Source organism: Acinetobacter calcoaceticus, assembly GCF_016508255.1.
Classification (GTDB): domain Bacteria; phylum Pseudomonadota; class Gammaproteobacteria; order Pseudomonadales; family Moraxellaceae; genus Acinetobacter; species Acinetobacter calcoaceticus_E.
In genome coordinates this window covers 57672-288357 of record NZ_JADVKT010000003.1, presented here as the reverse complement: position 1 = coordinate 288357, position 230686 = coordinate 57672, and the positions used below count along the sequence as shown (strand labels likewise).

General features: G+C 40.1%; 209 protein-coding genes, 5 tRNA genes, 1 pseudogene and 1 riboswitch. Of the genes and pseudogenes, 98 read left to right on the top strand and 117 right to left on the bottom strand.

Annotation, left to right across the window (positions count from 1 at the left end; genetic code table 11):
- Positions 1 to 305 precede the first annotated feature (305 nt).
- The 3 genes from ilvC to I5515_RS08995 are packed head-to-tail and all read right to left on the bottom strand — an operon-like array spanning position 306 to position 3569.
- Positions 306 to 1322: a ketol-acid reductoisomerase gene (ilvC, locus tag I5515_RS09005; RefSeq protein WP_199965949.1), complete on the bottom strand. Its 1017-nt coding sequence runs from the start codon at positions 1320 to 1322 to the stop codon at positions 306 to 308.
- Between the two features lie 31 nt (positions 1323 to 1353).
- Positions 1354 to 1845 (bottom strand): acetolactate synthase small subunit, encoded by a 492-nt coding sequence (gene ilvN, locus I5515_RS09000; RefSeq protein WP_001215920.1) that lies wholly within the window; start codon positions 1843 to 1845, stop codon positions 1354 to 1356.
- Positions 1845 to 3569, bottom strand: coding sequence for an acetolactate synthase 3 large subunit (locus tag I5515_RS08995; RefSeq protein ID WP_199965947.1), 1725 nt, complete (start codon positions 3567 to 3569; stop codon positions 1845 to 1847). Before I5515_RS08995 ends, ilvN begins: the two co-directional genes overlap by 1 nt.
- 505 nt (positions 3570 to 4074) lie before the next feature.
- On the opposite strand from I5515_RS08995, the gene I5515_RS08990 reads away from it, so the two are divergent.
- The 7 genes from I5515_RS08990 (at position 4075) to I5515_RS08960 (ending at position 13632) form a co-directional block, all read left to right on the top strand.
- A complete protein-coding gene (locus tag I5515_RS08990; protein ID WP_199965945.1) occupies positions 4075 to 4413 on the top strand; it encodes a DUF4124 domain-containing protein in 339 nt (112 codons plus the stop codon).
- 187 nt (positions 4414 to 4600) lie between these two features.
- Positions 4601 to 7225, top strand: coding sequence for a leucine--tRNA ligase (leuS, locus tag I5515_RS08985; protein ID WP_199965943.1), 2625 nt, complete (start codon positions 4601 to 4603; stop codon positions 7223 to 7225).
- Between the two features lie 27 nt (positions 7226 to 7252).
- Positions 7253 to 7762, top strand: a complete 510-nt coding sequence (lptE, locus tag I5515_RS08980; RefSeq protein WP_199965942.1) for an LPS assembly lipoprotein LptE — start codon at positions 7253 to 7255, stop codon at positions 7760 to 7762.
- Positions 7763 to 7780: 18 nt separating this feature from the next.
- Positions 7781 to 8770, top strand: coding sequence for a DNA polymerase III subunit delta (gene holA / locus I5515_RS08975; protein WP_199965941.1), 990 nt, complete (start codon positions 7781 to 7783; stop codon positions 8768 to 8770).
- A gap of 107 nt (positions 8771 to 8877) precedes the next feature.
- On the top strand, positions 8878 to 10218 hold the full coding sequence (locus I5515_RS08970) for a MacA family efflux pump subunit (RefSeq protein ID WP_199965939.1): 1341 nt from the start codon (positions 8878 to 8880) through the stop codon (positions 10216 to 10218).
- 2 nt (positions 10219 to 10220) lie between these two features.
- Positions 10221 to 12215 carry a MacB family efflux pump subunit gene (locus I5515_RS08965; protein WP_199965937.1) on the top strand — a complete coding sequence of 665 codons (1995 nt, stop codon included), beginning with the start codon at positions 10221 to 10223 and terminating at the stop codon, positions 12213 to 12215.
- Positions 12216 to 12237: 22 nt separating this feature from the next.
- A complete protein-coding gene (locus tag I5515_RS08960; RefSeq protein WP_199966081.1) occupies positions 12238 to 13632 on the top strand; it encodes an efflux transporter outer membrane subunit in 1395 nt (464 codons plus the stop codon).
- A gap of 68 nt (positions 13633 to 13700) precedes the next feature.
- On the opposite strand, the gene I5515_RS08955 is transcribed toward I5515_RS08960, so the two are convergent.
- From I5515_RS08955 to orn, 3 genes are all read right to left on the bottom strand, one after another.
- A complete protein-coding gene (locus tag I5515_RS08955; RefSeq protein WP_003654938.1) occupies positions 13701 to 14504 on the bottom strand; it encodes an enoyl-ACP reductase in 804 nt (267 codons plus the stop codon).
- Positions 14505 to 14641: 137 nt separating this feature from the next.
- On the bottom strand, positions 14642 to 15373 hold the full coding sequence (locus I5515_RS08950; RefSeq protein ID WP_199965935.1) for a Bax inhibitor-1/YccA family membrane protein: 732 nt from the start codon (positions 15371 to 15373) through the stop codon (positions 14642 to 14644).
- Between the two features lie 153 nt (positions 15374 to 15526).
- On the bottom strand, positions 15527 to 16093 hold the full coding sequence (gene orn / locus I5515_RS08945; RefSeq protein ID WP_003654932.1) for an oligoribonuclease: 567 nt from the start codon (positions 16091 to 16093) through the stop codon (positions 15527 to 15529).
- A 125-nt stretch (positions 16094 to 16218) separates the two neighbouring features.
- Here orn and rsgA point away from each other — a divergent pair, with 125 nt between their 5' ends.
- The 4 genes from rsgA (at position 16219) to secB (ending at position 18544) form a co-directional block, all read left to right on the top strand.
- The gene (gene rsgA, locus I5515_RS08940) at positions 16219 to 17280 is read left to right on the top strand and encodes a small ribosomal subunit biogenesis GTPase RsgA (protein WP_199965933.1); all 1062 of its coding nucleotides are present in this window, start codon (positions 16219 to 16221) and stop codon (positions 17278 to 17280) included.
- Positions 17281 to 17378: 98 nt separating this feature from the next.
- Positions 17379 to 17795: a rhodanese-like domain-containing protein gene (locus I5515_RS08935; RefSeq protein ID WP_111855456.1), complete on the top strand. Its 417-nt coding sequence runs from the start codon at positions 17379 to 17381 to the stop codon at positions 17793 to 17795.
- An 11-nt stretch (positions 17796 to 17806) separates the two neighbouring features.
- Positions 17807 to 18064, top strand: coding sequence for a glutaredoxin 3 (grxC, locus tag I5515_RS08930; protein ID WP_002114715.1), 258 nt, complete (start codon positions 17807 to 17809; stop codon positions 18062 to 18064).
- 27 nt (positions 18065 to 18091) lie between these two features.
- Positions 18092 to 18544 carry a protein-export chaperone SecB gene (gene secB / locus I5515_RS08925; RefSeq protein WP_016139275.1) on the top strand — a complete coding sequence of 151 codons (453 nt, stop codon included), beginning with the start codon at positions 18092 to 18094 and terminating at the stop codon, positions 18542 to 18544.
- Between the two features lie 69 nt (positions 18545 to 18613).
- Here secB and I5515_RS08920 read toward each other — a convergent pair whose 3' ends face one another.
- From I5515_RS08920 to I5515_RS08760, 33 genes are all read right to left on the bottom strand, one after another.
- The gene (locus I5515_RS08920; RefSeq protein ID WP_199965931.1) at positions 18614 to 19270 is read right to left on the bottom strand and encodes a 4'-phosphopantetheinyl transferase family protein; all 657 of its coding nucleotides are present in this window, start codon (positions 19268 to 19270) and stop codon (positions 18614 to 18616) included.
- Between the two features lie 24 nt (positions 19271 to 19294).
- Positions 19295 to 19729, bottom strand: a complete 435-nt coding sequence (locus I5515_RS08915) for an excinuclease (RefSeq protein WP_199965929.1) — start codon at positions 19727 to 19729, stop codon at positions 19295 to 19297.
- A gap of 11 nt (positions 19730 to 19740) precedes the next feature.
- A complete protein-coding gene (locus tag I5515_RS08910; protein ID WP_199965927.1) occupies positions 19741 to 20967 on the bottom strand; it encodes a beta-ketoacyl-ACP synthase in 1227 nt (408 codons plus the stop codon).
- On the bottom strand, positions 20967 to 21692 hold the full coding sequence (locus tag I5515_RS08905; RefSeq protein WP_199965924.1) for a 3-ketoacyl-ACP reductase FabG2: 726 nt from the start codon (positions 21690 to 21692) through the stop codon (positions 20967 to 20969). The genes I5515_RS08910 and I5515_RS08905 overlap by 1 nt, the downstream gene beginning before the upstream one ends.
- 24 nt (positions 21693 to 21716) lie before the next feature.
- Entirely contained in the window at positions 21717 to 22142 is a 426-nt protein-coding gene (locus tag I5515_RS08900; protein WP_199966079.1) for a 3-hydroxylacyl-ACP dehydratase, read from the bottom strand.
- Positions 22142 to 23344 carry a beta-ketoacyl-[acyl-carrier-protein] synthase family protein gene (locus tag I5515_RS08895; protein ID WP_199965922.1) on the bottom strand — a complete coding sequence of 401 codons (1203 nt, stop codon included), beginning with the start codon at positions 23342 to 23344 and terminating at the stop codon, positions 22142 to 22144. Before I5515_RS08895 ends, I5515_RS08900 begins: the two co-directional genes overlap by 1 nt.
- Complete coding sequence (locus I5515_RS08890; RefSeq protein ID WP_199965920.1) at positions 23341 to 23886, bottom strand: DUF3261 domain-containing protein; 546 nt, start codon at positions 23884 to 23886, stop codon at positions 23341 to 23343. The genes I5515_RS08895 and I5515_RS08890 overlap by 4 nt, the downstream gene beginning before the upstream one ends.
- A 2-nt stretch (positions 23887 to 23888) precedes the next feature.
- On the bottom strand, positions 23889 to 25184 hold the full coding sequence (locus I5515_RS08885; protein WP_199965917.1) for an NAD(P)/FAD-dependent oxidoreductase: 1296 nt from the start codon (positions 25182 to 25184) through the stop codon (positions 23889 to 23891).
- 29 nt (positions 25185 to 25213) lie between these two features.
- Positions 25214 to 27529: an MMPL family transporter gene (locus I5515_RS08880; protein WP_227562670.1), complete on the bottom strand. Its 2316-nt coding sequence runs from the start codon at positions 27527 to 27529 to the stop codon at positions 25214 to 25216.
- Positions 27504 to 28133, bottom strand: a complete 630-nt coding sequence (locus tag I5515_RS08875; RefSeq protein ID WP_199965914.1) for a LolA family protein — start codon at positions 28131 to 28133, stop codon at positions 27504 to 27506. The genes I5515_RS08880 and I5515_RS08875 overlap by 26 nt, the downstream gene beginning before the upstream one ends.
- Positions 28130 to 28561, bottom strand: coding sequence for an acyl-CoA thioesterase (locus I5515_RS08870; RefSeq protein ID WP_199965912.1), 432 nt, complete (start codon positions 28559 to 28561; stop codon positions 28130 to 28132). The genes I5515_RS08875 and I5515_RS08870 overlap by 4 nt, the downstream gene beginning before the upstream one ends.
- Positions 28562 to 28570: 9 nt before the next feature.
- A complete protein-coding gene (locus I5515_RS08865; RefSeq protein WP_199965910.1) occupies positions 28571 to 30106 on the bottom strand; it encodes an HAL/PAL/TAL family ammonia-lyase in 1536 nt (511 codons plus the stop codon).
- A gap of 1 nt (position 30107) precedes the next feature.
- Complete coding sequence (locus tag I5515_RS08860; protein WP_199965908.1) at positions 30108 to 31034, bottom strand: acyltransferase; 927 nt, start codon at positions 31032 to 31034, stop codon at positions 30108 to 30110.
- Positions 31035 to 31036: 2 nt separating this feature from the next.
- A complete protein-coding gene (locus tag I5515_RS08855; protein ID WP_199965906.1) occupies positions 31037 to 31780 on the bottom strand; it encodes a glycosyltransferase family 2 protein in 744 nt (247 codons plus the stop codon).
- 2 nt (positions 31781 to 31782) lie between these two features.
- Positions 31783 to 33441, bottom strand: a complete 1659-nt coding sequence (locus I5515_RS08850; protein ID WP_199965904.1) for an AMP-binding protein — start codon at positions 33439 to 33441, stop codon at positions 31783 to 31785.
- A 9-nt stretch (positions 33442 to 33450) separates the two neighbouring features.
- A complete protein-coding gene (locus tag I5515_RS08845) occupies positions 33451 to 34005 on the bottom strand; it encodes a septation protein IspZ (RefSeq protein ID WP_199965902.1) in 555 nt (184 codons plus the stop codon).
- Positions 34002 to 34256, bottom strand: a complete 255-nt coding sequence (locus I5515_RS08840; RefSeq protein WP_199965900.1) for an acyl carrier protein — start codon at positions 34254 to 34256, stop codon at positions 34002 to 34004. The genes I5515_RS08845 and I5515_RS08840 overlap by 4 nt, the downstream gene beginning before the upstream one ends.
- 5 nt (positions 34257 to 34261) lie before the next feature.
- Positions 34262 to 34522: a phosphopantetheine-binding protein gene (locus I5515_RS08835; RefSeq protein ID WP_199965897.1), complete on the bottom strand. Its 261-nt coding sequence runs from the start codon at positions 34520 to 34522 to the stop codon at positions 34262 to 34264.
- 1 nt (position 34523) lies between these two features.
- Positions 34524 to 35327, bottom strand: coding sequence for a lysophospholipid acyltransferase family protein (locus I5515_RS08830; protein ID WP_199965895.1), 804 nt, complete (start codon positions 35325 to 35327; stop codon positions 34524 to 34526).
- Positions 35312 to 35926 carry a beta-ketoacyl synthase chain length factor gene (locus tag I5515_RS08825; RefSeq protein WP_199965893.1) on the bottom strand — a complete coding sequence of 205 codons (615 nt, stop codon included), beginning with the start codon at positions 35924 to 35926 and terminating at the stop codon, positions 35312 to 35314. Before I5515_RS08825 ends, I5515_RS08830 begins: the two co-directional genes overlap by 16 nt.
- A gap of 196 nt (positions 35927 to 36122) precedes the next feature.
- On the bottom strand, positions 36123 to 37532 hold the full coding sequence (gene der / locus I5515_RS08820) for a ribosome biogenesis GTPase Der (protein ID WP_199965891.1): 1410 nt from the start codon (positions 37530 to 37532) through the stop codon (positions 36123 to 36125).
- Positions 37533 to 37719: 187 nt separating this feature from the next.
- The gene (bamB, locus tag I5515_RS08815; RefSeq protein WP_199965889.1) at positions 37720 to 38865 is read right to left on the bottom strand and encodes an outer membrane protein assembly factor BamB; all 1146 of its coding nucleotides are present in this window, start codon (positions 38863 to 38865) and stop codon (positions 37720 to 37722) included.
- Complete coding sequence (locus tag I5515_RS08810; protein ID WP_199965888.1) at positions 38865 to 39563, bottom strand: YfgM family protein; 699 nt, start codon at positions 39561 to 39563, stop codon at positions 38865 to 38867. Before I5515_RS08810 ends, bamB begins: the two co-directional genes overlap by 1 nt.
- A gap of 28 nt (positions 39564 to 39591) precedes the next feature.
- Positions 39592 to 40884, bottom strand: a complete 1293-nt coding sequence (gene hisS / locus I5515_RS08805) for a histidine--tRNA ligase (RefSeq protein WP_199965886.1) — start codon at positions 40882 to 40884, stop codon at positions 39592 to 39594.
- Positions 40881 to 41996 (bottom strand): flavodoxin-dependent (E)-4-hydroxy-3-methylbut-2-enyl-diphosphate synthase, encoded by a 1116-nt coding sequence (gene ispG, locus I5515_RS08800; RefSeq protein WP_199965884.1) that lies wholly within the window; start codon positions 41994 to 41996, stop codon positions 40881 to 40883. The genes hisS and ispG overlap by 4 nt, the downstream gene beginning before the upstream one ends.
- Positions 41997 to 42017: 21 nt before the next feature.
- Complete coding sequence (locus tag I5515_RS08795) at positions 42018 to 42809, bottom strand: helix-turn-helix domain-containing protein (RefSeq protein WP_199965882.1); 792 nt, start codon at positions 42807 to 42809, stop codon at positions 42018 to 42020.
- The gene (gene pilW / locus I5515_RS08790; protein WP_199965880.1) at positions 42800 to 43600 is read right to left on the bottom strand and encodes a type IV pilus biogenesis/stability protein PilW; all 801 of its coding nucleotides are present in this window, start codon (positions 43598 to 43600) and stop codon (positions 42800 to 42802) included. The genes I5515_RS08795 and pilW overlap by 10 nt, the downstream gene beginning before the upstream one ends.
- A 14-nt stretch (positions 43601 to 43614) precedes the next feature.
- Positions 43615 to 44850: a 23S rRNA (adenine(2503)-C(2))-methyltransferase RlmN gene (rlmN, locus tag I5515_RS08785; protein WP_199965878.1), complete on the bottom strand. Its 1236-nt coding sequence runs from the start codon at positions 44848 to 44850 to the stop codon at positions 43615 to 43617.
- A gap of 123 nt (positions 44851 to 44973) precedes the next feature.
- Positions 44974 to 45405 (bottom strand): nucleoside-diphosphate kinase, encoded by a 432-nt coding sequence (gene ndk, locus I5515_RS08780; RefSeq protein ID WP_003654870.1) that lies wholly within the window; start codon positions 45403 to 45405, stop codon positions 44974 to 44976.
- 113 nt (positions 45406 to 45518) lie between these two features.
- Positions 45519 to 45719: a Fe-S cluster assembly protein IscX gene (iscX, locus tag I5515_RS08775; protein ID WP_199965877.1), complete on the bottom strand. Its 201-nt coding sequence runs from the start codon at positions 45717 to 45719 to the stop codon at positions 45519 to 45521.
- A gap of 99 nt (positions 45720 to 45818) precedes the next feature.
- Positions 45819 to 46370, bottom strand: coding sequence for a phosphatase PAP2 family protein (locus tag I5515_RS08770; RefSeq protein ID WP_227562668.1), 552 nt, complete (start codon positions 46368 to 46370; stop codon positions 45819 to 45821).
- Positions 46371 to 46394: 24 nt separating this feature from the next.
- Complete coding sequence (locus tag I5515_RS08765) at positions 46395 to 47684, bottom strand: glycosyltransferase family 4 protein (RefSeq protein ID WP_199966073.1); 1290 nt, start codon at positions 47682 to 47684, stop codon at positions 46395 to 46397.
- Positions 47685 to 47823: 139 nt separating this feature from the next.
- Positions 47824 to 50007, bottom strand: coding sequence for a carboxy terminal-processing peptidase (locus I5515_RS08760; RefSeq protein ID WP_199965875.1), 2184 nt, complete (start codon positions 50005 to 50007; stop codon positions 47824 to 47826).
- Positions 50008 to 50199: 192 nt separating this feature from the next.
- Here I5515_RS08760 and nagZ point away from each other — a divergent pair, with 192 nt between their 5' ends.
- Both nagZ and I5515_RS08750 read left to right on the top strand, forming a co-directional pair.
- Positions 50200 to 51219 carry a beta-N-acetylhexosaminidase gene (nagZ, locus tag I5515_RS08755; RefSeq protein ID WP_199965873.1) on the top strand — a complete coding sequence of 340 codons (1020 nt, stop codon included), beginning with the start codon at positions 50200 to 50202 and terminating at the stop codon, positions 51217 to 51219.
- Between the two features lie 80 nt (positions 51220 to 51299).
- On the top strand, positions 51300 to 52142 hold the full coding sequence (locus I5515_RS08750) for a class I SAM-dependent methyltransferase (RefSeq protein WP_199965871.1): 843 nt from the start codon (positions 51300 to 51302) through the stop codon (positions 52140 to 52142).
- 56 nt (positions 52143 to 52198) lie between these two features.
- Here I5515_RS08750 and I5515_RS08745 read toward each other — a convergent pair whose 3' ends face one another.
- On the bottom strand, positions 52199 to 53512 hold the full coding sequence (locus I5515_RS08745; protein ID WP_199965868.1) for an alpha/beta fold hydrolase: 1314 nt from the start codon (positions 53510 to 53512) through the stop codon (positions 52199 to 52201).
- 299 nt (positions 53513 to 53811) lie between these two features.
- On the opposite strand from I5515_RS08745, the gene I5515_RS08740 reads away from it, so the two are divergent.
- Positions 53812 to 55077, top strand: a complete 1266-nt coding sequence (locus I5515_RS08740) for a glutamate-5-semialdehyde dehydrogenase (protein ID WP_199965866.1) — start codon at positions 53812 to 53814, stop codon at positions 55075 to 55077.
- A 123-nt stretch (positions 55078 to 55200) separates the two neighbouring features.
- Here the strand turns inward: I5515_RS08740 and I5515_RS08735 are convergent, their stop codons facing one another.
- From I5515_RS08735 to edd, 5 genes are all read right to left on the bottom strand, one after another.
- Positions 55201 to 56829 carry an NADP-dependent glyceraldehyde-3-phosphate dehydrogenase gene (locus I5515_RS08735; RefSeq protein ID WP_199965864.1) on the bottom strand — a complete coding sequence of 543 codons (1629 nt, stop codon included), beginning with the start codon at positions 56827 to 56829 and terminating at the stop codon, positions 55201 to 55203.
- 160 nt (positions 56830 to 56989) lie between these two features.
- Positions 56990 to 57502 carry a gluconokinase gene (locus I5515_RS08730; RefSeq protein WP_199965862.1) on the bottom strand — a complete coding sequence of 171 codons (513 nt, stop codon included), beginning with the start codon at positions 57500 to 57502 and terminating at the stop codon, positions 56990 to 56992.
- A 17-nt stretch (positions 57503 to 57519) separates the two neighbouring features.
- Positions 57520 to 58878 (bottom strand): gluconate:H+ symporter, encoded by a 1359-nt coding sequence (locus I5515_RS08725; RefSeq protein ID WP_199965861.1) that lies wholly within the window; start codon positions 58876 to 58878, stop codon positions 57520 to 57522.
- 187 nt (positions 58879 to 59065) lie between these two features.
- Positions 59066 to 59695, bottom strand: a complete 630-nt coding sequence (gene eda, locus I5515_RS08720; RefSeq protein WP_199965858.1) for a bifunctional 4-hydroxy-2-oxoglutarate aldolase/2-dehydro-3-deoxy-phosphogluconate aldolase — start codon at positions 59693 to 59695, stop codon at positions 59066 to 59068.
- A 29-nt stretch (positions 59696 to 59724) separates the two neighbouring features.
- Entirely contained in the window at positions 59725 to 61572 is a 1848-nt protein-coding gene (gene edd, locus I5515_RS08715; protein ID WP_199965856.1) for a phosphogluconate dehydratase, read from the bottom strand.
- 757 nt (positions 61573 to 62329) lie between these two features.
- Here edd and I5515_RS08710 point away from each other — a divergent pair.
- The 4 genes from I5515_RS08710 to I5515_RS08695 all read left to right on the top strand — a co-directional run bounded on the left by I5515_RS08710 (position 62330) and on the right by I5515_RS08695 (position 68175).
- On the top strand, positions 62330 to 63532 hold the full coding sequence (locus I5515_RS08710; RefSeq protein ID WP_199965854.1) for an acetate/propionate family kinase: 1203 nt from the start codon (positions 62330 to 62332) through the stop codon (positions 63530 to 63532).
- 45 nt (positions 63533 to 63577) lie between these two features.
- Positions 63578 to 65722: a phosphate acetyltransferase gene (gene pta, locus I5515_RS08705; RefSeq protein ID WP_199965852.1), complete on the top strand. Its 2145-nt coding sequence runs from the start codon at positions 63578 to 63580 to the stop codon at positions 65720 to 65722.
- Between the two features lie 229 nt (positions 65723 to 65951).
- Positions 65952 to 67478, top strand: coding sequence for a fumarate hydratase (locus I5515_RS08700; protein ID WP_199965850.1), 1527 nt, complete (start codon positions 65952 to 65954; stop codon positions 67476 to 67478).
- Between the two features lie 142 nt (positions 67479 to 67620).
- Positions 67621 to 68175, top strand: a complete 555-nt coding sequence (locus I5515_RS08695; RefSeq protein WP_003654848.1) for a DUF2059 domain-containing protein — start codon at positions 67621 to 67623, stop codon at positions 68173 to 68175.
- 24 nt (positions 68176 to 68199) lie between these two features.
- Here I5515_RS08695 and I5515_RS08690 read toward each other — a convergent pair whose 3' ends face one another.
- The 4 genes from I5515_RS08690 to tig form a co-directional block, all read right to left on the bottom strand.
- A complete protein-coding gene (locus tag I5515_RS08690; RefSeq protein ID WP_199965848.1) occupies positions 68200 to 68916 on the bottom strand; it encodes a DUF2846 domain-containing protein in 717 nt (238 codons plus the stop codon).
- A 152-nt stretch (positions 68917 to 69068) separates the two neighbouring features.
- Entirely contained in the window at positions 69069 to 70382 is a 1314-nt protein-coding gene (gene clpX, locus I5515_RS08685) for an ATP-dependent protease ATP-binding subunit ClpX (RefSeq protein ID WP_199965845.1), read from the bottom strand.
- A gap of 105 nt (positions 70383 to 70487) precedes the next feature.
- A complete protein-coding gene (gene clpP / locus I5515_RS08680; RefSeq protein WP_002114870.1) occupies positions 70488 to 71093 on the bottom strand; it encodes an ATP-dependent Clp endopeptidase proteolytic subunit ClpP in 606 nt (201 codons plus the stop codon).
- A 193-nt stretch (positions 71094 to 71286) separates the two neighbouring features.
- Positions 71287 to 72621, bottom strand: a complete 1335-nt coding sequence (gene tig, locus I5515_RS08675) for a trigger factor (RefSeq protein ID WP_199965843.1) — start codon at positions 72619 to 72621, stop codon at positions 71287 to 71289.
- Positions 72622 to 73035: 414 nt separating this feature from the next.
- On the opposite strand from tig, the gene I5515_RS08670 reads away from it, so the two are divergent.
- The 7 genes from I5515_RS08670 to rdgB all read left to right on the top strand — a co-directional run bounded on the left by I5515_RS08670 (position 73036) and on the right by rdgB (position 81498).
- Entirely contained in the window at positions 73036 to 75327 is a 2292-nt protein-coding gene (locus I5515_RS08670) for a TonB-dependent receptor (RefSeq protein ID WP_199965841.1), read from the top strand.
- A gap of 106 nt (positions 75328 to 75433) precedes the next feature.
- Positions 75434 to 76117 (top strand): Fe2+-dependent dioxygenase, encoded by a 684-nt coding sequence (locus tag I5515_RS08665; RefSeq protein ID WP_199965839.1) that lies wholly within the window; start codon positions 75434 to 75436, stop codon positions 76115 to 76117.
- Positions 76118 to 76578: 461 nt separating this feature from the next.
- Entirely contained in the window at positions 76579 to 78276 is a 1698-nt protein-coding gene (leuA, locus tag I5515_RS08660) for a 2-isopropylmalate synthase (RefSeq protein ID WP_199965837.1), read from the top strand.
- A gap of 83 nt (positions 78277 to 78359) precedes the next feature.
- A complete protein-coding gene (metX, locus tag I5515_RS08655; RefSeq protein WP_199965835.1) occupies positions 78360 to 79520 on the top strand; it encodes a homoserine O-succinyltransferase MetX in 1161 nt (386 codons plus the stop codon).
- On the top strand, positions 79520 to 80113 hold the full coding sequence (gene metW, locus I5515_RS08650; protein ID WP_001217230.1) for a methionine biosynthesis protein MetW: 594 nt from the start codon (positions 79520 to 79522) through the stop codon (positions 80111 to 80113). The genes metX and metW overlap by 1 nt, the downstream gene beginning before the upstream one ends.
- Positions 80110 to 80697, top strand: coding sequence for a tetratricopeptide repeat protein (locus I5515_RS08645; protein ID WP_199965833.1), 588 nt, complete (start codon positions 80110 to 80112; stop codon positions 80695 to 80697). The genes metW and I5515_RS08645 overlap by 4 nt, the downstream gene beginning before the upstream one ends.
- Positions 80698 to 80871: 174 nt before the next feature.
- A complete protein-coding gene (gene rdgB / locus I5515_RS08640; RefSeq protein WP_199965831.1) occupies positions 80872 to 81498 on the top strand; it encodes an RdgB/HAM1 family non-canonical purine NTP pyrophosphatase in 627 nt (208 codons plus the stop codon).
- A 194-nt stretch (positions 81499 to 81692) separates the two neighbouring features.
- Here rdgB and I5515_RS08635 read toward each other — a convergent pair whose 3' ends face one another.
- Positions 81693 to 82568, bottom strand: coding sequence for an AEC family transporter (locus I5515_RS08635; RefSeq protein ID WP_199965829.1), 876 nt, complete (start codon positions 82566 to 82568; stop codon positions 81693 to 81695).
- Positions 82569 to 82821: 253 nt separating this feature from the next.
- Here I5515_RS08635 and I5515_RS08630 point away from each other — a divergent pair, with 253 nt between their 5' ends.
- The 4 genes from I5515_RS08630 to I5515_RS08615 all read left to right on the top strand — a co-directional run bounded on the left by I5515_RS08630 (position 82822) and on the right by I5515_RS08615 (position 86421).
- Positions 82822 to 83040 (top strand): Sec-independent protein translocase subunit TatA, encoded by a 219-nt coding sequence (locus I5515_RS08630; protein ID WP_004794775.1) that lies wholly within the window; start codon positions 82822 to 82824, stop codon positions 83038 to 83040.
- 12 nt (positions 83041 to 83052) lie between these two features.
- Entirely contained in the window at positions 83053 to 83490 is a 438-nt protein-coding gene (gene tatB, locus I5515_RS08625) for a Sec-independent protein translocase protein TatB (protein ID WP_199965827.1), read from the top strand.
- Complete coding sequence (tatC, locus tag I5515_RS08620) at positions 83487 to 84257, top strand: twin-arginine translocase subunit TatC (RefSeq protein ID WP_199965825.1); 771 nt, start codon at positions 83487 to 83489, stop codon at positions 84255 to 84257. Before tatB ends, tatC begins: the two co-directional genes overlap by 4 nt.
- Positions 84258 to 84435: 178 nt before the next feature.
- Positions 84436 to 86421, top strand: a complete 1986-nt coding sequence (locus I5515_RS08615) for a PhoX family protein (protein WP_199965823.1) — start codon at positions 84436 to 84438, stop codon at positions 86419 to 86421.
- Positions 86422 to 86476: 55 nt separating this feature from the next.
- Here the strand turns inward: I5515_RS08615 and I5515_RS08610 are convergent, their stop codons facing one another.
- The gene (locus tag I5515_RS08610) at positions 86477 to 87271 is read right to left on the bottom strand and encodes an NRDE family protein (RefSeq protein WP_199966071.1); all 795 of its coding nucleotides are present in this window, start codon (positions 87269 to 87271) and stop codon (positions 86477 to 86479) included.
- 93 nt (positions 87272 to 87364) lie between these two features.
- Here I5515_RS08610 and lgt point away from each other — a divergent pair, with 93 nt between their 5' ends.
- From lgt to msrA, 8 genes are all read left to right on the top strand, one after another.
- On the top strand, positions 87365 to 88183 hold the full coding sequence (lgt, locus tag I5515_RS08605) for a prolipoprotein diacylglyceryl transferase (protein WP_199965821.1): 819 nt from the start codon (positions 87365 to 87367) through the stop codon (positions 88181 to 88183).
- Positions 88184 to 88258: 75 nt separating this feature from the next.
- Positions 88259 to 88618, top strand: coding sequence for a hypothetical protein (locus I5515_RS08600; protein WP_199965819.1), 360 nt, complete (start codon positions 88259 to 88261; stop codon positions 88616 to 88618).
- A gap of 10 nt (positions 88619 to 88628) precedes the next feature.
- Positions 88629 to 88994, top strand: a complete 366-nt coding sequence (locus I5515_RS08595) for a hypothetical protein (protein ID WP_199965817.1) — start codon at positions 88629 to 88631, stop codon at positions 88992 to 88994.
- Positions 88995 to 89161: 167 nt separating this feature from the next.
- The gene (gene thyA, locus I5515_RS08590) at positions 89162 to 90004 is read left to right on the top strand and encodes a thymidylate synthase (RefSeq protein ID WP_199965815.1); all 843 of its coding nucleotides are present in this window, start codon (positions 89162 to 89164) and stop codon (positions 90002 to 90004) included.
- A gap of 44 nt (positions 90005 to 90048) precedes the next feature.
- Complete coding sequence (locus I5515_RS08585; protein WP_199965813.1) at positions 90049 to 90558, top strand: dihydrofolate reductase; 510 nt, start codon at positions 90049 to 90051, stop codon at positions 90556 to 90558.
- Between the two features lie 14 nt (positions 90559 to 90572).
- Positions 90573 to 91628, top strand: a complete 1056-nt coding sequence (locus I5515_RS08580; protein WP_199965811.1) for a DUF4105 domain-containing protein — start codon at positions 90573 to 90575, stop codon at positions 91626 to 91628.
- Between the two features lie 148 nt (positions 91629 to 91776).
- Positions 91777 to 92277, top strand: a complete 501-nt coding sequence (locus I5515_RS08575; protein ID WP_199965809.1) for an SRPBCC family protein — start codon at positions 91777 to 91779, stop codon at positions 92275 to 92277.
- Between the two features lie 135 nt (positions 92278 to 92412).
- Entirely contained in the window at positions 92413 to 92937 is a 525-nt protein-coding gene (msrA, locus tag I5515_RS08570; protein ID WP_199965807.1) for a peptide-methionine (S)-S-oxide reductase MsrA, read from the top strand.
- A 57-nt stretch (positions 92938 to 92994) separates the two neighbouring features.
- Here msrA and I5515_RS08565 read toward each other — a convergent pair whose 3' ends face one another.
- From I5515_RS08565 to I5515_RS08545, 5 genes are all read right to left on the bottom strand, one after another.
- Entirely contained in the window at positions 92995 to 93399 is a 405-nt protein-coding gene (locus I5515_RS08565; protein WP_199965805.1) for an ExbD/TolR family protein, read from the bottom strand.
- A complete protein-coding gene (locus I5515_RS08560) occupies positions 93399 to 94019 on the bottom strand; it encodes a MotA/TolQ/ExbB proton channel family protein (protein WP_199965803.1) in 621 nt (206 codons plus the stop codon). Before I5515_RS08560 ends, I5515_RS08565 begins: the two co-directional genes overlap by 1 nt.
- A gap of 43 nt (positions 94020 to 94062) precedes the next feature.
- On the bottom strand, positions 94063 to 94818 hold the full coding sequence (locus tag I5515_RS08555; protein ID WP_199965801.1) for an energy transducer TonB: 756 nt from the start codon (positions 94816 to 94818) through the stop codon (positions 94063 to 94065).
- 379 nt (positions 94819 to 95197) lie between these two features.
- On the bottom strand, positions 95198 to 96061 hold the full coding sequence (gene purU / locus I5515_RS08550; RefSeq protein ID WP_004641036.1) for a formyltetrahydrofolate deformylase: 864 nt from the start codon (positions 96059 to 96061) through the stop codon (positions 95198 to 95200).
- A gap of 75 nt (positions 96062 to 96136) precedes the next feature.
- On the bottom strand, positions 96137 to 96829 hold the full coding sequence (locus tag I5515_RS08545) for a TetR/AcrR family transcriptional regulator (RefSeq protein ID WP_199965799.1): 693 nt from the start codon (positions 96827 to 96829) through the stop codon (positions 96137 to 96139).
- 112 nt (positions 96830 to 96941) lie between these two features.
- Here I5515_RS08545 and I5515_RS08540 point away from each other — a divergent pair, with 112 nt between their 5' ends.
- The 4 genes from I5515_RS08540 (at position 96942) to I5515_RS08525 (ending at position 100823) form a co-directional block, all read left to right on the top strand.
- Positions 96942 to 98390, top strand: coding sequence for a coniferyl aldehyde dehydrogenase (locus tag I5515_RS08540; RefSeq protein WP_199965796.1), 1449 nt, complete (start codon positions 96942 to 96944; stop codon positions 98388 to 98390).
- A gap of 167 nt (positions 98391 to 98557) precedes the next feature.
- A complete protein-coding gene (gene rpmB / locus I5515_RS08535) occupies positions 98558 to 98794 on the top strand; it encodes a 50S ribosomal protein L28 (protein ID WP_000048256.1) in 237 nt (78 codons plus the stop codon).
- A gap of 12 nt (positions 98795 to 98806) precedes the next feature.
- Complete coding sequence (gene rpmG, locus I5515_RS08530; RefSeq protein WP_003654787.1) at positions 98807 to 98962, top strand: 50S ribosomal protein L33; 156 nt, start codon at positions 98807 to 98809, stop codon at positions 98960 to 98962.
- 151 nt (positions 98963 to 99113) lie between these two features.
- A complete protein-coding gene (locus I5515_RS08525; protein WP_199965794.1) occupies positions 99114 to 100823 on the top strand; it encodes a cation:proton antiporter in 1710 nt (569 codons plus the stop codon).
- A 36-nt stretch (positions 100824 to 100859) separates the two neighbouring features.
- Here the strand turns inward: I5515_RS08525 and I5515_RS08520 are convergent, their stop codons facing one another.
- From I5515_RS08520 to I5515_RS08475, 10 genes are all read right to left on the bottom strand, one after another.
- A complete protein-coding gene (locus I5515_RS08520; RefSeq protein ID WP_174740215.1) occupies positions 100860 to 101138 on the bottom strand; it encodes a hypothetical protein in 279 nt (92 codons plus the stop codon).
- Between the two features lie 112 nt (positions 101139 to 101250).
- On the bottom strand, positions 101251 to 101754 hold the full coding sequence (locus I5515_RS08515; protein ID WP_199965792.1) for a DUF6586 family protein: 504 nt from the start codon (positions 101752 to 101754) through the stop codon (positions 101251 to 101253).
- An 81-nt stretch (positions 101755 to 101835) separates the two neighbouring features.
- Positions 101836 to 102198, bottom strand: coding sequence for an ASCH domain-containing protein (locus I5515_RS08510; protein ID WP_199965790.1), 363 nt, complete (start codon positions 102196 to 102198; stop codon positions 101836 to 101838).
- Positions 102199 to 102207: 9 nt separating this feature from the next.
- On the bottom strand, positions 102208 to 102447 hold the full coding sequence (locus tag I5515_RS08505; protein WP_003654760.1) for an RNA recognition motif domain-containing protein: 240 nt from the start codon (positions 102445 to 102447) through the stop codon (positions 102208 to 102210).
- 72 nt (positions 102448 to 102519) lie between these two features.
- Positions 102520 to 104499, bottom strand: coding sequence for an ATP-dependent helicase (locus I5515_RS08500; RefSeq protein ID WP_199965788.1), 1980 nt, complete (start codon positions 104497 to 104499; stop codon positions 102520 to 102522).
- 115 nt (positions 104500 to 104614) lie between these two features.
- Positions 104615 to 105187 carry an HdeD family acid-resistance protein gene (locus I5515_RS08495; RefSeq protein WP_199966069.1) on the bottom strand — a complete coding sequence of 191 codons (573 nt, stop codon included), beginning with the start codon at positions 105185 to 105187 and terminating at the stop codon, positions 104615 to 104617.
- Between the two features lie 135 nt (positions 105188 to 105322).
- Complete coding sequence (locus I5515_RS08490) at positions 105323 to 106081, bottom strand: hypothetical protein (RefSeq protein ID WP_199965786.1); 759 nt, start codon at positions 106079 to 106081, stop codon at positions 105323 to 105325.
- A gap of 88 nt (positions 106082 to 106169) precedes the next feature.
- Positions 106170 to 108806, bottom strand: a complete 2637-nt coding sequence (gene topA, locus I5515_RS08485) for a type I DNA topoisomerase (RefSeq protein ID WP_199965784.1) — start codon at positions 108804 to 108806, stop codon at positions 106170 to 106172.
- A gap of 35 nt (positions 108807 to 108841) precedes the next feature.
- Positions 108842 to 109291, bottom strand: coding sequence for an ammonium transporter (locus I5515_RS08480; RefSeq protein WP_199965782.1), 450 nt, complete (start codon positions 109289 to 109291; stop codon positions 108842 to 108844).
- Between the two features lie 148 nt (positions 109292 to 109439).
- The gene (locus tag I5515_RS08475) at positions 109440 to 109817 is read right to left on the bottom strand and encodes a winged helix-turn-helix transcriptional regulator (protein WP_199965780.1); all 378 of its coding nucleotides are present in this window, start codon (positions 109815 to 109817) and stop codon (positions 109440 to 109442) included.
- A gap of 99 nt (positions 109818 to 109916) precedes the next feature.
- Here I5515_RS08475 and I5515_RS08470 point away from each other — a divergent pair, with 99 nt between their 5' ends.
- Entirely contained in the window at positions 109917 to 110927 is a 1011-nt protein-coding gene (locus I5515_RS08470; RefSeq protein ID WP_199965778.1) for a zinc-binding alcohol dehydrogenase family protein, read from the top strand.
- A gap of 55 nt (positions 110928 to 110982) precedes the next feature.
- Here I5515_RS08470 and I5515_RS08465 read toward each other — a convergent pair whose 3' ends face one another.
- Positions 110983 to 111228: a SlyX family protein gene (locus I5515_RS08465; protein WP_199965776.1), complete on the bottom strand. Its 246-nt coding sequence runs from the start codon at positions 111226 to 111228 to the stop codon at positions 110983 to 110985.
- Between the two features lie 32 nt (positions 111229 to 111260).
- Here I5515_RS08465 and I5515_RS08460 point away from each other — a divergent pair, with 32 nt between their 5' ends.
- On the top strand, positions 111261 to 113171 hold the full coding sequence (locus I5515_RS08460; RefSeq protein WP_199965773.1) for an ATP-binding cassette domain-containing protein: 1911 nt from the start codon (positions 111261 to 111263) through the stop codon (positions 113169 to 113171).
- A gap of 20 nt (positions 113172 to 113191) precedes the next feature.
- Here I5515_RS08460 and I5515_RS08455 read toward each other — a convergent pair whose 3' ends face one another.
- On the bottom strand, positions 113192 to 114199 hold the full coding sequence (locus I5515_RS08455; protein WP_199965771.1) for an acyltransferase family protein: 1008 nt from the start codon (positions 114197 to 114199) through the stop codon (positions 113192 to 113194).
- Between the two features lie 138 nt (positions 114200 to 114337).
- On the opposite strand from I5515_RS08455, the gene I5515_RS08450 reads away from it, so the two are divergent.
- From I5515_RS08450 to I5515_RS08440, 3 genes are all read left to right on the top strand, one after another.
- Positions 114338 to 114970, top strand: a complete 633-nt coding sequence (locus tag I5515_RS08450; protein WP_199965769.1) for a LysE family translocator — start codon at positions 114338 to 114340, stop codon at positions 114968 to 114970.
- A gap of 120 nt (positions 114971 to 115090) precedes the next feature.
- Positions 115091 to 116026 carry a lauroyl acyltransferase gene (locus tag I5515_RS08445; RefSeq protein WP_199965768.1) on the top strand — a complete coding sequence of 312 codons (936 nt, stop codon included), beginning with the start codon at positions 115091 to 115093 and terminating at the stop codon, positions 116024 to 116026.
- Positions 116027 to 116259: 233 nt separating this feature from the next.
- The gene (locus tag I5515_RS08440; protein ID WP_199965766.1) at positions 116260 to 117360 is read left to right on the top strand and encodes a glycosyltransferase family 4 protein; all 1101 of its coding nucleotides are present in this window, start codon (positions 116260 to 116262) and stop codon (positions 117358 to 117360) included.
- A gap of 58 nt (positions 117361 to 117418) precedes the next feature.
- Here the strand turns inward: I5515_RS08440 and gltP are convergent, their stop codons facing one another.
- Together gltP and I5515_RS08430 are read right to left on the bottom strand one after the other, a co-directional pair.
- Entirely contained in the window at positions 117419 to 118705 is a 1287-nt protein-coding gene (gltP, locus tag I5515_RS08435; RefSeq protein ID WP_199965764.1) for a glutamate/aspartate:proton symporter GltP, read from the bottom strand.
- Between the two features lie 698 nt (positions 118706 to 119403).
- Positions 119404 to 120513 carry an endonuclease/exonuclease/phosphatase family protein gene (locus tag I5515_RS08430; RefSeq protein WP_199965762.1) on the bottom strand — a complete coding sequence of 370 codons (1110 nt, stop codon included), beginning with the start codon at positions 120511 to 120513 and terminating at the stop codon, positions 119404 to 119406.
- 187 nt (positions 120514 to 120700) lie between these two features.
- Between I5515_RS08430 and asd the strand changes: the two genes are divergently transcribed.
- The 5 genes from asd (at position 120701) to truA (ending at position 126487) form a co-directional block, all read left to right on the top strand.
- Complete coding sequence (gene asd / locus I5515_RS08425) at positions 120701 to 121819, top strand: aspartate-semialdehyde dehydrogenase (protein WP_017388437.1); 1119 nt, start codon at positions 120701 to 120703, stop codon at positions 121817 to 121819.
- A 148-nt stretch (positions 121820 to 121967) separates the two neighbouring features.
- Positions 121968 to 123326, top strand: a complete 1359-nt coding sequence (locus tag I5515_RS08420) for a FimV family protein (RefSeq protein WP_199965760.1) — start codon at positions 121968 to 121970, stop codon at positions 123324 to 123326.
- Between the two features lie 59 nt (positions 123327 to 123385).
- Complete coding sequence (locus tag I5515_RS08415) at positions 123386 to 124648, top strand: hypothetical protein (protein WP_199965758.1); 1263 nt, start codon at positions 123386 to 123388, stop codon at positions 124646 to 124648.
- A gap of 55 nt (positions 124649 to 124703) precedes the next feature.
- Positions 124704 to 125675 carry an asparaginase gene (locus I5515_RS08410; protein WP_199965756.1) on the top strand — a complete coding sequence of 324 codons (972 nt, stop codon included), beginning with the start codon at positions 124704 to 124706 and terminating at the stop codon, positions 125673 to 125675.
- A 14-nt stretch (positions 125676 to 125689) separates the two neighbouring features.
- The gene (gene truA, locus I5515_RS08405; RefSeq protein ID WP_199965754.1) at positions 125690 to 126487 is read left to right on the top strand and encodes a tRNA pseudouridine(38-40) synthase TruA; all 798 of its coding nucleotides are present in this window, start codon (positions 125690 to 125692) and stop codon (positions 126485 to 126487) included.
- 294 nt (positions 126488 to 126781) lie between these two features.
- Here the strand turns inward: truA and I5515_RS08400 are convergent, their stop codons facing one another.
- A complete protein-coding gene (locus I5515_RS08400; protein ID WP_174765456.1) occupies positions 126782 to 127792 on the bottom strand; it encodes an AraC family transcriptional regulator in 1011 nt (336 codons plus the stop codon).
- A 263-nt stretch (positions 127793 to 128055) separates the two neighbouring features.
- Between I5515_RS08400 and infA the strand changes: the two genes are divergently transcribed.
- Positions 128056 to 128277 carry a translation initiation factor IF-1 gene (gene infA / locus I5515_RS08395; protein WP_001284370.1) on the top strand — a complete coding sequence of 74 codons (222 nt, stop codon included), beginning with the start codon at positions 128056 to 128058 and terminating at the stop codon, positions 128275 to 128277.
- A 51-nt stretch (positions 128278 to 128328) separates the two neighbouring features.
- Here the strand turns inward: infA and I5515_RS08390 are convergent, their stop codons facing one another.
- Positions 128329 to 128700 carry a lysozyme inhibitor LprI family protein gene (locus I5515_RS08390; protein WP_199965751.1) on the bottom strand — a complete coding sequence of 124 codons (372 nt, stop codon included), beginning with the start codon at positions 128698 to 128700 and terminating at the stop codon, positions 128329 to 128331.
- Between the two features lie 174 nt (positions 128701 to 128874).
- Between I5515_RS08390 and I5515_RS08385 the strand changes: the two genes are divergently transcribed.
- Positions 128875 to 129282 carry a hypothetical protein gene (locus I5515_RS08385; protein WP_199965749.1) on the top strand — a complete coding sequence of 136 codons (408 nt, stop codon included), beginning with the start codon at positions 128875 to 128877 and terminating at the stop codon, positions 129280 to 129282.
- Between the two features lie 54 nt (positions 129283 to 129336).
- On the opposite strand, the gene leuB is transcribed toward I5515_RS08385, so the two are convergent.
- From leuB to leuC, 4 genes are all read right to left on the bottom strand, one after another.
- Complete coding sequence (leuB, locus tag I5515_RS08380; RefSeq protein WP_199965747.1) at positions 129337 to 130416, bottom strand: 3-isopropylmalate dehydrogenase; 1080 nt, start codon at positions 130414 to 130416, stop codon at positions 129337 to 129339.
- 37 nt (positions 130417 to 130453) lie between these two features.
- Positions 130454 to 131038: a hypothetical protein gene (locus I5515_RS08375; protein ID WP_199965745.1), complete on the bottom strand. Its 585-nt coding sequence runs from the start codon at positions 131036 to 131038 to the stop codon at positions 130454 to 130456.
- A gap of 112 nt (positions 131039 to 131150) precedes the next feature.
- A complete protein-coding gene (gene leuD, locus I5515_RS08370; protein WP_199965742.1) occupies positions 131151 to 131798 on the bottom strand; it encodes a 3-isopropylmalate dehydratase small subunit in 648 nt (215 codons plus the stop codon).
- A gap of 18 nt (positions 131799 to 131816) precedes the next feature.
- On the bottom strand, positions 131817 to 133235 hold the full coding sequence (gene leuC, locus I5515_RS08365) for a 3-isopropylmalate dehydratase large subunit (protein WP_199965740.1): 1419 nt from the start codon (positions 133233 to 133235) through the stop codon (positions 131817 to 131819).
- A 237-nt stretch (positions 133236 to 133472) separates the two neighbouring features.
- Here leuC and I5515_RS08360 point away from each other — a divergent pair, with 237 nt between their 5' ends.
- Positions 133473 to 133727 (top strand): DUF2061 domain-containing protein, encoded by a 255-nt coding sequence (locus I5515_RS08360; protein WP_199965738.1) that lies wholly within the window; start codon positions 133473 to 133475, stop codon positions 133725 to 133727.
- A 115-nt stretch (positions 133728 to 133842) separates the two neighbouring features.
- On the top strand, positions 133843 to 134712 hold the full coding sequence (locus tag I5515_RS08355; protein ID WP_199965736.1) for a LysR family transcriptional regulator: 870 nt from the start codon (positions 133843 to 133845) through the stop codon (positions 134710 to 134712).
- Here the strand turns inward: I5515_RS08355 and I5515_RS08350 are convergent.
- The gene (locus tag I5515_RS08350; RefSeq protein WP_199965734.1) at positions 134709 to 134945 is read right to left on the bottom strand and encodes a hypothetical protein; all 237 of its coding nucleotides are present in this window, start codon (positions 134943 to 134945) and stop codon (positions 134709 to 134711) included. The genes I5515_RS08355 and I5515_RS08350 overlap by 4 nt on opposite strands.
- 95 nt (positions 134946 to 135040) lie before the next feature.
- Here I5515_RS08350 and I5515_RS08345 point away from each other — a divergent pair, with 95 nt between their 5' ends.
- Positions 135041 to 135637, top strand: a complete 597-nt coding sequence (locus I5515_RS08345; RefSeq protein WP_199965732.1) for a hypothetical protein — start codon at positions 135041 to 135043, stop codon at positions 135635 to 135637.
- Positions 135638 to 135641: 4 nt separating this feature from the next.
- Here I5515_RS08345 and I5515_RS08340 read toward each other — a convergent pair whose 3' ends face one another.
- Both I5515_RS08340 and I5515_RS08335 read right to left on the bottom strand, forming a co-directional pair.
- Complete coding sequence (locus I5515_RS08340; protein ID WP_199965730.1) at positions 135642 to 137081, bottom strand: DUF2252 domain-containing protein; 1440 nt, start codon at positions 137079 to 137081, stop codon at positions 135642 to 135644.
- 153 nt (positions 137082 to 137234) lie between these two features.
- The gene (locus I5515_RS08335; RefSeq protein ID WP_199965728.1) at positions 137235 to 137885 is read right to left on the bottom strand and encodes an HAD family hydrolase; all 651 of its coding nucleotides are present in this window, start codon (positions 137883 to 137885) and stop codon (positions 137235 to 137237) included.
- 182 nt (positions 137886 to 138067) lie between these two features.
- On the opposite strand from I5515_RS08335, the gene I5515_RS08330 reads away from it, so the two are divergent.
- The 3 genes from I5515_RS08330 (at position 138068) to katG (ending at position 143624) form a co-directional block, all read left to right on the top strand.
- Positions 138068 to 138553 carry an RNA pyrophosphohydrolase gene (locus I5515_RS08330; RefSeq protein WP_199965726.1) on the top strand — a complete coding sequence of 162 codons (486 nt, stop codon included), beginning with the start codon at positions 138068 to 138070 and terminating at the stop codon, positions 138551 to 138553.
- Between the two features lie 84 nt (positions 138554 to 138637).
- Positions 138638 to 140932 (top strand): phosphoenolpyruvate--protein phosphotransferase, encoded by a 2295-nt coding sequence (gene ptsP, locus I5515_RS08325; protein ID WP_199965724.1) that lies wholly within the window; start codon positions 138638 to 138640, stop codon positions 140930 to 140932.
- A gap of 535 nt (positions 140933 to 141467) precedes the next feature.
- Complete coding sequence (katG, locus tag I5515_RS08320; protein WP_199965722.1) at positions 141468 to 143624, top strand: catalase/peroxidase HPI; 2157 nt, start codon at positions 141468 to 141470, stop codon at positions 143622 to 143624.
- Between the two features lie 66 nt (positions 143625 to 143690).
- Here katG and I5515_RS08315 read toward each other — a convergent pair whose 3' ends face one another.
- Complete coding sequence (locus I5515_RS08315) at positions 143691 to 144743, bottom strand: MBL fold metallo-hydrolase (RefSeq protein WP_199965719.1); 1053 nt, start codon at positions 144741 to 144743, stop codon at positions 143691 to 143693.
- Positions 144744 to 145409: 666 nt separating this feature from the next.
- Here I5515_RS08315 and hcaR point away from each other — a divergent pair.
- Both hcaR and I5515_RS08305 read left to right on the top strand, forming a co-directional pair.
- Positions 145410 to 146315: a DNA-binding transcriptional regulator HcaR gene (gene hcaR / locus I5515_RS08310; RefSeq protein WP_199965717.1), complete on the top strand. Its 906-nt coding sequence runs from the start codon at positions 145410 to 145412 to the stop codon at positions 146313 to 146315.
- Positions 146316 to 146583: 268 nt separating this feature from the next.
- Positions 146584 to 147261: a DUF1345 domain-containing protein gene (locus I5515_RS08305; RefSeq protein WP_199965715.1), complete on the top strand. Its 678-nt coding sequence runs from the start codon at positions 146584 to 146586 to the stop codon at positions 147259 to 147261.
- A gap of 59 nt (positions 147262 to 147320) precedes the next feature.
- Here I5515_RS08305 and I5515_RS08300 read toward each other — a convergent pair whose 3' ends face one another.
- The 4 genes from I5515_RS08300 to I5515_RS08285 all read right to left on the bottom strand — a co-directional run bounded on the left by I5515_RS08300 (position 147321) and on the right by I5515_RS08285 (position 150338).
- A complete protein-coding gene (locus I5515_RS08300; RefSeq protein WP_199965713.1) occupies positions 147321 to 147926 on the bottom strand; it encodes a glutathione S-transferase family protein in 606 nt (201 codons plus the stop codon).
- A 48-nt stretch (positions 147927 to 147974) separates the two neighbouring features.
- The gene (locus I5515_RS08295; RefSeq protein ID WP_199965711.1) at positions 147975 to 148667 is read right to left on the bottom strand and encodes a helix-turn-helix transcriptional regulator; all 693 of its coding nucleotides are present in this window, start codon (positions 148665 to 148667) and stop codon (positions 147975 to 147977) included.
- 67 nt (positions 148668 to 148734) lie between these two features.
- On the bottom strand, positions 148735 to 149409 hold the full coding sequence (locus I5515_RS08290; RefSeq protein WP_199965709.1) for an HAD-IA family hydrolase: 675 nt from the start codon (positions 149407 to 149409) through the stop codon (positions 148735 to 148737).
- Positions 149406 to 150338 (bottom strand): RluA family pseudouridine synthase, encoded by a 933-nt coding sequence (locus I5515_RS08285; protein WP_199965707.1) that lies wholly within the window; start codon positions 150336 to 150338, stop codon positions 149406 to 149408. The genes I5515_RS08290 and I5515_RS08285 overlap by 4 nt, the downstream gene beginning before the upstream one ends.
- A 721-nt stretch (positions 150339 to 151059) precedes the next feature.
- On the opposite strand from I5515_RS08285, the gene I5515_RS08280 reads away from it, so the two are divergent.
- The 4 genes from I5515_RS08280 (at position 151060) to I5515_RS08265 (ending at position 156739) form a co-directional block, all read left to right on the top strand.
- Positions 151060 to 154413, top strand: a complete 3354-nt coding sequence (locus I5515_RS08280; protein WP_199965705.1) for an Rne/Rng family ribonuclease — start codon at positions 151060 to 151062, stop codon at positions 154411 to 154413.
- 191 nt (positions 154414 to 154604) lie between these two features.
- On the top strand, positions 154605 to 156446 hold the full coding sequence (locus tag I5515_RS08275) for a long-chain-acyl-CoA synthetase (protein ID WP_199965703.1): 1842 nt from the start codon (positions 154605 to 154607) through the stop codon (positions 156444 to 156446).
- Positions 156447 to 156566: 120 nt separating this feature from the next.
- Positions 156567 to 156642, top strand: a tRNA-Lys gene (locus tag I5515_RS08270).
- Between the two features lie 21 nt (positions 156643 to 156663).
- Positions 156664 to 156739: transfer RNA gene (locus I5515_RS08265), tRNA-Lys, on the top strand.
- A gap of 63 nt (positions 156740 to 156802) precedes the next feature.
- On the opposite strand, the gene I5515_RS08260 is transcribed toward I5515_RS08265, so the two are convergent.
- Positions 156803 to 157699 (bottom strand): LysR family transcriptional regulator, encoded by an 897-nt coding sequence (locus I5515_RS08260; RefSeq protein WP_199965701.1) that lies wholly within the window; start codon positions 157697 to 157699, stop codon positions 156803 to 156805.
- 112 nt (positions 157700 to 157811) lie between these two features.
- Between I5515_RS08260 and I5515_RS08255 the strand changes: the two genes are divergently transcribed.
- Complete coding sequence (locus I5515_RS08255) at positions 157812 to 158567, top strand: SDR family oxidoreductase (RefSeq protein WP_199965699.1); 756 nt, start codon at positions 157812 to 157814, stop codon at positions 158565 to 158567.
- 57 nt (positions 158568 to 158624) lie between these two features.
- Here I5515_RS08255 and hemW read toward each other — a convergent pair whose 3' ends face one another.
- Positions 158625 to 159779: a radical SAM family heme chaperone HemW gene (gene hemW, locus I5515_RS08250; protein ID WP_199965697.1), complete on the bottom strand. Its 1155-nt coding sequence runs from the start codon at positions 159777 to 159779 to the stop codon at positions 158625 to 158627.
- A gap of 116 nt (positions 159780 to 159895) precedes the next feature.
- Here hemW and I5515_RS08245 point away from each other — a divergent pair, with 116 nt between their 5' ends.
- Both I5515_RS08245 and abeM read left to right on the top strand, forming a co-directional pair.
- Positions 159896 to 160357, top strand: a complete 462-nt coding sequence (locus I5515_RS08245; protein WP_199965695.1) for a DMT family transporter — start codon at positions 159896 to 159898, stop codon at positions 160355 to 160357.
- A 32-nt stretch (positions 160358 to 160389) separates the two neighbouring features.
- Positions 160390 to 161736, top strand: coding sequence for a multidrug efflux MATE transporter AbeM (abeM, locus tag I5515_RS08240; protein ID WP_199965693.1), 1347 nt, complete (start codon positions 160390 to 160392; stop codon positions 161734 to 161736).
- Positions 161737 to 161769: 33 nt separating this feature from the next.
- Here the strand turns inward: abeM and I5515_RS08235 are convergent, their stop codons facing one another.
- Positions 161770 to 163020 (bottom strand): monooxygenase, encoded by a 1251-nt coding sequence (locus I5515_RS08235; protein ID WP_199965691.1) that lies wholly within the window; start codon positions 163018 to 163020, stop codon positions 161770 to 161772.
- 33 nt (positions 163021 to 163053) lie between these two features.
- Complete coding sequence (locus tag I5515_RS08230) at positions 163054 to 164301, bottom strand: SfnB family sulfur acquisition oxidoreductase (protein WP_199965689.1); 1248 nt, start codon at positions 164299 to 164301, stop codon at positions 163054 to 163056.
- 256 nt (positions 164302 to 164557) lie between these two features.
- Between I5515_RS08230 and I5515_RS08225 the strand changes: the two genes are divergently transcribed.
- The 3 genes from I5515_RS08225 to I5515_RS08215 all read left to right on the top strand — a co-directional run bounded on the left by I5515_RS08225 (position 164558) and on the right by I5515_RS08215 (position 166791).
- Positions 164558 to 165856, top strand: coding sequence for an ABC1 kinase family protein (locus I5515_RS08225; protein WP_199965687.1), 1299 nt, complete (start codon positions 164558 to 164560; stop codon positions 165854 to 165856).
- Between the two features lie 93 nt (positions 165857 to 165949).
- Positions 165950 to 166204, top strand: coding sequence for a type B 50S ribosomal protein L31 (locus I5515_RS08220; RefSeq protein WP_199965684.1), 255 nt, complete (start codon positions 165950 to 165952; stop codon positions 166202 to 166204).
- Positions 166205 to 166455: 251 nt separating this feature from the next.
- Entirely contained in the window at positions 166456 to 166791 is a 336-nt protein-coding gene (locus I5515_RS08215; protein ID WP_198496467.1) for a HopJ type III effector protein, read from the top strand.
- Between the two features lie 431 nt (positions 166792 to 167222).
- On the opposite strand, the gene crcB is transcribed toward I5515_RS08215, so the two are convergent.
- The 4 genes from crcB to I5515_RS08195 all read right to left on the bottom strand — a co-directional run bounded on the left by crcB (position 167223) and on the right by I5515_RS08195 (position 170161).
- A complete protein-coding gene (gene crcB / locus I5515_RS08210; RefSeq protein ID WP_199965682.1) occupies positions 167223 to 167603 on the bottom strand; it encodes a fluoride efflux transporter CrcB in 381 nt (126 codons plus the stop codon).
- 124 nt (positions 167604 to 167727) lie between these two features.
- Positions 167728 to 167794, bottom strand: a riboswitch (Fluoride riboswitch).
- A 45-nt stretch (positions 167795 to 167839) separates the two neighbouring features.
- Positions 167840 to 168250: a GFA family protein gene (locus I5515_RS08205; protein ID WP_199965680.1), complete on the bottom strand. Its 411-nt coding sequence runs from the start codon at positions 168248 to 168250 to the stop codon at positions 167840 to 167842.
- Positions 168251 to 168327: 77 nt separating this feature from the next.
- On the bottom strand, positions 168328 to 169533 hold the full coding sequence (locus tag I5515_RS08200) for a TIGR03862 family flavoprotein (RefSeq protein ID WP_199965678.1): 1206 nt from the start codon (positions 169531 to 169533) through the stop codon (positions 168328 to 168330).
- The gene (locus I5515_RS08195) at positions 169523 to 170161 is read right to left on the bottom strand and encodes an SAM-dependent methyltransferase (RefSeq protein ID WP_199965676.1); all 639 of its coding nucleotides are present in this window, start codon (positions 170159 to 170161) and stop codon (positions 169523 to 169525) included. Before I5515_RS08195 ends, I5515_RS08200 begins: the two co-directional genes overlap by 11 nt.
- Before the next feature lie 86 nt (positions 170162 to 170247).
- On the opposite strand from I5515_RS08195, the gene I5515_RS08190 reads away from it, so the two are divergent.
- A complete protein-coding gene (locus I5515_RS08190; protein WP_199965674.1) occupies positions 170248 to 170442 on the top strand; it encodes a DNA gyrase inhibitor YacG in 195 nt (64 codons plus the stop codon).
- Here the strand turns inward: I5515_RS08190 and I5515_RS08185 are convergent.
- From I5515_RS08185 to I5515_RS08165, 5 genes are all read right to left on the bottom strand, one after another.
- Entirely contained in the window at positions 170439 to 171083 is a 645-nt protein-coding gene (locus I5515_RS08185; RefSeq protein WP_199965672.1) for an MBL fold metallo-hydrolase, read from the bottom strand. The genes I5515_RS08190 and I5515_RS08185 overlap by 4 nt on opposite strands.
- Positions 171084 to 171106: 23 nt before the next feature.
- Entirely contained in the window at positions 171107 to 172123 is a 1017-nt protein-coding gene (gene hemH / locus I5515_RS08180; protein WP_199965670.1) for a ferrochelatase, read from the bottom strand.
- Between the two features lie 73 nt (positions 172124 to 172196).
- Positions 172197 to 173201, bottom strand: a complete 1005-nt coding sequence (locus tag I5515_RS08175; protein ID WP_199965668.1) for a DUF4062 domain-containing protein — start codon at positions 173199 to 173201, stop codon at positions 172197 to 172199.
- 118 nt (positions 173202 to 173319) lie between these two features.
- A complete protein-coding gene (gene murI / locus I5515_RS08170) occupies positions 173320 to 174186 on the bottom strand; it encodes a glutamate racemase (RefSeq protein ID WP_199965666.1) in 867 nt (288 codons plus the stop codon).
- Positions 174187 to 174231: 45 nt separating this feature from the next.
- On the bottom strand, positions 174232 to 174843 hold the full coding sequence (locus I5515_RS08165; protein ID WP_199965664.1) for a DUF1285 domain-containing protein: 612 nt from the start codon (positions 174841 to 174843) through the stop codon (positions 174232 to 174234).
- A gap of 187 nt (positions 174844 to 175030) precedes the next feature.
- Between I5515_RS08165 and I5515_RS08160 the strand changes: the two genes are divergently transcribed.
- Positions 175031 to 176743 carry an electron transfer flavoprotein-ubiquinone oxidoreductase gene (locus I5515_RS08160; protein ID WP_199965662.1) on the top strand — a complete coding sequence of 571 codons (1713 nt, stop codon included), beginning with the start codon at positions 175031 to 175033 and terminating at the stop codon, positions 176741 to 176743.
- Between the two features lie 45 nt (positions 176744 to 176788).
- Here the strand turns inward: I5515_RS08160 and I5515_RS08155 are convergent, their stop codons facing one another.
- Both I5515_RS08155 and tusA read right to left on the bottom strand, forming a co-directional pair.
- Positions 176789 to 177169, bottom strand: a complete 381-nt coding sequence (locus I5515_RS08155) for a hypothetical protein (protein ID WP_199965660.1) — start codon at positions 177167 to 177169, stop codon at positions 176789 to 176791.
- A 139-nt stretch (positions 177170 to 177308) separates the two neighbouring features.
- Positions 177309 to 177566: a sulfurtransferase TusA gene (tusA, locus tag I5515_RS08150; RefSeq protein ID WP_199965658.1), complete on the bottom strand. Its 258-nt coding sequence runs from the start codon at positions 177564 to 177566 to the stop codon at positions 177309 to 177311.
- Between the two features lie 185 nt (positions 177567 to 177751).
- Here tusA and I5515_RS08145 point away from each other — a divergent pair, with 185 nt between their 5' ends.
- Together I5515_RS08145 and lnt are read left to right on the top strand one after the other, a co-directional pair.
- Positions 177752 to 178591 (top strand): HlyC/CorC family transporter, encoded by an 840-nt coding sequence (locus tag I5515_RS08145; protein WP_199965656.1) that lies wholly within the window; start codon positions 177752 to 177754, stop codon positions 178589 to 178591.
- On the top strand, positions 178588 to 180147 hold the full coding sequence (gene lnt, locus I5515_RS08140; protein ID WP_199965654.1) for an apolipoprotein N-acyltransferase: 1560 nt from the start codon (positions 178588 to 178590) through the stop codon (positions 180145 to 180147). Before I5515_RS08145 ends, lnt begins: the two co-directional genes overlap by 4 nt.
- A gap of 1 nt (position 180148) precedes the next feature.
- Here lnt and I5515_RS08135 read toward each other — a convergent pair.
- Positions 180149 to 180486 (bottom strand): annotated as a pseudogene (locus I5515_RS08135) (tRNA-binding protein).
- Between the two features lie 232 nt (positions 180487 to 180718).
- Between I5515_RS08135 and I5515_RS08130 the strand changes: the two are divergent.
- A complete protein-coding gene (locus I5515_RS08130) occupies positions 180719 to 180979 on the top strand; it encodes a DUF2798 domain-containing protein (RefSeq protein ID WP_199965651.1) in 261 nt (86 codons plus the stop codon).
- Positions 180980 to 181043: 64 nt separating this feature from the next.
- Here the strand turns inward: I5515_RS08130 and I5515_RS08125 are convergent, their stop codons facing one another.
- The 3 genes from I5515_RS08125 to gspF form a co-directional block, all read right to left on the bottom strand.
- A complete protein-coding gene (locus I5515_RS08125; RefSeq protein WP_199965649.1) occupies positions 181044 to 181388 on the bottom strand; it encodes a hypothetical protein in 345 nt (114 codons plus the stop codon).
- 270 nt (positions 181389 to 181658) lie between these two features.
- Positions 181659 to 182243 carry a type II secretion system major pseudopilin GspG gene (gene gspG / locus I5515_RS08120; RefSeq protein ID WP_199965647.1) on the bottom strand — a complete coding sequence of 195 codons (585 nt, stop codon included), beginning with the start codon at positions 182241 to 182243 and terminating at the stop codon, positions 181659 to 181661.
- A gap of 23 nt (positions 182244 to 182266) precedes the next feature.
- Complete coding sequence (gene gspF, locus I5515_RS08115) at positions 182267 to 183472, bottom strand: type II secretion system inner membrane protein GspF (RefSeq protein ID WP_199965644.1); 1206 nt, start codon at positions 183470 to 183472, stop codon at positions 182267 to 182269.
- 148 nt (positions 183473 to 183620) lie between these two features.
- On the opposite strand from gspF, the gene I5515_RS08110 reads away from it, so the two are divergent.
- The 6 genes from I5515_RS08110 (at position 183621) to I5515_RS08085 (ending at position 191004) form a co-directional block, all read left to right on the top strand.
- Positions 183621 to 185849, top strand: coding sequence for a primosomal protein N' (locus I5515_RS08110; protein ID WP_199965642.1), 2229 nt, complete (start codon positions 183621 to 183623; stop codon positions 185847 to 185849).
- Between the two features lie 76 nt (positions 185850 to 185925).
- Positions 185926 to 187770 carry a monovalent cation:proton antiporter-2 (CPA2) family protein gene (locus I5515_RS08105; protein ID WP_199965640.1) on the top strand — a complete coding sequence of 615 codons (1845 nt, stop codon included), beginning with the start codon at positions 185926 to 185928 and terminating at the stop codon, positions 187768 to 187770.
- A gap of 166 nt (positions 187771 to 187936) precedes the next feature.
- The gene (hslO, locus tag I5515_RS08100; protein WP_199965638.1) at positions 187937 to 188812 is read left to right on the top strand and encodes an Hsp33 family molecular chaperone HslO; all 876 of its coding nucleotides are present in this window, start codon (positions 187937 to 187939) and stop codon (positions 188810 to 188812) included.
- Positions 188813 to 188948: 136 nt separating this feature from the next.
- Positions 188949 to 189560, top strand: a complete 612-nt coding sequence (locus I5515_RS08095; protein WP_199965635.1) for a LysE family translocator — start codon at positions 188949 to 188951, stop codon at positions 189558 to 189560.
- Positions 189561 to 189706: 146 nt separating this feature from the next.
- Positions 189707 to 190663: a DnaJ C-terminal domain-containing protein gene (locus tag I5515_RS08090; RefSeq protein ID WP_199965633.1), complete on the top strand. Its 957-nt coding sequence runs from the start codon at positions 189707 to 189709 to the stop codon at positions 190661 to 190663.
- An 11-nt stretch (positions 190664 to 190674) separates the two neighbouring features.
- Complete coding sequence (locus I5515_RS08085) at positions 190675 to 191004, top strand: chaperone modulator CbpM (protein ID WP_199965631.1); 330 nt, start codon at positions 190675 to 190677, stop codon at positions 191002 to 191004.
- Between the two features lie 229 nt (positions 191005 to 191233).
- On the opposite strand, the gene I5515_RS08080 is transcribed toward I5515_RS08085, so the two are convergent.
- From I5515_RS08080 to rpsO, 3 genes are all read right to left on the bottom strand, one after another.
- The gene (locus I5515_RS08080) at positions 191234 to 192445 is read right to left on the bottom strand and encodes a magnesium transporter CorA family protein (protein WP_199965629.1); all 1212 of its coding nucleotides are present in this window, start codon (positions 192443 to 192445) and stop codon (positions 191234 to 191236) included.
- 85 nt (positions 192446 to 192530) lie between these two features.
- The gene (pnp, locus tag I5515_RS08075) at positions 192531 to 194618 is read right to left on the bottom strand and encodes a polyribonucleotide nucleotidyltransferase (RefSeq protein WP_199966067.1); all 2088 of its coding nucleotides are present in this window, start codon (positions 194616 to 194618) and stop codon (positions 192531 to 192533) included.
- Between the two features lie 258 nt (positions 194619 to 194876).
- Positions 194877 to 195146 carry a 30S ribosomal protein S15 gene (rpsO, locus tag I5515_RS08070; protein WP_002114951.1) on the bottom strand — a complete coding sequence of 90 codons (270 nt, stop codon included), beginning with the start codon at positions 195144 to 195146 and terminating at the stop codon, positions 194877 to 194879.
- A 210-nt stretch (positions 195147 to 195356) separates the two neighbouring features.
- Here rpsO and I5515_RS08065 point away from each other — a divergent pair, with 210 nt between their 5' ends.
- Positions 195357 to 196655, top strand: coding sequence for a serine hydrolase domain-containing protein (locus tag I5515_RS08065; protein WP_199965627.1), 1299 nt, complete (start codon positions 195357 to 195359; stop codon positions 196653 to 196655).
- A 701-nt stretch (positions 196656 to 197356) separates the two neighbouring features.
- Here the strand turns inward: I5515_RS08065 and recD are convergent.
- From recD to I5515_RS08050, 3 genes are all read right to left on the bottom strand, one after another.
- Positions 197357 to 199108 carry an exodeoxyribonuclease V subunit alpha gene (recD, locus tag I5515_RS08060; protein WP_199965625.1) on the bottom strand — a complete coding sequence of 584 codons (1752 nt, stop codon included), beginning with the start codon at positions 199106 to 199108 and terminating at the stop codon, positions 197357 to 197359.
- A gap of 108 nt (positions 199109 to 199216) precedes the next feature.
- The gene (locus I5515_RS08055; RefSeq protein WP_199965623.1) at positions 199217 to 202915 is read right to left on the bottom strand and encodes a UvrD-helicase domain-containing protein; all 3699 of its coding nucleotides are present in this window, start codon (positions 202913 to 202915) and stop codon (positions 199217 to 199219) included.
- 3 nt (positions 202916 to 202918) lie between these two features.
- Entirely contained in the window at positions 202919 to 206554 is a 3636-nt protein-coding gene (locus I5515_RS08050; protein ID WP_199965621.1) for an exodeoxyribonuclease V subunit gamma, read from the bottom strand.
- A gap of 169 nt (positions 206555 to 206723) precedes the next feature.
- On the opposite strand from I5515_RS08050, the gene I5515_RS08045 reads away from it, so the two are divergent.
- Positions 206724 to 207230, top strand: coding sequence for a hypothetical protein (locus I5515_RS08045; protein ID WP_199965619.1), 507 nt, complete (start codon positions 206724 to 206726; stop codon positions 207228 to 207230).
- 20 nt (positions 207231 to 207250) lie between these two features.
- Here I5515_RS08045 and I5515_RS08040 read toward each other — a convergent pair whose 3' ends face one another.
- Positions 207251 to 208669 (bottom strand): phosphate--AMP phosphotransferase, encoded by a 1419-nt coding sequence (locus I5515_RS08040; RefSeq protein WP_199965617.1) that lies wholly within the window; start codon positions 208667 to 208669, stop codon positions 207251 to 207253.
- Between the two features lie 208 nt (positions 208670 to 208877).
- Here I5515_RS08040 and I5515_RS08035 point away from each other — a divergent pair, with 208 nt between their 5' ends.
- The 14 genes from I5515_RS08035 to I5515_RS07970 all read left to right on the top strand — a co-directional run bounded on the left by I5515_RS08035 (position 208878) and on the right by I5515_RS07970 (position 224847).
- Positions 208878 to 209585 (top strand): FFLEELY motif protein, encoded by a 708-nt coding sequence (locus I5515_RS08035; RefSeq protein ID WP_199965615.1) that lies wholly within the window; start codon positions 208878 to 208880, stop codon positions 209583 to 209585.
- Between the two features lie 147 nt (positions 209586 to 209732).
- A complete protein-coding gene (ubiE, locus tag I5515_RS08030; RefSeq protein WP_199965613.1) occupies positions 209733 to 210680 on the top strand; it encodes a bifunctional demethylmenaquinone methyltransferase/2-methoxy-6-polyprenyl-1,4-benzoquinol methylase UbiE in 948 nt (315 codons plus the stop codon).
- Positions 210681 to 210691: 11 nt separating this feature from the next.
- Positions 210692 to 211360 carry an SCP2 domain-containing protein gene (locus tag I5515_RS08025; protein WP_199965611.1) on the top strand — a complete coding sequence of 223 codons (669 nt, stop codon included), beginning with the start codon at positions 210692 to 210694 and terminating at the stop codon, positions 211358 to 211360.
- A 12-nt stretch (positions 211361 to 211372) separates the two neighbouring features.
- Positions 211373 to 212992 (top strand): ABC1 kinase family protein, encoded by a 1620-nt coding sequence (locus I5515_RS08020; RefSeq protein WP_199965609.1) that lies wholly within the window; start codon positions 211373 to 211375, stop codon positions 212990 to 212992.
- Positions 212993 to 213117: 125 nt separating this feature from the next.
- Positions 213118 to 214431 (top strand): FAD-dependent oxidoreductase, encoded by a 1314-nt coding sequence (locus I5515_RS08015; protein ID WP_199965607.1) that lies wholly within the window; start codon positions 213118 to 213120, stop codon positions 214429 to 214431.
- A gap of 152 nt (positions 214432 to 214583) precedes the next feature.
- Entirely contained in the window at positions 214584 to 215357 is a 774-nt protein-coding gene (gene hisIE / locus I5515_RS08010; protein WP_199965604.1) for a bifunctional phosphoribosyl-AMP cyclohydrolase/phosphoribosyl-ATP diphosphatase HisIE, read from the top strand.
- Positions 215358 to 215366: 9 nt separating this feature from the next.
- Entirely contained in the window at positions 215367 to 216869 is a 1503-nt protein-coding gene (locus tag I5515_RS08005; RefSeq protein WP_199965602.1) for a UvrD-helicase domain-containing protein, read from the top strand.
- A gap of 23 nt (positions 216870 to 216892) precedes the next feature.
- The gene (locus tag I5515_RS08000; protein WP_199965600.1) at positions 216893 to 218284 is read left to right on the top strand and encodes an AAA family ATPase; all 1392 of its coding nucleotides are present in this window, start codon (positions 216893 to 216895) and stop codon (positions 218282 to 218284) included.
- 316 nt (positions 218285 to 218600) lie between these two features.
- Positions 218601 to 221453 carry a monovalent cation/H+ antiporter subunit A gene (locus I5515_RS07995; protein ID WP_199965597.1) on the top strand — a complete coding sequence of 951 codons (2853 nt, stop codon included), beginning with the start codon at positions 218601 to 218603 and terminating at the stop codon, positions 221451 to 221453.
- Positions 221450 to 221818, top strand: a complete 369-nt coding sequence (locus tag I5515_RS07990; RefSeq protein ID WP_199965595.1) for a Na+/H+ antiporter subunit C — start codon at positions 221450 to 221452, stop codon at positions 221816 to 221818. The genes I5515_RS07995 and I5515_RS07990 overlap by 4 nt, the downstream gene beginning before the upstream one ends.
- A complete protein-coding gene (locus I5515_RS07985; RefSeq protein WP_199965593.1) occupies positions 221818 to 223629 on the top strand; it encodes a monovalent cation/H+ antiporter subunit D in 1812 nt (603 codons plus the stop codon). The genes I5515_RS07990 and I5515_RS07985 overlap by 1 nt, the downstream gene beginning before the upstream one ends.
- Before the next feature lie 2 nt (positions 223630 to 223631).
- Positions 223632 to 224159, top strand: coding sequence for a Na+/H+ antiporter subunit E (locus I5515_RS07980; RefSeq protein WP_199965590.1), 528 nt, complete (start codon positions 223632 to 223634; stop codon positions 224157 to 224159).
- Positions 224156 to 224431: a monovalent cation/H+ antiporter subunit F gene (locus I5515_RS07975; RefSeq protein WP_004795001.1), complete on the top strand. Its 276-nt coding sequence runs from the start codon at positions 224156 to 224158 to the stop codon at positions 224429 to 224431. The genes I5515_RS07980 and I5515_RS07975 overlap by 4 nt, the downstream gene beginning before the upstream one ends.
- An 11-nt stretch (positions 224432 to 224442) precedes the next feature.
- Complete coding sequence (locus I5515_RS07970) at positions 224443 to 224847, top strand: Na+/H+ antiporter subunit G (protein ID WP_005301841.1); 405 nt, start codon at positions 224443 to 224445, stop codon at positions 224845 to 224847.
- Between the two features lie 53 nt (positions 224848 to 224900).
- On the opposite strand, the gene I5515_RS07965 is transcribed toward I5515_RS07970, so the two are convergent.
- From I5515_RS07965 to I5515_RS07935, 7 genes are all read right to left on the bottom strand, one after another.
- Complete coding sequence (locus I5515_RS07965) at positions 224901 to 225302, bottom strand: ribosome-binding factor A (protein WP_005301838.1); 402 nt, start codon at positions 225300 to 225302, stop codon at positions 224901 to 224903.
- Positions 225302 to 228001: a translation initiation factor IF-2 gene (gene infB / locus I5515_RS07960; RefSeq protein ID WP_199965588.1), complete on the bottom strand. Its 2700-nt coding sequence runs from the start codon at positions 227999 to 228001 to the stop codon at positions 225302 to 225304. The genes I5515_RS07965 and infB overlap by 1 nt, the downstream gene beginning before the upstream one ends.
- A gap of 10 nt (positions 228002 to 228011) precedes the next feature.
- Positions 228012 to 229496, bottom strand: coding sequence for a transcription termination factor NusA (gene nusA / locus I5515_RS07955; protein WP_199965586.1), 1485 nt, complete (start codon positions 229494 to 229496; stop codon positions 228012 to 228014).
- 37 nt (positions 229497 to 229533) lie between these two features.
- On the bottom strand, positions 229534 to 230058 hold the full coding sequence (gene rimP, locus I5515_RS07950) for a ribosome maturation factor RimP (protein WP_199965584.1): 525 nt from the start codon (positions 230056 to 230058) through the stop codon (positions 229534 to 229536).
- A 215-nt stretch (positions 230059 to 230273) separates the two neighbouring features.
- Positions 230274 to 230350: transfer RNA gene (locus I5515_RS07945), tRNA-Met, on the bottom strand.
- Positions 230351 to 230438: 88 nt separating this feature from the next.
- A tRNA-Met gene (locus tag I5515_RS07940) sits at positions 230439 to 230515 on the bottom strand.
- Positions 230516 to 230556: 41 nt separating this feature from the next.
- Positions 230557 to 230641 (bottom strand) — tRNA-Leu (locus I5515_RS07935).
- Positions 230642 to 230686: the final 45 nt, after the last annotated feature.

Sequence of the window (230686 nt, the reverse complement as noted above, 5' to 3'; positions counted from 1 at the left end):
ACTTTTTTTTATTTTGTTCAACTCATTGCCCAAAATACAACAAAACATGTTCAATACATTCTATTAAATTTGACTTTTTAAGTCAGTTATAAACAATAACACTATCTATCTTTTGGTCAAGTTTTTTTTACTTTATAAATCAATAAACTAACCAAAAAGTAAGCAGCCAATTATATGAAAAATATAGGATTTATTGAAACTAGGTCAATTGACCTTAATGATGTTTTTTTAAGCTTATTTTAGGAGTTCCTAAAATAAGAAACCCTGCTAAATGCAGGGTTTCTTTTAAACATAAGAAAAGAAAATTAGTTCTTCTCTTTATCTACGATTTTGTTTGCTTGAATCCAAGGCATCATCGAGCGTAACTTGTTACCAGTTACTTCAATACCATGCGCAGCATTTTGACGACGACGAGCAGTCATAGATGGGTAGTTTAATGCACCCTCTTGAATGAACATCTTCGCGTATTCGCCAGATTGAATACGTTTCAATGCATTACGCATTGCTTCACGAGACTGTTCGTTAATTACTTCAGTACCAGTTACATATTCGCCATACTCAGCATTGTTAGATACTGAGTAGTTCATGTCAGCGATACCGCCTTCGAACATCAAGTCAACGATCAATTTAAGTTCGTGTAAACATTCGAAGTAAGCCATTTCTGGTGCATAACCAGCTTCAACTAAAGTTTCGAAGCCCATTTTCACGAGTTCAACAGCACCACCACAAAGAACTGCTTGCTCACCGAATAAGTCAGTTTCAGTTTCTTCACGGAATGAAGTTTCGATAATACCTGTACGGCCGCCACCTACGCCTGAAGCATAAGAAAGAGCAACATTACGTGCGTTACCAGAAGCATCTTGGTGAATTGCAATTAGATCAGGAACACCTGAACCACGTTGATATTCTGAACGAACTGTGTGACCAGGTGCTTTAGGTGCAACCATGATTACATCTAAGTCTTTACGTGGAACAACTTGGTTATAAAGAATTGAGAAACCATGAGCAAATGCAAGAGTTGCACCTTCTTTGATGTTTGGCTCAATCACGTCACGGTAAAGTTGTGATTGGAATTCATCTGGAGTCAAAATCATTACGAGGTCAGCTTGCTTAACAGCAGCAGGCACTTCTGCAACTTTAAGACCAGCATTTTCAGCTTTCTTCCAAGAAGCTGAACCTGCGCGTAAACCTACAGTTACGTCTACGCCAGAGTCTTTAAGGTTAAGTGCATGAGCATGACCTTGAGAACCGTAACCAACAATCGCTACTTTCTTGCCTTGGATGATTGATAAGTCACAGTCTTTATCGTAAAAAATTTGCATTTGTGTTCTCCGCTAAAATACTTTTAAAAAATTAAATGGCCAATACTTTTTCGCCACGGGCGATACCAGATACACCTGAACGAACGACTTCTAGAATAGTGTTTTCTGCAAGCGCATCGATAAAACCATCTAATTTTTCAGTTGTCCCTGCTATTTGAATGGTATAGGTAGTTGGTGTCACGTCTACAATTTGCGCACGGAAAATATCCGCTGTACGCTTAATTTCAGCACGTGAAGCACCTAACGCTTTTACTTTAATCAGCATCAGTTCACGCTCAATGTGCGAACCTTCTGATAAATCTACTACTTTTACAACTTCAACAAGTTTGTTGAGCTGCTTGGTAATCTGTTCAATCTTATGGTCATCACCATAAGTCGTTAACGTCAAACGTGACAAAGTTGGGTCTTCGGTTGGGGCTACATTCAACGTCTCAATGTTATAGTTACGCTGACTGAATAAACCCACCAAACGAGAAAGCGCACCTGCTTCGTTTTCAACGAGTACAGAAATAATATGTCTCATTATGTACGCTCCCCTTTACCTAACCACATATCCTTCATGGACTGACCTGCGATCAGCATTGGATAAACATGTTCTGTACGATCAACCATGACATTAATGAATACACATTTATCATTAATCGCCATTGCTTCAGCAAGCTTCGACTCTAGTTCATCAGCATGATCAATTTGAATACCAACATGACCATAAGCTTCCATTAACTTGCCAAAATCAGGTAATGATTCAACATATGAGCTTGAGTGACGGCCTTCATAGTTCATATCTTGCCACTGTTTAACCATACCTAAAGCACGGTTATTCAAGCACAAGATCTTCACATTCATACCGTATTGCTTACAGGTAGAAAGTTCTTGAATACACATCTGAATTGAAGCTTCACCAGTAATACAAACAACTTGCTGATCTGGGAAAGCCAGCTTAGCAGCCATTGCATAAGGTAAACCAACGCCCATGGTGCCTAAACCACCAGAGTTGATCCATTGACGAGGACGTTTGTACTTGTAATACAACGCACCAAACATTTGATGCTGTCCAACATCCGATGTGATAATGGCATCACCATGTGTTGCTTTATATAAAGCTTCTACCACTTGCTGCGGCTTCATCGTGCCATCAGTCAGGGTTTCATACTTCAAACCATGAACTTTGCGCCATTCATTAATTTGATCCCACCATGCAGCAATTGCTTCAGGGTTTGGCTTAGACACATTTAATTGTTTCAATTGCGTCAACATTTCCTGAAGTACAGGCTCAACCGCCCCTACAATCGGAATGTGCGCCATGATCGTTTTTGAAATGCTCGCCGGATCAATATCAACATGAATAACTTTGGCATTCACACAGAATTTTGCAGGGTTATTTGTTACTCGGTCATCAAAACGAGCACCAATTGCAAGAATGACATCAGCATTATGCATCGCCATGTTTGCTTCATAAGTACCGTGCATACCCAACATGCCCACAAACTGTGGATCATCGCCAGGGAAGCCACCAAGACCCATGAGTGTATTGGTCACTGGATAGCCCAACAAATGTGCTAACTCAGTCAATAATGCAGATGCATTACCTTGAACAACACCACCACCAGTATAAATTACAGGACGTTTAGCACTTAAAAGCTCATCAATCGCTTTGCGAATCTGACCAGAATGTCCACGTGAAGGCGGCTGATAAGAACGCATTTTCACTTTTTCAGGATATTCGTAGGCAAATTTATCTACAGGATTGGTCGCATCTTTAGGAATATCGACTACAACTGGGCCTGGACGACCGCTTGATGCGATATAGAATGCTTTTTTGATAATTGCAGGAATTTCACTTGCATGACGGACTTGAAAGCTGTGTTTCACGATAGGACGTGAAATACCAACCATGTCAGTTTCTTGGAAAGCGTCTTCACCAATAAGATGTGATGCAACTTGGCCAGACAAAATCACCATTGGGATTGAGTCCATATAAGCTGTTGCAATTGGAGTTACTGTATTGGTTGCGCCCGGGCCAGAAGTGACCAGTACTACGCCAGTCTTACCTGTAGCACGTGAGTAGGCATCTGCCATATGACCAGCAGCTTGCTCATGACGTACGAGGTAATGATTGATTTTGTCTTGTTGAAATAGCGCATCATAAATATGTAATACTGCGCCGCCTGGATAACCAAAAACATGTTCAACGCCTTCGTCCGCAAGAGCACGAACGAGCATTTCACCACCAGATAAAAGTTCCAACGTGATTCACCCTAAAATCTTTATCACTATTTATGGAAGGCACAAATAGTGTTTCATTCATTGAATTGTCTGCACTGTTATAGCACACATATTGTCTAGTTTTCGTTGCAATAGAAAAATTTCTGTTTTTCAGCCGTATAAGCTTTTTTAACATTAATAAAGCATGTCTGGATATACATACTTTAAGTAAAATCAATCTCTCGGCTAGAGAGAATGTCTATTACAAAACATGACGGTTATTCGAAGGGTGATCAAATAATCGCATATAAAACTAAAGAAAGCATTTTTGTTGTTTAATTCACTAAAGTCAAGATTAAAGAAAAGGTTTTTCCATAAAATTTTTTAGCTGCTGTTTTTTTAATCTAAAATTAAATTGTAAATTTGATAGCCCCAGCCTCTATTTATTAAAAATAATTATTCTTTTTTATATAAAACCATACATTGTAAATTGCTTATTTATGAACTTTATTTAAATATAGTCAGCATTCTTTGGGGAAGATCTGATATGAATTTATCTTATTTAAAAACAATCTTATATACAGCAGTAACAACAGTAGTTTTAATTTATTCAAGCCAAAGTCAGGCACAGCAATATTATAAATGGATGGATAAAAGCGGCTCGACACATTACACCACGACGCCACCGCCTAAAGGTGCGAAGCATTTGAACAAAGTTTCAACTTATGGCAACCAAGCAATTCCAAAAATTTCTACATCAAGCCCAGAACAACAGCCTCAAGATAAAACAGATAAAGCAGTGCAACAAACAGCTAACGTCACACAAGAAAAGGCTGCGCCTGCTGTAGCAGCGCCACCTGCTCCATCTGCGTCAGCACCTCGATAAGCAAAATGAGAGTGGTGAATACTTTCATCACTCTTCTATTATTTAAAATAAAGAAGAATAGATTGAGAAATGTTTATTGCTCATATTAAAAGATAAAATCCTGATCTAAAAACTGACATTTCCTCTTATTTTGCGCTATGCTGTGCAGCAATCTTTCATTTCAATTTTCGTTGTATAGCTTACGTCTATGACTATTTCTCACATTGACCCCGAATATCAAGCAAATACGATTGAACCATCAGTTCAACAAGATTGGGAAAATCGTAAAGTCTTTAAAGTTGCCGACACTGTCGAAGGTAAACATCGCTACATCCTGTCAATGTTTCCTTACCCAAGCGGCAAGCTGCATATGGGGCATGTGCGTAACTATACAATTGGCGATGTTATTAGCCGTTTTTATCGTTTAAAAGGCGAAACCGTACTACAACCTATGGGTTGGGATGCATTCGGTTTACCTGCTGAAAACGCAGCAATTGCTCATAAAGTTGCTCCGGCAAAATGGACATTTGAAAACATCGCTTACATGCGTGACCAACTAAAAAAATTAGGTCTGTCTGTAGACTGGGACCGCGAGTTCGCAACTTGTACACCAGAGTACTATCACTGGGAACAATGGTTATTTGTTCAGCTTTATAAAAAAGGCCTGATCTATCGTAAACTTTCAACAGTAAACTGGGATCCGGTTGACCAAACAGTTTTGGCAAACGAACAAGTTGAAAATGGTCGTGGCTGGCGCTCAGGTGCATTGGTTGAAAAACGCGATATTCCAATGTATTACTTCCGTATTACGGACTATGCACAAGAATTATTAGACGACCTAGACACCTTACAAGATGGCTGGCCTCAACAAGTGTTGACCATGCAACGTAACTGGATTGGTCGCTCTACAGGCATGGAAATTACTTTCCCGTCTGCCAACACTGAAATCTATGCTGACGGCTTAACTGTTTATACAACACGTGCCGACACGCTTATGGGCGTGACATATGTTGCTGTTGCAGCAGAACACCCTCTTGCGCTTAAAGCTGCTGAAAATAACCCTGAATTGGCTGCATTTATTGAAGAATGCCGCATGGGTTCAGTTGCAGAAGCTGACTTGGCTACAGCCGAGAAAAAAGGCATGGCAACAGGCTTGTTTGTAAAACATCCTGTAACTGGTGAAGAGCTTCCTGTCTGGATTGCAAACTACGTATTAATGTCTTATGGCTCTGGCGCTGTTATGGCTGTGCCAGCTCATGACGAACGTGATTTTGAATTTGCTAACAAGTTTAACTTGTCAATTAAGCAAGTGATTGATGCCAAAGGTGCTGACGATGCAGATTACTCTGCAACTGAATGGCAAGAATGGTACGGTTCTAAAGAAGGTAAACTTGTTAACTCTGGCGAGTTTGACGGTTTAGAATTCCAAGCTGCATTTGATGCATTCCTTGCGAAATTAGAACCACACAATTTAGCAAATTCTAAAGTTCAATTCCGTTTACGTGACTGGGGTGTTTCTCGTCAACGTTACTGGGGTTGTCCAATTCCAATGATTAACTGTGAGACTTGTGGTCAAGTCACAGTTCCTGAAGATCAACTTCCAGTTGTATTACCAACTGATGTTGTACCAGATGGTTCAGGTAACCCGCTCAATAAAATGCCTGAATTCTACGAAACAAAATGTCCTTGCTGTGGTGGCGATGCACGCCGTGAAACAGACACGTTGGATACCTTCGTAGAGTCATCTTGGTATTATGCACGTTATGCTTCTCCAGACTTTACTGGCGGTATGGTTAAACCTGAAGCTGCTCAAAACTGGCTTCCTGTGAACCAATACATTGGTGGTGTTGAACACGCGATTCTTCACTTACTTTATGCACGTTTCTTCCACAAATTAATGCGTGACGAAGGCGTTGTACAAGGTAACGAGCCATTTACCAACTTGTTAACACAAGGCATGGTGCTTGCAGACACGTTCTACCGTGAAGCAGAAAATGGTAAGAAAACTTGGTTTAACCCTGCTGATATTGAGTTAGAACGCGATGAAAAAGGTCGTATTCTTTCTGCAAAATATTCAGGTGATGGTCAAGAAGTTATTATTGGCGGACAAGAAAAAATGTCTAAGTCGAAAAATAACGGTATTGATCCACAAGCAATTATCGATCAATACGGCGCGGATACTGCACGTGTATTCATGATGTTTGCTGCGCCGCCAGATCAATCTTTAGAATGGTCAGACGCTGGTGTTGAAGGTGCAAACCGTTTCTTAAAACGTGTATGGCGTCTTGTTGCTAGCTTCATTGAAAAAGGCAACTCAACATCTACAATTGATGTCGCCAACCTGTCTAAAGACGCTCAAGACTTACGTCGTAAAACGCATGAAACGATTCAAAAAGTAAGTGATGATATTGAACGCCGTCATGCATTCAATACTGCAATTGCTGCTTTAATGGAGTTGTTAAATGCGAGCAACAAGTTTGAAGCAAAAGATGACAACGATATTGCTGTAGAACGTGAAGCGATCACCACACTTTTAACTTTGCTCGAACCTTTTGCACCACATTTAAGCCAAACTTTATTGGCTCAATTTGGTGCAGATGTAACAAAAGCAACTTTCCCTGAAGTGGATGCTTCTGCGTTAACACGAAATACGCAAACGATTGTTGTACAGGTTAACGGTAAACTTCGCGGTAAACTTGAAGTTTCTGTTGATATTTCTAAGGAAGATCTATTAGCTCAAGCTAAAGCTCTACCAGAAGTTCAACAATTCTTAACAGGACCAACAAAAAAAGAAATTGTGGTTCCAAATAAACTAGTTAACCTCGTGGTTTAATTAAAGTTATTAATGAGAGGATCAAGCATGCACTTAGCCCAACGTTTAGCTGCTGTTGTTTTAACCTTAGGCCTTAGTGCAGGCTTAGTCGGGTGTGGATTTCATTTAAAAGGAACCAACCCGACTGCGACTCCGCTTGTTTATAAAAAGTTAAGCCTTGAGTTACCACCCAAAACTGATGATTTGGAAACTCAGTTAAAAGTCTATTTGGCTGCCAATGGTGTGCAGTTCAGTAATGATAATGATGCTTATGTACTTCGTGTTTTAGAGTACACGCCTCGTCGTCAACTTTTAAACGGAAAACTGACAGAAGTATTATTACGTTTAACTGTGACCTTCGAAATTGAAGATCGTCAGGGTAATAAAATTACTGAACCACGCTCATTAACTGCATCTCGTAGTTATCAATATGACTTGGCAACAGTCAATACTGAAAATCAGCAAGAAAGTTACTTACAACGTATTATTATTGATGATATTGCACAACAAATTACTCGTCAGATTTCAGCAAATCGCTTACCAAAAGCTCAGCCTTAATCTGTATTTTTGCCAGTAATGAAAATTGACTATTTACAAGCCTTAAAACGTACTCCGGAAGCTCGGGGTGCGTGGATTTTGCACGGGCAAGAGCCGTTATTAGAACAAAATTTATTAGATGCCTTTCGCAAAAGCTGGCAGCAACAAGAAGTTGAAAGACAACGCTATGATATTAGTAGCGTGAGTGACTGGAAAAATGTCTTTAACGCACTTAATAGCTTATCTTTATTTTCTCAGCAGCTTGCTATTGAAGTACATGGCAACATCAAACCAGATGCAAACGGTTTAAAACAACTCAAAAGTTATATCCAACATAACGAACATAACCTGCTGTTAATTGTTTTACCCAAACAAGATAGTAGCAGCTTAAAATCTGCTTTTTTTCAGGTTGTTGAGGCAAATGGGGTTGTAGTTGCATTAACGGCAACTTACCCTCATGATCGCCAACGTATTTTAAGTGTAGAAGCCGAAAAGCTTGAGATTCAACTCGACAATGATGCTTGGCAATGGTTAATGCAACATCATGAACACAACTTATTAGCTGCAAAAAATAGCTTAATGCGTGTGAGAGATACTTTCCCAGATCAGAAGCTTATTCAAATTGAGCAGTTGTATGCTTGTTTACAAGATCAATCTCGTTATACCACTTACGATTTAAGTGATGCGTTATTAGAAGGCAACCTTGGCCAATCTATTAAGATTTTTCAATATTTAATTGCGGCAGGCGAACCAGACAGTCTGATTTTATGGACTTTAAGCAAAGAAATGCGCTTGTTAATGCAATTGTTTGAACAACCTCATAATGCTCTACAGCTTGGTATATGGAAAACAAAGGTGGGCTTATATCAACAAGCCTTGAGAAGATTAAATCCACAACAGTTTCTAGGCTGGTCTACCCTTCTATTGCAAATTGATGCAGCAATTAAAGGAATGTCGAACGAAAATGCAGAAGATTTAATGCAGCAAGCGATTGCTGAATTATGTGGAAAAACACTCTTTATACAATAATTCGGCTGAATCATTTTTCTACGTTCTTGAAATATCATAAAAATTCACGTTTTATCCTCATTTCGCTTTTATACTAAATTAAATTTTAAACTTTTCGACCTCTCACTATGCCAAAAATAAAGCCTATCAAACTTGTTATTATCATCGTGTGTATAGCCGTTATTGCTGTGTTAGCTTGGAAGTTTTTCAAGCCAAAACAGCAGCTGCCACAATATATTACAGCTGAGGTAACACGCGGAGATCTTGAAAATAATGTACTTGCAACAGGTACACTTGATGCAACCAAACTGATTAGTGTCGGTGCTCAGGTGTCTGGTCAGGTTAAAAAGATGTATGTGCAGCTTGGTGATCAAGTAAAACAAGGTCAACTCATTGCACAAATTGACTCGACTACTCAAGAAAACAGTTTAAAAACATCCGATGCCAATATTAAAAACTTAGAAGCACAGCGTCTTCAACAAGTGGCTTCTTTAAATGAAAAGCAACTTGAATATCGTCGTCAGCAACAAATGTATGCTCAAGATGCAACACCTCGTGCAGACTTAGAATCGGCTGAAGCAAGTTATAAAACAGCTCAGGCACAAATCAAAGCATTAGATGCACAAATTGAGTCTGCAAAAGTAACTCGATCAACAGCACAAACCAATATTGGTTATACGCGTATTCTTGCGCCAACCGATGGTACGGTTGTTGCGATTGTGACTGAAGAAGGTCAAACGGTAAACGCCAACCAAAGTGCTCCAACTATCGTTAAAATTGCAAAATTACAAAATATGACGATTAAGGCACAGGTCAGTGAAGCCGACATTATGAAGGTAGAAAAAGGCCAGCAAGTTTACTTCACTACTTTAGGTGATGAGACTAAACGTTATGCAACTTTACGCCAGATTGAACCTGCTCCAGATTCAATTTCTAGTGAATCAAACAGTACAACAAGCTCAACTAGTAATTCAGCTGTTTATTACAATGCTTTATTTGACGTTCCAAATACCGACGGCAAATTACGTATTGATATGACAGCACAAGTTTTTATCGTATTAGATTCGGCAAAAAATGCTTTGCTTGTCCCATCTTCTGCTATAAGTAGCAAACAATTTTCTGGTCAAAAAAAATCTGGTCAATCTGCAGATAAAGCTGCTTCAACGCCAAGTGCAGAACGCAAACATCAAGGTAATGGTGCTCGTTTAGAACGCTTAAACTTAAATCCTGAACAAAAACAACTCGTTGACCAAGGTAAAGCAACGCTGAGTGTCGTTCGAATTTTACAAGCAGATGGCACAACGAAACCAACTCAAATTTTGGTAGGTATTAATAACCGTGTAAATGCACAAGTGCTTGCCGGATTAAAACAAGGCGACCAAGTTGTAATTGCTGATAGTTCAGATACTTCTGCTGCTTCTGCAAATAGTGGTAATAATCGTCGCCGTAGTGGCCCAATGGGAATGTAAGCATGACAAAACAAGCTCTGCTTGAAGTCAGCAATCTAGTCCGGGAATTCCCTGCTGGCGAAAGCACAATACAAATTTTAAAAGGGATTGACCTGACCATTTATGAGGGAGAGCTGGTTGCCATTGTCGGCCAGTCTGGTTCTGGTAAATCAACCCTCATGAACATTTTAGGTTGCTTAGACCGACCTACGAGTGGTAGTTACAAGGTTAGTGGACAAGAAACTGGTAAGTTAGAACCAGATCAACTCGCGCGATTACGCCGTGAATATTTTGGTTTTATTTTCCAGCGCTATCATTTACTTGGTGACTTATCAGCAGAAGGTAACGTTGAAGTTCCAGCAGTTTATGCAGGTGTTACGCCTTCTGAGCGAAAGCAACGTGCAACTGCCCTACTCACTGAGTTAGGTCTAGGTACTAAAACACTCAATAGGCCAAGTCAGCTTTCTGGTGGTCAGCAGCAACGTGTTTCTATTGCTCGTGCCTTAATGAATGGCGGTGACGTTATTCTGGCAGATGAGCCGACAGGAGCGCTCGATTCTCATAGTGGTGTTGAAGTCATGCGAATTTTGCGTGAACTCAATGCCGCAGGTCACACCATTATTTTGGTGACCCATGATATGCAAGTTGCAAAAAATGCAACTCGTATTATCGAGATTAGTGACGGAGAAATCATTAATGATCGTCCTAATGTTCCGGATCAAGCAGCTGAACCCATTAAGCCTGATCCTGATGCTGCTCCTGCATTGCAAGGTAAGCAGAAGAAAGGCAAAAGTATTTCTGCATGGCGTTCAACTTTAGACCGTCTATCAGAAGCTTTCCAAATGGCTTTACTGTCTATGAATGCCCACCGCATGCGTACTTTTTTAACCATGCTTGGGATCATTATTGGTATTGCATCTGTTGTGACTGTGGTCGCGCTAGGTAAAGGCTCTCAACAACAAATTTTAAGTAATATTAGCGGCCTCGGCACCAATACTATTACAGTGTTTCAGGGCAAAGGATTTGGTGATAACTCCAAAACAGCTAGCTTTAAAACATTGGTGCCCGCTGATGCAGACGCATTAACAACCCAACCTTATGTAAGTGCTGTATCACCAATTGTTGGAACGTCAAAAACCATTCGCTATCAACAAAATGAAGCGAACGCGACCATTAACGGTGTAAGTAACGATTATTTCGATGTAAAAGGTTTAGTCTTTAAAGATGGACAAACTTTTGATCAACGTAGTGTTCGTGATCGCTCACAGGATGTTGTGATTGATACCAATACGCAAAAACAATTCTTTAGTGATGGCACTAACCCAATTGGACAAGTGGTGTTACTTGGTAGTGTGCCAGCTCGGATTATCGGAATTGTAGAACCGCAAACGAGTGGTATGGGTTCAGATGACACGTTAAATGTATATATGCCTTATACCACCGTCATGAGCCGTATGTTAGGTCAAGCCCATGTCCGTAATATCGTGGTTCGCATTAATGATAAATATTCAACCACAGCCGCAGAGAATGCGATTGTAAACTTATTAACCCAACGACATGGTGCACAAGATATTTTCACCATGAACAGTGACAGTATTCGTCAAACCATCGAGAAAACCACAAGTACCATGACGCTCTTAGTTTCAGCGATTGCGGTAATCTCACTTGTCGTAGGTGGTATTGGGGTAATGAATATTATGTTGGTTTCCGTAACCGAACGTACTCAGGAAATTGGGGTACGTATGGCTGTAGGTGCTCGTCAAAGTGATATTTTGCAGCAATTCCTTATTGAGGCAATTTTAGTGTGTTTAATTGGTGGTGTACTCGGTGTATTGCTATCGCTTGGCCTTGGACAACTCATCAATAAATTTGCTGGCGGAAACTTTTCCGTGGCTTATTCAAGCACATCAATTGTTGCAGCCTTTGTGTGTTCAACACTTATTGGTGTGGTTTTTGGATTCTTGCCAGCCAAGAATGCAGCAAAACTCGACCCTGTTGCAGCACTATCACGAGAATAAGGAAAATCGCATGTCTTTCTCTATGACTAAACTCAGCGCAGCGCTTCTTCTCACCAGTTCTCTTGTGGGATGTGCAGCAGTCGTAAAAACACCTTATGAAGCTCCGGCAGTACAAATTCCGAGTAGTTTTCAGTATGACGCTACTAAAGCAAAAACGGTATCTGCCGAACAATATGCTGACCGTTGGTGGACACTTTTTGGTGATGCACAGCTCAACCAGCTCGTGAGCAATGTATTAGAGCGCAATAGCGATCTAGCCGTTGCAGGTATTACCTTAAAGCAAGCTCGGTTGAGAGCTGATTTAACTGCAAACCAACAAGGTTTACGAACCAGCTCAAATGTTTCTACAGGCCATACTTTTGACCTACATTCAGGGGATGACAGCGCTAAAGGTTTATCAATGAGTGCTGGCGTAAGCTATGAGGTTGACTTATTTGGTAAGCTTGCGCGCCAAACCGAAGCGAGTAAATGGGAAGCTTTGGCGACTGAACAAGATTTACAAGCTACTGGACAAAGTCTCATTGCAACCACAGCTAAACTCTATTGGCAACTGGGTTATTTAAATGAGCGTTATGCAACTGCTCAGCAAAGCCTAGCGACTTCACAAAAGCTTTATCAATTGGTACAGATTCAGTATAAAGCTGGTGCGGTTTCAGGTGTAGATCTCACTCAAGCAGAACAATCGGTACAAAGCCAAAAAGCGAGCTTAAGTCAGATTGAGCAACAACTGGTTGAAACACGTACTGCTATTGCGGTGCTATTACATGAACCATTGCAACAGCTAAACATTCAAGAGCCCAAAAGTTTACCTCGCAATGCACTACCAGTAATTGGTGCAGGCTTACCTGCCGATATTTTATCGCGCCGTCCTGATTTACAAGCCTCTGAGCTTCGTTTGAAAAAGGCGCTCGCGACTAAAGATGCAACTAAGGCGAGCTACTATCCTTCGATTAGTTTAACCAGTAGTTTGGGATCAAGCAGTACATCATTGACTGAACTGTTACGTAACCCAGCCCTAACTTTAGGCGCAAGTTTAAGCTTACCGTTTCTGCAATATAACGATATGAAGAAAGATATCGCGATTAGCAATCTTGATTATGAAAAAGCGATTATTCAATATCGCCAAACGCTTTATCAGGCTTTTGCTGATGTAGAAAATGCTTTATCGAGTCGTACCGAACTCGACAAACAAGTAACGTTACAAGAACGTAATGTTGAACTCGCAGAAAAAACTGAACGTTTAACTGAAGTCCGTTACCGTTATGGTGCTGTCGCATTAAAAACACTTCTTGATGCTCAGCAAACCACACGTACTGCACGGTTAAGCCTCGTTGAAGCCAAACAAAGCCAATACAACGCTTATGTCACTCTCATGCAAGCTTTGGGCGGTTCACCTGTAAAAGAACTTCCTCAATAACTTGCACCAATTAAAAAAGCCGTAGTCCTTCAACTACGGCTTTTTTATGCCTGAATAAATTTTAAAACTTATTCATCATCCATCATAGATTGGCTCATACCTACAGTATTGAAACCAGCATCTACATATAGAATTTCACCAGTAATACCTGAAGCCCATGGTGAGCAAAGGAACAATGCTGCATTACCTACTTCGTCAATCGTCACATTACGTTTTAACGGAGCAACTTTTTCATTGGCATCTAACATTTTACGGAAAGATTTAATACCAGAAGCAGCCAAGGTACGAATTGGACCCGCAGAAATCGCGTTTACACGAATACCGTCAACACCCAAGCTTGATGCCAAGTAACGAACACCAGCTTCTAAAGAAGCTTTAGCCATGCCCATAACGTTGTAGTTAGGCATTACGCGTTCAGAACCTTGGTAAGTCAAAGTCAATAAACAGCCTTGGCGAGCTTGTAATAATGGTTTTGCAGCACGTGCCATTGCAATAAAGCTGTATGCGCTGATGTCATGAGCAACTTTAAAACCGTCACGGTCAGTCACGTCAGTAAAGTCACCATCAAGCGTATGTGCAGGAGCAAAGCCAATAGAATGGACTACGCCATCAAGACCGTCCCAATGTTTTGCAAGTTCTGCAAATGCATTGTCAATTTCACTATCAACTGCAACATCACATGGGAACACAAGCTTAGAACCGAATTGCTCAGCAAATTCATCCACACGTTTTTTTAATTTTTCGTTTGGATAAGTAAACGCAAGCTCTGCACCTTCGCGGTGTAATGCTTGGGCAATACCGAACGCAATTGATAATTTACTAGCAACGCCTGCAATCAAAAAGCGCTTACCTGCTAAAAGTCCTTGTGTCATGCCGATCTCACTCAAAACAATTTAAAGCATAATGCCAATATTCAACGTTTTTCGAAATTGCATAATGCATCTTTTTTCAAAAATCGCACGAAAAAAAATCGCCCCTTTTCAGAAGCGACTTCTAAATCAATAAAATCTTAGTCGTCAGATAGCAAACCAATCAAACGTAAGAAAGAAATATACATCCAGACTAAAGTTGAAAGTAATGCAATTCCACACAACCACTCCATAAATTTTGGAGCACGGTCAGCCGCGTTAGTTTCAATTAAATCAAAATCTAAAATGAGGTTAAGTGAAGCAATAACCGCAATAAATGCAGCAAAGCCAATGCCTAACCAGTTACTTTCAAAAATATAGGGAATGCTTGAACCAAACGCTAAACGCATGATCATCTGTACAATAAATACAAGAAAAATAGCCAATGATGCAGAAATTACGACTGACTTAAATTTTTCAGTTGCACGTACAATCTGAAATTTATATAGACCAAACATGACTAGTGTTGTCACGAAAGTGGCAAGTAAAGCCTGTAACGGTACACCTGGGTATTTCATTTGAAAAGTAAAAGAAATACCACCTAAAAATGCGCCTTCAAAAAGTGCATAAGGAATTGCTAAGGTTGGTGCAGTCGTCGGTTTAAATGTGGCAATCAAACCTAAAACTAAGCCACCAATTGCGCCAACAATTGAAGCGGCATAAGCAATACCAACATTTGCAGTAAAAGCTGCGTATAAAAATAAAGCGATGCCCACAGCCGCTGCAATGACTGTCAACATAATAGATTTTTGAATCGCACCTTGCACAGTCATCGGTTGACTATAGTCACTGACCGTTTCAACACGCGTCAGTATCGGATTATTACTTTGCATAAATGCTCTCTTTTTATAATAAAAAATTTAAAACATCATTTTAAGCAAAATGAATATGAAAGCCAAATCAGGCTCTCGGCATTATTGTAACAATGCCCTTAAAACAATAAAAAAGAAGGCAATAGCCCCCTTTCATATCACTTCAGCAAAGAATTAATCTTTCCCGTCTGTGTTCATAATAAAGAAGTATTCACGGTAATATTTCAACTCGGAAATTGAGTCACGAATATCATCCATTGCCAAATGCGATGCATTCTTTTTAAGACCACTCATGATTTCCGGACGCCAGCGTTTTGACAGCTCTTTTACGGTAGATACATCAAGATTACGGTAATGAAAATACTGCTCAAGTTCAGGCATAAGACGATGTAAGAAACGGCGATCCTGACAAATCGAGTTACCACACATTGGTGAAACTTTTGGGTTAACCCATTTTTTTAGAAATTCTAAAGTCTGTAACTCAGCATCACGAGCTGTCAATTTGCTACGACGAACTCGCTCAACTAACCCAGATTGCCCATGTTGGCGGGTATTCCACTCATCCATTGCATTTAAAATACGATCAGGTTGGTGAACAGCTAACACCGGACCTTCGGCAAGTACATTTAAATTATCATCTGTAATAATTGTTGCGATTTCAATAATTTGGTCATTATCGGTATCTAAACCGGTCATTTCCAAATCAATCCAAATTAATCGTGTATTTAAAGTACTGCTCATGTATGTACGTTCTAAAATGCCGTAAAAACATCAATAGTAGCAAATTTCTTGCATCTGCGCTGTAATTCTATAGCCGCTTCATGCTATTTTTGCCATCTTCAAACAGTGGTTTTTTTGGGATATGAATGGCTTTAATTCGTAAGCGTCGTTTAACTGAACAACAGCAACGTCGTATTGAAAAACAGCACAAAACTCGCCAAGAAGAGGCCGATACTTCACAAGATCTGGACGGACTAGTTGTACAACATTATGGCCGCCAACTTGAAGTACAGGCACTCTCTGTACCTGAGCATCACCCAGAAAAACCTCAAGTTGCCGAAGGAGAACCAGAACCCTTCTGGAAACCTATCGAGCTAAAAAGTGTATGGCGATGTCATACTCGAACAAACCTTGAGTTACTTGTGACTGGTGACCGAGTTAAATGGCAGGCCGACCCAAACACAGGTTTAGGCATCATTACGGCCATTCACCCACGCAACTCATTACTTACCCGTCCAGACCGTTATCACAAGGTTAAACCAGTCGCAGCAAATATCAGTTTGATTGTGATTGTATTTTCCCCACTTCCTGAACCAGCTCCGACATTAATCGACCGTTATTTAGTTGCTTGTGCAGATGCAAATATTCCTGCACTTTTAGTCCTAAATAAGTCTGATCTATTAACTGAAAATGACCCAATTCTTACGCTATTAGAAGAATATAAAACTTTGGGTTATGAGGTGATGATTTGTCAGTCTAAAAAGGGAGATATTTCTGCTTTATCTGAACGGTTAGATGGTGAAACAGTAGCTTTCGTTGGTCAATCGGGTGTAGGAAAAAGCTCTTTAATTAATGTATTAATTCCAGATGCAGAGCAAAAAACAAATATCATTTCTGAAAACTCTGCACTCGGTCAGCACACAACAACATCTACACGTTTAATGAATTTCGGTAAAAATGGTGCGTTAATCGACTCACCGGGAATTCGTGAATTTGGGCTTTGGCATCTTGATTTAGAAAAAATCCGTATGGGCTTTCCAGAAATTGAAGCTCATTTGGGTTCTTGCCAATTCCGTAATTGTACCCATACTCATGAAAAGAACTGTGGGTTAAAACACGCTGTAGAATCTGGTGAAATTTTACCACGGCGCCTAGATAGCTTTTTGCGTTTAATTGATGAGATTCAAGAAGCACAGCAAAAAAACTAATTTTCTGTCCGCTTTACCCTTGAAGTGGTGATTTTGATCACCATCTATATACGCTATACTCTAGGTCAATTTTGTTTTTAATTTTTTTTAGGTGACTTGTGGAACGCTGGTTAGAGTTTATGGGGAATCACCCCATTTTGTTTGGTACGCTCGGAGTCTTGATCGTGTTGTTCTTCATTTTTGAAGGTCAACGTAATGGTCGTAAAATTTCACCACAGTCGCTTGGTATTTTAGTGAAAGCAAAAAATGCCATACTGATCGACTTGCGCGATAGTAAAGACTTCCGTGAAGGTCATATTAGTGGCAGCCGCAATATTCCTTTCAGCCAAATTGCAAGTCATGCTGATGAATTAAAAGCAAGTGACCGTCCATTGGTATTTATTTGTAATCTAGGGCAAGTTGCTGGTAGTGCTTTGCAAAAAGTTGCTCACCATGACAGCTATCGTCTTGATGGTGGTATTAGCAACTGGAAAGCACAAGGCTTACCTCTTGTTAAAAGCAAACCAAAAGCTTAAGGAGAATTATTATGGCTGCAAATGTCATTGTTTACTCAACTTCTGTATGCCCTTATTGCGTTCGTGCTAAACAGTTACTTGAGCGTAAAGGTGTGGCTTACAAAGAAGTAAATCTTTCTGTTGAAGCACCAGAAGTACGTGTTGAATTAATGCAACGCACTAATCATCGTACTGTCCCACAAATTTTTATTAACGATCAGTTTATTGGCGGTTTTGACCAACTTTATGCTTTAGAGCGTGAAGGTAAACTTGACGAATTATTGGCTTAATCTCGCATCCATATTAAGGAAAAAACAATGAGCGAAGAACAACAAGTTCAACCACAATTAGCTTTAGAGCGTATTTATACAAAAGATATTTCTTTTGAGGTTCCTGGGGCGCAGGTTTTTACTAAACAATGGCAACCTGAACTCAACATCAATCTTTCTTCTGCTGCAGAAAAAATTGATCCAACTCATTTTGAAGTTTCTTTAAAAGTTGTGGTACAAGCTGATAACGACAACGAAACAGCGTTCATTGTAGATATCACTCAATCAGGTATTTTCTTGATTGATAACGTTGAAGAAGATCGCTTACCTTATATTTTAGGCGCTTATTGCCCAAATATTTTGTTCCCGTTCTTACGTGAAGCAGTAAATGATTTAGTGACTAAAGGTAGCTTCCCACAGTTACTTCTTACTCCAATCAACTTTGATGCAGAGTTCGAAGCGAATATGCAACGTGCTCAAGCTGTTGAAGGTCAAGCTTAATTTTCTAGCTTCTCCTTTAATAAAAAAACCGCGTAATTCGCGGTTTTTTTATGTGTGCTATTTCGCGTATTAAGCATCAAGTGAATGAAGCTGAATCGTAGGAAACTGGAAACCACGGCAAGATAACTCTGAACGCCATGCCACTGTTAGCACCATATTGCCCTGAACGAAGTTTTGATAAGCAAATGCCCCAATAAGTGAATGAGAACATATTCCACCACGATCTGTAGGGTGTGCTTGAGTGTTTAAAGTATTTAAATCTAATCGTATGCCGAGACCCGAGGCTTTTAGAACGGCTTCTTTAATCGTCCAGACTTTAAACCAGTATTCTTTGTCTTGCTCTAAACTTTGCCACATTTCATATTCATCGGGATGAAATGCATGCTGGGCTAAAGCTTCCAAACGAACTTTACGATCTAATTCTTCAACATCTACGCCTATATCTTTAACATGCTGGCTCATCGCTAAAGCATAATATTGTTGGCTATGAGAGTGATTAAAATGTAAATCATGATTCAGTAAATATGGCTTGCCATGCTCATGCTTTGCAAACTCTAAATCCGTTATTGTAATTTGTAATTTCTGTGCTATCAGCTTGTTTCTAATATTGTGTATTTGCTGTTTTTTATAATGATTAAATGTGCGAAAGTCCGGAAAATCTTGTTTAGATTTTAAAAGAAGCTGAGATAATGTCTGTATATAGACTTCAATATTACGCTTAGACATTATCTCGACCTTATTTAAAATTAATTAGAATTTAACGACGTCGCCTTTCAAAGCAACACCCGCCATGATAGTTCCCTTGTAGCAGTCATAGTTTGTTGTACTGCTAGTTTCATTGCTTTTAAAATAACTCACAATATTCGTTACAGCATTGCCACCTTGCGCTTTAGCATTGTTTTGTAATTGAATAAGTGCCGAACGTAATACCCAGTCACAAGAACTTGCAGCAGATTGAGCAAAGCTATTAGTCTTTTTATTGGTCACCGCATCTTTTTGAATCACTTTACCGCCAGACTTTGTACCCTTTAAATAAAACTTTACCGAACCATCCAAAGTACCATCTGCAACTGCACGATCTACAGCTTCTTTAAAATTTAACTGATGTACTTCATCTCCTGCCTGAACAGTGGCAGTAAAACCTGCACTTAGCATTGCTACAAATAAAAGTTTTTTATTTAACATTGTTGTGTTCCTTATTGTTTAACACGTTTAAAAATAAGCGACGTATTAATTCCGCCAAAAGCAAAGTTATTGCTCATAATAATGTCCGCGTCCAGAGTTCTCGGTTGCTGAACGATATAATCCAGATCGCCGCACAGTGGGTCAATTTCATCTAGATTTAGAGTTGGAATAAAACGGCCACGATTCATCATTTCAATGCTCAGCCAAGCCTCAATCGCACCACACGCCCCCAGCGTATGTCCAAAGTAGCTTTTTAAAGAGCTGATCGGTTTACGGCCCAAAATTTTTGCTGTTGCTTGGCTCTCAGCTACATCTCCCTGATCAGTTGATGTGCCGTGTGCATTCACATAGGCAATGTCTTTAGCTTCTACAGATGCATCTTTAAGTGCGAGCTCCATGCAGCGCCCCATCATTTCGGCCTCAGGGCGAGTTACATGTTGACCATCGGTATTACTACCGTAGCCAATCACTTCGGCATAGATATGTGCACCTCGAGCTTTGGCATGTTCGTATTCTTCTAAAATTAAACAGCCTGCCCCTTCACCAATCACCAATCCATCTCGCTTTGCATCAAATGGTCTTGGTGTTTTTTCAGGTTGGTCATTCATACCACTGGTCGCGAACAATACATCAAAAACGGCGGCCCCTGCTGCACTGAGCTCTTCTGCACCACCAGCAATCATGACCTGTTGTTTGCCATACTTAATGGCTTCATAGGCTTGCCCAATAGCCATTGAGCCAGAGGTACATGCACTTGAAGTGGGTAAAGTTAGCCCTTTTAGACCAAAATACACCGTCATGTTAACTGCGCTTGTATGCGACATCATACGAATGTAGGTGGTTGCATTCATCTTACTCATGCTCTGATGAAGCAACATGCTAGCAAACTCACCCACCGCTTCTACACTACCCGCAGAAGAACCGAACGCAACACCTGCTTCTCCACTAGACAAAATTTCGTGTCCAAGCAAGCCAGCATTTTCTAAAGCAGTTTCGGCACAAACGACAGACATGAGAGCAACACGGCCCATTCCACGTGTAACTTTACGGTTAAAATGCTTTGGAACATGAAATGTTTCTATAGGGCCTGCGAGCTTGGTTCGAAGGTCAGCATACTGTTCCCATTCCGGCATGTAACGAATACCGCTTTTTGCAGCTTCAAATTGGGCAAAAATTGCATCGCTGGTTTCACCTAAAGAAGTAATCCCTGCCATTCCCGTTACAACAACACGTTTCATCAGATGATTCCCCCATTCACCGAAATAACTTGTCGGGTAATGTAGGATGCTTCATCTGAACATAAGAATTTCACCACGCTAGCAACTTCATCGACCTGTCCCATGCGTTGTAACGGAATCATTTTAAGCGCATGTTCTTTGACTTCATCGGTCACCATTTCAGTTTCAATCAACCCTGGTGCCACACAGTTCACAGTAATTTTTCGCTTAGCCAATTCGAGTGCCAAAGCCTTAGTCGCACCAATCAATCCTGCTTTTGCAGCACTATAGTTGACCTGACCACGATTACCCATAATTCCAGAAACTGAAGATAAGGTGACAATACGGCCACCTTTACGCAAATGAATCATGGGCATAACTAATGGTTTTAATACGTTATAAAAACCATCTAAAGAAGTTGAAATGACTTCATCCCAGTCTTGATCGGTTAATGCAGGAAAAGCACTATCATGGGTAAGCCCTGCATTTAATACAACACCATAGAATCCGCCATGCTGTTCTACATCTTGTTCTAAAATCTGTTGAACGGTTTGGCGTTCAGTTACATCAAACATTAAATAATGGCTGTTTTGTCCTAAAGCCTGAATCTCTTGCACGACTTGCTCTGCATCTGCCTGACGCGAACGCGCATGTACCGTTACATCAAAACCAGCCTTTGCGAGTTGTAATGCAATCGCTTTTCCAATCCCTCGACTTGAACCCGTTACTAAAATTCGTCTTGTCACAATGTATTCCTAATTCTTTGTGGTTTATTCAAATGGTGTTTCTGTTGGCTCAAATACACTTAATGTTGCCTGAATACTGTGTTCAGCATATTGGATTTCACAGGAAAATTGCCCCAGCCCTTCATGAAAATATTGTTGTTCTATTTGAATAATCAATCGTGAACCTAAAGCGAAATATGGAATCGGTAAATGTAATTTACGTGTCCCCAATAAAAAGCCGACTTTTGGCGCTTGTTTTAACTGTTGGCCTTGCCAGCCTGAATAAGCACTAATGGCTTGTGCCATGATTTCAATAGTTGCCCAAGTCGGTAAACCATCAGCCTCACAAAACATCAGCTCTGGAGTAATCGTGAGTTCTGCTTGCGCTCGACCTTCTGCAACCTCCGTTAAATGATCTATAAAAACCATCGGTTGTTCATGTGGAATATATTGAATTGCGTCAAGTTTCATCAAGAATTTACTCCAAAAACCAGACTAATGTTACTCCCACCAAAAGCAAATGAGTTACTCATGACATAGCGGATAGACTGTTTTAACTTTGCATGTTGGACATAGTTTTGATCTGCCAAATCTGGATCAATCTCAACATTTTGATGCAATGGCAACCAACTCTGATCTTTTAAAATTTGCTCACAAATAAAAGCTTCTATAGCGCCCGCAGCTCCGAGGCAATGTCCAGTTTTATGTTTGGTACTACTTAAAGCAACTGGATAATTTCCAAAGACCTGACGTATTGCCTTAATTTCCATTGCATCATTTTGTGGAGTTGCTGTGCCATGCAAATTCAGATAACCAATTTCTTGAGGGGAAATATGGGCCATATCTAAAGCACGCTGCATAGCTAAAGCAGCACCTTTACCTTCAGGATGCGGGGCTGAAATATGCCATGCATCCATCGACTCACCCGCCCCCATTAACATGACAGGTGCCGATGCTTTACTTAAAACAAAAAATGCTGCGGCTTCACCAATATTAATACCGTCACGTGTCACACCACATGGCTGGCAAATATGGTCAGATAAACTTTCAAGACTATTAAAGCCATTTAGGGTCAACTGGCATAAGGTATCGACACCACCCACCAATACAACATCGGCTAAATCAGCATGAAGTAATCTCTGGCCCGCGGCTAATGCTTTAGCGCTTGAAGAACAAGCTGTCGAAATAGTATATGCTGGCCCTTCCCACCCCAAGTACTGCTGCAATGCTTTCGCTAAACAACCCATTTCCTGTGGATAATGAGATATCGATAGGTCTGTTTGCCCTTGAAAATATTGCTTAAGTAATAATTCATTATCTGAAATACCAGAAGTGGATGTACCCACCACAATGGCCAAGCGTTTATTTTCAACAGATGCCGTATAGGCTCTTAACTCTGTTTCAATTTCTGATAATGCTGTTAAGGCAAAACGTAAATTACGCGAATCTACCGAGTGCAAAAATTCTGGCACATCCGAACATAATGAACCTGTAAATTGCCCAACCCAAACATCACGATCAGCAATCAAATCATCACGTAAACTTAAGGTTTTTTCAGGTTGCTGTAAATTTTGCTTGATCTGTTCAAGATCAAATCCCAATGCAGATAAACCAACACTCAATTGTATTCCGACAGCCATTGGAGCAGTATTTTCTGAAGATAAATGTTTCATGGCGTAGGGATTTCTTCTGTCTGCAAAGTATTTTCAATCGAACTTAGCGTCATGGTATAAGGGACTTGTTGATTATGCAATTCAATGCTTCCTTGCCCTTGTTTAATCTGCAACACAGGCTGTTTTTCGATATAAACAACCTGCATATCTGCTTGTTGTTTCATCTCTACAGCTTGTTGTCCTAAATTTGAAAATTGAGGATAAGTTGCAAATAAAAGATCGCGTACCACAAACTCAAAAGGCAATAAACGCATTTGATCAATACGTTGTTCAACATGAACCCGATGCCCATCAAACTGTAACTTAAATAGCTGCTGGCCTGTCAAACTAAGCGCGACCATATCCAGTACAGCACCCTTTTGCTGTTGGTATAACAAGAAGCTAAAACTTTGCTGCTTCCACTGAACTTCAACCTGATCTTGTCGTTGATAAGCCCGAGCCTGCCATAGAGAACTTTGCAATCCTTTGGCATGTGGCATGACCTGACAACCACTTAAGAATAAAAAGCCACTGAGTAATATCATTGCCCATTTGCGTTGCATGGTTATCCCTCAAGTATTTGTTCTTGTGCCAAGCCCTCACGACAATATTCTGCCAAAGTGCTCAATCTGCGTTTAGCATTCTTATGAATCGGATTTTGTTCATCCCATGCATAACCGGCCAATAATGAAGAGACCATACGGCGAATGCCTTCATTCTGATTTTGTGAGAACACCACATCTTGGAACTCACCGTCGTACCATGATTCAACATAGGCACGAAATACCTGAATACCTCGGCGTAATGGCATTTCATATTCTTGTAACCAGTCGACTTGCTCACCTCGTAAAACTCTTTCAACTAAAGGAACAGCCAAACTTGAAGATTTTAAAGCGATTGTTACACCTGATGAAAATACCGGATCGAGGAACTCACCTGCATTACCTAGCAATGCATAATTGCGATCTGCCAAGTGTTTTACATTAGCGGAATAGCCAACCAAAGTACGCACTGGCGTATCAAATGTTGCACGGCGCAATACATGTGACAAACTTGGCTCATCGGCTAAAATACGCTTAAACATTGCCTCAGGTTCATTGTCTTCAGCATTTTCGACTGTGTATTTGTCAAAAAAATCTTGTTCTGCAACGACACCAAAAGAAGCACGTCCATCTGCAAATGGAATCAACCAATACCATGCACGATGATCTTTTTCATGCACAGTAATTAAAATTTTATTACGGTCAAACTCAGGATCATCGGCAATACCATCTTCAATATGGGTAAACAGTGCGCGACGTACCGGAAAGTTCGATGGGCTTTCCAAGTCTAGTAACTTTGGTAAAATTCGCCCAAACCCACTCGCATCAAGCAAAAATTTGGTTTGAATTTGATAACGCTGTTGGCTTTCATCTAATACAGTAAGTAAGGGTTGTTCGGATGTGACATCAACGTCTAATACCTCATGCCCAAAACGGATGTCGGCTCCATAAGCTTGAGCCTGTTTTGCCAGCAAATTGTCAAAATCTGCACGGCGAACTTGCCAAGTAGTCCCTGGCCCATCCGTAAACTTTTCTGTAAAGTCATAGAAGCTACGCTGTTTGCCGCGTAGAAAAGCCGCACCATTTTTAAATTGAAATGCATGCTGATCAACATGAGCCTGAACAGTCTCTAAAAGTCCTGCTTCTTCTAAGAACACCATAGACTGTGGCAGTAAAGACTCACCAATTGAAAACCGTGGGAAGTACTGTTTTTCAATAACGGTAACGGTATAACCCTTTTTTCGAAGAAGTGCCGCAGCAGAACTACCTGATGGCCCAGCCCCAATAATCACGATATCAATTTTTTCTATAGTGCGCATAGCACGACTTCCTTTTTAATTTATTCAAATTATGAATGGTCTTGTAAATTCACAATATGTTCTTCATCTGCTGGGGTTAACAACGTCGCATAGATGAATGAGAAAACAACCCCAAATAAAACCGTCAAACCAAAACAGTGAATTGCATAAGTATGGCTAAATGAAAGTAATCCAAAGCCAAGCAAAGTCGACATCATACATAAAAACAATGCCATACCAACCACTTGGGGGTGATCATGCCCATGTCGATAAAAAATTGCATAATCAACACCAATCCCAATAATCAGGAAAGTCCCCATAATGCTAAACAAGTTAATCTCAACACCTAACCATGCTTGAACAGCAAAAGTACTTAATAAGGCTAAACTGACAGGCAAAACCAAAGGCAAAATCGAGCTCACGCCATAAATGATAGCCAACCCAACAGTAAGTCCAATCAATGCATAAATAAGAAGATGCTGAGCTTGCTCTCTATGTTCAGCAAACATTTGCGACATTGTTGCAATGGGTTGCTGAAAATGAACGTTCTCATTTTGAAGATGTTTTAAAGCTTCGGGGGATTTTACCCCTGTCACCATGACTAAGCGCTCATTTGCTTGAGGTTGTAGAAAAGCCAAAGGATGATCTTTAAACACAGAAAGATCTAATAGCGGTTGTGTCGCCAGTTGCTGTTGCCATTTTAATATATCAGCGACATTTAGCCCCATACTTTGTGCATATTGCTGTAAAGTCGAACGTGGAATACTTTGTAATAACTCCACATTATGTTGCTGCTGAATCAGTGGTGGTATCCACTGTCCCAAGGCTTGAAATGCAGAAATTTCCCCGTTTGCCTGTAACCCTTGCAACTGCCCGACGAGTTGTTGTTCCTGTTGCTGCATTTCGGTTGCAGAGGCCGCTTTTACCACAAAATAGTCACTGCCTTGTTGTTGTCCGAATTGTTCACGTACAGCTTGATCCTGCTGTTTCAAGCTCACATCCATACCTTGCAAATTACGAATATCATCGTTTGTTTTAAGGTAGAAAAGACTAACTGTACCCGTGACCAAAATAGCCGCAATCAAGCTATAACGTATTTTTGCACGTTGCTGGAACCACAGTCGCGTTTCCCCAATCCATGACAAAGCACGTATTGCTGGCTGGGCATTGAGTGCAGGTAGTCTTGGCAATAAAAGGACACTACTAATCCAAGCCGCAATTAATCCGACAATTGAGAATACTGCAATCTGCCTAAACCCGGGAAATGGGGTAAAACTCAAAAAGATATAAGCAACCAGTGTGGTCATCAATCCCATAAATAGGCTAGGCAACAGTGGTTTTAAAATCTGAAAACCACCAAGCTGTCTATGCTGTGACTGCATTGCCATAAAGTAAAAAGAAAAATCGACACAAACCCCGATTAGACTTGCACCAAATACTAAAGTGATGAGATGGATTTCCCCAAACATCCAATGAGTCACTGCAAATGCAACAAAACTTCCAGTCGAAACAGCAATAAATTCTGTCGCCATAGGACGTAATGAGCGAAAACCAAACCACACCAGAAAAATTAGGCCTAATGTCGAACCAACACCAATGGTTGAAATTTCTTCTTTAGCCGATTGGGTTCCAAAATTTGTAAATAAGATCGTTCCCGTCCAATGGGAATTTAGTCCCATTGCAGCTAATTTTTGCTTGGTCTGATCAATCCAGTTTGATACTTGTTCTTGATAGTCAATATTGTATGGGCTTTGAGTTAACTGTAATACAAATAACCGAGACAGACCTTGATCATGATGAATAGTCGCAAAACCTTGTTCCATTTCAATATTTTGCTGCGATGGCTTTGCTAACTGCATGGCATAGCGTGGGAACAATAATAATGGGTCTTGCTTCAGTGATTCTGCTGTCACAGGCAGGCCCGGACTCATCATTTGCATTAAACTTTGTTCGCTAAGCGCCGAATAGTCTTTATTTTGCAATAACTGTTGATCTTGCTCACTTAATAAGCCTACCCGATGCTGATACAACTGCTTTGCAAATTGATCAAAATCAAGCTGTGGTTTCAACGGCTGCCATAATGCATTGCTTTTGGTTTGTACCGTTAAAAAATCGGTCGCACGTTGTATAGCGGGCTCATCCTTGGCATCAACAACCACAAATACTTTATTGTTGAGTTGCTCACTCATGTACTGCTGGGTACGCGCAAGCTGTGGGTCCTGCTGCATATTGGGCAATAATGCAAAAATATCCGTCTGAATATGAATATCTTTTTTCAACCACGTTACACCCAAACCCACAGCAATTAGTAAGAGGGAGATTAACCAAAGTACCGAAAATTTATTTTGCCAATTGGAAAAGCGCATGCTCAGCAGCCATTAAAGTCGTCGGTTGAGAAGTCTGGTGACTAAAGCGAATTGTGGTCAAATTATTGGCTTTTTCAGTAATCACGATTTGGTTTACATATTGCTGCCCTTGAACATCCACACGCACAAATAGTTTTTTAAATAAGCTACTTTTAGGCGTTAAACTAATGTTCCAACCAGCGGGGCTATAGTTTGCACTTACCACATTAAAGTTTTTTACCAACGCCTGTTCATTACCTGACATCAACTGCAAAAACAATGTTGCTACAGAGCTATACGGTGATTGATCAATCTGAATTTGGCTAAATGTACGCTGTGTTTTTTGTACTAACTTAGTAGGTGTTACGATCAAATCTGCCTGTACAGGGCGTTTGATTTGCCACGCGACCCCATAAGATTTTGCAAACAACAATGAGCCGTTCGAAACAAAAGTTTTATTCAGCGATGGTAGTTTTTTTTGCTGTTCAAAATCCGCGCGTACAGTAGGAGACTGAGACAATTGCTGAAAAATTTGAGTGATCTGCGTGGGTGCTGCATAAACTGCACTGAAGCTGCTCATCCAAACAGCAGTACCTAAACCTAAAGTTTTGATGAATTTAGTCATGACACATCCTTCTTCGGTTGAAACTCAGACCATGCATTTAAACGATCAAACAAAACTTGTGGCGATTGAAAACACATTTCACGAGCTTCAATATTCACCGCCACCTGTGTGGTATAACCCTTGGTTAAACGTTTGCCAGACTCTGCATCAAAAATTAGATAATCAATTTTCAAACGGTTTTCCCATTCTTTTAAAAGGGCCCGAACTCTAATTTTTTGTTCAAACTCAATCCCGTATACATAACGAACATGGCTTTCAATCACAGGCCATGCATAGCCTGATTCTTTCATTTGCATATAGTTATAGTGAAACTGATCGAGTAATTTACAGCGCGCAATTTCAAAATATTTTAAATAATGACCATGCCAAACCACATTCATGGTATCGACATCATGAAATGGAATTTCAATGATTACATCTGCATGCATTGGCTCACCTTATCCCATAAATTCTGGTTGATTAAACAATTCTAGTTGGTCTAAACGATCAACAATCTGTTGTAATTCGGTTTGCAATGGTCGGTCTTCTTCGACAAATGCAAAGCTTTGTAAGGTCCATTGCATAAATGCCTGCAATGTTGGGCTTAGCTGTGCTGTAAGACCTTTTAAATGAATCGCCTGAACGCTAGCACAGCATAAAGCTGCAACCACTTGCTGGGTCAAGGTAATCACACGGCTAGCATCACGCGCAGCAATAGTTCCCATACTGACTTTGTCTTGATTATGACACTCAGTTGAGCGTGAAAAAATCGAAGCAGCCAAGGTGTTTTTTAGGGCTTCGGCCGTCCACGCCGACACGCCAATTTGTACTGCTTTAAAACCATGATTGAGGGGTAAACGCTCAGTGGTAGCTCCTGTTAAATTGCGTGGCAAACCATGATTCATTTTATGGTCAACCAATTGAGCAATCTGTCTATCCAACAAGTCGGCAATGTTAGCAATCATAATTTTTAAGCTATCCATTGCTTGTGCAATATGTCCACCGTAAAAATGACCACCGTGCAATACACGCATACCCACTGGATCAATCAATGGATTATCATTGCTAGAGTTCAGCTCATTTTCAATAAACTGGCGCAACCAGACTTTTGAATCTTCAAATACACCAATAATATGTGGCGCACAACGAAGCGAATAACGATCTTGTAAACGAGGACTTTGATGTGCAGTTTGTACTTCACTACCCAGCCAGTCACGTAATTGCTTAGCAACCTGTTGCTGTCCCAGATGTGGCTTTTGTGCAAACAGTACTTCATCGAAATGACTAGGATTACCCTCTAGCGCCAATACATTTAGAGCGGTAATTAAAGTACTTGCAAGTGCAATCTGCTCTGATTTTTTATAATTTAAACAAGCAATTGCCGTCATCACCGCAGTGCCGTTCATGAGCGCCAAACCTTCTTTAGGTCTGAGCGTTAAAGGCTGCATATTCTTTTCAGCATAGACTTGAGCAACTGGAACAGTTTGTCCATCAACATAGACATCACGCTCGCCGACTAAAGTTCCTGCAATATAAGATAACGGCGTTAAATCACCACTTGCCCCTACTGAACCTTCAGATGGAATGACCGGAATTACATTTTCATTGAGCAACCAAACCAAGCGTTCAAGTAATGCTATCGACACACCTGAATAACCACGAGCCAACGAACATAGTCGTGTAACGACAACTGCACGTGCAGTGATTACATCTAGATTTTCACCTAAACCACAGCCATGAAACCGTGAAAGATGTAGTGGTAGTTCATTAACCTGATGCAATGGAACTTCTACGAGACAAGAATCACCATAACCTGTAGTTACACCATAAATGACGCCTTCTTCTTCAAGTAACTGATCAAGAAAATCAGCCCCTTTTTGAATCAGTTCACGCCACGAAGAAGATTCAGGTAATGCAACCTGACACTCGCCTCTGGCTACAGAAACGACATCTTCAATACAAAGTGACTGTTCACCTACGGTTAACACACGCATGTTATTTCGTCCAAAAATTATAAAAATTAAACCATTGATAAGGGGCACGCATGCAATGCTGTTCTAATACGGCAACATAAGTTTCAGTTAAAGTTTGCATGCCTTCAATACGCTTAGCTCGAGGTAAATTCACCTGCTCGGCAATTGAATGAATATGCACTTGAAACTGCTGTTGCATGCGGTAGCAAAATACGGCAATGACGGGCACTTTTAGTAAACTTGCCAGAATCCATGCGCCCTGCGGGAAAGCTGCCAGCTCTCCCAAAAACTCAACATGCTGTACACGATCTGACTGTACTGGCACACGATCTGCCGCGACAATGACCCACTCGCCTTGTTGCATTTTATCTTGCAGCAACATTGCGGTCTCAATACCTAGCTCATCAACTGATAAAAGACAGACATCCGCCTTATCATTTATTTTTTTTAAAAATTCATTAAATCTTGTGGCATGTTTCTGATAGACCAATACATTAATTTTCTGCGGATGCTCTGACTTAATTGCACGAAGCAATTCAATATTGCCAAAGTGAGAGACAACAATTAAGGCACCCTTTTGATAATGCTGAGAAAAATTCTCATGCCCAAAAACCTCCAGATTTTGCTCGGAGATATGACCTAACCACCCTTCAACTTTATCCAGAATACATTCACCAAACTGCATAAAATGAGCATAGCTGTTTGCCCAATTTGGTACATGCGTAAAAGGAGATTGTTTGCCAGCAAACTGATGCAGTTTTTGTAAGTAAAGTAATGAAGCATGTCGTGCTGTAGCTGCAAATAGCCAATACCACATAATGACAAAATACAGCACAAGCTTGCATAACCAACGCCCACCAAAACGGTAGAACCATAACATTAACATGAGAGGTAACATTCCTCCCCGTTCTTTAACGTCATTCCATTTGGGCGAAGCTGATTGCGTCATGATTAGTCTTTCTTCAACTTCTGTTTGAGTAATTTTGGCAAACGAATGAGCATGCCCATAAACAACGTTGCATGAGCTTTGCTCAGCCCTAAATTATCTTGCCAAACATCGAAATGGGAGATTCCTTTCTCAGGATAAATGACAGGCGTTGGCACATTAATGAAAGGAGTATTTTCCCATTTTAAACGAACCAAAATTTCACTATCAAAACCCATACGTGGCTGAAATTTTGCCTTATTTAAAACGTTTATAGTGCTCTCGAGCGGATATACTCGAAATCCACACATACTATCTTTGATTTCGAAAGATAAACTATTTAGCCATACCCAAAAATGAGTGATGTAACGGCCATATAGGCGTTTTTTGGGAATAGAAGCATCGAAGTATGGTTGACCAATCACCATCGCATCCGGATGTTGCCGAGACTGCTCAATAAACTTGGGAATATCATCCCAAGAATGTTGTCCATCAGCATCTAGTTGTAGCGCATGGCTAAAACCAAGCTGATGAGCAGTACGTAAGCCCGTCATTACGGCTTGCCCCTTCCCCTTATTCACCTCATGTTCAACAAGATGAATTTGAGAATATTGCTCTGCCAATGCTCGTAAAATTTGACTACAATCATCATCACTTCCATCATTTACCAACACAATCGGTAGATGGAAACGGTCCAGATAAGTAATCAAATCTGCCAAATAATGAGGATGGTTATAGACTGGAATAACAAAGCAATAATTGGTCTGCATGTTTAACCCTCAACTTCCGCTTGTAAAGCAAATAATAGACGTCCTGAAGCCAGAATATGTTCTGAGTCACGCAGCTCAAAATTCACCTTGTGGTTTTTTCGGGAAAGCTTGAGTTGTACAACAGCATAAGGACAGATCAGATTTTGAAATTTTAACTGCTCATACCCCTGACACCACTGTAAATCCGACCAAATTAATTTAGCAAAATATTGCAAGAAACCAATCTGCCCAACACCCGGATAAATCGGTTGCTCTGGAAAATGACCTTTAAAGCAAGCTAACTCAGGTGGAAATTCCAATTCCCAAATATGGTCATCTGCACTTTGAGACTGAGACAGTACAACAGGTTGCAACATAGGTTTAAATAGCGTTTTCAAATAGTTTTTATTGAGTTTGGACTGTGTGTTTTGTGGTAACTGAGTTAAAAAACGCCACTGACGTGGAATCGCTATAGTTTCCAGATGATCTTTCAATTGCTGTTTTAAATGATTAACGAAAGCTGATTTACCCAACTGCTGTAACTGTTCTCGACCATGCTCAGTCAAAACCACAATGCATCCCAACATTTGACGCTGTTCATGTTCGAACACAAGCACATGACATTGTTGTACGATGCCTAAACCATACATACTTTGTTCAATCGCATCTAGGCTCAAACGTTTTTCTTCGAGTTTAATAATTCGGTCAATACGCCCCAAAAGTTGAAAGCTCTGACACGTTGCATCGGACCATGTCGCACGGTCACCTGTTATGATCCAATCATCTTCATAAGCATGATTACTTTTGACCATCAATTGTTGGTCTTCAATACGAATAGCTACATTGCTAAACGCAGTCCATACATCCTCATCTTGAGTACGATGGGCAATACCACCTGTTTCAGAACTTCCCAAAACTTCAATAATTGGTCGATTTAATAAAGGGCGAATACCACTATCGAGTTTGCCACCCGAACTAAATACCATTTGGCATTGCTGTAAAACGACATCGGTTGTCCAGCGTTTTAATAATGCAGGACTTGAGATCAAATAATTACTTAAACCCAACGTTTCTAATTGTGTTTGTGCTTGCACTACATCTTCTGGAAATGCCATTTGAGGGGCATAAAAACTTCGACCTGTAGCAAGTGGCAGTAATAATTTAAACAGTAATCCATAAATATGCTGATGGCTGACCGTTGCAATCGCAATTGCATGTTCATCAAAAGTAAAGCTCTGACTCAATCCTTGAACTTCATTAAGTAACTGTTTTAATGTTCTTGGAATTTTTTTAGGTTCACCCGTTGAACCTGATGTATAAAAATAGAGTTGCGCCTGCTCTAAAAAGTCATCATCCAACGTTAAAGATAAGGGAGCAATTGATTCAGCATTTTGACGCTTTAAAAAATAAATCTGCTGTGCTGCAAATTGCTGTTCTAGTTCACGCACTCGATTTGGTGGTAGAAGTATCTGCTTTTTCGCTAACAGCGCAGCAAAGAATAGAACCAGAAACTCATAGCTATCTGCTTCCCATAATACCCAAGTTAAATTTTCCATTTGGGCAATTGCAGCAGCTTGTAAGGCCACATCCCGCCAAAATTGATTAAAACGGGTCGAGTGCAAAGCACTATCTATACAAAGTGGCTGAGCTGAGTCGATGAATTTCTGAAAATGACAGTGCATAGTTTCTAATTAATGATTTGAAGAGTGTAAACGCAGATGACGTTTACGTAAAATAAACTCACCCAGGAACAAAATACCCATGAGCATATAAGAGATAAAGCCATTATAAATGACCCAGACTTGAGTCGAGGCAAACAGTACGGTGGTCAATGCAATCAATGCATTGCATAAAAAGAAAAGACACCACACTTTGGTTACCTGTCTAGTCCACTGCACTCCAGAAGGAGGTAAATCAGGCTCAACAAGTCGAGCAAAGCGCTCGATCATAGACGGTGGTTTGATAAGTGTTAGTGCAAAAATAATTAATGAGCCTAAACTCATGCCCACTGGATATAATTTTAACCAAGCATGATTATGTGACAGCAAACTGAGCCCGCCACAAACAATAGCAAAGCCAGTTAAAGGCCATAATAGTGAGTTACCTTTGCTAAAAAGTCTGACTACGCCCAATCCAATAAGTAATAAACTCACCCAAATAAATTGACCATGTGTCAAACTCCACCCCACAATAAAGGGATACAGCACAAAAAGTGCTGTAATTATCCCTTTAATAAAGGTCTTCATTCAGCAGTCATGTTCTGGATTACCGTCACCACATCAAGTACGGTTCTCACATTTTTAAAATCTTCAGGCTTTACTTGCTTACCTGTTAACTCTTTAATTTTTACAACCAAATCTATCGCATCAATACTATCTACATCCAAGTCTGAATATAAGTTTGAATCGAGTTGTACAGATTCCGGTTCAATTTCAAATAAATCTTCCATCCATTCGCGGAGTTTTGCTAACACTTGTTCTTGAGATAACATCATCACGCTCCCTATGCCTGCTGCTGCGCTTCAACTAAAGCAACCAAACTTTGAATTGATTTAAAATGCTGTTTGGTTTCATCCGATTCTGCATTTAAATGAATGTTGTAACGCTTCTTCAAAGCCAGTCCTAACTCAAGTGCATCAATCGAGTCTAATCCTAAACCCTCTCCAAATAATGGAGCTTCTGTATCAATATCGGCAATAGTGATATCTTCCAGTGCTAAAACATCAATAATCATTTGCTTTAGTTCATCAGCAAGATTGCTCATTTCAAGATAACTCTTCATCAAAAATTTTATAAAAACTACGACTTAACTGACGAACTTGTTTAGGTCCTACTGTTAAATCATCTAACAGATCTGATACGTGCACAGCATCCAAAACCTTAACCTCGATATGAAATGGTTGGGATGGTACGTGATACCATTTTTCATTCTTAGTTAATGTAGAAGGTGTACAGATAATAATTACTGGGCGAATTGGTACATTTGCACGAATGGCAATATTGGCTGCGCCTCGCTGAAACTCATTTAGGGTCATTCCCTTTTCAGTGCGCGTTCCTTCCGGAAAAATTAAGAGAGAAGCCGCATTCTTTTCGTTCAAGCGCCTTACACAGTCTTCAACAAATTGCTGAGAACCTGCATTTAAAATATAACCTGCGCTTTGCACGGGTCCTTTGGTAAAGGGGTTAGACCAAAGAGATTGCTTCACGACACAATTAGCCTGCTGCATCATACCAATTAGTACTACAACATCAATCAAACTCGGATGATTGGCGATTACAAGCTCTTGGCGACTATTCTGTAGCTTTTCCAAACCGTCTACCGAATAAGTCATAATGCCAAGTTTGACCATCATTTCGGTAAAGCCTTTAAAGCTATACTTAATAACATCTTGTGCCCGCTGCTGACGCTTTTCAGAATCAGAGGTTGTAGCATTCAGCACGGGTGCGATGACTGTGGCAATTGCCATACCACCCAGCCCAAAACTGGCAAAACTAAAACCAGTTGCAGCTACACGCCAGCAATAATTACTTTTTTGCTTCAGATTTTTAAGACTTAGCATTTGTTCCACCCAAATGCAGATATTAACTGGTCAGCATCCTGCCAAAAATGAGCAAAAGTAGGACCATCTGCTTCATCTGTATGCGTCCACGCAGTAATTTGTAAATTAGGTTGTTCTAAAGTAACGACAGCAGCGATTGCATAAGCTGGGAAATCGACTGCCTCGGTATAAATATTGGGTAAAGGTTCATCATAAGCAACGACTAATACCCGCTGGATATCTTTCATTGACTTTAAAAGAGCATAAGCCTCAATCAAACTTTCAGTCCATGAACAGCTCAAGCTGGTAGAGGGAGTATCATCCTGACATAAAATAGAATAAAGCCCAGAAATTGCATTATGAACAGACGTTGAAAACTGTGTGGGTGATGGGGTTTGCTCACTTAAAACATCTTGCAATATATTCAATGTCTTAGACTCGTCACCATATCGTGACACCCAAACAATATAATCGGCTTTACTACCATCTAATGCGCCAAGCGCACTGTTCAAAGCAAGTTTAGCTAATGGGGATAATCGTCTACGTTGCATAGCTGGAATACAGTCAAGAGCTGTATATGAGGGCTGAGCATGTGTAAATGAAAGCTGAGCAAGATGTAATGTTACCATGCTAAAAGTGAACCCTAAGCCGCATTATTCTTTCGAAATATAAATTATTTTATAAAGATGCTGATTATAGCATTCGTTATAAAATTTACAAAAAATTACGTTTATTATTCACACTTTTTCATAACTCTTGCGACATGTTCATTTATTTGCAATAAAAAACCCAAAGAAGACTTTGGGTTTTTAAACTTTCAAAAGCTTAACGTTTAAACTTTTTCTCAGCTTTTTTGAATTTCTGTACATAACGACGTTTACGTGCCGCAACGCGTTCATCCACTTGTGACTTACGTCCTTCAAATGGATTTTCCGACGTTTTAAAATCGACACGCACTGGCGTTCCTTCCAGTTTGTAAACTTTGCGGAACACATTCTCAAGGTAACGACGATAATCCGCAGGAGTTTTATCGACCTTATTACCGTGAATTACGATCGTTGGTGGATTTTGTCCACCCATATGTGCATAACGCATTTTAATACGCTTACCACCCACCATTGGTGGTTGATGTGCATCTGTAGCATCATTCAAAATTTGAGTTAATTTCGCAGGTGAAACTTTTAAATGCGATGAATCATAAGCACGATGGATGGTTGGGTACATTTCCCCTACGCCAGTGCCATGCAATGCCGAGATTAAATGCACTTTTGCCCAAGGAATAAAATCAAAACGGCGATCAACATCCAACTTACACTGTTTACGATCGTATTCAGTCATGTTGTCCCATTTGTTAATGGCGATCACCATGGCACGACCAGCTTCAAGTGCGTAACCAATCAAATGTAAATCTTGCTCAACTACGCCTTCACGGGCATCAAGAACCACTACAATCACATGTGCATCTTTAATTGCTTGTAGTGTTTTCACGATTGAGAATTTCTCAATCATTTCTTCAACTTTACCTTTACGACGCACACCCGCTGTATCAATAAGGGTATATTGACGACCATCACGTTCAAATGGGATATAAATCGAATCGCGAGTTGTACCAGGTTGGTCAAATGCTACTACACGATCTTCGCCAAGCAAGCGATTGACTAAGGTAGATTTACCAACATTTGGACGACCAATAATGGCTAAACGTAAACCTGTTGCTTTGTCATGCTCTTCTGGATTTTCATCTTCAGGTACGTCTACCAAGACATCCTCAAGCATTTGCTGTACACCACGTCCATGGCTGGCAGCAACTTGTAATGGTTCACCCATACCAAGTTTATAGAACTCAACCAACGCAGCTTCTGCATGAACACCATCAACTTTATTGGCAACCAAGTAAACTTTTTTACCTAGCGTACGCAATTCCCGTGCAATTTGCTCATCGGAAGCCAACAAGCCAGCACGCGCATCAACCACAAAAATAATGATATCTGCTTCATGGATTGCTGTTTTTGACTGCTCAGCCATGTAGTTATCAATACCGCCTTCATTTTCACCAATACCGCCAGTATCAACAACAATGAAAGACTTATTCTGATAAGTCGCATCACCATATTTACGGTCACGAGTCAGGCCCGCGAAGTCGGCTACAAGTGCATCACGACTCTTGGTAATCTGGTTAAATAACGTTGATTTTCCGACATTCGGACGACCAATGAGCGCAATAACGGGTTTCATACAATAACCTTAATTCAAGACCAGCCATATCTCATGGCATGAGCATTAAAAACAGTACAGGAGATATATTTTAAGGTCAGAGATGACCATAATAAAAGACGGGGCTTTGAACTGATTTAATTCAAACACCCCGATATTTTTAACAGCGTAATTTGTTAAGCGCTTATTTTAGCACAAGCGAACAAAATTAACGATTCTGCCAAATACTTAAATCGCCTTTTCTGGTCGAAACATAAAGTTGATTCTCGATAACACGTAATGTATTAACTTCACCACTTGTTTTTGAACGACCAATTAATTTACCTGTTGCTGGTTCAACAAGATGTAATACACCATCTAAATCACCTACAACAAGATCTTGTCCTAGCACAACCGGATTACTTAAATGACGGTTTAACAAACTATCATTTTCCCAGATTTTTTCGCCAGATGCTAAATCGTAAGCTGTTAACTTACCATCTGCAGAAGAGACAAATACTTTGTTGTCATAAACTTCTGGACGTTTAGTACTGCTCGAATCTTCACTCCAAACTACACGTTGAGAAGCAAGATCGGTTACAGTCACTTGACCTTGGAAACTGGTCGTTACCATAAACTGTCCAGCTACAACAGGATCGCCATCAATATCAATTAAACGTTGAATATCAGAACGCCCTTCGCTAACTGCAACACGACGTTGGAAACGTGGAATACCACTAATGGTATCAATTGCATAGACATATGCATTCGCAGATGCAATTAATACCGTACGAGGATCAAGGCTCACTGGTGATGCCTGACCACGCAAACTAAATTGAACATTGGGTAATTTATAAGCCCAAACTTGCTGGCCCGAAGCAGCATCATGTGCAAACACAGTACCATCATTCGCAATGGTAATAACGCGTCCAGATTGAACCAATGAAGGGCTTAACAACGCACCCGATAACTGTGCAGTCCACTTCTGCTCACCTGTTGCCTGATCTAGTGCAAAGAGTTGCCCTTTACTATTACCAACAACAACAATTCCTTCGGCAGCTTCAACACCAGAGCTCAAGCCTAATTTACTGACTTTTTTCTCCCAAACGCGTTGCTTACCACGATATGCAGCTACTTCGCCTTTTGGATCAAGAGTGAAAACAACACCGTCGCTTGCATCAAGTTGCAAGCGTAATGGATCAGCCTTATCAGTAGAAGAAACACTACGCGAAAACACTGGCGTTAAGGTCTTTTTCGACTCGGTCAATTTCGGTAGTGGATTTGGTTTTGCTTCTTTTACTTTGTTGCTAGAACATCCCACCAGTACAGCCGATGCGATTGCAATTGCCAAAGGCAGTTTGAATTTCTGATTCATTAAGACTCTTCCACCTGTGTTTCCAAAATTGGGCGCTCAATCTGTGGATCTTCAACTAAAACGCCAACACTTTCGAGTTTAATTTGTAAAATTTGTCGCTCTTGTTTACGTTCCAGTAACGAATCCCAAGCTGCCTGATACGCTTTTTTAGCAGAATCAACATCTTTCTTAGCAACAAAGATATCACCACGTAACTCTTCTACCGTTGCTTTAAATGCAGGATCAACGTTACCAGACAAGGTTTTTAGTGCTTCATCATATTTGTTTTGCGCCAATTGTGCATCTGCTAAACGCAATTTTACAACCTGAATCAAACCTTCATCTTTTACTTTTGAATTTTCAACTTTCTTTAATGCTTTTTCAGCAGCAGCATAATCCTGTTTCTCATAGGCTAATTTTGCCAGTACAAACTGAGTCTGTATTGCCTGAACAGAATCGATATCATCTTTTACAATTTTATCTGCCGATGCAGTTACCGAGCTTAAGGCATTTGGATTATCGGCACTCGCATTTGCCTCATCCATTAACTGCTGTACTTTTGCAGTTTCTACCTGACTAGTTGCCAGATTCTTTTTTTGCCAATATGTCCACCCGAAAAAGGCAATCAACGCAATGAGAATTCCGCTAATCATGGCAGAACCATATTTTTTGGCGAACGACTTTAAGCTGTCGAATTGTTCTTCATCACTTACGCTCATGTGATTGTCCTTTTCCAGATGTTTCAGTTTATTTTGTAAATTTTTGGATTAAAAATGGTACAAGGTCAGCAATTGCGACTTGTGACTGTTCAGCTGTTGCTAGCTCTTTTAGTGCAAGCTGCTGTGCATCCCACTCTCGTTCCCCTAAAATCAAAGCAAAGATTGCTCCAGCCTGATCAGCTTTTTTCATCTGGCTTTTCATGCTGCCTTGCGAACCTGTTTTGATTCGAATACTGCTATTTGCAGCTTCTAACTGGTCACGTAATTGTTCCGCTAAAATCAAAGCATTCGTTTGATAAGCAGGTTCTGCAACCAAGAAAACTTCACAATCACGAATGACTTCGGCCTGTTCAACCTGCTCAAGCAGAAGCAATAAACGCTCCATACCCATTGCAAAACCAACAGCTGGTATAGATTGATCTGGCTTACCTTTTAACTGGCCAACTAAACCGTCGTAACGTCCACCAGCACAGACTGTACCTTGTGAACCAAGTGCTGTTGTTGTCCATTCAAAAACAGTCTTGTTGTAATAATCCAGACCACGTACTAACTTCTGGTTAATTACAAACTGGATACCAGCAGCAGTCAAATAGTCTTGCAATTGTTGGAAGTGACTTAAACTATCTTCTTTTAAGAAATCATGCAATTTCGGCGCATTTTCCAAAATTTTCTGGGTAGACTCAATTTTAGAATCTAAAATACGTAATGGATTTGTTGTTAAGCGACGCTGAGAATCTTCATCCAAAGCTTCTTTATGCTCATTTAAAAAAGCAACTAATGCATTACGGTATTCTGTCCGCTCATCAGTTTCACCCAAAGTATTCAACTCAAGTTGAACCATGTGATCAACGCCCATACGTTTCCATAAGCGAGCTGTCAACATAATCAATTCAGCATCAATGTCAGGAGTCGCAACGCCGAAAGTTTCCACACCAAACTGATGGAACTGACGGTAACGCCCTTTTTGTGGTTTTTCATAACGGAACATAGGTCCCATATACCACACACGCGGTGTAGCACCGCGTAACAAGTTATGTTCAACCAAGGCGCGAACACAACCTGCTGTACCTTCCGGACGTAAGGTTAATGACTCTGGTGGGTTGCCTTTGTCAAAAAAGGTATACATTTCTTTTTCGACAATATCGGTAGCATCACCAATAGCACGTTTAAACAAGCCCGTTTGCTCAACGATCGGTAAACGAATTTGTTGATACCCATAAGCATCCATTAAAGATGCTAAATGTTGCTCAAGACGTCTCCACGCTACTGTTTGCGTTGGCAAGACATCATTAAAACCTTTGATTGCGACAATTGAACTCATGATGAACTACGAATAATTTCTTTAGATTTAGCTTCTTCAAGCTCTTGGACACGTTGACGAACCATTGTTTCGATTTCATCAACCAATTGATCGGTATCGATTAAATGGCTTTTCTCACCATTCCGATAAACCAATGAGCGAGGTGCGGCCCCCACAACCCCGATATCAGCTTCTTTTGCTTCACCCGGGCCATTTACCTTACAACCAATCACTGACACATCCATTGGAGTACGAATATCTTCTAAACGCTCTTCCAAAGCTTGCATCACTTGAATAACATTAAATTCTTGGCGAGAACAACTCGGGCAAGCAATAAAGTTAATCCCGTTAGAGCGAAGCCCTAGTGATTTTAAGATATCAAAACCAATCTTGATTTCATCTTCTGGTTCAGCAGCAAGCGAAATACGCATCGTATCGCCGATACCTTCCATCAACAAACCGCCAAGGGCAATCGCAGACTTCACAGTACCTGTACGGTAAATACCCGCTTCGGTTACGCCTAAATGTAATGGATTATCAATTTGTTTTGAGAGTAAACGATAAGCATCCATCGTTAAAAACACATTTGATGCTTTTACGCTGACTTTAAATTCATGAAAATTGAGTCGATCTAAAATATCAATATGGCGTAACGCAGACTCAAGCAGTGCTTCACCTGTAGGTTCGCCATATTTCTTTTGTAAATCTTTTTCTAGAGAACCACCATTAACGCCAATACGCATAGAAATACCATGATGGCGTGCAGCAGCAACGACTTCACGAACTTTCTGATCTGACCCGATATTACCCGGATTGATACGTAAACAGTCTGCACCATAATCTGCAACTGCTAAGGCAATTCTATGGTCAAAATGGATATCGGCAACTAAAGGTACTGAAACGCGCTTACGAATTGCGCCAAAAGCCTCAGCAGCCTCCATAGATGGGACCGAAACACGCATAATATCTGCACCTGCATCAACGCAACGCTCAATTTGAGCCACAGTTGCATCAACATCGCAAGTTTCAGTGTTTGTCATACTTTGCACACTAATAGGTGCATCGCCACCGACATACACCGACCCAACACGAATTTTACGTGTTGGTCGACGTTTAATTGGGTTCTCTATCATTGTATCGCTCAACTCATGGTATTAGCGGGATAAACGGAATTCAGCTTTACCGTTTACCGTATATGGAGACAATGAAATCTGTTCTTGGTTTAAACTTAATGACACAGCAGTTGCATCATCAAGACGAATCTGAAATGGAGACTCACCATTTAAGTTTAAAGTTGATGACTGACGACCTGTCGCCAAAACTTTACCTGTTGCATCAACAATATGAACAGAAGTTGGTCGGTTAAAGTTTAACACCAATTGATCGCCCTCTGTTGAGGTAGCATTTCCTTTCATAGGCAAAACTTCAACATTAGATTGATTTACTTTAGGTAAATCTACATCTTCTTTCTTTGAAGTCCATTTTTGAATACCCATGACAATCAATGACACAACAGCAATAACCACGATTGCAAGAAGTGCACGCTTCAACCATTTCTTATTACGATCACTATTAGAACCAGGCAATTTACCCATGATTTTAATCGGTGAGTTATTTAAAGCATGGTTCGGTAAAAGCCCGGTATCATTTGCATAAATCTCATCAAAGCGCTGAATAATTGCAGTCGCATCTGTATTTAGATATTTTGCATATGAACGGTAATAACCCTTAATAAAAGTCGCTTCTGGCAATGACTTATAATCATCTTGCTCTAAAGCAGTTAGAGTCTTAACTGGCATGTTTAAATCTGAAGAAACTTGCTCTAACTCTTTATTCTGAGAAACTCGAATTTGACGTAAATACTCACCAGGACGTTGAATATTTCCTAAAGCAGAAGTCGGTAAGCTTGAGCCAGTTGGCTGCTGTGAATTAGGATTTATTTCCATACGGCCTCAGTACTATACTGTAATTGCAAATAACGTTGATATTCTGGACTTTCCGGGAACAAGGCACGTAACTGGTTTACTAACGCTTGCATTCCCATTTTATCCGCATTGGCTCGAGCCACTCTTGCACCAATCCAAAGTGCTCTTGCACCCTGATTTTTCTGCCCCACTGTACGAACATATTGTTCATACATTTGTGTAGCAGCCGGAATCTGCTGCTGCAAATAAAAAATTTCCGCTAACTCTAACATTGAAATATAAGAGTCGCGGTTAGCAAGGAGTGCTTGTTTGAATGTTTTTTCAGCATTCGCAACATCACCCAACTTTAAATAAATACGCCCCAGATTTTCTAACGCCTGATAGCGCTGGTCATAGCCTAATGTTGCGCCAGCAATGCGAAATTGCTCAATCGCATCCTTATAACGTTCCATTTGGTATAAATAAGTACCATAGTTATTATGTGCTTGAGCATTATCTGGTTCAGATGAAATTGCTCGTTTAAAATAATGTTCTGCTTTTTCTAAGTTCGGCTTACTACCCTCTTGCTGTAGTAAAATGCCCATCATCATATTTGCTGTTGCATCACGACTATCTACACTTAAAGCTTGATCTAGGGCACGTTTAGCTGAATCCAAATCACCTGAACGGATATGTTCAGCAGCAAGTTGTGTACGCACCTTTACCGCTTTTGCTGGGTCTTTTTTTTGCACCTGCGTTGTCTGGCAACCACTTGCCAGCATTGCAAATGCAACCCCCATACATAATACCGTTTTTAACTTTGGAGTGCTCAAAGCCTGCCCTCAATTTATCCTTGTGTACGCAAAATCTCTTGACGCTGTGTAACTTTTTTCTGCCACTGTTCAGCACGGCGGGTTCTATCAGCTACCTGACCCACTAACTGTCCACATGCAGCATCAATATCATCACCACGTGTTTGACGAATCGTACACACAAATCCAGCATCAGACAAAGTTTTTTGGAACGAGATAATACGATTTCGGCTTGAGCGGCCATATGGCGCATGCGGGAACGGGTTAAAGGGGATCAAGTTAATTTTACTTGGTAAGTTTTTTAATAATTTAATCATTTGCTGTGCATGGTCAGGATGATCATTTACACCCTCTAACATCACATATTCAATAGTCACATGTTTACGCGTACTTTCATTACCATCTTTGGCAATATAACGCTGACATGCTGCAATCAACTGAGCCAATGGATATTTTTTATTAATTGGCACTAATTCGTTACGTAGTTCATCATTTGGCGCATGTAAAGAAATTGCTAAAGCGACATCGATGTCTTTTGCAAGTTGGTCAATTTTCGGTACAACACCTGATGTTGATAAAGTCACACGGCGCTTAGACATGCCATAAGCAAAGTCATCAAGCATAATCCGCATTGAGCTTAATACGGCATCATAGTTGAGCAACGGCTCACCCATACCCATCATCACGACATTGGTCACTGAACGCTCGCGTTCTGCAACAGGCACTTCTTCCATATAAGAATAGTTTGCCATCCAGAGCTGTCCAATGATTTCATCTGGCGTTAAATCACGTTGGAAACCTTGTTTGCCTGTTGAACAAAATGAGCAGTCCAATGCACAACCTACTTGTGACGAAATACACAAAGTTTTGCGCAAGCCTGTTTTATCTTCAGCAGGAATTAATACAGTTTCAACCAAAGAACCTGCACCATCGCCAACACGAAAAACCCACTTACGTGTACCGTCTTTTGAATAGTGGCGGTGAACAACCTCAGGAGCCTTAACTTCACAAATCTGTTCAAGCTTCGCACGTAATTTGCCTGAAATATTGGTCATTTCAGCAAAATCAGTAATGAAGTATTGATGTATCCATTTCATGACTTGTCCGGCACGAAACTTTTTTTCGCCAATATCTTCAAAGAATTTTTCTAATTCAGGACGAGACATGCCGAGTAAATTCACTTTATTTTCGGCAGCAGGCATTACCAGCGTGGACGAAGATTGCTGCTGTCCATCAAGATTTTCAGATGAAACGACCTCTGCAGAACTCATGTGTATTTACCTAAACCATGTCAAAAAACTGAAGATATTGTTCAAGAATCAAACAATATTCTCTTGAGAGAATAAAAAAACCAGATAAGTAGTATACCACTTATCTGGTTTGAATGCTTTCGATTAACGAGTGCGTGGGCAGATCTCGTTGTCAGCAAAGAAGTAAGCAATTTCACGCTCTGCAGAAGCAACTGAGTCAGAACCGTGAGCAGCATTTTCGTCGATGCTTACAGCAAAGTCAGCACGGATCGTACCAGGAGCTGCTTCTTTAGGGTTTGTAGCACCTAAAATTTCACGGTGTGCAAGAACTGCATTTTCGCCTTCAAGAACAGATACTACAACTGGACCAGAAGTCATGAATGCAACTAAGTCACCAAAGAAACCACGTTCTTTATGCTCAGCATAGAAACCTTCAGCATCTGCTTGAGAAAGGTGTTTCATTTTAGTCGCAACAATTTTTAAACCCGCTTTTTCAAAACGAGCAAAAATATCACCGATGTGGTTTTTAGACACTGCATCAGGTTTTACGATAGACAAAGTACGTTCAATAGCCATGAGTGGCTCCTTTATTTTAAGATTTAAACTTTAAAAAATTTGCCGCATTATACCGATGTCATAGGCAATAATCAGCTTTGAATGTGTAAAAGTTGCGATTTTTTCTACTGTTTTTAGCGAACTTCGTCTATCCAAGCCATTTGGATGCCTTCTAGCAATCCTTCTGTTGACTTATTTGGGTCATCACTAAACTCTGGTAAAGCACATACCCATGCGTGTAAATCGGTAAAACGAATCCATTGCGGATCAACTTCTGGATGTGCTTCTGACAATTCAATGGCTATATCAAGCGTATCTGTCCAACGTAAGCCCATAGCGGCTCCTATCTGTTTAATCTGCTAAATCACGAAGTGTGTACTTTAGCAAATCCACAAACGTAATCGATAGTTTAAGCTGATAAAAATTATCAATGCCTATAAAACAATGTTCAAAAGTGGAGCTACAAAAATAATTATGCTTGCTACTGCCGCACCAATGAGTGCCCCTACAATCACATCACTTGGGTAGTGAAGGCCAAGCACCATACGAGACAATGCAACAAGCACCATAAAAGGTAACATTGCCGCGAGCAGAGCTGGCTGGATATAACCCAAGACAATCGTGACCATTACTGCATGAAGTGTATGTCCAGACGGAAAACTAAAATGATCAAGAGGTCTTTCTCCAAGCACAATCACTTGATGCACCTGATAAGGACGAGGTCGTGTTGTTTTATGCTTTAAGAATTTATAGATTGCTGTGCCAACAGAACCACCTAATAACAAGTAAATGATTTGCAGGCTATAGGTGATGCCGTGCATCCCCCACACGATTGCCAGCATTAGATACCAAAATGGGCCATCACCAACACGACTGATGATTTTGAAAAAAAGAGCAACACGTTGTGAGTGAGAGAAATTATTAAGATATAAACATCCTCTCAAGTCTAAATCGAGTATTTTTATTTTTGCATTCTTAAGTTTCATGGTTATTCTCCTATTTTAGGATACTTAGGTGAAGTCCACCGAGGACGCCCTCACCACCTGATAAAATGCCTGTTCCAATTGCTGAACTGGCAGTTGCCAGCCGCTTTGCTGTACTTTATGACAGGCTTGTACGCCCATTTCTCTAAGTTGTTGTACTGAAGGAAGCTGATAAATTTGTTGTATAAAGTGGTTTTTTTGTCCTAGAGGGCTTAACCAGCCATTCACATCATGTGTTAAATATTGATGTGCACATGCATAATCATACGCGATAACTGGTAAACCGCTTGCCATAGCCTCTAAAACTACGTTACCAAACGTTTCAACCTGACTTGCAAATACAAATACATCTGCACTCGCATACGCAACTGCCAAATCCTGGCCTCTCAGACTTCCAGTAAAGATAATGCCCTTCGCTTCAGGTAATGACTTTAAGCGGGCAAAATCAGGACCATCTCCCACAATAACCAGTTTAGTTTTATGTGGCTGAACAGTTTGCAAGTTGGCATAGCTTTCAATAAGTACTTGCACTTCTTTTTCTGGAGACAGACGTCCCACATAGAGCATGACGCGAGTATTCTCATCGGCATCCCATTGCTTTCGCAAATTTTCAGAGCGATGTTTTGGCGAAAATCTTGTCGTATCTACGCCGCGCCCAACCACCACCAGCGGGCAAGTAATACCAAAACCACGTAATGCTTCTTGTGTATCTTTACTTGGCACACAGGTCACTTGAGTATTGTTGTGAAACCAGCAAAGGTATTTTTGAATCGGTTTTACTAAGAAAGCCAAATCGAAGAATCGGCTAAAATCTTGAAAGGGTGAATGAAAGCCGCTAGAAACCGGAATAGCTTTTGCCTTTGCAGCCTGCATGGCAGTTAAACCTAAAGGCCCTTCAGTCACAATGTGAACTACATCTGGCACAAATTTTTCAAAAGCTTTCGATACTTTTAAATATTGTGGCCACCCAAACTGTAATGTTGGATACTTCGGAATAGCCTGCGACATCACCAGACATTCTTGCTCTGGCGTAAAGTCATCGCATTTTGCCTTTTGTTCAGGGCGAATCAGTAAAATCTTATGCCCCTGTTTTTGTAAACCTTGGCATAGTTGCAATAATGAAAGTGCCACACCATTAATCTCAGGTGGCCATGTCTCGGTAACAATCGCAATTTTTAAACGTGGGCGGACCAAATCATGCAATGAATGCGTATGAGATAGCTGCTGCTTTTGTTTAAAAAAGAATTGGAAGCTTTCAGGAGGTTGCTGTTGTTTTAATAGTGCTGTCGCGTATGAGCTTTGCATAGCGCCATCCATCAATGTATTTATTTTCATGCTTAAAGATTAAGCAATTTTTTTGACAATTTGATGATAAATGCATGACAGTTTACTGACATAAAAAATAAAAAAGCACACTGATAACAGCATGCTTTTTTACTTAAAAACTTAATAAGGCTTAGCGATTTTGCAATTTTGCATAGTCCATAAGTACATTTGCGGCTTCATTCACAAACGTTTCTTCTTCTGGTAACGCAGGACGCTGATTAGCTTTCATTTTGGCACGAGATTCAGCTAGAGCATCTAATGAAGCTTGGTAGCTTTCCCAGTTTGCAAAAGGTTTTTGCCCCGTTGCTGCACGGCGTTCATTTTCAGCATCTAAAGTTTGCTTTTCTAAACTAAGAAGCTCAGCACGACGCTTATCAATATCAAGTACAACTTGCTTCTGGTCACTCGTAGCCTTGGCAATCGCTGTACGTTTATTTAAGTACTTAAACTGAGGATCGACAGTAACACGTTGCTCCGAAGACTGAGATAACTTCGCAACATAAGGTTGAACAGAACCTTCTCGTTTAAATGGCGCAGTAGGAATTGTGTCCCATTTCAACGCATTCTTCGATTTGCGCTCACCAAACTCTTCGTTATAGATATCGACGAGTTTAATGTCTGGCACAACACCTTTGTTTTGTGTACTGCCGCCCGTAATACGGTAAAACTTACGCTGAGTTAAAGTCGCCTGACCATGTGCGAGAGTATCAAGTTGTACCTGAGCTGTACCTTTACCAGTTGTTGTACTACCAATAATAATACCGCGCTCATAGTCTTGAATTGCAGCAGAGTAAATTTCACTTGCAGATGCAGATGCCAAATTCACTAATACAGCAAGTGGACCTGTGTAAAGTTGCTGACCACCATCGTTATCTTCAAAAACGCTTACGTTGCCATTGCCATCACGAATTTGCACAACCGGACCAGACTTAATGACCTGACCAAGCATACGTGCAACTTCTTCTAATGAACCACCTGGGTCATTACGCAAGTCAATAATAATACCTTCTACTTTCTTCGCTTTTAATGCTTCAAAAGCATTTGCAGTATCTTCAGAAACTGAACGGTATTGTTGGCCCGCACGACGTGAACGATAGTCAAAATAGAATGATGGAATTTCAATTACGCCTAACAGATGCTTTTTACCATCACGGCTAACTTCAACTGTACGTGAACGAACACCAGCATCTTCTTCTTGAATCACATCACGCACTAACGTCACATTACGCGCCTGACTCATTGATGCACCAGCACCAAGAAGTTTTAAAGTTACTTTCGTTCCGCGTTTACCACGAATGAGGCCGACAATTTCAGAACTTGACCAGCCAACCACATCAATCATTTTCTCGCCTTCTTGGGCGACACCAACAATTCGATCTCCGGATTTCACTTGACCAGACTTACTTGCTGGACCACCTTCTACAATGGTTTCAATCTTGGTGTAATCTTCATTGCCACGCTCTGGACGAATCGATACACCAATACCTTCTAATTGCAAGGTTGTTTGGCGATTAAGTTCTATCGCATCAATTGGCGGGTAATAGTTACTATGTGGATCATAGGTCGCCAACATCGCATTTAATGTTTTTTCCAACACGTCATCGCTTTTCACACGACTAATTCTTTCAAGCTGACGTGTATAACGTTTCGTTAAAGTCTGTGCTGGCGTTAAATCTTCTGGACCAGTTAAGTCTTGACCATCAGCAAGTGAAGGATTTTCTTTTAGTGCTTTTTGTTTCGCCTGCTCTTCTTCACGGCTAATGGTTAAGTTGATTAACTGCGAAACCAACATTTTACGCCAATGATTTTGTTGCTCAGCCGTCGTTTTAAAATACGGTGCTTTTTCACGATCAACTTCAATATAACTATTTGGCTGTTTTAAATTTTGCTGTTGCTTCAACTCAGTCAACATGAACTCATAAAATTGTTTTAAGCGTTCACGATATTGCTGATGAATAGCAAATGGGCCTGTTAAATTCCCCGCCTTTAATGAAGCACCGAAATTTGAACCGTATAGTTTTTTATAGTTTTGAACTTCAGCGTCTAAAAATAGTGAGTGATCCGGATCCAGACTATCTAAATACATACCGAGAATACGATTTGATGTCGTTGCATCCAGACGCATGTTTAAATAATGTTGGCGGTCAACTAAAGTTGCCAGTTGGCGGGCCACCAAAGCCTGCTCTTGCGTTGGCTGGATCGATTGAGAAACCACAGCAGTATTGGTTGCTGCTCTCGCTTCATTCATCGTATGAGAGAAGAATAAACCGCCAGTCGCGATCGCTACTGCACAAGCTATAGTTTGAAGTTTCATAAATTTTTAATACTTCCTTGGGTATCCCTATCTTACACGCTCTGTTTTCGATATGAACTAAGCAGATTCAAAATCTTAACCAACTAAATTGTTTATACCGTGTAGTTTTATCATATTCTGTACTGACAAAATGTAGCAAAACATTGCAAAATTCGCTTATTGTTTTTCAATCAAAATTCAAATGGAACCAATATGATTGGCGCATTGATGCTGGATATCGCCGGCACAGAACTTACTCTAGAAGATATTGAACTATTACGCGCTCCGCAAGTCGGTGGCATGATTTTATTTGCACGAAATATTGAATCTCCACAACAAGTCCGTGCTTTAACGGACCATATGCGTCAAATTCGTCCAGATATTTTAATTGCCGTCGATCAGGAAGGTGGTCGAGTTCAACGCCTCAGATCAGGTTTTACCTTATTACCAGCCATGGGGCGTTTTGGTGAACTCTATATCACCCAACCTCAAAAAGCGCTTGAACTAGCTGAACAGTGTGGTTGGTTAATGGCAACCGAAGTCCTTGCTGTAGGTATCGATTTTAGTTTTGCACCAGTTTTAGACCTCAATGCAATTAGTGATGTGATTGGTGATCGTGGCTTCTCTAAAAATATTGAAGATATTGCCCCACTTGCTGGCGCGTTTATGCAAGGCATGAAAAAAGCTGGAATGGCAAACACAGGCAAACACTTCCCCGGTCACGGTTCGGTAAAAGCAGACTCTCATGTGGCAGCAGCAATTGATAGCCGTAGCTATGACGAAATCTACAATCATGACATGCAAAGCTTTATTAAGTTAATGCCACAACTTGATGCGCTTATGCCTGCACATGTGATTTATGATCAGATTGACCCAAATCCAGCGGGCTTCTCACCTTTCTGGATTCAGGAAGTGTTACGCAAGCGTTTGAAGTTTGATGGTGTACTTTTCTCTGATGACTTGAGCATGCAAGCCGCTTGTGTAGCAGGTGGTGCAGATGCGCGTATTCAGGCTGCGCTTTCTGCGGGTTGTGATATGGGGCTTGTGTGTAATGACCGTAATGCAGCATGCACAGCACTAGAAGGTATCGAAAAACTTGCTCTGCCAAACCAAGAACGTTTAGAACGCATGCGTGGTCAAATTCCACAAGTTCAGATTGGTGAAACCTTATCGCTAGGAGATGAGTGGCAAGCTGTCAAAACAGCCATTGAAGAGTTTAAAAATTCGATTTAAATTGAGTTAAACCTATATTTGACTGATGGTCTCGATCATCAGTCAAACCATACAAAAACAATAAATCGAGCTCAGGACGAATGACACAACAACTTTCTAAACATCGCCACATCTCTTTTACGGCACATTATACTGGCTATATTTGGTATCAAATGGGGATCTCTCATGAAGCCCTTGCCACAAAGAAAGGAAAATCACTGGCGTATCTGGTTCACCCTGTAGAATCTTGGGCAGAGAAATACGTGGGTGGTAGTATGCGAACCACACTCAAACAACGCCATACCATGCTTGACCATCAATTAGAACAACTCATTCAAGAAAATCCCAACTTACAAGTCCTTGAAATAGCATGCGGGTTGTCGCCACGCGGCTGGTGGTTTAGGCAGCACTACCCTTCAATTAGCTATCGGGAACTTGATTTGCCTGATATGGCTCAAACCAAGCAAAATGCGCTCCAGCAAATTGAACAAAATGCACCTGAAATTTTATCAGTTGATTTATTTACCGAAGCCTTTGCACAAGCATTTGAGGTATTTGACCTGAACCGTCCATTGGTTGTGATTAGTGAAGGTTTAATTAACTATTTTGATAAAGATTTATTAAAACAACTGATTCAATCGATTGCTCACTATGGCACTTCTTTTAAAAAGCTTCACTATTTAACAGATCTATACCCTGAACCTGTTAAAAATAAACTTGCGAGTATTATCTGGAACAGCAGTAAATTACTTAAATTAATGTCTCGAAGCTCGTTTAGTTTTCATTTCAAAAGCCCCGAAGAAGTTAAGGACTTTTTTAAAGACACAGAGTTTCAGCAGGTGAGCGTGGAGCAACCTCAAATATTCTTTGGACAAGTTCCCCCTGAAGCTCAAGAACAACATTTAGGTGATTTAGTCTGGATCATTCACGCGCAAATAAAATAATAAAGATAAAAAAATGGAAGCTCGAAATAAACGAGCTTCCATCTATAAACATTTCACTAAACAGTTTGTTTTTGACGAGCAATAAAACGGCTTAAACGATCAGCAAGTTCGAAACTACCATGTTTAAATAAAGCTCGAATACCTTGCTCTGTACTTTCAAAAATTAAGCACTCAATTGCAAAAGTACCTTCTTCATCTTCTAAATGTAGTGCCAAATCACGTGGATGATCGTTCACAAAATCAAGCTGCGAAACATCATCCATTTTTAAATACATACCAAAGAATGTGACATCAACAATCGTTACAGGCACCTGTACATCAAACTCTCGGTGAGTAAGTTGAGTTTTTGGCTGCAAAACCCGAACTCGCTCTTCCCCTCGCCGTTCCATCTTTTGCATTTGTTCACGTGTCATGGGAATAATACCATCCAGATTTTGAATGGATTCCCCTTTCAAAAATGAAGTGAACAAACTCATGGTTTCTTTTCGGCGCTGCAACTGAGGTACATGATCTGCATTTGCGATCAGTGCAAACTCCATGTTTGGACATTGCAACGCAAAGTTCGCATTTTCATGAGGCAGAGTAAAACTATCGTACTGCCCTGCTGCAACCAGCGTTTTACAATGCGGAATAGGTACATCAGTTAAACGCAAAAGACGATTACAGTTAATTTCATAACGTTCTCGCTCTGTCCCCGTAAACTCAGCCATTTGCCTAAAAAATAATTTTTTAGCTGTAGGTGACATGCGGGTTTTATCTAGTTTTGCATGATTAACTAAATATAAAATTACAGCTTGCCCAAACTCTTCCATGCGGTTTTCTTGCATGAGCTTGAGCGATTCTTCCAAAATCATTCGCCAACTTTTTCGAGTCTTTTGCATAACCCCCATCAAAATCATGCGATCCATTAATTCTGGACGATGATAAGCAAAACAAGAGGCTATCACCGACCCCAAAGACATTCCCATAACAGAAACTTTTGGTAGTCCAACAATATCTAACCAGCGTCCCAACATTTTAGATAAATCAGGCAACTCTAAAATACCCGCAGATACACCAGTATCCCGATTAGTAATTTGCTGATTTGCACCCATAGAAGGCAAATCAACTAAAATGACCGGACCACTTTCGAATAATTGTTCAACACAATATTTATAAGAATTAAAATTCTGGAAAGCGCCGCCCACAATTACAATTGGCGTATTGTGAATCGTTTTTGGATCGGCAATTGCCATATATTCAATTTTCCAGCCGTCAATCCATGTTGTACGAGCAGGTTGTTTAAAACTATCTCTATGGTAGATATCGAAAAAGCCAAAACCGGCATAAGCTTGGTTGATCTCCGAATCCATTTGAATAATGGAATTCATATCCTTGCTTCCTCCTTGCTGTAATTTTTTTATGCTGCAAGAGTTCCTTCTTGAACACGTAATCTTTTATGCACAAATCTTTAAAATTTGTATTAGTTTGTATTGCACAATAACATTCTAAACAATTGTCTGAAATATACGCAATCGCTCAAATGACCGCTCATCTTGTTTAAGTCGCTAATAGTTTGCAAAATATTTAAATGTTTTTTTATGGCGGTCACATTTTTCAAAAAAAGCCATTCATTGTTCCGCATTTGACTGCTACTATCTTAGTCATTGGTAAATGATTAAAAAATGCTATGCAAGATTCAATTGAACAATATATGCAAAAAGTCGGGCAACAAGCACGTCAGGCATCTCGTGTCCTAACAAGTGCTTCTACCTCACTAAAAAACCATGCACTCTCTGCTATTTATACTGCTTTAGAAAATAATCAGGCAGAAATCTTGGCAGCGAATCAACTCGACATGGATAAAGGTCGTAGCAATCAGCTCGACAGCGCATTGCTTGATCGTCTTGAACTTACGCCCGCACGTTTTAAAGGAATGTTGCAAGGTCTAAAGGATGTGATCGCACTTGTCGACCCAATTGGGGAAATTACAGATCTTGCATACCGCCCTACAGGCATTCAAATTGGTAAAATGCGTGTACCTCTAGGTGTCGTTGGGATGATTTACGAATCACGTCCAAACGTAACACTTGAAGCTGCATCTTTAGCGATTAAATCTGGCAATGCTATTATTTTACGTGGTGGTTCAGAGGCACTTGAGTCAAATAAAGCAATTGCTGAAGCCATTAAACACGGCTTAAAAGTTGCTGGTTTACCTGAACATTCAGTACAAGTGATTGAAACTTCTGACCGTGCGGCAGTTGGCCATCTCATTACTATGGCTGAATATGTGGATGTGATTGTTCCACGTGGTGGCAAAAGCTTAATTGAACGCGTAACCAATGAAGCGCGCATTCCTGTCATTAAGCATCTTGATGGTAACTGCCATGTTTTTGTTGAAGCGCAGGCAGACTTGCAAAAAGCCTTACCAATTACTTTAAATGCCAAAACTCACCGTTACGGTGTTTGTAATGCGATGGAAACTCTGCTCGTTGATGAAAAAATTGCAGAGGTTTTCTTACCACGCATTGCCGAGCTTTATGCAGAGAAGCAAGTTGAGCTTCGTGGCTGTCCAGAAACACGCCGTATTTTGGGTGCATCTGTAAAACCTGCGACAGAAGAAGACTGGTATACCGAATATTTAGGGCCAATTCTTGCAGTTAAAGTTGTTAGTGGTATTGATGAAGCAATTGATCATATCAACAAGTATGGTTCACATCACACCGATGCAATCGTAACTGAAAACTACACTTTGGCACGTCAATTCTTAGCTCGCGTAGATTCAAGCTCAGTTGTGATTAATGCTTCAACTCGTTTTGCTGATGGCTTTGAATATGGCTTAGGTGCAGAAATTGGTATCTCTACCGATAAAATTCATGCTCGTGGTCCAGTTGGTTTAGAAGGTTTAACTTCTCAAAAATGGATTGTGTTAGGTGACGGTCAGATTCGCCAGTAATCGATTTAATATTTAAAAAAATGCCTGATTCATATCAGGCGTTTTTATTTATTTTATTATTCAAATTCTTACAATCATTAAAAAACCAGCCCAAAGGCTGGTTTTTTAATGATTGTATATTACTTAGAAAATAAAGTCGGTATTCACAAATTTAGAGTAGTGCTCAGACACCATAGAGGCCAGCATACCTTTGCTATCATCAGTCTGTTTAGCAGCAATCATTGAACGGATCGAGAATGCACGTAGCGCATCATGCACAGACAGTGTACCTTCCGCAGAATCTTTACGACCACCGAATGGGAACACATCAGGACCGCGCTGACATTGACAGTTGATGTTCACACGACAAACCTGATGCACAAGTGTATCGACCAAATGACCAATTTGCTCAGGGTCACTACCAAAAATACTCACCTGCTGACCATGATCAGAAGTCGTAACATATTCCAGCACAGTTTCAATGTCATCATAAACAGAGACAGGCACCACTGGACCAAACTGTTCTTCGCGATACAGTCTCATACCCTCTGTCACCGGATAAACTACGGCTGGATAGAACATGGTTTTGCAAAATTCGCCACCTTCTGGATTAACCACTTTGGCCCCTTTAGACACGGCATCTTCAATGACTTCAGTCATATAAGCTGTACGGTGCATACCTGGCAATGGAGTAATGAATACACCTTTTTCCCACGGCATACCCACTTTCAATTTGGCCAGTTCCGTTGTTAATCGATTAACAAACTCATCAGCTATCGAGCGATGTACCATCAGCATTTTGAGCGCGGTACAACGCTGACCATTAAACGACAATGCACCCAACAAACATTCTTTCACTGTCAGATCCAAATCGGCATCTGGCAGAATAATGGCTGCGTTCTTCGCATCCAGTCCCAAAATTGCACGCAGACGGTGAGATTTAGGATGTTGTTTTTTCAAATGATCGGCTACTTTGCTAGAACCAATCAGCGCCAATACATTGATTTTTCCAGATGCTAACAGATGTGGCACCACCAATGAACCTGGCGCATAGATGGTATTGATCACACCTTTCGGGAATGATTCACGGAATGCTTCCAGCAATGGTTCAAACAACAAGGTACCAAATTGAGGTGGTTTGAAGATGATCGTGTTGCCCATCAACATGGCCGGAATCAGAGTAGCAAAGGTTTCATTCAGTGGGTAGTTGTATGGCCCCATACACAACACTACGCCCAACGGGGTACGACGGATTTGACCAATGGTACCTTCAGCAATTACAAAGCGAGAGTTGGCATTATCCAAGTCTTTCAGAGCATCAATTGTTTGACGCATATAGGTCACAGTCCGATCAAACTCTTTCTCAGAGTCAGCCAAGCTCTTTCCAATTTCCCACATGATCAGTTTAACAATGAGATCGCGCTGCTCCACCATACGCTGAATGAAGTTCTGCATACAGGCGATGCGCTCACCAACTTTCATCATTGGCCATTCACCACGGCCATTGTTGTAGGCCCGTACTGCTGCTTCTAGCGCTTCGTCGCTTTCTTTCTCACCCATGATTGGATAACTGCCAAGCTCAACTTGCTGCAAGCTACCATCAGTCTGCTGAATCCAGATTGGGGACAATGTTTTCCTAGTTGCACCAGCCCATAACTTCAGCTCACCATCCACTAACGAGACACGCTGATGAATCTGTGATGGCAGACGCACGCTCTCAGGAATACCGTCTATTACTGGAAATTTCTGCTGCAAATTATTTGAATAACTCATTGTTCTTATCTCCGGTTATTTATAATTTATGTATTTATATATTTGAAGCTAGCCCGTTGTGGTCGGGCTTTTTTGTAAATACCAGTACCAATACCGGTATTCACTTTTCTTGATTTATAAGCCATCAAGGCTTTGTTTGTATATTTGTTTCTACCCGAGATTAACCGCGACACACACTGTCAGTTACCCCTAGTTTCTGCATGACCTCCACAACTATTTGTTCAGGTGTCAATGCGATATCAATCGTAATTGCCTCATGAACATCAGGTTCTTCTAAAGTATCAAGTTGAGTCTGCAATAATGATGGGTCAAAGAAATGACCTGCTCGCTCAGCAAGACGTTGCTGCAACAGATCATATGAACCTTTTAAATAGACAAACTGCACGTTTTGGTCATGACCACGTAAAATATCGCGGTAGACTCGCTTTAGTGAAGAGCAAGTAAATACAGCGGTTTCACCTGCTTGTTGTTTCTCTTCAATTGCCTTACGAATAGCTTGCAACCAAGGCATGCGGTCTTCATCATTTAAGGGAATACCCTGACTCATCTTGCTTTTATTCGCAGCCGAATGCAGTGTATCTCCATCGAGAAATTCACAAGCTAGCTGCTCTGATAGCAACTCGCCAATTAGTGTTTTGCCTGTTCCACAGACACCCATTGCAATCACGATCATGGATTACTTACCTCTAATTATAAAATAGTGCTAAGAAGTAGCGTGAAAGATAAACCCAACACCGAAATAATGGTTTCTAACACCGACCAAGTTTTGAGTGTCTGTCCTACTGTCATACCGAAATATTCTTTGATTAACCAGAAACCCGCATCATTTACATGTGAGAAAACTAATGAACCAGAACCTGTGGCGAGTACTAAAAGCTCAGGTCTAACAGCGACACCTGCTGTAGCCGCAATGGGAGCAACAATACTACAAGCAGTGGCCATAGCGACCGTTGCAGAACCTGTGGCCAAACGAATGAGAGCGGCTACCAACCAACCCAACAATAACGGCGATAAATTTGCCTTCAATGCTGTAGATACGATTTCATTAGAAATACCGCTATCACGCAAAATACCTCCAAAACCACCACCAGCACCGACAATCAACATGATTCCGGCAATAGAAGCTAAACAACCACCACAGAACTTTTCGATTTGCTCACGGTTAAAGCCCTGCATCGTACCAAAGGTAATAAAGCTAACCAGTACTGCAATGAGCAAGGCAATATCAGAAGTACCAATGAAACGTAGTAAGTCATTCGGGAAAGTTTTAGGTGCAAAGAAAAGATCTGCCCAACTTCCGACTAACATCAATACTACAGGCAACATAATGGTGAATAATGTAATCCCAAAGCTTGGTAGCTCACGGGTTCTATTCGTATCTGCTTCAATAAACTGTTTTGCTAACGGGTTATTTTCAGGCAATTTGACATATTTATTGATCCAGAGCGCATACAACGGCCCTGCGACAATCGCAGTTGGTACCCCGACTAACAAGCTATAGGCAATCGTTTTACCAATATCAGCATGATATGCTTGTACTGCTAACAACGCCGCTGGATGTGGAGGAATCAAACCATGCACAACAGACAACCCTGCAACCATAGGCAAACCCACGACTAACAATGATTTACCTGTTTGCTTGGCAATGTTAAAAGCAATTGGAATAAGGAGTACGAAGCCCACTTCAAAAAATACGGGCAGTCCCACAATAAGGGCAATAAACATCATGGCCCAATGAATATTTTTCTCACCAAACCATTTAATTAAAGTAATGGCTATTCGCTCTGCACCGCCCGACTCGGCCATCATTTTGCCAAGCATTGTTCCCAGTGCGATCACAATAGCAAGGTGACCCAAAGTTTTACCGGTACCGGCTTCATATGATTTAACGATATCGCCCATTGGCATGCCAACTGCTAGGGCTAAACCAAGTGAGACAATAATAAGAACCAGAAATGGATAAATTCTGAATTTCGCAATCATGACAACTAAAGCAATAATCGCGATTACAGTATAGATAAGCAACATGCCACCCTGAACGGTCTCCATGTGACATTTCTCCTTGGAGTAACTATCTGGGCACCAAGCCCAAACAAAGGTCTTCAACCAGGATAATTCCTACTGTTGAGACACTAATTTTTTATATTTAGGTATGACCAGCATCACTACTGGCCATATCGACATAAGCTCTGAAGCACGTCAAACGCACTTCATTTTTTATAAATATTTACTACATTTAAACCGCTCTCAACTGACTAGCCAATTGTGCCAAGCGAGTAATTTCAGCCCAATCTTGTGAGTTCACAGCAGATTTTGGCGTTAACCATGATCCACCCACACATACCACATTTGGTTGCTTTAAAAATTCCGGTGCTGTCTCTGCCGTAATTCCACCTGTAGGGCAAAAACGTAGGTTTGGAAATGGGCCGTAGAATGCTTTTAGCATCTCGACACCACCCGCTTGCTGAGCCGGAAAGAACTTCACAATTTCATAGCCTAATTCAATAGCTTGAATCAGATCACTTGGTGTCATCACACCCGGTAAAAGTGGCAAACCTGCATCTTGCGCAGCCAAATGTAAATCTTTAGTCAAACCCGGTGATACACCAAATTGGGCGCCAGCTTTTTTGGCTTGGGCACAATGTTCTGGTTTGGTAATCGTACCTACCCCAACCACAATGTCATCTGCCAGTTGACTCGCACGCTCAATAGCGGCAAGACCAGCAGCGGTACGTAAAGTAATTTCAAGTACCTTTACACCACCAGTGTGCAAAGCACGTGATACATGTTCACCTTGTTCAGCAGAATCAAATGCCAATACCGGAATCACTGGTCCTAATTGAACAACATCTTCAATCTTAATCATTACTTTTCTATTCCTATTATTATTAAAGTCTAAGGTTGAATGGTTTCACCAACCAATGCACCAAACACAGATGCACCATGTTCAGCTGGCGCAGCAGCAGCACGAAAAACACCAAATAATTCTCGGCCAAAGCCGACTTCGTTTTCTGCCTGATGTTCAGGTTGTGCAACAGGACGTGACTGCCATACATCGTCATCTATTTCAACATCGAGTACGCCAGCCTCAGCATCAATCACTAACATATCTCCCGTTTGCACTTTAGCAATCGGACCGTTGAGTAAAGCCTCTGGAGATAAATGAATCACTGCTGGAACTTTGCCTGAAGCACCTGACATACGGCCATCAGTGACTAATGCCACATGAAAACCTTGATCTTGTAAAACACCCAATACAGGCGTCAGACGATGTAATTCAGGCATACCATTAGCACGTGCGCCTTGGAAACGAACAACGGCAATAAAGTCACGGTGTAACTCTCCACGATCAAACGCAGCTTGTACGGCTTCTTGAGAATCAAACACAATTGCTGGTGCTTTAACTTTACGATGTTCAGGCGCAACAGCAGAAATCTTGATCACACCACGCCCCAAACGTCCTTGCATTAAACGTAAGCCGCCATCTGGTTGAAACGGTGCATCAATGCTACGTAAGACTTTGTCATCAAGACTTTCAACCACACCATCGACCCAAGTGAGCTTGCCATCAATCAGTTTTGGTTCTTTGGTGTAATGCTGTAGACCTTTACCAGCCACTGTCGTTACATCGTTATGCAACAAACCTGCTTCAAGCAAGTTACGAATGAGGAAAGCAACGCCACCCGCAGCTTGGAAATGGTTTACATCAGCCTTACCATTTGGATAGATTTTTGCGAGCAATGGAACCACAGCAGACAGCTCATCGAAGTCATCCCAGTCAATCAAGATGCCAGCAGCGCGAGCAATCGCAATAAGGTGCAAAGTATGATTGGTTGAACCACCTGTAGCTAACAATGCCACAATACCGTTTATAATGGCTTTCTCATCAACGACATGACCAATCGGTGTGTAGTTTCCGCGCTCAACCGTTAAATCAAGAACACGAATTGCAGCTTCTGCGGTGAGTGCATCACGCAATGGGGTATGTGGATGAACAAAAGCCGCACTTGGCAAATGTAAACCCATCACTTCCATCAGCATTTGGTTACTGTTGGCTGTACCGTAAAATGTACAAGTTCCTTGTCCGTGATAGGCTGCTGACTCAGCTTCTAGTAAGGCATCTCGTCCAACTTGACCTGTAGCAAACTGCTGACGAATTTTGGCTTTTTCATCGTTAGATAAACCGCTTGACATTGGACCAGCAGGTACAAAAATCGTTGGTAAATAACCAAACTGCAATGCGCCAATGAGTAAACCCGGCACAATCTTATCGCAGACACCCAAACATAATGCCGCATCAAACATGTTATGAGACAGTGCGATAGCCGTACTCATCGCAATCGTTTCACGTGAAAATAATGACAACTCCATGCCAGCATTACCTTGAGTAATACCGTCACACATTGCTGGTACACCACCTGCAAACTGCGCCACACCGCCATTTTCACGAGCGGCTGTTTTAATTAAGTCAGGGAATGTTTTATAAGGTGCATGGGCCGAGAGCATTTCATTATATGAAGACACAATACCAATATTTGGCTCACGACCGACTTTAATAATTAGTTTTTCATTATCTTCCATGCCCGCAAAGCCATGAGCCAGATTGGCACATGAAAGTGCGCCACGAGCAGGAAATTTGCCTTGTGCATGTTCAATACGTTGTAGATATGCAGAACGAGTTTTTTGACTACGTGCGATTACACGCTCGGTAACTTTTGCCAATACTGGATTCGGCAAGTCCATTCTGGACGCTCCTGTACAACCGGATAAGCCGGAAAATAAAAATAGACCAAATGATATATTGCACAATCATTTGGAAAAGGGATGAACAATATTATTAAGGCAAAAAGCGACATGCAAGCCCTTATAACGCTGTAGTAATCTTCAGACGTCAGCATTAAAGACAAATAATGTTTAAGTTTTAAACATGGGACTGGTTTTATTTTTGACTATATTTACAGGCACATTAAACACGAATAAATATGAGAAAATTCCCATAATATCAAAGTAATAAAATATCATTAGAAATGTATAGATATCGACTTTTTTATACTTAGTTTTATATTAAAAATGTTTATGATTTATTCGTTTTAGCCTATATATAAACTATTAAAACTTAATTTCAATTACGTATATTATTTGTAATATCCCCCTCAACCTTGATTAAAATACCAGCACATCTTTTTCATAAAAAATTTATACCAAATATTTGAAAATTACATTAAATGAAAATTCATTCTTTATAAATATATACAAAAAACTCATTTCTCTCCGCATAAAAAAACAAGGAATACAGTGATTAAGGTTTATATTGGATAAATATTAGTTATAAATAATTTAATGGTCGATAGTGCTTAAGTCTAATGGGCTAAAGTCTATCTTGGACAGAAAAACAACACATGTTAAAACATGACAACCAGTTCAAAGTGTATTTAGAAATAATGCCTATTGAACAGGAAGTTAGGAAAATAATTTTAAATCAGGACGTGGGTATTTCAACGTGGCTATATCAGTATTAGTTATCAATTGCGGCTCTTCATCTATTAAATATGCTCTGGTTTCAGAACGTCGTGAAGATCGTATTTATGGTTTAGCAGAAAACTTGGGAGCAGCCGATGCCCGTATTAAGGGTGTGACTGTAGGCGGTGAACCACTTGAACTTTCGATCCCTTACGCTGACCATGCCAAAGCTTTAGAAACTTTACTTGCGCGTCTTGCCAACTATAAACCGCAAGCAATCGGACATCGTGTTGTCCATGGCGGCAGTTTAACCAAGGCAGAATTACTCACTCCTGAAATTATTGAACGTATTCGTGCTGCGACTCCTTTGGCTCCACTTCATAACCCTGCACACTTAATTGGCATTGACGCAACTGTACGCCTATTTCCTGAATTACCTCAAGTTGCCGTATTTGACACTGCATTTCACCAAACTATGCCAGAGCATGCATACCGTTATGCAATTCCTAAGTTTTTATATACTGACCATAATGTCCGCCGTTATGGCTTCCATGGTACAAGCCATGCCTATGTTTCTGACAAAGCAAGTGAACTCTCAGGCAACCTGAAAAAGGGAGGTTGGTTAACAGCACACTTAGGAAACGGCAGTTCAACTTGTGCGGTATGGAACGGACAAAGTATGGATACTTCTATGGGCCTTACTCCACTTGAAGGTGTAGTGATGGGAACTCGTAGTGGTGACGTTGACCCAAGCTTACATAGCTTCCTTGCGAAAAACCTCGGTTGGGACTTGGCTAAAATTGATAAGGTTTTAAATAATGAAAGTGGCTTGCTTGGCTTATCACAATTGTCTAATGACATGCGTACAGTTATTGAAGCAGCAGAAAATGGCAATGAAGATGCGAGCCTTGCAATTGAAGTCTTTAGTTATCGCCTTGCAAAATCACTTGCAGCATTAAGCTGTGGGTTACCAACTCTGGACGGTTTAATTTTCACAGGTGGTATTGGTGAAAACTCAGCTTATATTCGTGAAAAAACTTTAGCTTATTTACCTCACTTTGGTTTAGAGCTTGATAAAGATAAAAACAACAACTTAAAACGTGGCACAGAAGGTCGAATCGACAATGGAACAGGCCCACAAATTTGGGTCATTCCAACAGACGAAGAAGGTCGAATTGCTAAAGAAACTCGTCAGGTTGTTGAAGCAGCAGAAAATACCGCATCTGTAGCAAGCCTTGCTTAATCAGATCTTCGCGAAAACTTGATACTCATTTATTTATAGGCTGATATGAATACAATTTTATTGATTCCTACAGGCGAAGGGGTTGGCTTAACCTCTGCCTGTTTAGGCATGATTTACGCACTTGATTGCAACGGGATTAAAGCAGGCTTTTTAAAACCATTTTCTCAAGAAGACCAAGAGCATCTTGACCGAACAACTTCATTATTTGGTCATTTATTTCAAAGTAAAACGGTTCAATCTATTTCGCATGAAAAGTTAACTCAGCTTATTGCCGCCGGGGAAGTAGATGAATTACTCGAAGAAGCTGTTAGCCTACATCGCAGTGTTGCCGCAAATCATGATGTCATTATTGTGGAAGGTTTATTGCCGAATGGACAAGACCATTTTGCCAGTGAGCTTAACGCGAGCCTTGCACAAGCGCTTGATGCAGAGGTCGTTTTAGTCAGCACCGCAGATATTCAAAATCCTAAAAAAACCGCAGAGAAAGTAGATGCTCACTTGCGCCAGTTTGGTGGTGCGGCTTCAAACCGTACTGCCGGCGTACTCTTTATGCGTACACGTGGTTTAACTGAAGAGACAGCACAAATTCCAGTTGCGTTTGATCCATCATTACGTCCGACTGAAGATATCGCAAAATTTACAACTGAGTTGCAAAAATATAATCGTTATTTCGGTTCAAACGACTTACCTATTATAGGCCTAGTCCCATTTAGTAATACGCTAAGTGTTCCTAGAACACTCGATATTGCGAATGTCATTGATGGGCAATGGGTACATCAAGGTGAAGCTAAAACACGTCGTATTTTGCATTCAAGTTTAATTGCTTCAAACATTGAATATGAGCTAAATAAGTTCATTGCTGGCGAGCTGATTATTAGTGCTTCTGAACGTACCGACGTTTTACTTGCAAGTAGTTTGGCAACCAGTAATGGTATCCCGTTGGCGGGCTTGGTTCTTACGGAACGAGAAGCACCAGCATCTGAGCTTTTAGAATTTTGTCAAAGTGCGATTAAACAAGGTTTACCAATTTTACATACCCGTTTAAATACATTGGAAACTGCGCAGCGCTTATCTGATTTTGGCAATGAAATTCCAATAGACGATACGGAACGTGCTGAGCAAGTCACTCGATTTGTTTCAAGTCATATTGATGTCGAATGGCTTAAGCAGCACAGTAACAATGCCGCTACCCCTCGCCTATCGCCATCGGCTTTTCGTCATGAGCTTGTACAAAAATCGATTGCTGCGAAAAAACGAATTGTATTACCTGAAGGTGATGAGCCTCGTACCATTCAAGCTGCGGCAATTTGTCAGGCACGTGGTATTGCTGACTGTATTTTGCTGGCAAAACCAGAAGCAGTTCAAGATGTTGCAAAAGCTCGTGGTATTGAGTTACCAGCCGGCTTAGCAATTGTTGATCCAGATAGTATTCGCGAGCAATATGTGGCACCAATGGTTGAGCTGCGTAAAGGTAAAATCAACGAACTTCAGGCAAAAGAGCAGCTTCAAGATACCGTAGTACTTGGTACCATGATGTTAGCTTTAGACCAAGTCGATGGATTGGTTTCAGGTGCTGTACACACCACGGCAAATACTGTCCGTCCAGCATTTCAGCTGATTAAAACTGCACCCTCGTACTCACTGGTTTCTTCTATCTTCTTTATGCTTTTACCAGATGAAGTTTATGTGTACGGTGACTGTGCAATTAATCCAGACCCAACAGCCGACCAGCTTGCTGAAATTGCAATTCAGTCTGCTGACTCGGCAAAAGCATTTGGAATTGATCCACGCATTGCCATGATCAGCTACTCAACTGGTACTTCTGGAACAGGTGCAGATGTTGAAAAAGTACAGCAAGCAACTCAAATTGCTCAGCAACGTCGCCCTGATTTACTTATTGATGGTCCGCTTCAATACGATGCTGCCTCCGTTGAAAGTGTAGGACGTCAAAAAGCACCTGACTCACGCGTTGCTGGCCGTGCCAATGTATTTATTTTTCCAGACCTAAATACGGGTAATACCACCTATAAAGCGGTACAACGTGCTGCGAATGTTGTAAGTGTTGGGCCAATGCTGCAAGGCCTAAACAAACCCGTAAATGATTTGTCTCGTGGTGCATTGGTCGATGACATTGTCTTTACCATTGCATTAACCGCAATTCAGGCAGAACAGCAAGCTGCTGCCAAATAATTAATAAATTTTATCCAGTTCTACCTCTCGCCATTTGATGTCCGCTCAAATGGCTTTTTTTATTTTAGGTACTAAAAAATAAAGACTTTTTCTTTTTCTCGCATTTAAATAAATTCCACATCGTCTTATGCGACTTTCGGTCAAAAGATCAACCAATCTCCCACAACGCTATCTTTTTATCATATAATTTAGCCCGCTAGCTAACAGCCCGCTCAAGAGATTTTCTGGTATGACAACGATTATCAAACAAGATGACTTGATTACATCAATCAAGGACGCCCTACAGTTTATTTCGTACTATCACCCGCAAGACTTTATCCAAGCGATGAGCCGTGCTTATGATCGCGAAGAAAACCAAGCTGCAAAGGATGCAATTGCACAGATTTTAATTAACTCTCGCATGTGTGCGGAAGGTCATCGTCCAATTTGCCAAGATACTGGTATTGTTAACGTTTTCCTTGAAGTGGGCTTAGATGTTAAATTTGATTTAACAATGAGCTTAGACGATGCAGTAAATGAAGGTGTTCGCCAAGGTTACCTTGAAAATAGCAACGTTCTTCGTGCATCTGTACTTGCTGACCCTGCATTTGGTCGCAAAAATACAAAAGATAATACCCCTGCTGTAATTCACTACAAACTCGTTCCGGGTAACAAAGTAGACATTACTGTTGCTGCTAAAGGTGGCGGTTCAGAAAACAAATCTAAACTTGCGATGCTTAACCCGTCTGACTCAATTGTTGACTGGGTACTTAAAACTGTTCCAACAATGGGTGCAGGCTGGTGTCCTCCAGGTATGCTCGGTATTGGTATTGGTGGTACTGCTGAAAAAGCCATGATGCTTGCTAAAGAAGCACTCATGGAAGAAATCAACATGGACGAATTACTTCGTCGTGGGCCAGAAAACAAAATCGAAGAACTTCGTCTCGAAATCTTTGAAAAAGTAAACGCACTTGGTATTGGTGCTCAAGGTCTTGGTGGTTTAACAACTGTTCTTGATATTAAAATTAAAGATTACCCATGTCATGCTGCTGGTAAACCAGTCGGTATGATTCCTAACTGTGCTGCTACTCGTCATGCTCACTTCCAGCTTGATGGTACAGGTGTAGCTCATATTCAGGCACCAAAACTTGAAGACTATCCATCTGTAACTTGGGATTCTTCACAATCTAAACGCGTAAACCTTGATACAATTACTCAAGCAGAAATGGATTCTTGGAAACCGGGTGACACATTACTTCTTAGCGGAACAATGTACACAGGTCGTGATGCTGCGCACAAACGTATGGTTGAAATGATCGACAATGGTGAAGAATTACCAGTTGATCTTAAAGGTAAGTTCATTTACTACGTTGGTCCAGTCGATCCAGTTCGTGATGAAGTGGTCGGTTCAGCAGGTCCTACCACTGCAACACGTATGGACAAATTCACACGTAAAGTACTTGAGCACACTGGCATGTTCGGCATGATCGGTAAAGCTGAACGTGGTCCTACAGCTATTGAAGCAATCAAAGACAACAAAGCAACTTACTTAATGGCAGTTGGCGGTGCAGCTTACCTTGTATCTAAAGCTGTTCGCGAAGCTGAAGTTGTTGCATTTGCAGACTTAGGTATGGAAGCGATCTACAAATTCGTAGTTGAAGATATGCCTGTTTCTGTTGCAGTTGATGTAAACGGTACATCTATTCATGCAATTGCTCCAAAAATCTGGCAAGCAAAAATTGGTAAAATTCCAGTAGTCGACGCTGCGGCAGGCTAATCAAGAAAAGCACCGAATTCGGTGCTTTTTTATTACTTTCTTTTTTTATTTTAAAATCCGAAAAGAATTGTAACAATTACTTCTTCAATCTGTGCTATTAATAAATGCACTCTCTCGCCATATATTGAATATAGGTCATTTCATGACTATTCGCCCTATTCTTAAAAATCTTTCAATTAGCCTTTGCCTAAGCTGCATTACCACAAGCTTATTTGCCTCTCCTGCTAAGTTAAGTTCAGTTAAAGAACTCATGCAAATGAGCCAAATTGATTACCTGCTTAAAGAATCGATTAATGAATTAACGCCTTACTATGATCAACAAGCTGAACAGATCGTTAGTAATATTACAGGTATCAAAACTTTAGGGCCGAAAGAAAAAGAAGCTGCGAAAAAGCTTGGTTTACTCTTGAAAGATTCAAGTAACCAACTCATCAGCAATCCTAAAACAGCACAAGCCTTACAAGATATTTACTTAAAGACATATTCTGAAGAAGAGATCCAAGCGAATCTTAAGTTTTTGAAAACCCCAGAAGGCCAATCAATTACACGTAAAAACGTGCAGATTATGGGGCAAATTTCAGAATATATGATGGAGTTAGGACAACAGACCTTTAATGATCCAAAAGCACGAGATCATATGCAAGAAGAGATGCTTAAAATTATTGCTCCACTCATGAAAGATAAAGAAAAGTCTTAACTTTTCTTTATCTTTTGTAGGCCATTACCAAGTTAAAGGGTTCCATAATTTAAATGGCTTAATCAGATGGACATCTGACTTTTCATCATATTTGGCAGGTTTTAATTCTTGTGGCTTATGTCGAATCTTACCCGAAGCATCTTCTGCCACGAAATTATAGCTTGAAGATTTCAATTCGGTAAAAGTAATTTCTCTACGGCCAATATTGTCCTGCATTAACGTAAACGGCCCCGTGTGCTCGCTTCGTTCAATTTTATTTTCTTCATCATATTTCAAATAATAAGACGCTCCAGCATTTACTGTTATATCAATATATTTTGGTTCTTGAAAATGAATACCGAGTAAAGGGCGGCTCGCAGCAAAACGATAAGTCCCTGCTGGTAATTCAATCCAATAATAATGATTATGTAGCAAGCTCGGAATTCGCTTGCCATTCACAAATAGATTAATCGCCGCAATCTCCTGACGATTCCATTTTGTATCTGGACGATATAGATAAACTACAGCAGCTTGTGCATTTTGTGGTTTAACTGGTGCAAAGGTCTGACCCAACTTTTGATTAACCCAACCACCCATACTAAAGCCACCAACATGGTATTGATCAAATACACCAGGTGCTTTATCTACATCAACTTTAGGTAAGGTTGCAGTCAATTCACCCGTATTTTTTTCTAAATGAGATGAACTTTGACAGCCCACAAACAGTCCGGCACAACACAAAGATACGATTAAATAACGCATGGCATCCCTCAAAGCGTTTTGTTTTTGATTTATTTTTTACACCGCAAAACTATGCGTATTTTGTATTTTTAAGATTAACACCGCCCACAAAAATTGAAAACAAAAAAAGCATGAATCACTACAGTGATTCATGCTTTTTAGATGAATGAAATCTAAGCAGACTTCGAATCAATAACCTTTAAATCGGCCTTTGCAACACTTTCCTGCGTTGCAGCTTCTTTAGGTTGGCGCTCTGCCTTATAAACAGGTTCCGCTTGACCATTAATTACTGCCTCATTAATGATGACTGTTCCGACATCATTACGGCTTGGTAAATCGTACATGGTTTCAAGCAGTACGTTCTCCATAATAGAACGTAGACCACGCGCACCCGTATTACGTTCAAGTGCTTTCTTCGCAATAGCACGTAATGCAGAATCTTCAAAAATCAGATCAACATTTTCCATGGTGAAAAGATATTGATACTGGCGAGTTAATGCATTTTTTGGCTCAGTCAAAATTTGCATTAATGCTTCTTCGTCCAACTCTTCAAGTGTCGCAATCACGGGTAAACGACCAATGAATTCTGGAATTAAACCAAATTTCACTAAGTCGGTTGGCTCAACCTGACGGAACAATTCAGCAAGTTTTTTGGTTTCATCTTTGTTTTTAACATCAGCAGTAAAACCAATACCGCCTTTCTCTTGACGCTGCTGTACAATTTTTTCCAAACCAGAAAATGCACCACCACAAATAAACAAGATATTCGAGGTGTCAATTTGGATAAACTCTTGCTGCGGATGCTTACGTCCACCTTGCGGAGGAATAGAAGCCACTGTACCTTCAATCATTTTTAATAATGCTTGTTGTACACCTTCACCAGAAACATCACGTGTAATTGACGGATTTTCAGATTTACGAGTAATCTTGTCAATTTCATCAATATAGATAATGCCCTTCTGAGCTTTCTCTACATCGTAGTCCGCTTTTTGCAAAAGCTTTTGTACAATATTTTCAACATCTTCACCTACATAACCCGCTTCGGTTAATGTCGTTGCATCTGCCATTGCAAATGGAACATCTAAAAGGCGAGCCAATGTTTGCGCAAGTAAAGTTTTACCTGAACCTGTAGGTCCAATCAGTAGAATGTTACTTTTAGCAATTTCTACTTCTTTAGACACATGGCCATTATGACCAACTTTTAGGCGTTTATAATGGTTATAAACCGCAACAGAGAGTGTCTTTTTGGCAAGATCTTGACCAATCACATATTGATCAAGCGCAGCACGTATTTCATGTGGTTTTGGCAATGCCTTACTCGCCCAGTCCCCTGCTTCAACCTGTTGGCTGGTTTGTACAAGGTCTAAGCAGACATCCACACATTCATTACAAATATATGCGTCCTCACCTGCAATCAGTTTCCCGACTTCAGACTGCGTTTTACCGCAAAATGAACAATGTTTTTGTCCTTGAGGATGTTCGGACATATTCACTCCACAAATAGAATCTTAAATATTAGGGCAAGATGCACTGCATAGATAACTAAATGGAGATGTTTTTCAACATCTCAAGTTATTTATGTAAGAAGTTCCTTACGGACGCTTACTTAACACCTGATCAACCAAACCATATTCTTTAGCAGCTTGCGCTGTCATGAAATTATCACGGTCTGTATCACGAGCAACAGTTTCATAGTCTTGACCACTATGCTCTGCCATTAAGCGGTTTAAACGTTCTTTAATAAATAGAATTTCACGCGCATGAATTTCAATATCTGACGCTTGACCACGGAAACCACCCAATGGTTGGTGGATCATTACACGGGCATTTTCAAGGCAATAGCGTTTGCCTTTAGCACCAGCATTTAACAGGAATGCACCCATAGAAGCAGCCTGACCCATACAGTATGTCACGACATCAGGTTTAATAAACTGCATCGTGTCATAAATGGCCATACCAGCTGTCACAGACCCACCCGGTGAATTGATATAAAGGTGGATATCTTTATCAGGATTTTCAGCTTCTAAAAACAACATTTGGGCAACAATAAGGTTTGCCATGTTGTCTTCAACTTCACCTGTTAAAAAAATGACGCGCTCACGTAAAAGTCGTGAATAAATATCAAAAGAACGTTCGCCGCGAGAAGATTGTTCAACCACAACAGGAACTAAAGCATTTTCAATTGTTGGAACATACATACGTTATTTATTCCTAAATTTTTTGTGACTTAACCTATGGCAACAATATGCGGGATAATTTCTCAAATTGCAAAAGGTTCGCACTGAAATATTATATTATTTATACCTAAGTACTTAATGTCGCACTCAAATTAACCACATAATGAAAAATGAAAAAGGCGCCTAAAGCGCCTTTTTCTGACTTCTTAAAAGATTAGCCCATACGGCGAGCTTGTTGTTCTTTTAACAAATCATCATAAGATACAGCTTTGTCAGTCACTTTAGCAGCAGCCAAGATGTGATCAACAACTTGATCTTCTAATACAACTGCTTCGATTTGAGCACGTTGTTGAGCATCATTTTTGAAGTATTCAATTACTTCAGTTGGATCTTCGTAAGAAGAAGCCATGTCGTCAATGTAAGCATCAACGCGTGATTGATCAACTTCAAGTTTAGCATCAGCTAAAACTTTGCTTACTAACACGCCAAGCTTAACAGAACGCTCTGCTTGTTCTTTGAACAATTCGTCAGGAAGCATGCTCTTGTCAAAAGATTGCGCGCCTGCACCACCAAATTGTTGAGTGAATTGTTGAACCATTTGTTGACGTTGACGGTCAATTTCTTGAGCAACCATAGCAGTTGGAACTTCAACTTCATTCGCAGCAACAAGTGCATCAAAAGCAGCTTGTTTAACTTGGTTACGTAAACCATTGCGAACTTCACGTTCCATATTCTTGCGAACGTCAGCTTTTAATTTCTCAACGCCTTCTTCTTCAGTTACACCGAAGATTTTCAAGAATTCAGCATCAATTTCTGGAAGTTTTGATTTTTCAACTTGCTTCACAGTGATTTTGAACTGAGCAGCTTTACCAGCCAAGTTTTCAGCTTGGTAGTCTTCAGGGAAAGTAACATCAATTACTTTCTCTTCGCCAGCTTTCATGCCGATGATGCCGTCTTCAAAGCCAGGAATCATACGACCTGAACCTAACACAAGTTTAAAGTCTTCAGCAGCACCGCCTTCAAACTTCTCACCATCAACAGTACCTTCAAAATCGAAAGTTACTTGCATGTCTTTTTTCGCCATACCCTTGGTTACAGCCCAAGTTTGACGTTGTTTTTGCAAGTTTTCGATCATAGCATCAACGTCAGCATCTTTAATTTCAGCTGTTTTACGTTCAACTTCTAAACCGTCGAATGCTTGTACTGCAACTTCTGGATAAACTTCTACAGTCGCTTCAAAAACTAAAGCATCTTCTTTATGTTCAACTTTATCAATGTTCGGCATACCTACCGCATTGATTTTTTCTTGTTGAATTGCTTCAAAAACGCTATCACGAATGATGTCATTTACAACTTCTTGATAAATGCTTGCACCGTATTCGCGACGAACAACGTTTTCAGGTACTTTACCTGGACGGAAGCCGTTGATCTTCACAGTTTTGGCAGTGCGCTTCAAACGAGCTTCAAATTGCTCGTTAATACGGCTCGTCGGTACAGACACATTTAAACGACGGGCAACGCCCGAAACCGCTTCAGTCGTTACTTGCATGGCTTCCTCGATAAAAATTAGTGAGTAGGAACAGTTTTTAAAAAAGTGCTGTATTATATGACAACTTTCCAGATATACAAAATTAACCGATCACTTCATTTAACTTAAGGTCGTTATTGTAGTAAATTTCCCAGTAATTTTATGATTCTTTAAATATTTTTCATAAAACCTTAAGTAAAACTAATTTTTTAGTTATTCTTCATAAATCTAAAATTACAATCAAAATCCAAGTTTAATCGTTTTAGCAAACACTTACTAAGAATCAGTAAATTAGCTACATAAAAGCACAAATTACTATTCGATTATTCAATTTATCTTCACAATTCAATCGAGAAATCCAGTTAACACAAACTGTACATATAAATAAGAATCATTATTATTCGCATAACCTTTTGTATTTAAGCCCTGAAAGTTATGTCATTGATTAGAACACGTAAAAAAATAGTTTCCTCTGCAATCGCCTCATCCCTTTCGATGATTGCAACAACTGCAATGGCACAAGAAGCTGTTTCACAATTACCAACGATCCATACCCAAGCGACAAAAGAAGAATCTTTAAAAGTAGATCAGTCAGCAAACTCTAAATTCGTAGCTCCCCTTTTAGATACTCCAAAATCAGTTTCAATTATTTCAAAACAACTTATTGAAGATACGAAAGTAACGACTTTAGCAGATGCATTACGTACAGTTCCTGGCATTACTTTAGGTGCAGGTGAAGGTGGTAATCCAAATGGCGACCGCCCTTTCATTCGTGGCTACAATTCAGAAAGTTCGATGTATGTAGACGGTGTTCGTAGTGCAACATCTCAAAATCGTGAAATGTTTGCTGTCGACCAAGTTGAAGTGATTAAAGGTTCTGCATCTGCTTTAGGTGGTGCGGGTAGTTCAGGTGGTAGCATTAACCTGATTACTAAAGTCGCAAAAAAAGGTGATTCACTTGAAGGTTCTGTTGCTGGGGGTACAGATAACTATGCACGCGTTACCTTAGATGGCAATAAAGACTTTGGTAATGGTGTGGCTGCCCGTGTTGTCGTGATGGGGCATCAGAATGACAAAGCTGGACAAAGTAATGGTGCAGAATATAAACGTGCCGGTATTGCACCAAGTATTAGTTTTGGTCTAGATAGCGCTACCCGCGGAACACTCAGTTATTACTATTTAAAAACTGATGATACACCTGATTCAGGCGTTCCTTATCAATACGACGTAATTAAAAAAGCAACTGTTGGTAAACCAGTTAATGTTAAACAAGGTATTTATTACGGCTGGAAAGATCGCGATTTTCAAAAACAAGAAAACCAGATTGGTACATTTAAGCTCGAACATGATTTCAATGATAACCTAACCCTCAGTAATACTGCGGTGTATGGTAAATCTAAAAACAATTATTTATGGACTCAACCAGATGACAGCCAAGGCAACATTGTTAATGGTAAGGTTTGGCGTCGTGTAAATACCAATATTACTGATACAGACAGTTTTACTGATCAGTTATCACTAAAAGGTAAGTTCAATACCGGTTCTCTTAAGCACACGTTTAATATTGGTGCTGAATATAGCAAGCAAGACTCAGATCGTGGTACGAACATCGTAACTGATCCTAATACTACAAATATTACAGGCAGTGGCTCAACCAATGCTTGTTCTGTTGCTAATTCATATGGTTGGTGTACTGACCTTAATAACCCTAATCCCAATGATCCATGGTTAGGTCGTATACAAGCAAACCCAAATGTTACCAACATTACATCTAAGACCCAGTCAATTTACGCATTAAATAACATTGAAATTACACCGCAATGGTTAATTGACTTAGGTGTACGTTGGGATAAATTTGATACTGATGTTAAGTATAATCAAGACTCAGGCTCAGGTGCCTCACTCATCAAGGCTGGAACAAAATACAGTTCAAGCAATGACTTCTTTAACTATCAAGCAGGTATCACATTTAAGCCTGCCGAGAATGGTTCTATTTATTTAAGCTATGCAACCTCAGCGAACCCAGTAGGTGTAGATGCTGGTGATGGTTCAGAAGGAATTAGTGTTCCAGGTCGTAACACAACCGACGAACAAGCAAGAGCGATCAACAACCTTAAGCCAGAAGAAGTTAAAACTTATGAGTTAGGTACAAAATGGGATGTACTAAATAATCGCTTGAACTTAACTGCCGCCATTTTCCGTACTGAAAAAACCAATACACGTGCTTTAGGTACCGATGGTTTCACAAGAAATATTGGTGAAACACGTGTTGACGGCATTGAATTAGGTGCAAATGGCAATATTACTGAGAAGTGGGCAGTTTCTGCTGGCTATACATATCTAGATAGCGAAATTGTTGATGGTGGATATGCTAAAGATAGTAATGGCAACTATGTTCCAAGCCCAACAAATGGCAATCAAGTACAAAACGTAGCGAAAAACTCAGCGACTCTTTGGACAACATATAAAGTATTACCGCAAGTGGCGGTAGGTGCTGGTGCAGTTGCTATGGACAAAGTATTTGGAGATGCTGCAAATACCAAATATGTTCCAGGTTATGTTCGTTATGACGCCATGGCTCGTTATGATGTAAATAAGAACGTTAATTTACAGCTCAACCTAAACAACTTATCTGACAAACGCTACTTCACTAAAGCTTATGCTTCTCACTATGCAACAGAAGCAGAAGGTCGTAGTGCAGTACTCGCAATTAACTTTAAATACTAAGTTAATTTAGAATCCCATAATATTTTTATGGGTTCTGATATAAAATAGCCTCTATTGTTAGAGGCTATTTTAATTTTTTTACTATTTATTACTCGCAGGTATCACCGTGATCCACCATATTCCCAATGTATTGAGTAAAGAACAGGTCCAATATTTTCGTGATGAAATGGATAAAATTGAATGGGTCAATGGCAAAGTAACCGCTGGTACGCTCTCTGCAACTGTAAAACACAATCAGCAACTCCCTGAAGATCATCCACTTACCCAACATCTCAGCAATATTATTCTTGAAGCGCTAGGCAAGCACCCATTATTTTTATCTGCCGCAATTCCACTTGATATCATCCCCCCTCTTTTTAATCGTTATGAAAATCAGGAGTCTTTTGGTTTCCATGTAGATAATTCTATTCGTCGCATACGAGGTACGAATGAACGGCTTAGAACTGATTTGTCATGCACTTTATTTTTAAGTGAACCCGATGAATATGAAGGTGGTGATCTTGTCGTAGAGGATACTTATGGCTATCACGAAGTAAAGTTACCAGCAGGAGATATGATTTTATATCCATCTACTAGTTTGCATGAAGTGACTGCTATTACTGCTGGCTGTCGTATTGCTTCTTTTTTCTGGGTCCAAAGTATGGTGCGTGATGATGCTGAACGTCACATGCTTTTTAACTTAGATCAAACCGTACAAAACTTGAGAATGCAGCTAGGTGATAACCATAGTGAAGTGATTAAACTGACTAATATTTATCATAATCTGATGCGAAAGTGGGCTGAACTGTAACTACATTTATTTTTGCCTTATTAAGACTAAATAAATATTTTTACCTAGATATGGCAAAAATATGAAAATTATTTTCCATAAAATCATAAACAGTGCAAAATTAGAAAATTATTTTCTAAACAACTTAATTAAAATTATGATAAGAATTTTGCACAAGGTGTAATCTTATCATTGAGATGTGATATATCTAAATGATAAACATACCAGCAAACCACCAAACTTATTATTTCACGGTCTAGAGATGAAAACGAATTACTTGTTTGCCCCGCCTCTTCAAGCAAGACATCATCTGCAACTCCTGATGCTGCGCCACGCGCGCGTATAAATATTTTGTCTGCTTTTTAAAGCAGCACTTCGAAGTTTCCTTTTATTTTTCTGAATTAGATACCATATATTAAGTAGAGACGTTGCCTTTTTAAATATATCCAGAGCAACTGCGCTACGAGACAAGGAGTTTTCTCATGATGTTGGCTGACCCTAGCAAAAAATACCGCCGTATGTACCAACGAGTGGATTTACCAGATCGCCAATGGCCAAATAACGAAATTACAAAAGCGCCAATCTGGATGAGCACCGATTTACGTGACGGTAACCAAGCAATTTTTGAACCAATGGACATGGAACAAAAATTCAAAATGTTCAAAATGCTTGTAAAAATCGGTTTTAAACATATTGAAATCGGTTTCCCTTCTGCGTCTCAAATTGACTTCGATTTTACTCGCATGTTGATTGAAGAAAATCACATTCCTGATGACGTATACATTGAAGTTTTGGTTCAAGCACGTGATCATTTAATTGAACGTACTTTCGAATCTTTGGCAGGTGCTAAACGCGCGATTGTGCATATTTACAACTCTAACTCTCCAACCTTCCGTCAAAAGGTATTGAATGTAGATGTTGATGGCGCAAAACAATTAGCAATTAATGCTGCTCAAAAAGTTAAAGAGTATGCGGCGCAATATCCTCAAACTGACTGGATTTTCCAGTACAGCCCAGAGTGTTTCTCTGCAACTGAATTAGAAGTCGCTAAAGATGTCTGTGATGCCGTCACAGAAATTTGGGATGCACGTCCTGACCATAAAGTGATTTTAAACTTACCCGCGACTGTAGAAGTTTCTACACCAAATGTTTATGCAGACCAAATTGAATGGATGCATCGTAATTTGGCACGTCGTGATGGCGTGATCATTTCTGTTCACTGCCACAATGACCGTGGCTGTGGTATTGCTGCATCAGAACTTGCGATTATGGCGGGTGCTGACCGTGTTGAAGGTTGCGTGTTCGGTAATGGTGAACGTACAGGTAACGTTGACGTTGCAGCTATTGCGTTGAACATGTACACCCAAGGTGTAGCGCCAGAGTTAGATTTCTCTAACATTAATGAAGTGATTGCAACGGTTGAAGAATGTACTGGTTTACCTGTACACCCTCGCCACCCATATGCAGGCGACTTGGTATTTACTGCATTCTCTGGTTCACATCAGGATGCAATCAAAAAAGGCTTTGAATACCAGAAAAATGAAGAAATCTGGGATATGCCTTACTTGCCAATCGACCCGAAAGACTTGGGCCGTGACTACGATGCAGTTATTCGTGTAAACAGTCAGTCTGGTAAAGGTGGTATCGCTTACTTATTAGAGGCGAACTACAACGTTGTGTTACCTCGTCGTTTACAAATCGAATTCAGTCAGGTTGTTCAACAATATGCTGATGATAATGGTACAGAAATTAATGCAAAAGAAATCTGGACCTTATTTAAAGACACGTATGTTGATGTGAAAAATCACCATTACACAGTCAAAAACTACAGATTATCTGACATTAATGGAACTCAAATCATTGAGCTTGATGTTGATGTCGAAGGTGAAACACAACAACTTCGTGGTGAAGGTAACGGACCGATCTCTGCATTCTTAAATGCGCTTCAATTACCAATTGACGTATTGAACTATGAAGAGCGCAGCATCAGTTCTGGTGCAAATGCGAAAGCATTAACTTTGATTGAGCTTCAAGTTAAAGGCACGGGTAAAGGCTCATTTGGTGCCGGTGTTCATGACAATACAGTCACCTCATCAATTGAAGCAATTATTGCATGTACCAACCGATTGATTGATCAAGGAGTTTTAAGTACAGATCAGGTTGTTGCCGCCGCTGTTTAATTTAAAAAAACTCTTTTGAAAGGATACCTAGCTTGGTATCCTTTCTTTTTATTCCTGAAAGATTTAAAAGGCGAAATGTTCCCGTGTCTTTTCCAGCTGATTCAGTGGGGTTAGTCACTCCGCAAAAGTTCCAATTTGAAGAACCATTACATCTTGAATGTGGTCGTGTTTTGCCACGTTTTGAATTAATGGTCGAAACTTATGGCACTTTAAATGCAGATCAATCAAATGCCATTTTAATCTGTCACGCTCTTTCCGGACATCATCACGCAGCAGGTTATCACCATGAAGATGATAAGAAAGCCGGATGGTGGGATAGCTGTATTGGCCCGGGTAAGGCAATCGACACAAATAAGTTCTTTGTAGTTTCCCTCAACAATATTGGCGGATGTAGCGGCTCAACGGGTCCAATATCTCCAAACCCTGAAAATGATAACCGCCCTTATGGACCTGACTTTCCGCTAGTAACGGTACGCGACTGGGTTAAAACTCAAGCCATGCTTTCTGATCGTTTAGGGGTAAATGCATGGTATGCAGTTGTTGGTGGATCATTAGGGGGCATGCAAGCACTACAATGGTCAGTAGACTACCCTGACCGCTTACAAAAATGTGTGATTATTGCCAGTGCGCCAAAACTTTCAGCACAAAATATTGCATTTAATGAAGTTGCCCGTCAGTCGATATTATCTGACCCGGACTTCCATCATGGTCGTTATTTAGAAAATGATAGCTACCCGAAACGTGGCCTGATTTTGGCCCGTATGGTAGGTCATATTACCTATCTTTCAGAAGAAGCCATGAAACAAAAATTTGGCCGTGATTTAAAATCTGGCAAATTTATGTATGGTTTTGATGTCGAATTTCAGGTCGAAAGCTATCTTCGTTATCAAGGCGAACAGTTTAGCCGTAACTTTGATGCCAATACCTATCTCATTATGACCAAAGCTTTGGATTATTTTGATCCTTCGCGTGAATATAACCATTCGCTCACAGAAGCGATGGGTAAAACAAAATGTCAATTCCTGATTGTCTCTTTCACAACTGACTGGCGTTTTGCACCAAGTCGCTCACAAGAAATTGTAGATGCGCTTATTACCAATCATAAGCCAGTAAGTTACCTTGATATTGATGCTGAGCAAGGTCATGACTCGTTCTTATTCCCTATTCCACTGTATGTCAAAACAATGCGCGCTTTCTTAGGCGGTGAAGAACACTTAAAATCGACATCACTGGAGGCAAGCTAATGCGTATTGATCAACAACTGGCAGAAAAGTGGATTAAACCTGGCTCAAGCGTACTCGATTTAGGGTGTGGTGACGGTGAATTACTCGCTCATATGAGCCAAAAGCATCAAATTCGTGCTTATGGTTTAGAAATTGATCAAGAAAAGATTGCAATTGCCGTCAGTCGCGGGTTAAATATTATTCAACAAGATTTGAATCTCGGTTTAAGCCGTTTTGCCGACCAATCTTTTGACTATGTGGTGATGGCACAGGCTTTGCAAGCCGTAGATGCACCAGATGTTTTATTAAGAGACATGGTGCGTGTGGGTAAACAGGCAATTATTACTTTTCCAAACTTTGCACATTGGAAGACTCGCTCTTTTCTTGCATTAAAAGGTATGATGCCTGTATCGGATGCTTTACCATATATGTGGTATAACACCCCCAATATTCATCTATGTACATTTAAAGATTTCGAAGCACTCTGTGCTGAAAATCAGATACAAATTATTAATCGACTCGCCGTCAATGGAAATCAGCAGGGAAGCCTGTTAAGCAAACATGTTCCTAATTTGTTTGGTGAAGTCGCTATTTATCGAGTGAGTGCACTATGAAAAAGACATTATTTAGCACAATATTTGCAGGACTGCTAAGTATGCAGGCTCATGCAGATTATATCGCCCAGCCACAATCGGTTGCTAGTCAGGCTGCACGCTTTTCAACAATGGGGGTTAATGACCTTCAGAAAGCTGCAAAATCTGGTCAAGCAGGCGCACAATTTTATCTTGGTACACACTACCAATATGGTAAAGATGTAGAAAAAGATGAAAAGCAAGCTTTCACATGGTTCAAAGCAGCAGCTGATCAAGGTTTATCTCCAGCACAATTAAACGTAGGCCGTATGTATGCCGACGGTATTGGTGTTAGAAAAGATGAGTCAATGGCTCGTAAATACTTTGAAAAGGCAGCAAGCAATGGTGATAACCGTGCAAGCTATAACCTCGCCATGATGGAAGAGCAAAAGAAAAACTACGTTGGCGCTTACCAGTGGTATGAACTTTCAACTCGTGATGGCATGCTCGACAATAAAGTAATTAGCCTATCAGAAGGTAAGAAAACTGCTCTTGCTGCTAACTTGACTCAAGAACAAATTCGTACAGCACGTGATCGTGCAGACAAATGGATTCAAGCACAATAATATCGGTTCATCCGAAAAAAGCTTACTCGACTAAAACCACCTTATATAACGTATAAGGTGGTTTTAGTTTTTAAGCATCTCATTTTATTTTCTATTTATTTCCCTCTATATCCTCTTCCCAAAAACACGTAACATAACTCACGTTCAATATTGGTTATAAAGTTTGGTTATCTTATGTCTACCCCACATTGGTTTGATCATGGCAGTTTAGTGCTTGCCAGTAACAACAAAGGTAAAGTCGCAGAGTTTGAAAAACTTTTTGAACAACTCAAATTACCTGTAGAAATCATTCCTCAAGGTCAGCTTAATATTCCTGATGCAGTTGAAGATGGTTTAAGCTTTGTTGAAAATGCCATTATTAAAGCCCGCCATGCTTCTAAAATTTCAGGTAAACCAGCGATGGCTGATGACTCAGGTATCTGTGTTCCTGTATTAGGCGGCGCACCTGGCATCTATTCAGCACGCTATGCTGGAGAGCACGGTGATGATGCAGCGAATAATGCAAAATTACTCAATGATCTTCTGCCATTTCGTAAAGATGGTGAAGTGATTGAAGGCATGTTTGTTTGTGTACTTGCTTTAGTGACTCATGCCGATGATCCTCTACCACAAATTTTCCAAGGCATTTGGCATGGCGAAATTTTAGAAGCTGCACGTGGTGCAAATGGCTTCGGCTATGACCCACTGTTCTGGTTACCAGAGTTACAAGTTTCTAGCGCAGAGCTGTCTAAAGAAGACAAAAATAAGATTAGTCATCGTGGACAAGCGATGCAGTTATTTAGAGAGAGTTTGCAAAAGTAAGCTGATCACATGGCCACAATATGCAGCGTTAAAACATATTAAACTTTGTATAGGCAAATCTTACTTTTCAAAAATGAAAAGTAAGCAAAAATCTTTTGTTAGACTGATGGCACTTCCTTGTGCCACAGTCTAACTGGCGGCATCCATGCCGCCTTCGCACCAGCGAGTGCAGGAAACTTAGAATTAAATAAAGATTAGACGAACAAGTGTAAACACACAGCATAAATCGCAATACACACACAACTCACAATCGTCCCTGAGGCGATATAAGCCGCAGATCTACCCGTTCCTTGATAATGTGTCTCTAGCGCTACAATATTGGCGGCAGGTGGCAAACAAAACATTAAAAACATGACACCGATTTGCTGAGAGATATTTGGAATAGGTAAAAATTTATAGCTCAGTCCACAAAGCATAATCCCACAGGCCACTTTAAATGCTTGTGCTTTTGTACTATAGATTAAATTTTTAACATGAACTCTGGTGTGACGTAACCACATTCCAAGCACACACATACCTGCAAAAGTCATTGCGAACTTCGCAACTTCATAAACCCAATGTATTGCTGGATGTTCAATATGTTGAGCACCTAAAAATCTGAGTACAAGCGCACAAAATATTGAAATACAAGGTGGAGAAGTCAAAACCTTTTTTAATATATTCAGCTTACTTTGCGGTGTGGTAGTTACAGCAGTTACTGCCCAAGCATTTCCAAAAAGTGACATACCAATATATAAAGCCACAATCGGTGCAGTTGCTTTAGGACCAAATAATGCGATGGCAAAAGGAAAGCCTAACCAACCTATATTGGTATAGCTCACACAGAGCGCTAATAATCGATCTTTAAATAAAGCCAGATAGGCAAAGAAAATAATAAATGCTGAACCGAAGCTAAACAGCATTAAACTTAAACTACCGGGTTGATAAAATACTATGTTGTAAATAATAACAACGGGAATGAGTAGACGTGCTAGCCAAGCTGAAAGGATAGGTTTTACAGTTTCTGAAATAGAAGTTTGGGCAAGTAAAAGACCTGTAATAAATGCCAATATTGGGAGCAATAATGCCACGTTCTCTCCTTTTCCCCATTAAAACCAGCCTGTTATGCTACACCTTTTCAAGGTGAAATGTACTTCCCATTTCAAGTAATTTAAACTTTCTCTTTCAAGTCTTTCACTAAAGAAAAAATAAGAAATAAATTTTATAGGAATACTCTTTTTATATTTTGACTATGCCTCGTTGTCTTAAAAATGACATATAAATGTCACATTCTTGTCATGGCAACCTGTTGATATAAAACAAACTGAAAAGAGGTATAAGATCATGGCTGGTTTATCTATTTGGCATGTCGTTATTTTTGCAATTGTCGTTATTTTATTGTTCGGTACATCTAAATTAAAAAATATCGGTAAAGATGTAGGCGGTGCAGTAAAAGATTTTAAAAAATCGGTTCGTGAAGAAGACGAAACTGCTGCTCTTAATACTCCACGTACAATTGATGCCCAAGTCAAAACTCCTGACAGCACATCAGTGAAAAGCTAAAGGTTTTCCACCATGCTTGATGTAGGAATGACAGAGTTACTCTGTTTTGCAATTATTGCAATTTTAGTTTTAGGACCAGATAAACTTCCGGAAGCTGCACGTTTTGCAGGTCGCTGGTATGTTCGCCTAAAACGTTATATTACCAATTTGCAAAATGAGATTGATCAAGAGTTACGTCTCTCTGAGTTTCGAAAAGAAATGCAAGAAGAACTCAACCGCATTGAAGCACTAGAACGCAAAGTACAACAACAGCTTGAAAAAATACAAAAACAGAATACATCCGAAAACTCAGAAAAAGCTGAAGTCATAGAAGCTATGCCTCAGCCCACTCGGATGTATACCCCTGTATCTGGTCATTATGAAGTGCCTTTTCTTGCCAAATTTAGATCTTTGGCAACTCAAACCGACACGTCAGAAACACCTACTGTTAAATTGAAGATTGCCGTATGAACCAACTGCCTTCAACTACTGTAAATACGCAGGAAAATTTAGATCAGATGCCAATTATGAACCATTTGGTCGTTTTAAGGCGTCATTTATTTAGAATTGTCGGGGTAACATTATTTTTATTCTTTTGTTTATTGCCCTTTCGAAATAACACTTACCAATTATTATCTGAACCTTTAAGGTTACAGCTCCCTGCATCATCTTCAATGATTGCAACAGACGTAACCGCAACATTCATGGCACCGTTTAAGCTCAATTTATTTGTCGCACTCGTATTAGCAATGCCATTTATTTTGTATGAAATATGGACCTTTGTGCGCCCAGCGTTGTATCAAAAAGAACGTCATTTAGCGCTTCCCTTACTCGTTGGCAGTATTGTTTTATTCTATGCAGGCGTTGCTTTTGCATACTACATTACACTTCCTGCAATTTTACATTTCTTTATTAGCGTATCGCCTGAAACCGTCGCACCCATGACGGATATTAATAGCTATCTAAGCTTTTGCTTAAAGTTATTTTTAGTTTTTGGTGTCACATTTGAAATTCCAATCGCAACTCTACTCCTTATTTTAATTGGTGTAGTGAATACAAAAAGCTTAGCTGAAAAAAGACGTTTTATTATTGTGGGATGTTTTTTTGTAGCCATGTTTTTGACCCCACCAGATGCTATTTCAATGGTGATGTTAGCTATCCCAATGTGGTTACTTTTCGAAATAGGCTTGCTTTTTGGCAAAATACTTGAAAAAAGAAAAAGCCAGACTACTGAATAAATTAAAACTTTTATCTGAAAAGCCCCAATTTGATATTTGGGCTTTTTATTTTTGAATCTTCCTTTAATTAAACAAACGATAAACTGTCTTCAAAGTGACTTAAAATTGTAAGAAAAGTGTCATTCCCAATCCATAGAATCAATTCAACAAATATACCCACAAAAGTTATGGATTTATTATGACAAATGCTTCTAGCCACCCAACACGTCGCGATATTTTAAAATGGTTTACGGGGATCCCTTTTCTTCCATTAGGTGCGATGGCTACGGCAGCCACGTTAGCAGGCTGTAATGATAGCAATAACGATTCGAACGTTGTTACTCCACCACCAACCGTTAACTTTAAAACTGCAACTTTTACCTCAATGGCTGCACCATCTTTAGCTAACCCAGCAGCAATGGCAACCACAACTGTCGGCTCAACCCTTTCAATTAACTGGGAAGATGGTTCAAAAACTGACTATACATTAGCGTATAAGCCATTTTTTACAACAGGAGACCTTGTTGCAGACGGTAAAGGTGGGAAAATTTTAGCAGGTGGTTATGTTGATATTAATAATCAGCCAATTATTGATAAATCAAAACCTGGTCAAGAACGCCAATTCTTCTCTGACTGTCCAGATGGAAGCTCTTTAATTAGCTTTAAACAAGCAACAGGTCGTGACTTTACCGATGCAGACAAACAAGCTTTAGGTGTTACGGGTAGTCCAGTTTTTCACGTAGTGCAGTTTGAATATACGACTCGTGACCAAAGTTTGATATCTATGTATGGATTACTACCATCTCCAATTGCGATTTTAACTTTAGACCAAGACCCTAAAACTGGTCATTTAACACTTATTAAATACCATAATGTCGATACTTCTAAAGTAAACGGTCTATGGATCACTTGTGGTGCAAGTTTATCTCCATGGGGAACTCACCTTTCTAGTGAAGAATATGAACCAGACGCAAACAATGTTGCTGGAAGCTACTTACCAGTATTTAGCAAAAACTTATTCGGCGATAGCAGCAAAGGTAATCCTTACCACTACGGTCATTTACCAGAAGTGACTGTAAATACAGATGGTACCGGTTCAATCAAAAAACATTACTGTTTAGGTCGTATCTCTCACGAACTTATTCAAGTGATGCCAGATAATCGCACCGCTTTAATGGGTGATGATGCAACCAATGGCGGTTTATTCATGTTTGTTGCAGATAAAGAAAAAGATTTATCTGCAGGTACATTATATGTCGCTAAATGGAAACAAACCTCAGGCGTAGGTGCTGGTGCGGGTGATATTTCTTGGATTAACCTTGGACATGCAACAAGTGCCGAAGTAAAAAGTTGGGCTGATCAATATAAGATTTCAGACCTGATGGATGTAAAAACTTCTGATCCTAAAGATGCAAGCTATACCAAAATCCGTTATAGCGGTAAAGATAACTGGGTAAAACTCGTATCTGGTAAAGAACGTGAAGCGGCTTTCTTAGAAACGCATCGTTATGCAGCCTTGGTTGGTGCAAGTATGGGCTTTACCAAGATGGAAGGCACAACTGTAAATATCAAAGACAAAATCGCTTACTCTGCGATGTCTTACATCCAGACTTCGATGGTTGATAAAACAACTGATATTCAAGTACAAGGTCCAAAAGCTGGGGCAGTTTATGCACATACGTTAAAAGGCAGCCAAGTTGATAACAACGGCCAGCTCATTAACAGTGAATGGGTATCGACTCATATGGAGCCACCGGCAGCTTTAGTAGGTGAAGACCTAACAACTGCTGATGCTTTAGGTAATACTGCAAATGCAGATAAAGTTGCCAATCCAGATAACCTTAAGTTCTCTGAAAACTTACGTACTCTGTTTATTGGTGAAGATAGTGGTATGCACGTAAATAACTTCTTATGGGCATACAACGTAGATACCAAACAATTAAGCCGTATCTTATCAACACCCGCTGGTGCTGAATCAACAGGTCTACATGCTGTAGATGCGGTGAATGGTTGGACTTATATTATGAGTAACTTCCAGCACCCTGGTGATTGGGAAACTCCATTACACGATAAAGTAAAAGCGACGCTTGATCCTCTTGTTCGTGCAAACTTCAAAGACCGTTTTGCAGCAGCTGTTGGTTATATTACGGCAGACCCTGTAGCGCCATCTGTTGTGAAGAAATAATTTTTCAGATCACAATAAAAGAAACCTGCTTTATGCAGGTTTCTTTTATTCTATTTCAAGTTAATTTATCTCTATCGGTTAAAGGTACCTGTTGCTGTACAATTTGACCGCTATGCTCACCTTGTTGGGTCTTTTCCAACCAAAGCCATTCACTATTGGTCATTCTTAAAAAATTTGAACAGCGTGTTCCATACACTGGGCTTTGAATAAAGGTTGATGACAACAACTCTTCCATTTCTGTTTGAATGCCAGTATTTGGTAATAATGCTGTTGTGACCTTACGCTCATCCTCCAGAATATCCCATGCAGCATGTTGCAAGGCTAACTCTTCTGTCTGGTGTTGAAGCATAGGCAGAAACTCTTGAGTAAATCGTGTTCGCAAATGTTTGGTTTTTTCCCAATGATCAGACATCAGGCCATTGGAAACCACATATACCCCATTGGCTAATACTTGAGGAGCTTCACCTCGGTTACTCATATAGACAGCCTGATCAGCATTTCCCATAAACAAATTAAAACCGGCAAAGTTTTGTTGTTGCTGTTCTAATTGCTGTGCAAAACGAATAGGCAATAAATCAGATTCTAAAAAAGCCTGAACCAAATGACCCCGAGAAGTTTCATATGACTTTTGATCCCGTCCATCACGAAAATTGGTCAAAACAGCCCAACGTCCCTGAGGTGTAACCCCCATCCATGTACCACCTGACTGTAAGTCTTGCCCTGCAACAATGGGTGTATGTACCCACGGATGCAACAATGCGGTTGGCCGATGATAGAACTCATCCCGATTTGACATAAGACACAAGGGCATATCATCCAGAACATGCCATGCTAAAGCCACAATACACATCTTTTCTTGTTCCCTATCTTTACACATTGAATGTACAACATTTTTCACATCATTCCGCTACAATCTGTCGAAACGTAAGATCAAGGAGCAGCAATGCTGACCTATCCTAATATCGATCCGGTCGCAATACATCTGGGACCTCTTCAAGTCCATTGGTATGGACTCATGTATTTATTAGCATTTTTATGTGCTTGGGGACTTGCCTCATACCGTGCCAAACAGCGTGATGGCTGGACATCAGACATGGTTTCCGATCTGGTGTTTTACGGTGCTCTAGGTGTCGTTCTGGGCGGTCGTATCGGCTATGTCTTTTTCTATGAATTTGATAAATTCCTTGAAAATCCGATTTGGTTATTTCAAGTCTGGACAGGTGGTATGAGTTTCCACGGCGGCTTTATAGGCGTCATGGTTGCAATGCTATTCTGGTGTAAAAAATACCAAAAAACATGGTTCCAAACCCTCGACTTTATTGCCCCATGTGTACCAACAGGCTTAATGTTTGGTCGCTTCGGTAATTTCATTGGTGGAGAATTATATGGTCGTGCGGTAACAGATCCGAATTATCCATTTGGTATGGTCTTCCCAACCGATCCATTGCACCTAGTTCGTCATCCATCACAAATCTATCAAGCTATTTGTGAAGGTTTACTCTTATTCATTATCTTGTGGTGGTTTAGTTCAAAACCGCGTCCACGCATGGCCGTTTCAGCCCTATTCTTAATGGGATATGGCGTTGCCCGCTTTGTGATGGAATTCTTCCGTCAACCTGATGCCGACCAAGGCTTTATTCTGTTTGGCTGGATGACCAAGGGACAAATTCTCACAGTTCCAATGTTGCTCATTGGTCTTTGGATGATGTGGTATGCCTACCAAAAGAAAATTTTCGATTGGGGCCCACAAAAGAACTCTTAACATTATAAATCAGAGGAGTTTCGGCTCCTCTTTTTTATGCTACAGTTTTTACTCTCCCAAAAATGAAGATATGCCATGCTGGAATTCTGGTTTGACACACAAGTCCCGACATTTAAAAAATTAATTATTTTAATTATTACTTTGGCCATTTGTATTGCGCTATATCAGTACCAACCTTTGCCCTTAGATACAATTTTAATGTTCACTGGAACTGGTGTTATTTTTTTAATATGTCGCTACTTTAAATTACATTTTGCTCAAAAAAATCCGACTGGTTTACTTTATCGTCTACTGACCTGGGTACCTATCGCGCTTTTATTCGCGCTGATTTTTGTTAAAGCTTTACCTAACTTACTCATCTGGGGTGTTCAGGGAATCGCCTTTATGGCTTTAGCAGTTTTTATTTTTTCACCTCAATCACTTCTTAAGAAATAGGTTTAGTTTCATGTTGGCTTATTGGTATAACGCTTCACGTCAAATTAAACTTATTGTCATTATTAGCGTTTGTGCTGCCATTTATGCAGCCAATCAAATTCAGCCTTTACCACCGACCTATACCATACTCAGTCTCGTATTTGGGTTTAGCTTGCATTTCGGGCAATATTTACAAACAAAATTTCCAGATAACAGCGCATATAAATCTAGCTTCCATTTTTTGCTTAGAATTTATCCACTCATTATTATGATTATTTTAATGTGGTTACTTCTCCCTCAACATAACTGGATAGTAGCGATACAAGCCATAGGATTTGTATTGGTCGGCTTTTTTCTGGTTTCGATTTATCAAAATCGGGCTAAACGATTTACCTAAATACGTTAATCAAAAATATCATAGAACCATTTTTAGATTTTCATCTTGGGCTACAACAGGTATCATCTTCAGTGGTTCATGATGAAGCAGTTCAATTGATTCATTATTTATCGTCTGAGCTATCTCCCCCTTTATTTTATGGAAATTAATCCGAACTCGAGAGTGTTATGCGTGCATATTTAGACCTTCTACAACATATCCTTGATAATGGCGGTGACAAAGGCGACCGTACAGGCACAGGAACCCGTTCTGTATTTGGTCATCAAATGCGTTTCGATCTCTCTAAAGGATTTCCGTTACTCACCACGAAAAAAGTTCACTTCCGTTCTATCGTGATTGAGTTACTGTGGTTTTTAAAAGGTGACACTAACGTTCAATATTTAAAAGACAATAAAGTTTCAATTTGGGATGAATGGGCAACAGCAGAACAAACTGCCCGTTTTGGCCGTCCAGAACATGAGCTTGGGCCTGTTTATGGTCATCAATGGCGTAATTTCGGGGCAACCAAAAATGCTGACGGAACTTATAACCAAGATGGTTTTGACCAGATTAAATGGTTAATTAATGAAATCAAAACCAATCCAAACTCTCGTCGCTTAATTATTTCTGGCTGGAATCCAAATGAAGCTGGACAAGTGGCGTTACCACCTTGTCACACGCTCTTCCAATTTTTCGTACAAGATAACAAATTGTCATGCCAGCTTTATCAACGTAGTGCAGATGTGTTTTTAGGCGTACCTTTTAACATTGCCAGCTATGCTCTACTCACTCATATGATTGCTCAAGTGTGTGACTTAGGTGTAGGTGATTTTGTCTGGACAGGTGGTGATACACATCTTTATGTTAACCACTTCGAACAAGCAAAACTTCAATTGACGCGTGAGCCATTACCGCTATGCCAATTGAAGCTGAATCCAGAAGTAAAAGATTTATTTGATTTCAAATTTGAAGATATTGAAATTGCAGGTTATGAGTCACATCCTGCAATTAAAGCACCTGTTGCAGTATAACAACGGCTTAAATTTCATCAAATTAAGGTTTAGAGAAAAAGATTATGGCATGGCAAAATGTAGAAATTGTCCACGTTGTTGCAATGGACAAAAATCACTGTATTGGTAAAGGCAATGCGTTGCCGTGGCATATTTCTGCCGATCTAAAACATTTTAAAGAAATTACACAAGGTGGTGTAGTCGTCATGGGTCGCAAAACCCTTGAGTCTATGGGGCGTGCTCTACCCAACCGTGTAAATTGGGTCATTACCCGTGACATTAACTGGCAATTTGATGGCGTTAAAGTTGCTCATTCGATTGAAGATGCTTTAAATGCAGCTTTAGAAGATGTCAAAAACACTGAAAAACAAGCATTGTTCATTATTGGTGGCGGTGAGATATTCACACAAACTTTGTCAATTGCAGACCGACTTGAACTCACTCATGTTGACTTAGATGTGCAAGGTGATGCACATTATCCGACAATACCGAGTGAATTTCATAAAACTGCGAGTGAGCAGCAAGTTGATGAAAAATCAGGAACTTCATTCGAATTTGCAACATATAAAAAATAATTCTATGGATGCCTATGCACAATATCGGAACACGTGAATTTATTACTGCTCTACTTTTTGGGCTTTTACATAGTCTATTCACGCTGTTTATTGTGTTTTCTAGCATTTGGGTCTGCATAGCACTCTGGGTTCAACAACCTTTTGGCTGGTTAGGCAGCCGTATACTCATCGGTATCTGGGTTGCCTTTGCATTGAGTATGGCTGGCTTATATGTCAACGGACATATTATTAGCCGCCGTACGGACATCTTGATCTATCTCTTAGCGTTTGCCTGCTCTCTTATTTGGTATTTCTCTATTACTGCACGCCAAGACCGTGACTGGAATCCTGAAGTTGCCAATATGCTGAGCTACGAAAAGCACGGTGATGTAATCACTCTGCATAATGTTCGTAATTTTAACTGGCATCCTGATGGAACTTATGATGTACGCTGGGAAACTCGAACTTTTGATCTCAACCAGTTAAATGGAATAAATATCATTACTTCTTACTGGATGGGGCCACAAATTGCTCATACGCTGGTAAGCTTCGAATTTGTCCATCAACAACCTTTAGTGTTCTCCATTGAGATTCGAAAAGAAAAAAACGAAGAGTTTTCTGCAATCGGTGGCTTTTTTAGAAAATATGAACTTAGCTTAATTGCTTCTGATGAAAAAGATATTGTCTATACGCGCAGTAACGTCCGCAAAGAGCAAGTTTATAATTTTCCTATCAATATGCCTCGGTCTGAACAAAAAGCTTTATTTTTACAATATCTAAAAAAATCAGATGAACTTCGTGCAGAACCTAAGTGGTACAACACTCTCACAAGTAACTGTACAACCTTGATTTTTGATATGGTTCAAGCGATTAACCCCTATCAGCTTCCTAAAGATTATCGTTTAATTGCCTCTGGTTATTTACCTAATTATTTATATGATCTTAAAGCGCTGAATCAAAATATTAGTTTAGATCAATGGTACCAAATTGCGCATATCAACCCACGTACTGAGCATTTTGAACAACTTTCAGATCAGAGTGGCGAACATTTCTCTCAAATCATTCGACAAGGCTTACCCAAAGCTGACTAGAGTCTGTTTGATATTTTACAGACTCATTTCGCCAAATATCAGCAGATCGCTTTAATCGCCTTGAAAACTATCTGCAAGAATTACCAAGTAATTCCATAACTTCTTCAAATTTAGAATTAACCAATTTTCTAACTAAAGGAAAATAATCATGAAAGAAACAATTACACCATTTAGTATTTCTAGAGTATTTAATGCACCTCGTGATCTTGTATTCAGGGTACATACTGATATTAATCACTTACAAAATTGGATGAGTCCAAAAAATTTCAAAGTCATCCACACTTCAATGGATTTTAGAGTTGGTGGCACTTATCACTATGGGTTAGAAGGACCCGATGGAACACAAATGTGGGGAAAGCAGGTGTTTCGTGAGATTGTACCCAATGAGCGATTAACGTTTATTCAATCTTTCTCAGACAAAGACGGTAATAACACACGACACCCCATGTCACCGACATGGCCATTAGAAATGTTAGCCACCACAACTTTTGAAGATATTGATAATATAAAAACAAAAGTCACAATTACTTGGCAACCGTGGAACTCTGACGATGTTGGGAACTCAACTTTTGATTCTGCTCGCGATGGAATGGTACAAGGATTTAATGGAACATTCTCCAACTTAGAAGCTTATCTAAAAAGCCTTTAAATATAGAAGATCTGTTAGTGGATATCGAAAACTGAATAAGTTACTCTCTTTTTCTTTACTTTTTTATACATGCTTTATTTTGTATTTTAAATACATAACCCCTATTGTAATAGGCAGGAAATAGAGGAAAAAACAATGCAACAGGCCTTATTTGGCGGCGGCTGCTTTTGGTGCGTCGAAGCCGTTTTTTTACAGATTCGTGGTGTAGAAAAAGTAACAAGTGGTTATGCGGGTGGGCATACAACTCATCCAACCTACGAGCAAGTGTGCCAAGGAGATACTCAGCATGCTGAGGTTATCTTGGTAGATTTTGATGAAGAGCAAGTGACCTACTCCCAGTTACTCGATGTGTTCTTTGCGACTCATGATCCAACGACTTTAAATCGCCAAGGTAATGATATCGGCACGCAATACCGCTCTGTTATTTACTATTATAATGAAGAGCAAAAGCAAGTAGCAGAACATACGATTCAAACGCTAAAAGATGATGATCTTGATATTGTGACTGAACTGTCTCCTGTCCCGACGTTCTATCCAGCCGAAGAATATCATCAAAATTACTATGCAAAAAATCCTTCACAAGGTTATTGCAACTTTGCGATTCCACCTAAGCTGCTCAAGTTATATAGTAAATTCCAACACCTCATGAAAGATCAATAAATTAAAGCAATAAAAAAGCAACCAATGAGGTTGCTTTTTTATTGAGTGAACTAAATTTTAGTTTTCACTTACAAAGGCAATATCGCTCAGTCCGGCTTCACTGGCGCGAGACATTACCTGTGCAACAGTATCGTACTTCGACTCTTTATCTGCACGAAGCTGAACTGTTGGTTTAACATCACCTTGACCTGCTTCTTTAAAACGTTTTTGAAGCTCATCAAGGCTAATTACTTGAGTATCCCAAGCCACTTCACCATTTGCATTAATACTAATCGTAATAGCTTTTGGTGGTGGATCAATAATTTCAGCAGTTGTTTTAGGAAGCGTTAATGGAATCGATGGGTTGGCAACTGTTGCTGTGACCAAAAAGATGATCATTAACACCAACATAATGTCGATTAGCGGAATGAGGTTCATCTCATTTATGCCACTATCGTGGTCTTCACCCAATTGAAAAGCCATTAAGCTTGACCTCCAACATAACTTTGCTCTGCAGTTTTAACATCAGACTTTACAGTTGAGTCTTGCTGCAACATGGTGTCGATTAACAAACTGTGTGCTTGATCTTGTAAGTCATGAGCAAGACCACGGTTAGCACGTACACAGATGTTATAAGCCAATACAGCAGGAATCGCAACTGCAAGACCAAGACCCGTCATAATAAGCGCTTCACCTACTGGTGTAGCCACTTGAGCCAAACCTGCTTGTCCACTTTTACCGACTGCAACAAGTGCATGGAAAATACCCCATACCGTACCAAACAAACCAACGAATGGTGCGATTGAAGCAATTGTTCCTAAAACAGAAATACCTTTTTCAGCATTGACTTTTTCAGCAGAAATTTGACGAAGTAGAGCCTGTTCTGCAACCGCTTTACGCTGTTCAAAAGTCAAAGGTTGTAACTTTGCTTTTAGCGAAGTAATAGCCTTTGAAAGTTGAGCATAAGCTTGTTGTTTTAATTGGCGAGTCCCCATCAAACGCAAGATGAAAACTGTCCAAGTAGCAATCGACATTGCCAATAAGATGAAATACAGGGTTTTACTCACTGCATCTGCATGTTGCCAATAGATTGAAAAGTTCATATTGAACTCCTGATTAAGGTTAGCCGTTGGGACTCAAATTCATTTAAGGGGTTAAATCAAAGGGTTGCTCAGCTTTAATTGGGTAAGCAACCCCATTTTCCATATAAGGTTTAAATTTCGCACCGCGAACAGCACGGACAACTTTGTCATCTAGACTTGAAATGCCACTACTTCTCGTCACGCGTACATTGATAATCTTGCCCTTTTCATCGGCTTCAATCAGTACCATGACAGAACGTGCTTCGCCTTGTAAATCTTTTGAAGAAACAGTTAAACGTGGTGAGCGGCTCCATTGCACACCCGAACCACCAATTGAAACTCGTTTCGGTGATGGATCTGGAGCAGGTTGAGCTTTGGGTGCTTCTTGTACTACTGGTTTTGGTTTTTCAACGACTTTTTCAGTCACTGTAGTCCTTGGAGTGACTATTTTGGGTTCAACTTTTGGTTCTGTCTTTACTGCTTGTTTAGGAGTTTCAGCCTTTTTCACCTGCTGGATTTTTTCCACTGGTTTCGGTGGTGTTACAGGTTTTTCAACAACTTTAACCTCTTTCACTTCTTTTTTAGGTTCCGGCTTTTTAGGCGGTTCTTTTGGTTTCGGTGGTAAAGGCTTTGGTTGCTCTTGAATTTTAACGAAGCGGACTTGTAAAGGTTTCTTATCAATTGGCTTTAATTCAGCAGGCTTAATATGGCTGACTGCCCATAAGACCCCGATATGACCAATTGCAACCGCAATTAGTGCCGTGATGACTTTCTTTTTCATCGGATTGGGAGAGTTTAAGGCTGCGGAAGATTGACTCATAAGAATCTAATTACCTAATGGATGATGATTTCAAATTTCTATTTATAGAAACGATTTCAAACATCGGATAGAACAATAAAGTGCCACAATAATAAATGAGAAGTGTTTTCATTTGCAACTATTTTTTGAGAAAAACATTTACTCTGCGTTAGGTACTGGTACCAGCTGAGCGTCTTTGCTTTCGTTCTATCATAGTTACACCAATAGATATCCTCTGTTCACAATTTGTTTAGTCAAACTTAAATAGTTTAGCTATTTGTACCATGAACCAGTTCAATCCTACATAAATCCACTCAATATTGATATGTTATATTATTTCAATATGTTTTGGATATAAAAAAACACGCAAGAAGCGTGCTTTTTTTATAAGAAGTGTTATTTAAAAAACAACCGTCTTATTACCATCTACAATAATGCGGTCTTCTAAATGCCATTTCACTGCGCGAGCTAAGACATTACGCTCTACATCTTCACCCAACTCACGTAATTGCTCAACATTATAGTCATGGCTTACACGCTCAACGTCTTGCTCAATAATTGGACCTTGGTCAAGGTCAGCAGTCACATAATGAGCTGTCGCACCAATCAACTTCACACCTTTTTCATAAGCTTGCTTATATGGATTTGCACCCACAAATGCTGGCAAGAAAGAATGGTGAATATTGATGATTTTCATTTCCCATTTCGCAACAAAATCTTCGCTTAAAATCTGCATGTAACGTGCAAGAACGAGCAAATCATTGCCTTGCATCATTTCATCAATTTGCGCATAAGCTTCAGCTTTATTGTCTTTAGTAACTTTAATTACAGAAAATGGAATACCGAAGTTTTCGACAGATTCACGTAAATCTTCATGATTTGAAATGACATGAGTAATTTCACAAGGTAACGAACCGCGTGCATGACGCCATAACAACTCAAGCAATGCATGGTCAACTTTAGAAACTAAAATACCAACTTTTTTAACGTCGCCTACGAAAGCAAGACGCCATTGCATGCTATAACGCTCAGCAACATTCGCAGCAAAAGTCTGAATTAAAGCATCTTTACGTGACTGTAAATGGTCAAGCTCAAATTCAACCCGCATGAAATAACGTCCGCCCTGAGCTTCCGTCGCATACTGATCAAGCGCGGTAATGTTTGCACCTTGATGATACAAAAAGCTCGATACCGCTTGTACGATCCCTGGCTTGTCTTCACAAGTAATCAGTAAACGGGCTGTATTGGCAGTGGTCATATTCATTTGGTTAATATCACTTAATTGAGACAAATCTTTTAATAGGCCGAGTATTCTAGCGCCCTAAATAAACAAGCACAACTATTCGTCTTTTAACGATGACAAGCTGGCAAATAGATCTGAAGGGCCAAGAGACTCAAGTAACTGCTCATAAGTTGCTCGGCTTTCCCCCATAAGATAAGGGCCTTCAAGGAAAACCATTTGGCGTAATGCTTGCCAAACCCATTTTTCTTCTAAATGGTTATTGTCACTAATATGGCCAGACATATATAAAAAATTTGTCCAGTTTGTTAATACAATCCAGAGGTTAATAATGAGTGCCTCAATTTCCGATGCCGTCATTTTCATAAGACCTGCATCTACAAAAGCCTGATAAATCTTTTGCCCCTGCTGCATGACCTGCCCAGCAAAACGCGGATAAATCTTTTTAAAGTCTTCGTTACTTTCAACTAAATGATACACATCACGATGAATAAAACGGTAGCTCCACAACTGGCCACTGAGCACTTGAAAATAGTTGATTTTATCATTGGTCGTTAATGGTCTATCGTCAGGTAAAGAAAGCAATTCCAAAGTCTCGGCCTGATATTGATACATTAACTCCTTAATGATTTCATGCTTATTCCGAAAATGATAATACAAGTTTCCGGGACTGATGCCTAACTCCGCAGCAATATGATTGGTTGTAACCGACCGTTCACCTCGTTCGTTAAAAAGCTGCAAACTGATTTGTAAAATCCGGTCTTTTGTCTTCAGAGCTTTAGGTTGAGACATTTTAATAACCTTTAATAATTCAAATGGTTAAGACTTGAACACATAAACTGACTTGACTATTTAGAGTATTTACTCTAAAAAATAAACATATCAATGTATTTGGTAAGTACCGATGAACATTCAAACAAAAACAAATCCAGAGACTCAGCTTCCTTATGATGTTAAGCATTTACATGATTTGCTTGAACAACAAAAGGTTGCTTATTTACGTCATCCGGTACCCACTGCTAAAGAGCGTATTGATCGTTTAGCTCGTCTTAAAAGAGTCTTGGTAAAATATCAAGATCAGATTGCCGACGCAATTAACCTTGATTATGGTAATCGTGCAGTTATGGAAACAAAAATTGGTGAGTTACTCACCAGTTTGGAACAAATCAAATATTACAGTAAACATTTGACAGCGTGGATGAAACCTTCAAAACGCCATATCAGTGTATTACATCAACCAGCAAAAGGTTGGGTACAATATCAACCTATGGGTGTAATTGGTATTATTACACCATGGAACTACCCATTACTTCTTTCCGTTGGGCCATTAATCTGTGCGCTGGCAGCGGGCAACCATGCCATGATCAAAATTTCTAGTGCCTCTCCCAATTTTGGGCGAGTTCTTGAAAGTGCATTAGCAGAAGCCTTTCCACAAGAATTAGTTGCCGTGGTTAATGGTGGTGGCGTGATTTCAGATACTTTTAGTCATTTGCCTTTTGACAAAATGATCTTTACTGGCTCAACTTCGGTTGGTAAAACCGTCATGGCAGCCGCAGCTCAAAATCTGGTTCCGGTTATTCTTGAGTTAGGTGGAAAATCTCCTGCCCTTGTACATGCATCTATAGATATGAAAGATGTAGCTCAACGTATTGCTGTAGGTAAATTATGGAATGCAGGACAAACTTGTGTTGCACCTGACCATATTTTCTTACCCCGCGGAAAAACTGCCGAGTTCATCGAAAACTTTAAATTGATTGTCGCTGGTATGTATCCGCATTTCCGCACCAATCAAGATTACACTTCTATTATTAATGACAAGCAATATAACCGTATTCAGGGCTACCTTGAAAATGCCCGCGATCAAGGTGCTCGTATTATTGAAATTAATCCTCAAAATGAAATTTTAGAGGATGTCCGCAAAATTGCACCGACTTTAGTTACAGGCGTAACGACTGCAATGGATATTATGCAAAATGAAATTTTTGGTCCTATCCTACCCATTTTAGAATATGACCAAATAGAAGAAGTCGTCGAATTCATTAATAGTCGTCCACGTCCTTTAGCAATGTATTATTTTGACTATGATCAAGCGCGTGCTGACTATATTGCACAGCACACCCACTCAGGACATTTCGGAATCAACATGGTGATTACCCATGTGGCTCAGGATGATTTACCGTTTGGGGGAATTGGTGCATCAGGTATGGGTAAATATCACGGACCAGAGGGCTTTTTTAGCCTTTCTCATGAACGTTCAGTGATGTCTAATCCAAAACTTTATAGCCTTAAATACATTCTTCCACCGTTCAATAAGCCCATTCATCGTTTCATTTCGAAAACCTTGTTGCGCTAACTGATCAAGGCATGATCTGTTATACTAAATCATGCCTCGTTTTTACCAATTCCGCTTGTCTTTTAATCGTATTTTTGGTATAAAACGCCCCTTGAATGAATTCATCCGTTTACATTTAGTATGACTGGCCACAGATTTGCTGTTGGCTGAATCAATGGAGTTACACCATGTCTAAGGTTTGCCAAGTTACCGGCAAGCGTCCAGTCGTTGGTAACAACGTCTCACACGCCAACAACAAAACCAAGCGCCGGTTCGAGCCGAACCTGCACCACCACCGTTTCTGGTTAGAAAGCGAAAAACGTTTTGTACGTCTTCGTTTAACCACTAAAGGTATGCGTATTATTGACAAATTGGGTATCGAAAAGGTTGTTGCAGACCTTCGTGCTCAAGGTCAAAAGATCTAAGGAGTCTGAACAATGCGTGATAAGATTCGTCTCGTTTCTACAGCTGGTACAGGTTATTTCTATACCACGACTAAAAACAAACGTACTATGCCGGAAAAAATGGAAATCAAAAAATTTGATCCAAAAATCCGTCAACACGTGATTTTCAAAGAAGCTAAAATCAAATAATTTTAGCCTCGAAAAAAAACGACTTCACAATGGGGTCGTTTTTTTTTGCATTTTTTTTATACCTAGCTTTTTTTTGTTAAACTTTCTCCATATTTCGCCTTGGCATTTTTTATGCTTGTCTTTAGCCTAACTCACGTAAAAGGAGTTTTTAGTGCCGCATGACGTAGATTTAATTATTTTACTTGCTGTTGGTTTCGGAGTTGCCCTCTTTTTTGGCTATATTGCAGCCCGATTACGACTCCCCCCTCTTATCGGCTATTTAATTGCCGGAATTATTATTAGCCCAAATACCCCGGGCATTGAAGCAGATATTCATCTTGCTAACCAGCTTGCAGAACTCGGAGTAATGTTCCTGATGTTTGGTGTCGGGATGCACTTTTCATTAAATGACTTACTACTTGTTCGTCGTATTGCCGTACCCGGTGCAATTTTACAGATTGCAGTTGCTACCCTACTGGGCATTGGCGTATCCATGCTATGGGGATGGAGCTTTGGCTCTGCACTCGTTTTTGGCTTAAGTCTATCGTGTGCGAGTACAGTTGTTTTATTAAAAGCTTTAGGAGACCGAGGTCTTTTAGATTCAGTCAACGGTAAAATTGCTGTGGGTTGGCTGTTAGTTGAAGACTTAGTAATGGTACTTGTTTTAGTACTCCTTCCAGCTACAGCAGTTTTACTCGGCGGAAAAGCACCGGAAGGTGCCAATGGCAATATTTGGTTAACCCTTGGGCTGACTTTATTGAAAGTCGTTGGCTTCATTGCCTTTATGCTTATTGTAGGTAAACGCGTTGTTCCTATTATTATGCAATTTGTTGCACGTTTAGGTTCAAGAGAGCTATTCACGCTTACTGTCGTAGCTGCTGCTGTTTCAATCGCCTATGGTTCTTATGCGATCTTTGGGGTTTCTATGGCATTAGGGGCATTCTTTGCGGGAATGGTTGTTAAAGAGTCAGACTTTAGCCATCGTGCTGAAGAAGAAACTCTCCCCCTACGTGAAATTTTCTCGATTTTATTCTTTGTCTCTGTGGGTATGCTGTTTGACCCACATATTCTTGTTGAACGTCCGCTACATATTCTGGCAGTCATTGCAATTATCATGATAGGTAAAACTCTTGCCGCAATGGCTTTGGTTTTATTCTTTCGCTACCCACTTAATACAGCCCTCACAGTTGGTGCGAGTTTGGCCCAAATTGGCGAATTCTCGTTTATCTTGGCAACATTAGGCGTATCTTTAGGCTTATTAACGCTAGAAGCACAAAATCTGATTCTAGCTGGTGCTTTATTTTCAATTACGCTCAATTCTTTTATATTTTCAGCCATTGAGCCTGTACAACGCTGGATTCGTGAGCGTTCTCATTTAGCCCGGCTTCTTGAGCGTAGTGGTGACCCATTAGCAATGTTACCCGATGAAGTTGATCAAGCTTACTTACGTGATCAAGTTGTCATTGTTGGATATGGCGGTGTGGGACGACGTATTACTGAAAATTTAATTAATGAGAATATTAAAGTCGTTATTGCCGAAGAGAATCGTGAAATCGTAGAAAAACTACGCCAGTCGAATATTGCTGCTGTGAGTGGTGTTGCAACCGAACCAAGTGTTTTAATTCAAGCACATATCATGCATGCAAGACTCTTGGTGATCTCACCTATGGATATTTTAGATATTCACCGTATTGTGGCGATTGCTAAGCAATTAAATCCTCAAATTCAGGTATTAATTTGCGCAGAAAGTAAAGAAGAAGCGGCTATTATCCGAGACGAGAATATTGGTGAGGTGTTCTATGCCAAAGAGGAAATGGCAAAGAATATGAGCCATCATATATTAAATCAGATCGAGCTTGCCCATCAGTCAACTATTCATTAACCCTATATAAAAAGCGTACTTAAGAGTACGCTTTTTTTAACTCAAGAATTTAGGCTGTTCGTCTAATACCTCAGCCTGCCATTCGTTGACCTGCTTTTCCAGCAGTCCAAACAGTGCAGCCTGAATCATATGCTGAGCAACAACTGGAGTTTGCTCACCCAAGATTGCTTTTACTTCATCGCTAAATTGAATTTTAACCAAGGGTTCTTTCTCAGAACCAGCATTACGCAAGGCGAGTTCACCACCTTCGAGTTGGACTAATTCCAACACGGCTTCTTGATTTCCAAATAACTCTTTCAATTGCTGTATAGACATATACTTCCTCCATGTTTCAACATGGTGGCAAAGCACCCTTGCACTTTGCTTCTCTTGTCTTATTTATATAGGCACACCCGAACTAAATTTCAAGCATTCAGGCAGTTTAATTTTAGAACTCGACCATTTCATTGCGAAAACCATCAATTAAATGACTTAATTCTCGATGCCATTCACGCAAAATTTTAACGTCTGGCAACCAAGATTGAGGGCCTTGAGTCACTTTAATAATCAGATTAGAAGATGTCTCTTCTTCTGGGGTCGGCTCTGTCGGTTCTGGGGCATATTGGCACATACGATATGCTCGTTTTAACTCTGCAACGAAACCATCTTTAGCCAATTGTTGCAAAATGGATACTTCAGGAGAAACTTGTCCTTTTGCCGCCATATGCTCCTCAATAGATTTTAAGGTAGGTTGCAATTCATTTAAACGGTAATAACGTACCAACTCTTGTAAGAAAGCAAGCATTGCACCATGCAAATGAAATACAGCTGCTTCACGGTAAGCTTGTATCTGCTGCACATGATCGGTCTGTTCTGCCTGTTGACAAGCTAAGCGCGCAAAATAGAGCTTCTGATTGGTACGATCGGCATGATAACGAGCAACACGTGACATAACTAAACTTTCCTGTTCTAAAATCGCTATTGCAACAGCTATTCTTTAGCTTAACGACTCCATTAATAAAATCAACGTTATTTATGGTAAATCCAGCTCAACTTGATAAATTTTACGTTTCGCTAAAACTTTTAGTGGCTGCTTTATAGGACGAACATTGCTTAAAACCCAAGCAAAATATCCTTCGTCCCAAGCAGTTGCACATGCTGGCTCAATTTCATCATTTCGCCAAGCATGAATAGAGTCAATATCGACTAATGCGACAGCAACTCCTTCTTCTTGATCAGTATCTTTGACCAAAAAATTTTGGTTCTCGACAATTAATAGATCTTTGATTGGCAGTTTTGTAGGTACCCATGAACGCACTTCAAGTGTTTTTATACCTTCAGCGATACGAGTACCATTTGGCGCGACAATCGAAAGAGCTAAAAACTGTCTTTTCACACTGAAGACTTATTCTTCAGCTGCTTTAACGCGAATTCCATTGCCTTTAACTTTAAGCAGGTTTAAGCCTTTAATTGCCTTAATTGCTTCACGTGGGTTAGGCATTTCAACAAAACCAAAACCTTTCGATTTACCTGTGTCTTTATCAGTAACAAGAACACACGTCTCAACTTTACCAAATGCTTTGAATAACTCTAAAATTTCAGTTTCACTCACAGCACGATCTAAATTACGAACTAATATCTTCATTTTCTAACCTTAATTGGCAATTAAAGGGAGCAGCCAATATATTTAAGTAATCACAGTGTCTTATACAGTAGTTTAATCCAGATCGATACCAAAACCTAAATTTACTGCAGGTGAACGGTTCCATTGCTTTTTAGCAAATGGCTGAGGTACTTGTCTATGAATCTTTGCCTGAACCAAATGTGTTGGAAGGTCATTTAGGAAATAACTTTCAATTTTGCGACCTTGCTCGTCATAAGTATCTTCTGACCATGTATTGAGGTTTTGCTTGGTCAAAATTAATTCATTTTCTGCACGTGTTAATGCAACATACAATACGCGGCGCTCTTCCTCGACATCGTCAAAATCGCCTTGCGCCCTTGCATAAGGATATTGATTTGGCGATACATGAGGTACATAACAAACTTTCTGTTCGGCACCTTTAGCTGAATGAATCGTAATTAAAGTCACCAAATCCTGATCAGCTGCTTTTTCAATTTCAGAAACAGAAATAGGTTCAAGAACATATTCTTCAAGGAACTCACCTAAAGATGCATGTTTACGTGCAAGTTGCTTGACCAAATCAAAGTCTTTTAACCGACGTGACCAATCTTTAGTTTTATAATTTTGCTCTAGCTGTTCACCTAAAGCATCGAGTGCCAAGCCAATACTTGCCTCAACATGCTGCTGCAAAACATCTAACTGTTTTAAAATTAAAATAGCTTGTAAAGGAACTTTTCCATGGTGCTCTAAACGCTTGCAGCGCTCCTCAACATCAGTAATTCCCATCAGATCTTGAGCCAACTTACTCGCACCGACATCACCAATGCCATCCCACAAAGTTAAAAAACGCATCCAAGCCAAATCATCGTGAGGATTACTCACAATACGTAGCAGGCTAAGTACATCTTTCACATGTGCCGACTCAAGAAGTTTTACACCACCAATAAAACGATAAGGAATTTCAGCGGCAATAAAAGCCCCTTCTATATAACGAGCACTATAACCAGAACGGACTAACACCATATGGTCATACCAGCCCGCACCTTGCTGGTGTCGTGTTATTAAGTCATGTGCAATCCAGTTAGCTTCTTCAAACTCATTACCAAATAGGTGGAGCTGAGGCTTTTGCCCCTGCCCACGATGAGCTTGCAACTGTTTTTGATAATCAATTGGGCTATGTGCTAATAACCAATTGGAAAGATCTAAAATTTCTTGAGTTGAACGGTAATTTAAATCCAGTGTATGAATAACTGCATCGGGTATCCGCTCTTTAAAAGAATGGATATTTTCAAAGTCTGCCCCGCGAAAACCATAAATCGACTGCGCATCATCGCCAACACAAAACAACTTCACTTTGCCAATCAAGGGTTGTAATAAAGCCCACTGCAAAGGATTGGTATCTTGCATTTCATCAACCAGTAATGCCTGACAAAAACCTGCAACCCAGTTCGTTAGAGCTTCAGAATTTTGCAAATGTACGGCCACAATTGACAAGATATCGTCGTAATCTAAAAAATTACGTTCTTTTTTACGTTGCTCATACGTTTTCATCAAATCTGCAATTTGAGCCTTATGCTCATATGCATCTGGAAGCTGTTTGATTAATGCTTCAGAAAGCTTTGTTTGAGTATTTCGGGCATAAGAATATAAATCACACAGCTCTGCCGCTTTAGGTAAGACGTTATCTTTATCTTTACCCCTTAATAGGCGGAACATGAGTAATTGATCATCGCGGTCAATAATACTAAATTGATTTAACCCAAAAGCTTGAGGGTTTCGGCGTAGCAGATACATACAGAAAGTATGAAAAGTCGAAGCACGTAGACCTTTCGCTTGCGCCCCCACGTGCTGCTCCACTCTGGCAACAATTTCACTGGCCGCGCGTCGTGTAAAAGTTAAAATTTGAATTTGATTCGCTGGCAAGCCTTGGTCAATTAAATAAGCCGCACGAGCAACAATAGTTTTAGTCTTGCCACAACCCGCTCCTGCCAAAACTAAACAGTTTTGCGCCGAGGTAGTTGCTGCTTTTTTTTGCTGATCATTTAATTCATTAATTAATTTTGCAAGACTCATAACACATACCGCTAAAACACCAAGATATAGTTTAACAGACCCCGACAATAGATGGGTCCGCCCTTCCTAAAAACAAAAAGAGCACCTAAAGTGCTCTTTGGTTTAATATTGTTTTTTAAGATACTGTTTTTGAACTAGATGGAAGATGTTTGATGGCTGATGCCAGACCTAGAAAGTTAATTCCCTGAAATAAGATATCAATAGCAAGGAACATTCCTAACACCCAAAAAGGTGAATCTTTAGAAACTAAAATTAAAATACCTGTAAGCAGAGTAAGTAATCCTGAAAACAAGGTCCAGCCCCATCCAGTAATGGGTTTAAGTAAAATTGCATTTATAGTACGTATAGCACCAGCAATAATAAGCGCTACAGATAATAAGCTAGTCAGAACCACAGCTGTAGTGACTGGAGTAGAAAATGCATAATAACCAGCCATTAAATAAAGTACACCAAAGATTGCCCACAACCATCGACTTGCGCCTTTAAAAACACTCATAGCTGCGACAAGATGCAAAACACCGCCGACCATCATGAGTATTCCAAATAAAAAAACGACAGAAAAGGTCGCAAATGGCAATGAACTAAATAAAATCAGTCCAAAAATAATAAGCACAAAGCCTAATATCAAATACCATTTACGATCAGCATGTAACTGATTACGTACCAAATCATTACCTACAGTTTTCATCATGGCTACTCTTATTATCAGGTATTAGAATTTCATCTACCTTATAATAGTGATTCACTTCACATTTTTTGTCTGTATAAAATCTGCATCGTTTTTTAACAATTGATGTGGATAAAGCAGTATTTATCCACAATTTTATTTCACCCAGCCAATTTCTCTGGCAGTAGGTAAACCTATGGTTGTTTCTTGTAAATCATATGGCATTTTGCTGCTCTGTTCAGATAAAGGAATATGACCTCCCATAATTTCGGCCTGCGTTTGCGGATATAGAGGCACTTTTTCAGATTGAGCGTAACCTAAAGGGTAAATAGGCTGTCCTGTTTTTAAATCATATTTGTCCTGTGCCCCAAAACCATGTAATAACTCATGAGCAATGACCACCTGATTTTGTGCAGCTTGTGCTTTGGTCGCAAATAAATTCACACTACCAATGCGACCTTTTTCTAAAGCAGTCGAATGGATCAAAACTTTTTGATAATTAGGATCATAGTAATTTAAGTAAAGTTTGAGCGATGCTCCACTATCCTCGGGTTGTTGTTGTCGCCATGCATAGAAACGAAATTTTAAACTCCACCAAATAACATGCAAGATATTGGCATTTTGAGGAACCTCAGGTGGTCGTTGCCGTAACGGCTGTCCTAAGCGAATTTCAAAGTTTCCTGATTGCCCACGATAATGCTGTGACCACTCATTTAAATAGCTTCTGATTGCCCCAAAATCGTCGTTTTTTAACTGATGAATATAGTTCTTTGTTGTCTCTAAACCATCTGCATTAACTGGATGTAAAACAACTACAATTGGCTGATTCCAATTTTGATTTTGATCTCGCCATGCTTGAACAGCAACAATCAATAAAATAATTAATAAGCATAAGACCCGAATGTTTTTCCACATCCTTATTCCCCATAAAATTAAAATTTTCTTTTATTGTTTTAGACATAAAAAATGCTAGCTGAGCTAGCATTTTTTATATTGGACTTGATTAGCCCTCAACCCATTTACCATCTTGATAAATTAGGCTCCATTTGGTTTGTTTACCTTCAGGGGTTTCTGAACCGACATATTGTGATTGATTCTTACGACTGAATTTCACAATTGTTGGATTACCTTCAGGATCTACATCTGGTGCTTGTAAAATAAATTGATATTTTGGATCAAGCTGAGCTGCCACACTACGTAACTCTGCAACTTTTGGTGCACGTGTTTCACGAATTTTCGGGAATTTACTCGCTGCCAAAAATAGACCCGCTGCACCGTCACGCAATACAAAGAAGTCATCATGTTTCGCTGAACGCAGGTGCTCCATCTTGATCGGTTCTACACGTGGAGGTGCAGGTTGACCACTTTTCAAGACTTTACGAGTATTGTCACAGCTTGTACAAGCGAAATACGGGCCAAAACGACCAGTCTTAAGCTGCATTTCACCATCACATTTATCACATGGGATCGTTGGACCATCATATCCCTTAATCTTGAACTCACCTTCTTCAAGCTCAAAACCATCACAATCAGGGTTGTTACCACATACATGCAGCTTACGACCACCATCAATCACATAGCTGTCCATGGCTGTACCACATTTGGCACAGCGATGCTTTGACATCAAGTCAGCAGTTTCAGCGCCGTCATCATCAGATAACGCAGCCAAAGACTCAACAGGTGTTAAGTTCAGTGTCCCTTTGCAACGCTCTTTAGGCGGTAAGTTATACCCAGAACACCCTAGGAATACACCTGTTGTACCCGTACGAATCTGCATTGGACGTGAACATTCAGGGCAATGTACTGCTGGTACTTCAACTGGTTGGTTACGGCGCATTCCCTGCTCACCCTGAGCATTGGTTAGACGCTTCTTGAAGTCGCCATAGAAAGTGTCCAACAACTCTTTCCAGTTACGCTCACCTGTTGCAACTTTATCAAGCTGTCCTTCAAGATCTGCCGTAAAAGCATAATTCATCAGGTTATTAAAACTTTCATCCAGACGATCCGTTACAATTTCACCCATTTTTTCGGCGAAAAGACGACGGTTTTCTAACTTAACGTAACCACGTTCCTGAATGGTAGAAATAATCGCTGCATAGGTCGAAGGACGGCCAATACTACGTTTTTCAAGCTCTTTAACTAAAGATGCTTCAGTAAAACGTGCAGGTGGTTTAGTAAAGTGCTGACTTGGATCTAACTTTTCTAACTTTAAGACTTCGCCTACTTTAATAGCAGGTAAAATAATATCGTCATCTGACTTATTCGCGCCACGTACTTTAGTGAAACCTTCAAATACAAGCGTACGGCCTTTCGCCTTTAACTCAACATTCGCAGCTTCAACAATCAAAGTAGAAGATAAATATTCTGCTGGCGTCATTTGACACGCAACAAACTGACGCCAGATCAGATCATATAGGCGTTGAGCATCACGCTCTACACCCGCAAGCTGATCACCTGTAAGCGCAACATTTGACGGACGAATCGCTTCATGGGCTTCTTGAGCACCCGCTTTGTTACCATAGCGATTTGGCTTCGCTGGTAAATATTTTTCACCATATTGGCTTTCAATATGAGCACGTACCATGCTTACTGCATCATCACTCAAGAAAGTTGAGTCAGTACGCATATAGGTAATAAAACCAGCTTCATATAAACGCTGAGCCAACATCATGGTTTTCTTCACAGAAAAGCCTAAACGTGTACTCGCAGCCTGTTGCAACGTTGAAGTGATATAAGGTGCGCTTGGATTAACCTTTGTTGGTTTATCTTCACGCTGTGCAACTTTATATTCAGCACCTTTTAAAACATCTAATAAAGCATCAGTTTCTGCTTTATTTTTCAGTTTAAGGGTTTTACCAGCCTGTCTAAATGCTTCAAGACGAATATCATCTTTTTTGGACTGAGTATCTGCAAAAACTTGCCAATATTCTTCTGGAATAAAAGCACGAATTTCTCGCTCACGCTCTACAACCAGTTTCACAGCTACTGACTGTACACGTCCGGCAGATAAACCACGGGCAATTTTTTCCCAAAGTAATGGCGAAACCATAAAGCCAACGACACGGTCTAAGAAACGGCGTGCTTGCTGAGCATTCACACGGTTTAAATCTAGACGTGTTGGCTGTTTAAATGCTTCTTGAATGGCATTTTTGGTAATTTCGTTAAATACCACGCGGTGATAACGGCTGTCATCACCACCAATCACTTCTCTTAGGTGCCAAGCAATGGCTTCCCCTTCTCTATCCAAGTCCGTTGCGAGATAGATTGCATCGGCATCTTTGGCGAGTTTTTTGAGTTCAGCAACAACATTTTCTTTACCGGGCAGAACTTCGTAATGAGCTTCCCAACCATGCTCAGGGTCAACCCCCATACGATTAACTAAAGCCTGACTAGCTTTTTGTTCTTTTTCAGCTTCAGTCAGTTTAGTCCGGGCAGCCGGCTTTTTCTCTGTTGATTTACTGCCACCTGTTGGCAAGTCACGTACGTGACCTACAGAAGACTTTACAATGAATTGCGAACCCAAATATTTATTGATGGTTTTCGCTTTGGCAGGCGACTCCACAATCACTAAGGCACGTTTAGGTGCAGCAGGTGCAGTAGATGCTGTGCTTTGAGATGCAGAGCGCGAGGTATTCGCCATATAAAATGTTATTCCTATACCAATAAATTTAAAAATCAGGCTTTAGCCAAGGCCAACAGATAAGCCTTCATCTCATCTAATTGTGTTGCTCTCAGGTCTGATTCCTCATCCCAATAAAGTCCTACACAGTTTGCCTGCATATCAATAGCATAAATCCCTTTTAATGCAATGGGAGAATCATTAAATTTCTCATCACCCTGCACCACTTTTAATTTGCCGTCTACAACACGAGCACGCATTAAAGATAAACGGGCATCAGGAATCAATACACTATAATAAGCAACCATGCTGGCACGTTTTTCAGTAGCCATTGGGACATTTGTCCATTCAGGTGCAACAATTACACGTGGATGTAACCCTATTTTGCGGGCTTTATCTCGCATAATACCAAGTGCCTTTTCACGTGGGCTCACTCTTAAACCAAAAATGGAGCCTAGTACGAAAAGAACAATGATAACGGTAACCCAAATTCCCATATTGTCCATAGCAAAACCTATTAATCTCTTTTATTAGAGTTGCATAAGCTGACCAGAAAACGCAAGTTACATCATAAAAATAATGCCCGATAAGATAGCAAGAATCAAAATATCGGTATTTCACGGTGCAAATTGCCATGATGTAACTCAAATATATTCAAGAGTTCTGATTACCATCAACAAGTGTCAATTTTCCAAATCGATCAAGATGGGCATCACCCCACAGTTTTAAGGCAAATAAAATTTGCTCAAGACTTTGTCCCAAATCGGTCAGGCAATATTCCACTTTAGGTGGAACCTGAGGATAAACTTCCCGATGAATAATTCCGTCTTGTTCTAACTCACGTAGCTGATTTGTCAGCATTCTTTGGGTAATACTCGGAACACGCTTTCGAATTTCATTAAACCTTAAGGTGCCTTCATTAAATAAGTGCCAAAGAATGACGCATTTCCACTTTCCGTCAATCAAACTAATGGCTGCCTCAACTGAACAACCCGGAGAGCAATCAAAACTTGAATGTCGTAATTTTGCCATTTTACAGTATCCTTTTTGACACTATGAGCGTTATTTGTCTGTAGTCACCAAATTAAAGCTTACGTTATGATCAAACTCTCAACAAGAGGAATTATTATTATGAAAGCTGTGGCATATCAAAAAGCAGGTCCCATTACATCGCCAGAGGCACTCGTTGATATTGAACTCGACACTCCTGTTGCAGAAGGTCGTGATTTACTTGTTCGTGTTCAGGCGATTTCTGTAAATCCGGTAGATACTAAAATTCGCAGCAACGTAAGCCCCGAGAATAATCAATGGAAAACTCTTGGTTGGGATGCGGTAGGTATCGTTGAAGCGATTGGAGATCAAGTCTCACAATTTAAAGTCGGAGATGAAGTCTGGTATGCAGGTGCACTCAATCGCCAAGGTAGTAATAGTGAATTACAGTTGGTTGATGAACGCATTGTGGGGCATAAACCAAAGACCTTAGAACCAAGAGAAGCAGCGGCTCTCCCTTTAACCGCTATCACAGCATGGGAAATGCTATTTGATCGGTTACAAGTACCAAAGGTTGCCTCAGAAAATACATCAATTTTAGTGATTGGTGGTGCTGGCGGAGTGGGTTCAATTACGATTCAACTTCTTAAACAGTTGACTAACCTAACAATTATTACAACAGCTTCACGAGCAGAAACAAAAGAATGGGTTAAACAACTCGGTGCAGATTATGTACTAGATCATAGTCAACCTTTAGCAGCACAAATCAAGCAATTAGGTTTAAATGCACCTTTATATGTATTCTCGACTACTCAAACAGATCAGCACTTATCAGACATCGTAGAGTTGATCGCACCGCAAGGTCATTTTGGCTTAATTGATGATCCGGCACAGTTAGATATTAAGCCTTTTAAATCGAAGTCGGTATCAGTACATTGGGAATTTATGTTTACGCGTTCAATGTTCCAAACTGAAGATATGATTAAACAAAGTGAATTACTCAATCAGGTTGCCAAACTTGTTGATGAAGGGAAAATCACAACTACTGTTTCGCAAGTTTTAAGCCCAATTAATGCTCAAAACTTAAAACTGGTTCACCAGCAAATTGAAAGTGGTACGACAAAAGGGAAAATCGTATTACATGGTTTTTAAGCAAAATTTATAAATATCCCCCAATAAAATGGCAAGTATTGAACTTGCCATTTTATTAATAGTGAGGAGGTTTGTTGGTTAATGGGTCAAAAGCGGCAATACCCTCGGATAAATCCGAAGATTCCAAACGTTGATAGAGAAATTGCATTTGTTTTTTTAAATCAGCTATTTCCTGAGTCTGAATAGCGAGTTGTTGATTTAATTGTTCAACTAAATCATCCAAAAATGTAATTCGCACTTGCAAATCTTCAATGGGTGCGGACAATGACGCTTGATCATCATGATATGGTGGTTTAGTCATTTAAATCCTCATTTGAGATTCTGGAAAACATTATGGCCTATATTACCCTAAGGGATGTCCAACTTGCTTTTGGAGGACCTGCCCTACTCGATGGCGCGAACTTTAATCTAGAACGTGGCGAACGAGTCTGTTTAATTGGTCGTAATGGTGAAGGTAAGTCTACTTTACTTAAACTGATCGAGGGAAGCCTATTACCAGATTCTGGTGAAGTTTCCATTCAAAATGGTCTAACTGTTTCAATGTTAGCCCAAGACGTGCCAATGGACTCAGGCAAAGTAGCTGACATTGTGGCAGATGGTGCAGGAGAAGCTTCTGAAGTACTCAGAGCTTATCATGAAGCGACCGACGCTTGTATGCTAGGAGATATGGAAGCCTGTGACCGTATGGGTAACCTTCAGCATAAGCTAGACCAACTAGATGGTTGGGCATTAGAAAATAAGGTCAATGCGCTTTTAAGTAAAATGGGTCTCGATCCAAATGCAGACTTAGCAGACTTATCTGGTGGACGTAAACGCCGTGTTTTACTCGCGCGCGCTCTTTTAACACAACCAGACGTATTACTTCTAGACGAACCAACAAACCATCTAGATGTTGAAAGTATTGAATGGTTAGAAAAATTCCTACTCGATCAAAATAATTTAACGCTTCTATTTATTTCGCATGACCGTTCTTTTGTAGATAGCATTGCGACCCGTATTGTCGAACTCGATCGTGGCATTCTACGAGGTTATGAGGGCAATTATTCTCGCTATCTAGAGCTAAAAGCTCAGCAAATGGAAGCAGAAGAAAAACAGAATGCTTTATTTGATAAAAAACTAGCTGAAGAAGAGGCTTGGATTCGTCAAGGGATTAAGGCACGTCGTACGCGTAATGAAGGCCGTGTTCGTGCTTTAAAAGATTTACGTGAAGAATCGAAAGCACGCCGCTCACAACAAGGCAAAGTGAGCATGGCAACTCAAGATGCAAATCGCTCTGGTAAATTAGTATTTGATATCGAACATTTAAGTGTCGCTTACGATGACAACTTACTCATCAAAGACTTCTCTACCCTTGTTATGCGTGGTGATCGTATTGGCTTGGTAGGCGATAACGGCGTTGGTAAAACGACATTGATTAAAGCCATTTTAGGTGAAATCGAACATGGCGGTTCAGTTAAAACAGGTACACAGTTAGAAGTTGCCTATTTTGACCAGTTACGTAATGCCTTGGATCTTGAAAAAACAGTCATGGCAAACGTTTCAGAAGGTTCCGACTTCGTTGATGTGAATGGTAACCGTCGTCATATCTACAGCTATTTACAAGACTTCTTATTTTCACCTGAACGTGCCCGTACTCCAGTAAAAGCCCTTTCTGGTGGTGAACGAAATCGAATCTTACTGGCTAAATTGCTGCTCAAACCGTCGAATCTGATTGTAATGGATGAACCAACCAATGACTTGGATATGGTGACCCTTGAGCTTCTTGAAGAAATGTTATCTGATTACAAAGGCACATTGCTTCTCATTAGCCATGACCGTGCATTTATGGACAACGTAGTCACCTCTACTTGGGTCTTTGATGGCAAAGGCGGTATTGCAGAATATATCGGTGGCTACCAAGACTATTTGCAGCAGCGTCCAGATGATAAAGTTGTTGATCAGAAATCTGATGTAAAAAAAGCTCAGGCAAAAGCCGAAGCTGAAAAAGCCGCAGCTCAGAACAGTGCTAAAAAAGTCAAACTTAGTTATAAAGATCAGCGTGAACTTGAACAATTACCCGCTGAAATTGAAAACTTAGAAAAGGAGCAAGCAGAACTTTCTGAGAAACTTGCAGATGGTTCATGGTTTGTTAAAGATGCTGATGCAGCAACAAAAGCAAGCCAACGTCTTACAGAAATTGACGAGTTATTACTTGAAAAATTGGAACGTTGGGACGTGCTTGAACAGATGACTAAAGGCAGTTAAACAATAAAAAAGGGCTTTAATTAAAGCCCTTTTTTTGGATCGAAAAATTCTAGTAATTTCATAAGAGGCTTATAAACAAATAGTGAGATGAAGCGAATTAAACGTTCAAATATCTGTAATTGCAAAACCATACAGGTCATAATAGCTAAGACAAAACTGATGAAAATATTGATCTCTACCGAATATTTAAAGCTTAATTGATGGGTCAATACAATAATCACAAAACCATGCAATATGTAAATTGGCAGAGTTTTTTGGCCTAAACCAATCCAAGGCTGTTTAAAATTTTGAGTCAGTACAAATAAACTCAAAATACCCAGAACCGATAGCAACATAATCACACTGCGAATCAGCATCCCCTGCCATAGATCTACATGCAATTGAAAATATGACAAACTGCCAAATAGCCAGTAATAACTATAATGACTTATAGCTGCTACAGCAGTAATTATTAATAATGTGATAACGGCAAATAACTTTGCATAAGCCAACTGCGGAAGATACTGAAAAATGGTTTTGCCATAGATCGCTCCAGCCATAAAAAAAGACAGAAAAATGAAAATTCGACCAATCGAATAGTCGTAATTATTGATAGGTGAGCATCCGACAAGTAAAGCTAAAATAAAAGAAAATAGAACTGGAGAAGCTGTCTTTTTCAATAAAAAGGTGAGAATTATCCAAGCCATCATACTGAATAAATACCAAAGCACCCAGTAAGGCTTAACAAACCATACCAAATGAAATGACCAGTTCCATAAACTTCCGTTATAAAAAGCATCAAGTAATTGAAATAAAATTTGAAAAGGTAAATATAATGATAAAAAGTAAATTAATTTTTCTAATATTTTTTCTTCTTTAAAAAACATGCCTGAGATGAAAACAAAAGCTGGCATATGAACAAAATAAATGCTCCCCAAAATGACTTGATTTACAGTTTCATTCCAGCCAATTAACCTTTCAAGGTAATGACCCAATACAACAAGAAAAATTAAGACACCTTTTGTAGCATCAATATGGCGATTTCGCATAAATTTCTATAAATTCAAGTTGTTCATATCATACTTAATTATTTTTATTTTGATTCAAAAAGACGATGAATAAAGTTTCGCTGTATATAAAACAATTATGATATACCTATAAGCATAATAATATTTAAGGATATTCCCGTGCTAGATCTTTCTCAAATTTTGGCATTTGGACTCATTTGTTTGGCAATGGTGCTCACCCCTGGCCCGAACATGATTTATCTCATCTCTCGTTCCATTAGTCAGGGCAAAATCGCAGGATTTATTTCACTGGCTGGTGTCGCTGTTGGTTTCGTCTTTTATATGCTCTGCGCTTCTTTCGGAATCACAGCACTTGTTGTCGCAGTTCCTTATGCTTATGACGCCATTCGTATTGTAGGAGCAATATATTTACTTTGGCTTGCATGGAAAGCATTACGTCCAAATGCAGCCCCTATTTTTAGTGTTAAAGACTTATCTATTGATTCACCATTAAAATTATTTTTGATGGGCTTTTTAACAAATTTACTCAACCCTAAAATTGCGATTATGTATTTGTCTTTATTGCCACAGTTTATTCATCCACAGCAAGGCAGTATTTTAGCGCAGTCCATTCAGCTCGGTACGATACAAATTTTTGTGAGTGTTTCAGTTAATGCACTTATTGTGTTTTCTGCGGGTAGCATTGCACTTTTTTTACAGCAAAAACCATTTTGGGCAACAGTCCAACGCTGGATCATGGGTACAGTGTTAGCAGGACTTGCCGTTCGTATTCTTCTAGAACATCGCCGATAGCCCCTTTTATTATTTGCTTTCTTTGCTCTTAACATTCAATTTGCCCCTGTGTATTACGACGATAAATTCAGTTCGTGATACACTTTTGGCAGTTTTAACTTTTTAAATTTTTATATCGTTATGAGCCCAAAGCAGTCTTATACGCCCGGTGAATTTCAATGGTCCTTTTTATTACCTAAATATTGGGGTGTTTGGATTGCTATTGTTTTTTTAATGCTTTTGGCTATTTTACCATGGGCCATACAATGGCGTCTGGCACATGGCGTAGCTCAACTAGCTTGGAAATATCTAAAATCACGTCGTAAAACGACTATTCGCAATTTAGAAGTCTGCTTTCCAGAATGGTCTGCCGATAAGGTTCAGCAACAAGCTCAACAAGTTTTTGTTGATATGATGCTTGGGGTGTTTGAAACATTAAATGCATGGTACAAACCATATTGGTTTAAAAACCGAGTCACCATTGAAGGCTTAGAACATATTACAAATGCTCAAGCTCAAGGCAAAGGCGTTTTGTTATTGGGAACCCATAGTACTCTTCTTGACGCAGGCGGCTATGTTTGTGCTCAATATTTCGAGCCTGATGTTGTATATCGACCTCAAAACAATCCTTTGCTTGATATGCTTATTTATCGTTGCCGTGCCACCATTTATAAAGCACAAATCGATCATGATGATATGCGTGGTCTCATTCGTCATCTTAAAGATGGCGATGCAATCTGGTATAGCCCCGATCAAGACTTTGGACTCAAGCAAGGTGTTATGGCACCGTTTTTTGGAGTTCCTGCGGCCACAGTAACCGCTCACCGCCGCTTATTGAAAATCTCAAAAGCAGTCGCTGTGCCTTTATATTTTTATCGTCATGGGGATATTAAAAACCCAAAATATCATGTTTTGATTGAACCCGCGGTCGACAATATGCCAAGCGAAGATGAAGTTGATGATGCAACACGCGTTAATAAGATTATTGAGAATCAGCTACGCATTTCACCAACCCAATATATGTGGTTCCACCGTCGCTTTAAAACACGTCCTGAAGGATATGACGAGATCTATTAATAATCCTCAGTAACGGCCGCACGGTAGTAATAAACATCTAAATAAACACCAGCATGTACTATCGTGCGAAGGCGACAAGGATGTCGCCCGTTGGACTACGACATCATGGATGTGTCGTTAGTCCAACAAATGGTTTTGTTACTTTTGCCAAAACAAAAGTAAGGAGTAAACTCCACCTATTAAATGAATAAACGGTAAAACACCGCTTTGCTACAACCTAAAGGCAAAAAATAATGAAAGTGATGCAACTTCTCCCAGAACTCAATAGCGGTGGCGTAGAACGCGGCACACTCGAAATTGCACGCGCACTGGTTGCACAAGGCCATCAATCTTTGGTTGTTTCAAATGGCGGACGGCTAGTGTCCCAGCTCGAAGCTGAAGGTTCTACGCACTTAACGCTGCCTATTCATAAAAAATCATTGTCGAGCTTGTGGCAAATCCGTCCATTACGTCAGCTTATTGAACAACATCAGCCTGACATTGTTCATGTACGCTCTCGTGTGCCTGCATGGCTTACACATTTTGCCTTAAAAGGAATACCAGCACATAAGCGCCCTCACCTCATTAGCACTGTACATGGTTTCTATTCAGTCAATCGTTATAGTTCAATTATGACGCAGGCCGAGAAAGTCATTGCTGTTTCGGACAGCGTGGTTAAATACATCACTGGCCATTATAAAAACTGCCCTCCCCAAGATATTGTTCGGATTTATCGTGGAATAGACCCCGCTGCATTTCCACATAACTATCAACCTTCAGCACAATGGTTTAATCAAGTTTTTAATGACTTTCCTGAACTCGAAAATAATTTTTTGCTTTGCTTACCTGGTCGTATTACACGTTTAAAAGGCCATGAAAGCTTAATTGAACTTATGCAAAAACTAGGTGAACAATATCCTCAGTTACATGCGGTTGTTGTGGGTGGTGCCGATGCAAAAAAACAAGCTTATTTAAGTGAGTTGCAAAACAGCATTCAAAGCAAAGGACTCGCAGATAAAATTACCTTCGTAGGGCATCGCTCAGATATTCGCGAATGGCTCGCTTTTAGCGATATTGTGCTCTCACTGTCTAATCAGGCAGAAACATTCGGTAGAACAGCCTTAGAAGCGCTTTCAGTAGGTACGCCAGTCATTGGCTGGAACCGTGGCGGAGTGGCAGAAATTTTATCGAATGTATATCCGCAAGGTCTTGTTGAAGTAGGAAATGAAAAGGCTTTACTGGAAACAGTGCAAAAGCATATTGAACAGCCTCAAGTCGTTTCCCCTGTTACGATGTTTAGCTTGAAAGACATGTGTGATCAGACACTAGCCCTCTATGAATCCATACTAAAATAACCTCATAAAAAAACCCGCGATCAACGCGGGTTTTTATTACAACAATAAAAAGTCAGCTTTATTTAAGCGACGCTTCATAAGCTGCTGCTTTTTCATAGTCGTATTGTTTTTCCCATTTACTAATCACAAGTACTGCCAGTGCATTACCTACAACGTTCAACGCGGTACGTGCCATATCCATGATACGGTCAACACCAGCAATAAATGCCAAGCCTTCTACAGGAATACCAACACTACCTAATGTCGCTAATAACACAACAAATGATACGCCAGGAACACCTGCAATACCTTTAGAAGTAATCATTAATGTTACAACCAAAATAATTTGTTGGCTGATTGACATTTCAATACCATAAAGCTGCGCAATAAAGATTGCTGCGATACTTTGGTAAAGTGTAGAACCGTCCAGGTTAAATGAATAACCCGTTGGAATTACAAAACTAGAAATTGCTTTTGGCGCACCGTAAGCTTCCATTTTTTGCATAATGCGCGGTAAAACTGTTTCTGAACTTGCAGTTGAATATGCCAAGATCAGTTCATCTTTCAAAATCTTAAACAAAGTAAAGATATTAATGCTGAACAATTTTGCAGTTAAACCAAGTACCACTATAGCAAAGAATAAAATTGCACCGTAAACCAATACAACCAACTTACCTAATGGAATAAGTGAAGCAAAACCGAAGTTTGCAACAGTTACAGCGATTAAGCCAAATACACCCACTGGTGCATATTTCATGATGATGTGCGTCACACGGAACATTGTTTCCGATACAGCATGAAATACGTTTAATAATGGATCTTTAGTTGTTGCTGGTAATGAAGATAAACCAATACCAAATAACACAGCAAAGAAAATCACTGGCAACATATCGCCATGCGCCATTGAACTAATAATGTTCGTTGGGATAAGCGATAATATTGTCTGCATGATGCCATGAGACTGTGACTGAACTTCTTCAGTTGTATGCTTATATTGAGAAATATCAGTTTGAACCAGTTGAGACATGTCAATGCCTGAACCTGGATGGAAGATATTCGCTGCAACCAAGCCAACCAAAATAGCAATAGTAGTAATAATTTCAAAATAGAGGATGGTTTTAAAACCAAGGCGCCCTAGACTTTTTGTACTGCCAACACCAGCAATACCTAAAATCAATGTAGAGAAAACGATTGGAATAACAATCATTTTGATCAGGCTAATAAAGATCTTACCTAATGGAGTAAGAACGTTATTTACAATACTATCTTTGATCTCAGGCTGATTATGTAAAACAGCCCCGACAACTATCCCTAGGATTAAAGCAATTAAAATTTGCCACGCAAGGCTAAATTTAAAATTCTTCATAAGACAATCCTTATGCACCGCAAAGTATCAAATATGAGAGGGAGAAGACCACTACCTTAGAGTGAAACCTCAATATGTGCAGTAATTTCCAAACAGAAATTTAAATACACAAGCAAATCACAACCCGCCGATCCGGCGAAGTAAACAACAATGCCTGCTGACGATCCAACATGTCAACGATCGGCACATTCTATTGAGATTTGCCAATTAAACAAGTCCAATTTATATCTAATTAGATCAAAGCCTATATTTATTCTTCAATAATCTATAAAAACAAAAACTTATCAAAAAAGTTTTTTGTATCTATTTTCATTGAAAATTGCTCTGATTTATATAAGAACGCATGACTGTTTACCCATTATTAAATAGTTTTTAAAATTAAGATTAGCTTAAAAATATTTCTTTTATTTACAACAAATTAATTAGGGTATATAAAAATATTAACCCGAGTTCTGCGTCCTGCAAAACTCGGGTAAATGAGGTTGTGCTTTCAGGTTGATCGTTATTTTTATCGTTTCCGTTCCAACATCTGATCCGTGATGCTATTCCATATCAGCTTTGTGTATCCTTACGTGGGATCTTCCATTCCCGTTTCCGTGTGCCGATGAATGTAGAATAAGGTTTTTATCCCCCCCTGCCTATTCGCCCTAGACTCAAATCTTTGTACGATATTGCTTACATCAATTTTTATATATTTTTTATTGATAAGGCTGCGCAATTTTATCAGTCACATTTTTTTCTTCTTTTTCAGCCTTGGCAATTCCTTCTTGTATAGCACTTTGGGCCTCTTCTTCATCGCTTTGAGTTTGTTCCAATTCTTCTTGAATATGTTCAAATATTCGCCCAGTCTGCAAAACGACATATACAGGAAAATGATCAGATCCAATATGAGGTAAACGCTGCATTTTAATCAAACCAAAATCGGTGCTATGAAAAATATGGTCTAAAGACCACCGCAGCAACGGATAATCTGCATGAAAAGTATTAATGAAATGTCGCCCGACTCGAGGGTCAAGTAACCCACTAATTCGCTGGAACAACCGTGTAGTACGTGACCAAGCTACATCGTTTAAATCCCCCATCACAATACAACTTTCATCCAGATCTTTAATTTGATCTCCAACAATCAAAAGCTCAGCATCTCGTAATGTGGAGTCTTTCGCCTCAGTTGGACTAGGTGGCTTAGGATGCAAACAATATAACTGAACCGGCATACCAGATCTTAAAGTCACAGTTGTATGAATAGAGGGAATTTCATCACTTAAAATAAATTTAACTTCAGTATTTGATAGGGGTAAGCGGCTATATAAATGCATTCCATATAAATTATCTAAAGGCACTGGAACCCGATAAGGATAATCTTCTTCAATTTCCTTTAAAGCATTTCCCCAAGTCTTGTCACTTTCTAAAGTAAGAAGTAAATCAGGTTGTAATGTCCTAACCTGCTCAAGAAGTAAATGATATTTATCATTAGGAGTTAGTACATTCGATACAATTAATGAAATTTGCTTTTCCGGGTCTAATTGAGATGGTTTCACCTGTTTAACCTGTTTTTTCCAGAGCAAGGTATAAGGCAGAATCATTTTAAGCTGATAGGCGATGGCAGCGATAAGCACAGCAAGCAATATTTCACGCCATAGATTCCATTCGGTAGGCCAAAACAGCATACCAACAAAGGCAAGCAACCCAACAAACAGAATCTGCAACCGGGGGAAATCGGCACCCCGAAACCACCACTCATCACGAGGAATAAGTGACCAGAAACTTAACCAAATCACCAAACCAGCTAGAACTTCGATATAAATCATTGAATTTTCTCTTTTAAGATGATTTGATTTTTAAAATTTTTGTCATCTTTATCAATTTTGTATGTAACATAAACAAGATATTCTACTCAATAAACATGGTGTTTTGTTTCTGTAACACTTGCAGTTGTGGACACTTTTGATACACTCAACTCCCCCTAATAATTTTAACGCACCGAGGCAAAATGACATGAAAGTAGGTCTGGTCGGTTGGCGCGGGATGGTCGGTTCCGTCCTTATGCAACGTATGGTTGAAGAGAATGATTTTGCTCATATTGAGCCATTTTATTTCTCTACCAGTAATGCAGGTGGTGAAGCTCCTTCATTTGGTGGTAAGACTGCCCCAGCACTTATGGAAGCGACAGACATTAATAGTCTGAAGCAAATGGATGTCATTATTACCTGTCAAGGTGGTGACTATACGTCTGAAGTTTTCCCACAGTTAAAAGCAACTGGTTGGAATGGCTACTGGATTGATGCAGCCTCTACTTTACGTATGTCAGATGATGCAATCATCGTTCTTGACCCAGTCAACCTTAACGTCATTAAAGATGGTTTGGTTAACGGTACCAAAACTTTCGTAGGCGGCAACTGTACTGTATCGCTTATGTTGATGGGCGTAGGTTCACTTTTCCAAAACAATTTGGTTGAGTGGATGACTGCTATGACTTATCAAGCAGCATCAGGCGCTGGCGCACAAAACATGCGTGAGCTCATTACTGGCATGGGCTATTTATATAACAATACTAAAACGTTGTTAGATGACCCTAAATCTGCAATTTTGGATATTGATCGTCAAGTTGCAGAGTTGCAACGTGGTGAAGGTTTTCCATCTGCTAACTTTGGCGTGCCATTAGCTGGATCATTGATTCCTTATATTGATAAGCAACTTGAAAGCGGTCAGTCAAAAGAAGAGTGGAAAGGTCAAGTTGAAACCAACAAGATCTTAGGTAATTCACAAATTGTCCCTATCGATGGCCACTGTGTCCGTATTGGAGCAATGCGTTGCCACTCACAAGCACTCACTATCAAATTGAAAAAAGATGTCCCGCTTGATGAAATCGAAGATATGATTCGTACTTCAAACCAATGGGCGAAAGTTGTACCAAACACTCGTGAAGCGTCTATGACTGACCTTACACCTGTTGCGGTAACTGGTACCTTAACTGTACCTGTTGGCCGTTTGCGTAAACTCAACATGGGTAAAGAATATTTAGGTGCATTCACAGTAGGCGACCAGTTACTTTGGGGTGCTGCTGAACCTTTACGTCGCATGTTACGTATCTTAGTAGAATACAAAAGCTCATAATTTGGTCTGAATTATTCAGTCAAAATAAAAAGCCGATCACATTAGATCGGCTTTTTCGTAACTGGTTTGTGAAAATTTTACAATTTATTTACATTTCATTATTGTATAATTTTGAACGACTTTACGACTTATTAGGTCATGGATTGAGATGACTGTTTATAACAAATTAAAAATTGCCATTTTCACCATTATGTCTTCGCCTTCCATTTATGCGATTACATTAGACCCTATACAAATTCAGTCCGCGCCCGGCGATTTGTTATATGCAGAAATGAATTTCCAACAGGCTGATCCCAATGCCACCTTGCAAGTCAGTTTAGCCACTCCTGAAGATTTAAGCGCTTTAGGTGTAACTCATCAGCCGCCGGGAAATCTTAATTTTTATACACGCCAAAATGGTCAAGGTTCAGGGGTTATTGTGATTACCTCATCCCGCCCTGTTATTGATCCTGAACTCAATATTGTTGTAAAAATCAGTGAAGGTTCCGCAACTCGTTTGCAGCATATTAAAACTGTAATTAAACCCTCTTCTATAAAAAAGACCGAAAATAACGAAAGTACTTTATCCCCTCAGTTTGTTGTGAATGAAAAAGATATTGCTTTAAATCTGCCAGAAAGCACCCAATATTCTTCATCAACTTCGACCCCAATGACAATAAACCCAAATAGTGAACAAAGCCTTAATATCAACTCTGGGAATGCCCCAGCCATAAATATAAATACAAATTCATCTACCCCAATGAGTGAAAACTCTTCAGCTCAACAAGTGTTAACGAGTACTACTTCTGATCAGGTGGTAACAAAAAATCAAAGTAAATCTGCTATCAATAAGTCAGATGCAAATAATTCGCCAAAAACAACGGTTAAAAATTTAACAGCACAAAATAAATCAGCACCTTTAAAGAGTCTTGGCCAAAACCCAGCAAAGAAACAAAACCTAAATCCATCTAAAGGACCAGTAACTTCAGGTAAATATGTAGTTCAACACAATGAATCTTTATGGAGTATTGCTAATCGTATTGCAGTAAAAACCAAACAGCCAGTTGCAAAAGTCATGCATGATATCCAACAACAGAACCAGCATGCTTTTATTCAAGGTGATGTAAACCGTTTACGTCAGGGAGCCGCTCTAAAGCTCACCCATCCCCCACTCGCAAAAACTCAACAAAATAACTCAAAAATAGAAATGCCTCATACTGCAAAATCATTTTCAGGCAAAGCTAAATACCGCTTACAACAAGCAGAAATGAGTATTGTGGCTGAAAACAACCAAAATTCTACGCATGGAAGTGCTAAAAAGAGCACACAACAAAGTCAAAACAATACTGAGTTAGCAGTAAAAGTTAAGACAAAAAGAGAAAAAACCGTTACATTACAAAAGAATGTAACCAAATTAAATCAAACTTTACGTTTAAAAGATCAACGTATTCAACTTTTGAATGCACGTTTGGCAGAGTTACAACAGCAATTACAAGCACAGCAAAACACTCATAAGCAAAAACATTAAGTTAAAACCGGAGTGAGCACGCTTTATATTGCAAATATTTATTTTTTAAGGGGAAAGTAATGTTATATGTGATTCCATTCATCATATTACTCGTGGTCGCTGTCATTTTAAAAAAACGTGAGAATAGCCAGAAACAAGAGGCGACCTCCCTTAAAACAGTAAATAGAAAAACCAATAAAAAAGCGAACTCTAAATCGAGTAAAAACTCGCGTGAAAAAAGTAAAGTAAGTGAAGTAGAAGCAACACTTCCATCTATTCCACAAAGCAGCCCTGTTCCAGAAGCTGTACGTCAAAAAATCCAAAAGCTCATTCAAGAAAAGCAATATTCAGCTGCTGAAGCTCAAGTAAATCAGGCGCTAAAAAAAGACAATACTCAACATGAGCTTTATTTATTATTGCTTGAAGTTCATATTGCACAAAAAGATGAATTTGCCATAACGCAACTGATTAGTCATATTCGTAGTCTGGCATTGAGTGAAATAGTGACTCAAGCAGAAACTAGACAAAAAGAATATGAGTCATCAAGACAACCTGATGCCATCGATTTTCCTCAAGCTCAAACATACGAAGAGCCAAAAAATACATCTGACACAACAGCCCAGTTTGACCAGTTAACAACAAGTTCTTCTGAAACTTCTTTTGATGACTTACAAAAAGACTATGCCCCTGTAAAGCAAGAACCTACTGTTGAAGTTGAGCCTCTGGAATTTAACTTTTCGTTCGAAAAAACTGCGGCTACAGAAAATACTAACCAACCTGTACATGAATCAGAAGTATCGTCATCTCAAGAAACAAATGAGCTAGCTGATTTAGAGTTTTCTTTTGACTTGGCACCTCTGCATGAAACTGAAGAAAAAACTCAAGCAGTAGAGGTAAAAGCAGATCAAGAGAATAGCGTCAATGCATTAGAGTTTAACCTTGACTTAAATCCTTCAAGTTCAGAGACAAAGTCTGTTGAAGCTTCATCATTAGATGAGCTTAAACTAGTAGAACAAACTCCATTAAAACCAACTTCAATCACACCTCTTGAGTTTTCGTTAGATGAACCTGCGTTAGTTACAGCACCAGAGATTGAAACTCAAAAACATATAGATGTAGTAAATGAAGAGGCTACTCAAACTCAAATAGAGGATCCACTTCTAGACGCATTTCCAGAATTAAAACAGTTAGATGAAAATGAACTCGACTTACAACTTGCAGAGCAATACATCAAGTTAGGTGCTTACCCAGCAGCACACGCCTTGTTAGCAAGTAATGAGCAAAAATTCAACACAGAGCAACAACAACGTGCGAAAAATCTACTAAATCGCATAGCTTCTTAGGGCTGATCGTTTTACCATAAGCAGTCAAAGATGACTGCTTTTGTGCCTGAAAAAGATGAAAAAAATAGCCTTATTTTATATGGGTGGTACTTTTGGCTGTGTAGGTGAACCTTTAGCTCCTATGCCATATGACCAATTCTTGCCTCAACTTGAAAAAGTTATACCACCTCACTTAACGGTCGACTGTTTTGCTGCTCCAAATATTGTAGATAGCAGCGCTTGTACAGCACCCGATTGGCTACGTCTTATTCAACGTATACAACAACTCCAACTCGAAGGTTATCAGCACTTCGTTGTTATTCATGGTACAGATACTCTCAGTTATGCTGCTGCAACTCTAGCTCGTTTTCTAGGACAGAGTTGCCATATGGTTATTACTGGCAGTCAATATCCTCTTCTTAACATTCAAGGAGATGATACCCGTGAGTTTACTGATGCAATCGATAATTTATATCTCGCATTAGAGCAAGCAATTAGCTTACCTGTGGGCACTTACCTTGCTTTTCATCATCAAGTATTTCATGCTCAAACTGTGTTAAAAACACATACGACTGAACTTGACGCTTTTTCTGGCCTTAAAGCTGAGTCTGAATTTACACCTCAGCAAAATGGGCTGATTTTGCAAGATACGCAAATCGAACGTGCAGCATCTTTCCAAATTTTGAATTGGATGATGCAACCTATTGCGACCGCTCAGCTTGTTCAACAATTACGAAACTTACTGCCAGCCCCACCTCAATTTTTAGTATTGCAAGGTTTTGGTACTGGAAACATAGCTGTTAATCAAGAATTACTTGCAACATTAGATGAACTCTATACACATGGTTGCGTCCCGATTCTTACGACTCAGGTTACGTTTGGTGGTATTGATCAACGTTATGCAATTAGCGAGTGGACAAAAACTGCAAAAATTGTCATTAGTGATGCACATAGTCATGCAGATCTATATGCAAAAGCACTCCAAATCTATTTAAAATACTCAACCCCAGAACAGTGGCTCAGCCATTGGAACGAAAATTTGCATTAAATAGAGGTAAAGCCATGCAACGTTATGCAATCGGTATTGAATTTAGTGGAGTTCAATATCGAGGTTGGCAAACACAACAGCCAGGCGTTGCCAGCGTACAAGAAACCATTGAACGTGTGCTTAGCAAAGTCGCAAATGAGACTATAGCACTTCATGGTGCTGGTCGGACCGATGCGGGAGTACATGCGACAAATATGGTGGCACACTTCGATACGCATGCTATTCGTCCAGAAACGGGGTGGTTAAGAGGGGCAAACAGCCAGCTACCTAAAGATATCTCCATCCAGTGGATTAAACTGATGGATGAAAGTTTTCATGCCCGCTTTAAAGCGACTGCTCGACGTTACCGCTACATTATATATAACACTCCTCATCGCCCTGCACTATTGCATAAACAGGTTACTCACATTTACCAACAGCTAGATGTGAAAAAGATGATTGAGGCGGCAAGTAAATTTGAAGGGACTCATAACTTTGAAAGCTTCCGCGCAGCGGCCTGCCAATCAAATCAGCCTGTTCGACATGTAAAGCATTGCCGTTTATTTGAACATGGACGCTATTTGGTTCTAGATATTCAAGCAGATGGTTTTTTACACCACATGGTTCGCAACATTGTTGGATGTTTACTTGAAATTGGTCAGGGTATGTATGAAATTGATCATATCGATACAATGTTTGCTGCACAGGATCGTAAGGCGGCAGGAGTAACAGCTCCCCCCGATGGTCTTTATTTTATTCAGTGTAATTATCCTGAGCAATTTGATTTGCCACAGCCACCACTTGGACCACATTGGCTAAACTTACCTGAGTAAGACAGTGAATCTCGGCATCCAAATTAAGCACTAAATAAGATACGCGACAAAGTCATACGCAACATGAACAAGGTTAAAGTGTACTTTAACCACAGTGCAAGACAAACGAAGTGCGTAGTTCGATAAGTCTTTCATCACCTTGTGACACGGTAAAAATTATTACTCTTTACCATGTCACAAGCTTTGCTCTTGCAGAGCTTACGCTCTTCATTCCGAAAGAAAAGTAACTCTAGCTGAAGGCCAATCCGGTTATTAAAGTCTCAATGGCACGACTCCGTCATGACATAGAATAAATTAACGGTGTTGTTTACGTTTCCGATATTCAACTGGTGTCTCATTCGTCCAACGTTTAAATGCACGATAGAACGTACTTGGTTCAGAGAAGCCCGTTAAATACACAATACGTTCAACACTCTCATTGGTATTGGCCAAAAGTTTTTTAGCTAAACGGCAGCGATAATCTGACAAAATTTGCTGAAAACTGGTATTAGCTTCGCTTAACTGAGTACGTAAGCGGCGTGGGGTAATATTCAACTGAGCAGCAACCGTTTCCAAGGTTGTTTCTCCACTTTCCAGCGTTGAACCAATTGCTCTGCGAACTTCACCTACTAAATCATAACGAGCTAATTCTTGTAGTTTCTCTATTGCAAGTTGCTCATGCAATTGTAATAGCTCAGGTTCAGCCTGCCACAGCTGAAAATCTAGAATAGCTGGATCAAAATATAAACGTGTCTCTTTTTGACCTAAGCTAACTGGACAGCCATATACGCGGAAATATTCATCCTCAGAAGCGCCTTCGCTAAAGTTAAAATCGATGAAAATAGGATGAAATTGTCCTTCGGTAATAAACTTAAAAAATCTAAGTATGCCCGAAATTGCACATTCAGAGAAATGACGATTGACTAGATTATCCGCACCGATCTGTTCGCCATTGGTTAAGTAGCAACGCCCTTCCTCGACAACCAGTTTTGCATCAAATGCATCACTAATAAGTCGTTGATAAGCTAAAGCACGCTTTAGACCTTCACCAAAGGTTTCACTACTAATAAATAGGTGTTCAATCACCTGCCCTCGATACAAAGGCAAATGTTCACCCAAATGCAGACCGATATCAGGATCTTTACTAACTTCCTGTGCGGCAGTCCAAAAGGCGTACTGTGCACTTAATGGTGTACGTGCATTGGTATCGACCTGATTTAAAGCAACTCCCGCTTTGGTTAATATTTCTTCTGTTGGCAAACCCGCACGACGAATCGCTTGATAGCCAAAGCGTAATACAACTGATGCATCTGTTAGCTGACCCACGCAGTGCCCTTCCATGTAGATACTTCATTGATATTTAGGGCTGTTGACCTTTACGCAATTAACAGTCCCTAATAACTATGATTTTAGATTAGCGTTGATTGACCAAACTGACAACAGAATTAGACTTCTTTTGTGAAAAAAATTACATCTTTTTTTATTAGTCATACTTTAACCAGATGCTTGAGTAGAAGTATGTCTATCTTGTTTTTTTTAAATAAATTGACTATAATTTGCGCCTTTCCAATTTGATCATCAGGTAGGCTATGGCCAATAAAGAGGAACTCATTGAGTTCGAAGGCGTTGTCACCGAAACGCTTCCTAATACGATGTTCCGTGTACGTCTTGAAAACGGTCACGAAGTTATTGCACACATTTCTGGTAAAATGCGTAAACACTATATTCGTATTCTTACTGGCGACAGTGTAAAAGTCGAAATGACTCCATATGACCTCACTAAAGGTCGTATTACGTACCGTGCTCGCTAATTAGTGAATGCAAAAAAGCCACTTCATGATGTGGCTTTTTTATTGCGTTGTTTATTCACTTAAGCGACTGGTTTTACATCCCACCGTTTGGCATTCACGCAATCTTTCTTGCAGCCAATGGTTTCTTTCTTGCGTTGTCTGTAAACGGCATTGCACGTCTACGCTATTCCTATTTGAATCTGTACAGTTAGCATCACGTTGACGTATCCATGCGAGCTGAGATTTTTTAAGAATATTTTTTTGAGCAGTATTTAACTTTACTCGCAATGCTTGATAATTCTTATTCAGATCTACATCTGCACTCGCATAAATTTTATTGGTACAGTAAATATCATCATAAGTATTACGAGTACTATCACAGTTATCTGCATAGACTGAAGTCATTCCTAAACTGCATAAAAATGCAAAAGCAATTTTTCTCATCGTATTTTCCCTTAGTTTTCTACAAAATTATTATTAGAACGGTTTAAATATAAGGATAAGTCTGAATGTAAGCTCACCTTTCATTTATCATAATCTTCCTTTTTTACTTTACAAGCATTCAAATCCAACCTATTGTTCTTTAATAATAAATATAATTTCTTTATTGAGATAAAAATGAATATAGAGACCCGATGTCAAATTGGCCTACTTTGTTTAATCATAATGAATGTGAACGGTTGTACCAGCCATCCACGCCAATCTATAGATTTACAAGAATATTTAAAGAGCTTTCTAGGTAAATCTTCTGCAACCATTCAACAAGATATCAATCTACGTAGTCTTGGTTTTCAAGTCTCTCATGCTTCACAGAAAACACCCGATCAACTCATCTATACGATTTTACGTCCATTAAACATTCCAATCCCAATGGTGAGTAATGTCGATATGAGAGGTAATTCTGTCGCTATACAGTCAGGTAATCTGAGTGGCAATTCTTACGATGTGAATTTCAACTGCAAAGTTATTTTTCAGCTTAAAAATGATATTGCCGAGTCTATTCAATATGAAGGCAAAGCCTGCTAAAACAGAACCATAAAAAAACGCAGCTTTAAGCTGCGTTTTTTAGCGAAGTAAGTTTTAAGCAAGTACGGCAACGACTGCTTCACCCATCTCAGCTGTACCAACTTTTGTCATACCTTCAGACATAATATCTGCTGTACGCAAGCCTTGATCTAGTACTTGACCTACCGCATCTTCAATTGCTTTTGCAGCAGCTTCTTCACGGAATGTATAGCGAAGCATCATTGCAACAGAAAGAATAGTTGCTAATGGATTCGCCACGTTTTGACCCGCAATGTCAGGTGCAGAACCATGACAAGGCTCATACATGCCTTTGCCATTTTCATCTAAAGAAGCTGATGGCAACATGCCAATTGAACCTGTAAGCATTGCCGCTTCATCAGATAAAATATCGCCAAACAAGTTACCTGTTACGATCACATCAAACTGTTTTGGTGCGCGTACAAGCTGCATTGCAGCATTATCCACATACATATGGGAAAGCTGAATGTTTGAATAATTCGCTTGCTGCAAATCAGTAACTGTTTGCTTCCAAAGTTCTGTTACTTCCAAAACGTTCGCTTTATCGACCGAACAAACTTTACCACCACGCAAACCTGCAAGTTCAAAAGCAACTTTTGCAATGCGCTTAATTTCACTTTCAGAATAAACGTCAGTGTTATAGCCTTGTTTTTCACCGTTTTCGAGTTCACGAATACCACGTGGCTGGCCAAAATAAATACCGCCAGTAAGCTCACGAACAATCAGAATATCTAAGCCAGCAACAATTTCAGGCTTTAAGCTAGAAGCGTCTGCTAGTTGCGGATAAAGAATGGCTGGACGCAAGTTAGCAAACAAGTTGAGTTCACTACGAATTTTTAAAAGACCACGTTCAGGACGAATAGAGCGCTCAATAGTGTCCCATTTTGGTCCGCCCACTGCCCCTAATAAAATTGCATCCGCGTTTTTTGCTTGTTCACTCGTTACAGCTGGATACGGTTCACCATGCGCATCAATTGCAGCGCCGCCCAATAGGCCATGTTCCCAAGTTAACGATAAATTAAATTTTTCATTTACTTTATTTAATACTTTTTCTGCTGCCCCAACAATTTCAGGACCAATACCATCACCAGCTAAAATTAAAATCTGTTTAGACATGAACTTTTTCCATTTTCAAAAACAAGCAGCGTTATGACTACCGCGGTGTTAGTTTTTTCTGTTCAAGGAACTCGCCTAGCCCTGTTGTTACATCAAATGGTCGACAAAAACGGCGAATTACACGCTCATCCTGCTCTAAATCGACACATAATGGATCAGGTACAGAAACATTCAGCAAACTACCCGAACGGTTAGATTTGTCTCGGTACATTTTAAATGTATAGCGATGGTTGGCATTAAACTGGTGAATCACATGAATTGTTTCTGCCCGATCTGGAGAAATCGGATAAAAACGGATCACCACTTCATATTGTTTAGCAGGCACAGATAAATATAAACTGTTGCTTTGTCCAAGCACTGAACCATGCAACCGTACAATTCCTTGATGGATTGCCTGATTACTAATTCGTCGTGTTTGCGCATCCACTACAGTAATATCATTGAGTCGTTCAAATTCACAACTCTTCGCACCCGAACAATATATTGCTGCATTCTGCCCCAAATTTTCTTGTTCAGCCTGCTTAATACGGACAGTATCCACTACATTGTATGTGCTCTGACAAGCACTGAGTGTTATTGCGCACAGGCTCAACAAAAAGCTATGAGTAACGTTCCTCTTCATTGTTCAAGCCCAATCCTCATCTAGTGCATAATTTTAAGGTGTTTTTATGCTTTAGCATGTTAGCAAGAGTTTGAACACTACGCCATGGCTATGTTTAAAATGTACCAAAAGGTTAATTTAACTCTTGGAATACCCAAGGATGAACCTGTTTAGTTTTTTCTTCATAAGCACGAATCGCATCTGCATTTTGAAGCGTTAAACCAATATCATCCAAGCCATTTAACAAACAATGCTTGCGAAATGGGTCAACTTCAAACTTAAAAGCTTCACCTGTGGGAGTACGTACTTCCTGAGCTGCTAAATCAATTGTTAATTGATAGCCTTCATTGGCAGCGCACTCTTTAAATAACTGATCAACAATTTCTTCTGACAAAATGACAGGCAACATGCCATTTTTGAAACAGTTATTAAAGAAAATATCAGCAAAACTTGGCGCAATAACAGTACGAAAACCATATTCATTTAATGCCCAAGGCGCATGCTCACGGCTTGAACCACAACCAAAGTTAGTGCGAGCAATTAAAACATTTGCGCCTTGATAACGTGGCTGGTTCAAAATGAAATCCGGATTTTTTGGACGAACTGAATTATCTTGTCCCGGATAACCTTCATCTAAATAACGAAGTTCATCAAATAAGTTGTCGCCAAAACCAGTACGTTTGATTGATTTCAAAAACTGTTTTGGAATAATTAAATCTGTATCAACATTGGCACGATCTAATGGTGCAACGATACCTTGTTCAACTGTATAAGCTTTCATGGTTTGCTCCAGACCGAATTAAAATGAACGAACATCAACAAAGTGACCTGCGATTGCAGCCGCTGCTGCCATTGCAGGGCTCACCAAGTGAGTGCGACCACCATTGCCTTGACGGCCTTCAAAGTTACGGTTAGACGTCGATGCACAATGTTCACCCGGTTGTAACTTATCTGCATTCATTGCTAAACACATTGAACAACCCGGTTCACGCCATTCAAAACCAGCTTCCAAGAAGATTTTATCCAAGCCTTCTTTTTCTGCCTGTTGTTTAACTAAACCTGAACCCGGAACAATCATGGCTTGTTTAATACTAGACGCCACTTTACGGCCTTTAACTACCTCAGCCGCAGCACGGATATCTTCAATACGAGAGTTAGTACAAGAACCAATAAAGACACGGTCAAGTTGAATATCAGCCAATGCTTGACCTGCGTTTAAACCCATATATTGATAAGCACGCGTCCAGTCATTACGTTGAACGTCATCTTTCGCTTGTTCTAAGGTTGGTACAGCTTCTGTTACGGGAATCACCATCTCAGGTGAAGTTCCCCAAGATACTTGTGGCTCGATCTCTGCGCCATTTAATTCAATGACTGCATCAAACACTGCATCTTCATCTGAATGCAAAGTGTCCCAGTAAGCAACTGCTTGTTCCCATTGCTCGCCTTTTGGTGCATAGCTACGGCCTTTCACGTATTCAACAGTTTTGTCATCAACAGCAACCATGCCGACACGAGCACCAGCTTCAATCGCCATGTTACATACCGTCATACGTCCTTCAATCGACATATCACGGAAAACTTGGCCACCGAACTCGATTGCATAGCCTGTACCACCAGCGGTACCGATTTTAGCAATAATAGCTAACACCACATCTTTTGGTGTTACGCCTTTGCCTAATACACCATCTACACGTACTAACATGTTTTTAGATTTTTTCTGGATCAAACATTGTGTTGCTAACACGTGTTCAACTTCAGATGTTCCAATACCATGTGCCAAGCAGCCGAAAGCACCGTGAGTTGCTGTATGTGAATCACCACATACGACTGTCATGCCAGGTAAAGTTAAACCCTGTTCAGGCCCAACGACATGCACAATCCCCTGACGGATATCATTAATATTAAATTCAACAATATTAAAAGCTTTACAGTTGTCATCTAAGGTTTGAACCTGAATACGAGACGTATCATCTTCAATCCCTGCAATACCTTGATCTCGCTCTTTTTTAGATGTTGGAACGTTATGGTCAGGTGTAGCGACGTTTGCACTTAAACGCCATGGTTGACGACCTGCAAGTTGCAAACCTTCAAATGCTTGTGGACTCGTCACTTCATGCAATAAATGACGGTCGATATAAAGTAAACATGAACCATCATCACGCTGTGAAACAACGTGGTCATCCCACAATTTGTCATATAAAGTTTTGCCTGCCATGTCGTCTTGCTCCATTGGACTGGGTAATTCTAATCTTTCTTCGATTATAGCCAGAGTTTCACATAAATCTAATTTATCATTTTTATAAATTAGGAAACTTTTTGGAATCAGTTATAATTTATCCGTCGCACATTAAAATCTATAAATCGGATTTGTTAATGATTATCATTTGCATAATCCATTTTTAATCTTATACTCTCCTCTCTATACTAAAAATATCTAAAGTGGCTAGAGAAAATGATGATGGCTAAGATTCAAAAATTCGTTGTAAATAATCAACGTACATTAAAGAAAACGTTTAGTTATTACATTATGCATATTAGCGTAGCGATGATAGTTGCATACTTTGTAACAGGTAATATCTGGATGGCTTTAACCTTAAGTATGCTCGAACCAACCGTACAAGCTTTTGCTTTTTTCTTTCATGAAAAAGTATGGGCAGCTAAAGATCGCCGTATATCAGCCTTAAGCGAAAAAGAAACAACAGCTTAGGGTAAGATTAGTGCGGTAATTCACAACTTTCTAACTCGTTTTGTTGCAAGCATGGTACGATTTTGGCTCGGCAACTTTAGCCCCTCGATTTTTCTATTCCAAGTTGAGTTGTATTATGAATCTTGCAGCCTTTGAAGCTTTTGTAAAAGTTATGGAAACAGGGTCTATCTCTGTGGCAGCAGATCAATTATTTATTACTCAACCTGCCGTAACCAAAAGAATTCACAGCTTAGAAGAATATTTTGGTGTAAAACTATTTGAGTCCGCAGGTCGTGGCGTTCAAGCAACTCATGCGGCTCATTCATTATTGCCCAAAGTTAAAAACTGGCTAAATGAGCTTGGAGATATTCACCATACGCTTAGCCATGAACAAACTCAGATACAAGGTCGTTTAAAAATTGGAACGAGTCATCATATTGGCTTGCACCATTTACCTTCACCACTTAAACACTTTGTTCAGCAATTTCCGCAGGTCACTTTAGATGTGCATTTTGTTGACTCAGAGCAAGCACATGAAAAAGTGCTTGCCGGTGATTTAGAGTTAGCATTTTTAACCCTTCCTCCTTCAGGTGATGAGCGTCTTAACTACATTACCATCTGGAATGATCCTTTAGTTTTTGTTGCTGCTCCATTTCACCCACTTGCACAAAAAAAGAATCTGACCTTACAAGATTTAATTGAATACCCAAGCTTGTTACCCGCTGCCCAAACTTACACTGCTCAAATCACTTTGGCCGAGTTTGAAAAGCAAGCACTCAAACCAAAAATCACTATGAGTAATAACCCTCTTGAGTCTATTCGCATGTTGGTGTCGATTGGTTTAGGTTGGTCAGTTTTACCAAAAACTCTGCTTAATCAAGATATGCAACAGCTTGATCTAGATGTAGAAATGAATCGTCAATTAGGCATGGTGTGGCATCCTGGGCGCACTCAATCTAGGGCAATGCAAGAATTGATTAAAATGATGCAGGAATCATCGTATTAACGACTATATTTTTTAACAAGGATATAAATCAAAACAGCAAACGGCAGCATTAAAAATAGAATGCCCCAACTGAAACATATAGCAGCGAAAACAATTCCGCCAATTGCACTCATGAACAGTAAAGCAATGATATAGAAAAGTAATTCGCCAAAAATAGCGGTAATGAGCTGATCTATAAATTCCTGAAAGAAGCCATTGCAACGTTCATTTTTAGTACGCTTGTTTTTAACCATGCTATTTTAATTAATAAATTTATATATTGATTGGAAATGATACTGTAAATATATATTTTTTATTCTACTATCATTACACTTTTCACTTAAGATTCATGATCGTGAAGAATCAATATTCAAAGATAATTAAAATCGGTTTATATGGATTCACAACTTTAGCTGTCTTAATCATTGTGACATTTATTTGGTTTAAACCAATACGTGTTGTTTTGGCACATCATCTTTCATCGTTACATTGTGAGGGTCATGTATGTGTAGATGATCCAAAGACAGAGCTTCTTGCGACAATACTCTATAATCAGTCATTAAGAGAAACCCAAGATAAAGTGGGTGCGTTTCATCAGCAGCCAACTATGGTTTTTTGCTCAACTCCTCAATGTGCAAATACCTTTGGCATGGAAAAAGCAGCCGCTAAAGCAGTTGGTAATTTGGGATTATTGGTTGCCCCACGTGGCTGGAAAGATTTCTACATCACCCATGAGCTTATTCACCATCGACAGGCCGAAGAATGGGGCAATATTGCAATGCTAACTAAACCCAAATGGCTGGTAGAAGGCATGGCTTACAGTTTAAGTGATGACCCACGCCCTACATTATCGGCACCCTTTCAGCAATGGCGAGCTCAATTCAAGCTTTGGCATCAACAAAATTCTGACCCCAATATTTGGCTGACCACAGAGAAAGTTAAATAATTTATTAAAGTGCATTATCTCCAGCGATCTGAATCTTGCCATCTGCAATTTCATTCATAAATTGCTGATAATCTTTTAGATTGCGCTCTGCATATTGTTGTGCATACGTTTGTAATACGTCTACAATCGTATTACTCGCTCCAAGATACCCTATAAGTACATCTGCATTTCCAGCTTTAGCATGGGCATGAGCTAAAGCCAAACCACAACCTTCAGCATACGCATAGAAATACTCATCATCCATGCCATTAAGCTCAAACGTGATTTTCATATCACGTAACTGGCGTATATAAAAATGTTGATTTGATATTGAAGAAAATCCAAGAAATATATCACTTGCGGCCTGCATGAGTTGCTGGCCATGCACCACACGTTCGCCTTCATGATTTACTTTTTCTACAAATAACGGACTAAGAATTGATGAATTCGCTTCTTTCATTTGTAAAATTAATGGTTCCCGATCTGCGTCCTGAAATAATGCAATCGCTGCTCGTGTACCAACACTTCCGATACCAACTACTTTTAAAGCCACATCTGTACATTGATAACGATCAAAAAGTACTTGGCGATCATATTTCAAAGAATCACGGTATTGTTTAAAGAATACATCAACATGCTGATTAAATGGTTCATCTGCACTTGGGTGCCATAATAACGGCGCATCATCTACAAAATGACGCACTCCTGTATCTTGATCTTGCTGTGTAAGCTTCGGCAAAACAGAATACACCGTTTTTTTCTGCTCTGAATCAAGATGCTTCTCGTATTTCTCTCTTAGTTTTCGGCGTTCAGTATTTTCTAATAAGGTAATAGCATCAATTTTTTCATACCAAACTTGTAGTGGCGAAAGTTTCGCACTTTCTAATAAGTGCTGACGATAACTATTCAGCATTATTTTAATTGCCTTTAAACCCACTTTATCTGCAAGCTTAATATCACGCGCCGCAATCACAAAGCTGGTTGCTAAACGCTTTACATCCCATTCAAACGGGGCAACTAAAGTTTCATCAAAATCATTGATTCCAAATAACAAGTTACGTTCTGGACTTGCAAAGCCACCAAAATTATTTAAATGACAATCACCACAAATTTGTTGAAATAAACCTGAATTTACTTGCTCCCATGCTTGGTCAAATAGCATCAAAGAAGCCATACCACGATAAAATGTAAATGGAGAAATACTCATTCGTTTTGCACGAATCGGTTTGAGTTTTTCTAAGCGTCCTTGGTTACTCCAATCATAGATCGTTAAAGCAGTTGTACCTTTTGGTCGTTCAGAAAGTTTTGATAGCTGTTCACGCGGTACTTTTTTACGTTGAAGCTTACCTAATTTGAAACCTTCACTTTTACTAAGTAATTTTCCCTGATAGCTATGGCGTGTTAAATCAATACTTTGATCATTCCAAAGTTGTTTTGGTAATTTAATCTGTGGTGTTTTTGGCATTATTATTACCTCATTTTTAAAATTATAATTTTTATTAGATATAGCAATATCTAATTTTAGCTCAGGATTTATAAGAAGTATTCATTATTTTAAATATAATTAAGAGTTGGAAGGCCTTGAGGCCTAACACATGGCTCGTCCAACTCTACAATCTTAAATCGACCAGTCCTGAATTTCCCAGTTATGTTCTTGAGCCAACTTCTCAAGACGATCATCAGGATTTACCGCAGTCGCATGCGTTGCATATTCAAGTAAAAAACGGTCATTGATTGAATCTGAATAAGCCCATGACTCAGATACACTGCGTCCAGCCAACCAGTCGTCAAGACGTGCAAGTTTACCTTTTTGATAACATGCCAAGCCCGCAACTTTACCTGTATATTTGCCATCAGCAACTTCAGCATTGGTCGCTAAAATTTCTGTAATCCCAAATTCACGGAAAATTGGTGCAGTAATAAAATCACTTGTTGCAGTAATTCCGACAATCGTATGTCCTAAGTCTTGATGTTTCTTAATGGCATCAAAACCTTTTGGGCGCATTTGTGGACGAATTACTTTTTGCATGAACAACTGGTGAAGTTCAGCTAAGTAATTATTGTCGTGCTTTGTTAAAAATCCAAACACAAATTCATTATAAGCATACGGATCAAGTTGCCCTGCTTTGTAATCTTCATAAAATTTATCATTCATCTGACGATGATGAACCGGATCAACCAAACCTTCATTGACTAAAAATTCACCCCAAGAGTGATCTGAATCGGTATTTAACAAGGTATGGTCTAAATCAAACAACGCCAGTTTCATGAAAATTCTCGTTTAAACTGAAATTTAAGAAAAAAAATGTAAATCTATCTCCGCTAGTCGATAGAAATTCGTTAAGATCGTAGCAATTTAAACATTTTACTTTGATCTTTTCGAGCTGGACATAAAAAAGTGTTTGTCCCCGCGATTAAAGTCAACGATATAGACAATATTTAGGTAGCCAAATGATCGATTCAGAAGGTTTCCGACCGAATGTCGGGATCATTTTGGCAAACGATGATGGACAGGTTTTATGGGCAAAGCGCATTGGTCACAATGCTTGGCAGTTTCCACAAGGAGGCATTCAGTTTGGAGAAACTCCTGAACAGGCACTTTTTCGAGAACTGAGAGAAGAAATCGGCTTATTGCCCGAACATGTCCAGATTATTGCGCAAACCAAAGGATGGCTGCGTTATCGTTTGCCACATCGGTACATTCGGTCAGACTCTGACCCCGTATGTATCGGACAGAAACAAAAATGGTTTTTACTGAAATTAACTGCGCATGCAAAAAATATTCAGTTAGACCTCTCCGACCCGCCCGAATTCGATGAATGGCAGTGGGTTAGCTATTGGTATCCTCTTGGACAAGTGGTGAACTTCAAGCGTGATGTTTATCGCAAAGCCATGGTGGAGTTGTGTACACAGTTGCCGATGCAACAATTACCCTAAAAATCATTTATCTAGCAAATGATTTTTATTAAAAGTGCTGTTATAAATACATTCATAGTCTAAAAAATACTGGAGTATACATCCATGTCAAACATGCAACTCGACACTCTACGGCGCATTGTCCAAGAAGTTAATGCGTCCGTCAGTTTGCATGAATCGTTAGACATTATGGTCAATCAGGTTGCTGAGGCCATGAAAGTGGATGTTTGCTCTATTTATTTGCTCGATGAACGCAATCAGCGCTATGTATTGATGGCCTCTAAAGGCTTAAATCCAGAATCTGTGGGCCATGTTTCATTACAACTAGGTGAAGGCTTGGTTGGTCTAGTGGGGCAACGTGAAGAAATTGTTAACCTTGACAATGCACCAAAACATGAGCGTTTCTTGTATTTACCTGAAACAGGCGAAGAAATTTACAACTCATTCCTTGGCGTACCAGTCATGTACCGTCGTAAGGTTATGGGGGTTTTAGTTGTCCAAAATAGACTTCCTCAAGATTTTAGCGAAGCAGCCGAATCATTTTTAGTCACACTCTGTGCACAGCTTTCTGGTGTTATTGCACATGCTCACGCAGTTGGAAATATTGACGTATTTCGTAAACCAAGTAATGGCCCTGCCTATAAAACCTTCCAAGGTGCGTCAGGTGCAGGCGGTGTTGCTTTAGGTCGCGCTATTATTTTATATCCGCCTGCCGATTTGGGTTCTGTACCTGACCGTGAAGCTGAAGATATTAGTCATGAACTTCGACTTCTAGATCAAGCCATTTCATCAGTTCGTTCAGAGATTCGCTCTCTAGATGAAAAAATGCATGATTCATTAATGGCAGAAGAACGCGCTTTATTTAGTGTTTTCTTAAGAATGCTAGATGAAAATGCATTGCCGGCAGAGATTAAAGAACTCATTCGTGACGGGCACTGGGCACAGGGTGCAGTACGCCGTGTGATTGAAAAGCACACTGCCCTATTTGCACAAATGGAAGATGACTATCTCCGTGAGCGAGTTTCTGATCTTAAAGACTTAGGGCGACGTATTTTAGCTTCTTTGCAAGAAGAGGATTCTAGCCACCGTGAGCTGAGCCCAGACAGCATTTTAATTGGTGAAGAAATTAGTACTGCTGCACTAGTAGAGTTGCCTGTAGATAATATTGCAGCGATTGTGACATCAGAAGGTGCAGCCAATTCACATATGGTGATTGTGGCACGTGCATTAGGTATCCCAACAGTGGTTGGTGTAACTGAACTGCCTGTTAATACACTTGATGATGCAGAAATGATTGTGGATGCCTATCAGGGTCGTGTTTTTGTAAATCCTCCACGTCGTTTACGCCAACGTTATAAAGAAATTCAGAAAGAAGATGAACAGATCGCAAAAGATCTCAAACAATATGAGACAAGAGAAGCGATTACTCCAGATGGTGTATCTGTTCCACTGTATGTAAACACAGGCCTGATGATTGATGTAGTTCGCGGTGTACAACGTGGTGCTCAAGGCGTGGGTCTGTATCGAAGTGAAATTCCCTTCATGCTACGGGAACGTTTCCCAGGTGAAGAAGAACAACGCGCAATCTATCGTCAACAGTTGAGCCACTTCGCCAATAAACCTGTGGTAATGAGAACTTTAGATATTGGTGCCGATAAAGATTTACCTTACTTTAGTATTGAAGAAGAAAACTCGGCATTAGGCTGGCGTGGTATTCGTTTCACGCTCGATCATCCCGAGATTTTTTCGTCGCAAATTCGCGCAATGCTTAAAGCCAGTATTGGTTTAAATAACTTGCATATTTTATTGCCAATGGTGACCACAGTAAGTGAAGTCGAAGAGGTGCTTTATTTACTTGAGCGTGACTGGATTGCAGTGCAAGAAGAAGAGCAAGTTAAAATTACCAAGCCTAAAATTGGAATTATGGTTGAGGTACCGAGCGTATTACTACAAATTGATGAGTTTGCTGAACTCGTCGATTTCTTCTCAGTTGGTTCAAACGACTTAACCCAATACTTACTCGCAGTTGACCGCAATAATCCACATGTAGCAAACGTTTATTCACACTTTCATCCGTCAATTCTTCGTGCTTTAAGTCGTCTGGTTAAAGAATGCCATGAACACAAAAAACCGGTCAGTATTTGTGGTGAGATGGCAGGTGATCCATTATCGGCAATTCTGCTCATGGCGATGGGCTTTAATACTCTTTCGATGAGCTCAAGTAACATTTTGCGAGTGCGAAAAGCAATTTGCCATGTGCCTATGACGGATGCACAAAAATTACTTGATGATGTCATGAAAATGAATAATCCACTCATAGTAAAAAGCTGGCTTGAGTACTATTTTAAGACTCACGGTTTAGCTGATATGGTCAAATCGAATCGAATCGTAAATGTTTAATATCTAAAAAAGGAGAGCATCGCTCTCCTTTTTTACTTTAACTCACTGAATAAAATCGTATATAAAATTTCTTTTCATGATTGATTTCATTTTAAATTTATAGAACATCTTTAATTTTTAAACACGATTTCAATCGGTTTTTTAAATTAATACTTACAATTTAATCCATTTGAAAAATAAGACTTCTACTTCTAGTATATTTAAAGAGCGTTATTAAAAGATCTTACGTTGTTCCAACAATTGAAGAGGTAATTCTATGCATCATTATTTACAGCCTTCAGCTTATTTTTCCCCTTGTTTTTTAACCTTCATACAGTAAATTGGAGGAATAACAATTAAAGGAATCTGATGCATTATCAAATAAAAAATGATGAGCTAACATCTGAGTGAAAAAAATTTTTAACTAGTTTTTATCACTATTTGTTCACTGATTTATTTATTTGATAAACATGATTTTTTAAACCAGAAGTCCAGGAAAATGAGCCCTAATACTTTATCAAGAGCTCCATAATTATTACCCAGAGAGAATATAATCATGTCAGACGAATCAAAATGTCCTTTTTCAGGTCATAACTCAAAACCGGAAGTAACGGTCGGTGGCGGTACGCCTAGTTTACATTGGTGGCCAAAACAATTACGCGTTGACTTACTAAATCAGCATTCAGAACGCTCCAATCCACTTGGTAAAGATTTTAATTACCGCGAAGAATTTAAAAAAATTGACTACTACGCACTAAAAGCTGATGTTAAAAATGTGTTAACCGATTCCCAAGATTGGTGGCCAGCCGATTGGGGTAATTACACAGGTTTATTTATTCGTTTAGCATGGCATGCTGCGGGTACCTATCGTATGGGTGACGGCCGTGGTGGTGCAGGTCGTGGACAACAACGTTTTGCACCTTTAAATAGTTGGCCTGACAATGCAAGTTTAGATAAAGCACGCCGCCTGTTATGGCCAGTTAAACAAAAATACGGTCAAAAAATATCGTGGGCAGATTTATTTATTCTTGCCGGTAACATTGCGCTTGAGTCTTCTGGCTTCCGTACCTTTGGTTTTGGTGCAGGTCGTGAAGATGTTTGGGAACCAGATAACGATGTAAACTGGGGTGATGAAAAAGAATGGTTAGCTCATCGAAACTCTGAAGCATTGGAAGGCAGCAATCTAGCTGCAACCGAAATGGGTCTAATTTATGTGAACCCTGAAGGTCCACAAGCTAGTGGTGACCCAAAATCGGCTGCACCGTTTATTCGTGCGACTTTTGGCAACATGGCAATGGATGACGAAGAAATTGTTGCATTGATTGCAGGTGGCCATACTTTAGGTAAAACCCATGGTGCTGGCTCTGCTGACCATGTGCATGCGGACCCTGAAGGAGCGCCAATTGAACAAATGGGCATTGGTTGGTCAAATAGCTATGGCACAGGTGTAGGTAAAGACGCTATTACTTCTGGCTTAGAAGTCATTTGGTCACAGACTCCAACACAATGGAGTAATTACTTCTTTGAAAACCTATTTAAATATGAATGGGTGCAAGAACGTTCACCTGCCGGTGCAATTCAATGGGTAGCAGCAGATGCTGAAGCAATCATCCCTGATCCATTCGATCCATCAATTAAACGTAAGCCAACGATGCTCACTACAGATCTAACCTTACGTTTTGATCCTGAGTTTGAAAAGATCTCTCGTCGCTTCCATAACGACCCACAAGCTTTCGCCAATGCTTTTGCCCGTGCATGGTTTAAATTAACTCACCGTGATATGGGACCAAAAGCACGTTATTTAGGTCCTGAAGTTCCTGCTGAGGATTTAATTTGGCAAGATCCGTTACCGGTTGCTAGCGCTATACCATCTGCTGCAAGCATTGCTGATGCAAAAGCAAAAATTGTTGCACTAGGGCTATCTGCTGGCGAGTTGGTTTCTCTAGGTTGGGCTTCAGCGTCAACTTTCCGTGGTGGAGACAAGCGTGGTGGTGCAAACGGCGCACGTATTGCTTTATCACCACAACGTGATTGGCAAGTAAACCAAAAAGCGGTTACGACTTTAACTAAAATTGAGGAAATCAAAGCCTCAACTCAACTGTCACTGGCTGATTTAATTGTGCTAGCAGGTAACATGGGCGTAGAGCAAGCTGCTCAAGCGGCAGGTTTCAACATTAGCGTTCCATTTGCCCCTGGCCGTGTTGATGCATTACAAAGTCAAACTGATGTCGAATCTTTCCAATTGCTTCTAGGCCTTGCTGATGGCTTTAGAAATTGGAAAAAAGAAGGAGTCAACGCAGCAACTGAAGCATTATTAATTGATAAAGCACAACAACTGACTTTGACTGCACCAGAGTTAACTGCATTGATTGGTGGTTTACGTGTACTAGGCACCAATTGGGATGGTTCACAACATGGCGTATTCACGCATCAGGTTGGTGTACTCAGCACGGACTTCTTTACGAACTTAATCGACATGTCTACTGTATGGGCACCTGTTGATTCAACAAGTGAAGTATTTGAAGGCAAAGACCGTAAAACAGGTTCAGTAAAATTTACCGCAACACGTAATGATTTAGTCTTCGGTTCAAACTCAATCTTACGTGCATTGGCAGAAGTTTATGCTCAGGCAGACGGTAAAGAAAAATTTGTTCAAGACTTTGTTGTTGCATGGACAAAAGTCATGAATCTCGACCGTTTTGACTTAGTTTAATTAAAGTCAAAATAATAAAAAGCCAGTTCAATTTGAACTGGCTTTTTTAATATCAAATATCTGGTTTTAGACAGTCAATTTATGCCCTTCGCGAATACAGTAAAAAGGATTCGCAAGTTTCGATGAAGCTTTAATGGCTTGTGCTAATGCATGTTCAGGATCTTCTCGGTCTTCATCCGTCAACTGGAAAGTCCGATAGTGAATCGCAACAGAACGATGGGCCTGTAAATCGAAGTGTGCATGTAGCGCATCTTGTGGATTCATGTGCACATAACTCATCAGAGCACGTGGCTCATACGCCCCAATTGGAAGTAAAGCAACACGCGGTGCACCATAACGTGCATGAATCTGCTTAAAATGCCCTGCATAACCGGTATCACCTGCAAAGAAACAATGACCAGTTTTAGCAACAACCGAAAAGCCGCCCCAGAGTGCTTTATTCTGGTCGCGTAGACCACGCCCTGAGCCATGCTGTGCAGGTGTATAGATTATTCTTAATTCGTGATAAGGAATTTCTTGCCACCAATCCATCTCAATGACATGAAACTCTTTTGGTAGATAAAACCCATTCCCCAACCCAGTGTAAATCGGCATTGCAAATTTTTGATGTAACCACTCAAGTGTGGCCAAATCCATATGATCATAATGATTATGGCTGAGTAAAACACCATGAATGGTTGGCAGTTGCTCTAACGCAAACCCAGCAGGACATACACGGCGCGGGCCACGTCCCTGCGAAGGGCTTGCATAATCACACCACACTGGATCAGTTATAAAGTTATAAGGGCCAATCTGAATGAGTACGGTTGCGTGCCCAACAAACCAAACTTGCCAATCATCCAAATCAGCATGAGGTCGATTTTGAGGCAATGCCACAGCCGTATTTACACGGGTTTCATATTCATTTTGAATATCCACATTCCATGTATAAGAATCACGAGTAACTAACCAACGTAATAGCTCTTTTGAGCCTCGAGCTGGTGATTTCGGCTGTTGATTATAAAAACGTGTATCTGCTTCATGCCCTGACTCGGGATGACAAAAAGGAGGTTTTATCCATGTATGAGTCCAACAGGACTGAGTCGGCAATTGATATGTTAATGTCGGCTTGTCTTTCATGGGCTTTTCTATGTTTTAGCATCGGCAGAATGGATGTGTTTAGGTTTCTATCTTAACAATTAAAACAAATTAAGCTATGGCACTTACACTTATTTATCATATAAATATCCCTTTTAAATATCCCTTTTATTGTGTCACAGCCAACATACGTTAAATTAGATTGCCATAAAAAATACATAGATGTGTTGGGTTTATGCTTCGATAATTACCATTCTTATTAAGAGTACTTGTATAACATAACAATAATTAGTCACGTGAAATTGTCAGAGAGCTAGTCGGTTTTGCCGTCGAAGGCCTTACTTTTCCAATTTAAAATTTTTTGACAGCTTATAGAAACATATTTAGTAACACTTAAAGCTAATTCATTCAGACAGATTTATATTTTATAATATTAATTTATATTTCTTCATTTTTGCATAATATGAGAATTACCTACATAAATATTTAAAACATTTAAATATTTATTTGATTAATTAAAAATAATGTATTCAATCTCTAATAATTAATATATTTTATGAATTACTAGAACTTATATTTATATATTAAATGTTTAATGAAAATTAAAATTCCATTTATTTTATAAATACCTAAAGTACCTTCACGCTATATCCCTTTATGCTTTATACTTCACATAAATCATAGTAAGACATTTTTTGGATTAGTCTTATGGAACTACGCCACCTCCGATATTTTATTACCGTTGCTGAAGAATTAAATTTTAGTAAAGCCGCTCTTAAACTTTTCACCGCACAACCCTCCCTTAGCCAACAGATTAAAGATTTAGAAGAAGATGTTGGTGTACGACTTTTAAATCGCACGAAACGTAAAGTTGAATTAACCGAAGAAGGTAAAGTCTTTTTAGAACACGCTCGCCTAACCCTTGCTCAAGCTGAAAAAGCAGTTGCTCTGGCACGGCAGGTTTCTAAGGCTAAACAGCAACAGTTGCGTATCGGTTTTGTCCCCATTGCAGAAATGAAAATTTTCCCTTATGTCCTTCCCAATCTGCGATTACAACACCCCGATCTCATCATTGAATTATCTAACCTAAATAACACTGAGCAACTTAAAGCCTTAAAAAAAGGTGAGTTAGACATTACCTTCACCCGAGAAAATACAAATAGTGATGAGATTCAAAGCCAATTTGTTTTGACCGAACCCCTGATTTTTTTACTTCCTAAAAATCATCCACTTACTCAATATGACCGAATTCCTGTTCAGGCTTTACAAGGTGTTGACTTTATTATTCCCGCCGCTGAACAATCACAAACCTTACATAACACTATTTTAGAGTTTGCTAAAACTCACAATATTGACCTCAATATTGTTCAAAAAGCAGATAGCATTTTGTTTAATATTAACTCTATTGGCTCTGGATTAGGTTGTACAATTTTACCTGCTTACGTTGCACCTTTAGGAATCAAAAACACAGTAGTCCGTCCGCTGGATATTGAGTTACCGACACTGGATTTATTCGTAAATTACCGTAAAAACTCACAGTCTTTAGGCGTCCAAAAATTCATTGACCAACTCACTAAAGTATTTCATCTGGATAAAAACTTAACTCATGCATAATTAGGAAAGCCATATTTTATTTTTAAGCAGATGATTAATAAGAGCAGCTTTATAAAAGGTATAAGTAAATATTATTTTTTATTTATTTTATACTTTTTATAAATAATTTAACCCACGCTTTTGTTCTATTTTGCCTAATCGCAAAAAGTAAATATCTCTGACTTATAATTGAAAATCTTGGAATAAAACCCATATAAAACCGAATATTATTTTCACCATTTAATAAAAAATAATATATTTACCATGTAGTAAAAGGAGACTAGGAAAAATGGTTGCAGTATTTCGACATCTTGGACGTAGTGTACTAAACCGCCCCCACTTCTTTATTGCTTTATTCATAGGATTTATCACAGCAAGTTTATTGACATGGTTCACCCCATGGAAATGGTCCACTATTTTATTAGCGAGCTGGAATGGTTCTGTCAGTTTATATTTACTCCATGTTTTTAAACTGATGAAAAATGCTGATCACTCACAAATGCAGCAACAAGCTAAAAAGCAGGATGAAAGCAAATGGGTCATTATGCTGATTGTTTTACTCGCAATTTCGATGTGCTTAGTGGCTATTTTAGTGCAGTTATCTCAACTTCCTTCTGACCATTTTGAAAAAATAGGACATGTGGCTTTATCCTTATTCACCATTGTTTCAGCATGGCTTTTTATGCACACCGTTTTCGCATTGCACTATGCACATGACTTTTATATGGCATTATCTAGAAATGAAGAAAATGGCGGATTAGAATTTCCCGGAACAAAATATCCCACTTACCCAGATTTCTTATATTTTAGCTATATTATTGGTACTTCAGCACAAACAGCAGATGTATCTGTCACAACTAGACATATGCGTTTACTGAACTTATTTCATTTCGTGCTGGCATTTGGTTTTAACACAACAATTTTAGCAATTTGTATTAATGTGGCTGCTAGCTTTATTAGCAACTAAAACTTACTATTTAGAAAATAAAAAAGTCACCCAAATGGGTGACTCTGAACCGCATAGGTTTACAACAATGAGCCCATCGTGCTTTGTTTTAAGCCTTCACGTTGTTTGATGGTTTCAACATAACGTGTAATGGCCGGATGGGATTCAATCGCTCCCATTTTCAATTGCCATAAAAGCATTGCGCCAACACTTACATCTGCTGCGGTAAACTGTTCACCACATAAATATGGCTTTGCTTCACTTAATCCTTGAACCAAAGCTTGGTAAGCATCGTTATAATCACCATAGCCAACAAACATTTTTTGCTCAGGCGATACTTCTATTCCAAGGGCTTTATCGACACCCGCAGCTTCCCATGGACCAGCCACCATAAATAACCAGCGATAGTACAAACCACGTTTTGGATCATTCAATGCAGGTGCCAAACCTTTGTCACTATACTTATCCGCTAGGTATGCACAAATTGCCCCTAACTCATAAATAATGACATCACCATCCACCAATACCGGCACTTTTCCAAAAGGATTAATTTTTAAATATTCTGGTGTTTTCATTTCAGTCTTGTATTCGACTTCAATGTGTTCACACTCAACACCTAGTTCGACTAAAAGCCAGTCGACCACAACACCACGTGACTCTTTGTTAGTATAAAGTTTAAGGCTCATTTTTATGGCTCCTTGTTTATCGTGAGCCTAGTCTACAAAACCTCTTTGTCAGTTTTTGTCAGTAGTCTGCGATTCCTGTGCCCACCACTGCTGAAAGAGTTGTTGCTTAAATGACGGGTATAATTCTTGGCTTAAACTCAGCTGTTGAATACGATCTATTCTAAAATGTCGAAAATCCTGCCTGAGCTCACACCATGCAGCCAATACAATTTTGTCATTAAAATATCCTAAGGCAAAAGGCCACAAGGTACGAACACTGCTCCGTTGCTGCTCATCATGATAATGCATCGAAATTTTGACTTGCTGTCGAATGGCTAAACGCACCTGTTCGACTCGACTTTCATCGACAGGCAGCCATGTATTAAACGCTCTTAAAGTCGTTTGCTGTAATAAACATTTCCGATGTTCAGGCAAAACAGAATTCAATTTAGCTAATACCGAAGTAGATGCCGATTGTAACGATTGATCTGGCACGCTCTTCAACCAATACAATGCCAAAAAAATAGCTTCAACTTCATTTTCATTAAGCGTCATTGGTGGCAATACGATATCTTCTTTAAGCTGAAAACCTATCCCTGCCGATGCCTCAATTTCTACCCCTTGCTCACGTAAGCTATCGATATCCCGATAGATACTTCGTACACTAATTCCCATACGCTCAGCGAGAGCTTGTGCCGTAATGGGATAACGCGCTTCACGAAGTTGTTGTAAAAGATTTAATAGGCGAATAGAACGACTCATTTTTCTCTTCTTATTGTTATTTAAATTCAATTAAGGGGGAATGATTTCCCCCTCGTACTGCTTTAAATTACACTAAATCTACAGCAGATAACTGAGCATAACCATTTAGAAAGTGATGAAGCTCTTGAACATCTTTAGCAATCGTTAAAGGCTTGAACTGTTGTAGCACTTCAATCGAATGAACCCCATAACCAACACCAATACGTGGCATGTTTAACCGCTGAGCCATCTCAAGATCATAGCTACTATCACCAATCATTACAGCACGCTCAACATTCACCCCAGTGACTGTTAATATTTCTTGCAACATGAGTGGATCTGGTTTTGATCGAGTTTCATTGGCTGCTCGAGTCACATCAAAAAGATGAGTACTTTGGGTTTTTGCAATTACGCGATCTAACCCACGACGGTTTTTACCCGTCGCGACTGCAAGCTTTAAACCTTGCGCTTTTAAATCATGTAATAGCTCAGCAACACCATCGAACCATGCATCATTTGTAGAGTTCGCAATATAGTGATCGCCATACGCTTTTAAAATTGAATCATGTAACTCAGGTGCTTCTGGGAATAAGGTTTGCATAACTTCAGGCAAGCCTAAACCAATAATGCTTTTTGCTGCTTCATCGGTTAAAGACAATTCATGTTGTTCTGCTGCATGTTGTAAGCTAGCAACAATCTGTCCAACAGAGTTATATAAAGTCCCATCCCAGTCGAAAATAACTAATTCGGTTTTTAGACTCATTTTGCTAATCTCAAAGCCTTTAATAACTGGGTCATGTCTTCTGGTAACGGTGCTTCAATCGGTGGATAACCCGGAATATCTAAACGCATCGCGTGTAAACATAGACGACGCGCTTCAGGGCCTGTGTACGCGGTAGTGTGTCCGTATTTATCATCACCAATCAACGGGTGTCCAATGCTTAAACCATGCACACGAATCTGATGAGTACGACCTGACAAAGGTGATGCATGAATCAAAGTTGCGTTTTTAAAGCGCTCTGCTACAACCCATTCAGTTTTACTTGGTTTGCCATCTTTAGTCACACGTACACGACGCTCGCCATTTGCCAACTCATATCGCAATAAAGGTGCATCAATGAGCTGTTTATCGAGACTCACCTGCCCTTTAACAATCGCAGCATAAGTTTTACGAATTTTGTGCTCACGCAACATATCTTGCAGTTGTTTTAATGTGCTACGTTTTTTACTAATCATGACCAGACCAGAAGTATCACGGTCAATACGATGAATCAGTTCTAAATATTTTTTACCTGTCGCTGCACGTAGTGCTTCAATCAAACCATAGGCCATACCACTGCCGCCATGAACAGCAATACCTGAAGGTTTATTAACAACTAATAGTCCTTCATCTTCATAGACCACACGGCTCAATAAGCTTTGCGCTACACCGTCACTAACAGGAGCGGCTGTTTCATCTTTTTGTTCGTAACGAATTGGAGCAACACGAATCTGGTCGCCAATCTCAAGTTTAGTCTCAGCTTTAACACGTTTTTTATTTACTCGAACCTGACTTTCACGAATCAAACGATAAATACGACTTTTAGGTACACCTTTTAAACGCGAGAACAGGAAATTATCAATTCGCTGTCCTGCTTGATGTTCATCCACCTCAAACCAAGTGACACTTTGCCATTGCTGTGTAGAATTCATACTAATATTTAAACCTGAAATTTTGCTAAATTTGATTAATAAATGACCGTTTAGCTTAGTTTTTTCACAAGAAATCTAAGCTTAGCCCATAGGCAGATGCTGCAAGGTTTGATATAGTCAGCGCACGGATACCGCCGTAAGTGAACATCTAATAGGGATTTCCCCTGATTGAAACCTCAATCAAAATGATGCTTTCACCATCAGCTCGGATAGGTCCTAAAGAATTATGCCGACGCCGAAGGCTTATTATATCGGCAAAATGACAAACTGTTGCGTTTAATTCAGTTTGTTCAAAAAAATATGTTACCAACTCTAGTTGGTTATGGAACGTAAACTGATACACATCAAACAAATCGCTCCTTAATGTTGCCTTCAGGCTAAAGCGTTGATGCATTGGAACTGCCGAAAGCACCGATACGATGAACATTCCGTATCAAACTTCTAAAAAGAAGTCACTTCGCGCACAATGACAGTGAAAGTCATTAACCAATGCACCGCTCACCCGCCAGTGAAGCACTAAGGAAGTCTGATTTAAAGGTTGAAGCAGTATTGCCTACATCACAGACGAGAATCGAAGTTAAGGCTAAATGTAGCCGGTAACAGATGACTCAGACCACAAATATTTTGAGATCTGGGAAATGATCCGTCATGTTCGATGTTCGTTCAGAACCTTTAAGTTTGTGCGATATGTTTGTGTGGGTCACTATTAGGTGTCACACCCATGAAACGTATGTTGATTAATGCAACTCACGCAGAAGAAGTCCGCGTTGCACTTATCACTGGTAATCGTCTTTACGATTTTGATTTAGAAAATCGTACCCGAGAACAGAAAAAATCCAATATCTATAAAGGCCATGTAACCCGCGTAGAACCTTCTTTAGAAGCTGTTTTTGTCGAATACGGCGCAGGCCGTCAAGGCTTCTTGTCTATGCGTGAAATTGCGAACAGCTATTTCCAGGCAGACCCGCGACAAACTTCAAACATTCGTGAACTCATCACTGAAGGTACTGAATTACTTGTTCAGGTCGAAAAAGAAGAACGTGGTAACAAAGGCGCAGCCCTTTCTACATTCATTTCACTTGCAGGACGTTATTTGGTTCTTATGCCAAATAACCCGAAAGGCGGTGGCATTAGCCGTCAAATTTCAGGTTCTGTACGTGAAGAATTAAAAGAAATTTTAGCTTCTTTAAATTTACCTCGTGGCATGAGTGTTATTGTGCGTACCGCAGGTATTGGCCGTACTCAAGAAGAATTACAGTTAGATTTACAGCATTTGCTTGATCTTTGGACACAAATCCAAGGCACAGCAAGTTCTGGTCCGTCTCCAATGCTTGTTCACCAAGAAGCTGGCGTAGTGACTCGTGCTATCCGTGATTACTTACGTGATGACGTGGCAGAAATTTTAATTGATAGCGAACAAGCCTATAACGAAGCTTATAACTTTGTTAAAGCAGTTATGCCTCGCCAATTAGACAAACTTAAAACTTATACTTTAAACGAGCCATTGTTTGCTCATTTTGGTATTGAGAGCCAAATTCAAACTGCTTACGAGCGCGAAGTAAAACTTCCTTCTGGTGGTTCAATCGTAATTGACCAGACTGAAGCTTTAGTTTCAATCGATATTAACTCTGCGAAATCGACTCGTGGACATGATGTTGAAGAAACTGCGCTTAATACAAACCTAGAAGCAGCAGAAGAAATTGCTCGCCAACTTCGTCTTCGCGACATTGGCGGTTTAGTTGTGATCGACTTTATCGACATGACTAAAGAACGCAACCAACGCATGGTTGAAGCGAAACTTCGCGAAGCAACGCAAAGCGACCGCGCACGCATTCAGTTTGGCCAATTATCTCGTTTTGGCTTAATGGAAATGAGCCGTCAACGCTTACGTCCATCACTTGAAGAAGCAACTGGATATGTTTGCCCACGTTGTCATGGCACAGGTATGGTCCGTGATTTACGTTCACTTTCGCTTTCAATTATGCGTAAAGTAGAAGAAATCGCTCTTCGTGAACGTCATGGTGAAGTGCAAGTAGAAGTTCCTGTTGAAATTGCAGCGTTCTTACTGAATGAAAAACGCCATAGCCTTGTTTATTTAGAACAAACTTCTAGTGTTCGTGTGACTGTTTTACCTCACCCGCACTTAGAAACACCTCACTACGAAATTCAGTACAATCCAGATGGATTTGCACCATCTAGCTACGAACGTACTGAAGCAACTCGTTCAAGTGAGAAAGAGTTAGGTTATGAATCTTCTGAATGGCATTTAGAAGAAGCAGATCATGGCCATGCTCATGCAGCCCCTGCTGCAAACAACAACGCTGGTCAAAAGAAAGTAAATCAATCAGCTCAATCTTCTGCTGCTCAGCCAAGCACTCAAAAAGCAGCAAGCCCTTGTGCATGGTTAGAAAACCTTTTTGTTCAAAAACAAGCTAAAACTGTTGATCAATCTCGCTCGGCTCAAAATGCTGCTGCGACAATTGAACAAATGGTGAATACTGGCGCTGTAAGCCGTGGCCAGTTTGGACAAGTCGTAGTACCAGCAGTTGCTGAAGTTGTTTCGGCTCCATCTAACAATGCTTACATTTCACAATCTCCTGCTAAACAGGAAGTTCGTGAGAATGTTGAAAAAGACGATAAAGTACAACAACGTCCAAACAACAAAAAACGTAAGCACAAAGAGCAACGTGAACAACATCACCATACTCAAGAACCACAGCAACAGCAGCAACAATCACAGCAGCAGCCACAACAGGTTCATGAAGAAGTTGTACAGTTATCACGTCAAGAACAACGTGAGTTAAAACGTCAACAAAAACGTCAGCATCCAGATCAGCCACATCCACAACATCAAAATGATGGACAACAAACTGAAAATGCTGTGCCGCGTCGTGACCGTAATAATCAACGTCCGAATCGTCCAAATCGCCACCGCGATCCAAGCGTATTGAATGAAACTCAAAATGCTCCAGCGGCACCGATCGTTGTTGATGAGAAACAAATTAAGGTTGATTTGATTGATGCTCCAAAGCATGAAGTCATGAATACAGCCTTAGTGATCAATGTTGATCAGGCACAAAGCGAAATCATTGCTTTAACTCCTGAGCAACCTGTTGAACGCACTGAAACAGCACCTGTTGTTGAAGTCGCTCAAGAATCGGCTCCAGCACCTGTTGCTGTTGTAGAAGAGACTGTAGCTGTTGGAGCAGAAGAAACTACGACTCCTCCAGCAGACAACAAAAATCAACCGCAAATTCAACGTGCGAGTAATGACCCTCGTATGCGTCGCCGTGAACAACGCAACGCAAAACGTGCTAAAGCTGCGGTACCTTCTATTGCCCCATCGCAAATTCCAACTTTGGCGCAATATACGATTGGTAGCTTGATTCGTCATGTTTATGGTGAAGACTGCACTGTATTGATTGAACAGTTTGGTTTAGTTCCAACATTCAATCGTGCATTGCAGAAATTTGCAGAACAGTACGCAAGTACTCTAGTAACGGAAGTCGCGTCTGATGCTGAAGACAAGAAGCCTGTTACTCGTGATGCAGAGCTTCCAAGCAACAAACCGTCACAAGAAGCAGAGCCTGCACCTGTACTTGCATTGACGCCGCAAAAAGAGCAAACACCACGTGTTGCTAATGATCCACGTGAGCGTCGTCGTTTAGCAAAACTTGCTGCTGAACAAGCTTTTGAGCAAGTTAAACAACAACATTCTGCACCAGAAGAAGCTGCTCCGGTTGTAGAAGAAGCTGTTGTTGCTCCTGTTGCTGAAGCGCAAGCACCTGTTGAATCAAAACAACAACCGCTTGAGCTTGATCAGGTGACTGAAGTAGCACAAAGTGAAACAAGCGTAGAAGAAACACCTGTTGAAAAGGTGGTTGAAGCTCCTGTTGTGAAACAACCGAAAGCATCGTCAAGAGCCAAAGCAGCCGCAGAACAAGCTGTGACACCTGCAGAAGCGACTACCGAGGTTGAATCAGAAGATTCTAAGGGAGAACTGGACAAACCAAATCGCCCTCCTCGTCGTCCTCGTGGCCGTCCACCAAAGAAAGCAAATCCTGTAGCTGAGTAAATCATTTGCTCAATTGCAGCTAATTTAAACAAACCTAGTCATTTCGATGACTAGGTTTTTTTTGTTATTTTTAACCAATTAGGTTGATTGCACTAGAAGAAAAGTTTTAAAAGCATGGTGAACCATGAAAAATACTGTACTTTTGCCAACGCAACCTTTTTTGGATTGATCGAAAAATAAATAGGATTGATATGAGCCAGACAACACAGACCGATATCATTACGCTTGGTGATGTTGCAACGAGACTTCCTAGCTTCATCCCCAAAGTACCCCATATCCTGAATGGTCTTAAACAGGCTTACTTAAGAACAGCAAATACACCAACGGGATTAGGTGTAGCTTTTGAAAAAGCTGTTAAGCGAAATCCGCAAGGTATTGCATTATTATTTGAAGATCAAAGTTACTCATATGAAGCTTTAAACGAATGGGCTAACCAGATTTCTCATTACTATCTCTCTCTCGGCGCATGTAAAGGTGACGTGATTGCCGTAATGGTTGAGAACCGTTCTGAACTTATTGCCACTATTGTAGGCTTAGCTAAAATTGGGGTAACTATTGCGCTTGTTAATACATCTCAAATAGGTAAGGTCCTCGCTCATAGCATCAATCTTGTAAAACCAATTGCCGTAATTGCAGGTGAAGAAGTTCGAGCTGTAATTGATGAAATTCGTCAGGATCTCAATGTTCCTAAAGATCGTTTTCATTGGTTTGCAGATCAGGCTACACGCCAAGATGCAGGGACAGCACCTCAAGATTATGCCAACCTTGCATTAGAAATTGATCAGTTTCCAAAATTTAACCCATCAACTACACAGTCTGTTCATGGAAATGATGGCTTGTTTTATATTTACACCTCAGGCACTACCGGCTTACCAAAGGCTGTTATTTTCAAACACAGTCGCTGGACGCTCGCCTATGGCACCTATGGTCACATTTTAAACCTTGGTCCAGATGATGTGATGTATGTCACTTTACCGCTTTACCATGCAACGGGTGTGGTAGTTTGCTGGTGTGGGGTGATTGCAGGCAGTTCTACCCTTGCAATTCGACGTAAATATTCAACCAGTGCGTTCTGGAAAGATGTTCAGAAATTTAATGCCTCTGCAATTGGGTATGTAGGAGAGCTTTGCCGTTATCTAATGGATGCTCCTGTAACAGAGTTTGATCATAACCACCGCGTAACTAAAATGATCGGTAATGGCATGCGTCCGAACATCTGGGATAAGTTCAAGCAACGTTTTGGTGTTCAAGAAGTTCTTGAGCTCTATGCTTCAAGTGAAGGTAATGTTGGGTTTAGTAATATTTTTAACTTTGACAACACTGTAGGCTTCTCTCCTACGCCATACGCCATTATTGAGTTTGATAAAGAAAAAAACGAACCTGTACACGATAAAAAGGGCTGGTGTAAAAAAGTTAAAGCAGGTGAAATCGGTTTGCTGGTTGGTAAAATTACCAGTCGCTCGCCTTTTGACGGCTATACAGACCCAGAAAAGAATAAATCTGTGATTATGAAAGATGTCTTTAAAAAAGGTGACTCATACTTCAATACAGGTGATCTTGTTCGTAATATCGGTTTTCGTCATGCCCAATTTGTTGACCGTTTAGGAGATACTTTCCGCTGGAAAGGTGAAAATGTATCTACTACTGAAGTTGAGAACATGGTTTGTGAATATGACAAGATCGCTGAAGCAGTGGTTTATGGGGTAGAAATTCCAAATACCAATGGCCGTGCGGGTATGGCAGCAATCACACTTGCTGATGGTGCCGAGTTAAATGAGTCTGATTTAGCCGAAATGGTCACTGTATTTAAAAAATGCTTACCAGCTTATGCAGTACCCGTGTTTTTACGTGTGCAAGCTAAGGTCGAAACCACAGGAACTTTTAAATATCAAAAGAATAAATTGAAGGAAGATGCGTTTAATCCAAACAAAACTTCTGAACGTTTACTCGCTTTGTTACCTGGTGCGAACAGTTATTGTGACGTCACAACTGAAATTTTTGACAACATTCAGGCATATAAATACCGTTTTTAGTTCATTTTTTAGCTAAACAAGAGGAAATCGTGCTTTTTATAGGCAATCATGCAAATGTTTTTGAATTACCTCTTGTGTTAGTTGAATAACTTGCTAAAATACGCGACATCAAAACGATACGGGTCGTTAGCTCAGTTGGTAGAGCAGCGGACTTTTAATCCGTTGGTCCCGCGTTCGAGTCGCGGACGACCCACCACTTATCTGTTTTGACCTATTTGGGTCGTTAGCTCAGTTGGTAGAGCAGCGGACTTTTAATCCGTTGGTCCCGCGTTCGAGTCGCGGACGACCCACCAAATTCTAAAAAGCCTCTCACTGCGAGAGGCTTTTTTTATTGTTATCGTATTTTAGTTTCATGACTAAAAGATGACGATACATTTCTTATGTAGCACTTCCCCCACCCAGTCCATAAAAATTTCTAAGCGTTTAGGAATATAACTCCGGTTTGGATACAAAATGTTGAGTGGAAGTGATTGGACGGTATAGGCACCTAATACCTCAATTAAAATGCCCTGCTCGATTTTATCTTGTACATCATAGTAAGGCAGTTGAATAATTCCTAAGCCTGCACATGCAGCGGCAATATAAGCCTCCGTATTATTAATACTTAAAACACTATCCATCATGACTGTTCCATCTTGATAGAAGAACATTCCCTGTTTTTCACCCACTGGGCCTACATAATTAATTAATTTATGTTGATGTAAATCTTCTAATTGTTCAGGGATACCATAGTGCTGTAAATAATCAGGACTTGCACAGTTCACCATAATCAAATGGCCAACAAAGCGCGCAATCAAACTACTATCATTGAGCTGGCCAACCCGAACAACACAATCAATCCCTTTTTCAATTAAATCGGTAATGTCATCAGAACTATTGAGCTGCAAGTGAATATCCGGATAACGTTTATAAAAATCTGGTAATTCAGGAATAATCACCTGATGCACGATTCGACTGGGCATCGAAATTTTTAATGTGCCACGATAATGTTGTTTTTGAGTTTGTATTAATTGTTCTAGCTGCTCATAGTCAAATAATAGATTTTGGCACTCTGGTAATATTCTTTGCCCATCTTGAGTCAAACTTACTTTGCGGGTCGTTCGATGAAATAGGCGAACTTTGTAATGATTTTCTAGCTGCTGAATCGCACTGGTCACAGTAGAACGTGGTAAATCCAGATGATTTGCAACCTCGCTAAAACTCTGCCGTTTAGCCACTTCTGTAAAAATGAAAAATTGCTGCAAACGATCCATTTAATTGTTCGTGTTTTCTGAATAGTTAAACCAAACTAGCATAATTGATCAAAAATTACCGCCAATCTAGACTAAAAACACATTAGAACAAGTCATCATAGGAACAATCATCATGACAACTCACACCCTCAAAGATAAAGTTGTATTGGTTACTGGCGGTGCAAAAAACTTAGGTGGACTGATTAGCCGTAAATTTGCAGAGCAAGGTGCAAAGCTTACGATTCATTATAATAGCTCCGAGACGCAAGCAGATGCAGAACAAACCCTTGCTGATGTAAAAGCACTTGGCGTAGATGCAGTTTTAATTCAAGCAGACTTAACACATATCGATAACATCGAAAAACTTTTCGTAGATGTCAAACAGCATTTTGGTGGGATTGATATTGCGATTAATACTGTTGGAAAGGTTTTGAAAAAATCCTTCTTAGAAACGACAGAACAAGAGTTTGATAGCATGAGCGATATCAACTCAAAAATTGCCTATTTCTTTATTCAATCGGCGGGTCGTCATTTAAATGATGGTGGCAAGATCTGCTCAATCGTGACTTCTCTTCTGGCAGCTTACACTGGACTGTATTCAACCTATGAAGGCTTAAAAGCGCCTGTTGAACATTACACTCGTGCTGCTTCAAAAGAATTTGGTGATCGCCAGATTTCTGTGACTGCTGTTGCCCCAGGACCTATGGATACACCTTTCTTTTATGGGCAGGAATCTGCCGAAGCGGTGGCTTACCATAAATCAGCCTCAGCCTTAGGCGGACTGACCAAAATTGAAGATATTGAGCCTTTAATCCGCTTCTTGGTGACTGATGGTTGGTGGATTACCGGTCAAACAATTTTTGCAAATGGTGGTTATACCACTCGTTAACCCGTAAAAATCAAAAAGCCGCATCCCAATAATGCGGCTTTTTCTTTCTTTGCTTAATTATAAAAATTCTTCAAGCACTGAGTTTAAGAAAATATGACCTTGCTCTGTACACGCCAAACGAGAGCTATCCTCTACCAATAGTTTTCTAACTCGTAGCGACGTTAATACATCATTTAAATGATCTAGGCTTAAACCAGTACGTTGCTCATATAATTCAGCGTTTACACCTTCATTTAGACGTAAAGCATTCATCATGAACTCAAAAGGTAGCTCATCCGCTTCGATTTTTTTCATTTGTAAATGTTCAGCAGGAATCTTAGCCAAATAGTCTTTCGGCAAACGGGTTTTTTGGAAACGATACACGCCATCTGGTCGTGTCACTTTGCCATGAGCACCGGCCCCAATCGCAAGATAATCACCAAATTCCCAGTAATTTAAATTATGGGTTGAAGGCTGCTCTTTACGCCATGCCGAAACTTCATAATTTATAAAACCATTTGCTTTTAGATATGCCTCACCTTGCTCCTGAATTGCCTCTAACATTTCATCTTGTGGCAAAACAGGTTGAGTTCTAAAAAATACAGTGTTTGGCTCAATGGTAAGCTGATACCAACTAATATGAGTTGCACCATTTTCTACAGCAAGCTTTAAATCATGCAGTGCTTGGTCTATTGTCTGTTCAGGCAAACCATGCATTAAATCTACATTGACTCGCTTAAAACCAGCCTGCTTTGCCTGTTGAATCGCATCGATTGCATTATTTGCTGAATGAATGCGTCCAAGCTTTTGCAATTGATTGGTATCAAAACTTTGCACACCAATAGATAAGCGGTTAATGCCTGCCTCTAAATAGCCTGCAAACGGGTCATGTTCTACGGTTCCTGGATTTGCCTCTAAGGTAATTTCACAGCCATCTTCAAACTTAAGCAATGACTTAAGCTCTGCAAATAGCCACACATAACCCTGTGCCGAAATCAGTGAAGGTGTTCCACCACCAATAAATACACTGTGAATCGAACGTCCCTGTGCCATCTCTAGTTGAGTTTCAAAGTCAGCTAACAACGCTTTTAAATAGGTTTGCTCGAGTTCTGAAGAAAGTGCTCCGTCTGGTACGGCATGCGAGTTAAAATCACAATATGGGCATTTACGCACGCACCAAGGCATGTGGATATATAAAGATAAAGGGATAGAAGCAGGGTTTAATACAGCCAAGGAACAGGTCCAATTTACACAATATTTCTATTTTAACATGACTGCATCAATGGGCTTATGAAAACATACCTTAATTGCTTTAGACTGTTTTTAAACATACTTAAATACTGATAAAAATGATGAAATTCTCAAGTCAACTCTTCCTGTTTTTACCCCTCGCTATGGGAATCGGTGTTGCCATGGCTTTTCAGACTGCTATTAATGCTCAGCTCAGAGAACAATTACATTCGCCTTTACAAGCCGCACTCCTATCATTCTTTGTAGGAACCATTGTCTTAGCAATTATGGTGTTCTTTCAAAACGCAGAGAAACCAACTTTAGGTGAATTATCCAATATTCCATGGATTCTTTGGACTGGAGGATTTCTTGGGGTTTATGCAATTAGTATGAGCATTTATACTGCACCTAAACTTGGTTTTTTAACCTTTTCAGGTTTAGTCATTTTTGGGCAATTGCTCATTTCCATGTTGCTTGACCATTTTGGTTGGTTGGGTACAGAAAAGACACCTGTTACATGGCAGCGGTTTCTTGGTGGGATCATCATTTTTGTCGGTGTTTTACTCACCCTGCAACGGTAGCTTCATTTTTATATTTATAAAGAGTACCTTTTGTGTCGAATGTCACGTCTTTTCGGTCTGAATTAAAACAACTCTTCCATTTAATGCTACCCATTTTAATTACTCAGTTTGCCCAAGCTGGTTTTGGGTTAATTGATACGATTATGGCAGGCCATCTATCTGCAACCGACTTGGCCGCAATTGCAGTGGGCGTGGGTTTATGGATTCCAATCATGTTACTGTTCAGTGGCATTATGATTGCCACTACACCTTTAGTCGCCGAGGCAAAAGGTGCCAGAAATATGGAGCAAATTCCTGTAATTGTTCGTCAGTCATTATGGGTCGCCATCATTTTAGGCGTAATGGCTATGCTCATTTTGCAGCTTATGCCTTTTTTCTTACACGTGTTCGGTGTCCCAGAGAGCTTACGCCCTAAAGCAAGCTTGTTCTTACATGCAATTGGTTTAGGTATGCCTGCTGTAACCATGTATGCAGCTCTACGTGGCTATTCAGAAGCTTTAGGTCACCCTCGCCCTGTAACTGCTATTAGTTTACTAGCCTTAGTTGTTTTGATTCCTCTTAACATGATCTTTATGCATGGGTTAGGTCCAATACCTGCTTTGGGGAGTGCAGGCTGTGGGTTTGCCACCTCCATTTTACAATGGCTGATGTTGATTACATTAGCAGGCTATATTTATAAAGCTTCGGCCTACCGACACACGTCTATTTTTAGCCGATTCGATAAAATTAACCTGACTTGGGTTAAAAGAATTTTACAGCTTGGGTTACCAATTGGTTTAGCAGTGTTCTTCGAAGTCAGTATTTTTAGTACAGGTGCATTAGTTCTTAGCCCACTGGGCGAAGTATTTATTGCCGCGCACCAAGTAGCAATTTCGGTTACCTCAGTACTGTTTATGATTCCGCTTTCACTTGCAATTGCTTTAACTATTCGAGTGGGAACGTATTATGGTGAAAAGAACTGGGCTTCTATGTACCAAGTGCAAAAAATAGGTCTAAGTACAGCAATATTTTTTGCTCTATTGACCATGTCCTTTATTGCCCTAGGCCGTGAACAAATTATCTCGGTTTATACTCAAGATATAAACGTTTTTCCTGTTGCCATGTATTTACTCTGGTTTGCAATGGGTTATCAATTAATGGATGCCCTACAAGTCAGTGCTGCTGGCTGTTTAAGAGGTATGCAAGACACCCAAGCACCCATGTGGATTACTTTAATGGCGTATTGGGTGATTGCTTTTCCAATCGGACTTTATTTGGCACGTTACACCCATTGGGGAGTAGCTGGTGTGTGGCTCGGCTTAATCATTGGTTTAAGTATTGCCTGTGTTTTATTACTTTCAAGGCTCTATCTGAACACTAAACGTTTAAGTCAAACCTAATAAAAAAGCCGATGAAATATCGGCTTTTTTATTTTATGCAGACTTTGCTCGTGGACTTGCTCCAATTTGCCAGACAAAAGGTAAATCAGTACGGTTCACTTCCCAATCTCCAATTACTTTTTCTTTGTAAATAAATGGATTATGTGAAGACACCGTCCGAGCATTACGCCAGAAGCGGTCGAGTTGTTTGACTTCACTGCTTGCAGAAGCCCCTAAGGCATTAAATAATTGGCTGGTTAAATCGAGTACCAAATTCGAAATCACCACCTGCCCTTGTGCGGACTCAAGCTCAGCATCTACATTAAACTGATGTTCTTTTACCTCTAATTCACTAAAGTGACTTTCATAAGCCTTTTGCAATGCCTCAGCCGTTTTTAAAGTAATCGCCTGACTTGCGTATGCTTGAGCAGAAGCTTTCCCTACCACTTGTAGAACTTGTGGATCGTGTCGAACTAAATCACCATTACCATGGCTAAAAATACGTTTTCGCTCACGAATTTCTTGGCTAAACGTTTCCACTGCCGCATGTGCAATGCCTGTTAGCGTCGCAAGGTGTACCACCTGATAAAAAGCAGTTTGATATTTAAAACGTTGGTCGAATGGAATTAAGTGCGAAGCTGGTAAATGAACCTGATGTACTTTTAAGGTGCCACTGCCCGTTGTCTTTTGGCCAAAACCATCCCAATCATCAATTACGCTCACACCTGTTTCATGGCGGTAAATAGCAGCAATCACATGGCGGTCATTTACTTCATCGTAGGCAAATAAATCGATCCAGTCAGCAAAGATACTTCCTGTTGAATAGTACTTTTCACCGTTCACCACCAAGTTACCCGAAGCATCTTTGGTTACTCGTGTAACGACATCACCAATTTGTACATTTCCAACTTCGGTCCATGCATTACCGACTAAATCGCCTTGCACAAAACGTTGAAACCAGACTTCTTGTGAGTGTTCTTTATGCGCAACTAAACGGTCTTCAACAAATGCAAAATGGCCACGTAAAGCTTGCACAATATTGGAGTCAGCTTCTGCTAACTCTGTTAAAAGCTGGAATAGTTGAGGTAATGACACCCCATCTCCACCATATTTAACTGGCACACGTACAGCGCCTAACTTTGTTTCTTTTAACCACTGAATGGGTTCAAAAGGTAAGATTCGTTCTTTCTCACGTTGAATTGCACCTTGAGCAATTTTTTCAAAAATTGGCCGAAATCTACTGGCTACTTTTTCATAATCGGCGCCTACGGATAACTCTTCTAATTCAATTTGAGCAGTTGTCATCATTATTCTCCTAATCTTATTTTTTTCTTCAATTTAGCTCCATGCATGATGAGGTGGCTGAACACCATTGAGGTAATAATTACCAACAATGTGATATTTCCAGCGAACGGGATCATGCAAGGTATGCGTACGAGCATTACGCCAGTGGCGGTCCAGATTAAGCTCAGACAAAGTAGAGCGTGTGCCCGATAATTCAAAAAGCTTATTCGCAGCTAAAATTGCAATTTCTGTGGTGAGTACTTTTGCTTCAGCAACCAGTAGCGTGGCTTGATTTACATGCTCTTCTGTCGTGTCTGCAATTGCTTGGTCAATTGCATCTCCCGCCAGATCTAATACAGCTTCTGCTGCGCGCAGTTTAATTTTTAGGTCGCCAATATTTGAAATCGTATATGGATCATCGCTCGCTTTTTCTAGACCAGAATCAATCCACGCCCGACTATGGTTTTTGACATAGTGAATCGTTTCTTCAATCGCACCTCGTGCAATACCAGCATCGACCGCAGCCTGTATAAATTGAGAAATTGCACCCGCTGGCGTTGGTCGTTCAAATGCTTGGTAAATCGGAACTAAATATTCTTCACGCACTGGAACCTGATTAAGCTCAACAGTGCCACTAGCGGTGGTACGTTGTCCAAAGCCAGACCAATCATTAATAATATTGACGCCAGATGTCTCTCGTGGCACAAGTGCTGCATAAGGTTGCCCTTGTTCATTTACTGCAACAATTGGAATCCAGTGAGCAAGCAATGCTCCGGTTGCAAAGAATTTCTTGCCATTAATTTCATAGCCATGTTCTGTCTTTGTGAGCGTGGTGGTGAGGTCTGCAACTGTTTTACTGTGCTTTTCCGAAAAGGCATTTCCCAAACGAATTCCTCTTAACACTAAATTAAAGAAAAATAGTTGTTGTTCTGGCCCTGCATCAAGTCGTAAATGTTCAATAAAAGCCAAGTGATTTTGAGGAAGCTGTGCAAGAGATGGGTCAACACTCGCAATTGTTTTGATTACCTCAGCCAAGGTTCGATATTTGACTTGCGCACCACCAAATTGCTTGGGAACCGTAATAGCCCATAAACCACTTTGTGAGAACTGTTGGATTTCATTGAGCGGCAAACGGCGCTCGCGATCTCGATCAGATGCCTCATGTGCAAACGCTTGGGCAAGTTGCTTTGCAATCTGAATTGCCTCTTCATCAGAGCGAATAATATGGGCATCTTTAGATTGCTCAAATACTGACAAAGGAACCGCTTGAGATCGTCCATGGGCCGAATTTAAACTTGTCATAGCTTTTGTTATCTCTATTTTTATTTAACATGACATTCACCTTAGCACCAAAAAAACATCGCCCTTATAGATATTAAAGCTTTGTTTATGAAATGTATTTTCAAAAGCTTTTCATATTTTTTACTATAAAAATAACATTTTGTTTTTCGAAAATTTTCTTACATGAGATAAACAATTTCGTATAGGCTTTTTAAGCTTTGTCACCTATGATCAAAACTAAGCAATATTATGTTGTAGTCAATGAGGTATCGAAGATATGGCAAAGAATGCAAGTTCACCTGGCAAAAGATTTATGAAACTTGCAGGAATGACCGCGAGCATTGCAACAAAAACCGTTTCTAATTCGATCCGAAACTTTAATGCAGATGAAGATCAGAAACTGGCTGCGAAAACTAAATTATTTCAAGATATTGGTTTGCAAATTGCCGACACCTTGGGAGAAATGAAAGGTGCAGTCATGAAAGTCGGTCAAATTGCGTCGCAATATAAAGATATCTTCCCCCCAGAAGTTGCTAAAGCAATTTCAAAGCTACAACGCCAAGCACCTGCAATGCCTTTTGCTGCCATTCAACAACAAGTTGAACGCGAGCTTGGAAAGCCACTTAATGTTGCCTTTAAATCCTTTGATAGCGAACCCTTTGCTGCCGCATCGATTGGCCAAGTACACAAAGCTGTGCTGCCTAGCGGTGAACAAGTTGTAGTTAAAGTTCAATATCCGGGTGTTGATGAAGCCTGCGAAAGTGATTTAAAACAAGTCCGCTTAGCACTTCGTTTAATGGGCGTACTTAAAATTGATAAAAAGCTGCAAGATCAGCTTTTTGAAGAAATCCAAGATAGTCTATCAGCAGAGCTCAATTATGAAATTGAAGCTCAGAATCTTGAAGTTTTTAAAACTTTTCATAGCCAGTTAGATGACAAGATTATCATTCCAGCTGTTTATAAAGATTATTCTTCAAGACGTATTTTGACACTAAGTCTTGAACAAGGTGACAGTATTGAAACTGCGAGTTCTTGGCCTATCGAAACTCGAAATACCATTGGACGTCGTCTCATACGCGCTTTAGGTCAAGAAATGTTCTTTTTAAAACGTTTTCACTGTGACCCACATCCCGGTAATTTCGCTTTCCGCCAAGATGGTAGTGTCATTATTTATGACTATGGCAGTGTTAAAACACTTTCAAATGAAATTGTGCAAAACTTTAAACATCTGGTAAATGCAGCTCGCCATGAAGATATTGACCTGATTGAAACCGAATTACTTGAGCTACACTCCATTACCGAAAAAGGTAAATTCCCGAGTGATCTATATAAACTCTGGATTGAAGTTTTATTACGCCCGCTCACTACAACCTATGATTTTGCCGAAAATTCATCACATCATGATGGCATGTTACTTGTGAAAAAATCTTTGAAGTATTGGGATGTCTTTAAACCTTCACCAGATACACTTATGGTCAATAGAACGATTTCTGGGCACTACTGGAACCTGATTCACTTAAAAACACATGACAATCTAAACGATTTATTCAAAGAACTCGTTCCACCTTCAAACTAACTTTATTCAATGCAGGCTTAAATAGAATGCATTGACTTTATATATTGTTATGTTATAACATTTCTATATTCAAAAATAATTAGGAGATCTCTCATGCGTAAAGATATTCATCCTGCTTATCAACAAGTGTTATTTCATGACACCAATGCAGATGCGTACTTTGTAATTGGTAGTACGATTCAGACGAAACAAACTAAAGAATATCAAGGACAAGTCTATCCTTATGTAACGCTTGATATTTCAAGTGCATCACATCCTTTCTATACAGGCGAAATACGTCAAGCAAGTAACGAAGGTCGTGTTGCAAGCTTTAATAAACGCTTCGCTCGCTTTAATCGTAAGAGTTAATCTTACGTTAAGATTTGATCAATACACTTAAATCATTGGAAGCCTAAGACTCTCTCCTCCACTTAGGCTTCTTTTTTTATGTACATTTTTCCGATCTTTTTAAACTGTGTATAAAAGAAAACTTATCCACAACTTGTCTAAAAACTATTCTTATTTTCCCCACAACTCATCATTTTTTTGTATTCGCCAAGCTTTCAAAGCTGCTATTCGATGCTATGCTTAAGCCCTCATTTGATAGGAAGTTTAAGATAATGGCACAAGAGTTACTTGCCCAATTACAAGCAGGCACCGCAAAATTTTCAGACGTTTTAGCTCATATTGAAGCCCGCTACCAACATACTCCAACAGCTTTTCAAAATGGCGCACAGCATAATGCTGCTACTGAAAATCAAGGCAGTGCGAAAGTTTTCTCTTTTGCCAAGTTACAAGATTTAGATCAAGCACAAACTTTAAGTTTATTTGCAGAACACTATGCATCTGTATTGGCGACCCCTGAGGGAACGGATCATCAAAATATTCGCCAATTTATGCAAAATGGTTGGGATGGTGTGAAATTTGAAGGTCAGGCTTTAGCTGAAAAAGCTTAATCATTTTTTAGCACAGCCTCAAATTATGAGATTTTCTAAAGCCTGTTAATAGGCAATGCCTCACTTTTGAGGGCAAAAGTGACAAAACCCTTTGTTCGGCTGATGCTACATCCATGTAGCACAGCGAAACGACGGCATCCATGCCGCCTGTCACGATAGTAAATGACTAATTATTAATTAAACTATTTGATTAATCTCTTATATTAGATACTCGACAACGTCATTCGCAGCCTGCGTGGTTTCTATAAAAGATAGTTTTTGCAAGGCTTAAAATAAATGCCTACAGTGAACAGGTTCTGCGAATGAGAGATGCTTTTGGTTACTTTGGGCGAAACCAAAGTAACAGAATTAGCTACTCCGATTAGATAACTAAATGGTAAAACCCCGTCGCAAATACCTAAAAAATCATAACTGTATCTACTTAGCCAAAATCAATGCCCCGCCACCCAATAATAAGTCGCTAACCCCAAACATGTAAAAATTAATGACCCAATTAGATGAATGGAAATTCCCAACATTGCCATTCCTAATCTGCCACTTTGCAATAAAGTGACAATCTCAATCGAGAAGGTTGAAAAGGTGGTTAAAGCGCCACAAAAACCTGTAATCACAAAAAGTTTATAGTTCGGACTTAAATCACTGTGAGCAAAGTAGGCAATTGCAAAACCAATAATAAAGCCGCCCACCAAATTAACAGTAACTGTGCCAAGTGGAATTTGCGGATAAATCGGATTGAGTTTTAAGCCTAAAAACCAACGCAACCATGCCCCTAGAACTGAACCTAAAGCAATTGAAAGTAGAGAATAATACATAGCACCACCCCTTTAGACAGAGGCTAAAAGAGCAAAAAAGAATGAAGAAAAATGTGACATGGCGTACTCCAAAAATAAGCAAAGTACGCAATAACCTACGTACCCAGCGATATAAATACATGAGGGTAACGTAGGCATCATTAGCCAATACGGCGGTTTTTCAAGGGAAGAATGCCATCTCCCTATTTTGACTATATTAGTCCATCTAAAATTTGATTGAAATATACTTTTTTAAATCATGGACGTTCAGCATATTGTGGTAAATCATCGTGAATACATTCCCACTCTGCTTTTGAAGCAGCAAAAATATGCATAATAGGTTTTTGGTTTAATGAGGTATCGAGTGTCCCTATTCTTAAACGATATAGCTCAGGCTGGGCATCACGCGAGCTAATAAGTGGTGAACCACATTCACTACAGAACCAACGATATACGCCTTCCACAGCGAATTTTTTGACTAAGTCTTCACCTTGGGTGATTTTAAAATCAGCACTTTTAACAGGAGCATTCGTGGCAAATGCTGTTCCATTGGCTTTTCGGCATCGTTGACAATGACACTGAATAATATCTCCGATATCGCCTTTAATTTCATAGCGAATGCCTTGGCACAAACAACTTCCCTGATAGACTGGTGATACTTGAGACATGTTCTCGTAGTTCCTATTATTATTGATTGCTCAAAAATAACACTTTTCACATATCAAACATAGCGCCAAATTAGTTCTTATTTTTCTAAGAATGAATGTACACCTTCACCAGCCGCTCGCCCTGTCGCAAAGCATGCTGTAAGCAAATATCCGCCCGTAGGAGCATCCCAATCCAGCATTTCACCACAGCAAAACACACCTGAGGTTTGTTTCAGCTCTAAGCTTTCATTTAATGCATCTTGCTTAACACCACCAGCGCAGCTGATTGCTTCTTCGATGGGTCTAAAGCCCTCTAACTTGATTTGAAGTGCTTTAATTTGCTGAGCCATAGTCTCTGGTTGGCTCCATAACGCTTTATCAACGACTTCTCTAATTAAGTTAATCTTGGCTGTTTCTAATCCTGCTTTACGCCAGATATTGGTGAGCGATTGTTTTTTAACACCCTGCAATTTTTTAACTAACATCGACATTTCTACATCAGGCAACAAATCTAAAAATAGATTTAAACTTTGCCCCTGTTTTTGTTGTTCTCGCAAGGCACGCCCCAGTTTATAAATAACCCCACTTTCTAAACCATAGTGAGTAATCACAATATCACCATGTGTAATTTGGCTAGGATCAACCCATGCATGAACGCGTTTTAAAGGCTCACCAAAACAGCTTTCCATAAAAGCCGACCAAGTGTGAAGTACACCTGCATTGCTAGGTTGAAAAGGTTCAATATTGGATTGATCTATCCATTGCTGCCAAGCTCCATCGCTACCTAACTTAGACCAGGACACAGCTCCACATGCCAACACTACCGCATCATATTGCTGGGTAAATGTCTCGATACTTTGATTACTCTGTTTTTCCAAAGTCAGGGTTGTACCTTTTAAATTAATACAACGATGCCGATAAAAGAATTTAACCTGTTGCTCTGCCAAATGTTTTAACCAAGCACGTAGCAAAGGCGCTGCTTTCATTTCGACAGGAAAAATACGACCAGAGCTGCCAACATACGACTCAATTCCTAGACTTTTCATCCAGTTTTGAATCCAGAGTGCATCCCACTTTTCAATCCATGGTTTTAGCCATTCGGAATGGTCGTAACGATCAATAAACTGTGCCAATGGTTCGGCATGTGAAATATTTAAACCAGTTTTTCCTGCCATAAGAAACTTACGCGCAGCAGATGGCTTTTGTTCATAGACATCAATGTCATAAGCATATTGGCTCAGCACTTCAGCTGCCATTAAACCAGCCGGACCTGCACCAATAATGGCAACCCGCTTATTCGCCATCCACTTGCCCTTGTAATGGTGCAAACTCATCAAAACGAGTGGTATAGCCTTCAGGTTTAGTGATGACGAACTGCTGACAAAGCTCGCCACGTTCTAAATATTTAATTTCAAAATGAGTACGCGCGGACGTTGGAGCAATTTTTTCTTTTTGATAAGGCAGCTTCCATACATGAATTAACTGCTGTTCTGCTTCTTCGATATATTCAGGAATATTACTTGCCAACGTAATGGTTCCACCTGTTTTCAGGCGTGAGATTAAGAACTCAAAAAATGGCATATTCAACCAGCGCTGTGCCGGATTATGTGGCTCTGGATTTGGATAGAGAATAAAGAAATGTTCAACTTGAGCAGGGTGTAAAGCATGTACAACCCAAGGCAAAGCATCCGCATGTACAGGTACCAAATTATCTCTTGGTTCCAAACCATGCTGTTTTTGCATTGCCAAGAATTTTTCTCGGGTTCGTTCAATTGCATACAACGTGTGCTGTGGCTGTTGCCCACTAAAAAGCAAAGCATGTTTGCCCTTGCCCGCTCCAATTTCTACACAAATCGGGGTATTTTCAATTGGAGTAAAATCGCGAGGCGCTTGCATACGTTGTGCTTGAAATTGACGAATCGGCATAATCACATCAAACTAAATAAAATCGGCATAAGTCTAACAAGTCACCTGACTTTTGCCTAATCTATTTCTCTTCACTTTGAGGATATCGCTTTATGCCACGTACATTCCCCTGCCCACGTTGTGGTGAACCAAGTGTTTGGGAAGATAATGAATTTCGTCCGTTTTGCTCTGAACGTTGTAAATTAATTGATTTAGGGGCGTGGGCAAATGATGAGTATAAATTGCCTACCCAAGATGCTCCTCAGCAAAACAAGGGTAGTCAAAATGAAGATGATTATGAGGATTAACCTGCTTTACCAGCTACAAACGGGTTAAATTTTTTTTCATAGCCAATGGTACTCATCGGACCATGTCCAGAAATAAATTGAGTATCATCTGGCAAACTAAAACATTCACGTTTAATCGATTCAATCAATTGATCGTGGTTTCCACGCGGGAAGTCTGTTCGTCCAATCGAACCTTTAAACAGAACATCACCCGTCCAAAGTAAACCATGGTTTTTATTATAAAAAACAACATGCCCTGGTGTATGACCCGGTGCAAAGCGTACTTCAAACTCATCTTCACCCAGTTTTAGCACCTCACCGCCTTCAAGCCATTGATCGACGTTAACGGGCTGTGGAATTGGGAAGCCATAACGCGCTGATACTTCCTGAATCATGTCTAACCAAAACTGATCTTCTTTATGTGGACCAATAACTGGAACATTCCATTCTTTGGCAAGCTCACCCACCGCTCCAGCATGGTCTAAGTGCCCATGAGTCAGCCAAAGGGCCTTCACTTTTAGACCTAATGCTTCTACTTCTTTTTTCAAAACAGCAGCATCACCGCCTGCATCAATCAAAACTGCTTCTTTGGTTTCACTGTCCCAAACAAGGGAACAGTTTTGGGCAAATGCAGTAACTGGAACAATTTTGACTTGAAGCATAAAAACCTCTGGCTAAAACACAATTAACGGTGGGCTAAGGTATAAGTAAGAGCATCAAGATTAGCCTGAACTAACCCTGCAAGCAAATCAATATGAGCCTGATCGCTATTTAGGGCAGGAATATAGGCGTAACTCCCGCCACCCGCCTGCTGAAATAACTCAGCATTTTGAATCGCTAATTCTTCAAGCGTTTCTAGACAATCGGCAGAAAAAGCAGGACTTAACACTTGAACAGACTTAACCCCTTGCTGTGCCCAATCTTGCAACAATTGGTCGGTATAAGGCTTGACCCACTCTTGTTTTCCAAAACGTGACTGGAAGCTAATCGCCCATTCATCATCTTTTAAATGTAAGGCTTCGGCCACCAATTTTGCAGTAATGCGGCAACGATCTGCATACGGGTCACCTTTGTCTGCATACGGCTGGGGAATACCATGAAATGACATCAACAGTTTTTCAGGTTTGCCATGCTGCTCTTGGTAAGCTAAAACGCTTTCTGCCAATGCCTGAATAAACATAGGATGCTGATAATAATCTTTGATAATCGTTAGGCCTGGCAGGTTCCGCTGGGCTGGAATCCATTTGGCAAATGCGTCGTACAACGGCGCTGTAGATGTTGCTGAATATTGGGGAAATAATGGCAATAAAATGACATGCTCTTGCGGATTAGCCGCCAATTTTTTTAGTACGTCATCAATCCCCGGATGACCATAAGTCATTGCGGGTAAAACGGTTAAATCAAACTGTTTATTTTCTCGCTCTAAATAAGCCTGCACACGTTTGGTTTGTTCAAACACAATTTCTCGCATTGGCGAATCTTTTGACCACACAGAGGCATAAGCATGCGCCACTCTTTTTGGGCGAAAAGGCAAAACAAACAGGTTTAAAATAATCCACCACACCAGTTTTGGTATTTCAATGACACGTGAATCTGATAAAAACTGTTTTAAAAAACGGCGCACTGCGGGAACAGTCGCCGCATCAGGTGTACCTAAATTCGCTAAAATGACAGTAACTTTCGGTTTTTGTTCAAACGACATGTGTAAATGCCTTTCAGTTCATCTTATGACACTAATGTAACAGTTTTCATTGTCATATATAAATTGAATCGCTCTAAGCTTTTAATCGAGTGCCCCGATGACTCCATTTATAGCTGAGTAGCAACTTTTGAGCTTTAGCAGTTACTTTCCATAAACGATATTGTTGTTCAGTTTGGGTTGGAACAATCCAGCCTTGGGATTGCATTTGCTTTTTAATCCGAAACAGTGCGGTCTGATTAATCTGCGCACAAGCCACAGCATGTGCCCTTGGTAATTCCTGACGGGCATCTTCTAAGCCAGCCTGATTTAAATATTCATTCAGACAAGTTCCAAAATTTTCTTCTGGCATTGCTGTTTCAAAGCACTTTGCCAGCACACTCAACAACTGAGACCAAGTCATTTGTCTCTGTCGTTTAAGCTCTTTAAAGTTGCCATCTTGAAATGCTTGAATCTGATATTCAAATGCAAAAATATCTTGCGGCGCAACTTCAGTTAATTGTGTTGAAGGCTCGGCTAGTCGCTGCTCTAACTGCGAAATTTTACTTTTTAATAGCTTAATTTCATCTACTAACTGATGAGCTTGATGAGCAGAAACCCAGCCATCTCCCCCATGTTGCTCCACCATTAAAGGCATATTTAAACGAATTGCCAACTCTAACTCACGTGGAGTTTTAAAGTAAAAAATATGCTTTGCTTCGTGTAATAACTTTTTTCTAAATGCGAGAAATTTATCTTTAAGTTGTTGATGTGTTTCTTGTAAATCTATTTCACGATTTTCAGGCTGTTCATGCATGAACACAATAATATGTTTCGCCTGACTTAATGCATATTCATATTCTAAAGACAAATAACTCACCCCAGAAATCGATTGTTCTCCATACTGACTTCCTAGAAGTAAGATTACATAATCACATTCATCAATCTGTCGACGTGCAAGTGTAGTGGTTAAAGGTGTTCGATGTTCTAATCCCCAAGCAAAGAAACCCATCCCCACCAAAGTTTGAGACAAAACCATTCGCTCTGGCTGCATATCGCGGCCAGATGTTGAAATAAAAATCTGATAGCGTGTATCGAGCATAACAATACCCTTTCGCCCCATAATCTCTATATGGCCTCAATAAGCCAAGATTATGAACCGCCCCAAATAAGAAAAATAAATATAAAAAATAATGTGTTCTGAATGATGACAAAAATGATCAGTTCAGGTTATGCAATGTCCAAGTTAGCTCTTGTGGAATCATATGTTGTAAAACAGGTTGTAATGCATCCGCATTATTACCACTGACATAACATTCAATACGTGCAACATTCTGACCTATTTGGTCACATAATAACTCATTTTTTATTAAAATACGGGCTGTTTGTCGTGCAACTGCGAAACCAGAATCAACCAATGTGAATTGGTTATCAAAAAGATGATGGATGGCTTCATTTAAGAATGGATAGTGTGTGCAACCCAGCACTAAATAATCAGCCCCTTGCTCAGCTGCGGGCTGTAAAGCGTCTTTCAATGCGGTTAAACATGCAAGACTCATTTGTTGTCCTGCTTCCACACAAGGGACAAGTTCGAGATTGGTTAAAGTCATTACTTTAACACCCGCCGGAACAGCAAACTTTTCAACAACATCTTTAATGAGTTGCCCACGAAAAGTAGCAGGTGTCGCCAATACCGCAACCACCTTAGAGCGTGTTTGTAATACTGCTGGTTTTAACGCAGGCACTAAACCCACTATAGGAAAATGTTCGCCATAACGTTCGCGCAAGTGATCAAGACTAAATGCCGAGGCCGTATTGCATGCTACAACCGCAATTTTACAACCCTGACGGTATAGCCAGTCAACCGCACGTGCTGTGAGCTCTCTAATTTCTTCATCAGAGCGTGGCCCATAAGGCACATAGGCTGTATCGGCATAATACACAATCCGCTCATTTGGCAAATATCTGGCAATTTCTGCTGCAACCGACATTCCACCAATTCCCGAATCAAAAATACCAATAGGGGCATCTGCTGATGCTTTAGGCATAGGGTTTAGCTCGGTAAATAGGGCTTGTATAGCGGTCATGGCAGTACTGAAGTGTCGAAAATTTCACTCTATAAAGCTTAAACCTCAAGTGCCTAATTGCAAGAGCAAATTACCACTTTTTAACTCTAAAACGGTTTCACCTTTATCATTTTCGATGAGTGTTCCATAGTTCACTAAATGATAGAAAGCTTGACGTTGAATAAGTGCATTAATTCCAAAACGCGCGTGCACATAAGGACGCAATTCCCCTGCATATTCACGCATAAAAATTGGATGTTCAGCATTGACCAGAATTACATCTTGATTCGTCGTAGTAAGTTGTAAAAACTGATCACCTGAAATTTCGACTTGATCTACCTGATTGACTAATAAAGGTTCATCTTCAACTTCGATTTCAATTTGTTCTACAGGGGTTTTCAGGTAGAATTTACCCTCTTCTTTCCATAGGACTTTGGTAAATAGATCCAATAGGGCTTGGCGCTTGATTAATTGACCTTCGTGCCACCATTCTCCATTGGCTTTAACCGTTAAATCCATTTTACCGCAATGCTTTGGATGCCATTGCTCTAAAGGTGGAATTGACCTTTTGTGACTTTGCTGTACATCTTTTAAGTATTGTGCAATGTTCATTAAGTTTTTATCATCAGATAACGGTATTTTTCCCATATCCGATGGGGAATTATTTTGATTTACCATAGTTTATGCCTTGCTGACGAGAAAATATGACGACTCAGCCAATTGGCTAGATCATGGTTTAAACCTATACTAGCCAAAACGATAAAAGGCACAATAGCATATTTGCGCCTATGGATTAAAACACTCACGGCAGCACCGAATTTTCTGAATATGACGGTTGCCACCTTTAAGTATTGAGGAGTCCTACATGGAACACATCGAACGTGAATCGATGGAGTTTGACGTTGTCATCGTAGGTGCAGGACCTGCAGGTCTATCTGCTGCGATTAAGATCCGTCAATTAGCGATTGAAAAAAACTTACCCGATCTGTCTGTTTGTGTAGTTGAAAAAGGCTCTGAAGTAGGTGCGCATATCTTGTCTGGTGCTGTGCTTGAGCCACGTGCCATCAATGAACTTTTCCCGAACTGGAAAGAAGAAGGCGCGCCTTTAAACGTACCAGTTACTGAAGACAAAACGTTCTTTTTACTTTCAGACACTACCTCAAAAGAAGCACCTCACTGGATGGTTCCTAAAACCATGCATAACGATGGTAACTATGTCATCTCTTTAGGTAACGTGGTTCGCTGGTTAGGCCAAAAAGCTGAAGAACTAGAAGTTTCTATCTTCCCTGGTTTTGCTGCATCTGAAGTGCTTTACCATGAAGACGGTACTGTAAAAGGTATTCAAACCGGTGACATGGGCATTGGTAAAGATGGCGAGCCAACACATAACTTTACTCCGGGCTATGAACTTCACGCTAAATACACCCTCTTTGCTGAAGGTTGCCGTGGTCACTTAGGCAAACGCCTGATTGCAAAATATAACCTCGATAAAAATGTTGATCCTCAGCACTACGGTATTGGGATTAAAGAGCTTTGGGAAATCGACCCAGCAAAACATAAACCAGGCTTAGTTATGCACGGCGCAGGCTGGCCATTGGCTGAAACAGCTTCTTCAGGCGGCTGGTGGTTATACCACGCTGAAAACAACCAAGTAACCTTGGGTATGATTGTGGACTTGTCTTATGAAAATCCACACATGTATCCATTTATGGAAATGCAGCGCTGGAAAACTCACCCACTGATTAAACAGTATTTAGAAGGTGGTAAACGTATTTCTTACGGCGCACGTGCTGTAGTGAAAGGCGGTTTCAACTCATTGCCTAAATTGACTTTCCCAGGCGGCTGCTTGATTGGTGATGACGCAGGTTTCTTAAACTTTGCAAAAATCAAAGGCTCACACACTGCCATGAAATCAGGCATGTTATGTGGTGAAGCTGTATTTGAAGCGATTGCTGCTGGTGTAGAAAAAGGCGGTGACCTTGCGATTGCGCGCGTTACTGAAGGTGAAGATTTATTCACTAAAGAATTAACTTCATACACTGACAAATTCAACAACAGCTGGTTAAAAGAAGAGCTTTATAACTCTCGTAACTTTGGCCCAGCAATGCATAAATTTGGTCAATGGATTGGTGGTGCATTTAACTTTATCGACCAAAACGTCTTTAAAGTACCATTCACCTTACATGACTTGAAGCAAGACTTCGCTGTATTGAAAACTGTTGATGCAACTAGCTTCAAGCCAAACTATCCAAAACCTGATGGCAAGCTTACATTTGACCGTTTATCTTCTGTGTTTATCTCAAATACTGTACATGAAGAAAACCAGCCAGCTCACTTGAAGCTTACTGATCCTTCAATTCCAGTGAACGTAAACTTACCGAAATGGGATGAGCCTGCACAGCGCTACTGCCCTGCTGGTGTTTACGAAATCATGGAAGATAATGATGGCTCTAAACGCTTCCAGATTAACGCAGCAAACTGTGTTCACTGTAAGACCTGTGATATTAAAGACCCATCTCAAAACATCACATGGGTAACGCCAGAAGGCGGCGGTGGTCCAAACTACCCTAATATGTAATAAAAAAAAGCCCCGATTATTCGGGGCTTTTTTATTGGAATTCGCTTATTGAAAAGGCGGTATTTTTGCTACGTTTAAATTGAGGTTCTTTTTATAGAAAATAAATGAGCCTAATAAAAACAGACCAAGAAAACCAAAGTTTCGTGCTAAATCGAAATACCAAACTGACTTACCAAACAATAAATCAAGAATTAACATGAACCCCATGAATCTTGTATGCAAAATCAGACTCATCTTTATTTTTGGTTCGGGAGCAAAATATGTATTTCTATAACCCAACAGAATTGACCCCAAAATAATAACAGTAACTAAAATAATGGTGGCAAGAGTTTCAGATAACCAAGGGGTTTCTAGATTTAATAAACCAGCAATACTGAAAAACCAAAGACAAATAAATAAGCTTCGTTTCACAAAATAATCATTCATTTTTATACGTCATTTATATACTTAATTTTATAAATTATATAACGATTCTTATTTGTAAAAAATTATCATTTCAAATAAAATTTTAATTATTAATGGCTTCTAATCGTCTTTATTAGAAGCCTTATTATTCTATTATCCTTTATCCTTTCTTCACCAAATAATGAAATTCTTTATGACCATTTTCATCTAAGCGTTCTTCTTGCAACAATAACTCATGACCTAAATGCATACAAAATTTAGGAATATCCCACGAAGTCGAATTGTCTGTTGCGAAAACCTCAACCACCTCTCCAGATTTAGATTTACGGATGGCTTGATGCAGCATCATGACAGGTTCCGGACAACGTAAACCACGCGTATTGAGTTGGACAGTAGGTGAAATAAGTTGTTCTGACATAACAAACTCGAACAAATAGAATTTTCACATTTTAGCATAAACAGATTACTGACCTGTTAACTGTAACTGGCTTTTACATAACAATATGCGTTTTGTCTTTTAGCTGGTTTTATAGATGCATAAGCATCTTTTCTTCGGTATGATTCAAAGTATTCATTTGATAGATTGAGTCTTTAGGAAAGATCATGCAAGAGGAACCAGGTCCGTCGTGGGGAATGCGCGGCTTACGAAAATGGTTAGGTACAGCACCAGAAACCCGTGATGAATTATTAAAATTAGTCCAGAATTCACGCCGCTTTTTAGAACCAGATACTGTTGCCATGCTTGAAGGTGTTCTTGACCTTCCCGCTACAAAAATTCGTGAAGTCATGACACCACGAACAGCAATGATCAGTTTGCAAGAAGATGATCAGTTACTTGATATTCTTGATGTACTGGTTGAGTCTGCTCACTCACGCTTTCCAGTCTTCTCTTCTGATCAGCCTGATAATGTTGTCGGGATTTTGCTCGCAAAAGATTTGTTGCCGTTTCTAACCGAACCGAATACTAAAGTCGATATTCGAGTTCTTATGCGTCAACCCTTATTTGTTCCAGAAAGTGCACGTTCCGATCAGGTACTACGCATGCTGAAACATACTCAGACTCACATTGCTATTGTGATTGATGAATATGGTTCAACAGCTGGTATTGTTACGCTTGAAGATATTCTTGAAGAGATCGTTGGCGAAATCGAAGACGAACATGACACTGCTGATGAAGATGCTCAGTACATTGTTCCTGACAATGACCATACGGTAGCAAATGCATGGATGGTGCAAGCACTTACACCAATTGAACATTTTAATACTGTTTTAGATGCTGATTTTTCTGACGATGAAGTAGAAACTGTCGGCGGTTTATTACTTCAAGAAATTGGTCTGGTAAGTGATTTACAAGGTCAAACTGTTGAGCTTGAAAATTGGTTATTTACAATTATTGAAGCAGATGCCCGCACCATTCATCTGATTCGAGCTGTACGTCAATGAGAGCATACTTTGAAAAGCTGTTAGATTCTTCGCAACAACAAAAACAGCTTCCTTTAATTTTTCCCTTACTCATTGCTTTATTTTCAGGTGTCGTATTCAGTTTTTCACTGGCACCTTATTATTGGTGGTGGTTGGCAATATTATCTCCAGCCCTACTCTATGCATCACTACATAAACGCTCACCCAAACAAGCATTTGCTATTGGCTGGAGCTATGGCTTTGGTTTGTGGTTTGTGGGAGCTTTTTGGCTCTACACTTCCATCCATGTATATGGCGATACCAATGCGTTTCTAAGTGTTTGTATGATTGCTGTTATGGCCCTTGTCATGGGTTTATTTACAGCATTTCAGACTTGGGTTTACCGACGTTTCTTCCCTGAAACGCCCCTTACTTTTGCACCACTCTGGATTGTTTTTGAGTGGGCAAAAACTTGGGTATTTACAGGTTTCCCATGGCTGTTTGTAGGCTACGCTTTTACCGAACGTTTACTCGATGGTTATGCACCTCTATTCGGTATTTATGCAATTTCCTTCGTTGTCATTGTATTAGCATGTACTTTAGTTGAAGTTTTGCGTAAGCGTATTTTCTGGGTTATCCCTTCTGCCCTATTAGTTTTGGGCGCGTGGGGAGCATCATATATCCAGTTTGTAAAACCTAAGACGGTTAAGCCACTTAGCGTTTCGCTCATTCAAGGTAACATTCCACAAGATTTAAAATGGTTGACTGAATATCAAGTCAGAACATTAGAAATTTATGCTGGTTTGACTCAATCTGAATGGGGCCGTGACTTAATTGTATGGCCTGAATCTTCAATTCCACTCTTCCAAACTGACATCGAACCATTTTTGGACGCAATGGATGCACAAGCTAAAAAGACCCATACGGCATGGGTAACCGGAATTCCTTATTGGGATGTTGAGAAATCACATCAAGCTGGTAGCCCATTGTACTACAACAGCATTATGGCTTCTGGCAGCGATGCAAGCGGTCTTTATAAAAAGCAGCGTCTTGTTCCGTTTGGTGAATATATTCCCTTATCGGGTTTACTCGCATGGGTATTACCAGCCATGCAAAATGATATTAGCATGAGCGGTTTTTCACGTGGTGAAAGCAACCAGAAACCACTCATGATTAAAGGGCACGCGCTTGCTGCTGCGATTTGTTATGAAGTGGCTTACCCGAACCTTACCCGACGCAATGCGGAAGACAGCGACTTCTTAGTCACTGTATCTAATGACGCTTGGTTTACGGGTACTGCTGGGCCTTGGCAACACTTACAAATGGTGCAAATGCGAGCGAAAGAAAATGGCCGCTGGTTTATTCGTGCAACCAACACAGGTGTAACAGCGTTTATTGATCAAAATGGTCATATCACTGAGCAAGCACCTATCGATAAAGAGTTTGTCTTGAGAGGCGATTTACCTGCCATGCAAGGCCAAACCCTTTATAACCGTCTAGGTGATTATCCAGTTTTAGGATTTGCGGTATTACTGTTAGTTTTAGGTTGGGTTTATCGTCCACGTAAAGTTGACGTTTCTTTTAAATCCCGTCGCTAACTTACAATAACTTTGTACCCAGAGGCACTTCAAACTCTGGGATACAAAGTGCCACATCGCCATCTGCATTGTGAAACCCTGTGACTAAACATTCGGACTGAATAGGTCCGATTTGTTTTTTAGGGAAATTCACCACAGCAACAACTAACTTACCAATTAAATCTTGTGGCTGATAAAGCTTAGTAATCTGCGCACTCGATTTACGGATCCCTAACTCTTCACCAAAATCTACATGCAAAATATAGGCAGGTTTACGCGCTTTTTCAAAAACCTCAGCTTCAATAATTTTACCCACGCGAAGCTCTACTTTTAAAAATCATTCCACTCGATTTGTTCCACTTTGTATTTCTCATATTCTTAAATTTTCAAATTAAAAATATATAATATTCAAAAATAAATTATTTATATTTAGTTTGAAAATTTCATGTTAAATTAAATCCGCTGATTAAAAAGCCGTAAACGTTTACGTCAATCAACGTTCCAACATACTTCTAACAATGCTTGGAGCTATTTGTTCAAAATATTTTTATATTTTGAACGGCACTGGCGTTTGTTGGTTTACGGAGTCAAAATGCAAAACCCAAAAACTTTATATAATTTTAAAAAGCTTCCAAGTCGCTATACAGCTATTGTTTTACCTTTTTTTCTATCCATCATTATGACTTTTGTAGTTTCCATGGTCAGTACTTTACGAAGTTTAGGATTAGAAGAATTTTCAATTTATGTCTGGATGTCTGCATGGGCAATTTCTTGGTTAATTGCTTTTCCAACACTACTTTTGGTATTACCTGTCGTCCGTAAAATCACGGCACTATTGGTACAGCCTGTTTAAACAAAAAAATAAAACGTAGATATTCAATCTACGTTTTATTTAAAAATTTGGTTTTAAATTATAATTAAAAAGCGATCGATAGCCGCAAAGATAAATATGCAACTAAACTCGATAAAAAAACCATCGGCACATACCGATAGGCTTTAAAAAGCAATTGCTCATATTTAGTGGATATTTGTTTAGCTTGCCAGACGCTCGCTTTTAATGCAGTAAAGAAGCTTACCATTAACCATGCACTCACAATACTTAATGCGAAGAAACCAATCATAATTTGGCTACTTCCCTCTGTATTAAGCCATAACTTTAATGAAACTTCAGCGATTGGCAATAGACCCAAAATCAATAGGACAGACTTGAGCATTACCCAATGAAACTGAGTCAGTTCATCTAATATGAGAAATGCTTTCATTTAATCTCTCCTTTTAATTTAATAAAGTGCTTTTTATTTATTATGCAAAGCTTTCTTTTAAATATATAGCTTATTTTCCTCTACACTTTAACTTTCTTGTAACTATTAAATATGGGAATAATTCTTATTATAAATCTCAAATATAGTTATTACTTTTTAATTTATGTTTTTCATGCAGTTAATATATTTTTTCGGATTAAGAAAGATTATCAATTCGCACTTATCAGTTTATATTTTTAACCGAATTGATAATCTCTATTATATTTTTAATTAAGGTTGATAATAGATATCTGCATTATTACCATCGCCACCTTCTTTACCATCTGCGCCAAATGAATATAAATCGAATGGGCGATCATCTTTTCCTGGAACCACATATTGAATATCATTTTTCCAACTGTCTTTCGGGTAACCACCTTTGACATATCCACCCGGCATCCAGTTTTTCGCTGTAGCAGGCTGATTAACTAAAGCATCTAGTCCACCTTCTTGCATTGTTGGGAAATGTCCGTTATCTAGCTTGTACTGATCTAAAGCACCTGCCACACCTTTTAATGTAATTTGGGTGGTATCAATTTTTGCTTTTTCACTACGCCCCATGACATTTGGTACGATTAATGCTGCTAACACGCCTAAAATTACAATTACGACCATGACTTCAATGAGGGTAAAGCCTGAGGCACGTTTCATTCGAGCACCGCTCGAACGTGCCGCAAGTCCGAAAGCTACGCTTGAGGAGCAATCATTTAATACAGAGCTATGCTCGGAATGGCATGTTGGCTCAAACTGATTTGAAACCGCAGATTCACTATGTTGTTCCATCGCTGTTTCGCTTTGAATATTTTTTACTTTCATCATTATCTCTAATATCAAAGTTATTAAATCATATTGTTCATATTTACGATTGGCAGCATAACCGCGATTACAATAACCAGTACAATGCTTGCCATTAAAACCAGCATAAGCGGTTCAAGTAATGCCAGTAAGGTTGAAATAAATGTTGTAACCTCACGGTCTTGCATGGTCGATGCTCGTTCTAACATGCGGTCGAGCTCACCTGATGCCTCACCACTTCGAATCATTTGTACCATCATTGGTGGGAAATAACCACTGCGCTCAAGCTGTGTGCCCAAGTTACCACCTTCTGTAACACGCTCAGCCGCATGGGCAATTGAATCACGTATGACCCAGTTACTGGTAACTGCAGCCCCAATTTTTAAGGCATCGACCAAAGGTACGCCGGAACGGGTCAAAATAGACAAGGTGCTGGCAAATCGTGCAGAATTTATACCACGTGACAGTTTACCGAATAATGGCAATTTGAGTGTTAATCGATCAAAAGCATAATGTCCAGCAGTGGTTTTTAAAAATCGTACGAATGCGACAACGCCCATAACTGCAAAAATAATAATAAACACCCAAGCATGCCGGATAAAATCACTGGCTTTCATTAAAACGACTGTAATCCACGGTAGAGCATCTTTGTTTTGGTCAAATGTTTTTACAATCTCTGGCACAACATAAGTCATTAGACCCATCACAATACCAAAAGACATCAGCATTAAAATGATCGGGTAAATCATGGCACCCTGAACTTTCTTTTGCATGGCAAAACGGTTCTCGGTGTAATCCGATAGCTGATCTAAAATCAGATCTAAATGCCCCGAACGCTCACCTGCGGCGACCGTTGCAACATAAAGGTCAGGAAACCGTCCAGACTGCTGCATGCCTTGTGCGAGTGAATGCCCTTCTAAAACACGAGAACGCACAGATAATAAAAGGTTTTGCACATGTGGTTTTTCACTTTGCCTGCTCACCGCACGTAAAGCTTCTTCTAGAGGAATTGCGGCTGCAACCAAAACAGAAAGTTGCCTAGTCATGAGCGCTAAATCATAAGCACTGAACTTTTTTTGGAATAACCCCTGATTCTGGTGTTTATCTTTTTGTTCAACAGGGTCAACGCTAATTGGTGTCCATGCTTTATCGCGTAATTGTTGGCGAATCTGGCGTGCTGAGTCTCCCTCAAGCACTCCTTTTTGCTGCTTCCCTGAAGCATCAATGGCAGTAAATTGATATGCAGGCATGGTAATGTTCTAATTTTCCAAAAATAATAGTCGCTGCTGTTGCATCTATGCTACGCAATCATTCATATTCGTTCTATAGCCTGTGTAGAATACCCAAGTCCTCTTCACGACGCTATGCCGTTTTTTAAAATTGACGAAATGAGCCTCTATGACCATAACGCCAAAGCCTGATTCAGTTGTTTATCGTGTGCGTATAGCCGTACCTGTGCATCTGTACGACACTTTTGACTATACACTCACCGAAGCACAATATGAACTGGCCCATGTAGGCTCACGCGTCGCCATTTCATTTGGACGCCAAAACCTGATTGGTATCATTACTGAAAAAGTAAATCCACATGAGCCGTTTACAGGTAAATTTCAGCTTAAAGCCATTTCTGAACTTTTAGATGACGAACCTATTTTAGATGAACAAGTTTTAAGTTTATTGACATGGTCTGCACAATATTACCAATTTCCAATTGGCGAGGTTATGCAAACTGCCCTTCCAGCCATACTGCGTCAGGGCAAACCGATGGACGTTTTGTTCCATCTCTGGAAAATCATTCCCTGTGACGATGTTGAAACTCTGCTTAAACGCTCGGTGAAGCAACAAGATGCTTATCAGATTTTAAAATTACATCCTTCGGGAACAACAGAAAATATTCTGAATTTAAGTGGTGTAGAAACTGCAACGCTTAAAGCACTTCAAAAGAAAGGATTGGTTGACTGCACGCTCGAACCACATGACTTTAGCCCAGCACCTGTTCAATTGGCACAAATGCCGCTCACGCTAAATGAAGACCAAAAGCAAGCGACTCAACATGTCATTAAAGCCCAGCATCAATACCAAGCATTTTTGCTAGATGGTTTAACAGGTAGCGGTAAAACTGAAGTTTATTTGCACATCATGCACGAGGTGCTAAAACAAGGTAAACAAGTACTGGTTTTAGTACCAGAAATTGGTTTAACCCCTCAAACTATTTCCCGTTTTAAGTCTCGTTTTAATTGTGATATTGCTTTATTGCACTCTGGCTTAAATGACTCCAAACGCTTACAAGCATGGCAACAAGCACAGACTGGAAAAGCATCTATTATTTTAGGGACACGCTCAGCCATCTATACGCCACTGCCACGTTTAGGTTTAATCATTTTAGATGAAGAGCACGATCTATCTTATAAACAACAAGAAGGTTTCCGTTACCATGCGCGTGATGTTGCGCTTTATCGAGGTCACTTACAGGGCTGCCCTGTTATTTTAGGTTCGGCAACACCGAGTATTGATAGTTATTACTTGGTCGAAACTGGTAAGTTAACAGCGCTTCAGCTCAACCAGCGTGCAGGCCATGCGCTTTTGCCAAAAATGCATTTGATTGACCTTAAAATTGTCAAAAAACAGCATGGAATTAGCCAGCCTCTTATTGAACAAATTAAACATACATTGGCTAGAAAAGAACAGGTTTTAATCTTTTTAAACCGTCGTGGCTATGCACCAGTACTGGTCTGTGAAAGCTGTGGATGGCAAGCAAACTGTCCGCATTGTGATGCACATTTTACTTTACACACTCAACCCTATTCCTATTTACATTGTCACCACTGCGGCACCATTCATCGCTTGCCAGATCATTGCCCCGAATGTCAGCAAAAGAGTTTAAAAACTTTAGGCGCAGGAACAGCTAAGGTTGAAGAACACTTACAAGAATTATTTCCAGATCATGAAGTGATTCGGGTTGATCGTGACAGTACGAGTCGTGTCGGGAGCTGGCAAAAAATCTATGACCGTATTCATCAAAATAAACCAACAATTTTACTCGGCACCCAAATGTTGGCAAAAGGTCACCATTTCCCACATGTGACCTTGGTTGCCATTTTAGATATTGATGCAGGTTTACTCAGCGTAGACATCCGTGCGCCAGAACGTACGGCGCAACTGATTGTACAAGTCGCTGGTCGTGCAGGCCGTGGTGAACACAAAGGCCATGTTTATTTACAAACATTAAGACCTGATCATCCATTACTCACCACTTTAATTGAAAAGGATTATCGCGCGGTTGCCAAACAAACATTGGCTGAACGTAAAGTTGCTTTGCTACCGCCTTATCGCTATGCAGTACTCATACGTGCAGAGTCGAAAGATCGCGACTATACTTTGCATTTTTTAAATGAAGCTGCTGAGCAACTTCGCCAAGTTGCAGGTGAGATTGTTGATATTTGGGGACCTATTCCAGCACCGATGGAACGTAAAGCGGGACGCTACCGTGCCCATATGGTGATTTTATCTGCTGACCGTGCTCGCCTACATTTTTACTTAAGACAATGGTGGTCTCAATTGGTTCATGCCCCAAGACAGCATCAACTCAGGCTATCAATTGATGTCGATCCGCAAGAATTTAATTAGATGATTTGAATATCATGGTGTGAAGACGTCTTTTTCGTTTTACACTTAAAAGAGACTAATACATTCGAGGCAATGGATGTCATTCCTACTGCAAGCAACTATCTTTCTTGGAGCTTCTCTGATTTTAGTCCCTCTTGGCAAACGCCTAGGGATTGCAACAGTTTTAGGTTATTTATTTACAGGGATACTTCTCGGTCCTAGTGTTTTAAATATTGCTCACGACCCTGAAGCAATTATGGAACTTGCCGAATTCGGTGTCATTTTATTGATGTTCCTGATTGGTTTAGAACTAAGACCACAACGGTTATGGGAAATGCGTGACTCCATTTTTGTAATGGGAAGTCTGCAAGTTCTTATTAGCGGTGGCGTTCTTATGCTGATCGTCCTCTTCCTATTTAAGCAGCAGCTTTCTGTAAGCTTTGTGATTGGTTTTGCGCTGGCACTATCTTCTACAGCCTTTGTATTACAACTTTTGACTGAGAAACAGCAACTCAACACGACCTATGGTCAGCAGTCTTTTTCAATTTTGCTCTTTCAAGATATAGCGGCGATTCCATTACTTGCAATCATTCCATTACTTGCAGGAACAGAATCAACCCATCATGGGGTCGCTTATTTTGCGGCTATTATCGCAACATTCACTGGCCTATTTCTGTTTAGTCGCTATGTGATGCGTCCGTTTTTCCGTTTTGTTGCCAAAAGTGGAGCAACTGAACTCATTACGGCGGTAGGATTATTTATTATTCTTGCTGTTGTTTTGCTTATGGATACTTTAGGAATTAGCACAACATTAGGCGCGTTCCTCACAGGTGTATTATTAGCAGATTCAGAATTTCGTCACGAAGTTGAAGCCAGTATTGCACCGTTTAAAGGCTTACTCCTTGGCTTATTCTTTATGACAGTGGGTATGACCACTCAACTGTCACTCCTCATTGAAATGCCGTTGCTTATTATTGGTGGAGCAATTGGCTTATTGCTCATCAAAACACTGATATTGACCGCAATTGCCCGCTATAAAAAATACAGTTGGAACAACAGCTTGTTATTAGGGACTTGTTTAGCTCAAGGTGGTGAATTTGCTTTTGTGATTTTGAGCCTTGCAAGAAGTGAGAAGATTTTAACCGAAGCTTTATTAGAACCTGTCACGCTTATTGTGACTTTGTCGATGGTACTCACACCAGTGATTTACTGGTTTATGGCACACAAGATCATTCCAATTTTTAATAAAGAACGTCCGCCTGAGTACGATGAAATTCCTCAGCAAGAAAACCCGATTATCATTGCTGGTTTTGGTCGTTTTGGACAAATTATTGCGCGTATTGCCCGTCTGCAACATCTTGGATTCACTGCAATTGATAACAATCTGCACCAAGTCGACTTTGTACGACGATACGGCGGTAAACTTTATTATGGTGATGTGACCCAACCAGATTTACTCCGCTCTGCGGGTATCGAAAAAGCCAAAGTATTTATTTTAGCGATTGATGATGTTGAAGATTCAATGAATGTGGCGCGTCATCTCAGATTAAATTATCCAAACTTAAGGATATTGGCTCGTGCTCGTGACCGTCACCATGTACATCTTTTAAGAGATGTAGGTGTTGAATACATTTGGCGTGAGACTTATTTATCATCATTAGGAATGGCTTATCGTGCTTTACGAGAACTCGGCATCTCTGATGAACAAGCCTATAACAATATCGAGATCTTTCGAGATTATGATGAGAAATTGCTCATACAACAGCAAAGTATTTATACTGATGAACAGAAGATCTTCGAAACTCATCGTAATGCTTTAGCCGAACTTGAGCACTTGTTTGAAAGTGATGCGCAGCAACAAGCCACTTCAAAACACGATGTGAATTTAAAGCGTCATTTACAACCAAATCGCATCGACATTACACGAGATCATCTAGAATAACTTGAGATTTCAAAAAATGGCTATATTAAGGACTTATTCACATTACCTAAATAATTGGACAATGGGCATCAACAAGCTGCCCCTGTCCGGCTTGCGGCTTCGCTGCATTTCCTGAGCTTGATTACAACGAAATAGTTATACTCTGCTTAGGGCCCTGGAGAATATTATGTCTGATTTACGCCAACGCTTTTATATTGAGAACTTTCCGGTTCGTGGGGAAGTAGTTCATCTAGAAGAGGCACTACAAACTATCTTAGCTCAACGTGACTATATGCCTGCGGTTAAAATTCTGTTAGGTGAAATGTTGAGTGCGACTGCATTACTTGCAAGTACACTAAAAATCAAAGGCCGTATCAGCTTGCAAATCCAGGCTAGCGGCACTTTTAAGTGGGCAATGGCTGAATGTAACCATTTAGGAGAAGTTCGTGCTCTAGCCGATTACGAAACAGATCCACGCTTTATTGAAGCAACAGACAGCAGCACAGTTCTCGGCGCTTTAGTTAACCCAGTTTTATTTATTAATATCGAACCGGAATTTGGCGAACGTTATCAAGGGATTGTGCCGCTTGACCAAGTAACCTTAGCGGGATGCTTGATGCAGTATTATGATTTGTCTGCGCAAATTCCAACTCGCATTGTGTTAGCGAGTACGACCAAACGCTCTGGTGGTTTACTCATTCAGCTTTTACCACGCCACAATGAAGAAGAGCAAAAATTAGTCGATGAAGATTTATGGCCACGCTTGACCATGTTGACTGAAACATTAAAAGCTGAAGAGCTTACCAATTTAGACGCCAACGAAATCTTATATCGTTTATATAACGAAGAAGAAGTTCGTTTACCAGAAATTGAAGCACTAAAATTTGGCTGTACATGTTCAAAAGAACGCTGTGCAAATGCGCTGATTCAAATTGGTGTAGATGCTGTTCATGAAACATTAGAAGAACAGAACCCTATTCGTATGGATTGTCAGTTCTGTAATACTCAATACACCTTTACTGCTGAAGAAGCTTTAGCATTATTTGGCGAACATTTGAGTTAATCGTTAAAATTTATAACAAGGCGGATATACCGCCTTTTTATTTCTCTGTACTTTTGATGATAGTTTTCAATATTTTATTTTAAATAGGATAATATAAGGCCACTTTACAGCCTAATAAATAAGATGCTTAAATACCATGAATTATTTTGATTATTTTCTCTTTATTTTTAGCGTAGTTATCATGATTGCCACCCCTGGTCCTGTCATGATTTTAGTTGCAAGCGCTGGACTTAAAGGGGGTTATAAAAAAGCACTTGAAACCATTTTTGGTACAAATTTAGCATCTCTTGTCTTAATTTTTATTTCAGTACTCGTTTTAAAGGGAGTACTTAGTGTTAACGATAGTTATCTCAATATTATTCGTATTTTAGGCTGCCTCTATATTGGTTATTTGGGTTTTACTATTATTAAAGAAGTGATTCAGGCACCTCATCCTGAAGCAATACAAACAGTTTCCGCACAAAATGGCGGCTTTAAAAAAGGCTTTCTCGTTGGTATTTCAAATCCAAAAGATATTATTTTTTTCTCGGCTTTCTTTCCGCAATTTGTCTCTATTACACCCCAATTAAATTTAAGTCTAACCATACTGACCCTAACATGGATTATTTTAGACTTTGTGACTTTATCTCTGGTTTATATATTCTTCCGCCGCCTTTCTAACAGTCATCTATATCCAAAAATATTAGGCCTATGTGGTGTATTACTTTTACTTATTGCTCTGTACGGTTTATATCAGAGTTTCATCTAAATAATGAGGGGTATAGCCTTCATTTATCTATACCTCTTTCCATCAATTTTATTTTGCAATAGAACAACTCTTATACAATCTAGCTTATTGAAAACTCTAAAAATCGTTTCATAATGAAATAAACCACACCATCGTGATAAAACATTATGGCAAAAAATTATTATGAAGAATTAGGGGTTACACGCAAAGCCTCTGCTGATGAAATTAAGAAAGCTTATCGAAAATTAGCTCGTAAATATCATCCTGATATCAGCAAAGAAAAAGATGCAGAAGAAAAGATGCAGGCAATTAATGTTGCCTACGACACGTTGAGCAATGCAGAAAAAAAAGCCGAATATGACCAGCTGCTAGATCATCCACAAGGTTTTAATAACTTTGGTCAGGGTGCCGCGCAAGGTGGCTTTGACGGTGCACAGTTTTATCGCCAAGGCTTCACAGGTGGTGAGCAAGCAGACTTTAGCGGTTTTGAAGATTTATTTGGGCGCTTTGGTGCAGGATTTGGGGGTGGTCAACAGCAACACCAAAGGCAACAACGTAGTTATCGCGGTGAAGACCAACATGCCAGCATAGAGGTCGATCTTGACATTGCCTATCATGGATCAACGCAACAAATTACCCTGCAAATTCCGACGGTGAATGTTTATGGCGAACCTGAGGTTCAACGTAAAACCCTTCAAGTCAAAATACCAAAAGGCATGAAAGAAGGTCAGCAAATCCGCTTAAGTGGGCAAGGACAAAGTGGTATCAATGGCGGTGCTAACGGCGATCTTTATATTGAAATTCAGTATAAAGATACAGACCGCGTTCATGTCGAAGGCAGTGATGTATATTTGACTGTAGATGTAGCTCCGTGGGAAGCTGCGTTAGGTCAAGGTATTGAAGTAAAAACACCAGCTGGACCTTTAAACGTCAATTTACCTCACAATGCAAAACAAGGACAACAGCTACGTTTAAAAGACAAAGGGATACCAAATAAAACGCCAGGCCATCTTTATTTAATTTTAAATATTGTATTCCCACCTGCACATTCTGAAAAAGAAAAACAAGCCTATCAGCAACTGGCTGAAGCCTTTGCTTCATTCGAACCTCGTTCATCTCATTAGGGAGCAAGATTATGACAACCATTCATTATCGAGAAATTGTATATGACGGCCATACCTTTAGTGCAGAGGTCGTTGATGAACAATCTACATTTGACTTACAACAATTTGCTCAAGCTTGTGGTCAAAGCCCTGACTGGATTATTCAGCTCATTGAATATGACATTTTATCGGTCGACAATACGCCTGAAGTGCATCAGTTTATGGGCGAAGATGTTGCCCGTGCTCGTAAAGCTTATCGTCTGCAACGTGACTTTGATGCAAGTTTGGCAGCAGTTGCTGTGATGTTAGATTTGATTGATGAAGTACAACAACTTAGAAAACAGTTGAAGCATTTCCATTAAGTTTTTTGAAATCATATTTTCCGAGGTATAGCTTGAGCTAAAAGTCATCCTTGACCTACCCATTATCTAAATAGTATTGTTTTTGCAATAAAATTAGTTAGATGCTGGTAGTGAACAGGTTCTAAGGATGACAAATGCCTTTGGTTACTTTGGGCGAAACCAAAGTAACGAATTAGCTATAACTATTTGATATATTAATGAGAAGACTACGTCGTGTAAAAATAAAAAATTATTTCAACCGAGTAATCTTCTCCAATTCCTTTACAGTCTGCTTAATCGGTTCATATTCCAAAAACCAAAATAAATTCATCCGATCTTGACGATGTTGCTGGGCCAACAAATCAATTACACTTTTTTCACCACGTCCAACCATGTGCTGTCGATAAAAATAGTACAGCAAAAGAATCGTGCTAATTAACATTGCCCCCAACATAATCCAGAAACCAACGGGTGATTTAAGACCAGGAATAAATTCAAAATTCATTCCATAAATACCAGTTAAAAGAGTAAGAGGTGCAAAAACTGCGGTGATAATTGCCAGAATCCGCATGTTCTCATTGGTCTGATTGGCAATGGCAGAAAAATGTAAATCAATTGCCGACTGAATTGCGCTACGTAACCGCAAAGTATGTTTCTGAATACGTTCAACATGACTCATTAAATCATTTAAACGGACCAGTAAAATATCTTGAGAACTACGGATATGTCCGCCAACGACATGATGATAATTTTCTACAATTTCATCTCGAAACTCTTGAAGAGTCTCGATTTGTTCTTCACATAAATTTTCGACCTGTTGAAAGGCCATATTTTCATGAAATAGCTGGTGCCACTGTTTAAAACGGCGATTTCCCTGTAACAACTGTTGTTGCCAATGCTCAACTCTTCTCGTCAATGGTGAGCGGATATCAAGATAGCCATCAACCATACTGTTTAACAGCCGTAACGATAAATCAACGGGTGAATTGGGTAATTTACGGGTTTTATTCTGTTCTTCTAAAGTTCTACATAAAATATTTTCAAGACGTTGAATATAGTTTTCAATCGACTTATTCCCCTGCTCACGTACACTAATCAGCACATCAGGCGTCAAAATAAAACTAATGGGTGTCGTCGCTAAACCAAAAACACTATCTTGTGATTCTGCATGTTTAATTTCATCATCAGGTGTGACCAGTTTCTTAAAAATTAATAGGTCATATTCTTCAAGCGTATCAAATGCACAGGGATGTTCAATATTGGCAATATCCCGCATATGAAATTCATTAATAACTACGCCTGAAAGCTTTTGAATCTCTTGTTGCCATTCTTCGTTATGGTTAACCACATCCGTTCTGACACTATCAATCCAGAAAAACTCCAGAACATGCTCACTATGCCGTTCACGGCTTAAAAAGACATAGCCTTCAGCTTGATGACGATAAAAGTAATAAACCTGCATACCACAACGATCTGTTTTTGTATTACTTGCATCATGCCATAAAAAAAGTCCGCATCAAGCGGACTTTTTCATGTCACTAGAACAATTATGCTTGCTCAATGTCTTTCATAGTCAATTTAATACGACCACGATTATCAACATCAGCAACTTGTACTTTCACTTCCTGACCTTCTTTAAGAACATCAGTTACGTTCGCAATACGTTCATTTGAAATTTGCGAAATGTGAAGAAGACCATCAGTACCCGGCATGATGTTTACAAACGCACCGAATTCTACAATACGGATTACTTTACCGTCATAGATCTTACCTGGTTCAACTTCAGCAGTAAGTGCTTGAATTTTTGCAATCGCAGCACGAGCAGCAGCTTTAGTTTCACCAAATACGCGAACTGTACCATTGTCTTCGATATCAATCGCAGCCTTGGTCTCTTCTGTAATGGCACGAATCGTTGCACCACCTTTACCAATAACATCACGGATCTTGTCTGGATTGATGTTAATGACTTCAAATGTCGGTGCATGAGCGCTGATTTCAGGACGAGCACGTGAAATCACTTTATTCATTTCATTAAGGATATGCATACGACCAGCAAATGCTTGGTTTAATGCAGCTTCCATAATTTCTTCAGTAATACCTTCAATCTTGATGTCCATTTGAAGTGCAGTAATACCGTTTGCAGAACCTGCTACTTTAAAGTCCATATCACCTAAGTGATCTTCATCACCTAAGATGTCAGAAAGTACTGCAAAACGCTCACCTTCTTTCACTAAGCCCATTGCGATACCCGCAACTGGTGCTTTAAGTGGAACACCCGCATCCATAAGTGATAATGATGCACCACATACAGAAGCCATTGAAGATGAACCGTTAGATTCAGTAATGTCAGATACAATACGAATCACATACGGGAAGCGGTCAGCAGCAGGAAGAACTGCTTGAACACCACGACGCGCCAAACGACCATGACCAATTTCACGACGCTTAGGACCAGATTCACGACCTGTTTCACCTACAGAGTATGCAGGGAAGTTGTAGTGCAACATGAAATTGTCAGTTTTAGTACCTGACAATGTATCAACCATTAGTGCATCACGAGTATTACCCAAAGTTGTTGTTACCAACGCTTGAGTTTCACCACGTGTAAATAATGCAGAACCGTGAGCACGGTCTAATACACCAACTTGAACGTCGATACCACGAACAGTTTTAGTATCACGGCCATCAATACGTGGTTTACCTGACAAGATGTTGTCACGTACTGTACGGTATTTAAGGTCTTCAAATAATTCGTTTACTTCGTCAGCAATACCAGTTTCGTCATTTTCAGGAACGAACTGAGCTACAGCTTCTGCATAAAGAGCATCAAGAGCTGCATAACGATCTTGTTTAACTGCAATTGTATATGCTTCAGAAATTTTAGCTTCAAAAGCTGCTTTTAATTGCTCAAGAAGAGCTTCGTTTTTGCTTGGAGCAACCCAAGTTGATTCAACTGCACCAGCAGCAGCAGCAAATTCTTTAATTGCTTGAACAGCAATTTGCATTTCGTCATGACCGAAAAGTACAGCACCTAACATTTGGTCTTCTGAAAGTTCTTTCGCTTCAGATTCAACCATCAGTACCGCAGATTCAGTACCCGCAACTACAAGATCAAGATCACTTTCTTTCAACTGTTCAAAGTTCGGGTTAAGAATGTATTCGCCGTTGATTAAACCAACACGTGCGCCTGCAATTGGACCACGGAATGGAACAGCCGCAATTGACATTGCAGCAGAAGCACCGATCATTGCAGCAATGTCAGCATCCATAGTCTTATCAGAAGAAACAACAGTCGCTGTCACTTGGATTTCGTTATAGAAACCTTCTGGGAACAATGGACGGATTGGACGGTCAATAAGACGTGAAATTAAAGTTTCAGCTTCAGACTGACGACCTTCACGTTTACCATAACCACCTGGGATACGACCCGCAGCATATTGTTTTTCTTGGTAGTTTACTGTTAACGGGAAGAAGTCTTGACCCGCTTTTGCTTTTGGTTGAGCAACAACTGCAACTAAAACAGTTACGCCGCCCATTGTAACTAAAACAGTATTTGCTTGACGTGCAACACGACCTGTTTCTAAAACAACAGTGTGTTGACCATATTGGAATTCTTTACGAACGATATTAAACATTGACATGTATTGTATTTTCCTAATTTTATTCTAGTGAGACCCCTAAGGTTTGGCATTCAGACTACAACTATTGGTAGATAAATGACAAAGCTTAGAAGCCATCACACTAGGCCAAAAATTTTAAATAATATTAAACGCAAAGAAGGAGCGCACAAGCGCCCCTTCTAAACATCACTTAACCTAAAATTAAGTGAAACTCTCTTTTCAGCGATAAAGCATTGCGACATGCGAAATAGCGAAAACAAAGTGAAAATCGAATTAACGACGTAAACCTAAAGCACCGATCAAAGCAGTGTAACGACCGTGGTCTTTACCATTTAAATAGTCAAGCAATTTACGACGTTGGTTAACCATACGAATCAAACCACGACGGCTGTGATGGTCGTGTTTGTGAGCTTTAAAGTGACCTTGTAAATCATTGATTTGAGCAGTCAATAAAGCTACTTGTACTTCTGGTGAACCAGTGTCATTTTCAGCGCGAGCAAATTTAGCAATGATCTCTGCGCGGTCTGCATTAGTTAAAGCCATTCGATTTCTCCGAGATGCTTAAAAAAGTTAACGATATGAATCAGTTGAGGCAACTGACTGCCGTGCATCACTACAGCAAGTTGTCTATTTTAAGGTATCTATAGGTGGATTGCAAAATTGTTTTCAGTAACTTGTCATTTTAGACACTGACACGAGCATATTAACCCTGCACACTACCTTTGAATAAAAAGAAAGAAGCGCGAGGGACGTGTGAAAATTTTTTCAACCAACACTTGTCCAGTACCGGACAATATTGAGCAAGTTATTCGTCGCCAAGATGAAGTTGCTGCTGAACAGGGTGGAATGACTGAACGCCAGATTCAAAAAATCTGGAACAGTATAGAAGCACTATATAAAACCGGAAATTATCCACTCATTACCTTCTGCTTACGTAGACAAGGTAAAATTTTGCTGAACAGAAGCATTGGATATGCTCAAGGGAACTCTCCGGCAGGACTACAAGAGAATGCATTGATTGCAACGCCAGATACGCCCGTTTGCCTGTTCTCAGCATCAAAGATGATCACTGCCATGCTAATTCATCTACTAGATGAAAAAGGCGAAATCAATTTGCTTGATCCTGTGAGCTACTATATTCCGGAATATGGTGTTAACGGTAAGCGCCGTGCGACTATCTTTCATCTATTAGCACACCGTGGCGGCATTCCCTATATTAATGGTGATGTCACGCCCGAACTACTATTTGATAAAGATGAAATTTTAAAACGTTTATATGCTGCCAAGCCTGTGTCTCCTGCTGGTAACCATCTTGCCTATCATGCTGTTACGGCAGGCTATATTTTAGGAGAAGTGATTGAGCGGGTGACGGGGCAAGATTTACGTGAATTTGTACATGAGACTATCGAAAAACCGATGGGAATGCCTTATTTCAATTACGGTTTAAAACCAGAATATCGCTCAGAAGTTGCCCTAAACTGTGCAACGGGATTGCACCCTCGCCTTGGTACAGATCACTACCTAAACCATGTATTAGGTGGAGGATTACAACTTGCAGTCGATGTCACTAACGATAGCCGTTTTATGGACACAATTTGCCCTGCTGGAAATATCTATACGAGTGCGGAACAAGCTGGACGTTTCTTTGAAATGCTTTTAAGTGGGGGAAATTATGGCGGTCAGCAAATCTTCAGCGAGAAAACGATTTTCAGAGCCACATTGCCGACCACAGGCGTTAACATTGATCGTACTTTATTAATTCCAATGCGTTATGCCTTAGGGCCAATGTTAGGTAGCAACCCAGTTGGTTTATTTGGCCCCATGACGGGGCAAGCCTTTGGTCATTTAGGATTCTCAAATATTTTATGTTGGGCCGACCCTGAAAGAGATATTAGTGTGTCTCTGTTAACAACAGGCAAATCTGTGGTGGGAACACACCTTCCGGCTTTAGCCAAGGTGCTTTATCAGATTTCAACTCAATGCCCACGCATTCCTAGAGATCAGCGCCGATCTTTGTTTGGTAGCGATTCTCATGAAACGAACTTAGTATAAAAGCAAATAAAAAACCCAAGCATTTCTGCTTGGGTTTTTGCGCTGTAGTTTTTGTTTATCGTGTTATTTCTGTTTTTATTATCGTTGGTGAGATGCTAGTCACATCCTTCTTATTGTTTTAACTCACTTCCGTTGTTTTTATTTCTATCTCCTTATGTGATGTATTGTGTCACATCTAATTATGAAGAAAAGTAGTATTTTTCTTATCATCATGTAAGCAAAAACGTACAGGTCTGTCTAATATTTAGCATGTAACTCTAATTAACATTTAACGTACAGTTCTGTATAACATTTAACTTAACAATTCACAGGAAAAATGCCTATTTAGAAATCATATTACAGATAAATATATTGATATTATTGATATAAATTTTTAAAAGAAAACATCGTAAATAAAGGGTTAAAACTACGCTTATTTCGATATTTTTTGAGAACTGGTTAAGAACTAAATATAAAAAAGCCCTGTAGTCTCTCCCAAAACTACAAGGCTTAGCGGCTGTAAGTTTCCTCTTTATACACCTACTTCATTGTAAGTTCGCAGTCTCTCGACTTAAGTTATTATTATTGTGCGATTTTGCTCGACATTCCGTGCCAAGCTCGTTGTGCGTTTATAATCTCAAAAACGTGGGGTGTACTCTAGCAGCAAATATCTCGAATCTATGTAAGCTTTTTCTTACAAATGTAGAAATATTAAGTTTGGCTTAACGAACTAATCGATTAACTTTTTGAACTAAACCACTTTTCCGTGTAGTACGGACTGTAAAGGCCTGCAATAAAGCCTCTGGATGAACCAAAAGACTCACTACTTTTTTTGCTCGTGTAATCGCAGTGTAAATTAACTCTTGGCTTAATAAATTCTTTGCAGCTTGATCAAGAACGACAGCAGTATGAGTAAATTCAGACCCTTGCGATTTGTGAATAGTTAATGCGAATGCGCTTTGGATACTTTTAGGTAATCGATTTGCAGCTACCCATTTATTTAAACTTGGAAAGTACACTTCAAACTGCTGTGGTTGGGTTCTATGTTCAAAGCATAAACCAATGTCACCATTTGAAATACCAAGTTGATAATCGTTATAGGTCATCATTACTGGATGACCTACATACCACCCTCCGATAGTTACTATTGAAAGTTGTTGCTGTAACCACCGCTGGGCATATTGGTTCAATTGCTGCAATCCAAATGGGCCATGACGAACTGCTGTTAAAATCCGGTAGTCATCAAATGCTTTTACCACTTTCTGCACTTGTTCAATTGAGCGTTCTTCTTGTAAATAGTTTTTTAAACTCCGCACATATCCTTGAAAACCTAACATCAGTTTCTGATAGTAAATATCGCCTTCTGCTCGGGTGTTTTCTGGCAAATATTCAAGTTGCACCACATCTGGCATATCGTTTTGTAAAGGAATAGATTTTAAATCGGAAACCTGAACAATATCAATTTCAAACCGTTGCAAAACCTCTATATGATTTTGTTGGTCGTCTTGTGCCTGAATAAATCGTGCAACCTGTCCAATTAAAGCACCTTCGGCAAAACGGCGACTGGTTTTTAATTCTACCCTGTTGTCGGCTAGTGCCTGTATTTGCTGTAAATCAGCCAGAACTGCACCAACATCAACCGAAGCAAGCTGATTAGCATCTCCTAGTAAAATAATTCGGCAAGATTCGGGAACCGCTTCAAATAGTAGCGTTGCCAGATTTAAATCGAGCATGGAAGCTTCATCTACAACAATGACATCATAAGGAAGAGGCTGTTTTTGATGAAACCTAGGAATCTGTCCATGTCCCATTCCCAATAAACGATGGATTGTTTGGGTACCCTGATTTTTTAGCTCTTCATTAATTAACCCAGACTCAAGCAATTTAGGGTCATTAAATGAGTTTTGTAAGGCTTCTTGCATGCGCTGTGCTGCTTTACCTGTTGGCGCAGCCATTGCAACACGAATATTTGGGATTGCTTGTCCAAGTACAGCAATAATACGCGCAAGTGTATAAGTTTTACCTGTACCCGGCCCACCTGTAATGATACTTAGGCTCTGCCGAGCCACCATTTGCAAAGCAGCCTGTTGATGAGAGTCTGTAAGCAACCCCAAATAATCTTCACAAGACACAGGTTGAATTAATTGTTGCTTTAATCGACAAATTTGTTCTGCTAGGCGTTGCTCTAGGTGCCAATATCGGTATAATGCCAACCCCTGCTGATCGTAGACACAAGGAGCAATCTGAGATGTCGCCTGTTCAGCAGATATTACAAGTTGTCCAAGTGCAGCAATTTGCTCAGGACTGACATCGATACAGCTATCGCCTTGTAAGCTCGCTTCAATAAGCTGTTGCAAATAGGAAGTGGCTTCTGGCACTTGTGATTGCTCAGTAAATGGGGCCTGATTTAAGAAGTTACTCCACGTTGTTAACCAGCTTAAATCGGCTTGTTCAGAGCTATTTAGATTGTCCACACACTTATCCACCTAGTTTTCCACACGCTTGTCCACATGGTTATAGACAGGCTTATCCACATGCCAAATATTTGTTAATATTCAAATTACATACTTTATCAGCATTTTTCATGCAATTTTATCCTCAGCAAAATACCCTAAAATGGCATCAAGACGCAGAATAAACTCAATGCTAGGTTGCCAATAATAATACCCTTGCTCCGCTTCACCATTCATACCGCGTAAATAAAGATAAGTTGCTCCACCTAAGTGTTGCTCAATTTGATAGTTCTGCATTTTGACTTGCAAATAGCGGTGCAATGCCACCAAGTAGAGTCCTGCTTGTAACCAGTAGCTTGCTAAAGACATGCTTTGTGCAATGCTGTCGCGCCCATAGTCAGCAAGGTCTTCTCCTAAGTAATTACTTTTATAATCGGCAATGTGATAGCGCTGTCCATCAAAATATACCAAGTCGATAGAACCATTTAAGTAACGTGCTGAACGAGCTTCAAGTAACTCCGGCATATCCATTCCATATTCAGCAAAAAGCTGTTGAATACGTTTCATGGCAAGCACACGATCAGACAAGGCCAAATAGAAAGGAAATTCAGATAAGTACTCTTCTGGTTGAAGCTGGTTTAACTGAAAACCTTGATATAACGGGGTCTGCAAAACATCTCGTAACCACTGAGCCACTGACTGATAGAGCAGATGCTCGGCATCTTGTTGTTCAGGGAAATTTTCTTGATATTTGATTAATAAATCTTGCCACAAACTGCTGTAATCATTTTTAAAACGACGGCGTATTTCGATGATCCAGTCATCTGAACATTGAAAATCGATATGCTCAAAAATTTCATGCAGGAAATTACCTGCAAGCGTTCCTCGTGGAAAGTTACTCTTGATCCAGTCAATTGGCTGGGCACTTGGTACTTCAGTATTATTAACCAGATCGAGTTCATCCTCTGCCAATACAGCATCGTCACTCTGATTCGCTAATAAATCTGTCCCGACCTTATGTTTTAAATGTTGTGCCAGATAACTAAAACTGGTTTTCCCACGTGAATAGAAGCGTTGTTCAGGGAAATTTTGCGCCTGTATTTCAATAACATTTGTCTGTTTACTTAAATGAACTGCTTGAGGCAGCTGCTCCAAAATCATTTCATCTGCACAACAATGATGCTGAAAAGGCTCTGCTCTATTTTTCCAAAAAGCCAAGCCTGAAACCGATTTACCATCAGTATCTTGTAAAAGTGCATAAACACGATGGCTCGCTCGCGTTAGGGCTACATACCAAAGGCGGTTCTGTTCAGCTAAAGCCCGCTCTTCATGTTGTTTAAGCTCGAGCTCACTCAAATGTGTCTTGTCAGCAATTGCAACGACGCGTTGAGTTAAAGTTTGAGTTGAGTCTGGAGGAGTTACATCTTGAGTCGAAAAATTCAGCGTCTTATTATTTTCCCGAAAAGGTTTGTCTGCACCTAATAAAAATACAATCTTAAATTCCAGCCCTTTTGACTGGTGAATTGTCATGAGCTGAACGCCAGCTTCACTAGACAATTTACGTTCTAACTCCCAATCACGGTCAAGAGGAGAACCTAGCTGTTTGAGATACCAATGATAGAGGTTCTGCGCTCCTTGATATTTTTCACTATGTTGACTCAAAAGCTCAGTCAAATGGCGTAAGTTCACCACGCCCCGTTCGTTATCTTTGCTTTGAGCGGCCACCAAATTTTGCCAGATATCAAATTGGCTTAAACATTGTTGCCATGCGACTAAAAAGCCCTGAGCTGCCCATAACTCTCGAACACTGTCAAAACCAGTCATAAACTGGCTTAACCCTTCGGCTGTTTGTTCAAGTTGCAGTAATTGTTTTAAGTCCAGTGCAAACAGACGACTAATTAAAGCCCGCTTCACTTTTGCCTCATCGTAAGGGTGAAGTATGGCTGTCAGTAAAGCGCCAACATCTTGCGCAATTGCACAATCAAAAACACTTCGTTTTGAAGGTCGATTAACGCGTATTCCTAAACGTTCTAATTCATATTGAACTTTATCCAGTCCATCATGATTACGTGACAAGACTGCAATATCATCTTCACCCAATGTCTGGGTCTGCGACCCTTTTTGAAAATAGAGCTGCCCAGCATGAGACCGATTAAGTAAATCACGAATCTTCCACGCAACTTGCTGTGCTTCAGTTTCTTTGTCTTTGAGCATTAACCAGCGTAAAGGATGTGGATTAGGTTGGCTTTGGTCGACCAGAACAGGATGTGGCCGAGTCCCTGCCCGAATTGGGTCATATTGGACTTGTTCACCAAAGTCGATTTGCCGCTGAAATAGAGCATCGACGACTTCAACCAAATCGGCTACCGAACGGTGGTTATGAATCAATTTATATTCACGCCCATGTTTGGCTTGAATATCTTGATAGGCATTTAAGAAGGTGAGCATATCCCCACCTCGGAAACCGTAAATCGCCTGCTTACGGTCACCCACCATAATCATGCAACCTTTTTGGTAACGCTGCGGGTGACGCCAAATGCTCGCAAGCATGTCATCTTGGTCTTGGTTTGTGTCTTGAAACTCATCAACCAAAATTAAGGGATAACGAGCCTGTACAAACACTGCAAAACGTTGCCCCTGCTCACCTTTTAAAGCTTCAGAAAGTGTACGAATTTGCTGAGAAAAGGTGGTTTCACCTTTATTTTGTAAAACCTGTGGTAAACGTTTTTTAACTTCAACACATAAATAGGCTTTTAAATAAATATGGAGCTGATCGAACTGCTCAGCATAGTTTTTGAGTACCCCAAATAATTGTTGTATCTGCTGAATTGTGTTGTGTTGATAGAATCCATCTGAAATCTCGGCGGGACATTTCTTGAAAACTTTCTGATCAGCAATTTGGCCTAAAAACTTAAACACAAGTTCACGCTGTGCTGTCAAAGACCCATCAAAAACCAAAATGCTATCGCTTTGCGTTAAAACTTGCAGAAGCTGTGGTAAACATTCACTAAATAGCTTATTAAAAGCACCATTCCGAAATACCGTACCACTTACATGCTTATAGTGTTCGCCATCGAGCTGGTAATAGTGCTCTAAAAGGCTGATATCAATTTCTGTCGCTAGCTGTTTGAGCTGGGCAAGTTGTTCAAATTGAAGAGTAGGTTTTTCGGGAAGCTTAAAATGAGCCGAACTAAAGTTAAGTGAGTCTTCGACAAGTTTGACAAAACCATCAACACTCTTGAGTTCACCAGCAAGATATAAAGCATCAATCACGGTCTGAGGTTGAGACTGTATCCATTCACGCAACACATCATGAATCAATTGCCGGCTATAAGTTTTAGCATCATCGGTAATTTGCGCACGTTCAATTTTGCCACTCTCAAAAGCAAATTCGCGTAATAGTTTTTGGCTAAAGCTATCGAGTGTCCCAACAAATAGCTCGTCCAACTGATCGATGACCAATTTTAAACGCTCGCACGCATAGGCAATGCGTGTCGCAAAAGTCTTTAAAATATGTTGGAGTAATAGGTCAGGCTCTTGCTCTGCCTGCGTGAATAATTCATGTTCTGTAAAACTGCGTTTGGTCTCTAAGTATCGATACGTTTCGACCAAACGGGCACGAATACGACTTTTTAACTCGGCTGCTGCTGCACGGGTAAATGTTGTTGCAATGACTTGTCTCGGCAAGTACTTTTCAAGAAAAATACGGACCATCAAGCTCGATAGAGTATAAGTTTTCCCTGTACCTGCTGAAGCTTCAATTAAATGCAAACCATTAAATTCAATATCAATAATAGGTTGATAAGACACCTGTACTCTTGAGTTCATGTCTTACTCCGAATGTTGAAATTGAAAAACTGGATGGTACAGATCATAAGCAAACTCATCACAAGCATGTTGAAGCAAAGCTTGTGCATCTTGCTCTTGTAAAATGAAGCTCCAGTCTCGATGCAACTTACAGGCTTCATTTTGAGTCATATCCATGGTGGTAAATGACCCTGTTTCATTCCAGTATTTTAACAGCTCGACATAGCTCTTCTCATCCAGTTTTGTTTTTTCTGTTTGAGCTGCCATGTCCCATTGATAAGCTTTAGCTTTTTCAAGCGGCTTTAACAACAAGGCTGCAGGTAACACTAATGGCTGTTGTTGTGCATGACGCCAAATTTTAAACCACGGTTGTAAATAGTGACGTGCCTGCTCAGAACTCACACCACTACAAATAACGGTTTGATCGCTAAAAACGACAATACGTCTTTTTTCAGCACCAGCACTTCCTTCATTAAGGTAGGCCAACCACAGCAGGTACTCTAACCAAACTTTAGCGCGTCTTTTTGCCCTCGCACTCGATGGTTCCATGCTGACCCAATCCTGAATTTCAGACTTTGGCACAGTAATATTCATATGGAGTTGTTTGGCAATGCGCCAGACTCGCTGGGTCGCTTCGGTTACTGCAGGCGCATAATGATGAAGCCGTTCAAGCAAACATTCTTGCTCAAAAACACCTTGCTGCCATGCGCTGTATTTGACTTTGCCGACAGGTAATTGATCAAGCAAGACGTCAGGTTGTGTTTGTTGATCAGACTGTTGTAAAAAATGCCGAATTGCATAGCGCCCTAGACCATCGAGCAACAAGGGTTCATTTTGATCAAGTAACCCAACACTACCTAAGTTCTCAACCCCTAAGGTTTTCAAATACAAGCGTGCTGGAAATGTCACATCCTGTATCCATTGTTGGCTATCTAAGACCAACATGTCAGGCACTTGCAGCGGATAGGTCGTATTCGCCCAAGGTTGGCGAACGCCTGCCCCCTGTTGAATTTGTGAGGCCACCTTAAACCAGTGATCTTGGTAACGAATATAGCTGTTTTCAGCCATAAAGCCTTTAGGGTCAAATGGCTGTAAATGATGCAAGTGATATAACTGTTTTAATTGAGATGGGACTTCAATTCCCTCAAGCAAGACATGCTCAGGTTCATCTAATTCAGGTTTTACAATAAAGGCAAGATGCTCTTTGAACTCTTGAAGAATGCTCGAAGGTTCTCTTACTTCACCATCATTTACATCAAAACCGTTATAAAACAGCCATAAACTTTCTTGTGCCAATAATAAAGCATCTAAAAAAGCACCTTGGTCATCTTCAAGGCGAGAACGGTCGCCTAACTGCTGACGCAATGCATCCATCAAATCAAATGGAACATGCGTATCACGATTTGGAAACTGTCCTACATCTAGGTTTAGCATCACCATTAAACGATAGGGTAATGGTCGAATTTGTCCAATCTGAGCAAAAGTAATCTGTCCAGTTGGTTCGGCCTGCGCACTTTGATTTTCCAAAGTTCTTTGAATTTCTTCAATAATATAAGGTAAAGGCAAAGTAATTTTGCGCAAGGTTCCTGTTTCGGTCTCTGCGTAATAACTTGCGAGCGTTAACATTCGTTCTTGTTTTTTTACGACTTCCCGAACAGCTTTTAAAGCAGCAACTCCAACCTGCTCAAATTCAACAATATCTTTTGACAACACTTGAAGCCAATGCTCAACTGTATAGACCTGCCCTTGCTCATGCATGGTTAACCAATCACGGCGTTCATTCAAATCTTGATAAATCTGAATGAGTGTACCGATTAACTCAAAGTCACCTGACTGAACTTTTGCATAACTCAAAACCTGATTAAATGTGGCATGCACAGGCACAGCAATGCCAAGTGCCAAGCGTTCTAAAGCGAATTTAAAGCTATATCGGTAATCATCATCACCTTCGCACAGACTATATTTAAGATGCTCTGCATCGAGTCCTCGTTTAAATCCAGCATCAGCAAGTAAAGTTAACATTCGCTCAACCTGATTATATTCAAGTTCGTAACGTTGTTGGGTCGCGTGCAGGTTTAACCAGTCTGCAAAATCATCTAGCGTAAAACGTCCCTGCATCAGTTGAATGCGGCCAATCACAGCGCGCCAAGCATTTAATGCATCAAGTGATGCAACGCCTGCTATTTTCACAGGTAAATGCACACCGTGTTCGGTAGCAGTAGCTGGAAATACACTTCGAATTAAAGGTTCTATATCGGCTAAATTAGGGACCAATACAAGAATATCGTTGGGACGCCTTGGTTGCTCATTCGTTTGAGCCAACCAGTAAATCAATTGTTCTTTTAATACTTCAAGTTGACGTAAAGTCGAATGGCAAACATGAATCTGAATAGAGTCATCATGTGGAGCAAGCGCATATTGCTTAGGTTGCGGCTCAACCAGATGTAAAATATCTGACTGAACTTTGCCAAGTAAACTTTCAGGGAAATCATCCACAAAAGCATCAACCCATTTACCTTCTTCACCCGTAGATAAATTTGAGAGTAACGAGAAATGGTCTCGGGCTTGTTTACCCAATCGGGTTAAAAGTGGATGTCTGGACTCACGCGCTTCCGCATTAAAATTAAGTGTAAATTTATCAAAAAAATCGGCAATTTCAGCATCAGTTGCCTTTGGATTTTTTGCAATAAATCGCTCTTTCACCCCTAAGTCATAACGCTGTTTCCAGAGTGGATCGACACTATCTGCCCAATATTCTTGTGAAGGGTTATAGTGCAAAATCAGCACATCAACGTATTGCCCTAAGCGATGCAAAAACTGTAACTGACTTGGTGGTAAATCAAGCAAGGTAAAAACCACCACCTGACTAGGTAGTCTTGAGATCGCTCTTTTACCATGGTCGGGATGTTCTAGCTCTTGCCAAAACAACGCATCAATTTGCTGCATCTGCAAAAAATCATCATGAAAATGCTGCTGCCATAGCCAACGCTGCCAACGTTCTAGCTCTTGAGTTTGATGCAATGCAAAAGCAGTAACCTCCGCGTCTTTTTGCACAATATATTTTTCAATATCAAGTGCTCGCCCTTGCCCCCAAGTAGCCAACCAGTTTTCTGGACACGTACAGCTATTTTCACAACCACGCTGGCATTGCCCACGATAAATCATATAGTTGCTAAATAAATCGGCGACCTGCTCAGCCACCCAATACAACATTTTTTGCTTTTTAAGCTGTTTCTCTATGCCATGTTCAAGCCGATCTGCACTGTCATAAATGCGCTGAACAATAGAATGTAGAGGATGTGAGGTATCTATGCCAATAGTGTCAGGTTGAATAAATTCGTGTAAAGCCTGATGAACACGCCATTTAAAAATTAAACGCGGAATGTTCGCTTTACGAACCTGTTCTTTATGCGCAGTTAAAACTTGCTGGTAAGCGTACCACTGAAAACCTCGTACCCTTTGATGAAACTGGTAGTTAGCACTCATGCCTTGCTGCTCTGCAAGTTTTTGTATCAGCCACTGCTCTACCGCAGGGCTCGGAACAATAAAATGTTGGGTGTTCAAAACCTGTAACGGATGTGCTGAAGGTTGCAATGTAGATGCCAATACACCTTGCAACAACACATCAATACGTTGGCTTTGAATAACGTGAATCCCCATTTATTTCATATCCTGCTTGCATAATTTATGCACAAAATCATAAACATTCATTACTATACAACTGAATCTGACTATGTCACGTTGGTTTAAACACAGCATAATCTAACTTTAGGTGTCGCTTACACTTGGTTTTGAAGACACCATCAAGAAACTCATACAGGTAAACATGATGAAAATTGATAAGATTCCTGACTATATTGATCCTAGCCTAAATCTGGAACAAATTCGCGATGAGTGTCATGTGCTCATCAAAAAAAGAGCTTACGTTTCAGCTGGAGCGGCAATTGTACCAATTCCTTTTTTTGACGTGGTCATCGATTTAGGAATTTTGTCGCACCTGATTCCAGATATCAATTCCCGTTTTGGTTTAGCCCCTGAACACGTTAGTGTCTACGACCCAAAAACCAAAACAATTCACTGGGATGAATTACGTAAACGTGGTTTTGAATTTTCAGGCTTTGTCGTGGCACGCACTACTGTTAAAAAAACATTTAATGGCTTTTTTGGCAAAATCGTAACGAAACAGGTCACCAAATTCATACCATTGGGCGGACAAGTTGTAGCAGCAAGTTTAGGCTATTTCATGATGAAAAAAATAGCAGAAACTCATCTAAATGACAGTTATAACCTTGCTAATCGTATTCAGCAAAAAAGCCGTAGTAACATTGTAAATTAATACTTGTCTTGGCTGAGAGCTTAGTCTGCTCTCAGCTGTTTTAATACCGCCTTTAACACTTCTAAACGTGCCGTATATTTGTCATCAGTCGCTACAATATACCAAGGTGCATATTCCGTACTGGTTCGCTCAAACATATCTGCGGCCGCTTTTAAATAATCGCTCCACTTATCACGATTACGCCAATCTTCTGCGGTAATTTTAAAACGTTTATGCGGTGTCTCTTCTCTAGCTTTAAAACGCTGTTCTTGCTCATCTTTACTAATCGCCAACCAAATTTTGACCACAATGGTTTGACTCTCAAACAAGTCTTTTTCAAAGCGGTTAATTTCATCATAGGCCCGTTGCCACTCTAGAGGCGAAGCAAAACCTTCAACACGTTCTACGAGTACGCGCCCATACCATGTCCGATCAAAGATCGTAATTTTTTCAGCCTCATTAATACGGTTCCAGAAACGCCATAAATAAGGATGACGTGCTTCAAAGCGTTCAGGCGCACCAATACAGTGAATATCATATTCACGCGGGTCTAGGTTTTTGACAATTCGCTTAATTGCCCCTCCTTTACCAGACGCATCCATTCCCTCAAAAGCAATCACCACGTTTCGTTTATCAAAACGCATGGCATCAGCAATTCTTTTACTCAATTTATCGAGTTCTTTTTTATATTCAGTTTTTTCAAGTGGCTCATTAGAAGGTTTTAATAGACCTTCTGGAATTTTAGCCTGTTGCCATTTTCCTTTGACTTCAGTTTCATGTTCAGGAAGCTGGCGCATGTGTTGCAAAAGATATTGAGCAAAAAATTGATCACGTTGTTTTTCATCTTCCCCATCAATAATGTACCAATCATCGGTAAAACGACGGCGTAACTTTTGCAAAGTGTCATATTGTTTTTTATTACGCCAGTCTAGGCCGTGGAGTTTATGCCAGTGTTGTTCTGACGGATCAATTTTATCTAACCGTTTTTGTAGTGACTTCCATGAAAGGTCGAACCAGACTTTGACCACATCAACATAGTTATTTTTTAAGTCTTGCTCAAATGCCCGCATATTTTCAACGTAAGCATCAAAGCGTGCCTCATCTAAAGGTTCAGACACATGCGTTGCTGTAACAAGCAAATCGCTATACCAATTGCCAAACATCACCACAATTTGACCTTCGGTAGGAATAAACTCCGAATAAGACTGCCAAAATGCTTCTGTATCTGTCAGCACACGTGGTGCATCTGCTTTTACTCGTAGATATCTAGGGTCTAACCACTCACGGAGCTGCTTAACTGCTTCCCCTTTACCTGCCAGTTCAATACCACTCATTAAAATGAGTGTGCTTTTAGCATTCGGCTTTCCTCGGCTTTCTTTTAAAGCATATTGTGCTTCAATCAAATCGACCGAAAGCTGTTCTTCATCTCGAATTTCAAATTTTGGTTGTTGTTCACTCATAGTGCACGGCTCTAATCATTTATTGTTAATTTCGCTGATATTTAACTTATGCGCTTAAATGATGAATTGCTATACAAATTATGTCATTGCGACCAAATTCCATCTAAAAATTGACGCATAAATCATTTTTTTTACATCTTCTCGCCATAGTACAAGGTTACAATGCCTCTTATGATTTTTTGTAAATAGCCCAATATTAGAGTCTTACATGTCTAAACTCGCTGCTTTTGACGAACTTTTACAACAATATAAAACATTTAATTATCACGATAATCCAGTGCTTGCCCAACGTTTGCAAGATGTACAAACATGGTTAAAAGAGCGGATGAAAGATACACATCATGAATTTTTCAACTTGCCTGAACATAAACTCATGGCACAGTATTTTTTAAATCGTTTATATGGTGGTCCAGAGTTTGATGCCCTTGCAGCACAAATTGAACGCCTATTGAAATATGCACATAAAGCTGAAAAAGTATTGCCTGACAATGCCATTAAAACTGGAACTAAATCAGTCAGTTTAGCTGTTCTTGCCACTCAGCTTGATGAACAAGTGGCGATACAGCTTCTTGAGGATTATCCAGCTGATACGGTATTAACCGATGAAATCATGGGCTTAACCTTAACCAAACTTGATCAGGCAGAAGCCCGTTATCAACAACTCGCTTTGCTAGATGACTTAGGCACAGCACTCGATAAATACATGCGCTCATTTATGATGTTTACTGCCTTTAAAATGTGTAAAGGTATTGCCCAAAAATATCAGTTCGAATTGATGTATGATTTTATTCAAGATGGTTTTAGCGCGATGAAACCGTTAAAATCTGCCGAAGCCTTTATTAAGACTTTTACTGAAAAAGAACGCCAGATTATTGAAAATGTACATTCAGGGCATCCCAATCCGTTTAGAGTGTGATAAGGTCGGCACATAGAAAAACTCAACCCAACGAAGTTGAGATTTTATTCATTATATTTGCATGATGATGCCTGTAAAAATAGACAAAATCTGTCATCATGCAGAACTTATTCCGTTTCACTTGAGTTTGAGTCTAGGAGAGACAATATGTCTAACGAAAACCAAAAGCCAACATCTCCAACTGAGCAGGCACAAAGTTCAGACAAAGTTAGCCCATTCCTAAGCTCACCTTTACCGCAAGGTACCCCTCAAGGGCAACAACAAACTTTACAACAAACCTTAACAGATACACCTGTGAATGGTTCTGTACCAAAATACAATTTACCACGTGGCGCTAGCAATACTGGCAACATAGGTGAAACCACACACTTTGGTTTCTCAACTGTTAAAACTGAAGATAAAGCTCAAAAAGTTGCAGAAGTATTCCACTCGGTTGCAAGCAAATATGACCTCATGAATGACTTGATGTCATTTGGTATTCACCGTTTGTGGAAACGTTTTGCAATTAACATGTCAGGTGTCCGCCGTGGTCAACACGTATTAGATATTGCGGGTGGTACAGGCGACTTAGCAAAAGTATTTAGCCGTGAAGTTGGTCCTCAAGGCCATGTGGTACTTTCAGACATTAACGAATCTATGCTTAATGTTGGTCGCGACCGTCTAATTGACGCAGGTTGTACCAATGTTGATTTCGTACTTGCCAATGCAGAAACGTTAGAACCTTTTGCAGATAACAGTTTTGATCTACTTACCATTAGTTTTGGTTTACGTAACGTGACAGATAAAGATGCAGCACTTGCTTCTATGTTCCGTGTGTTGAAACCAGGTGGTCGCTTACTTATTCTTGAGTTTTCTAAGCCTGTATTTGAGCCATTCTCAAAACTTTATGACCTCTATTCATTCACTGCGTTACCGATTATGGGTAAATTAGTTGCCAATGATTCAGAAAGTTATAAATATTTGGCTGAATCAATTCGTATGCATCCAGACCAACGCACCTTAAAAGGTATGATGGAAAATGCTGGCTTCCAGAACTGTGACTATCACAACCTTACTGCTGGTATCGTTGCTGTTCACCGTGGCTTTAAACTGTAAGGGATAACGATATGTGGTCGATTCTGGCACTCGGTGCAGTCGAACGTATCATTCATCATCTGATCGATCTGGATGCGGTTACACGCATTCAGCTTAATCAGTTACAGGGCAAAATGTTGCGTGTTGTGATTGATAGCCCGCAGCTTTCTGTCGATGTATTCTTTGACCAAGAAAAAGTACGTCTTGAACCTACTGCAACAGGGCACAGCGAAAAGCCTTCTATTTTTGAACAACGCCCTTTTGATGTGCAATTCAAAATTTCTGAAGCAACAGCAACTTTGCATGTTAAAGATGTCGTCGAACTAATTAAATTATTGGTCAGCGATCCAAATCAGATTGGCAATATCCCATTGCAAGGTGATTATCACCTGCTACAGGATATTCAAAAGATTATGCAGCAAGCTGAACCAGATTTAGCTGCGCACTTATCAAGATGGGTAGGTCCCCAACTCGCCCACGAGATTGGCAAGATTCAACTTGCACCAAGACATTTAAAACGCTCTCTTCAAAGTCATCTATTTTTCGCAGAAGACGCATTAAAAGAAGATAGCGGTCTATTTGCCCCTCGTTGGGAAATGGATGATTTAACTCAAGCAACTCGCAAGCTTAATCAAGACATTGACCGTCTAGAAGCAAGATTTCAGCAACTCAACACACAACTACAACCCTCTCAAGACTAGGTAAGACTGTATATGATTCCGCACGTTTCACGTTTACTCGAACTTTGGCGTATTGCAGCGCACTATAGACTCGATACGTTGTTCCCTGCGGATGAATTACCAGTTAAAGCTCAACGTGCATTAAGTGTTATTAAAATGCACCCAGCTGCATGGTCTAGTCGCGAACGTAAAAATCCTTTAAAGCTCAAAGAGGCTTTAGAAGAGATGGGGCCGCTTGCAATCAAGCTTGGACAATTACTGTCAACTCGACGTGATTTAATTCCACCTGAAATACTTGCTCAATTGGTCTTACTCCAAGATCAGGTCAAACCTTTTGATATCAATGTTGCCAAACAACGTATTCAAGAATCATTAAAAGCTGACGTAAATACCTTGTTTGCACGATTTGATGACCAGCCATTAGCTGCTGCTTCAATTGCACAAGTTCATACTGCTGCTTTGCACGATGGCCGTGAAGTCGTTATTAAGGTGACTCGCCCCGACATTCGCAACCAAATTTTGCAAGACTTTGAAATTTTGGCATGGTTAGGCAACACACTAGAAAGCCGCCTTGAAGCTGCTCGTGCCTTACATCTCTCTGAAATTATTCAAGACTACCGCCAGATTATTTTAAATGAGCTGGACTTGAGTATTGAAGCAGACAACACCCGTCGTATGCGCCATTATTTTACTGGCTCAACCATGATGTATGTGCCTGAAGTCTACATGGACACGAAAGATGTCATGGTGGCAGAGCGCATTACAGGTGTTCCTATTTCAGATACGGCAACCTTTGACCGTCTTGGGATGGACCGCGCACAACTTGCAGAAAAAGGGTTAACCATTTTCTTTACTCAAGTATTCCGCGATAACTTTTTCCATGCCGACATGCACCCCGGCAATGTCTTTGTAGAAACAATTAACCCAAGCAATCCACGCTTTATCGCACTGGACTGTGCGATTATGGGTGAGTTATCTAAGCATGACCAGATGACCATTGCCCGCATGTTGCTTGCTGTCATGAACAGCAATTTTATGCAGCTCATTCAAATTGTGCATCAAGCTGGCTGGATTCCACCGGGTACAGACCAAGATGCGCTATCGCGTGAAATGCGTCGCACCGTTGGACCAATGGTATCTAAACCGATGGATCAACTTGATTTTGCTGGCATCTTGATTCAAGTGATGGATATTGCTCGTCGCTTCCATTTAGAGATTCCACCACAGCTCATGTTGTTACTAAAGACTTTAGTACATGTTGAAGGTCTAGGTACCGATCTTTATCCGCAGCTCGACATCTGGAAATTGGCAAAACCAATTTTGACTGAATGGGTCAAGGCCAACATGAACCCAGTCAAAAATATAAAAGAGTTAGGACAGCAACTACCTGACCTGCTTTTAGGTGCTCAAGATTTCCCAAGCTTAATTATTGATAGCTTAAATGGTTTAAAAAATCAGTCTGCTTGGCAAGACCGTCAGTTACGTGAAATGCAGCAACTTCGTTTGCAAATGGAACATCAACAACGCCGCAGTTGGATGTTCGGTAGTAGCATGCTGATTTTACTCACCATCGCAATTATTAGCCCTTGGTTTGTTTCTATTATTTTAATTGTGCTAAGCAGTTTATTAGCGCTTTGGCGCATATTGAAATAAGTTTTAAATCCCTTGCAAACGCAAGGGATTTTTTTATGTGAAAACTTTAATTTTCAAAAAAATTATAGATCAACTATTCGTTGATTGCTAAATTAGCATTCATAAATACATCAAAAGAACAAACAATGAAAACACCTCATTTTGCGATTATCGGTGCGGGTACCGCAGGTTTAGCCACTGCGATTTTGCTCGCGCGAGAGGGCAATAACGTTACTATTTTTGAACAAGTTGATGAGTTATCTCCAGTAGGTGCAGGTTTATTACTACAACCTGCGGGCTTAGCCGTATTTGAACATTTAGGTGTGCTCGATAAAGCGCTGCCATTGGGTGCAAAAGTAACAGGTTTAGAGGGACAACTTCCCAACAAGCATCTTTTAGTCAACAGTCACTATCAAGAAGCATCTACAAATCTATACGGTTTAGGTATACACAGAGCCACTTTATGCCACGTTCTCACCCAAAAACTTAGTGAATATTCAAGTCAGATTACTTGGTGTCTGGACCATTCCATTGAAAGCTTTGAAGATCATAATGACGAAGTTCGACTCTTCGGAATTCATCAAAGTCAAAAGTTTGATACTCGCTTTGATGCCGTACTTATTGCCAATGGTGCTCGTAGTCAATTACGACCAAAAGCATGGGTAAAAGTTAATCAAGCCTACCCTTGGGGTGCTGCGTGGAGTATCGTGCCTGAATGCCAAGTACTCGATTCTGAAATTCTGCATCAATTTTATGATCGCTCGAAAATTATGATGGGAATTCTTCCTACGGGAGCCATTCCGACAGAACCTCAACAACGTCTTTCAAGTATCTTCTGGAGCCTACCTACTCCCCGATTGCAATCTTTTTTGCAAGATGAGCAGGCTAAACAAGCTTGGTTAAAACAAGTCTCAACGCGTTGGCCTAAAGTTGCAGAATGGCTAAAAGAAATCTTATATGACAACCAAACTCAACCTAAATGGTTATCTGCAAACTACCGTGATGTAGTGATGACTCAATTTGGCCAAGGTCGAATTGGTGTGATTGGAGATGCAGCTCATGCGATGAGTCCACAGTTAGGACAAGGTGCAAATATGGCATTATTGGATGCTTGGGCTTTTTCTCAATCATTGCAACATGCCAAGAAGAACCAGAATATTGACTGGCCCCTACTCTGGCAGCATTATCACCAGCTTCGCCGCTCATCCACTCAGTTTTATCAATTTCTGAGCCGATTATTAACGCCACTTTATCAATCTGACCATTGGTGGGCTGGAGGTTTAAGAGATTTAGTTTTCCCTTGGATGTATCAAATTCCCTATTTTCGAAAAGAAATGGCAATCACGATTTCAGGCTTAAAGACAGGTCCATTCCAACAACTCGATTATGATCGAGTGGCTCAATTGCCTAAAGAAAGTAGTGCTTTTAATGTAAAAAGTGAATCTCTAACTGACTCTTAAAAATAATAGGATACAAGCTGTTGATTAGGCCGACAAAGACAAAAAGGACAAAGAATTTTTCCGCAAAGCGACGTTGATGCCGTACACTATACAAGCTATTTTTAGCATCTAAGTTAAATCAATTATAGTTAACATTTCTTTGGTGATTTCTCATGAATAACACGCAATGGCTCGATGAAGTAAAATTTAACGAACAAGGTCTTATCCCTGCCATTGCTCAACATCATCAAACCGGACGTATTTTGATGGTGGCGTGGATGAACCGTGAAGCACTTGCGCTCACAGCAGAAAAAAATCAGGCTGTTTATTTCTCTCGTTCTCGTCAGAAACTCTGGCACAAAGGCGAAGAATCGGGCCATTTTCAAACAGTTTTTGAAATTCGTCTGGACTGTGATGCTGACGTGATTGTGTTACAAATTGAACAACATGGCGGTATTGCATGTCATACTGGTCGTGAGTCTTGCTTCTATCGCAAACTCACCCCGCAAGGCTGGGAAATTGTCGATGCACAATTAAAAGACCCTACTGCCATTTATGGTGAAAAAGCTAAAACAGAAGCACACGATCATGCTCAAACCACCGAGCAGGTTGACGTACTTGCTCACTTAGGTCAATTGATGCAAGAGCGTAAGCAAGCTGAAGCAGATACATCATATGTTGCAAGCCTCTATAAAAAAGGCATCAATAAAATTTTAGAAAAAGTTGGCGAAGAAAGTGTAGAAACCATTATCGCGGCTAAAGATTTTGCAGCACAAGATTCCGAAGCACACTTAAACGATCTCGTTTATGAAACAGCAGATTTATGGTTCCATACTATTGTGATGTTGGGTTATTTCGATATTAATCCACAAGTCATTATTGACGAATTAGCTCGTCGCCAAGGTTTATCGGGTTTAGTTGAAAAAGCTAACCGCAACAAGGTATAAAATCACTCAGTGTCAAATATTGAAAAACCTAAAGCTACCTATGAGCAAGCAATTGCCATAGACAACGCACGTCTTGGGCAATCATTCAAAGTGATTGCCTATGCTGGCACAGGTAAAACCACGACCCTGCAAATGATTAGTGATGCCATGCCACAAAGACGTGGTATGTATTTGGCATTCAATAAAGCCATTGCTGGCGAAGCACAAAACAAATTTCATCGTAATGTGGACTGTCGTACGTTTCACTCACTTGCATTTCGTAGTGTGCCGCGCGGTGTAACCGACAAATTACGTCTACCACGACTAAGCCCAAGTTTTATTGCTAAAGAGTATCGACTAGAACCCATTACCCTACGTCGAATGATGGGTGGACGCTACGAGAAATATGTCTTAATGCCAAGTCGTTTAGCAAGTCTTGTTGCAAATGCTGTCAGCTATTTTTGTTCGACTAGCTCGCAATACCCTGCTCCTCGACACATTCAGGCACCCAACTGGCTACATCCAGATGACATTATCGAATTACAAAATCACCTTTACCCCGCTGTGGAACGCCGCTGGCTAGAGTCAATTGACCAAAACCATCAAGCGGGTATTGGGCACGATATTTATCTCAAACTTTGGGCATTATCAGAACCCAACATTCCTACTGACTATGTGTTATTTGATGAAGCACAAGATGCTGACCCTTTAATGCTTGGTATTTTACTGCGTCAAAAAAATACGCAGGTCATCTATGTAGGTGATGCACACCAGCAAATCTATGCGTGGCGTGGTGCGATTAATGCTATGCAACAATTACCACTACCTGAATCTCGCTTAACAACTTCTTTTCGTTTTGGTGAAGCCATTGCCGATGTTGCTAATTCACTGTTGGGCGCATTAAATGAGACGGTTCCTTTACTTGGGAACCCAAATCAGAAATCAAGTGTAGTCAATAAACCGCACACCAAAATGCGTGATGCGATTTTATGCCGCACCAATGCTCGTGCAATGGAGCTTTTATTGGCAGGTTTAGTTCACGGCGATAAAGTGAGTTTGCAAGCAGACCATCAGAAGTTAAACCGTTTTGTAGACGCTGCAAGCCTTTTAAAACAAGGCAAACGGGTCACTGACGTGCCCGAGTTAGCATGGTTTAATTCGTGGCATGATGTTCATGAGTACTGTGAAACCAACGAAGGGAGTGACATTAAACCTTTGGTTAAACTGGTAGATGATCACGGTACCGATCCCTTAAAAAAAGCACTTGCAAAGATTACACCACTTGAACAAGCTGACTATGTCATCTCTACAGCCCACAAAGCCAAAGGGCTAGAATGGAACCGCGTTCATATTGAAGATGACTATCAATTTAAAATTAATGGATTAGAACATAAGATTACAGATGAAGAGTTAAGATTACTTTACGTCGCCTGTACTCGTGCTAAAGTAAGTCTAAATATTCATCATCTTTATGATCTGATACAACAATTAAAACTAAGGGCGCCTTTAAGTCTTCGTCAGTCGGTTGGTTGAAGCGCTCATAATTAGGTGAGCCTATGAAACTTGAATCTATCCAATTTAAACATATTGCTCTATTTCATGACCTAAAACTACAGTTTCAATATGATAAACAACCGATTACTTTAATTTTAGGCGAGCAAGCAACTGGCAAAAGTATGTTGTTAAAACATACTTACCATGCCTTAACATGGTTTCCTGCACGCTTTAAAGACTTACGTAGCCCAGGCATTGTTATGCCAGATCAGGATATTACCTATTCTCGTTTGCAGGCTAAAATAGAAGTCAGTATTCAAATTCCTCCAGAATTCGGACAATTACCAGAGAGTACCTCAGCACAACAAGCAGACCCATCCCTTTGTAGCTGGAAACTGTTTAAAACTTTAAATGCAAGTGGAATAGGTATTAGTCAGGTCGAAACTCAACAACTTGATCAGGCTACCGCACTCTATCAACAAGTCACAAGGAAAGATCCGCTACAAGGCCTACCCTTGGTTGCTTATTACCCAGCCGAGCGATTTGTAAATGATATCAATGTGCTTAATAAAAACTTGCCGGGGATTACTCAGTCCATTTCAGCTTATGACATTAGCCCAGTTCCATTTACAACGTTTACCCGTTTTTTTGAATGGCTACGTGAAATTAGCGATATTGAAAATGCTCAAGCTGCATATGTAGTACAACGTATTATTTCCAAACAATCAGATCCACAAAATCAGACAGAATTATTACATCAACTTCAAAAAGAGCTATCACAACAACCAAAACAGCTTCCGTCACCTAATCTATATGCCCTAAAAAATGCATTAAATATTATTTTCCCAGAACTCAAAGATTTATATTTGCAATACCAACCAAGACTTCAACTCATGGTTGACTATGACGGTCAGACCCTACCATTTCAGCAGCTTTCCAGCACGGTAAAAACATGGATAGCACTGGTAGGTGATGTCGCCCGTAGACTCTGTTTACTCAATCCATTAAGCCTAAATCCTTGCCTTGAAGGTGAAGGCATTTTATTGATTGATCAGATTGATGCACAGCTCGACTCACTTCACTGCTCAGAAATTTTGAATCGGCTCCATCAGGCATTTCCACGTTTACAAATTATCGCAACTGGAAGTCGTGAAGAACTGCTTGAACATGCCTCAGCCTATCAATGTCTCAAACTAGAACATGGCAGAGTGACTAAACTCGACATTAACACCACTCAGCAACAGCTTGAACGCATCTATACATTGCTGCAAGGAAATGAACCTTTAGCATCTCACGTCGAAACACAACCAATCAGCTTAATAGATCCAATCCCCTTTCCAGTACAAGTTGATGTTTTATTTCAGCAAATTCAGGGTTTAAATGAACAACAAAAAAACGAATTATTACGCATGATGCGTGCTGGAGATACGCCAGAAGAAAGTCCTTCGGTTTAAATTTCACGCCACATTTAGCTTTATTTTTATAATAAAAGACAGTCTTGTAAAATATAACGCTTGATCAAGATTGTTAGGCGTTGAAATCACTAGATGTTGTTACTGCATGTAATAACATCAGATTTTTACTGCTTTTTTAGTGTACAATAAATTTCATTTTGCGTTTTTATTCTTCAAGTTGCGCAATACAACTTGTTTCTCGCTTTATTTTCTAATTTGGTTGGGTTTTCAGAATAACAAAGCTTTGGAACTCTCTTTGAATTCCTATCTATTCTGAAATTAAAATTTCACCTTTAGGTTTCGGCCTAAATCATATATGGATACGAGTGTGCTACCGATAATTATCTTATTACCGTTAATATTAGGCACCACCCTTGTTTCATTGCTTCAACGGTTCTCGCGTGGAGTAACGGCTTTAGGGGCAATTGGAGTCAGTTTAACCAGTTTCGGGTTATTACTGACTCAAGCTAAAACTGTGCTTGGTGGTGCAAGCATTCAACAAAGCTGGGATTGGTTACCTCAATTGGGGATTAATCTTAGCTTCAGACTCGATGCGCTTGGTTTATTATTTTCTTTACTTATTACCGGTATCGGTACACTCATTTATATTTACGCCTACTACTATCTTGGTCCTAAAAATTCTTTAAGCAAACTATACGCTTTACTCATGCTGTTTATGGCAGCAATGCTGGGTATTTCGCTCTCTAATAATCTTATTATTTTATTAGTCTTTTGGGAGCTCACCAGTATTTCATCTTTCTTGTTAGTGGGTTACTGGAGTCATTATGAAGCTGCTCAACGTGGCTCACGAATGGCACTCACCATTACAGGGATGGGCGGTTTGGCGTTGTTGGGTGGATTTGTTCTATTAGGACAAATCACCGGAACCTATGAAATTAGTGACATCATGGGCATGAAAGATGCCATTCAAGCCCATGCTCTATTTACTCCAATGCTATTGCTTATTTTGCTTGGTGCATTTACGAAGAGTGCTCAGTTTCCATTTCATTTTTGGTTACCCAACGCAATGGCTGCGCCAACTCCGGTGTCTGCCTACCTACATTCTGCAACCATGGTAAAAGCAGGTATTTTCCTACTAGCACGTTTACTGCCAATTTTTGTGGGCGCCGCGCTTTATCACAATATTGTTACCTTCGTTGGCCTATTTACGCTCTGTATGGCAGCCTGTTTTGCCATTTTCAAAGAAGATTTAAAAGGACTGTTAGCCTACTCAACAATTAGCCATTTAGGTCTTATTGTCTGTTTACTTGGAATAGGTTCACCTTTAGCAGTTGCGGCTGCCATTTTTCATATAATTAACCATGCAACATTTAAAGCTGCTCTCTTTATGATTGCAGGGATCATTGACCATGAAACGGGTACACGTGACCTTCGTAAACTCAGTGGTATTTGGCAATTACTTCCTTTTACAGCTACATTGACCATGATCACAGCTGCCTCTATGGCAGGTGTACCACTCACCAATGGCTTTATTTCTAAAGAGATGTTCTTTACCGAGCTATTGGCTAATCTTTCAGGTTCAGCAGTTGTTTTTGCCAGCATCATTGCAACTCTTGCTGGTATTTTTGCAGTGAGCTATTCAATCCGCTTAGTGCACGGCGTGTTTTTTGATGGTCCGATTGGTAAACAAGTTCCAAATAAAAATGCACATGAACCCCCGATCGGTATGCGTGCGCCAGCCATTCTTCTTGCTGTGCTATGTATCTTGGTCGGCGTTTTACCTTCTTTACTGGTAGAACCACTAGTAAATAGCGTAACCAGAGCAAGCTTGATGCAACCAGAGTTTGCAGGAGCTCATCTCGCAATCTGGCACGGATTTAATGCTCCTCTTGTAATGAGTATTATTGCTTTAGTGGGTGGCTCACTCTTCTATTTTGCTTTAGCAAAAGATGGCATGATTCGTAAAATTGACCTTGACCCACGTCTAGGAAAATTACAAGGCCGTATTTTATTTGATTTATTTTTAAAACATCTGTTGCTCACAAGCCGAAAAATCAAACAAAAAACAGAAAACGGCTCATTGCAAAGTTACCTGTTCTTGATTATTGCTTTTAGCATCATCATGGTAACCATGCCTCTACTCAATCAAGGGCTCACTACAGGCACACGTGAACTTACTCATGCCCCATGGATTGCCATCGTTCTCTGGCTGACCCTATTCTCAGGTTGCTGGATGATGCTCTGGTTCCATCATGAGCGTATTAAAGCAGTCCTCATTAGTGGTGCAATTGGTCTGGTTGTAACGATGGTGTTTGTCACCATGTCAGCTCCAGATTTGGCACTGACTCAAATTACCGTGGATGTTGTAACAACTGTTCTTCTATTAATGAGCTTATCTTTACTTCCACAGCTAACGCCTTATGAATCTCTTCGTTCCAGACGTTTAAGAGATGCTGCTTTAGCCATTGTTGGAGGCTTAGGGATAGGCTGGATTACGTGGCTAATTTTAACTCGTGATCATAATTCAATTTCATGGTTCTTTGCCCAACAATCTTTACCACTTGGTGGTGGCTCAAATATTGTAAATGTCATTTTGGTCGACTTCCGTGGCTTCGATACATTCGGTGAAATTACGGTATTAGGCATTGCTGCTATTGGTTCACTTTGCCTCATGGATGGCATGCGTGTGCATGGTACAACCATGACCCAAGGTCTTACCTACCGTTTTAATCCATCTCCGCTTATGTTCCGTATTACAGCCTCTTGGGTATTACCACTAGCGCTTGTCGTCAGTGTTTATATCTTTATGCGAGGACACAACTATCCAGGCGGTGGCTTTATTGCAGGTCTAATCACCTCCATGGCATTAATCATCCAATATATTGCGTTAGGTCAAGACCAAACAGAACAATTACTCAAAGTAAAATCAGGGCGTCTTTACGAAGTCTGGATTGGTTCAGGTTTAATAATTGCTGGCCTTACTGGTGTAGCAGCATGGTTCTGGTTACGTCCATTCCTGACCAGTGCGCACGTCTATGTGGAATTACCAATTCTAGGAAAACTACATCTGGCTTCAGCTGCGAGTTTTGACTTAGGGGTCTATATCACCGTTGTTGGTGCAACGATGTTGCTCATTTCGGTACTAGGAGACTCTCGCCACTCAAGCATGGCTGGTCCTGTAGTACCACATCGGGAGGAATCATCATGATCAGTTTAGAATTCTTATTGGCTTCTGCTATTGGTTTACTTGTTGCCACAGGTATTTATCTGATTTTACGTGCGCGTACCTTCCCTGTCGTGCTTGGATTAGCTGTAATTGGCTATGCTGTAAACCTATTTTTATTTGCTATGGGCCGACTACAAATCAGCTCACCAGCGATTTTAACTGAAACAACAAAAGTAACCGATCCACTTCCTCAAGCGCTGGTGTTAACAGCCATTGTGATCGGTTTTGCAACCACCGCTTTTATTGTACAACTGGCGCTGCGTAGCCGTTATGAGTCAGGTAGTGATCATGTTGATGCTAAAGAAGACATCTCTCCAACATACGACCCACGCGAGGATGAGCCGTAATGTTTGACTTTTTATCTTTCTGGCAAGAACATGCGCCTATTTTTAGCATTCTCATTCCGGCATTTACTGCTTTTATATTATTACTGCTTGGCAACCCAGGAGCAGGTGCTTTAAACGATGATTGGCGACAGCCATGGCGTCGCGGTATTAGCCTTGTTTCAGCCATTGCTGGATTAATTACCGCAATTGTTTATCTAAGCTTTGCCAGCACTGGCCAGATTACCACTTACCAACTGAGTGAATGGTCGGCACCGTTTGGTATTGTATTGGTATTAGATCGTCTTTCTGCATTCATGCTGGTATTGACCTATGCATTAGCAGTGCCGGTTTTATGGTATGCAAGTGACAACTGGGACACCCGTGGTCGCTATTTTCATGCCATGGTCCATTTCTTGTTAATGGGTATCTGCGGAGCATTTTTAACAGGCGACTTATTTAACCTTTTCGTCTTTTTTGAAATCTTGTTGATGGCTTCGTATGTCCTCCTTTTACACGGACAAGGCAAACCACGTTTTCAGCTTGGTGTTCATTATGTCATTATCAATCTTTTAGCCTCTGCCCTATTCTTAATTGGCTTAGGTATGATTTATGGCAGTGTGGGTAGCCTTAACATGGTAGATGTTTCACGTCTAATCCCCACACTCGAAGCAGATCAACATAAATTAGCCGTAGCAGGTGCCCTACTTTTATTTGTCGTGTTTGGCATTAAGGCAGCCATGCTTCCTGTCGGTTTTTGGCTACCAAAAACTTATGCTGTTGCAAGTACACCAGTGGCTGCGATTTTTACCATTATGACCAAAGTCGGCATCTATGCGATTTTACGTGTAAATGGAACAGTATTTGACGATGCGCTTAGCCAAGAAATCTTGAAAAGCTGGTTACTTCCTATTGGTTTGATTACGTCTCTCTATGGAGTGATTGCAGCAATTGGAGCAGATCGGTTACGTCGCTTTGTCGGGTTTATGGTGCTTTCCTCAATTGGTACCTTGCTCACAGCAATTGCCATGTCGAATACACAAGCATGGTCTGGTGCTTTATATTATTTAGTGCACAGTACTCTGATTGGAGCAGCTTTTTATCTATTTTGTGGCTGGATAACCTCACAACGTGGAGATTTTAAAGATCATTTAAAAGTTGCCCCAAGAATCAAACAAGAAAAAGCGGCTATGCTGACTTATTTCTTGATTGCCATGATGATGGCTGGCTTACCACCTTTTAGTGGTTTTCTAGGAAAGGTGTTTATTTTACAAGCTACAGTTGAAACCAGTTATCAAGCATGGATCATTGGGGTAGTACTTGTTGTAAGCCTATTAAGTATTATTGCGCTAACACGTGTTGGTTTTATCTTGTTCTGGCGAGCAACACCTCCAGAGGAAGATCCAATCCATCCCGCATATATTCTTTATCGTGCTTTACCAGAACGAGCACCACCACGGAATGATCAAGTCATCTATGTGCTACTTGCTGGATTAATGGCTTATGTTGTATTTGCTGCACCTATTCAGCATTACACATTAAGTACTGCCCAGCAGATTCAAGACCATGCGCTTTACCAACGCACCATTCTTAAAGTAGATAAAAATAGTGAAGTCATTAGCGTGCAACCATTTGATCCCGCTTACCTGCCCGAAACTAAATATGGAGGAGAAGTTGCAGATCATAATGCTTACCTCCTTCCAGATATTATTTCGAAAGATACCTTCAATGGTAAACATATTTCGGAATATAAACATCGGCAAATTCAGCAACAGGACAAACTACAAACGCCTACCATTGTTGATGAAAGTCAATTGAAACCTATGGAGCCATAATAATGCAGTTATCTCATTTGCTTGAACGCTGGTTTCCACATCCATTTGTTTCCGTTCTTATCATTTTATTTTGGCTGATGCTGTCACATAGTCTTGATGCTAGTGACATTCTGACAGCCGTGCTATTGGGTTTAATTATTCCTCGTTTAGTCAAACCATTTATTACTCGTACACCACATATTCACTGGAAACCTGCTGTTAAATTATGCTTTGTGGTTCTTTGGGATATTATTATTTCTAATTTTCGAGTAGCAAAGCTTGTTTTAGGACCTACCAAAAATTTACACCCTAAATGGTATCGTGTACCACTAGAAACGGAACATGAGCAGGTCAATACATTACTGGCAATGATCATTACGACAACACCTGGTACGGTTTCTGCGGGTATTGATCAGGAACGTGGCGATATTCTGGTTCATGCTTTAAGCACGGATAATACCGAATCTGATATTGAAGACATCAAACAACGTTATGAAATTCCACTTATGGAAATTTTTGATGTAAAAAGCAAAACGGAGGTAAGTGCATGACAATCCTACCCTATGCTCTAGGCATTAGCTCGATTGCCATTACAATCTCTATGCTACTTTGCCTTTTCAGATTGGTCATAGGCCCATCGATTGTAGACCGACTTTTAGCACTCGATACGCTCTTCTTAAATGCAACTTGCCTCATTGTTGTTTTAGGCATTTACTGGATGACGACCTCTTTATTTGAAGGAGCCCTACTGGTTGCTATGCTAGGTTTTGTATCTACCGCAGCCTTGGCACGTTACTTCACAACTGGTCATGTTATCGATTAAGGAGAGATCAAATGCAGTTCGTAATGGAAATTATTGTTTCGGTCTTTCTGGTTTTTGGCGCTTTCTTCATGTTAGTCGGCTCGATTGGTATGGTGCGCTTGCCTGACTTATTCATGCGCTTACATGCACCCACAAAATCGAGTACGTTAGGATTAGGCAGCTTTTTGATTGCATCTATGATCTTTTTCGCTTTTCAAGGCCGCTTTGGTTTTGCCGAGCTACTGATCACACTTTTAGCTTTTATTACCGCACCAGTTTCAGCAAATTTAATTGCTCAAGCTGCGCTACATTTACGTTTGCGCTCATTGAGTGGAGAAGTTCCTGAGTCAATTGAACGCCCCTTGCCGTGGGACCGTTATAAAATTGGCCAGCGTTTCTCGCAAAATAAACCACCTATGGACCCTCCTAAAGACTAGAAAAAACCAGCCAATAAAAAAGCCACCCGAAGGTGGCTTTTTTATTTTTTATATTACTGTTCTTCGTCTGAATCGCGTTTCGGTAAATCATTTACCGCTTTTTCGATCAGACCAAACATATAGTTACCATAAGCATTCGTCTTGTCATAATGGAAACGCAATCTTGGCGTAATACGTGTCTTGATACGACGACTCAACTCATGACGCAAGAAACCAGAAGCTTTATTTAATACATCTAAAGTTTCTTTATTTGCTGCTTCACTTTGCTCGTCACCAAGCTCACGTCCCATTACAGTGACATAAACTTCAGCATAACCCATGTCTGCACTGACTTTCACCGCAGAGATGGTCACTAGACCACCTAAGCGAGGATCTTTAAGCTCCTGACGGATAAGCTCAGACAACTCACGTTGTACTGAATCCGCCATGCGCTTTAAGCGTTGGCTACCCGCCATTAAAGACTCCGTTTAATCAATTGAACATCATAGACTTCGATCTTATCTTTTACTTTGATGTCTTTATAACCTTTCACCGCAAGACCACATTCCATACCAGCACGAACTTCTTCAACCACTTCTTTATAGCGACGAAGAGATTCAAGCTCACCTTGGAACACAACCACGTCATCACGTAATACGCGAATTGGTTTATTACGATGTAATACGCCTTCAAGTACCATACAGCCTGCTGCTGCGCCAAACTTACTTGAGTGGAATACTTCACGTACTTCAGCAACACCCAAGATTGTTTCACGATGTTCAGGAGCAAGTTTACCACTCATGGCATCTTTCACATCATCAATCAATTCATAGATGATGCTGTAGTAACGAATATCGATACCGTCTTGGTCACTTCTCTGACGAGCAGTAGTATCAGCACGAACGTTAAAGCCTAACAATACAGCTTCTGAAGATTCAGCAAGAATCACGTCAGACTCAGTAATCGCACCAACACCAGAACTAATTACACGAACTTTTACTTCATCAGTAGATAATTCGTGTAAAGCTGCATTCAATGCTTCTAAAGTACCACGTACGTCTGTTCTTAAAACAACGTTCACTGTAGGAACATCTTTTTTGCCCATTGACGACATGATATTTTCAAGGCGCATTGCGCTTTGACGATCAATACGTTTTTGACGCTCACGGTCAGCACGAGCATCAGCAACTTCACGTGCTTTCTTCTCGTCATTTACAACAAGAACTTCATCACCTGCCATTGGAGCATCTGGAAGACCCAGAATTTCTACAGGAATAGATGGTCCTGCTGATTTAATAGGCTTACCATTTTCATCAGACATTGCACGTACACGACCATATGATGAACCTGCAAGAACAAGGTCACCAATGTTTAATGTACCGTTTTGAACAAGAATAGAAGTTACTGCACCACGGCCTTTATCAACACGCGCTTCAATAACAACACCTTGCGCAGCACCTTCAGCAGATGCTTTTAATTCCATCAATTCTGATTGAATAAGAATTAAATCAAGGAGTTCATCGATACCTTGTCCACTGTGTGCAGAAACTTTAGCAATCGGAACATCACCACCCCATTCTTCTGGAACGATTTGTTTCGTTGTTAATTCATTTAACACACGGTCTACATCAGCAGATTCTTTATCCATTTTGTTGATTGCAACAATAATTGGAGTACCTGCCGCACGCGCATGGTCAATTGCCTCTGCAGTTTGTGGCATTACACCGTCATCTGCTGCAACAACCAATACAACGATATCTGTTGCTTTCGCACCACGTGCACGCATTGAAGTAAATGCAGCATGTCCCGGTGTATCAAGGAATGTAATGATTCCTTTGTCTGTTTCAACGTGATATGCACCAATATGCTGGGTAATACCACCTGCTTCGCCTGCCGCTACTTTTGAACGACGGATGCGGTCAAGCAATGATGTTTTACCATGGTCAACGTGACCCATAATGGTAACAACTGGCGGACGAGTTGTTTGCTCACCACGTGCTTCTTCAGCCGCTTCAAGCAAGTTATCTTCCGCTTGTGTATCAGAAACTAAAACAGGGTTATGGCCCATTTCTTCAACAACAAGTGCTGCTATATCTTGATCAATAGCTTGGTCTTGATTAACCAACTCACCCATTTTCATAAGTGATTTGATAACTTCACGTACTTTAATCGCCATTTTTTGAGCAAGATCGGCAACAACAATGCTTGAACCGATTTCTACATCATAAACTTGCTTTTTAACTGGCTTTTCAAATCCATGCTTATTTGCCTGACTTGATTTTAAACCACGTTTGTTATGGTTAACAAAGCTTTGCTCTTCTTGACCACGACGACCACCTTTTTTACCCGCACGAGGGTTAGTGGTTGCGCCACCGCGTTTAATTTCACGGTCTTCTTGCTTAAATGAATCTTCATAAGCTTGGCCAACTAGACCTGAAGCAAGTGGAGAATCATCAATCACGCGAATTGTTGTAGCAGCCTCGTCATTTGAATACTTAGACGCCATTTTGCGCATTTGTTCAAGTGTACGTTGCTGAGCTTCTTCAGCCGCTTTACGACGCGCAGCTTCTTCAGTTGCTTTTAACTGAGCTGTTTGTGCTTCACGCGCTTTCTTTTGCTCTAATGTTTCTGCTGGTTTTGGTGCAGGTTTTACTGTACCACCACCACGCTTTTTCACTACTACAGCAGCTTTAGGAGCTGTCTGAGCAGCGCTGTCTTGTTGATGAGCAGCACGCATAGCATCTAAAGTTGCTTTTGCTTTTTGCTCTGTTTGAAGACGCGCGGTTTGCTGTGCAGTGTCACGCGTTTGCTGCTCTACACGTGTTTTAGCTTCAGCTTCTGCACGTGCTTTAGCTTCAGCTGCAATTTGTTCAGGGTTTGGTTTAGCAAAAACCTGTTTCTTACGTACTTCTACGTTAATTGTTTTTGCTTTACCTGAAGTACTTGCAACTTTAGCGGTACTGGTTGTTTTACGTTTCAACGCAATTTTTCCTGTGTTACCACTTTCCTGACCATGCACTTTTTTCAAATGATTGACTAAAGTATCCTGTTGTTCAGTGGTAATAATATCGTCTGCTGTACGTTGAGGCAAACCTGCTTCACGAGCCTGTTCTAGGAGCTTCTCAACAGGACGTCCTACACTGAGAGCTAACTCTTTAATCGACTTGTCCGTCATATTTCATCTCCTAGTTAAACCATGATTCGCGAGCTTTCATGATCAATTGACCTGCTTTTTCATGATCAAGTCCTTCAATATCAGAGATATCGTCAGTAGCTTGATCTGCCAAATCATCGACAGTAATAATACCGCGAGCGGCAAGCGAGTAAGCGATCTCAGAAGTCATGCCTTCCATAGTTAGAAGGTCTGCGCTCGGTTCTTGAATATTTTCTTGCTGTTTCAAAGCATCAGTAAGTGCTGCTTCTTTTGCACGACTTTGCAATAACTCAACCAATTCAGCATCAAGCTCAATTTCGTCAAAAGTTTCAGCTGGAACATAAGCGATCTCTTCTAAAGAGGTAAAGCCCATTTCCACCAATGCCATTGCTAAATCTTCTTCAATATCTAGACGTGATACAAACATGTCAAGATATTGCTGAGCTTCATTTTGCTGACGAGCACGATACTCTTCTTCAAGCATCATGTCGAGTTTGTAGCCAGTTAAATCAGAAGCCAAGCGAACATTTTGCCCTTGTGAGCCAATTGCACGAGCTAATTGATCGCTGGTTGCAAAAATAATATCGGCACTTCTTGCATCTTCATCAAGCACGATGCCTGAAACATCAGCTGGTTCTAATGCACTTGCAATGTATTGAGCCGGATCATCAGACCAGACCACTACATCAATACGTTCACCGTTCAACTCTTGTTGCACTGCTTGAATACGCGTACCACGCATACCAATACATGCACCTACAGGGTCAATACGATGGTCATTTGTTTTCACTGCAATTTTAGCACGAACGCCTGGTTGACGTGCCGCTGCTTTAATTTCAATAATTTCTTCAGAAATCTCAGGAATTTCTTTTTTCATTAAAGCAATTAGCATTTCCGGCTTAGCGCGTGATAACAACAACTGAGCGCCACGACCTTCACGGTTCACATTATATAAAATAGCGTTCATACGTTGTTTCGGACGAAGAATTTCTTTAGGAATCATTTCTTCGCGCGCAAGATAAGCTTCAGCGTTGTCGCCTAAATCGATAATAAAGCCATCTTTGGTTTGTTTTTTCACTTCACCGTAAATTAACTCACCAACTTTAGACTCGTATGCATCAGCAACTAAAGCACGCTCAGCTTCACGAATTTTTTGTACGATAACTTGTTTTGCAATTTGTGCAGCGATACGACCAAACTCAATAGATTCTACTTCGAGTTCACGTACATCACCAATTGACCATTTAGATGGGTCAAGATCAGAAATCGCATCTTGGCAAGCTGGCATTTCATGATCTTCATCTGCCACAACAGTCCATTGACGGAACGTACGGTAATCACCAGTTTTACGATCAATCTCTACACGAAGCTGAGCTTCTTCAGCATGTGTACCTTCGTAAAATCTTTTCTTCGTTGCAGCAACTAGAGCTTGTTCTAAAGCCTCGAAGATCGCTTCACGACTAACACCTTTTTCATTACTAACCGTTTCAACAACGGTAAGAATTTCGCGGCCCATAAGTCACCTACCGATTTCTTATAAAATTTAAATAAATTTAATCTTGATAGATCAAGTTCGCTTTATCGATATTGTTGCTGTCGATCTCAAGCACGTGCTTCCCATCAACTTCAACCTGAATTTCTTCATTTTCAAGGTCTACTGCGATAAGTTTTGCTTGAAATTTACGACGGTTTTCTACTGCTGCAATCAAACGCAAAGCAATTTGTTGTCCAATGTAGCCTTGTAACTGTTCTAGTTGAAAAAATGGACGATCCCAGCCCGGCGAAGAAACTTCTAATGAATACTCACCTGAAATTGGATCATGAACATCCAGCATTGCACCAACCTGTTGTGTTACGCGAACACAATCTTGTACACCAATACCGCGGCCTTGCTCTACTTCACCATCTTCATCAATTACTGGCTCAGCATTTTCATCAACCGCTTTATCGATATAAATACGCAATAATGAACGTTTGCCTTGTGGGAGAAACTCGATTCCCCAAAGGTCGACACCGCATGCTTGTACTGCAGGAACAATTAAGTCATGCAATGCTTGGGATTTATTTGATAATTTCATTTACTCTCGTCATTCTCGTGCGATTCAATCGGTTGTTTTAACCGACACAGACCTACTATAGTGAAGCATGACTATTTGACCAATTGATGTCGAAACTACACGATAGCGATACGATAACCAATAAAAAAGGGCGTTAATCGCCCCTATCTTGCACAGAAAACAATAGTCCACTGTGCAAAAAGGCCCACTTGTCTGTGAGCCTCTTTTAAGAAACTTGGTAGCGGGAGCTGGATTTGAACCAACGACCTTCGGGTTATGAGCCCGACGAGCTACCAGACTGCTCCATCCCGCATCAACGTGCAAAAATTATATACAAATATCAAATAAAGTCAATGTAAACTTTCTAGATACTGTCTGATTAAGTTGCACCTTAATCAAATTGGTAGCGGGAGCTGGATTTGAACCAACGACCTTCGGGTTATGAGCCCGACGAGCTACCAGACTGCTCCATCCCGCAACAAAAACAAACTACTTGCACTCAACTTTCTGGTTAAAAGCTGGTGCGGAAGGGGGGACTTGAACCCCCACGCCCGAAGGCACTACCACCTCAAGGTAGCGTGTCTACCAATTCCACCACCACCGCAGCTTGTGGGACGCATTCTAGTGCTTCCAACTATAAAAGGAAAGC

Excerpts from the sequence above, each read along its gene's own strand:
- I5515_RS08335 (WP_199965728.1), bottom strand. The coding sequence starts at position 137,885 with ATGAAACTGGCGTTGTTTGATTTAGACCATACCTTGTTAAATACCGAT.
- I5515_RS08750 (WP_199965871.1), top strand. The coding sequence starts at position 51,300 with ATGACACAACAACTTTCTAAACATCGCCACATCTCTTTTACGGCACAT.
- I5515_RS08765 (WP_199966073.1), bottom strand. The coding sequence starts at position 47,684 with ATGGATGGCGCTATGCAAAGCTCATACGCGACAGCACTATTAAAACAA.
- hcaR (WP_199965717.1), top strand. The coding sequence starts at position 145,410 with ATGGAACTACGCCACCTCCGATATTTTATTACCGTTGCTGAAGAATTA.
- lnt (WP_199965654.1), top strand. The coding sequence starts at position 178,588 with ATGAGAGCATACTTTGAAAAGCTGTTAGATTCTTCGCAACAACAAAAA.
- I5515_RS08740 (WP_199965866.1), top strand. The coding sequence starts at position 53,812 with ATGCAAGATTCAATTGAACAATATATGCAAAAAGTCGGGCAACAAGCA.
- I5515_RS08725 (WP_199965861.1), bottom strand. The coding sequence starts at position 58,878 with ATGGAGACCGTTCAGGGTGGCATGTTGCTTATCTATACTGTAATCGCG.
- topA (WP_199965784.1), bottom strand. The coding sequence starts at position 108,806 with ATGGCGAATACCTCGCGCTCTGCATCTCAAAGCACAGCATCTACTGCA.
- I5515_RS08350 (WP_199965734.1), bottom strand. The coding sequence starts at position 134,945 with ATGGTTAAAAACAAGCGTACTAAAAATGAACGTTGCAATGGCTTCTTT.
- I5515_RS07970 (WP_005301841.1), top strand. The coding sequence starts at position 224,443 with ATGCAGTTCGTAATGGAAATTATTGTTTCGGTCTTTCTGGTTTTTGGC.
- truA (WP_199965754.1), top strand. The coding sequence starts at position 125,690 with ATGCAACGTTATGCAATCGGTATTGAATTTAGTGGAGTTCAATATCGA.
- I5515_RS08185 (WP_199965672.1), bottom strand. The coding sequence starts at position 171,083 with ATGCTTCAAGTCAAAATTGTTCCAGTTACTGCATTTGCCCAAAACTGT.
- I5515_RS08585 (WP_199965813.1), top strand. The coding sequence starts at position 90,049 with ATGGCATGGCAAAATGTAGAAATTGTCCACGTTGTTGCAATGGACAAA.
- hemH (WP_199965670.1), bottom strand. The coding sequence starts at position 172,123 with ATGTCGTTTGAACAAAAACCGAAAGTTACTGTCATTTTAGCGAATTTA.
- I5515_RS08850 (WP_199965904.1), bottom strand. The coding sequence starts at position 33,441 with ATGCACTGTCATTTTCAGAAATTCATCGACTCAGCTCAGCCACTTTGT.
- I5515_RS08000 (WP_199965600.1), top strand. The coding sequence starts at position 216,893 with ATGAAACTTGAATCTATCCAATTTAAACATATTGCTCTATTTCATGAC.
- I5515_RS08670 (WP_199965841.1), top strand. The coding sequence starts at position 73,036 with ATGTCATTGATTAGAACACGTAAAAAAATAGTTTCCTCTGCAATCGCC.
- I5515_RS08315 (WP_199965719.1), bottom strand. The coding sequence starts at position 144,743 with ATGAAAGACAAGCCGACATTAACATATCAATTGCCGACTCAGTCCTGT.
- bamB (WP_199965889.1), bottom strand. The coding sequence starts at position 38,865 with ATGAATCAGAAATTCAAACTGCCTTTGGCAATTGCAATCGCATCGGCT.
- I5515_RS08955 (WP_003654938.1), bottom strand. The coding sequence starts at position 14,504 with ATGACACAAGGACTTTTAGCAGGTAAGCGCTTTTTGATTGCAGGCGTT.
- tatB (WP_199965827.1), top strand. The coding sequence starts at position 83,053 with ATGCTTGATGTAGGAATGACAGAGTTACTCTGTTTTGCAATTATTGCA.
- I5515_RS08965 (WP_199965937.1), top strand. The coding sequence starts at position 10,221 with ATGACAAAACAAGCTCTGCTTGAAGTCAGCAATCTAGTCCGGGAATTC.
- I5515_RS08970 (WP_199965939.1), top strand. The coding sequence starts at position 8,878 with ATGCCAAAAATAAAGCCTATCAAACTTGTTATTATCATCGTGTGTATA.
- I5515_RS08090 (WP_199965633.1), top strand. The coding sequence starts at position 189,707 with ATGGCAAAAAATTATTATGAAGAATTAGGGGTTACACGCAAAGCCTCT.
- I5515_RS08305 (WP_199965715.1), top strand. The coding sequence starts at position 146,584 with ATGGTTGCAGTATTTCGACATCTTGGACGTAGTGTACTAAACCGCCCC.
- I5515_RS08865 (WP_199965910.1), bottom strand. The coding sequence starts at position 30,106 with ATGCGTGTGTTAACCGTAGGTGAACAGTCACTTTGTATTGAAGATGTC.
- leuS (WP_199965943.1), top strand. The coding sequence starts at position 4,601 with ATGACTATTTCTCACATTGACCCCGAATATCAAGCAAATACGATTGAA.
- I5515_RS08555 (WP_199965801.1), bottom strand. The coding sequence starts at position 94,818 with ATGAGTCAATCTTCCGCAGCCTTAAACTCTCCCAATCCGATGAAAAAG.
- I5515_RS08885 (WP_199965917.1), bottom strand. The coding sequence starts at position 25,184 with ATGCGCACTATAGAAAAAATTGATATCGTGATTATTGGGGCTGGGCCA.
- I5515_RS08545 (WP_199965799.1), bottom strand. The coding sequence starts at position 96,829 with ATGTCTCAACCTAAAGCTCTGAAGACAAAAGACCGGATTTTACAAATC.
- edd (WP_199965856.1), bottom strand. The coding sequence starts at position 61,572 with ATGGACTTGCCGAATCCAGTATTGGCAAAAGTTACCGAGCGTGTAATC.
- I5515_RS08020 (WP_199965609.1), top strand. The coding sequence starts at position 211,373 with ATGATTCCGCACGTTTCACGTTTACTCGAACTTTGGCGTATTGCAGCG.
- I5515_RS08155 (WP_199965660.1), bottom strand. The coding sequence starts at position 177,169 with ATGAATGATTATTTTGTGAAACGAAGCTTATTTATTTGTCTTTGGTTT.
- katG (WP_199965722.1), top strand. The coding sequence starts at position 141,468 with ATGTCAGACGAATCAAAATGTCCTTTTTCAGGTCATAACTCAAAACCG.
- I5515_RS08205 (WP_199965680.1), bottom strand. The coding sequence starts at position 168,250 with ATGTCTCAAGTATCACCAGTCTATCAGGGAAGTTGTTTGTGCCAAGGC.
- secB (WP_016139275.1), top strand. The coding sequence starts at position 18,092 with ATGAGCGAAGAACAACAAGTTCAACCACAATTAGCTTTAGAGCGTATT.
- I5515_RS08125 (WP_199965649.1), bottom strand. The coding sequence starts at position 181,388 with ATGAAAGCATTTCTCATATTAGATGAACTGACTCAGTTTCATTGGGTA.
- I5515_RS08690 (WP_199965848.1), bottom strand. The coding sequence starts at position 68,916 with ATGCGTTATTTAATCGTATCTTTGTGTTGTGCCGGACTGTTTGTGGGC.
- gspG (WP_199965647.1), bottom strand. The coding sequence starts at position 182,243 with ATGAAAGTAAAAAATATTCAAAGCGAAACAGCGATGGAACAACATAGT.
- I5515_RS08235 (WP_199965691.1), bottom strand. The coding sequence starts at position 163,020 with ATGACAACTGCTCAAATTGAATTAGAAGAGTTATCCGTAGGCGCCGAT.
- I5515_RS08490 (WP_199965786.1), bottom strand. The coding sequence starts at position 106,081 with ATGTGGAAAAACATTCGGGTCTTATGCTTATTAATTATTTTATTGATT.
- I5515_RS08475 (WP_199965780.1), bottom strand. The coding sequence starts at position 109,817 with ATGGCAAAATTACGACATTCAAGTTTTGATTGCTCTCCGGGTTGTTCA.
- I5515_RS08175 (WP_199965668.1), bottom strand. The coding sequence starts at position 173,201 with ATGCTCGATACACGCTATCAGATTTTTATTTCAACATCTGGCCGCGAT.
- I5515_RS08500 (WP_199965788.1), bottom strand. The coding sequence starts at position 104,499 with ATGAGTCTTGCAAAATTAATTAATGAATTAAATGATCAGCAAAAAAAA.
- I5515_RS08280 (WP_199965705.1), top strand. The coding sequence starts at position 151,060 with ATGAAACGTATGTTGATTAATGCAACTCACGCAGAAGAAGTCCGCGTT.
- I5515_RS08160 (WP_199965662.1), top strand. The coding sequence starts at position 175,031 with ATGGAACACATCGAACGTGAATCGATGGAGTTTGACGTTGTCATCGTA.
- I5515_RS08470 (WP_199965778.1), top strand. The coding sequence starts at position 109,917 with ATGAAAGCTGTGGCATATCAAAAAGCAGGTCCCATTACATCGCCAGAG.
- I5515_RS08025 (WP_199965611.1), top strand. The coding sequence starts at position 210,692 with ATGTGGTCGATTCTGGCACTCGGTGCAGTCGAACGTATCATTCATCAT.
- I5515_RS08415 (WP_199965758.1), top strand. The coding sequence starts at position 123,386 with ATGTTATATGTGATTCCATTCATCATATTACTCGTGGTCGCTGTCATT.
- hslO (WP_199965638.1), top strand. The coding sequence starts at position 187,937 with ATGTCTGATTTACGCCAACGCTTTTATATTGAGAACTTTCCGGTTCGT.
- I5515_RS08375 (WP_199965745.1), bottom strand. The coding sequence starts at position 131,038 with ATGAAGAGGAACGTTACTCATAGCTTTTTGTTGAGCCTGTGCGCAATA.
- gspF (WP_199965644.1), bottom strand. The coding sequence starts at position 183,472 with ATGCCTGCATATCAATTTACTGCCATTGATGCTTCAGGGAAGCAGCAA.
- I5515_RS07990 (WP_199965595.1), top strand. The coding sequence starts at position 221,450 with ATGATCAGTTTAGAATTCTTATTGGCTTCTGCTATTGGTTTACTTGTT.
- I5515_RS08040 (WP_199965617.1), bottom strand. The coding sequence starts at position 208,669 with ATGAGTGAACAACAACCAAAATTTGAAATTCGAGATGAAGAACAGCTT.
- I5515_RS08460 (WP_199965773.1), top strand. The coding sequence starts at position 111,261 with ATGGCCTATATTACCCTAAGGGATGTCCAACTTGCTTTTGGAGGACCT.
- ptsP (WP_199965724.1), top strand. The coding sequence starts at position 138,638 with ATGTCAAACATGCAACTCGACACTCTACGGCGCATTGTCCAAGAAGTT.
- holA (WP_199965941.1), top strand. The coding sequence starts at position 7,781 with ATGAAAATTGACTATTTACAAGCCTTAAAACGTACTCCGGAAGCTCGG.
- asd (WP_017388437.1), top strand. The coding sequence starts at position 120,701 with ATGAAAGTAGGTCTGGTCGGTTGGCGCGGGATGGTCGGTTCCGTCCTT.
- I5515_RS08495 (WP_199966069.1), bottom strand. The coding sequence starts at position 105,187 with ATGAAAACTGTAGGTAATGATTTGGTACGTAATCAGTTACATGCTGAT.
- I5515_RS08410 (WP_199965756.1), top strand. The coding sequence starts at position 124,704 with ATGAAAAAAATAGCCTTATTTTATATGGGTGGTACTTTTGGCTGTGTA.
- murI (WP_199965666.1), bottom strand. The coding sequence starts at position 174,186 with ATGACCGCTATACAAGCCCTATTTACCGAGCTAAACCCTATGCCTAAA.
- I5515_RS08300 (WP_199965713.1), bottom strand. The coding sequence starts at position 147,926 with ATGAGCCTTAAACTTTATACTAACAAAGAGTCACGTGGTGTTGTGGTC.
- I5515_RS08340 (WP_199965730.1), bottom strand. The coding sequence starts at position 137,081 with ATGCCAAAAACACCACAGATTAAATTACCAAAACAACTTTGGAATGAT.
- I5515_RS08145 (WP_199965656.1), top strand. The coding sequence starts at position 177,752 with ATGCAAGAGGAACCAGGTCCGTCGTGGGGAATGCGCGGCTTACGAAAA.
- I5515_RS08200 (WP_199965678.1), bottom strand. The coding sequence starts at position 169,533 with ATGGCGAATAAGCGGGTTGCCATTATTGGTGCAGGTCCGGCTGGTTTA.
- rsgA (WP_199965933.1), top strand. The coding sequence starts at position 16,219 with ATGGCTTTAATTCGTAAGCGTCGTTTAACTGAACAACAGCAACGTCGT.
- I5515_RS08515 (WP_199965792.1), bottom strand. The coding sequence starts at position 101,754 with ATGTCACGTGTTGCTCGTTATCATGCCGATCGTACCAATCAGAAGCTC.
- pta (WP_199965852.1), top strand. The coding sequence starts at position 63,578 with ATGAATACAATTTTATTGATTCCTACAGGCGAAGGGGTTGGCTTAACC.
- rpmB (WP_000048256.1), top strand. The coding sequence starts at position 98,558 with ATGTCTAAGGTTTGCCAAGTTACCGGCAAGCGTCCAGTCGTTGGTAAC.
- I5515_RS08845 (WP_199965902.1), bottom strand. The coding sequence starts at position 34,005 with ATGAAGACCTTTATTAAAGGGATAATTACAGCACTTTTTGTGCTGTAT.
- I5515_RS08950 (WP_199965935.1), bottom strand. The coding sequence starts at position 15,373 with ATGCAAAGTAATAATCCGATACTGACGCGTGTTGAAACGGTCAGTGAC.
- I5515_RS07985 (WP_199965593.1), top strand. The coding sequence starts at position 221,818 with ATGTTTGACTTTTTATCTTTCTGGCAAGAACATGCGCCTATTTTTAGC.
- metW (WP_001217230.1), top strand. The coding sequence starts at position 79,520 with ATGCGTATTGATCAACAACTGGCAGAAAAGTGGATTAAACCTGGCTCA.
- I5515_RS08430 (WP_199965762.1), bottom strand. The coding sequence starts at position 120,513 with ATGATTTATATCGAAGTTCTAGCTGGTTTGGTGATTTGGTTAAGTTTC.
- I5515_RS08050 (WP_199965621.1), bottom strand. The coding sequence starts at position 206,554 with ATGGGGATTCACGTTATTCAAAGCCAACGTATTGATGTGTTGTTGCAA.
- I5515_RS08645 (WP_199965833.1), top strand. The coding sequence starts at position 80,110 with ATGAAAAAGACATTATTTAGCACAATATTTGCAGGACTGCTAAGTATG.
- leuD (WP_199965742.1), bottom strand. The coding sequence starts at position 131,798 with ATGAAAGCTTATACAGTTGAACAAGGTATCGTTGCACCATTAGATCGT.
- tig (WP_199965843.1), bottom strand. The coding sequence starts at position 72,621 with ATGCAAGTAACGACTGAAGCGGTTTCGGGCGTTGCCCGTCGTTTAAAT.
- I5515_RS08900 (WP_199966079.1), bottom strand. The coding sequence starts at position 22,142 with ATGAAACTTGACGCAATTCAATATATTCCACATGAACAACCGATGGTT.
- I5515_RS08230 (WP_199965689.1), bottom strand. The coding sequence starts at position 164,301 with ATGACAAGTTTAAATTCGGCCCATGGACGATCTCAAGCGGTTCCTTTG.
- I5515_RS08795 (WP_199965882.1), bottom strand. The coding sequence starts at position 42,809 with ATGGAAATAAATCCTAATTCACAGCAGCCAACTGGCTCAAGCTTACCG.
- I5515_RS08105 (WP_199965640.1), top strand. The coding sequence starts at position 185,926 with ATGTCATTCCTACTGCAAGCAACTATCTTTCTTGGAGCTTCTCTGATT.
- I5515_RS08130 (WP_199965651.1), top strand. The coding sequence starts at position 180,719 with ATGCAAAACCCAAAAACTTTATATAATTTTAAAAAGCTTCCAAGTCGC.
- crcB (WP_199965682.1), bottom strand. The coding sequence starts at position 167,603 with ATGTATTATTCTCTACTTTCAATTGCTTTAGGTTCAGTTCTAGGGGCA.
- I5515_RS08520 (WP_174740215.1), bottom strand. The coding sequence starts at position 101,138 with ATGTCTATACAGCAATTGAAAGAGTTATTTGGAAATCAAGAAGCCGTG.
- infA (WP_001284370.1), top strand. The coding sequence starts at position 128,056 with ATGGCCAATAAAGAGGAACTCATTGAGTTCGAAGGCGTTGTCACCGAA.
- ubiE (WP_199965613.1), top strand. The coding sequence starts at position 209,733 with ATGTCTAACGAAAACCAAAAGCCAACATCTCCAACTGAGCAGGCACAA.
- I5515_RS08055 (WP_199965623.1), bottom strand. The coding sequence starts at position 202,915 with ATGAACTCAAGAGTACAGGTGTCTTATCAACCTATTATTGATATTGAA.
- I5515_RS08855 (WP_199965906.1), bottom strand. The coding sequence starts at position 31,780 with ATGCAGACCAATTATTGCTTTGTTATTCCAGTCTATAACCATCCTCAT.
- I5515_RS08445 (WP_199965768.1), top strand. The coding sequence starts at position 115,091 with ATGAGCCCAAAGCAGTCTTATACGCCCGGTGAATTTCAATGGTCCTTT.
- I5515_RS08290 (WP_199965709.1), bottom strand. The coding sequence starts at position 149,409 with ATGAGTCTAAAAACCGAATTAGTTATTTTCGACTGGGATGGGACTTTA.
- I5515_RS07975 (WP_004795001.1), top strand. The coding sequence starts at position 224,156 with ATGACAATCCTACCCTATGCTCTAGGCATTAGCTCGATTGCCATTACA.
- I5515_RS08610 (WP_199966071.1), bottom strand. The coding sequence starts at position 87,271 with ATGTGTATTGTGGCTTTAGCATGGCATGTTCTGGATGATATGCCCTTG.
- I5515_RS08910 (WP_199965927.1), bottom strand. The coding sequence starts at position 20,967 with ATGAAACGTGTTGTTGTAACGGGAATGGCAGGGATTACTTCTTTAGGT.
- I5515_RS08220 (WP_199965684.1), top strand. The coding sequence starts at position 165,950 with ATGCGTAAAGATATTCATCCTGCTTATCAACAAGTGTTATTTCATGAC.
- gltP (WP_199965764.1), bottom strand. The coding sequence starts at position 118,705 with ATGAAGAATTTTAAATTTAGCCTTGCGTGGCAAATTTTAATTGCTTTA.
- rlmN (WP_199965878.1), bottom strand. The coding sequence starts at position 44,850 with ATGAGTTCTGCAGAGGTCGTTTCATCTGAAAATCTTGATGGACAGCAG.
- leuA (WP_199965837.1), top strand. The coding sequence starts at position 76,579 with ATGATGTTGGCTGACCCTAGCAAAAAATACCGCCGTATGTACCAACGA.
- ilvC (WP_199965949.1), bottom strand. The coding sequence starts at position 1,322 with ATGCAAATTTTTTACGATAAAGACTGTGACTTATCAATCATCCAAGGC.
- I5515_RS08330 (WP_199965726.1), top strand. The coding sequence starts at position 138,068 with ATGATCGATTCAGAAGGTTTCCGACCGAATGTCGGGATCATTTTGGCA.
- nagZ (WP_199965873.1), top strand. The coding sequence starts at position 50,200 with ATGATTGGCGCATTGATGCTGGATATCGCCGGCACAGAACTTACTCTA.
- I5515_RS08560 (WP_199965803.1), bottom strand. The coding sequence starts at position 94,019 with ATGAACTTTTCAATCTATTGGCAACATGCAGATGCAGTGAGTAAAACC.
- rdgB (WP_199965831.1), top strand. The coding sequence starts at position 80,872 with ATGTCTACCCCACATTGGTTTGATCATGGCAGTTTAGTGCTTGCCAGT.
- I5515_RS08700 (WP_199965850.1), top strand. The coding sequence starts at position 65,952 with ATGACAACGATTATCAAACAAGATGACTTGATTACATCAATCAAGGAC.
- I5515_RS08260 (WP_199965701.1), bottom strand. The coding sequence starts at position 157,699 with ATGGATCGTTTGCAGCAATTTTTCATTTTTACAGAAGTGGCTAAACGG.
- thyA (WP_199965815.1), top strand. The coding sequence starts at position 89,162 with ATGCGTGCATATTTAGACCTTCTACAACATATCCTTGATAATGGCGGT.
- rimP (WP_199965584.1), bottom strand. The coding sequence starts at position 230,058 with ATGAAATTATCAAATAAATCCCAAGCATTGCATGACTTAATTGTTCCT.
- I5515_RS08600 (WP_199965819.1), top strand. The coding sequence starts at position 88,259 with ATGCTGGAATTCTGGTTTGACACACAAGTCCCGACATTTAAAAAATTA.
- I5515_RS08225 (WP_199965687.1), top strand. The coding sequence starts at position 164,558 with ATGGCAAAGAATGCAAGTTCACCTGGCAAAAGATTTATGAAACTTGCA.
- I5515_RS08920 (WP_199965931.1), bottom strand. The coding sequence starts at position 19,270 with ATGTCTAAGCGTAATATTGAAGTCTATATACAGACATTATCTCAGCTT.
- I5515_RS08390 (WP_199965751.1), bottom strand. The coding sequence starts at position 128,700 with ATGAGAAAAATTGCTTTTGCATTTTTATGCAGTTTAGGAATGACTTCA.
- I5515_RS08480 (WP_199965782.1), bottom strand. The coding sequence starts at position 109,291 with ATGGACAATATGGGAATTTGGGTTACCGTTATCATTGTTCTTTTCGTA.
- lgt (WP_199965821.1), top strand. The coding sequence starts at position 87,365 with ATGCTGACCTATCCTAATATCGATCCGGTCGCAATACATCTGGGACCT.
- pnp (WP_199966067.1), bottom strand. The coding sequence starts at position 194,618 with ATGTTTAATATCGTTCGTAAAGAATTCCAATATGGTCAACACACTGTT.
- I5515_RS07965 (WP_005301838.1), bottom strand. The coding sequence starts at position 225,302 with ATGGCGGGTAGCCAACGCTTAAAGCGCATGGCGGATTCAGTACAACGT.
- nusA (WP_199965586.1), bottom strand. The coding sequence starts at position 229,496 with ATGGGCCGCGAAATTCTTACCGTTGTTGAAACGGTTAGTAATGAAAAA.
- I5515_RS08575 (WP_199965809.1), top strand. The coding sequence starts at position 91,777 with ATGAAAGAAACAATTACACCATTTAGTATTTCTAGAGTATTTAATGCA.
- iscX (WP_199965877.1), bottom strand. The coding sequence starts at position 45,719 with ATGGGCTTACGTTGGACAGATACGCTTGATATAGCCATTGAATTGTCA.
- tusA (WP_199965658.1), bottom strand. The coding sequence starts at position 177,566 with ATGTCAGAACAACTTATTTCACCTACTGTCCAACTCAATACGCGTGGT.
- I5515_RS08045 (WP_199965619.1), top strand. The coding sequence starts at position 206,724 with ATGAAAATTGATAAGATTCCTGACTATATTGATCCTAGCCTAAATCTG.
- I5515_RS08165 (WP_199965664.1), bottom strand. The coding sequence starts at position 174,843 with ATGGTAAATCAAAATAATTCCCCATCGGATATGGGAAAAATACCGTTA.
- I5515_RS08360 (WP_199965738.1), top strand. The coding sequence starts at position 133,473 with ATGATGATGGCTAAGATTCAAAAATTCGTTGTAAATAATCAACGTACA.
- I5515_RS08420 (WP_199965760.1), top strand. The coding sequence starts at position 121,968 with ATGACTGTTTATAACAAATTAAAAATTGCCATTTTCACCATTATGTCT.
- I5515_RS08095 (WP_199965635.1), top strand. The coding sequence starts at position 188,949 with ATGAATTATTTTGATTATTTTCTCTTTATTTTTAGCGTAGTTATCATG.
- ilvN (WP_001215920.1), bottom strand. The coding sequence starts at position 1,845 with ATGAGACATATTATTTCTGTACTCGTTGAAAACGAAGCAGGTGCGCTT.
- I5515_RS08215 (WP_198496467.1), top strand. The coding sequence starts at position 166,456 with ATGGCACAAGAGTTACTTGCCCAATTACAAGCAGGCACCGCAAAATTT.
- I5515_RS08110 (WP_199965642.1), top strand. The coding sequence starts at position 183,621 with ATGACCATAACGCCAAAGCCTGATTCAGTTGTTTATCGTGTGCGTATA.
- I5515_RS08875 (WP_199965914.1), bottom strand. The coding sequence starts at position 28,133 with ATGACTAAATTCATCAAAACTTTAGGTTTAGGTACTGCTGTTTGGATG.
- I5515_RS08825 (WP_199965893.1), bottom strand. The coding sequence starts at position 35,926 with ATGGTAACATTACATCTTGCTCAGCTTTCATTTACACATGCTCAGCCC.
- I5515_RS08880 (WP_227562670.1), bottom strand. The coding sequence starts at position 27,529 with ATGCGCTTTTCCAATTGGCAAAATAAATTTTCGGTACTTTGGTTAATC.
- der (WP_199965891.1), bottom strand. The coding sequence starts at position 37,532 with ATGAAACCCGTTATTGCGCTCATTGGTCGTCCGAATGTCGGAAAATCA.
- I5515_RS08860 (WP_199965908.1), bottom strand. The coding sequence starts at position 31,034 with ATGACGCAATCAGCTTCGCCCAAATGGAATGACGTTAAAGAACGGGGA.
- I5515_RS08285 (WP_199965707.1), bottom strand. The coding sequence starts at position 150,338 with ATGAATTCTACACAGCAATGGCAAAGTGTCACTTGGTTTGAGGTGGAT.
- ispG (WP_199965884.1), bottom strand. The coding sequence starts at position 41,996 with ATGATAGAGAACCCAATTAAACGTCGACCAACACGTAAAATTCGTGTT.
- grxC (WP_002114715.1), top strand. The coding sequence starts at position 17,807 with ATGGCTGCAAATGTCATTGTTTACTCAACTTCTGTATGCCCTTATTGC.
- I5515_RS08695 (WP_003654848.1), top strand. The coding sequence starts at position 67,621 with ATGACTATTCGCCCTATTCTTAAAAATCTTTCAATTAGCCTTTGCCTA.
- hisS (WP_199965886.1), bottom strand. The coding sequence starts at position 40,884 with ATGAGTTCAATTGTCGCAATCAAAGGTTTTAATGATGTCTTGCCAACG.
- rpmG (WP_003654787.1), top strand. The coding sequence starts at position 98,807 with ATGCGTGATAAGATTCGTCTCGTTTCTACAGCTGGTACAGGTTATTTC.
- I5515_RS08960 (WP_199966081.1), top strand. The coding sequence starts at position 12,238 with ATGACTAAACTCAGCGCAGCGCTTCTTCTCACCAGTTCTCTTGTGGGA.
- I5515_RS08990 (WP_199965945.1), top strand. The coding sequence starts at position 4,075 with ATGAATTTATCTTATTTAAAAACAATCTTATATACAGCAGTAACAACA.
- I5515_RS08540 (WP_199965796.1), top strand. The coding sequence starts at position 96,942 with ATGAACATTCAAACAAAAACAAATCCAGAGACTCAGCTTCCTTATGAT.
- I5515_RS08245 (WP_199965695.1), top strand. The coding sequence starts at position 159,896 with ATGATGAAATTCTCAAGTCAACTCTTCCTGTTTTTACCCCTCGCTATG.
- eda (WP_199965858.1), bottom strand. The coding sequence starts at position 59,695 with ATGATTAAGATTGAAGATGTTGTTCAATTAGGACCAGTGATTCCGGTA.
- I5515_RS08505 (WP_003654760.1), bottom strand. The coding sequence starts at position 102,447 with ATGAAGATATTAGTTCGTAATTTAGATCGTGCTGTGAGTGAAACTGAA.
- I5515_RS08770 (WP_227562668.1), bottom strand. The coding sequence starts at position 46,370 with ATGAAACTTAAGAATGCAAAAATAAAAATACTCGATTTAGACTTGAGA.
- I5515_RS08465 (WP_199965776.1), bottom strand. The coding sequence starts at position 111,228 with ATGACTAAACCACCATATCATGATGATCAAGCGTCATTGTCCGCACCC.
- I5515_RS08810 (WP_199965888.1), bottom strand. The coding sequence starts at position 39,563 with ATGAGCGTAAGTGATGAAGAACAATTCGACAGCTTAAAGTCGTTCGCC.
- I5515_RS08080 (WP_199965629.1), bottom strand. The coding sequence starts at position 192,445 with ATGCAGGTTTATTACTTTTATCGTCATCAAGCTGAAGGCTATGTCTTT.
- purU (WP_004641036.1), bottom strand. The coding sequence starts at position 96,061 with ATGAATATGACCACTGCCAATACAGCCCGTTTACTGATTACTTGTGAA.
- I5515_RS08440 (WP_199965766.1), top strand. The coding sequence starts at position 116,260 with ATGAAAGTGATGCAACTTCTCCCAGAACTCAATAGCGGTGGCGTAGAA.
- clpP (WP_002114870.1), bottom strand. The coding sequence starts at position 71,093 with ATGTATGTTCCAACAATTGAAAATGCTTTAGTTCCTGTTGTGGTTGAA.
- I5515_RS08035 (WP_199965615.1), top strand. The coding sequence starts at position 208,878 with ATGTCTAAACTCGCTGCTTTTGACGAACTTTTACAACAATATAAAACA.
- I5515_RS08735 (WP_199965864.1), bottom strand. The coding sequence starts at position 56,829 with ATGAGTTATTCAAATAATTTGCAGCAGAAATTTCCAGTAATAGACGGT.
- ndk (WP_003654870.1), bottom strand. The coding sequence starts at position 45,405 with ATGGCTATTGAACGTACTTTGTCTATCGTAAAACCTGATGCAGTGTCT.
- I5515_RS08085 (WP_199965631.1), top strand. The coding sequence starts at position 190,675 with ATGACAACCATTCATTATCGAGAAATTGTATATGACGGCCATACCTTT.
- I5515_RS08895 (WP_199965922.1), bottom strand. The coding sequence starts at position 23,344 with ATGAAACATTTATCTTCAGAAAATACTGCTCCAATGGCTGTCGGAATA.
- I5515_RS07980 (WP_199965590.1), top strand. The coding sequence starts at position 223,632 with ATGCAGTTATCTCATTTGCTTGAACGCTGGTTTCCACATCCATTTGTT.
- I5515_RS07995 (WP_199965597.1), top strand. The coding sequence starts at position 218,601 with ATGGATACGAGTGTGCTACCGATAATTATCTTATTACCGTTAATATTA.
- I5515_RS08760 (WP_199965875.1), bottom strand. The coding sequence starts at position 50,007 with ATGAAACTTCAAACTATAGCTTGTGCAGTAGCGATCGCGACTGGCGGT.
- hisIE (WP_199965604.1), top strand. The coding sequence starts at position 214,584 with ATGAATAACACGCAATGGCTCGATGAAGTAAAATTTAACGAACAAGGT.
- tatC (WP_199965825.1), top strand. The coding sequence starts at position 83,487 with ATGAACCAACTGCCTTCAACTACTGTAAATACGCAGGAAAATTTAGAT.
- msrA (WP_199965807.1), top strand. The coding sequence starts at position 92,413 with ATGCAACAGGCCTTATTTGGCGGCGGCTGCTTTTGGTGCGTCGAAGCC.
- I5515_RS08595 (WP_199965817.1), top strand. The coding sequence starts at position 88,629 with ATGTTGGCTTATTGGTATAACGCTTCACGTCAAATTAAACTTATTGTC.
- I5515_RS08745 (WP_199965868.1), bottom strand. The coding sequence starts at position 53,512 with ATGAATTCCATTATTCAAATGGATTCGGAGATCAACCAAGCTTATGCC.
- leuC (WP_199965740.1), bottom strand. The coding sequence starts at position 133,235 with ATGGCAGGCAAAACTTTATATGACAAATTGTGGGATGACCACGTTGTT.
- I5515_RS08890 (WP_199965920.1), bottom strand. The coding sequence starts at position 23,886 with ATGCAACGCAAATGGGCAATGATATTACTCAGTGGCTTTTTATTCTTA.
- I5515_RS08455 (WP_199965771.1), bottom strand. The coding sequence starts at position 114,199 with ATGCGAAATCGCCATATTGATGCTACAAAAGGTGTCTTAATTTTTCTT.
- I5515_RS08385 (WP_199965749.1), top strand. The coding sequence starts at position 128,875 with ATGAATATAGAGACCCGATGTCAAATTGGCCTACTTTGTTTAATCATA.
- clpX (WP_199965845.1), bottom strand. The coding sequence starts at position 70,382 with ATGTCCGAACATCCTCAAGGACAAAAACATTGTTCATTTTGCGGTAAA.
- I5515_RS08275 (WP_199965703.1), top strand. The coding sequence starts at position 154,605 with ATGAGCCAGACAACACAGACCGATATCATTACGCTTGGTGATGTTGCA.
- lptE (WP_199965942.1), top strand. The coding sequence starts at position 7,253 with ATGCACTTAGCCCAACGTTTAGCTGCTGTTGTTTTAACCTTAGGCCTT.
- rpsO (WP_002114951.1), bottom strand. The coding sequence starts at position 195,146 with ATGGCTTTAACTAATGCAGACCGCGCAGAGATCATTGCTAAATTTGCT.
- I5515_RS08345 (WP_199965732.1), top strand. The coding sequence starts at position 135,041 with ATGATCGTGAAGAATCAATATTCAAAGATAATTAAAATCGGTTTATAT.
- infB (WP_199965588.1), bottom strand. The coding sequence starts at position 228,001 with ATGACGGACAAGTCGATTAAAGAGTTAGCTCTCAGTGTAGGACGTCCT.
- leuB (WP_199965747.1), bottom strand. The coding sequence starts at position 130,416 with ATGTCTAAACAGATTTTAATTTTAGCTGGTGATGGTATTGGTCCTGAA.
- I5515_RS08565 (WP_199965805.1), bottom strand. The coding sequence starts at position 93,399 with ATGGCTTTTCAATTGGGTGAAGACCACGATAGTGGCATAAATGAGATG.
- I5515_RS08190 (WP_199965674.1), top strand. The coding sequence starts at position 170,248 with ATGCCACGTACATTCCCCTGCCCACGTTGTGGTGAACCAAGTGTTTGG.
- I5515_RS08580 (WP_199965811.1), top strand. The coding sequence starts at position 90,573 with ATGCACAATATCGGAACACGTGAATTTATTACTGCTCTACTTTTTGGG.
- I5515_RS08295 (WP_199965711.1), bottom strand. The coding sequence starts at position 148,667 with ATGAGTCGTTCTATTCGCCTATTAAATCTTTTACAACAACTTCGTGAA.
- orn (WP_003654932.1), bottom strand. The coding sequence starts at position 16,093 with ATGAGCAGTACTTTAAATACACGATTAATTTGGATTGATTTGGAAATG.
- I5515_RS08835 (WP_199965897.1), bottom strand. The coding sequence starts at position 34,522 with ATGAGCAATCTTGCTGATGAACTAAAGCAAATGATTATTGATGTTTTA.
- I5515_RS08915 (WP_199965929.1), bottom strand. The coding sequence starts at position 19,729 with ATGTTAAATAAAAAACTTTTATTTGTAGCAATGCTAAGTGCAGGTTTT.
- I5515_RS08730 (WP_199965862.1), bottom strand. The coding sequence starts at position 57,502 with ATGATCGTGATTGCAATGGGTGTCTGTGGAACAGGCAAAACACTAATT.
- I5515_RS08870 (WP_199965912.1), bottom strand. The coding sequence starts at position 28,561 with ATGCATGCAGATGTAATCATTGAAATTCCATTTCATGATGTCGATACC.
- I5515_RS08255 (WP_199965699.1), top strand. The coding sequence starts at position 157,812 with ATGACAACTCACACCCTCAAAGATAAAGTTGTATTGGTTACTGGCGGT.
- I5515_RS08015 (WP_199965607.1), top strand. The coding sequence starts at position 213,118 with ATGAAAACACCTCATTTTGCGATTATCGGTGCGGGTACCGCAGGTTTA.
- I5515_RS08355 (WP_199965736.1), top strand. The coding sequence starts at position 133,843 with ATGAATCTTGCAGCCTTTGAAGCTTTTGTAAAAGTTATGGAAACAGGG.
- I5515_RS08615 (WP_199965823.1), top strand. The coding sequence starts at position 84,436 with ATGACAAATGCTTCTAGCCACCCAACACGTCGCGATATTTTAAAATGG.
- I5515_RS08630 (WP_004794775.1), top strand. The coding sequence starts at position 82,822 with ATGGCTGGTTTATCTATTTGGCATGTCGTTATTTTTGCAATTGTCGTT.